General features: G+C 41.9%; 199 protein-coding genes, 16 tRNA genes, 3 pseudogenes and 1 riboswitch. Of the genes and pseudogenes, 30 read left to right on the top strand and 188 right to left on the bottom strand.

The window, feature by feature from the left end; all coding sequences use genetic code 11:
- Positions 1–54: 54 nt before the first annotated feature.
- Positions 55–384, bottom strand: coding sequence for a PadR family transcriptional regulator (locus BLO53_RS06615; protein WP_074891996.1), 330 nt, complete (start codon positions 382–384; stop codon positions 55–57).
- A gap of 90 nt (positions 385–474) precedes the next feature.
- On the opposite strand from BLO53_RS06615, the gene BLO53_RS19155 reads away from it, so the two are divergent.
- Complete coding sequence (locus BLO53_RS19155; protein ID WP_176757191.1) at positions 475–630, top strand: hypothetical protein; 156 nt, start codon at positions 475–477, stop codon at positions 628–630.
- A gap of 63 nt (positions 631–693) precedes the next feature.
- Positions 694–1014, top strand: coding sequence for an SCP2 sterol-binding domain-containing protein (locus BLO53_RS06610; protein ID WP_092059872.1), 321 nt, complete (start codon positions 694–696; stop codon positions 1012–1014).
- 53 nt (positions 1015–1067) lie between these two features.
- Here BLO53_RS06610 and BLO53_RS06605 read toward each other — a convergent pair whose 3' ends face one another.
- The 10 genes from BLO53_RS06605 to BLO53_RS06560 all read right to left on the bottom strand — a co-directional run bounded on the left by BLO53_RS06605 (position 1068) and on the right by BLO53_RS06560 (position 8087).
- A complete protein-coding gene (locus tag BLO53_RS06605; protein WP_242875321.1) occupies positions 1068–3260 on the bottom strand; it encodes an EAL domain-containing protein in 2193 nt (730 codons plus the stop codon).
- Between the two features lie 190 nt (positions 3261–3450).
- A complete protein-coding gene (locus BLO53_RS06600; RefSeq protein WP_092059868.1) occupies positions 3451–4266 on the bottom strand; it encodes a nitroreductase family protein in 816 nt (271 codons plus the stop codon).
- Between the two features lie 27 nt (positions 4267–4293).
- On the bottom strand, positions 4294–4980 hold the full coding sequence (locus tag BLO53_RS06595) for a Pr6Pr family membrane protein (protein ID WP_092059866.1): 687 nt from the start codon (positions 4978–4980) through the stop codon (positions 4294–4296).
- 54 nt (positions 4981–5034) lie between these two features.
- Positions 5035–5787, bottom strand: coding sequence for a YwaF family protein (locus BLO53_RS06590; RefSeq protein WP_092059864.1), 753 nt, complete (start codon positions 5785–5787; stop codon positions 5035–5037).
- 48 nt (positions 5788–5835) lie between these two features.
- Positions 5836–6336: a hypothetical protein gene (locus BLO53_RS06585; protein WP_092059862.1), complete on the bottom strand. Its 501-nt coding sequence runs from the start codon at positions 6334–6336 to the stop codon at positions 5836–5838.
- Positions 6337–6396: 60 nt separating this feature from the next.
- Positions 6397–6852, bottom strand: a complete 456-nt coding sequence (locus BLO53_RS06580) for a hypothetical protein (protein ID WP_092059860.1) — start codon at positions 6850–6852, stop codon at positions 6397–6399.
- 60 nt (positions 6853–6912) lie between these two features.
- On the bottom strand, positions 6913–7185 hold the full coding sequence (locus tag BLO53_RS06575; protein ID WP_143003219.1) for a hypothetical protein: 273 nt from the start codon (positions 7183–7185) through the stop codon (positions 6913–6915).
- Complete coding sequence (locus BLO53_RS06570) at positions 7143–7376, bottom strand: hypothetical protein (protein ID WP_092059856.1); 234 nt, start codon at positions 7374–7376, stop codon at positions 7143–7145. The genes BLO53_RS06575 and BLO53_RS06570 overlap by 43 nt, the downstream gene beginning before the upstream one ends.
- Positions 7373–7570, bottom strand: a complete 198-nt coding sequence (locus BLO53_RS06565) for a hypothetical protein (RefSeq protein WP_092059854.1) — start codon at positions 7568–7570, stop codon at positions 7373–7375. Before BLO53_RS06565 ends, BLO53_RS06570 begins: the two co-directional genes overlap by 4 nt.
- Before the next feature lie 49 nt (positions 7571–7619).
- The gene (locus BLO53_RS06560; protein ID WP_092059852.1) at positions 7620–8087 is read right to left on the bottom strand and encodes an NUDIX hydrolase; all 468 of its coding nucleotides are present in this window, start codon (positions 8085–8087) and stop codon (positions 7620–7622) included.
- A gap of 348 nt (positions 8088–8435) precedes the next feature.
- Between BLO53_RS06560 and BLO53_RS19785 the strand changes: the two genes are divergently transcribed.
- Positions 8436–8561: a hypothetical protein gene (locus BLO53_RS19785; protein WP_255363885.1), complete on the top strand. Its 126-nt coding sequence runs from the start codon at positions 8436–8438 to the stop codon at positions 8559–8561.
- A gap of 11 nt (positions 8562–8572) precedes the next feature.
- Positions 8573–8791 carry a helix-turn-helix domain-containing protein gene (locus BLO53_RS06550; RefSeq protein WP_092059848.1) on the top strand — a complete coding sequence of 73 codons (219 nt, stop codon included), beginning with the start codon at positions 8573–8575 and terminating at the stop codon, positions 8789–8791.
- A 95-nt stretch (positions 8792–8886) separates the two neighbouring features.
- Here BLO53_RS06550 and BLO53_RS06545 read toward each other — a convergent pair whose 3' ends face one another.
- From BLO53_RS06545 to BLO53_RS06535, 3 genes are all read right to left on the bottom strand, one after another.
- Positions 8887–10632, bottom strand: coding sequence for a methyl-accepting chemotaxis protein (locus tag BLO53_RS06545; protein WP_092059845.1), 1746 nt, complete (start codon positions 10630–10632; stop codon positions 8887–8889).
- 176 nt (positions 10633–10808) lie between these two features.
- Positions 10809–11114: an APC family permease gene (locus BLO53_RS06540; RefSeq protein WP_092059843.1), complete on the bottom strand. Its 306-nt coding sequence runs from the start codon at positions 11112–11114 to the stop codon at positions 10809–10811.
- Positions 11115–11145: 31 nt separating this feature from the next.
- Entirely contained in the window at positions 11146–11475 is a 330-nt protein-coding gene (locus BLO53_RS06535; RefSeq protein WP_092059841.1) for an Hpt domain-containing protein, read from the bottom strand.
- 160 nt (positions 11476–11635) lie between these two features.
- Here BLO53_RS06535 and BLO53_RS06530 point away from each other — a divergent pair, with 160 nt between their 5' ends.
- A complete protein-coding gene (locus BLO53_RS06530; RefSeq protein ID WP_092059839.1) occupies positions 11636–12949 on the top strand; it encodes a GGDEF domain-containing response regulator in 1314 nt (437 codons plus the stop codon).
- A 12-nt stretch (positions 12950–12961) separates the two neighbouring features.
- Here the strand turns inward: BLO53_RS06530 and BLO53_RS06525 are convergent, their stop codons facing one another.
- Positions 12962–13333, bottom strand: a complete 372-nt coding sequence (locus BLO53_RS06525; RefSeq protein WP_092059837.1) for a response regulator — start codon at positions 13331–13333, stop codon at positions 12962–12964.
- A 70-nt stretch (positions 13334–13403) separates the two neighbouring features.
- A complete protein-coding gene (locus tag BLO53_RS06520; protein ID WP_092059835.1) occupies positions 13404–13760 on the bottom strand; it encodes a DUF5110 domain-containing protein in 357 nt (118 codons plus the stop codon).
- A gap of 258 nt (positions 13761–14018) precedes the next feature.
- Between BLO53_RS06520 and BLO53_RS06515 the strand changes: the two genes are divergently transcribed.
- Positions 14019–16724, top strand: a complete 2706-nt coding sequence (locus BLO53_RS06515) for a response regulator (protein ID WP_092059833.1) — start codon at positions 14019–14021, stop codon at positions 16722–16724.
- 11 nt (positions 16725–16735) lie between these two features.
- On the top strand, positions 16736–18415 hold the full coding sequence (locus BLO53_RS06510; protein WP_092059831.1) for a two-component system response regulator: 1680 nt from the start codon (positions 16736–16738) through the stop codon (positions 18413–18415).
- 445 nt (positions 18416–18860) lie between these two features.
- Here BLO53_RS06510 and BLO53_RS06500 read toward each other — a convergent pair whose 3' ends face one another.
- The gene (locus tag BLO53_RS06500) at positions 18861–19631 is read right to left on the bottom strand and encodes a hypothetical protein (protein ID WP_092059827.1); all 771 of its coding nucleotides are present in this window, start codon (positions 19629–19631) and stop codon (positions 18861–18863) included.
- Between the two features lie 192 nt (positions 19632–19823).
- Positions 19824–21188 carry a glycoside hydrolase family 53 protein gene (locus BLO53_RS06495; RefSeq protein ID WP_242875320.1) on the bottom strand — a complete coding sequence of 455 codons (1365 nt, stop codon included), beginning with the start codon at positions 21186–21188 and terminating at the stop codon, positions 19824–19826.
- A gap of 116 nt (positions 21189–21304) precedes the next feature.
- On the opposite strand from BLO53_RS06495, the gene BLO53_RS06490 reads away from it, so the two are divergent.
- Complete coding sequence (locus BLO53_RS06490) at positions 21305–22060, top strand: helix-turn-helix domain-containing protein (protein ID WP_092059823.1); 756 nt, start codon at positions 21305–21307, stop codon at positions 22058–22060.
- Here the strand turns inward: BLO53_RS06490 and BLO53_RS06485 are convergent.
- From BLO53_RS06485 to lon, 14 genes are all read right to left on the bottom strand, one after another.
- On the bottom strand, positions 22014–22679 hold the full coding sequence (locus BLO53_RS06485; RefSeq protein WP_092059821.1) for an SDR family NAD(P)-dependent oxidoreductase: 666 nt from the start codon (positions 22677–22679) through the stop codon (positions 22014–22016). The genes BLO53_RS06490 and BLO53_RS06485 overlap by 47 nt on opposite strands.
- Positions 22680–22713: 34 nt before the next feature.
- Positions 22714–24249 (bottom strand): hypothetical protein, encoded by a 1536-nt coding sequence (locus BLO53_RS06480; RefSeq protein WP_092059819.1) that lies wholly within the window; start codon positions 24247–24249, stop codon positions 22714–22716.
- Positions 24249–24605: a dihydropteridine reductase gene (locus BLO53_RS06475; protein ID WP_092059817.1), complete on the bottom strand. Its 357-nt coding sequence runs from the start codon at positions 24603–24605 to the stop codon at positions 24249–24251. The genes BLO53_RS06480 and BLO53_RS06475 overlap by 1 nt, the downstream gene beginning before the upstream one ends.
- A gap of 28 nt (positions 24606–24633) precedes the next feature.
- Positions 24634–25653: an NAD-dependent epimerase/dehydratase family protein gene (locus BLO53_RS06470; protein WP_092059815.1), complete on the bottom strand. Its 1020-nt coding sequence runs from the start codon at positions 25651–25653 to the stop codon at positions 24634–24636.
- 188 nt (positions 25654–25841) lie between these two features.
- Positions 25842–26420 carry a TetR/AcrR family transcriptional regulator gene (locus BLO53_RS06465; protein WP_092059813.1) on the bottom strand — a complete coding sequence of 193 codons (579 nt, stop codon included), beginning with the start codon at positions 26418–26420 and terminating at the stop codon, positions 25842–25844.
- Complete coding sequence (locus BLO53_RS19780; RefSeq protein ID WP_255363884.1) at positions 26417–26548, bottom strand: hypothetical protein; 132 nt, start codon at positions 26546–26548, stop codon at positions 26417–26419. Before BLO53_RS19780 ends, BLO53_RS06465 begins: the two co-directional genes overlap by 4 nt.
- Positions 26549–26558: 10 nt before the next feature.
- A complete protein-coding gene (locus BLO53_RS06460; protein WP_091757558.1) occupies positions 26559–27113 on the bottom strand; it encodes a GNAT family N-acetyltransferase in 555 nt (184 codons plus the stop codon).
- Positions 27114–27241: 128 nt separating this feature from the next.
- Complete coding sequence (locus BLO53_RS06455) at positions 27242–27538, bottom strand: HigA family addiction module antitoxin (RefSeq protein WP_074891508.1); 297 nt, start codon at positions 27536–27538, stop codon at positions 27242–27244.
- A gap of 17 nt (positions 27539–27555) precedes the next feature.
- Positions 27556–27834, bottom strand: coding sequence for a type II toxin-antitoxin system RelE/ParE family toxin (locus tag BLO53_RS06450; protein WP_091757556.1), 279 nt, complete (start codon positions 27832–27834; stop codon positions 27556–27558).
- Between the two features lie 53 nt (positions 27835–27887).
- Positions 27888–28325, bottom strand: coding sequence for a hypothetical protein (locus tag BLO53_RS06445; RefSeq protein WP_092059811.1), 438 nt, complete (start codon positions 28323–28325; stop codon positions 27888–27890).
- The gene (locus tag BLO53_RS19150) at positions 28325–28765 is read right to left on the bottom strand and encodes a hypothetical protein (protein ID WP_176757190.1); all 441 of its coding nucleotides are present in this window, start codon (positions 28763–28765) and stop codon (positions 28325–28327) included. The genes BLO53_RS06445 and BLO53_RS19150 overlap by 1 nt, the downstream gene beginning before the upstream one ends.
- Positions 28766–28794: 29 nt before the next feature.
- Entirely contained in the window at positions 28795–29328 is a 534-nt protein-coding gene (locus BLO53_RS06435; RefSeq protein ID WP_092059809.1) for a flavin reductase, read from the bottom strand.
- A 118-nt stretch (positions 29329–29446) separates the two neighbouring features.
- Positions 29447–29848 (bottom strand): flavodoxin family protein, encoded by a 402-nt coding sequence (locus BLO53_RS06430; RefSeq protein ID WP_092059807.1) that lies wholly within the window; start codon positions 29846–29848, stop codon positions 29447–29449.
- Positions 29849–30019: 171 nt separating this feature from the next.
- A complete protein-coding gene (gene lon / locus BLO53_RS06425) occupies positions 30020–32293 on the bottom strand; it encodes an endopeptidase La (protein ID WP_092059805.1) in 2274 nt (757 codons plus the stop codon).
- 223 nt (positions 32294–32516) lie between these two features.
- On the opposite strand from lon, the gene BLO53_RS06420 reads away from it, so the two are divergent.
- Together BLO53_RS06420 and BLO53_RS06415 are read left to right on the top strand one after the other, a co-directional pair.
- The gene (locus tag BLO53_RS06420) at positions 32517–33062 is read left to right on the top strand and encodes a TetR/AcrR family transcriptional regulator (protein WP_091757579.1); all 546 of its coding nucleotides are present in this window, start codon (positions 32517–32519) and stop codon (positions 33060–33062) included.
- Between the two features lie 137 nt (positions 33063–33199).
- Complete coding sequence (locus BLO53_RS06415) at positions 33200–34567, top strand: dihydrolipoyl dehydrogenase family protein (protein ID WP_091757577.1); 1368 nt, start codon at positions 33200–33202, stop codon at positions 34565–34567.
- Between the two features lie 415 nt (positions 34568–34982).
- On the opposite strand, the gene BLO53_RS06410 is transcribed toward BLO53_RS06415, so the two are convergent.
- The 5 genes and pseudogenes from BLO53_RS06410 to BLO53_RS06385 form a co-directional block, all read right to left on the bottom strand.
- Complete coding sequence (locus BLO53_RS06410) at positions 34983–35522, bottom strand: glutathione peroxidase (RefSeq protein WP_091757572.1); 540 nt, start codon at positions 35520–35522, stop codon at positions 34983–34985.
- Positions 35523–35656: 134 nt separating this feature from the next.
- Entirely contained in the window at positions 35657–37048 is a 1392-nt protein-coding gene (locus tag BLO53_RS06405; protein WP_091757570.1) for an MATE family efflux transporter, read from the bottom strand.
- A 25-nt stretch (positions 37049–37073) separates the two neighbouring features.
- On the bottom strand, positions 37074–37520 hold the full coding sequence (locus BLO53_RS06400) for a flavodoxin (RefSeq protein ID WP_092059803.1): 447 nt from the start codon (positions 37518–37520) through the stop codon (positions 37074–37076).
- 39 nt (positions 37521–37559) lie between these two features.
- Positions 37560–38537, bottom strand: coding sequence for an alpha/beta hydrolase (locus BLO53_RS06395; RefSeq protein ID WP_092059801.1), 978 nt, complete (start codon positions 38535–38537; stop codon positions 37560–37562).
- Between the two features lie 438 nt (positions 38538–38975).
- Positions 38976–39602: pseudogene (locus BLO53_RS06385) on the bottom strand (IS5 family transposase); the annotation flags it as partial.
- A gap of 271 nt (positions 39603–39873) precedes the next feature.
- Between BLO53_RS06385 and BLO53_RS06380 the strand changes: the two are divergent.
- Both BLO53_RS06380 and BLO53_RS06375 read left to right on the top strand, forming a co-directional pair.
- On the top strand, positions 39874–40200 hold the full coding sequence (locus tag BLO53_RS06380; protein ID WP_092059799.1) for a hypothetical protein: 327 nt from the start codon (positions 39874–39876) through the stop codon (positions 40198–40200).
- Complete coding sequence (locus BLO53_RS06375; protein ID WP_092059797.1) at positions 40187–43048, top strand: hypothetical protein; 2862 nt, start codon at positions 40187–40189, stop codon at positions 43046–43048. Before BLO53_RS06380 ends, BLO53_RS06375 begins: the two co-directional genes overlap by 14 nt.
- A 500-nt stretch (positions 43049–43548) precedes the next feature.
- On the opposite strand, the gene BLO53_RS06370 is transcribed toward BLO53_RS06375, so the two are convergent.
- From BLO53_RS06370 to BLO53_RS06320, 11 genes are all read right to left on the bottom strand, one after another.
- A complete protein-coding gene (locus BLO53_RS06370; RefSeq protein WP_092059795.1) occupies positions 43549–44790 on the bottom strand; it encodes a tyrosine-type recombinase/integrase in 1242 nt (413 codons plus the stop codon).
- A gap of 151 nt (positions 44791–44941) precedes the next feature.
- Positions 44942–45172, bottom strand: coding sequence for a DUF6462 family protein (locus BLO53_RS06365; protein WP_092059793.1), 231 nt, complete (start codon positions 45170–45172; stop codon positions 44942–44944).
- On the bottom strand, positions 45139–45735 hold the full coding sequence (locus tag BLO53_RS06360) for a sigma-70 family RNA polymerase sigma factor (protein WP_092059791.1): 597 nt from the start codon (positions 45733–45735) through the stop codon (positions 45139–45141). The genes BLO53_RS06365 and BLO53_RS06360 overlap by 34 nt, the downstream gene beginning before the upstream one ends.
- Positions 45736–45810: 75 nt before the next feature.
- A complete protein-coding gene (locus BLO53_RS06355) occupies positions 45811–46023 on the bottom strand; it encodes a helix-turn-helix domain-containing protein (RefSeq protein WP_092059789.1) in 213 nt (70 codons plus the stop codon).
- A 141-nt stretch (positions 46024–46164) separates the two neighbouring features.
- The gene (locus BLO53_RS06350) at positions 46165–46515 is read right to left on the bottom strand and encodes a helix-turn-helix domain-containing protein (RefSeq protein WP_176757189.1); all 351 of its coding nucleotides are present in this window, start codon (positions 46513–46515) and stop codon (positions 46165–46167) included.
- Positions 46516–46796: 281 nt separating this feature from the next.
- Complete coding sequence (locus BLO53_RS06345) at positions 46797–47042, bottom strand: hypothetical protein (RefSeq protein ID WP_143003217.1); 246 nt, start codon at positions 47040–47042, stop codon at positions 46797–46799.
- A 394-nt stretch (positions 47043–47436) separates the two neighbouring features.
- Positions 47437–48033: a hypothetical protein gene (locus tag BLO53_RS06340; protein ID WP_092059783.1), complete on the bottom strand. Its 597-nt coding sequence runs from the start codon at positions 48031–48033 to the stop codon at positions 47437–47439.
- 100 nt (positions 48034–48133) lie between these two features.
- Positions 48134–48475, bottom strand: coding sequence for a helix-turn-helix transcriptional regulator (locus BLO53_RS06335; protein ID WP_092059781.1), 342 nt, complete (start codon positions 48473–48475; stop codon positions 48134–48136).
- Between the two features lie 165 nt (positions 48476–48640).
- Positions 48641–49030 (bottom strand): hypothetical protein, encoded by a 390-nt coding sequence (locus BLO53_RS06330; RefSeq protein WP_092059779.1) that lies wholly within the window; start codon positions 49028–49030, stop codon positions 48641–48643.
- Positions 49031–49045: 15 nt separating this feature from the next.
- Positions 49046–49996, bottom strand: coding sequence for a hypothetical protein (locus BLO53_RS06325; RefSeq protein WP_242875318.1), 951 nt, complete (start codon positions 49994–49996; stop codon positions 49046–49048).
- A 110-nt stretch (positions 49997–50106) separates the two neighbouring features.
- Positions 50107–50568: a hypothetical protein gene (locus tag BLO53_RS06320; RefSeq protein ID WP_092059777.1), complete on the bottom strand. Its 462-nt coding sequence runs from the start codon at positions 50566–50568 to the stop codon at positions 50107–50109.
- Positions 50569–50628: 60 nt separating this feature from the next.
- Here BLO53_RS06320 and BLO53_RS06315 point away from each other — a divergent pair, with 60 nt between their 5' ends.
- Positions 50629–51714, top strand: coding sequence for a serine/threonine protein kinase (locus tag BLO53_RS06315; RefSeq protein ID WP_242875317.1), 1086 nt, complete (start codon positions 50629–50631; stop codon positions 51712–51714).
- Between the two features lie 71 nt (positions 51715–51785).
- Here the strand turns inward: BLO53_RS06315 and BLO53_RS06310 are convergent, their stop codons facing one another.
- Positions 51786–52619, bottom strand: a complete 834-nt coding sequence (locus BLO53_RS06310) for an AIM24 family protein (RefSeq protein WP_092059775.1) — start codon at positions 52617–52619, stop codon at positions 51786–51788.
- 206 nt (positions 52620–52825) lie between these two features.
- On the opposite strand from BLO53_RS06310, the gene BLO53_RS19775 reads away from it, so the two are divergent.
- Positions 52826–52957, top strand: coding sequence for a hypothetical protein (locus tag BLO53_RS19775; protein WP_255363883.1), 132 nt, complete (start codon positions 52826–52828; stop codon positions 52955–52957).
- On the opposite strand, the gene BLO53_RS06305 is transcribed toward BLO53_RS19775, so the two are convergent.
- From BLO53_RS06305 to BLO53_RS06165, 34 genes and pseudogenes are all read right to left on the bottom strand, one after another.
- A tRNA-Met gene (locus tag BLO53_RS06305) sits at positions 52958–53030 on the bottom strand. It abuts the gene before it with no gap.
- A gap of 4 nt (positions 53031–53034) precedes the next feature.
- Positions 53035–53107, bottom strand: a tRNA-Asn gene (locus BLO53_RS06300).
- 4 nt (positions 53108–53111) lie between these two features.
- Positions 53112–53184: transfer RNA gene (locus BLO53_RS06295), tRNA-Gln, on the bottom strand.
- 4 nt (positions 53185–53188) lie between these two features.
- Positions 53189–53261: transfer RNA gene (locus BLO53_RS06290), tRNA-Lys, on the bottom strand.
- A gap of 4 nt (positions 53262–53265) precedes the next feature.
- A tRNA-Lys gene (locus tag BLO53_RS06285) sits at positions 53266–53337 on the bottom strand.
- 4 nt (positions 53338–53341) lie between these two features.
- A tRNA-Phe gene (locus tag BLO53_RS06280) sits at positions 53342–53413 on the bottom strand.
- Positions 53414–53417: 4 nt separating this feature from the next.
- Positions 53418–53489, bottom strand: a tRNA-Cys gene (locus BLO53_RS06275).
- 4 nt (positions 53490–53493) lie between these two features.
- Positions 53494–53564: transfer RNA gene (locus BLO53_RS06270), tRNA-Gln, on the bottom strand.
- A 10-nt stretch (positions 53565–53574) separates the two neighbouring features.
- Positions 53575–53796, bottom strand: coding sequence for a helix-turn-helix domain-containing protein (locus BLO53_RS06265; protein ID WP_092059773.1), 222 nt, complete (start codon positions 53794–53796; stop codon positions 53575–53577).
- Between the two features lie 344 nt (positions 53797–54140).
- A tRNA-Ser gene (locus BLO53_RS06260) sits at positions 54141–54225 on the bottom strand.
- 9 nt (positions 54226–54234) lie between these two features.
- Positions 54235–54318, bottom strand: a tRNA-Tyr gene (locus BLO53_RS19145).
- Positions 54319–54322: 4 nt separating this feature from the next.
- Positions 54323–54395: transfer RNA gene (locus tag BLO53_RS06255), tRNA-Glu, on the bottom strand.
- Between the two features lie 4 nt (positions 54396–54399).
- Positions 54400–54472 (bottom strand) — tRNA-Glu (locus tag BLO53_RS06250).
- A 39-nt stretch (positions 54473–54511) separates the two neighbouring features.
- Entirely contained in the window at positions 54512–54769 is a 258-nt protein-coding gene (locus BLO53_RS06245; protein ID WP_034454466.1) for a helix-turn-helix domain-containing protein, read from the bottom strand.
- Between the two features lie 28 nt (positions 54770–54797).
- Positions 54798–54879 (bottom strand) — tRNA-Leu (locus BLO53_RS06240).
- Positions 54880–54883: 4 nt separating this feature from the next.
- Positions 54884–54955, bottom strand: a tRNA-Trp gene (locus BLO53_RS06235).
- A 4-nt stretch (positions 54956–54959) separates the two neighbouring features.
- Positions 54960–55043, bottom strand: a tRNA-Ser gene (locus BLO53_RS06230).
- A 331-nt stretch (positions 55044–55374) separates the two neighbouring features.
- A complete protein-coding gene (locus BLO53_RS06225; protein WP_092059771.1) occupies positions 55375–55581 on the bottom strand; it encodes a hypothetical protein in 207 nt (68 codons plus the stop codon).
- Positions 55582–55716: 135 nt separating this feature from the next.
- Positions 55717–56208, bottom strand: coding sequence for a nitroreductase family protein (locus BLO53_RS19605; protein ID WP_242875316.1), 492 nt, complete (start codon positions 56206–56208; stop codon positions 55717–55719).
- A gap of 19 nt (positions 56209–56227) precedes the next feature.
- Positions 56228–56629, bottom strand: coding sequence for a VirB6/TrbL-like conjugal transfer protein, CD1112 family (locus tag BLO53_RS06215; RefSeq protein ID WP_092059769.1), 402 nt, complete (start codon positions 56627–56629; stop codon positions 56228–56230).
- Between the two features lie 73 nt (positions 56630–56702).
- A complete protein-coding gene (locus tag BLO53_RS06210) occupies positions 56703–56915 on the bottom strand; it encodes a Maff2 family mobile element protein (RefSeq protein ID WP_026653618.1) in 213 nt (70 codons plus the stop codon).
- Between the two features lie 80 nt (positions 56916–56995).
- Positions 56996–58576: pseudogene (locus BLO53_RS06205) on the bottom strand (VirD4-like conjugal transfer protein, CD1115 family); the annotation flags it as partial.
- Between the two features lie 35 nt (positions 58577–58611).
- Positions 58612–59103, bottom strand: coding sequence for a PcfB family protein (locus tag BLO53_RS06200; protein ID WP_092059765.1), 492 nt, complete (start codon positions 59101–59103; stop codon positions 58612–58614).
- 13 nt (positions 59104–59116) lie between these two features.
- The gene (locus BLO53_RS06195; protein ID WP_176757188.1) at positions 59117–60172 is read right to left on the bottom strand and encodes a DUF5688 family protein; all 1056 of its coding nucleotides are present in this window, start codon (positions 60170–60172) and stop codon (positions 59117–59119) included.
- Between the two features lie 300 nt (positions 60173–60472).
- Positions 60473–60631, bottom strand: a complete 159-nt coding sequence (locus tag BLO53_RS19140) for a hypothetical protein (protein ID WP_176757187.1) — start codon at positions 60629–60631, stop codon at positions 60473–60475.
- A gap of 477 nt (positions 60632–61108) precedes the next feature.
- Entirely contained in the window at positions 61109–61267 is a 159-nt protein-coding gene (locus BLO53_RS19135; RefSeq protein ID WP_176757186.1) for a hypothetical protein, read from the bottom strand.
- A gap of 138 nt (positions 61268–61405) precedes the next feature.
- A complete protein-coding gene (locus BLO53_RS06190; protein ID WP_092059882.1) occupies positions 61406–62380 on the bottom strand; it encodes a Gfo/Idh/MocA family protein in 975 nt (324 codons plus the stop codon).
- A gap of 19 nt (positions 62381–62399) precedes the next feature.
- Positions 62400–62762 (bottom strand): VOC family protein, encoded by a 363-nt coding sequence (locus tag BLO53_RS06185; protein WP_207648468.1) that lies wholly within the window; start codon positions 62760–62762, stop codon positions 62400–62402.
- On the bottom strand, positions 62728–62826 hold the full coding sequence (locus BLO53_RS19770) for a VOC family protein (RefSeq protein WP_207648467.1): 99 nt from the start codon (positions 62824–62826) through the stop codon (positions 62728–62730). Before BLO53_RS19770 ends, BLO53_RS06185 begins: the two co-directional genes overlap by 35 nt.
- Before the next feature lie 124 nt (positions 62827–62950).
- On the bottom strand, positions 62951–63079 hold the full coding sequence (locus tag BLO53_RS19765; protein ID WP_255363882.1) for a hypothetical protein: 129 nt from the start codon (positions 63077–63079) through the stop codon (positions 62951–62953).
- 21 nt (positions 63080–63100) lie between these two features.
- Complete coding sequence (locus tag BLO53_RS06180; RefSeq protein ID WP_176757185.1) at positions 63101–63820, bottom strand: SDR family NAD(P)-dependent oxidoreductase; 720 nt, start codon at positions 63818–63820, stop codon at positions 63101–63103.
- Positions 63821–63837: 17 nt separating this feature from the next.
- The gene (locus BLO53_RS06175) at positions 63838–64521 is read right to left on the bottom strand and encodes an SDR family NAD(P)-dependent oxidoreductase (protein ID WP_092059761.1); all 684 of its coding nucleotides are present in this window, start codon (positions 64519–64521) and stop codon (positions 63838–63840) included.
- Positions 64522–64535: 14 nt separating this feature from the next.
- Positions 64536–64844: a branched-chain amino acid transporter permease gene (locus tag BLO53_RS06170; protein ID WP_092059759.1), complete on the bottom strand. Its 309-nt coding sequence runs from the start codon at positions 64842–64844 to the stop codon at positions 64536–64538.
- Entirely contained in the window at positions 64844–65533 is a 690-nt protein-coding gene (locus BLO53_RS06165; RefSeq protein ID WP_092059757.1) for an AzlC family ABC transporter permease, read from the bottom strand. The genes BLO53_RS06170 and BLO53_RS06165 overlap by 1 nt, the downstream gene beginning before the upstream one ends.
- A 137-nt stretch (positions 65534–65670) precedes the next feature.
- Between BLO53_RS06165 and BLO53_RS06160 the strand changes: the two genes are divergently transcribed.
- Together BLO53_RS06160 and BLO53_RS06155 are read left to right on the top strand one after the other, a co-directional pair.
- A complete protein-coding gene (locus BLO53_RS06160) occupies positions 65671–66072 on the top strand; it encodes a MerR family transcriptional regulator (RefSeq protein WP_092059755.1) in 402 nt (133 codons plus the stop codon).
- A gap of 28 nt (positions 66073–66100) precedes the next feature.
- Entirely contained in the window at positions 66101–67738 is a 1638-nt protein-coding gene (locus tag BLO53_RS06155) for an esterase/lipase family protein (RefSeq protein WP_092059753.1), read from the top strand.
- Here BLO53_RS06155 and BLO53_RS06150 read toward each other — a convergent pair.
- The 27 genes from BLO53_RS06150 to BLO53_RS06025 form a co-directional block, all read right to left on the bottom strand.
- Positions 67726–68244, bottom strand: a complete 519-nt coding sequence (locus tag BLO53_RS06150; RefSeq protein WP_092059751.1) for a GNAT family N-acetyltransferase — start codon at positions 68242–68244, stop codon at positions 67726–67728. The two genes, BLO53_RS06155 and BLO53_RS06150, sit on opposite strands and share 13 nt — an antisense overlap.
- Positions 68222–68935, bottom strand: coding sequence for an SDR family oxidoreductase (locus BLO53_RS06145; RefSeq protein WP_092059749.1), 714 nt, complete (start codon positions 68933–68935; stop codon positions 68222–68224). The genes BLO53_RS06150 and BLO53_RS06145 overlap by 23 nt, the downstream gene beginning before the upstream one ends.
- A 223-nt stretch (positions 68936–69158) precedes the next feature.
- Positions 69159–70052, bottom strand: coding sequence for an alpha-hydroxy-acid oxidizing protein (locus BLO53_RS06140; RefSeq protein ID WP_092059747.1), 894 nt, complete (start codon positions 70050–70052; stop codon positions 69159–69161).
- Positions 70030–70863 (bottom strand): sugar phosphate isomerase/epimerase family protein, encoded by an 834-nt coding sequence (locus BLO53_RS06135; protein WP_092059745.1) that lies wholly within the window; start codon positions 70861–70863, stop codon positions 70030–70032. The genes BLO53_RS06140 and BLO53_RS06135 overlap by 23 nt, the downstream gene beginning before the upstream one ends.
- Positions 70864–70898: 35 nt before the next feature.
- A complete protein-coding gene (locus BLO53_RS06130) occupies positions 70899–72074 on the bottom strand; it encodes an iron-containing alcohol dehydrogenase (RefSeq protein WP_092059743.1) in 1176 nt (391 codons plus the stop codon).
- A gap of 25 nt (positions 72075–72099) precedes the next feature.
- Entirely contained in the window at positions 72100–73026 is a 927-nt protein-coding gene (locus BLO53_RS06125; RefSeq protein WP_092059741.1) for an aldo/keto reductase, read from the bottom strand.
- Positions 73027–73095: 69 nt separating this feature from the next.
- On the bottom strand, positions 73096–73347 hold the full coding sequence (locus BLO53_RS19995; protein WP_442857212.1) for a 4Fe-4S dicluster domain-containing protein: 252 nt from the start codon (positions 73345–73347) through the stop codon (positions 73096–73098).
- Positions 73348–73381: 34 nt separating this feature from the next.
- On the bottom strand, positions 73382–73669 hold the full coding sequence (locus tag BLO53_RS19595) for a hypothetical protein (RefSeq protein ID WP_242875315.1): 288 nt from the start codon (positions 73667–73669) through the stop codon (positions 73382–73384).
- Between the two features lie 186 nt (positions 73670–73855).
- Positions 73856–74833, bottom strand: coding sequence for an alpha/beta hydrolase (locus tag BLO53_RS06115; protein WP_092059739.1), 978 nt, complete (start codon positions 74831–74833; stop codon positions 73856–73858).
- 32 nt (positions 74834–74865) lie between these two features.
- Positions 74866–75405, bottom strand: coding sequence for a glutathione peroxidase (locus tag BLO53_RS06110; protein WP_092059737.1), 540 nt, complete (start codon positions 75403–75405; stop codon positions 74866–74868).
- Between the two features lie 24 nt (positions 75406–75429).
- Complete coding sequence (locus BLO53_RS06105; RefSeq protein ID WP_092059735.1) at positions 75430–75825, bottom strand: flavodoxin family protein; 396 nt, start codon at positions 75823–75825, stop codon at positions 75430–75432.
- 310 nt (positions 75826–76135) lie between these two features.
- Complete coding sequence (locus tag BLO53_RS06100) at positions 76136–77107, bottom strand: ParB/RepB/Spo0J family partition protein (RefSeq protein WP_092059733.1); 972 nt, start codon at positions 77105–77107, stop codon at positions 76136–76138.
- Positions 77070–77882: a ParA family protein gene (locus tag BLO53_RS06095; RefSeq protein ID WP_092059731.1), complete on the bottom strand. Its 813-nt coding sequence runs from the start codon at positions 77880–77882 to the stop codon at positions 77070–77072. The genes BLO53_RS06100 and BLO53_RS06095 overlap by 38 nt, the downstream gene beginning before the upstream one ends.
- 12 nt (positions 77883–77894) lie before the next feature.
- Positions 77895–78356, bottom strand: a complete 462-nt coding sequence (locus BLO53_RS19990; RefSeq protein ID WP_330388827.1) for a DUF6462 family protein — start codon at positions 78354–78356, stop codon at positions 77895–77897.
- A 682-nt stretch (positions 78357–79038) separates the two neighbouring features.
- Positions 79039–80292 carry a site-specific integrase gene (locus BLO53_RS06085; protein WP_091869863.1) on the bottom strand — a complete coding sequence of 418 codons (1254 nt, stop codon included), beginning with the start codon at positions 80290–80292 and terminating at the stop codon, positions 79039–79041.
- 374 nt (positions 80293–80666) lie between these two features.
- On the bottom strand, positions 80667–80849 hold the full coding sequence (locus BLO53_RS06080; RefSeq protein ID WP_092059729.1) for a hypothetical protein: 183 nt from the start codon (positions 80847–80849) through the stop codon (positions 80667–80669).
- On the bottom strand, positions 80846–81742 hold the full coding sequence (locus tag BLO53_RS06075) for an Rpn family recombination-promoting nuclease/putative transposase (RefSeq protein ID WP_170832763.1): 897 nt from the start codon (positions 81740–81742) through the stop codon (positions 80846–80848). The genes BLO53_RS06080 and BLO53_RS06075 overlap by 4 nt, the downstream gene beginning before the upstream one ends.
- A gap of 74 nt (positions 81743–81816) precedes the next feature.
- On the bottom strand, positions 81817–82095 hold the full coding sequence (locus tag BLO53_RS06070) for a hypothetical protein (RefSeq protein ID WP_242875314.1): 279 nt from the start codon (positions 82093–82095) through the stop codon (positions 81817–81819).
- Positions 82096–82120: 25 nt separating this feature from the next.
- Positions 82121–82375 carry a DUF6462 family protein gene (locus BLO53_RS06065; protein ID WP_091869854.1) on the bottom strand — a complete coding sequence of 85 codons (255 nt, stop codon included), beginning with the start codon at positions 82373–82375 and terminating at the stop codon, positions 82121–82123.
- A 42-nt stretch (positions 82376–82417) separates the two neighbouring features.
- Positions 82418–82609, bottom strand: a complete 192-nt coding sequence (locus BLO53_RS06060; RefSeq protein ID WP_091869852.1) for a hypothetical protein — start codon at positions 82607–82609, stop codon at positions 82418–82420.
- Between the two features lie 130 nt (positions 82610–82739).
- On the bottom strand, positions 82740–83000 hold the full coding sequence (locus tag BLO53_RS06055; RefSeq protein WP_091869849.1) for a DUF6462 family protein: 261 nt from the start codon (positions 82998–83000) through the stop codon (positions 82740–82742).
- A 64-nt stretch (positions 83001–83064) separates the two neighbouring features.
- Positions 83065–83619, bottom strand: a complete 555-nt coding sequence (locus BLO53_RS06050; RefSeq protein ID WP_091869846.1) for a hypothetical protein — start codon at positions 83617–83619, stop codon at positions 83065–83067.
- 141 nt (positions 83620–83760) lie between these two features.
- On the bottom strand, positions 83761–84213 hold the full coding sequence (locus tag BLO53_RS06045; protein ID WP_091869843.1) for a helix-turn-helix domain-containing protein: 453 nt from the start codon (positions 84211–84213) through the stop codon (positions 83761–83763).
- A 21-nt stretch (positions 84214–84234) separates the two neighbouring features.
- Entirely contained in the window at positions 84235–84495 is a 261-nt protein-coding gene (locus BLO53_RS06040; protein WP_091869841.1) for a hypothetical protein, read from the bottom strand.
- Between the two features lie 163 nt (positions 84496–84658).
- Positions 84659–85405: a hypothetical protein gene (locus BLO53_RS06035; RefSeq protein ID WP_092059727.1), complete on the bottom strand. Its 747-nt coding sequence runs from the start codon at positions 85403–85405 to the stop codon at positions 84659–84661.
- A 98-nt stretch (positions 85406–85503) separates the two neighbouring features.
- Positions 85504–85926 (bottom strand): hypothetical protein, encoded by a 423-nt coding sequence (locus BLO53_RS06030; protein WP_091869835.1) that lies wholly within the window; start codon positions 85924–85926, stop codon positions 85504–85506.
- A gap of 251 nt (positions 85927–86177) precedes the next feature.
- Entirely contained in the window at positions 86178–86540 is a 363-nt protein-coding gene (locus BLO53_RS06025; RefSeq protein WP_091869833.1) for a helix-turn-helix domain-containing protein, read from the bottom strand.
- Positions 86541–86675: 135 nt separating this feature from the next.
- On the opposite strand from BLO53_RS06025, the gene BLO53_RS06020 reads away from it, so the two are divergent.
- The 7 genes from BLO53_RS06020 (at position 86676) to BLO53_RS05990 (ending at position 92611) form a co-directional block, all read left to right on the top strand.
- Positions 86676–87026, top strand: coding sequence for a helix-turn-helix domain-containing protein (locus BLO53_RS06020; RefSeq protein WP_091869831.1), 351 nt, complete (start codon positions 86676–86678; stop codon positions 87024–87026).
- Positions 87027–87139: 113 nt separating this feature from the next.
- On the top strand, positions 87140–87703 hold the full coding sequence (locus BLO53_RS06015) for a recombinase family protein (protein WP_092059725.1): 564 nt from the start codon (positions 87140–87142) through the stop codon (positions 87701–87703).
- 2 nt (positions 87704–87705) lie between these two features.
- Entirely contained in the window at positions 87706–89571 is a 1866-nt protein-coding gene (locus BLO53_RS06010) for a recombinase family protein (RefSeq protein ID WP_091869824.1), read from the top strand.
- Complete coding sequence (locus BLO53_RS06005) at positions 89564–90496, top strand: integrase (protein ID WP_176757184.1); 933 nt, start codon at positions 89564–89566, stop codon at positions 90494–90496. The genes BLO53_RS06010 and BLO53_RS06005 overlap by 8 nt, the downstream gene beginning before the upstream one ends.
- Positions 90462–90845, top strand: coding sequence for a hypothetical protein (locus tag BLO53_RS06000; RefSeq protein ID WP_092059723.1), 384 nt, complete (start codon positions 90462–90464; stop codon positions 90843–90845). Before BLO53_RS06005 ends, BLO53_RS06000 begins: the two co-directional genes overlap by 35 nt.
- Positions 90823–91785 carry a hypothetical protein gene (locus BLO53_RS05995; RefSeq protein WP_092059720.1) on the top strand — a complete coding sequence of 321 codons (963 nt, stop codon included), beginning with the start codon at positions 90823–90825 and terminating at the stop codon, positions 91783–91785. Before BLO53_RS06000 ends, BLO53_RS05995 begins: the two co-directional genes overlap by 23 nt.
- Positions 91775–92611, top strand: a complete 837-nt coding sequence (locus tag BLO53_RS05990) for a DUF6551 family protein (RefSeq protein ID WP_092059718.1) — start codon at positions 91775–91777, stop codon at positions 92609–92611. Before BLO53_RS05995 ends, BLO53_RS05990 begins: the two co-directional genes overlap by 11 nt.
- A 74-nt stretch (positions 92612–92685) precedes the next feature.
- Here BLO53_RS05990 and BLO53_RS19985 read toward each other — a convergent pair.
- The 15 genes and pseudogenes from BLO53_RS19985 to BLO53_RS05915 all read right to left on the bottom strand — a co-directional run.
- Positions 92686–92760 (bottom strand): annotated as a pseudogene (locus BLO53_RS19985) (SEC-C metal-binding domain-containing protein); the annotation flags it as partial.
- 1151 nt (positions 92761–93911) lie between these two features.
- Positions 93912–94865, bottom strand: a complete 954-nt coding sequence (locus tag BLO53_RS05980) for a hypothetical protein (RefSeq protein WP_092059714.1) — start codon at positions 94863–94865, stop codon at positions 93912–93914.
- A gap of 49 nt (positions 94866–94914) precedes the next feature.
- On the bottom strand, positions 94915–95424 hold the full coding sequence (locus BLO53_RS05975) for a DUF6398 domain-containing protein (protein WP_092059712.1): 510 nt from the start codon (positions 95422–95424) through the stop codon (positions 94915–94917).
- 11 nt (positions 95425–95435) lie between these two features.
- Positions 95436–97664, bottom strand: a complete 2229-nt coding sequence (gene recD2 / locus BLO53_RS05970; protein WP_330388826.1) for an SF1B family DNA helicase RecD2 — start codon at positions 97662–97664, stop codon at positions 95436–95438.
- A 27-nt stretch (positions 97665–97691) separates the two neighbouring features.
- Positions 97692–98147: a flavodoxin family protein gene (locus tag BLO53_RS05965; RefSeq protein ID WP_092059708.1), complete on the bottom strand. Its 456-nt coding sequence runs from the start codon at positions 98145–98147 to the stop codon at positions 97692–97694.
- Between the two features lie 194 nt (positions 98148–98341).
- Positions 98342–99073 carry a hypothetical protein gene (locus BLO53_RS05960; protein WP_092059706.1) on the bottom strand — a complete coding sequence of 244 codons (732 nt, stop codon included), beginning with the start codon at positions 99071–99073 and terminating at the stop codon, positions 98342–98344.
- Positions 99074–99538, bottom strand: a complete 465-nt coding sequence (locus tag BLO53_RS05955) for a hypothetical protein (RefSeq protein WP_092059704.1) — start codon at positions 99536–99538, stop codon at positions 99074–99076.
- Positions 99539–99769: 231 nt separating this feature from the next.
- Positions 99770–100168 carry a hypothetical protein gene (locus tag BLO53_RS05950; protein ID WP_092059702.1) on the bottom strand — a complete coding sequence of 133 codons (399 nt, stop codon included), beginning with the start codon at positions 100166–100168 and terminating at the stop codon, positions 99770–99772.
- Positions 100169–100179: 11 nt separating this feature from the next.
- Positions 100180–100527 carry a hypothetical protein gene (locus BLO53_RS05945; RefSeq protein ID WP_092059700.1) on the bottom strand — a complete coding sequence of 116 codons (348 nt, stop codon included), beginning with the start codon at positions 100525–100527 and terminating at the stop codon, positions 100180–100182.
- 1 nt (position 100528) lies between these two features.
- Positions 100529–100897, bottom strand: coding sequence for a hypothetical protein (locus tag BLO53_RS05940; RefSeq protein ID WP_092059698.1), 369 nt, complete (start codon positions 100895–100897; stop codon positions 100529–100531).
- A complete protein-coding gene (locus tag BLO53_RS05935) occupies positions 100890–101564 on the bottom strand; it encodes a DUF4417 domain-containing protein (RefSeq protein WP_092059696.1) in 675 nt (224 codons plus the stop codon). The genes BLO53_RS05940 and BLO53_RS05935 overlap by 8 nt, the downstream gene beginning before the upstream one ends.
- 171 nt (positions 101565–101735) lie before the next feature.
- Positions 101736–102398, bottom strand: coding sequence for an ImmA/IrrE family metallo-endopeptidase (locus BLO53_RS05930; RefSeq protein ID WP_176757183.1), 663 nt, complete (start codon positions 102396–102398; stop codon positions 101736–101738).
- 25 nt (positions 102399–102423) lie between these two features.
- Positions 102424–102786: a helix-turn-helix domain-containing protein gene (locus tag BLO53_RS05925; protein ID WP_092059692.1), complete on the bottom strand. Its 363-nt coding sequence runs from the start codon at positions 102784–102786 to the stop codon at positions 102424–102426.
- Between the two features lie 483 nt (positions 102787–103269).
- Positions 103270–107916 (bottom strand): DUF4011 domain-containing protein, encoded by a 4647-nt coding sequence (locus BLO53_RS05920; RefSeq protein WP_092059691.1) that lies wholly within the window; start codon positions 107914–107916, stop codon positions 103270–103272.
- A gap of 188 nt (positions 107917–108104) precedes the next feature.
- On the bottom strand, positions 108105–108620 hold the full coding sequence (locus BLO53_RS05915; protein WP_092059689.1) for a restriction endonuclease subunit S: 516 nt from the start codon (positions 108618–108620) through the stop codon (positions 108105–108107).
- Between the two features lie 38 nt (positions 108621–108658).
- Here BLO53_RS05915 and BLO53_RS19445 point away from each other — a divergent pair, with 38 nt between their 5' ends.
- Positions 108659–110413, top strand: a complete 1755-nt coding sequence (locus BLO53_RS19445; RefSeq protein WP_330388829.1) for a restriction endonuclease subunit S — start codon at positions 108659–108661, stop codon at positions 110411–110413.
- The gene (locus BLO53_RS05900) at positions 110311–111246 is read left to right on the top strand and encodes a site-specific integrase (RefSeq protein ID WP_092059687.1); all 936 of its coding nucleotides are present in this window, start codon (positions 110311–110313) and stop codon (positions 111244–111246) included. The genes BLO53_RS19445 and BLO53_RS05900 overlap by 103 nt, the downstream gene beginning before the upstream one ends.
- A 70-nt stretch (positions 111247–111316) precedes the next feature.
- Here the strand turns inward: BLO53_RS05900 and BLO53_RS05895 are convergent, their stop codons facing one another.
- The 22 genes from BLO53_RS05895 to BLO53_RS05790 all read right to left on the bottom strand — a co-directional run bounded on the left by BLO53_RS05895 (position 111317) and on the right by BLO53_RS05790 (position 136810).
- Positions 111317–114952, bottom strand: coding sequence for a type I restriction endonuclease subunit R (locus BLO53_RS05895; RefSeq protein WP_092059685.1), 3636 nt, complete (start codon positions 114950–114952; stop codon positions 111317–111319).
- Positions 114953–114973: 21 nt separating this feature from the next.
- Positions 114974–116104, bottom strand: a complete 1131-nt coding sequence (locus tag BLO53_RS05890) for a restriction endonuclease subunit S (protein WP_092059683.1) — start codon at positions 116102–116104, stop codon at positions 114974–114976.
- A 1-nt stretch (position 116105) separates the two neighbouring features.
- Positions 116106–118661, bottom strand: coding sequence for a type I restriction-modification system subunit M (locus BLO53_RS05885; protein ID WP_092059681.1), 2556 nt, complete (start codon positions 118659–118661; stop codon positions 116106–116108).
- A 145-nt stretch (positions 118662–118806) separates the two neighbouring features.
- A complete protein-coding gene (locus BLO53_RS05880; protein WP_092059679.1) occupies positions 118807–120654 on the bottom strand; it encodes a C-type lectin domain-containing protein in 1848 nt (615 codons plus the stop codon).
- Entirely contained in the window at positions 120651–121877 is a 1227-nt protein-coding gene (locus tag BLO53_RS05875; RefSeq protein WP_092059677.1) for a DUF7309 domain-containing protein, read from the bottom strand. Before BLO53_RS05875 ends, BLO53_RS05880 begins: the two co-directional genes overlap by 4 nt.
- Positions 121878–122222: 345 nt before the next feature.
- A complete protein-coding gene (locus tag BLO53_RS05870; RefSeq protein WP_092059675.1) occupies positions 122223–123626 on the bottom strand; it encodes a relaxase/mobilization nuclease domain-containing protein in 1404 nt (467 codons plus the stop codon).
- Positions 123627–123667: 41 nt separating this feature from the next.
- Positions 123668–124000: a plasmid mobilization protein gene (locus tag BLO53_RS05865; RefSeq protein WP_092059673.1), complete on the bottom strand. Its 333-nt coding sequence runs from the start codon at positions 123998–124000 to the stop codon at positions 123668–123670.
- Position 124001: 1 nt separating this feature from the next.
- Entirely contained in the window at positions 124002–124565 is a 564-nt protein-coding gene (locus BLO53_RS19585) for a helix-turn-helix domain-containing protein (protein ID WP_242875313.1), read from the bottom strand.
- Between the two features lie 7 nt (positions 124566–124572).
- Complete coding sequence (locus tag BLO53_RS05855; RefSeq protein ID WP_092059671.1) at positions 124573–125058, bottom strand: hypothetical protein; 486 nt, start codon at positions 125056–125058, stop codon at positions 124573–124575.
- A 3-nt stretch (positions 125059–125061) separates the two neighbouring features.
- Positions 125062–125601, bottom strand: a complete 540-nt coding sequence (locus BLO53_RS05850) for a hypothetical protein (protein WP_092059669.1) — start codon at positions 125599–125601, stop codon at positions 125062–125064.
- Positions 125598–126371 carry a CD1107 family mobile element protein gene (locus BLO53_RS05845; RefSeq protein ID WP_092059667.1) on the bottom strand — a complete coding sequence of 258 codons (774 nt, stop codon included), beginning with the start codon at positions 126369–126371 and terminating at the stop codon, positions 125598–125600. The genes BLO53_RS05850 and BLO53_RS05845 overlap by 4 nt, the downstream gene beginning before the upstream one ends.
- Complete coding sequence (locus BLO53_RS05840; RefSeq protein ID WP_092059665.1) at positions 126358–126723, bottom strand: DUF4315 family protein; 366 nt, start codon at positions 126721–126723, stop codon at positions 126358–126360. Before BLO53_RS05840 ends, BLO53_RS05845 begins: the two co-directional genes overlap by 14 nt.
- Before the next feature lie 63 nt (positions 126724–126786).
- Positions 126787–128547: a C40 family peptidase gene (locus BLO53_RS05835; RefSeq protein WP_242875312.1), complete on the bottom strand. Its 1761-nt coding sequence runs from the start codon at positions 128545–128547 to the stop codon at positions 126787–126789.
- Positions 128548–128574: 27 nt separating this feature from the next.
- Positions 128575–130974 (bottom strand): VirB4-like conjugal transfer ATPase, CD1110 family, encoded by a 2400-nt coding sequence (locus BLO53_RS05830; protein WP_092059876.1) that lies wholly within the window; start codon positions 130972–130974, stop codon positions 128575–128577.
- A 19-nt stretch (positions 130975–130993) separates the two neighbouring features.
- Positions 130994–131380, bottom strand: a complete 387-nt coding sequence (locus tag BLO53_RS05825; protein WP_092059874.1) for a PrgI family protein — start codon at positions 131378–131380, stop codon at positions 130994–130996.
- A 64-nt stretch (positions 131381–131444) separates the two neighbouring features.
- Positions 131445–132311, bottom strand: a complete 867-nt coding sequence (locus tag BLO53_RS05820; RefSeq protein ID WP_091869781.1) for a VirB6/TrbL-like conjugal transfer protein, CD1112 family — start codon at positions 132309–132311, stop codon at positions 131445–131447.
- 148 nt (positions 132312–132459) lie between these two features.
- A complete protein-coding gene (locus tag BLO53_RS05815) occupies positions 132460–132672 on the bottom strand; it encodes a type II toxin-antitoxin system prevent-host-death family antitoxin (protein WP_091869778.1) in 213 nt (70 codons plus the stop codon).
- A 52-nt stretch (positions 132673–132724) separates the two neighbouring features.
- Positions 132725–132937: a Maff2 family mobile element protein gene (locus BLO53_RS05810; RefSeq protein ID WP_091869775.1), complete on the bottom strand. Its 213-nt coding sequence runs from the start codon at positions 132935–132937 to the stop codon at positions 132725–132727.
- Between the two features lie 229 nt (positions 132938–133166).
- Positions 133167–134930 (bottom strand): VirD4-like conjugal transfer protein, CD1115 family, encoded by a 1764-nt coding sequence (locus BLO53_RS05805; RefSeq protein ID WP_092059663.1) that lies wholly within the window; start codon positions 134928–134930, stop codon positions 133167–133169.
- Complete coding sequence (locus tag BLO53_RS05800; protein WP_091869768.1) at positions 134927–135400, bottom strand: PcfB family protein; 474 nt, start codon at positions 135398–135400, stop codon at positions 134927–134929. The genes BLO53_RS05805 and BLO53_RS05800 overlap by 4 nt, the downstream gene beginning before the upstream one ends.
- Positions 135397–135597 (bottom strand): hypothetical protein, encoded by a 201-nt coding sequence (locus tag BLO53_RS05795; protein WP_091869766.1) that lies wholly within the window; start codon positions 135595–135597, stop codon positions 135397–135399. Before BLO53_RS05795 ends, BLO53_RS05800 begins: the two co-directional genes overlap by 4 nt.
- Before the next feature lie 133 nt (positions 135598–135730).
- Complete coding sequence (locus tag BLO53_RS05790) at positions 135731–136810, bottom strand: DUF5688 family protein (protein WP_176757182.1); 1080 nt, start codon at positions 136808–136810, stop codon at positions 135731–135733.
- A gap of 306 nt (positions 136811–137116) precedes the next feature.
- On the opposite strand from BLO53_RS05790, the gene BLO53_RS05785 reads away from it, so the two are divergent.
- The gene (locus tag BLO53_RS05785) at positions 137117–137386 is read left to right on the top strand and encodes a type II toxin-antitoxin system prevent-host-death family antitoxin (RefSeq protein WP_091869763.1); all 270 of its coding nucleotides are present in this window, start codon (positions 137117–137119) and stop codon (positions 137384–137386) included.
- Positions 137379–137690: a type II toxin-antitoxin system RelE/ParE family toxin gene (locus tag BLO53_RS05780; RefSeq protein ID WP_092059661.1), complete on the top strand. Its 312-nt coding sequence runs from the start codon at positions 137379–137381 to the stop codon at positions 137688–137690. Before BLO53_RS05785 ends, BLO53_RS05780 begins: the two co-directional genes overlap by 8 nt.
- A 55-nt stretch (positions 137691–137745) precedes the next feature.
- Here BLO53_RS05780 and BLO53_RS05775 read toward each other — a convergent pair whose 3' ends face one another.
- The 21 genes from BLO53_RS05775 to pfkA form a co-directional block, all read right to left on the bottom strand.
- Positions 137746–137967 (bottom strand): hypothetical protein, encoded by a 222-nt coding sequence (locus BLO53_RS05775; protein WP_092059659.1) that lies wholly within the window; start codon positions 137965–137967, stop codon positions 137746–137748.
- Between the two features lie 91 nt (positions 137968–138058).
- A complete protein-coding gene (locus tag BLO53_RS05770) occupies positions 138059–139348 on the bottom strand; it encodes an ATP-binding protein (RefSeq protein WP_092059656.1) in 1290 nt (429 codons plus the stop codon).
- Between the two features lie 188 nt (positions 139349–139536).
- Positions 139537–139609 (bottom strand) — tRNA-Ala (locus BLO53_RS05765).
- Positions 139610–139735: 126 nt separating this feature from the next.
- Entirely contained in the window at positions 139736–140029 is a 294-nt protein-coding gene (locus BLO53_RS05760) for a hypothetical protein (protein ID WP_092059654.1), read from the bottom strand.
- Between the two features lie 2 nt (positions 140030–140031).
- On the bottom strand, positions 140032–141150 hold the full coding sequence (locus tag BLO53_RS05755) for a replication initiator protein A (RefSeq protein WP_092059652.1): 1119 nt from the start codon (positions 141148–141150) through the stop codon (positions 140032–140034).
- A 105-nt stretch (positions 141151–141255) separates the two neighbouring features.
- Positions 141256–142155, bottom strand: a complete 900-nt coding sequence (locus tag BLO53_RS05750) for a ParB/RepB/Spo0J family partition protein (RefSeq protein WP_092059650.1) — start codon at positions 142153–142155, stop codon at positions 141256–141258.
- A 3-nt stretch (positions 142156–142158) separates the two neighbouring features.
- Positions 142159–142944: a ParA family protein gene (locus tag BLO53_RS05745; RefSeq protein ID WP_092059648.1), complete on the bottom strand. Its 786-nt coding sequence runs from the start codon at positions 142942–142944 to the stop codon at positions 142159–142161.
- Complete coding sequence (locus BLO53_RS19130; protein WP_176757181.1) at positions 142945–143418, bottom strand: DUF6462 family protein; 474 nt, start codon at positions 143416–143418, stop codon at positions 142945–142947. It lies immediately after the preceding gene.
- 675 nt (positions 143419–144093) lie between these two features.
- On the bottom strand, positions 144094–144561 hold the full coding sequence (locus BLO53_RS05735; protein WP_092059646.1) for a hypothetical protein: 468 nt from the start codon (positions 144559–144561) through the stop codon (positions 144094–144096).
- Positions 144545–145708 carry a recombinase family protein gene (locus tag BLO53_RS05730; protein ID WP_092059644.1) on the bottom strand — a complete coding sequence of 388 codons (1164 nt, stop codon included), beginning with the start codon at positions 145706–145708 and terminating at the stop codon, positions 144545–144547. The genes BLO53_RS05735 and BLO53_RS05730 overlap by 17 nt, the downstream gene beginning before the upstream one ends.
- A gap of 233 nt (positions 145709–145941) precedes the next feature.
- Complete coding sequence (lysS, locus tag BLO53_RS05725) at positions 145942–147513, bottom strand: lysine--tRNA ligase (protein ID WP_092059641.1); 1572 nt, start codon at positions 147511–147513, stop codon at positions 145942–145944.
- Between the two features lie 171 nt (positions 147514–147684).
- Complete coding sequence (greA, locus tag BLO53_RS05720) at positions 147685–148170, bottom strand: transcription elongation factor GreA (protein WP_092059639.1); 486 nt, start codon at positions 148168–148170, stop codon at positions 147685–147687.
- A gap of 226 nt (positions 148171–148396) precedes the next feature.
- On the bottom strand, positions 148397–149386 hold the full coding sequence (dusB, locus tag BLO53_RS05715; RefSeq protein ID WP_092059637.1) for a tRNA dihydrouridine synthase DusB: 990 nt from the start codon (positions 149384–149386) through the stop codon (positions 148397–148399).
- 105 nt (positions 149387–149491) lie between these two features.
- The gene (locus tag BLO53_RS05710; protein WP_242875311.1) at positions 149492–149980 is read right to left on the bottom strand and encodes a DUF6145 family protein; all 489 of its coding nucleotides are present in this window, start codon (positions 149978–149980) and stop codon (positions 149492–149494) included.
- Between the two features lie 164 nt (positions 149981–150144).
- Positions 150145–150960: a type III pantothenate kinase gene (locus BLO53_RS05705; protein ID WP_092059635.1), complete on the bottom strand. Its 816-nt coding sequence runs from the start codon at positions 150958–150960 to the stop codon at positions 150145–150147.
- Positions 150961–151133: 173 nt separating this feature from the next.
- On the bottom strand, positions 151134–152003 hold the full coding sequence (locus BLO53_RS05700) for a biotin--[acetyl-CoA-carboxylase] ligase (protein WP_176757180.1): 870 nt from the start codon (positions 152001–152003) through the stop codon (positions 151134–151136).
- Positions 152004–152089: 86 nt separating this feature from the next.
- Complete coding sequence (gene argF / locus BLO53_RS05695) at positions 152090–153082, bottom strand: ornithine carbamoyltransferase (RefSeq protein ID WP_092059631.1); 993 nt, start codon at positions 153080–153082, stop codon at positions 152090–152092.
- A gap of 172 nt (positions 153083–153254) precedes the next feature.
- Positions 153255–154370 (bottom strand): cell wall hydrolase, encoded by a 1116-nt coding sequence (locus BLO53_RS05690; RefSeq protein WP_092059629.1) that lies wholly within the window; start codon positions 154368–154370, stop codon positions 153255–153257.
- Positions 154371–154535: 165 nt separating this feature from the next.
- Positions 154536–155330 (bottom strand): pyrroline-5-carboxylate reductase, encoded by a 795-nt coding sequence (proC, locus tag BLO53_RS05685; RefSeq protein WP_026489748.1) that lies wholly within the window; start codon positions 155328–155330, stop codon positions 154536–154538.
- 137 nt (positions 155331–155467) lie between these two features.
- Positions 155468–156271 (bottom strand): TrmH family RNA methyltransferase, encoded by an 804-nt coding sequence (locus BLO53_RS05680; protein WP_092059627.1) that lies wholly within the window; start codon positions 156269–156271, stop codon positions 155468–155470.
- A gap of 254 nt (positions 156272–156525) precedes the next feature.
- The gene (gene pfkA / locus BLO53_RS05675; RefSeq protein ID WP_026489746.1) at positions 156526–157494 is read right to left on the bottom strand and encodes a 6-phosphofructokinase; all 969 of its coding nucleotides are present in this window, start codon (positions 157492–157494) and stop codon (positions 156526–156528) included.
- Positions 157495–157843: 349 nt separating this feature from the next.
- On the opposite strand from pfkA, the gene BLO53_RS05670 reads away from it, so the two are divergent.
- Positions 157844–161383 (top strand): DNA polymerase III subunit alpha, encoded by a 3540-nt coding sequence (locus BLO53_RS05670; protein ID WP_092059625.1) that lies wholly within the window; start codon positions 157844–157846, stop codon positions 161381–161383.
- Positions 161384–161490: 107 nt separating this feature from the next.
- On the opposite strand, the gene BLO53_RS05665 is transcribed toward BLO53_RS05670, so the two are convergent.
- From BLO53_RS05665 to BLO53_RS05655, 3 genes are all read right to left on the bottom strand, one after another.
- Positions 161491–161985 (bottom strand): hypothetical protein, encoded by a 495-nt coding sequence (locus BLO53_RS05665; protein ID WP_026489744.1) that lies wholly within the window; start codon positions 161983–161985, stop codon positions 161491–161493.
- Between the two features lie 199 nt (positions 161986–162184).
- Positions 162185–163375, bottom strand: a complete 1191-nt coding sequence (gene metK / locus BLO53_RS05660) for a methionine adenosyltransferase (RefSeq protein WP_026489743.1) — start codon at positions 163373–163375, stop codon at positions 162185–162187.
- Positions 163376–163550: 175 nt separating this feature from the next.
- A riboswitch (SAM riboswitch) is annotated at positions 163551–163659 on the bottom strand.
- 371 nt (positions 163660–164030) lie between these two features.
- On the bottom strand, positions 164031–165014 hold the full coding sequence (locus BLO53_RS05655; RefSeq protein WP_092059622.1) for a hypothetical protein: 984 nt from the start codon (positions 165012–165014) through the stop codon (positions 164031–164033).
- Between the two features lie 184 nt (positions 165015–165198).
- On the opposite strand from BLO53_RS05655, the gene BLO53_RS05650 reads away from it, so the two are divergent.
- Together BLO53_RS05650 and BLO53_RS19125 are read left to right on the top strand one after the other, a co-directional pair.
- On the top strand, positions 165199–165942 hold the full coding sequence (locus BLO53_RS05650) for a toll/interleukin-1 receptor domain-containing protein (protein ID WP_092059620.1): 744 nt from the start codon (positions 165199–165201) through the stop codon (positions 165940–165942).
- Positions 165927–166550: a hypothetical protein gene (locus tag BLO53_RS19125; protein ID WP_092059617.1), complete on the top strand. Its 624-nt coding sequence runs from the start codon at positions 165927–165929 to the stop codon at positions 166548–166550. Before BLO53_RS05650 ends, BLO53_RS19125 begins: the two co-directional genes overlap by 16 nt.
- 523 nt (positions 166551–167073) lie before the next feature.
- Here the strand turns inward: BLO53_RS19125 and BLO53_RS05635 are convergent.
- The 17 genes from BLO53_RS05635 to BLO53_RS05555 form a co-directional block, all read right to left on the bottom strand.
- Positions 167074–167859: a class I SAM-dependent methyltransferase gene (locus BLO53_RS05635; protein ID WP_092059615.1), complete on the bottom strand. Its 786-nt coding sequence runs from the start codon at positions 167857–167859 to the stop codon at positions 167074–167076.
- A 3-nt stretch (positions 167860–167862) separates the two neighbouring features.
- On the bottom strand, positions 167863–168666 hold the full coding sequence (locus tag BLO53_RS05630) for a hypothetical protein (protein WP_092059613.1): 804 nt from the start codon (positions 168664–168666) through the stop codon (positions 167863–167865).
- Positions 168667–169308: 642 nt separating this feature from the next.
- The gene (locus tag BLO53_RS05625; RefSeq protein WP_092059611.1) at positions 169309–169953 is read right to left on the bottom strand and encodes an AAA family ATPase; all 645 of its coding nucleotides are present in this window, start codon (positions 169951–169953) and stop codon (positions 169309–169311) included.
- 159 nt (positions 169954–170112) lie between these two features.
- Entirely contained in the window at positions 170113–170769 is a 657-nt protein-coding gene (locus BLO53_RS19840) for a CD3324 family protein (RefSeq protein ID WP_330388824.1), read from the bottom strand.
- A 6-nt stretch (positions 170770–170775) separates the two neighbouring features.
- Positions 170776–171483, bottom strand: coding sequence for a hypothetical protein (locus BLO53_RS05615; protein WP_092059609.1), 708 nt, complete (start codon positions 171481–171483; stop codon positions 170776–170778).
- Positions 171484–171593: 110 nt separating this feature from the next.
- Complete coding sequence (locus tag BLO53_RS05610) at positions 171594–172349, bottom strand: class I SAM-dependent methyltransferase (protein ID WP_092059607.1); 756 nt, start codon at positions 172347–172349, stop codon at positions 171594–171596.
- Between the two features lie 29 nt (positions 172350–172378).
- Positions 172379–172861, bottom strand: coding sequence for an NUDIX hydrolase (locus tag BLO53_RS05605; RefSeq protein ID WP_092059605.1), 483 nt, complete (start codon positions 172859–172861; stop codon positions 172379–172381).
- A gap of 98 nt (positions 172862–172959) precedes the next feature.
- Complete coding sequence (locus BLO53_RS05600) at positions 172960–174018, bottom strand: hypothetical protein (protein ID WP_092059603.1); 1059 nt, start codon at positions 174016–174018, stop codon at positions 172960–172962.
- A gap of 745 nt (positions 174019–174763) precedes the next feature.
- On the bottom strand, positions 174764–175336 hold the full coding sequence (locus BLO53_RS05595; protein ID WP_092059601.1) for a histidine phosphatase family protein: 573 nt from the start codon (positions 175334–175336) through the stop codon (positions 174764–174766).
- Entirely contained in the window at positions 175333–175737 is a 405-nt protein-coding gene (locus BLO53_RS05590) for an ASCH domain-containing protein (protein WP_092059599.1), read from the bottom strand. Before BLO53_RS05590 ends, BLO53_RS05595 begins: the two co-directional genes overlap by 4 nt.
- A gap of 18 nt (positions 175738–175755) precedes the next feature.
- A complete protein-coding gene (locus BLO53_RS05585) occupies positions 175756–176175 on the bottom strand; it encodes a GNAT family N-acetyltransferase (protein ID WP_092059597.1) in 420 nt (139 codons plus the stop codon).
- A 10-nt stretch (positions 176176–176185) separates the two neighbouring features.
- Positions 176186–176785 (bottom strand): hypothetical protein, encoded by a 600-nt coding sequence (locus tag BLO53_RS05580; RefSeq protein WP_092059595.1) that lies wholly within the window; start codon positions 176783–176785, stop codon positions 176186–176188.
- A gap of 9 nt (positions 176786–176794) precedes the next feature.
- Positions 176795–177244 carry a GNAT family N-acetyltransferase gene (locus tag BLO53_RS05575; RefSeq protein WP_092059593.1) on the bottom strand — a complete coding sequence of 150 codons (450 nt, stop codon included), beginning with the start codon at positions 177242–177244 and terminating at the stop codon, positions 176795–176797.
- Positions 177245–177275: 31 nt separating this feature from the next.
- The gene (locus BLO53_RS05570) at positions 177276–177821 is read right to left on the bottom strand and encodes a hypothetical protein (RefSeq protein ID WP_143003215.1); all 546 of its coding nucleotides are present in this window, start codon (positions 177819–177821) and stop codon (positions 177276–177278) included.
- A 31-nt stretch (positions 177822–177852) separates the two neighbouring features.
- A complete protein-coding gene (locus tag BLO53_RS05565) occupies positions 177853–178905 on the bottom strand; it encodes a GNAT family N-acetyltransferase (RefSeq protein ID WP_092059589.1) in 1053 nt (350 codons plus the stop codon).
- A gap of 18 nt (positions 178906–178923) precedes the next feature.
- Entirely contained in the window at positions 178924–179451 is a 528-nt protein-coding gene (locus BLO53_RS05560; protein ID WP_092059586.1) for a GNAT family N-acetyltransferase, read from the bottom strand.
- 75 nt (positions 179452–179526) lie between these two features.
- Positions 179527–180729 (bottom strand): PDDEXK nuclease domain-containing protein, encoded by a 1203-nt coding sequence (locus BLO53_RS05555; protein WP_092059584.1) that lies wholly within the window; start codon positions 180727–180729, stop codon positions 179527–179529.
- Positions 180730–180958: the final 229 nt, after the last annotated feature.

Genomic DNA, 180958 nt, shown 5'->3' with positions numbered 1-180958 from the left:
GAGCCTTCTTAAACCTCACCTGTTCAAGAAGTTTTCTGATATACTCCTCCATTGTCACACCTCCAATGCCAAAACATTTGCTATTGCGCCTGAATACTCATTCCACTCTTCTGTTTTGCTTTTGAGGAGTTTTTTTCCTTCTTTAGTAATGCTGTAGTATTTCCTTGTTTTACCAAGAAACTCCTGCTCATAAACAGTAAGCATACCCTTCTCTTCAAGACCATGAAGAAGTGGATAAAGAGTACCCGCCTTTAGCTCAAATACATTCTGGGACTTCTTTCTGAGAGTATCGATCATCTCATATCCGTACATGTCTTTTTCCGACAAAAGCTTAAGCACAAGCATCGTCATGCTCCCGGTCAAAAGTGACTTATCAACTGCCATGATGTCCTCCTTTATATAGATTGTCTATATATTGCTTATCTATATACTATATCGTTGTTCGATATATGTCAATAAAAAAAAGAGCCCCCTATGACAGTTGACCCTGGGAGACTTATGTCTGCAGGGATAAATAATAAGTATAAAAAAGTCATTCTTCCCAAAGAAGCAGTTCTCATGCTTGCCTTTCTCTTTAATTCATTTTTCATCCGTATAAATATATCTGCAATTTCAATAATGGTAGTATAATAAAAAACAGAAGCGTTAAACTTCTGCTATAAAATTTTTACCAATTCACTTAGGAGGGAAATGATGAAACGAGATACTGTTGTAAGCAAAGTCAGAAAAGCAGCTGAAAAAGCTGATGTTTCCAATATCGATTTTCTTGCTGTTCAGATTAACTTAACCGATCAGGATCCTGGAGTTTTTTATGTTGAAGTAAAAGACCATAAAATTTCTGTTGAGCCCTATGATTATCATGACAGAAACTGCGCAATCTCAATCACTTCTGAAGATTTCAACAAACTCATTAGTGGAAAGCTTGATCCGGTAGCTGCATTTTCTTCAGGAAAGCTTAAAGTAGATGGAGATATCGGAAAGGCTGTTGAGTTCTCAAATCTCCTTAAGAAATAATATAAGATCATAGATATGAGCCTGCCAAGTGTGTTACTTAGCAGGCTCTTCTTTTATATTTTCTCAAATTCATCAACCGAGAGCGGCTTATAGAAATAGTACCCCTGCATCTCCGGGCATCCAAGCTCTTTGAGCATCTGAGCCTGTTCTATAGTTTCGACACCTTCTGCAATCAGCTTTATGCCAAGTCGATTAGCCATATAGATCATACACTCAATGATGATACGGCCCTTTTCTCCACATCCATCACCAGTGAGGAATCGAAGATCCATCTTGATACGATCCACAGGAACCTCTTTCAGCATGTTCAGCGAAGAGTATCCACTTCCAAAGTCATCCATTTCAACCTGGAAGCCAAACTTTCTGAGTCCCTTGGTAATGCTTATCAATATTTCCGAATCCTGTACATATGCTGTCTCAGTAATCTCAATCTTCAGCTGATCTGCTGTAAGTTCATATTTTCTCAGAAGGTCACAGAAATACGCTACAATGTCCTTGTTATCATGTATGTCACATCGTGATACATTTACAGATACAGATCTGTGTATTCCCTGCTCATTCCATCGGTGCAGGTCCTGACAGACTCTTTCCCAAACATAGCAGTCGAGCTCATATATCGAACCGGCATCCTCCAAAGCAGGGATAAACTCTGAAGGAGGAATCCAGCCTAGCTTTGTGTGATTCCATCGACAGAGCGCTTCTGCCCCAGTAACTTCTCCGGTTTCAAAATCCACCTGAGGCTGATACCACACCTGAAGTTCACTTTTCCTTATGGCAACCCTCAAATGTCCAACAACGTCAGATATCCATTTTCCCTTTTCCCATTGACTGGGATTATAGAACTGATATCCATCCTTAACCGTGTCACGAACCTTTTTCTCTGCTACACGGGCACAATCGAGCATATGATCAACATCAGGATTCTTGTAATCTTCCTGCATTACTACATAAACTCCGCTGCACATCTGGACCCTTACTTCTTTTCCTCTGTCAATGAAGTAATTACGTACCAGATCAAAAACCTGTGCCTCGTCGGCATTCATCTTTTCACTGCCACCGATACTACGGAGCACAACAAAGTGATCACCTTCGATTCGACCTATTGCCTCCTCATCGCTCATTACTTCCAAAGACTTTGATGCCCAGAACTTCAAAAGCTCATCTCCAGCTTCTTTTCCCAGGTTATCATTTATATATTTGAAGTCCCTGATGTTGTTGTACGAGATCATATATGGAATATCCGGATGCTGCGTCAACAGTTCCACTACACGTTTCCTGAATCCATTCATGCTGAGCACACCAGTCAAAGGATCTCTGTCAACAAGTTGTTTGACCGTTTCTTCATGCTTGGCATGCAGGGCTTTCTGTTTCATTATGACAATTATATTAAAAATAACTAATATAAGAATTCCTACGAGAATAAACAGACCATACTCATGAATATAGTCTTCTAAATCATATTTGTATAACTTACGTGAAGTATGATCCAGAACAACCGCCTGTTTCTGGGTGTCTGAAAGTGTATCTATGCCTGTATTAAGACGTTCTATTATCTCCCGTCCCTTTTCTGTATCCAGCGCACCAACTCGAAAATCCATGGTAAACATTGCTGCAGGCTGAACCTTAAGATCATCATAAGTAGGTTTCTGCAGAACATAGCTCCACACATATGAATTATGCAAAAGTGCATCCACCTTACCGGCACGAAGAGCATCTACACATTCAGGCATTGAGTCATATAAGGTGATTTCTATTCCTGGATATAGCTGACGAACTGTTTCGGCAGCACCGCCCAATGAACTAAGCATTCCAACACGTAGTTCATGCATATCAGGAAGATTACTCTGATTAACCGTAACAAGTGTAAATGGTGTTTGGATAAGATTATCAGAAACAACAGATGGATTTCCTGATGAGCTTGTTATGGCACTTCCGAATGGCATAATCACATCATATCCCGGGTTATCAAGGGCATCCTTAAGATTTTTCTCTTCCAGGACTCTGAAAACAGCTATATATCCAGCCTCTTTTGCTGCCGCCGTCATAAGATCTGCACCTATTCCGGTAATTATCCCTGCGTCCTCGTCAAAGTAAAACATAGGGCAACGATCTGTAGGTACTCCAACAATGAGATATTCATCTGATTCTGCATTAGAAACAATGCTGCTTATGACCACGCAGCACAGAATAGCCAGCATACATAATGAAGTTATTATTCTTTTACGGAGAGCGCCTTTCCCTATCAAAACAATACCTTTCTGTTAGTCTGAGTAAGTTGATAATTTCATATGGATATAGAGTCGCACAATAATTATATCAGAATCTTATAAAATACCGATAAACATATGATTATATATAGATAAAGTATGCATTGATAAAGCCAGTGCTCTCCATATAGGAGGGTACTGGCCTAAATTTATAATATTTCGATTACGCTCACCATCTGTAAGAGGCTACATAATCCATTTGTTGCGGTAATGCTATTGAGGGTGTATTTGTCTCCAGTCTGGGATTCCTTCCCTCTTCAATCAACTCGCGTTCAAAGTGATAGAGTGCAATCCCCACATCAATTCTCTGCAGATCATAGTCAGGCGTTGTAAATCCCTTATCATGTTTTACAAAGAAATGAGCTGCATTCTGATCCATAACCACTCGCCAGGGCTGCTTATTTACAGCTGAAGGAGCAAGCCTTACACTTTCCAATGCATCAAAGAGCCCTGCTTCCATGGCTTTTACTTTAGTTAACGAAGGCTCAAAACTTTCCGAAAAGAACAGTTCCTCAAAATCCAAACGGCTGTCAGCTTTAACACCCTTTCTCATGAGCGTCTCTTTTACTGACATCTTTTTGGATATATACCCAAGAGGACTGACGCATGGCATTACCTCATCATCAACAAGACAGGAAGCCTTCTCGAATTTTTCCCTTGGCATAGTACCGCCAATCCAGACAGTACCAAGCCCCATCTCATGAGCCTTCATCAGAAGTGCCTCAAACGAATATCCATAAGCCACATCTGCATCTTTTCCCTTTGAAACAACAGCACTTACATACTGCTTTTCTCCCGAAAGCACCGGACTTGAAAGCCCATGTTCAGCTGCATCAAGGAACACAAACCTGACAGGAATACCATAAGGATTGTTGATACCTTCAGAAAAAGTCTTAAGTTCATCTATTACTGAGTCCTTTGGCATTCTCCCGTCAAAAGTCCTGACACTTCTCCTACTCTTTACCAGTTCTAAAAAATCGCTCATCAGTAGCCTCCTTACTTACAAAACATTTCACTTATTCTTACATCTGTTAAACATCAGATCTGCAACTGCAAGATAGCAGTTTCCAACCACGACTAAAAACAGTAAAAGTGCCATTATCCACCATGCACTTCCCATGAAAGGAAGCTCATTTGTAAATCCAAATGCCCCTGCAGGACTTCCCCAGTTCAGGAAAAAGTATGGATAATTGATACCATCTGCAAATTCCCATCCGCTCACATATCCTATGCCCGCATAAATCGCATATAGTATCGGAGGAATGATGACAAAGATCACATTTTTCCTTTTGATCCTGGCTTTAGGTGCGATAACAAAAAAATCAACCACAGAAACAACCGGCACCACAAGGTGAGTCAGGGTGTTCTGAATATTCCAGGCATTAGCGCCAAGAGTTGGCGCAAGTACAAAGCCGAAGACAACTCCGGTAAGAGTTATCGATACTGTGCCAACAAATTTGACCACGTACCAGGCCCGATTTACAGGATTACCTTTCCTTAGCAAACAAAGGCCTATACCGCATATGATCGCAATGGCGATGTTTGATTGAATTGTGAAATACATAAAGACTCTGGATCCACCCATGAAAGAAAGCCTTCCGGCATAGGCACTCAAGAATGTGCCTACCAGGGCAGATACTATTACAACAAGCTTTAGAACTATGCTCAGTCTCTTTTGTCTCTCTGATAAATTATTCATGGTGATACCTCAAAAAACATATTACATTTTGCGCAATATGATTGTATCACATATTTATCTGTTTGCAAGAGATTTTTTGACCAGTACAATTACAAGATACATCAACAGAATAACAGAAAGCGTTAATGCCGCATAACCTATAAGATATCCCGGATTGCCCAGAAATGATGCCATCCACGAAAGCGGGCTGTCCGGTATAGGCCAATTCACAAAGAAATAGTTGCACCCAAAACACTTATCAAAGATATAAACAGGCAGAACAACCAGTAATAGAAAGATCAGGACATATCGGATATTTTTTATTGATGGGTCAATATCGCCTCGCACTTTCAGCAGCATCGGATATAGGATCAGCATACCATGCCAGACATAGCTGTAAATGTTCGTAAAATTGAGTACCGGATAATAAACTGTCCAATCCGCAAACATAAGCGCCACTATCGACGCAGGCATTATGACCATAAAAGATATCTCACCCAATGCCTTTTTTGCCTGCCTCCATGGAAGCAGCTCCCGCAAAAGAAATATGAATATCCCTATACTGCATATATGAAGCGGCAGATAACCAATTCCGAATCTATGAACAGATACAAGAAAAAGATCCTTGAATACTTCCATCACAACCATAAATCCCGGCATTATTTTCAGGAGTCTTCTCTGCCTCTTCTCTTCCATCCTTGAAACAAAGATAATCAGAACTACAACAAAAAGAATCGTTATTGCCACACTCGAAAGATGAGCTACCCCAAACAATGGATAGCCCATTCCCTCTGGTATATCATCCTGTTGTTTCCAAAAATATCCCACTCTGCTCCTATTTCCTTTGATACGACAGTACTCTAATATTTTAATTCATCAATTAGTTCTGCTTAATGATGCTCCGCCTCTATACATTTCTGAGAAATCATCCTCATTCCAGGTCTCAAAATACTCAAGTACATCAGCATCACCTTCAGCAGTCTGATATGTATACTGAACTCCATTAGCAGACTCTGCCTTCACTTTGTATTCACCCTCAGCAGTTTTCTCAAATTCGCTGATCTTATCAGAATGGTCCACGTAAAAAACTCCATCCTTCATGTGACCATAATTTACCTCAGTCTCTGTAAACTGCACATAATACTCAGGCTGCATATCGTCGCCATCCACATATCCTATTGATGCAGTCTGCCAGGTTCCCGGAATGAAAAGATCAAGATCTTCAGTAATCTTGTCTTCTCCATTCTTTGATGCAAGAAAAATAGAAGTCGGTCCATCCGCACCGCCAATTATTGTCACATCTTTATCCGTCTTTGCTCCACATCCCACAGTTCCTACTGCTATCATTAGCAGTGCAACCAATATTATTTTTTTCATGCTCAGCCCTCAGCCTCCTTGTGGTGTGCTTCAACTATTTTCTTATCATTTGTCTTCAATCTATTTCATCGCAACAAGAACAGCCTCAGACGGATCAAAATAATCATCCATGTTGCTGCTAAGTCCGGCAGCCATATAAGCCCTCTCAAAAGAGATTTCTTCCACGTTGCTCAGATATACAAATGTGCTGTCCTTGACTGCACCGCCACCCATTCTACCGGTGATCTCAAGTCTGTACTTATAAGTGTTACTATCAGTCTTCCATGTTCCATCTGTCATTTCGTAATGGCGTACCAGCGTGATCAGCTTAGTCCCATACGGGATATAGGTTCTCCCGTTATACTCAATCGAAATATAATCATCATCCTGATTATTTGGATTTATAAATGTTCCGGTGTTAAACTCTATTGGATTTGCCGGAAGAGAATAATCTATACGACTGCCACAGCCAACAAGTAATAATATAATAAAAAAAGCAAAGCATGCGTTTACAATACAAATCGCTTCCTTTTTCATACAATCCCCCTTTATCATCCCCCGATAGCATTTATCCATAAGACATTTTTATCTAACTTTTCAATACCTAAATCTTCTCTTCTCAAGTGCACATACCTTCAGGCACACCACAACTGCAGCATATACAGCCATGTGCAGAAAAATTAAGCCTATTCCCTTAAGCTCGAAACTATCTGTACTGCCGACCAGTTTGAAACCGTCAAGGAAAGGAGGCAGCACAAAATTCAATACCACCAAAGGAGCAAAAGATGCAATCAACCCCTCTTTACATATTTCAAGCACTGAAACTGTTAGCGCACCGAGTATCCCATAGTCTTCTCTCCCTCTGGGCATTTAACATTTCCGTTCGCCAGCAACTCTGCCTCATCTGTTCTATCTTTCGCCACAAGAACATCTCCTGCTTTTACAACACCCCACTCCATCATAGAATCAATCCTCGGAAGGTTGTGTGCTGCTGCAGGATCGTCCGTCTCAATCTCATCAGGATCAATAATCTCTATATTGATGTGCTTTATGTCAGTCATTTCAGCAATCTTGCCAGGATTAATTTAAGTTCCATGAATATATTCACAACTGCATATATGATAAGAGCGGCTCCGACAATATAAGGGGCATGAGTCGTTATCGCACCCGGAAAAAGAATGAACACAATGCCCAGAGCGATAAATAGGTATATTTGTTTGTCTTTTTTTAGATAAGAAAGCAATATTTTTGACATATGATTCCTTCTAGGATAACTGTTATTTGAACAACTCTTCCCCCATTATTCAGTCTATGGTTATCTCTTTTTTACTCTTCGCCCAATCAAGGATTGGCCGTGCATCAGGGTAAAAAAGGTCCTTGGGAATACTATTCTTATCAAAAAACCTGTGCTCAAGCACTTCCGAATCGGAATCAGAGATTTTTCCCGTAAAGCTTCTTGTTATAAAGATAACTGACAGGGAATATACCACATCTCCATTTGGATAATGTATCTCCCTGTCCTCACCGGAATAAAGCCCAAAAAGTTTAAGATCAGAAACTTTTACCCCAACTTCTTCTGACAGCTCCCTGGTTGCTGCTTCTATGTAAGTCTCGCCGGGTTCAAGCGCTCCACCCGGAACACACCAATCTCCTGTGTCACTTCTCTTTTGAAGAAGGACCTCTCCTTTTTCATTTTCTATGAGCACACCACAACCTACCGTCATGACAAGATCATGGCCCACGTGCTTTCTCATTTCTGCAATATAATTCATCTGATCATTCTCCCTTTAGTATTTATGGATCTATAATTATCGACGAGATTCAATCTTTGAAAATATTAACGGTCCAAAAAAGTTAATACAGAAGTACATCAGTGCATTCTGAGCAAATGCGGACATCCAGGCAATGGGTAATAATGAAGATACTCCTGCCGCTAATATAGCCGATATAAAAAAGAGGACAATTCCAACTAACAATCGTATGATTCTGTTTTTGGTACTCAAATTGTCTGTACTGAAAGCAATGTATTTTTCTTCCAATATCCAAGCCGTAAGAAATCCAATAGCCAGCCCGGCTTTACTTGCAAATGAAGCAATAGAATGTAAAGGATCATATAAAATATGGCCATAATGACCATCTTTGAGAGCATTGGTCTTGCAGTAATTGTGGCACTCAGCTTCTGGTGCGTATATTGCATCTTCGGCTATGGTATCGAGCTTCAGAAAAATGAAGATGAGACATTATAAAGGAGGCTGCCATGGGAAAAATCATATTGAGACTGGACCGCGTTATGGCGGATCGTAAAATGAGCTTGAATGAGCTGTCCGAGAAGGTGGGCGTTACCAACGTGAATCTTTCCAAAATAAAAACCGGTAAAGTCAGTGCTATCCGATTCTCCACTTTGGAAGCTATCTGCGATGCTCTGCACTGTCAGCCCGGAGACATTCTGGAATACGACCCGGAAGCAACTGAATAGTGCAGACCGGGAGCAATGATGGAGATGTTGTTTAAGAGATGAAAAAAGACATGAAAAGAGGGAGCAATTCGCTCCCTCTTTTCATGTATATACATTTATACCAGTTTTACCTGGAACTGTGACATAAGGTTATGCAGCTGGTTAGACTGATCAGAAAGTTCACTGGATACAGCACTTGATTCCTGAGCAGTTGCTGAATTAGTTTGAATTACCTCAGAAATCTGCTCGATACCCTGATTAATTTCTCTCATATTGGTTGCCTGATGCTGAGCCATTTCTCCGGAGGTTCTCATCATTTCAGCCAGCTCATTTACGGAATCACCTATCTCGTGCAATGTAATCTGTGTTTCTGCAACAATCTCATTACCGCTGTCAATTTCTGCAAGAGCGGAACTAACAAGTGCGTGGGTGCGCTGTACAGCGTCATTCGACTGCTGAGCCAGTTGTCCTATCTCCTGAGCAACAACTGCAAAGCCCTTACCTGTATCTCCGGCTCTGGCAGCTTCTATGGAAGCATTGAGAGCAAGGAGCTTGGTCTGGGATGAAATAGCTTCAATACTGTTTGCAACTTCCTGGATTTCCTTGGAAGCAGTCGTGATTCTCTGCATTGCTTCCGTAACCTGATCCATTTTATCAGCACCGTCTTTTGCTACCTTCTGGGCCTCAATTGACATCTGAACACCCTTTTCACAATCCGCAGCCATTTTTTCTGTCTGTTCGGTTACTGTATTTACTGAAGCTGTAAGCTCCTCGACAGCTGCAGCCTGATCAGTAGCACCTTCAGCCAATTCATTGGCGCCTTTGGACATGTTCTCGGCACCCTCTGAAACTCTTGCAGATGCAGCCTTAACATCATTCATGGTGTTAGAAAGCTTGTCTGTAATGGTATTCATGGAATCGCTGATTGGGCTGAAATTACCATGATAAAGATTCGGGGTAATTGTACCTATACTGAAATCACCTTCAGAAATCTCATTAAGCGAATTTGAAATGTCATTTACAATATTCATGGATGCACGGGTTGAGTTTTCAAGATCTCTGGCCAGTATATCAAATTCATCATTGGCATGGTAATCAATAGCTACGTTAAGATCGCCTCTGGCCATTTGTTCTGCAGCCTTCGCAACCTCGTCAACAGGCATGACAACGCATTTTGTCAGCGTGTTTTGGGCATTTTTCATGAATACGATCAGCAGAATTACCATGATAATACTAAGAACAACCATTATTGTCATTATAACAATTGTCAAATCATATGAGCTTGTTACCTCATTAGTTACATGGGAGGTCATCTCCCTTGTGTTTTCCACTGTTAGCAATACTTCAGGCCGAAGCTCATCTCTCATGACCGCGTATATTTCATTTCCATTACTAAGGCTTCCGTCCTCAAGTTCTTCAGCCTCTGCGTACATGGAGGCGAGTTTATTGGTTGTTGCTTCCATATTTTTTATATTTGCGTCGAGGGACTTAATGAGCTCTGTCTCGCCACGATATGCTCTTAAATTTGCAAGATCTTCTTTCATGTTGTTAAGCATTGTTTCATGGAACTCTACTATTTGTTCCTGTCTTGTCTCAGATACACGAGTAGCAAGCGCCCACCAAGCAGATTTTCCGAGATTCTGGTTGTGAATACGAAGAAGTCCCTGATAAGTATTTTGATTGTAATAGTTGTTATAAAGTTTATGATATCCTGATATACCAACTGCGATTGAAATGATAAGCAGGCAGAGAGATAAACCAAGATATATGTATATTCGTGTAAAAGTATGCGCAAATTTCTTACCTACATTCATTTCAAGCAACTTGTTATCATCTAAATTAACCACATTCTTGATACTCATTCTGTACCTCCTATCATATATATCCTGGATAGCAATTCTTTATAGCTACAAAACTATTATAGACTAATTATTTCAATAACTAATGGATTTTCTGAAATATTTATTCAAATTTAATCCTTTTAACTTTTTTATCCTAAGACAAAATTTCTGATAACGTATCAAGGAGATTCTTTATATCAATACCATGCACTTATAAAGCCATGATCATATCCAAAGGCCTTTATAGTGTAAGTTAAAGTTCCGCCGGCATCCGGATATTTGGTCATGAGGTAATGGTAGTTGATGCCGATCACAAACATGAGAAGGGCACCGATAAATAACCCGAGTATTGTTCCCAGGGGACCGGCGATGGGTAAAAACGTGGTTCCCGGCATGACGAAGGCTCCCCAGCCCACAGCACACCCAAAGGACAACGCCCAAACATGTATAGGTGAGAGATATCGCTCTAATGCCTGATCATTTTTTGGGGTATCACCATTCATAGTTTGTCTCCTTACCGGTATCGCGAATTATTTATTGCAAAAAGGCTTCTCTTTGTGAAAGAATTTTTTTATAAATTACTTCATAATCTGTCTGTACTTTTGCTCTGAGGTTTTCTGTTATCTCGCTCACTGTTTCGTACAAAGGAGTGAGAGCAAGATTTCCTACAACTCCCTTTAAAGCATGTGCATGTTCAAAGGCACCATCAAGATTGCCCTCTTCCAAGGCCTTTCCCAAAGCCTCAAAACGGTCATCTGAAAGTCCAAGCTCTATCATTTCCAGATAAAAGTCTTCCATGCCCATACATCTTTCCAGACCTTCATCAACATTTGCTCCCAATTCTCTTAATTTCTCAATATTCATATTCCTGCATCCTCGATAAAAAGAATAATTATTTGACAAATCAAGATAATTATACACAATTCAGACGACAAAATGCGTTATTTTAGTTAAATTATATACTTTTTATAGATAGTTTTTATTTTGTTCTGATAGAATTTTCATATGGAGGTCGAGGATATTTATGGCAAAACACAAAATTCTCATAGTCGATGATGAAAAGATATCTCTTCGCATGACACAGCATATTTTGTCCAGTGAATATGACACAGTCTGTGCCTCAAATGGAAGGGATGCGATTGAAATATATAAAACAGAAAGACCGAATTTGGTTCTTTCTGATCTTAGAATGCCTGAAATTGACGGATTTGAGCTTCAGAAAAAACTTCAGGATATATATGGAAAACAAATCCCGTTTATGTTTATGACAGCTGATAAGGATGATGAGGCTGAAAGCAAAGGATTTGCCATCGGTGCGCTTGACTTTATCAGAAAGCCCTTCAGAGCTGATGTTTTGCTAAAGCGTGTATTTAATATTCTTCAAAATGTTGAGCAGATACAGGGACTTCAGAAGGCTGCCACCACAGACCCAATGACCGGCCTTCTCAATAAAGCATCATCCCAGGAAGAAATAGACCTCTTGGTTAAAACCACTCCCGGAGCTTTGATGATGATTGATCTTGACAGCTTTAAACCTGTCAACGATATATATGGCCATGCTATGGGAGATAAAGTACTTATTCGATTTGCGGAAATAATCCGCTCATCCATAAGAGCAACGGATATTGCGGGAAGAATTGGTGGGGATGAATTTGTGGTTTTTTGTAAATCAATCCTTGATGAGGACGTTGTAGCCGATAAGGCTGCATACATAAATGAACAGGTTCTTCTCTCCGCAAAAGAACTGATGGGACAAAGCATGAATATTCCTCTTGGGGCGTCAATCGGCTGTGCGTTTGCGCCTGATGAGGGAACTGATTTTGTAAATCTTTATAAAAAGGCAGATAAAGCTTTATATTTTGTTAAGCAAAACGGTAAACATGGCTATAAGGTCTACAGGGAGGAAAAAGCGACATCAGACGATGAGACAGATGAGGCTACTGCGCTTAAATATGCAATGACTCTTATGGCTGAAAGATCCCCGGGAAAAGGAGCATTTAATCTTCCTACATCGGATTTTAAAAAGATATATCATTTTCTGTCGAGAGTAGTGGGCAACTATCACAATACCATTCATGTAATACTCTACTCTGTTATTCCGACAAAAAAGGATGTGGATCAGGAGGAAGCAGCAAATGCTTTCGTTGAAGTTGTTCAGATGTCGTTAAGACAAAGTGATGTTATAACAAAATATGGAAGCAATCAGGTGATGATCCTTCTACTAAAAGCAGTTTCATCTGATTTGGAAATTGTCACGGAGAGGATTGCCATGAACTGGGAATCCAAAGACATCAGTGCTCTTTGCAAGATCACATATGAAACGAGTGAACTGAAATAAAGTGCCAATTCATCACGAATTGGCACTTTCTACACATCTTTTTATGGCTTCAAGAATGGCAGTCTTGGTATAGGGTTTAGTAACATATTCATCAGCTCCGTGCTGGGCTGCTTCCCTGACTTTTTCGCTCTCGGAATTTGCGGAGAGCATTACAACTTTTGCCAAAGGATCCTGGCTTTTGATAAGCCTTAGCAGATCTATGCCGTTAAGCTGAGGCATGGAAATGTCCAAAATGGTTATCGAAGGTGATAAATCAAGGAATTTGTCATATCCTTCTTTGCCGTTTTCTGCTTCACCGACAACTTCGTAGCCTTCTATTTCGAGCATGTTTCTCAATAAATTCCGGTTAACAGGCGAGTCATCCACAATAAGTATTCCTGCCATTTGATTCCTCCAGCCGCTAAGGCCTCAACAGAATTAGAATTCTCTATTTATTATAACACAATAGTACGGCTTACTGATATTTGTTTTCGATAACTCTTGCCATTATATCTCCTGCTCTGAATCGTGCATCGCCTGAGGTCTCAACGGAGAATGCCCTTTCATTCTCTTTCCAGGACAATTTAGTCATGGAAAACTCCCCGCTTTCATAGCCGTAGCCATCTCCAAGATCTTCATACAAATTAAACGAAGCATCACATCCGGGATATATCAAAGCCTCTGTGTTCTCATTTTTCATCTGATCTGAGCACTGCATTGGTCTTTTTACCGGGATAACGGAACCGGCTCTGACGAATACAGGGATGGAATCCTTCTGCGCATCAGGGATAACTGCAAGCCCTTTGATCCCAGGGCATGGATAGAGATCCATAACCCAGATGATCCCACCAGCAACATAGGTATCCGTATGGTCACAAAGCTTTGCAGAGAGCTGAATTACCGCAATTTCCTCGGGATGAACATGCTGGAGATCACCCTTTAGTTTATTATTTTTTTATAATTGGGGGGGTATTTTTTGATTATGACTCTTTTTTTAGGAGTATAATATAGTAAAACGCATATATTTTAGCGTTTTACTATAAATTAAGACAGTATTTGCGTTTTTGGTTTGTTACTTGGAGGGCAGACCATGAAGAAGAAAACCAACAGACTTATCATTGGCGGCGTGGTATTTATATTCCTGCTTGCCCTGACTGTTTTTCTTTTGATGAACAGGTACATGAGCAGGCAGACCAGCCGTGATGTCAGAAATATCGCCCAGACCTATCTTAGGGGCATCGCAAAGGAAGAGATCTATCACTTCACATCCATTGCCGAGATCAGGTTCAAGCAGGTTTCCTATATCGAGCAGGAGGTTATGAAGCTTGCCAGGTCTGAGGAAAATGCGGATTCTGTTGCCACCACTATTTCAGACGTGGCAGAGTTTCAGGACCTTCGGACCTGTGCTCTCATAGCAGGGGACGGATCCATTGATACAGTCTATGGCAACCCCCTTACAAGTCTTGAGGATATGGACTATGTCCTTGAAGCCTTATCTCAGGACAAATCTGTGGCCACAAGCGGCTTTAATTCCAACGAACATCTGATAATATGGGCAGTTCCCGCAACACATCCCATGCGCAACGGGGAGACCAGCGTGGGTATTTTGTGCTGCAGAAGGATGTCTCTTTTCATAGAAAAGCTCCATCTTGATGCGGACGGTACAATGGCGTACTTCCATGTACTAAAATCCGACGGAGAATATCTTGTACAGAATAAGGATACCTTCGGTGATAATTTCTACGACAGAGTGCTGAGCTATTCTGTTCTTGAGGATGGGGGCGGAACCCAGGGCATTGTTTCCGAGATCAAAAAAAATATAGCGTCCGGAGAGGATACAGTGTTCTCCGTTATCTTTACCAATCCTGACACTGGCATTTCCGAGCGCAGGAGCATATACATAACTCCCATGCCAAACAGCGACTGGTCCATTGCAGCTGTTGTGCCCTACGGCGTTCTTGATGAGACCATAGCGGATATGGGAGCCTCCAGAAACAGAGCCATGATCATGGCGGTAGTTGTGCTGTCCATAGGTCTTTTTACAGTGTTTGCAATGTACTTTGCTCTTTCTCAGAAGCAGATGAGAGATCTGGATCATGCCAGGGAAGTTGCTGAGGATGCCATGGTTGAGGCTGAGACGGCGACTGAAGAAGCAGTTGCTGCCAAGCAGAACGCCGAAGAAGCCCTCATTGAAGCAGAGACTGCCAACGAGGAAGCCGTCAAGGCAAGGGAAGAGGCGGACAGCGCCAACAAGGCAAAGAGCGAATTCCTTTCCAACATGAGCCACGATATCAGGACTCCCATGAATGCGATCGTGGGTATGACTGCCATAGCCCAGTCCCATATCGACAATAAATCTCAGGTTGAGGACTGCCTGAAAAAGATCAATCTTGCAGGCAAACAGCTCCTTGGCCTTATAAACGATGTCCTTGACATGTCCAAGATCGAGAGCGGCAAGCTCTCACTTAATATCGAAGCGGTTTCCCTTAAGGAGACCATTGAGACCATGTGCGATATCATTCGTCCTCAGATCCACGACAGGAAGCAGCATTTTGATATCTTTATCAACAATATCATCTGTGAAAATGTATACTGCGACAGCGTAAGACTTAACCAGGTACTCCTTAACTTCCTCAGCAATGCCATGAAGTACAACAAGGAAAACGGCAGCGTCTCCATTTCTGTGGAGCAGGAGGAGTCTCCAAAGGGAGAAGATTACGTAAGGACTAAGCTCAGCGTATCGGATACCGGTATCGGTATGTCTCAGGAGTTTATTGACAAGATTTTTGTGGCCTTTGAGAGAGAGGACAGCAAGAGGGTACACAAGATACAGGGAACAGGCCTTGGAATGGCCATTACGAAGTACATCGTTGATGCCATGGAAGGCAGGATCGACGTTACTTCCAAGCTGGGAGAAGGCTCCACCTTCCTTGTTACCTTTGACTTCCAGAAGGCTGAAGTGCCTGAAAAGGACATGAAGCTTCCTGACTGGAGGATACTTGTTGTGGATGACAATAAGGATCTGTGTGAGAGCGCTGTTACTACTCTGGAAGATCTCGGGACAAGGCCGGAGTACTGCACCAACGGAGCAACTGCAGTCAGAATGGTCAAAAATGCCAAGAATGAAAAGGATGACTATTTTGCAGTCCTTATCGACTACAAGATGGACGGAATGGACGGCATTGAGACTGCAAAGAAGATACGTGAGATGGTGGGAGATGATATGCCCATCAGCATAATATCCGCCTATGACTGGCTTGAGATCGAGGATGAAGCAAGGGCTGCAGGTGTCAGCGGCTTCATTGCAAAGCCTTTGTTTAAATCAACAATTTATCATGAGTTTTACAGGTATACTGAAGAGGGCAAGAAAGAGCTTGCGGATCAGCCTCAGGCGGAAGAAAAGAAAACAGAGCTTGATGGCATGAAGATCCTCCTTGCAGAGGATCAGTATGTAAATGCCGTTATTGCAACTACCATGCTGCAGGAAAGCGGCGCTGTTGTAGAGCTTGCAGAGGACGGACAGATCGCTCTCGATAAGTTTAAATCATCAGAGCCCGGAACCTACAAGGTGATCCTCATGGATCTGAGAATGCCCAACATGAACGGTATAGAGGCCACAAAGGCTATCCGCAGTCTTGACAGAGCAGATGCTGCCGATATACCTATCATTGCCATGACGGCGGACGCCTTTGCAGAGGATGTAAAAAAGTGTCTTGATGCAGGTATGAACGGACATATCGCCAAACCTATAAACATCGATATGCTTAAAAAGACATTGCTTAAATATAATCAATAAAGAGGTGCCATTTGCACACAAAAAGATTTTATGACCAGATGAAGAGGCAGGTCCTCATAGTCGACGATGAGATCGTAAACAGAAAGATCCTGGGCAGCGTACTTGAGGATGAATATGAGCTTTTGTTCGCAGGCGACGGCGAGGAAGCTCTTAAAGTGATAGAGGAATACAAGGACAATCTGTCCATTGTTCTCCTTGATTTTATGATGCCCAAGATCAATGGTTTTGAGGTCATTAAGACCATGAAAGCGGATCCTGTCCTTACAAGGATACCCATCATCGTACTTACTTCTGACAAGTCCACTGAAATAGACAGCCTGAAGCTGGGAGCTTCCGACTTCATCACAAAGCCCTATGACTCTCCGGAAGTGATAAAGGCCAGAGTTAAAAGACTCATCGAGCTGTCGGAGGACAGGCTAATCATCAGATCCACTGAAAAGGATGAGCTGACAGGTCTTTATTCAAAGACTTTTTTCTATGAGTACGCAGGAGTACTGGACAAATATGAGCAATCTGAAGATATGGATGCGGTTGTCATCGACATTGACCATTTCCATCTCATAAATGAGATCTTCGGAAGGTCCTTCGGAGATACTGTCCTTAAAAAGGTTGCATCCATCATCAAGGGTTATTCCGAGGATCTTTCGGGCATTGCAGGACGTGGAGATGCAGATGTTTTCTATCTGTATGTAAAGCATCAGAAGGATTACAAGGAACTGGTGGCCAGGATAAAAGATGAGATGAAGGAGGCCTACCAGACCAACAATATCCGGGCAAGAGTGGGAGTCTGCGAAAAGTCATCTGAAGTGACCAATGTGGAACAGTTATTTGACAGAGCCAAGCTTGCCGGAAACACCATAAGAGGCACTTTCCAGAAGAATATCGCATTTTTTGACGAGGAGCTGAAGGCTGAGTCTTTCTTTAACGAGCAGCTTATCCATGATATTTATGAGGGCTTCAATCAAAAGCAGTTTATGCCGTATTTCCAGCCCAAGTACGATGTCACAGGTGAGAAACCTGTACTTAAGGGAGCTGAGGCTCTGATCAGATGGAAGCATCCGGAATACGGCATCATGTCTCCGGGTTCCTTTGTGGATCTCTTTGAGGAGAACGGTCTTATCCAAATGGTGGACAACTATCTGTGGGGTGAGGCAGCTGCTCAGCTTAAGGAATGGAAAAAGAAATACAGTCAGCCCTTTGCCATATCTGTTAATGTATCAAGGATCGACATCTATGACCCGGAGATTGAAAACAAGCTTCTTAAGCTTGTTGAGAGCAACGGCCTTGATGTGAAGGACTTCCACATAGAGATAACGGAGTCTGCTTATGCAGACAATCCGGATCATATGATCGAGAAGGTGGAGAGGCTCCGGAAAAAAGGGTTCATCGTGGAGATGGATGATTTCGGTGCGGGTTACTCTGCACTTAATATGATAGCTTCAATGCCCATCGATATCTTAAAGCTTGATATGCAGTTCGTGAGGACCATGTTCGAGAATGAGCGCAACATGCGGATGGTGGAGATCATCATGGATATCGCAAAGCTCTTGAAGGTACCCGTTGTGGTAGAGGGTGTTGAGACCAAGGAGCAGCTTGACTGCCTGGTTGGCATGGGCTGCCAGATGATCCAGGGATATTATTTCTCCAAGCCGGTGTCGGCAGAGGAGTTTGAGAAGTTCTTCGAGTCCTGATACAACTCCTGCAGAAAGGATGACCCTACAGAGGGACAGCTCTCGCTTCGTCTCGGAGCGCAGTGGTACTAAGCTCAAAAAATGTAAACTCTATGTATGCGAATAAATCCGCATCATAGAGTTTTATTTTTTTCGCCAAGTACCAGCGCTCCTCAAACGCCCTCTGTAAGTTCCTCTTTGAATTGTTCAAAATCCATACATTTCCCTTTCTTCTTTGTTTTTTGACATAACAAAAGCGCCACCCCGGTAGGAATACCGGAAGCAGCGCTTCACAACAGTTATTCTTTTGCAAAAGAAAAACCAAAGAATGAATCGATTTTGTTCTCTCGTTCATTCCTTGGCTCATTATAATAATATCATGCCCAAAACCGCATGGAAACTACCATTTGGGTGTCATTTAGGTGCCACTTGGGTGACATTTGGGGACGCTTTTTCAATTGGTAAATTATGCGCCAACCACATTAGTCATTTCTTTATTTGCATTTCTATCTTCAAAAAGCTTCCTGATCCGTTCTTCCTGCTCTTTTTCAGACTGCTTTTCTTCTTTCTCCAGAAGTGCTTCGTGAATAGTCTCAAGTTCTTTATCAATGCTGTCCATGAGCTTATCCCATTCCTTTATGCTCATCTCCTGGCTGCCTATCCGAATCTTGATCTCAGTTTCATTATTGATAAGCTTATAGAACAATTCTGTCCTGAATGCATTTATCTGCTCTGCCAGTGTAGCTTTATCTACCTCCGGCTCTTTCTCAGCATCAGGTGTTTCTGATTCTGCAGCTGCTTCCTCTGCAGTCTCAGCTTTCTGTTCTTCAATCTCCATGCGTTTTCTGGTGCAATGATTATACTCATGGATAGCTCGCATTATGGCGTTTAGATCCTCGGGCGTAAACATACTCGCTGCTTTAGAGAGCGTATCAATGTTGTCCACGTTGACATGAAGGCTTCCACCGCTAGGAAGGGCAATCTTAAGGACCTTATCCTTTTCATACATATTTCCCAGAGTTATGGCATTTTGCTTGTAATCACAGACAAAAGTAACTCCTTTGTACTGTATGACTCCATCCTTCGCCAGAAAGCTGTATGGACATTTTTTCTCAGTTTCAGCCTGTAGCTTCTGTCCAAAGCTTTCAGTCTCACTTATGACGGGAGTTGTCTCTTTTCCAGCTGCAGATCCTAATGGTCTTGTTAAATAATCATTTGCTATCGCCGCTATACCCATGTTTGCCTCCAGATAACAAAAAACGTGCCCTTTCAAGGATGTTCATTCCATTGAAAAGACACGCATTTCCGTTGCTATCTTTTATATCGGCAATATTCTTTAAATGTTTATGGATAAAGTTAGATTAATATTCGAATTTAATGTATCATAGCAAATGGCGCTTCCAATTAAGAAGTGCCATTCAAAGTACAATTATTCAGCCCCGTTTTTCATATAATTGAACACATTTATTGATTCCAGTGGGCGTCCTTCAAAGTCGAAGAATGCCTGATTATCCCATGAGCATCCACCATAATATACAGCTGCATCCTCAGGATCATAATCAGAAGCATAGCTGCTTGCCCAGCCACTTCCGTACTGTTCCCATATTGCTGAATTATCCGCACTGGCAGGTCCTACAGGAATCCATGCGCCTTCCCAATAGAATATTCCTATTCCTCCAACATTAGTTACATACTGGCAAATATCATGAAGAATGGTTGCCTGGCCTTCAGGCGATGCAGGATATCCATCCACAAGATCTTTTTCTGTAAGACTATTTCCAGATCCATCACCATCTTCAGTAGTATAGCAATAAGACGTTTCAGCCAAAAAGGCCTTCTTGCCGTATCTCTCCTGGATAAGTTCGAGAACGCGGCTCATATTATCCATGCCACCATCCCAAAAAGGATAATAGCTCATTCCTATCATGTCGAAATCAAGTTCCGCATTAACAAGCTTCTCTACAAGGGTAAGGACATCTCCCTTCGCTGTGATTCTTGTGTAATGAACAACAATATCAATGTCTTTTTCATAATCTTCCGAAACCTCGCGGATAGCCTTGCTTCCGGATTTAAGAAGCTCTATTACATTTTCCAGCTTGGTTTCACCGGACATTCCATAATTGATCTCATTTCCAATCTGAATCATTCCAACATCAACACCGGCGTCCAAAAGCTGTGTTAGACTATCTTTAGTGAAGTCATAAAGTGCTGATGATTTTTCCTCTACACTCATGCCTTCCCATGCCTTTGGAGCATGCTGTCGCTTAGGATCAGCCCAGAAGTCAGAATAATGGAAGTCAATCATAACTCTCATTCCGTATTCAGTAGCTCTTTTCCCAAGTTCTATTGCTGTAGGAAGATCATTGTTTCCTCCGCCATAACCATTGCCATTTTCATCATATGGGTCATTCCACACACGGAGACGGATATAGTTTATTCCAGAATCAGCAAATGTTTTGAGCGGATCCTGCTCATTGCCTTCAAAATCATAGTATTTGACACCACTCTTTTCTTCTACAAGAAGTGACGAAGCATCCATTCCGAAAATAAAATCATCTGGCAGTCCATCAATTGCTGTTTTCCATGTTTCCACTTCCGACTCCTTCGTTTCAATTTCGATAGTTTCCTCGCTAGAATTTTCACTGGCCTCCGCACTATCTGTGACTAATGTTGTTTCCTGCTCACTTGCGCCGGCTTCATTTACAGCATTCTCATCATTACTTCCACATCCATTTAAAACTCCCAGTATCATAACTGTAGCCATAATCAGCGAACAAAAACTCTTTCCTTTCATCATTACCTCCCCTATTGCATATAAAATGACCTAATAAGCATTCTATCAACTATCTGTGATAAAAAACATGAACAAAGGTGTATAATATATGCACATTCTTACCAATTGGAGCTCATATGTATATAAACTACGGAAATTATCAAGAAGATATTCAGGAAGGCTATATAAACAAAAGCGTACCTTTATGGATCAATAGCTGTGGAACATATAAACTAATTACCAAAAAGGAGATGCCAACCTTCAGGCCAAAGGGGAGGCTGGATTATCAGCTCATATATATTCATTCCGGCTGCGGTCATTTTATATTTGAAGGCACCAATAATGTGACTGTCTCTGCAGGAAACATAGTAATCTATCGCCCTGAAGAAACACAGAATTATATTTACTATGGTAACGATGAGCCAACTGTATACTGGATTCATTTCTCTGGTGCTGATATAGATGATCTGCTTAGAAAACATGGGCTTGAACCGGATGACAGAGTTCTGTCTGTAGGCATAAGTGGTGAGTATGTCCAACTTTTTAATAAGATCATTCTTGAATTGCAATTAAAAAGGGACTTCTATGCCACACAAACAGCTATCCTTTTCATGCAAATCTTAATCCTTATGGGAAGAATAAATAGAAATGGCGAACACAGTATACTTGCAACAGATCGTCTCGAGATTGAACATGCCACAGATTATTTTCATGAGCACTACCATGATCAGATATGTATAGAAACATACTTAAAAGAAAATAACATCGGTAAAAATGCCTTTTTCAATAAGTTCAAGGCATTAACCGGTGTTACTCCTCTACAATACGTTCTAGATATAAGGCTGTCTACAGCCAAAAGATTATTAGAGAATACTGACTATCAGTCGCAATAAGTCCTGGACTTAGAGAGCACACACGGATTCCTTTCTGCCCATACTCAAAAGCACACTTCTGTGCATACCAGACAACGAAGCTCTTGGAAAGAGCATAAGCAAAGCCTGACTTCTGATAATCCGTTTTGGCAAGGTTACTTGTTTTGATACACTTTGCTATGAATTTTGCTTCATCTGTTTCAGCAAGGGCAAAGGTCTTTTTATTTAGGAGGATCTTCGGTAATGCATATGCAGAATTTGAAGAGATATCCACTATAACGCTGCCCCTTGGCATCACTTTTGAAAACTCCTGATTGATATAAACTGTACCAAGCGCATTAACTCTGAGAAGCGGTTCAGGCTTTGCCATGTTCGGCGACATTCCCGCTGCATTGATAACATTTCTGACAGTTCCTTTTGAAGTCGCAAACTCCACCAGCTTTTTTACGCTTTCCCGGTCTGACGTATCACATGTGCAGGCATATGCTTCATGCCCACCTTCTTTTAGCTGTTTCACAGCCTTTTCAAGCTTGGAGATAGTCCTTCCTGATACGATTATTATCTTATCCTTTGGCATCTGAAGAGCTGCTGAAAGCCCCATACCACTGCCACCACCTGTTACTACGCATACATCGCTCATTTATATATCCTCCTGAATTTATTTTATTGAATATTTACGAAATAAACAATGAGGGGGCATTTTCCACTAGTTTCTGCATCTCTTCCTGAGTATTCTTAGTTGGATCAAAGCTCTTCATTGTGCCTGATGCAGCATCATAATATAGCGCAGTAATCTGAGGGCTCATATTTCTGGCCGCTTCTGCACGTTCCTTTGCAGCCTGCGATGAGGCCTTTGCAGCAGCAACAAACTTATCAAGCCAGTCTCTTACCTGTTCCCCAGTGTCTGCCGGTGATGTTATGATTTCTGAAAGTTCATCAAATGGCGTTTCAAATATGATCTCATCAGATACTACCAGATCTATTCCTGCCTTTTCAAACTGCTTCCTAAGTGCATTTACATATTTGTCAGTCGAAAAATCCTGTGTCAGATCAATGATAAATTTCCCACTCTGACATGTCATATTGAGCACAAGACCGCTTGAACAGTTTGAATACAGGTGTACCTCATCCACAAGTTCACCCGGCATATCAAACTGACCTATGTAACTTATAAGATAAGTGTCCAGAGCAAGATTTTCCATGAATCCAAGGAGTTTCTGTCTTCCTGCAAATGAATGAAAATGTCCTATGACACTCAGAAGCATATTGATATTATTAAATTCCTTTGCACAGTGATCATGCTCTTTCTGGGCATTGAGAAGCCTTTTATATTTCGCAGCTATTTCACTGTCTGAAAGGTTCTCCTCTTCTCTTCCGTAAGGCAGAGTCATACTCTTAACACAGTTTTTGAAGGTGTCATCACAACCTAATATATGTCTTGCGTCCATAGGGAAATTACTTACTATAGTCTTATCACAGTCTAAAGAAATCTCTTTTATCCCTCTGCTCATCAGTATGCTCAGATATGTGATCGGAGATGCGCCGATGCTCTTGCAGGCATCCATAAACTGCTTCTGTGAAAAACTGATCTCATAACGCCTATGATCATCTTTGTTCTTTGTTTCAGGAAGCTTATATCCCTTGTCGGACAGGCCTTCAATCTTCATGCTTTTTCCATTTAGCTCGTACTTCTTTTCACACGGATCAGTTAGTTCGGCTACCGATAGTTCAGATGCCAGCAAGTGGTGTTCTTCTCTTATCTGCTCATATTCACCCATGTCAGCATTTTTATAATCACTGTAGAATCTGAGCAATGTCTCGAGAAATGTCTTTGCACCTCTTCCATCTGTAAGTCCGTGATGAAAAGAGAGTTTAAGGCTCTTTTCCCAATATGTAACTCCCATGAGATGATAGTTGTTACTATGTCCGCCCAGTGGGATAAATCCATCTTTGTGATGTGCCTCAAGCTTCATTTCATTCCTTACCGCATAGAAATCTCCATCTTTTTCTATGAATCTGACGCCAAAGTAAGGGTATCTGATGACAGCGTCTGCTATCGCCAGTTTCAGAAGTTCACCATTTATGCCTTCCCTCATCCTGACATCATAAACCTCACTTGGAAGGCCCTTGGATCTGTATAAATAAGGCATTCCAGACAAAGCCTTGTCACCATTCTTAAGTATTGTTTCTACATTCTTATTTTCAGTCATTATGCTTCTCCTGTTATCTCTTTAGCAAGTTCCAGAATTTCAAAGGCATACTTTTCCTTACCCTTATTAAGAAGCTTCTTGTATAAAGGGTAGTTGATAATGCAGACTGCAGCGCCTACTATTCCAAGAAGCACCCCAATGACTATAAAAATCGCTCCCGTTCCAAAGACGCTAAGTCCAAAGCACATTCCTGTACCAAAAATCAAAGTTCCAATTATTCCAAGTGTCATGGCTATTACAAATGCAGGGAGCTTTGCTCTCTCATCAAGTTTTTTTAGTTGTCTGACCTTGTTTGTCTCCTTTGGCATGTAATCCTTTGCTACGCTTTCTGCATAAACCTTATCTAAATCGTTCATCTCTTTTTATCTCCTTTTCCTTCTATAGTTACGCTATTTTTCCTGTTTCTTTGAGCCATCTGATTTCGTCACGTATGGTCTCTCTGTATGATCTTGTAGTATAACCAAGTTCCTTACTTGCTTTACTTGAATCAAAGCGGTTGTTCCTTGCAAGGTTGTAAACGGAGAAGGTTGTCATGAGAGGCTTTTCTCCTGTCTTTTTGGCTTTTTTCTCAAGTATCTTTGCAATGAAGTTTGCTGCTGATATAGGTAAAAAAAACTTCATCTGTTTACATCCGCTCTCCTCTGAAACAAGCTTTGTAAAATCCTTAAAGCTGACAGGCTCATTCCCAAGAATGTAGCACTCTTCGCTTTTTCCCTTATCCGCTGCTCCAATGAGTCCGTCAGCCAGATCCCTTACATCACACAGATTAAAGCTTCCGTCAATTCCGGCGGGCATCTCACCATTGATGATATCAACCAGAGTCTTTGTGGTCTCACCCATTGCAAAATCCTCAGGTCCGAGGATTCCTGAAGGATGAACCACACATGCATTAAGCCCTTCCTTTGCAGCCTTGAGCACCACATTTGTTGCCATAGCCTTTGACAATGAATAGCAGCCTTTGATTCTCTCAGGATCAAGCGGGATCGAACCCTCACATTCTCTTATGCTTCCCTTCTCTTCCTCAGGTATTGCTCCTGTTGATGAGCAATAAACGAGCTTTGAAATATTGTGCTCTTTGCACATCTCTATGATATTTTCTGTCCCGCCGACATTTACGTCCATGACTTTCTGGCTGTAGTCGGGATTAACTGTTACGATGCTTGCTATGTGGAGCACGATCACCTCTGTATCTTCAGGCGTCTCAAAGAATCTCTCCAGGTCATCTTTATTACAAAGATCTCCGTATACGATTTCTACTTCTTCCGGAAGATATGCGGCTGACTTATCACCTTCAAGGACAAATGCCCTTACTTTTTCGTTTCTATCAACAAGCTTTCTGCAGACTGTGCTTCCAAGAAATCCTGCTGCTCCTGTTACCAGATACATCTTATTTGTTTGGCTCATTTATCTTTTCCTCTCTTATTTTCAATTTGTTTTCTTGCTCTCTGTTTTGAGCTTGAAGTCATTATAGAAAAATGAGCCTGCAAAAAGAACAACACTTTTTGCAAAATGTGTTGATTTAAGGAACACAGGTCCCGACACGTTTTGTAAAAAGTGTTGATTTGTAAGTCCGATATACTGTTTTTACTGCTCTATGGCTTGATGATACACTTCTGTATAACGCTTATGATCTCGTCTTTGGACTCGGCGCATCCCCCTCGTACCCACTCAGTGACAACTCCGATAATACCCTTAAGATAAAAGACCATTATAAACGGCTGCTCATTTTCAGGAACTCCGAACCTTGTAAGTATGGGCCCAAATATGTTCTTAAACCATGTCTCATAGATTTTTTCGGCGCCCATCATCTCATTCTTTTCATACATCAGGTAAAAGAGTTTCCTGTTCTCTTCTACAAAATTCAGATATGGCATCAGATATCCCGGGGTAACAAGAAACAGTTTCTCATCGTCTTTATCATCTATATCAAAGCTTTCAGCACCCTCGGCACCGAAGCAGCCAAAGAAATCTTTATATACGGCTTCCACAGTTTCCTGCAGAAGATCATTTACATTATCATAGTGAAGATAGAATGTTGATCTGTTTACTCCTGCAGTCTCACATATTTCCTTAATGGTAATATACTCAAAGCCCTTACTATCAAGGAGTGTTATCAACGCATTATGCATCTTCTCTGCTGATTTAAAATATTTGCTCTCATTCTTATTCATATTTTTCTATAACGATCTCCACATCTCTGTTTCCGAGAAGTTTTGTCAGCTCCTCTTTCATCTTTGTATTCCTCAAATTCCGTCCATTCTATGTGGTTGTATTTCATTACTTCAACAGCCTTTTTCATTCCAGTCTTCTTATAAAAGCCTGTCTGATCTTAGAATTGCATACCAACTGGAATCATTAAGTCCCTGGTTGTTAATATCTGAGCTACGGAGTGTCCCTTCGTACTTCATTCCACATTTTTTCATGACCATACCGGAGTGTGGATTATTAACATCATGCCTTGATTCGATGCGATTTGCTTCCACCTTGTCAAAAAAGAAATCTATGACTGCTTTTAATGCTTCAGATGTAATACCCTGATTCCACCAGCACCTTCCGATACAGTATCCGATATGAATCATGTTTATACTCTCTTTCATACCAACTGCAGAGATACTTCCTATTGGTTCATCTATTTCTTTTAGAACAATAGCCCACTGATAGTACTTTTCATCCTTATATGAATCCACCCACTGTTTTAAAATCTCTGTTGTAACATCCACCGTTCCATGAGGTGGCCAAGTCAGATACTTAGTTACTTCTTCATCATTTGCCCAGTTCTTAAACATGGCATCGGCATCTTCACTCTTGAATTGCCTCAGTATAAGTCTTTCTGTTTCGATAGTCTGTGTCCCGCAATGCTTCATCTTATCCTACTTTCCCTTTTCCCTATCATCTTTTCCGACAACTTATGGATTATCATACCTTTTTTCAGACAAAAATAAAATAGCCCCGGACATCAACTAATCAAATCTTGATTCCAGAGCTATTACAATCATCCCTCTTTTACTGCGTCCAAAGGAAAAGGTATTACATTTGATGGTTCATTTTGTTGTGCTGTCCAAAGCGTCAGTTTCTGCTGCATATTCATCCAGCTTTCTGGAGATGTATTAGTTGCCTTGCTTATCCTTATAGCCATTTCCGGGCTAAGAGAAGCTTTCTCATTAACAAACTCTGACAATGCTTTTCTACTTACTCCTAGCATTCTCGCTGCATCGGTAACTGTGAGATTCAAAGGTTTCATAACATCTTCCAAGAATACATTTCCTGGATGTGTAGGTCTTCTAGTCATGTATTTTTCCTCCTTCCTCAGTGATAGTCCATGTAGTCTACAAGAAATGCATCCTGACCCTCAAAGTAAAAAGTCATTCTCCAATTACCATTGACAGTAACAGACCACATATCCTGCTTATCACCTTTTAGTGGGTGCAATCTATACCCAGGCAAATTCATATCTTGAGCACTGGTGCTGGCATCCAATCGGTCAAGCATTCTCGCTAATTTCGGTGCATGATCTGGCTGAATTCCCTTCTTTGAACCAGTTTCATAGAAGTCTTTTAAGCCTTTATGTGCAAACGATTTTATCATGTCATTATTATAACCTGTAACGTTACAGGTGTCAAACTTCCTTTCTTTATTATTTACCTTTTCCAGAATCTGATATTAAGCAAAATAGTTATAACTGTTCCAACACCAGTAATTGTCAGCCGTGTGTTCATAGGTGTCACATCACTAAGTTCATAGCATAGAAAAGCGACAACCAAGCAGCCTATAATACTTCCCAAAATCTTGGCAACAGTAAAACAGTGTTCAAGAATGAGCGTAGCAATTACAGTTACCCCATATATAATCAGACACGTTTTTGAATCCAATCCCATGTTACGAGTAAGGAATAATGGAATAAAGCCAGCACTGGCTGCATTGAGGATATCAATCCTCATAATTAGAATACCAACAGCTGAAAGGACCAAGGCTATCGGAATAGCAGCTAGACCTCCCAGAGCGCCGGCGGCACTGCTTGAAACACTGTCTGATGCGCTATCGTGTCTATTAAAGAAAAACTCATCTTCATCCCACATTATTTATCACCCTTTTTAATCTGATTCAATTTGTTGACATACACTGCAGCTCGGCAATAGAACTTGAGCTGCTCTTCGCCGTCTTTTATAGTTGTTGCTCTCTCAACGCCTTTGGCAGTTCCCTTCTTGACTGCCTCATTGAACATCTTGCCAAGACGGGCTCTTATCTGAGCCGGTGATTCCTTGATCTTGTACTCTACAAGGACTTCATTCACATCTGCAAAGGTAGGAAGATCTGCCAGAGTGAACTCTTTATCCATTTTCTTGGCTTCCTTTGCATCGTCAAAAACCTCATCCTTATCGCGCAGTTTAAGAAACTCCTTCAGACCCTTAAGGCTCTTTGTGATATCGATATTGTCATATTCTATGTTGTTTCTGTCCAGATTGTACTTACACTCAATGCAGTCCGGGCACATCTCACTTCCATATACTTTTAACATATTTCCCTCCTGCTTATCTGCCAACTTCTTTATTTGATGATATACGCATCAACTATCTCACCAACATACATGGTGTGGAAATCTCTGTTAGCCATGGGATATGTCCCGTCCACATCCTGAGGATATGTCTTTTCTCTTATATCTTCAGGAATCTTTGAAAGGTCCTGATCCTGCGCATACAGGACTTTGCACTCGATAGTCAGAGGATACTGCTTAACACCAGGAGTCTTGATGGTATCAGCATCCACCAGCTCAATTCCTGCCTCTTTCACTTTGTCGATATTAACGCCTGACTGCCATCCGCAGATCTTGTTTATCTGAGGATCCGGATTTTCAAGTGGAACGCTGATTGTGAATTCGCCAGCCTTATCAAGCTGTCCCTTGGTAAATCTTCCCTGACGGACATACACATGAAAGGTTGGCTTATTCCATAGTGTTCCAAGATGTCCCCAGCCTATTACCATTGTGTTGAACTTATCAGCATTGGTATTTAAAAGGATTCCCTTGGGAAGTGCCTTTGTAATAAGACCCGCATAATCAGTTACATTGATTTTTTCCTTCATTTTCGTACCCTCCATAATTCAAAACAATAACTTCTTGAGCCAGTCAGAAGCTTTTCTGCTCTGGTCAAAGCCTTTGGAATCAAGCTCATGGTCACTACGCCCCTGGAGAACATGCTTACTATTTCTCAATCATCCTTTTCCCGAATTCTTTTGCTGCTTCAAGCTTTCCATCTATATTAAGCATATGCGCATAGAAATAGCCTTCACAGACGGTTATCCCTTTCCCCTTAAGCATCTTCTTAAGCGCCAGAACTGTTCTTCTTGACCAGTTTGAAGTTGTAAAAAGGACTACCTTTGAAACCATCTTAGAATCAATCTCTTCCGCATATTCTTTAAGCTCGGGAGCCATGATATTTGCATATGGAGCTCCACCAAGAAAAAGAATATCTACTTTTTCCTTGAGCTTTGGTTCATCAGCTATGCTGACTGGCTTTACACCAATCCCATCACCTATTGCCTCTGCAATTCTCCTTGTATTCCCAAATTTAGTCTTAGAACAGTATCTTACTGCTATATCCATAACAAAAAACCTCTTTGAAATTATATATTTTGCGCAATATGATTGTATCATATGCATCATCAATTTCAAGAGGTCAAATTTATCATTATTTATGAGGCTTCTCCTCAGTGTATCTGCCGGTCTTGGCGATATTTTTCCATAAGCTCAGATTATCTCTCCAAAATAACCTTTTTATTCGATGACACCGGTTCTTTTCAATACTTCCTCAACGGTTTTAACGGGGATTATCTGAAGGTTCTCTTTTACCTCATCCGCAACGTCTACCAGATCCTGCTCATTCTCATAAGGAATAAAAGCTGTCTTAACACCGCTTCTAAGGGCTGCCATGAGCTTCTCAGGAAGGCCGCCGATAGGCATTACAAGGCCTCGCAGGGACACCTCACCGGTCATAGCGATCCTTGGGTCAACATCATTGCCTGTAAGAAGTGATGCTATTGCTGTGGTCATGGTTATTCCGGCAGATGGGCCATCCTTGGGCACTGCCCCGTCCGGAACATGGATGTGAAGGTCATTTTCCTCGAACATTTTGGCTTTTTCCGGGAAAAGAGATTTCACAAGGCTCACAGCAATCTGCGCTGACTCCTTCATCACATCTCCCAGCTTACCGGTGATTATGATATTTCCTTTGCCTCTGGTAAACAGTGTCTCGATGTAAAGGATTTCTCCGCCGACGCTTGTCCAGGCCATTCCTGTCACAACGCCTGCTTTCTGCTTATCAGGAACGTTTTCTCTTCGAACCGGTCTCATGTCAAGGTCTGTTCTTAGCTGATCCTTTGTTATGGAGAGCTTGTCCTGACCGCCCTTTGATATGAGTACGGCAGCGCCTCTGCAGAGGGAATCAATTCTTTTCCTGAGTCCTCTGACGCCGGCTTCTCTCGTATATTCCTCAATTATGGTCTCAAGCACTTCATCAGACACCTCAAGTTTATCTGATGATATGCCCATAGATGCCATGGATTTTGGCAAAAGATGCTTTCTCGCGATCTTGAGCTTCTCATCAGGAGTGTAGCCTGTGAAGTTGATGACTTCCATTCTGTTTAAAAGCGGCTCAGGGATTGTATCCACGCTGTTGGCGGTGCAGATGAACATTACGTCTGAAAGGTCGTAGGGCACATTCATGTAATGATCGGTAAAAGTGTTGTTCTGCTCCGGATCAAGTACCTCCAAAAGCGCGCTTGCGGGATCTCCGTTATAGGACTGGGAAAGCTTGTCGATCTCATCAAGTACCATAACAGGATTGCTTACTCCGCTCTTGTTTATGGCATCCATGATTCTTCCGGGCATGGCACCGATATATGTGCGGCGGTGTCCTCTGATATCAGCCTCGTCCCTGATTCCTCCAAGGCTTACACGAACGTACTCTCTTCCAAGGCTCTTTGAAATGCTCTTGCCGATACTGGTCTTGCCTGTTCCGGGAGCGCCCACAAACAAAAGGATTGAGCCTGACTGCTTTTTTTTAAGATTCATAACAGCTATCTGCTGAACAATACGCTTTTTTACCTTATCAAGACCGTAATGGTCCTCATCCAGAATTCTCTCAGCTTCCGAGAGGTCTATGAACTCAGCCTCCTGCTTCTTCCAGGAAAGACCTGTCACAAAATCAAGATAGTCATACAGCATGCCGGTTTCAGGGCTGTTCTTGCCCTCCTGCTTAAGCCTGTCCAGAACCTTTCTGGCTTCTTTCTCTGCATCTTCATTCATACCGGCTTCATTTATCTTTTCCTCGAACTTCTGAACATCTGTCTGATTCTCGGGATGCATCTCATCCAGCTCTTTCTGCAGATATTCCATCTGTTTCTTGATGGCGGACTCACGGTACATGTCCTTATATTCCTGCTCCTGCGCTGTGGCCGCATCTGTGGTGACCTTGGCCACTTCCACGAACTCAACAACAGCTTTTTCCATGAGCTCAAGACGGGTGGCAGCGCTGTCTTCCGCTAGAATCCTGTACTTGTCGTCATTACTGTTCTTCATCCAATATGAAACCGCCGCAGTCAGCTCACCTACAGTATTCATGTTGTCTATCATCATATTGAAAAAGCCCACATACTGGAATCTTGAAGACAATTCCTTGACTTCTTCCTTGAGTCTTCGCAATACCTCCATCTCTTTTTCCGGGTTGGCAGGCTCCGTATCCGGCCTTCTTGAAATGCTAAGCTCAATGTTGTGCCTCTGATCAATGGCAATCTCATCGATATTCACACGGTTATTTACCTTGACAACAATGTATCCGTCCGGACTGATGGTACTCAGAATTCCCGATGCGCCGATAGGATAAAAATTATCCTCCGTCATCTCGTTTCTCTTCTGAAAGCTCTTATTCTGCAAAAGAACTACCTTCTCACCCTGAACCGCTCTTCCGCCAAGGTTCTTGAACTCATCAGTCTGAAAATAAAGGTTTCCCTCTGAAATAAGCTGTTTATTGTATACAGGAACTACTATCATAATTAACCTCCTTTTGTTAGCACTCTTATGAGATGAGTGCTAATCCTTTGGTAAAAAAATAAAGCAGATCATCATTGAACGCTTTACAAAACATTTACACTTGTCTAAGATATTTACATGATAATAGCACTAACATTGACAAGTGTCAACGTTAAGTTTTTCGTGACTCACGAAACGCCCCCAATGACTCACTCAAACAATGTAACTCTCAGAGGAAAAGATTATGTACCAGGGATGCAATAAAACAGCTCTTTGTTCACAGAACACCATCGCAGAGGGCTTCTATGATTTATTAAAAGAAAAAGAATACTCCAAAATTACCGCCAGTGAAATATGCAAGAAATCCGGTGTTTCCAGGCAGACTTTCTATTCTCTGTTCTCGTCAAAAGAGAATATTGTCGCCTTCATTTTGTCCAAGGAATACGCTTTTAACCCGGAAAAAGAGTGTAATTGCTGCGGAACACCAACTCTTTCTGAGCTCAGTAAAGGATTTTCATCCTTTATTGTTCAAAAGGGCGATTTCATCGAGCTTCTTGAAAAGAATAACATAACCTATCTCCTGCAGGAGACTCTTTTTTGCGGTTTTAAGCATTACACTGATTCAGAGGTCAGCAATGATGACGCCGGTGAGATTCCCCGGGATCTTGCCCTGGATTTCATTGCTTCGGGACTTACTACTATTGCCAAGCATTATGTAAAGAACAGAAATGCCATCACTTGTGAACGGCTTGAGGGGATAATTTATTCACTGTTTAGTGGGGCGTTTTGACTCACCCCCACTCACTTTTTTTATCATTTTTTTATCATTTATTTGTTGACTATTAAAGGAATATATTGTACTTTAATTGTGCTCAATCTAATTAGCATGTTTAGTCACTACAGCACTGATGAAAGGATGGTAAAAAAATGGCTAATTTTGATTATGATGTTCTATATATCGGTACCGGTCATGCTGCATGGCATGGCGCTCTTATTCTTGCAGGAGCCGGGAAAAAGATTGCTTTTGCAGAAAGGGATTTGACAGGCGGAACATGTACCAACTATGGATGCGATGCCAAGGCTCTCCTGGATGGACCGGCTGAGCTGGTCTCCGCTCTTGAAAGATACAAGGATTTTGGACTCAGTGCCGATGTTAAGATGGACTGGCCCAAATTTATGGGATATAAGCACATGGTAATCGATCCTCTTGCAAATGCCATGACAGGCCTGCTCACAAATGCCGGTTTTACCATCATCAGAGGAAGTGCTGAGTTTGTTGATCATCATACGGTAAAAGTTGGAGACAAGACTGTTACTGCAGAAAATATCGTTGTCTGCACAGGCCAGAATGACTTCAAGCTTGATATTCCGGGAAAAGAGTATATGCATACAAGCCGCGAGATATTGGATCTTCCACAACTGCCTGAGCATATTGCTTTCATTGGAGCAGGTATTATTTCGATGGAGTTTGCTTCGCTCCTTACACAGTTCGGCGTTAAAGCAACCGTAATTGAATTTGCGGACAGAGCTCTTTTAGCATATAGCGAGGAATATTCTGCAAGAGTTGTGGATAAGCTTAAGGCTGCAGGTGTTGATTTTCACTTTGGTGAGTCTTTAGCTTCTGTAGAAAAAGACGGTGAGAAATATATCGCCAAGACCGCTTCCGGCCTGACAGTTACAACGGACTACATCCTTGCTGCTACAGGAAGAAGAGCTAATGTCGAAGGACTTGGCCTTGAGAATGCCGGAATCGAGTACAGCCCAAGAGGCATCAAGGTTGACGACCATATGCGCACCACAGCACCTAACGTATATGCCAGCGGTGACGTGGTTGATAAGATGATTCCAAGGCTCACTCCTACTGCAACCTTCGAGTCAAATTACATTGCTCTCGCTATTCTTGGCGCACCACAGCCTATCCAGTACCCGGCTGTTCCAAATGTAGTATTTACGCTTCCAAGAATTGCTGCTGCCGGTGTTACAGTAAATCAGGCCCTGAAGGAACCTGATAAATATACCGTTGCCAAGGTGGAATACGGAAAACTTCTTGCCTTTGAATATAGAAATGAGACTGACGCCGAAGCTACCGTTATTCTCGACAAGAATAAATACCTTGTCGGAGCCGAGCTCTACGGTGACCAGGCCGGCGAAATGATCAACATCATTACAATGATCATCAATGGCAGAATGACTATGGAAATGATCATGGGTACGATCTGGGCATTCCCGACACAGACAGACGGTCTTGTAGAGATGCTCGCACCTATGCTCCACAGCGCAAGGGATGACGCGTGAATAATTGATTATTTTGACACTATTGTCATTTAATAAATTTGGCAGACTACATTGCCCATAAAAAGCAATATAGTCTGCCAATACAACAGTGTCAGGTTTATGTAATATTTCCCAAATATTTTCATTCATTATCAAATACCTTCTCAAAAAAATCTATATCTCATAATCCTACCTGATTTTCTCTCTTATGAAAAGATATTTTCATTTTCTCGCCTGATCTATCACATCTTCCATTATTTCTTTTGTCATGCTACCGGGGATGTAGCCAAGGACATAGCCTTCCGGATTTATTATAAATGTAGTCGGATATGCTGTGATGTAATAAGGAAGCTGCAGTGTTGCGCCCTCATCCATAACAACAGGATAAAAGTCTCTTGACCCATCTAAAAATAGCTATCAGAATTCTACTTTTTTATCAAAGCAAAGATGTAATGCAAGCCTCAACATCTTTTACATCAGCTGTAGGCTCAAATCTTGCAACAACGTTTCCCTCACGGTCAATAATGAACTTAGTGAAGTTCCACTTAATGTCAGGCTTCTTATCCCATTCAGGATCTGCTTCAGCAAACATCTTCTCAAGAAGCGCCTTGAACTCATGCTCCTGGAATCCCTCAAATCCCTTCTGAGATTTAAGATATGTATAAAGAGGAAGCTCGTTCTCACCATTTACATCAGCCTTTGCCATCTGAGGGAAGGTTGTGTTGTAATGAAGTGTGCAGAACTCATGGATCTCGTCATCTGTTCCGGGAGCCTGTCCTCCAAACTGGTTACAGGGAACATCAACTATCTCAAGACCTTTCTCGTGGTACTTGGTATACATCTGCTCAATAGGTGCATACTGAGGTGTAAAGCCACATCCTGTAGCTGTGTTGACCACCATAACTACCTTTCCCTTGTAATCAGCAAGATTAAGCTCTTCGCCGGTTCCGGTCTTAAGTGTGTAATCGTAGATCATTGTTTCATTCTCCTTTTCTTTTTAATTAATCTGCTCATTATTTGTTCGAATGCAATGCTGCATTTCGCAATATTTAATTGTGTACAATTTTAATTATAATAATATATCGTCAAAAATCAAGCCCCGACAGTTTATTAATCGGAAATTTGCTGGCTGACAGGTCCTATCTTTCTCCATTTTCCATATCTGTACAGCACAATACTCATGATCGCACCAATGATCCAGGCTATAAGAAGTGACCAATAGATCATGTCGCGATCGCCAAGTGGATTAGCCGCGGAACGTGTCATATATACCATAATGTAGGCCAGCGGCATTCTGAGGAAAAAGGTCTCGATGATAGATATCCACATAGGTGTCACTGTATCTCCCGCACCACGCATTACACCGGTAAGGGACTGAATGATAGCCATTAACAGATAACCGCCTGCCAGAATCCTCATAAGGTGCATGCTAAGATCAACGAGTTCCTCTGTATCTGTAAATATTCCCATCAGGCCCCTGCCAAACGTAAGGATGACTGCCACTATCGCTACAGAAAAGATCAGCGACAGCAAAAGGCCCTGTCTTGAACCCTGTTCAACTCTTTCCTTATTTCCCGCACCGATATTCTGACCTGCATAAGTTGTCAGAGCCGATCCGAAAGAGAAAATAGGAAGCACTGCAAATCCATCCACACGCTGTATGATCACACTTGCAGTGATAAGCTGCTCACCAAAGGTATTAGTAAGAGACTGCACCAGGACGATAGACATGGAAAAGATAGCCTGCGTGATTCCGGAAGGGAATCCAAGTCTTATTATCTGTCCCGCATAGTTTCCCTGCCATTTAAAAAACTTTATTCCAAAATCAAATACATCGCCCATTTTTCTCAGACGATTGATACATAATATGGCAGAAAATGCCTGCGCGATTATCGTAGCAAGAGCAACACCGGACACGCCCATGTTGAATCTCGCCACAAAAAGAATATCCAATACAATGTTGATCACGCTTGAAATGATAAGATAAACCAGCGCAGAAACCGAATCTCCAAGTCCCCTCAGGACACCACTTAAGATATTATAAAAGCCCAGTCCGATCGAACCGAGAAACAGTATCCTAAGATAACTTGCACTCCAGTCAATAATGCTCTCAGGTGTTCTAAGTAACGATAACATCGGTCTTGCTATGATGACTCCGATCACAGTCATTGAAACTGACGCAATAAAGATAAGAGTGAAACAGTTTCCTATTGTCCAGGACAGAGCGTCTCTGTTTTTGGCTCCCAGATATTGAGCAACCATTATCGTCGCACCAATACTTACACCTATAAACATAACCAACAGAAGATTAAGAATAGGAGCCGCACTTCCAACTGCAGCCAAAGCATTATCGCCAACGTATCTTCCAACAATAATGCTGTCTACAGTGCTGTATAGCTGCTGGGCAACATTTCCAAGCAGCATAGGTATAGTAAATTTAAGTATCTGCTTCCATGGCGCCCCCACAGTCATATCAACAGCTTTAAAAGATTTATATTTCATATCGTGCCATCCTTATTCCTTACAATTACCAGTTCACGATCTCATCAGCGCTATGTATAAGCTTTGCCTCTACAGATGCAGCCCCCTTAACGTACTCCTCAAGTCTTTCTGCAGTCTTTCCTATTCCGCTTCCGCCTGATGTTGCAAAGGCATATACTTTCTTGCCTTCCCAGTTATATCCCTTGCAGAAAGTGTAGACTACTCTTGGTGCTGCAGCATACCAGATAGGGAAACCGACATATACGGTGTCGTACTTATCGAAGTCCTGAACCTTTCCTTTAACGGGGACATCTTTTTTCCCAATCTGCTCTTTATTGCATCTTGAAAGGGGATTCATATAGTTGATATCAGCCTTTGTGTACAGTTCCTCAGGCACAATCTCAAAGATATCTGCATTTATCTTCTGAGCAAACTCCTCTGCCACTTTTTTGGTTGTTCCTTCTGCGCTAAAAAATGTAACTAATGTACTCATCTTTGTTTCCTCCTATCTGTTCGATCATTTTATTTGTTATCAAAGTGAATTTATAAATCCAAAAACTTTTGTAAAGTACTTGTCAGGGTCCATATACAGTGCCTGTCCGTGACCGGCTCCTTCGACCACATAGAGGTCTTTCTGAGAGTTACAAGCATCATATAAGCTGTAGACCATTCTTGTATTTACAAAGTTATCCTCTTCGCCATGTATAAAGAATATGGGGATCGAGGTGTTTTTGACCTGCTCTAGAGCAGAGGCTTCCTGGAAAGTATATCCTGCCCTTATCTTGGAAATAGCACTGGCAGTATAAAGGATCGGGAACTGCGAGATATTGAAAAGATATCTGGCCTCATCAGTAAACTCATCCCATACTGAAGTGTATCCGCAGTCATCGATTATTGCCTTTACATTATGCGGAAGATCCTCTCCTGATGTCATCATAACAGTTGCGCCTCCCATGGATACTCCATGGAGAATTATCTGCGCATCAGGATCGATGCCAAGTACATGATCGATCCAGAGTTTTACATCTTCCTTGTCGAGCCATCCCATTCCAATGAATTTACCTTCACTGTCTCCATGGGATCGCATATCCGGGGTAAGAACATTGTAGCCCTGCTCAGCATAATATCTTGCATAGGAATACATATGCTGACGCTTACCTGTGTAACCATGTATTGCAATGACCCAGTTATGGCTGTTAGCATCGGTGGTAAAAACATCACCGACCAGATTTAAGCCGTCAGAAGAACTGATAGAGACAACCTCTTTTGCTGAACTGTCGACCCAGTTGTTAGTTAACTCGCTTATCTCCTTCCATACCCGGTCAACCGTGTTCTTCGTATCGTCAGAAGTCGTTGGAGTCGGTGCAACAGCTATTCCGGATGCTGTAGAACGTGAAATTGCAAATGTAACAAGGTAGTTGCCTGCAAAAATATCAAGTGCCACAAAAGCAATGAGCACAATGGCTACTACCCACTTTATTATTTTTGATAATTTATTCTTCTTATTCATGTGATCGTAATATCCTCCAGTTATCCTGCGTGCAAAGCCTTATCCGGTGCACTCACGAATTGAAACTGTTTTCTGTTACGGTATTATCATATCACATTTTAAATTAAATGCAATTAAATTGATTGCAATTTATGTTTTTTCGTGTCCGGGCTTTCCTTTAAATTTATTTTTTTCACAAATGATATTTATTGATAAGAAGCTTATATGGAAAAGCTGATAAAAGAATATTCTAAATTACTTTATAGTCCAAAACCGGCATCTGATAAGTTCTGGACCTTGGAAGATCGTATCGAAAAAGACAAAAAGAACCCTTGGGTCTTACTTGAAATCAGTAAATCAGAATCCATTTGGAATATTGCTACTATGATTAAGAAAAAAAGTAATCACCACCGAAGATCTTAACGATTTCAGTGGTGAACTTAAAGATGCTGTTCAAGAGATGCTAGCGGTTTCAGCAACATCATGTACATTTGCTGCAGTACCTGTAATCGTATGAACATAACCGGTACCTGCATCAACACCGGCATGAACTTTCATTCCGAAATACCATTCATTTCCTTTTTTGGTCTGATGCATTTCGGGATCACGCTTTCCATTCTGGTTCTTTGTTGATTTAGGAGCAGCAACAATGGTTGCATCAACAATTGTTCCGCCATGCATTACAAGACCTGCTTCATCAAGACGCCTGTTTACATCGGCAAATATCATTTCACCGATTTTATGTTTTTCAAGCATATGCCTAAAGTTTAAAAGAGTTGTTGCATCCGGAACCTGCTGTTCTGAAAAATCAATGTGCATAAATGTACGCATTGCATAGCTGTCATATATGGAATCCTCTATGCCCTCATTAGACAGATTGAACCAGGTCTGCATGAGGTACATACGGAGCATGGTCTCTATACCAATTGGCTTGCGACCACGTGTATTGTTGAAATAATAGGGGCGAATCAACTCCACCCATTGTGACCATGGAATGATTTCTTCCATGGCATCAAGGAACTCCTCTCGTTTTGTTTTCTTCTTGCGATTGGAGTATTCAATATCAGCCATTGTGAGTTGTTTCATAGGTATCAGCCCCCTTCAATTGATACCTATATTATACTAAAGATCGGAGCGCAACGCTTGATTGTGGCTGAATTAATCAGCGTTTCCCTAAATATCGTTTCAATTATGGCTCCTAAGCTGCTAGTGGCTTAGGGGCTATTTATTTACAAATTATTAAATTTAATAAAGATAATATTAAATCGTAATTAAAACAAGTTATAATGAAATTATGATACTTTCTATGACATGCAACCGAATATACTGATATTAAGAAAACTAGGAGGGAATAAAGATGGTAGAGCGCAGAACAATCAATAGAGTAGAGTTTTTGGCAAACAGCGTGATAGTAGATAAAGAGACACTTGAAAAATACTATGGGCAAGTCAAAAACATAAGCCCTCTCGGAATTGCGATTACAGTTGATAAGAGAATTCCTGATCTGGTTGGAAGAGATGTGATAATAGTTGCTGATACGATGATAATGTATGCAGAGACAGTCCGGGAAGATCCCGAGGAAGGGATGAAGAAGTCTTTGGCATTTAAGGCCAGCAAATTTACACCTGACGTTTTGTTATATTTGTTTGAAAGTATAGGAGGCGATCAGAATGAGAAGGAGTGATATCAAGAACAAAAAGCTGATGTCGGCACTGACAATTGGGATATCTGCTATGATGGCTCTTTCTACGCCTATTTCGGCGTATGCTAACGAGAACGTATCATCCGGTGACGGAGAAGAGAACAATAATCCGCCGCAGCCGTCCACTGCGCAGGTTTCTGAAAATGTAGCGGAGCCGGTAGCTGTGACACAGCAGGCACAGGATCAGGCCGATGTAGTTCAGTCGGTTACAGCTGATACAAATGAGACTGCACCACAGCAGGATGTGACGCAGAGCAGTGAAGTAAGTACGGATGCTTCCGCTTCTTCGGAAAACGTCAGTGCAGTATCTGCAGTGCAGGAAGCTGCTCAGGCAATACTTGATTTCGAGGCTCAGACAGATATTCAGCCTGTTGTTGTGGATGCGGCAGATGAGGCAAAGGAACTGGCCGATGACGCAGTGATAGTCGGTCCGGTAGCTGAGCAGGTCATAAAGGAAGTGACTGAAGCTGCGCAGGCAGTTTACAATGACTCCTCAGATGTGACTGCTGATGGGGAACCTACTGCAGTTGCCGAGCTTGAAAGTGCTGCAGCTGATATGGACGTGGTAAAAGATGAGCTTAAGGAAGCAGATGCAGAGAACGCCAAAGCAGAAGAAGCTGTAGTGAAAATTGAAGAGAGCTCGAAAGAGGCATTTGGCGCAGCCAAAGAAGCTGATGAATGGGCAGGCAACATTTTGGCAGATACTACAGATGCTACGACTATGTCAGAGGATCTGATGGCAGCTATAAACGGGGCTCAATCCATCGAAGCAGCCAATAAGGCCTATGAAGATTACGGGCAATTGGTAAACGACATTACTGCCGAAGATTCACTGCTTAGGGCTAAGCAGGAGTACTATAACTCCATTCTTGCACAATACAATACCGCGCTGGATGCTCTCAGACAGGCCGAAAATGAACTTAAAGAAGCTGAGCTTGCGTATGCTAAGAGGCTTGGAAATGCCAAGACACAGACAAGTGAAGTACAGGAAAAGATGGCTTCTGCTGAACAAAAGGTCAATAACCTTCTGGAGGTTGTAAGTGATGCACAGCAGGCTCTTGCGGATGATGCTGAAAATGCCCGCATTATGAATGAGACCTTCCATAAGATCAAAGGCGCAACCCAGTGGGAAAACAAGAGAAATATTGTAAGAGAATATGTTGAAAACTTTATCATCCACAAGAAGGCGGATGAAGTAACCTGGCAGTTTGTTCAGGGCTTTGATCATCAGGACTATAACTATGACATGGTAAGCTATAAGGAAGATGGCAAGACTGTTACAAGGTACTTTAACATTGATAACCTTGACAAACTGGATAAAGGAAATAAATTTGGTGATTTAGGAAATTCCTGGGGCGTTGTAGCCTATGAGAAGTCAGAAGAAGAAGTAAAGGCAAATGATGCTCTTGTAAAAAAGTATGGCAACTACTTCAACGATGAGAGAAGGAATCTTGCGAACCAGGGATTTTACGAAGTATATGCTTATGGTGACGAAGATGACAGGAAGTATGTTGTAAAAGAAGAATTTGACAGGATGGTGGAGTCCGGAGAGGTCACAGAAGCAGATGGGGTTTATTCTGCAGGTGATTATGAAGTTACGAAAATAGTACAGAATAAGAACAATCTGCTTCACGATGCCAACGTATTTGTAATAGCTGAGGATCATGATCTGGAAGATTATTATATCCATGACGGCAGGAGGGATAAAAAATTCCAGGAAAAGATGATGAAGGCTCTGATGTATAATCACTCAAAAGAAGAAGCTGAGCGTATTTTCCAAGATATCAGAGATGCAAATTACCGGCTGAATAAGTATATGATTGAGGATATGGACAAGAATTACGTTAAAAATGATGACGGCACATATTCTCATAAAATAGCTTCTACAGTTTCTGTATATCAGGTAGCGGTTGACTCGGCACTGAGTGAAGTAAAAGAGGCGCAGGAAGAAGCTGTTAAATTATCCGATATGATAGATGACCTTTACAAAGAAAGGAAGAGAAGGACAGTCCTTGCAAAAGACGTTCTGGAAATATCGGATATGGTTTCCTTCCTGGGACTTGAGGCAGAGGGAGAAGAGGCAGAGAAACTCAATCAGATGACCGTCAGCGAAGCCATAGCTCTTTTGGGCGACAAGCTAAATGAAGCAAATCAGAAAGTTGAGGATGCGGGCCAAAAACTGAGCAGATTACAGTCAGGATATGACTCTGCTCTTACCAGTCTTAATGAGGTGATCGCACGGCTTACACCGACCGTTATCGCACCGGCTGCCAATAGGACAGGCGGCGCATCATCCGGCTCTGAGGCATCGAGTACCGAAACAACAGATGCCGAAACAACAGATGCCGCAACGCCGACTTTTGCAACATTCACTACCACCGTTCAGGCGGCTTCCGGCGGAGGACGTGATACTGCGGTAGAAATATCGGATAGCAACGGGACTACGCAGGTTTCTGAAAATCCCGAAGCTCCCGGCCTTGCAGTGGTAAATGCAAGTGCGACGGCTTTGGGTAATGCGGCAGTTCAAGACAATAGTGGGGCATCAGGCGCAGGAGGAAGTGGTGCAGCTGATTTGGCAGAGAGCACCGGTGCAACAACGACTATTGTAGATGAAGAAGTGGCTCTTTCAGATGCTGTAGAACAATCAGATGAGCTTTCTTTTGAGAAAACAGTAACTATTGCTGATGAGGACGTTGCTCTTTCTGGAACACCGGATATTCCCGCTCCGCCCAAAAAGATGAGCTGGTGGTGGCTGGTCATCATACTTCTGCTCGGAGAGAGAGGGCGCGAGTTGTACGCCAAGTATCATAAGGATTTGGAAGACAGGTAATGAGATAAATCTCTATGCTGATTTTTTCTCCAACAACTTATAATCCTTTGACAATCTTCGTGGTTATCGGAAGAATTGTTGTCAATTTGTTGTCATTTCGTTCTGACTGCATCTCGCAAGCCGCATAAACACTGGCTTTTAACGGCCAACACTTTTCAAGGTCGGGAAAAATGGTGATTGCTCCCCTTACTTAATCCGTACAGCTCCAAGCAAATCCTTCTGAGCTATTTTTTCTCCGTTTGACTCTACCACCGAAATCCATGGAGCACCGGATTTGTGCTGTCAACCGAGGTGCAGGCCTCCAAAAAGGTGGTCTTCGGTGGAAAGAGTACTGTTACGAACCAAATACATACAGTGCAGTCCAGATGAAGCAATTGACTACACATTTCTCTCAATCACATCTCTGTAATTGATATGAGCATTACGCTACACTCATATTATAACTCCTATGTTCTGGTTTGTCATCACCAAATTTATCCATAGAAGCCCGAACCGATACATCATGAATCACTGCGCTCCGGTCTGATGATGATCTTGCCTTCAAGGTTCATCATGACCTCCTGTTTCTTCTCTCTGGTAGCCTCAGCGTAGATGTTCATCGTGGTGGTTATGTCCGCATGGCCCATGATGGCCTGGATCACCTTGATGTTTGACTCATTCTCGCAGAGCCTGGTGCAGAAAGTGTGACGTAATATATGGGCAGAAATACTCGGGAGCAGAAAAGGCTCCCTGTTTTCATCAGCAGCCATAAGGACCTCCTCTTCATTATAAGAATCGATTGCATCGTGGATAGCACGGTTGACTGCTCCTGGATGGAGAGCCTTGTGCTCGCCGGTACAGAAAACAAATCCGGTGAATCCATCGATCTCTTCATCACAGAAACCAAGTACGCTCTGGAACTCATATTCCATCAGAAAAGCATCATATACTTCCTGGACCATCGGAATGTCCCTGGTACCTGCAGCGGTTTTCGTAGGTAGCATGCGCTTACTGCAGTCCCCAAATTCATCAGGCCTGTCGCTGAGAGTATGGTTGACATGGATGATTCGATTCTGAAAATCAACGCAGTCCCATCTGATCGCAAGGCACTCGCCTATACGCATGCCAGTGCCGAGAAGCACCGTGATAATCGGAAGCCATCCCCTGAATTCAGGATTGTTCCTGAATATATCCATAAAAGCCTGCTGCTCATCAATGGTAAGAGCTTTTCTGTCCGGTTTTTCCCAGAACTTGCTGCGCTTGATCTCTGCCATGACATCATCTGTCGGATTTGTCCTGATGTAGCCATCCCGAACAGCCATCTGGAATGCAGGGCGGAGAACAGTATGTACATGATCAACTGTCGTCGCCTTGAGTCCGCGCTCAATGATGAGCCCGTAATAGAACTTCTTGATGTCTGAATACTTGACGTCGACAATCTTCATCTTACCAAAGTCTTCCTTGATATAACTCTTATAGACATTAACATAAGTGCCCTTGGTAGTAACTTTGAGATTGTGCTTGGTGTCAAGATAAGTTTCCACCATGCTGTTGACTGCTACATTCTTTGACTTACTGGGATCAAGGCCATCATCATAATCTCTCTTTAATTTCCTCTCAGCCTCCCTGAGTTCAACCAGTGTCTTCTTATATATAGAGTGTCTCTGTCCCATACGGTCTGTATAGGAATATACGTATCTGCCATCCTTTCTCTGGAACTCACCTACGTACAGGTTGTAACCTCTTGAATCTTTTCTCGTCATGTTTTCCTCCTAATAAAAAAGAGGAATAACCGGTTCATAAACACATTATAATCCGCATTATTCCTCTGTTACAATCCATTTTTATCCTGTGAAAGAAGTGCAAAGCCGCATAAATACTGCCATTTGGACTTCTTTGGACAACAATGGACAATTACGATGTATAATTTGCGTCACGAAAATTTTCCATGAATGCATCGAAAATCTCTGTGTTGACCAGCACCCTTCTCTTAATGTGGTATATGGCTCCTGCGTCCTTAGCCATTTTCTCAAAGGTATGAAGCCCCATTGAATATAGGTCTTTTCCCTCCTTGTAAGTGACAAACTTCTTTCCGGACTTTACAGCCTCCGCTACATTAGTGATACTTGTTTTTCTTGCCGGCATTTACCGTCCCTCCTGTCTTTAGTCTGCATACAGTGAAGCATTGATAGCTTCACCTTCTTCTTTGCTCTGTGAATCTTAAGTCTTGCTGACTCCTGGGTTATCCCAAGCTCATCAGCGATCTCTGCTGCATCCTTTGCACCATTGATATATGAAGTGAAAAGAGCTTTCTCCTTTGGCTTGAGGATGCACATCTGGGTATTGAATAAGAAATAGGCCTTGCGCATATCGCGGATCACATATGCCTCATACATATAATCTATTTCGTTCTCAGTACCCTCCAGTACACCGCTTGAAAAATCACAGGTCCTCAGCGCATCCCTCGTCATGGTCTCACTGATTCCCGTATTAGCAGTCGGATCACTCGTTCCGCTTGTCTGCACCCTGACACCAAGCGCACCTCTGTCAGAGTGCCTGCTGCATGCCCTGTCTGTCTCAATGGTATAGACAAGTCCTTCTATCCGACTGTCTAACATTCCCAGGAAGGAAGGATAGTTTCTGCAGATAATATCCACCTTCCCTCCTGCATCTGCTGCAGCATAATCATCTACTAATTGAATTGCCATGAAGCACCTCCTTTATATATGTAGATTCTCAACTTTTTTCCTACATCCGATTTCAAGGAGTGTGTTCTCTACTTATTAGTAAGTACCGTCAAAAAAGCATTTCGGACTCAGCTCCAGAACGTTTGCCATTTCCAGAAAAAGAGACATCTTTATATCTGTTCTTCCTGTCTCGCAGTTAGCTACGATCTGTCTGCTCACATACAACTTTTCAGCAAACTTCTCCTGGCTGAGTCTAAGCTCTCTCCTTCTGATTCTGATCTTTTCTCCCAATGTTTTTTCTGCCATCATCTTACTGGCCTGCCATGATCATGAACTGTCCTTCCTAAATATTTTTTCGCGCGTGTCGTCTTAAGACTCTTCCATCATAAGGCTGCACCCCGCATAAGCACTAGAACTGAGCTGTATACTCGGTATGCAATCTGTATACCGTCATCTGTCAAGCAGAGCCAGCGCCTTTAGCTGGGCAACAGCAACTGCCCTTACCTCCGCGCTCTTAAGGTTTGAAAAAAGCTTTTCAATTTCTTCAACTCCGGCTTCCTGAAGGGTATTAACGTGAACTTCATCAACTCCCTTAAGGATCCAATCAGTAGATACCCGGAACCTCTCGGAATACTTGAGAAGAACATCTATAGGCAGTGTCCTTGTCTCCCTCTCATAGGCAGATATAACGCTCTTGTTTGATAAAAAGAACTCTGCAGCCAGTTCCTTCTGGCCGATGCCGCTTGCTTCACGAAGCTCCCTGATCCTTCCTCCGATTGTTTCTGTGTTTCTTGTTTCCATTTCATTCTCCGTTTCCGGAATCCACCAAAACGGAAGCAACCGAGCCAAGAGCATAGAGAAAGAGCCTGCAAAACTTTAATAAACCTAAGGTTAAAACCTTTCGGTATACTTCCGTTTTGCAGACTCCTTCGATGTTACGTGTTGTTAGTTACACGACTCTTTAAGCTCTTGGCAAATCTTTAGGCAGGCGATGCTGTTCCTGGCTCGTTGGCACTGCACTAGTCCATCATCTGCCGCATTAACATATTAAGTTGTATATTGGCCAGAAGCTTCCGGCCGCATCAGTTGGTCAATAACGCCAACTCCTTCTGGTACCTGAGCATCCTCTCTGTAAAGGTCTGCTCATCACTCTCTTCATCATTAACTATAGTAGTAACAAAATTCTTGGTCACACATATTGTTATCAGATTGCCGCACTCTTCACATATCTCGTCTACATCGGCACGTCTGGCCTTCATGATCTTATTACCACAAACCGGGCAGTTAACCCAGCGTTCTCCCTCCATGGATAACTTCGCTCTTTTCAAACTCTTCACCCCCAAGCGAACAAAACCAATTGTTAATAGTTACAATTAACGGATTAGGGAAAGAAAACCGTTAGCTGATCTCTTTTATAGCCCCGCGGTTGCTATACACTAATTATAGTTGTCTGAATGATAAGTCACAAGTAGAAATCGAACAGTTGTTCTGTCCTATTTTTTGTACACATTTTACAAAACTACAATTGCAATTCTCCTCCTTAAACAAAACTATTTTTTCATGCTGGCACCAAAACATGCGTAGTATATCATGATTCCAGAAACCAATCTTCCGAATTCACTCCGACTTTCATACGAAATTACTCCGAAAAGTCTCCGATTTTACTCCGATTTATTTTCTAAATAAAAAAGGCATAAATACGAATGATCAAACGCCTTTAAATCACTCCAGCGGTGGGAGTTTGGAAATATCTTCATCATTTTGTGGAATTTCTTTAAATGGTATTATTCCTCTGGCCATATCCTCATATTGCCTACGCTTTACATATTTCCACATTAAAATTCCAAGCAGCCTTATAGCTATTGGTCTCATTTCGTAAAATGTAGAACTGGCTATTCCCATATCAGTATATATATCTGAGTCTATTCTCTTATTACCATCAAAATAACTTTCTTTAAGTATTCTCTTATATTTAGGACCCTTAACCCTGAAATTGGCCACTTCATCCAGGATCATGTCAATCTTCCCCTTAAACCATGGCTTTTTGATGATATTATCTATCAGTTTAGCCCGTTCCATTACAGACTCGTCAAATGGTTTAGTAAGTACATAAAAAAATATATCCCGATCCGCCAGCTTATCTTCTGTTATTTCTTCTTCACTCTGTGGCATATGCGCATCCTTAGAAGCTCCATAATTCTTATCACGAAAATCTTCACATAATGGCGTGCACAGCTTTAATACCTTCTCCTCTGAGAAGCCTTCCTGCCTGCACATTTTTGCAACCTCAATATAGTCCTTAGATTTCTTTTTACCCATAATTATTTACCTCAAAAAAATGACAGGACAATCGGATAATCCCCAATCTCCTGTCTAAACAATAGTTATATGAATTTATCGAAACCCATTTCAAGACATATTATTTGCTATCATCACTACCTATAATACCGGTCATAAAGTCAATCACACGCTCCTGATTACGTGCATTCAGCTTCTTTACATATGTCATTATCCTTGTTTCCGCTGGCGTAAGTTGCATGTTCGTAGAAGGCGGTATGTCAAAGGAGAAAAACTCTCCAACCGTCATCCCAAACGCATCACTGATTCTCTCCAGAAGCGATATTGTAGGATATGAATCTCTTTTAAATATATCTGTAATGGTAGAAGTTGGTACGCCAACTATCTTTGCAAGATGCGTCTGGCTCCAACCTCGTTCATCCAATAATTCACTGATCCTGTGCTGGACATCTCGTGCTGTCATGGAATGATCTCCTTTCAAATGAAAGTGATTACCCCACTATTGTATGAAAATAGTCGTTTCTAAATAATCATTTGAAAGCTATGTATAGTCGTGCCCAGACAACTCCCCCATAAATGGGAAAAGACCTCAAACGAGGTCTCTTCCTTAATGAACAATATACTTTTTTCAGTTTGTTTCTTTATTTCCGGAATCAGCCGGATCTGCATTCTTTTTTCCAGTAATGATTGCTATCACAGCAACTACCGCATTTATAAGGCACCAGCCAGCCCAGATTACAAGATCACTGTAATTACCATGTCCTGCAAATCCTATAAGAGCAGCAAGGCCAAAGATAATGATAAGAGCTATATTGCCACCTTTTCCCGTGCTCTTCCTGGTCGCAATAGATACTATTCCACCGGTAAGCATAAGGATCGCAACTATGATTCCGGCAGACCCCGACGAGCCGCCATTTTCTTCCAGGGCATTTACCATACCAGCTGCACATGACTGGAATGCCACAATGATAAACAATACTATTGATAAAATACCTGCAACAAGTTTCCAAACTTTCATTTCAACGCTACCTCCTTACTGAGCCGAGAATGTAATTGGATCTGAATCTGCAATTGTGCTAAATGTTTCCACATCATAGATATGGAACTTGAGCTCAACCTCTTCAATGGCTTCAATACCATTAGACTCAAGTTCAGACGACATCAGTGTGATATCGTCAAAAGACTTCTTGCCATCATATACTGTAGTCGAGAAGTATGGTGTCATCATAAACCCATTTACAGACATGTCATCAACGGAGATTCCTACATTCTTGCCTGAAGTATTCTCGCAATAAAGTAATATTGCTGTTCCCCAGAAGCTATTCTCGTCAACTGCCTTACCTACAATTCTGATTCCACCCTCATTGTATAGTTCGGTACCGCTGTCATCTGCTGTGGTATCCATATTCTCGTAAGCAGAGGTCTTAATAGTCACACAGTCAGTATCAAAGATGTTTTCAAAACTATTAGTATCATATACATGAAAATATGCTTCTATCTGCCCAACAGAATCTATTCCTGCAGCCTTAAGTTCTGAACTCATCAAATGCATAGTCTCATTAGCCTTCTTACCGGCAGCCACATTAGAAGCGAATAAGTCTGAGATCATAAAGTCATTGACAATAAGAGCCGTGCAGCCAACAGTAACATCCTTGTCTGTTTCATTCTCTATGAGAAGCTTTATGCCATCTCCCCATATACTATCTGTCTCATATCCTGTAGCAGTGATCTTGATCCCATCCTGATCAACAAGGACCTGTTCTTCAATGGTCACTGCTTCAGAATCCGTTGATGTTTCTTCTGTTTGTTCTTCAGCTGCAGTTTCCTCTGTAGTTGTCTCTGTTGTCTGAGTGGTAGTTTCCTCGCTCTTTACAATATCCTTTTTCTCTGTAGATGCGCTGGATGAAGAGCCACATCCGGCAAGCATAAAGGCACTTATTATTACGCACAGTATGCCGGCAACAAATCTTGAATTTTTACGCATAAAAAAGCCCCTCCTTATAATGAATTGTCACGTAATATCGTAACTTTTAACCCATTATAACAAGGGGATTTGCACTTCGTTGCCCCTGTAACGGTGGCAATTTTTTTGGCTTATTCCTGCACTCCGGAGGTCCTTAGTGGCTGGAGCCCATGAGATTTCAGCATTGTATTGACGTCAATAATGCTTCCGGGCCTTTCATTAAATGCAATCATAATTAGAGCATCTCTTTCATCCTTGGCATAGAGTTCTGCCATTCCATACTTCCTGAGCGCTCTCTGTGTTTCACTCAGTGTGAACTCTGCAGCATAACATATCCTGACTATCACATCTCTCTGCTTGGTATGCTTCTCTCCGGATAATAATTTATATCCGTATCTTTCCGGCACATCTGCTTTAAGGAAAACTTCCTGCTGCTTGATTTTCTTCTTGTTCATTAGCTCTTTAACATAAGTTGAAAAAGAGTTTGATTCCGATAACATACTATCTTTATTATTCTTCAGATACTTATCATAGTCAGACAGATGAGTTTTACCTAAAGTGTTCTCAAGCTCATTGGTATCTTTTTCCTGCATATGCACCTCCAAACCATGCTACAATTATAAATATCAATTATCGTAAGAAAGGGGATAAACGTGGATCTTTCACAACGCCTTTCAATTTCATATTACAAGACAGTTGCTACAATCAACGAGTCCCATAGAATATATCTCGTTCAACACCAGGAAACAGGTAAATTCTATGTAAAAAAACTCCTGGATGTCTATTCTATTGAAGTTTATAAGTATCTCAAAGAGAATCCCATTATCGGCATACCTCAGATAATAGAATTGTATGAAGAAAACAATATTCTTACTCTTATTGAAGAATACGTTCCCGGTACTACTCTTAAAGAGATACTTGATTCAAAAAAGCTTACATTCGATCAGATCTGCAACTACATGATCAGCCTCTGTGAGATTCTGGAAAAACTACACTCTCACTATCCGCCTCTCATTCATAGGGATATCAAACCCTCAAATATTATAATAACAAGTTTTGACAATGTGATGCTCCTTGACTTCAATGCAGCCAAGTACAAGTCCTCAAATAGCAGCCGCAGTTCTGATACTGTACTCCTTGGCACACAAGGTTACGCAGCTCCTGAACAATACGGTTTTGGTGAGTCATCACCACAAACAGACATATATTCACTCGGCATCATTATGAGAGAAGCATCAGCCTCACTGACAGTAAACAATCATAAATTTGATCCTATCATCAACCGTTGTACCCAGATGGATCCCACAAGGCGCTACACTTCCGTAAAAGAGCTCAAGTCCGCTCTATTAAGGGCTCTAGGCAAAGATTCTTCATCAGATGATCCTGAGATATCTGCAGCATCTTATCTTCCACCCGGATTCAGGACTATGTCTCCCGGTAAAATGATTGTTGCAATTCCTGTTTATATCATGATCTTCTGGTTATGCATGACTCTTGAAATCAAAAACACTTATGGATTGGCTTTATGGATCGAGCGCATAACTATGCTCATTATATTTATTGGCGATATCCTTATCGGCTACAACTACCTGGGTGTACAAAAAACATTTCCGCCCTGCAGGAGTGAAAACAGGATTATTCGTATTCTGGGTATCATAGGCTTTATTGCTATTTTCACCTTTTCAGCCTTGATCATCATGATCTTTATCGAAGGAATCTTTTTCAATCACGCTAGTTGAAATATATCACAGAACATTAAAAAAAGTTGCCACTGTAGCGGTGGCAACTTTTCGTATCTTACTTAAATCATTTATTTACCAAAAGTATTGCTGGTAATTGCTGCAGCCTTTGCAGCTAAAGTGTTCGTTGACGCATATAATGAGCTGGTTGGTGCAACCGGACTCATGAGAACTTTTCCTGTTCCCCTATAAACATTAACAAGTCCTTCTCCACTCACTGCCGAGCCAAGAAGTGTCTTTGTAGATCTTTCAACAGTAAAATCAAGATTTGAAGACCAACATACTGCCAGGTTACCATCTATCTTAAGAGTATCATTATTGAGTTCCACCTCAATAAGCTCAGCATATGGAACATTGCTCTCAAGAGCAGCTATTCCATTTCCGGAAAGACTTAAGTTAAAGAGCCCTTCTCCTCCAAGCGCTGCTGATGAGAGATTCTTTCTGGAGACAACACTGTTTTTAACTGTTCCCGAGCATGCATAAAACATGCCATCTTCAATGGTAATACCAGGTCCCCAGGATGCAACATCCACAAGAATGATATATTTGTAAGTAGGCTCAAGAACAAGCCAGCCATTTCCGACATATTCCGGTTTAACTGCAGACTCTTTTGTTACAGCTCCCTTTACCATCTTTCCAAAAAGATCGCCAACGCCCTTTACTCCGGAAGTAGCCTGTACATTACCAGCCATCCACTGCATAGCTCCTGCCTGAATGATTGCTGAATTGTTACCATCAAGTTCAATCGCTAACTGTCTTCTATGAACTCCCATCTTGCTCATAAAATATTCAGTAGTCGCATTTGCTGGAGAAACACTGGCATCCTGCATGTACTCCAAAACATGGAAGTTGCCCATATTAGCCACAAATTTCCTGCCTTCGTTCTCAAAGTTTTTGATATTCATTGCTTTTTCCTCCTGCAATTCTCTATTTGTTTGCCTTATTCTATGTTTCAGATTATAGGACAATAAAAATATCTTCTTAATTATACCAAATAAATTGTCTGTATTTAGGATTTTATAAAATCAATCCAGCTTGAAAATACAATACTCTTGCACAGCTATATAAGCAGTATAATTATCATGTGAATGTCGTTGAAAGGACCACTGCCATGAGCGAGAACAATTCTAACAACAAAAATAAACCCAGCATCAGTACAGGAGCTGCTGCACTCATATCTGTACTTGCTGTGCCTGTAACTCTTTTGGCCAGTTTACTTATATCTAACAAGAAAAAGAAATAGTCCCAGGAATGGGCCATGATCCCATAACCTTCCGCGTATGAAGCGGATGCTCTACCACTTGAGCTATCCTGGAATAGCGGACACAGAGGGAATCGAACCCACAACCTCCCGGTTAACAGCCGGGCGCTCTGCCGATTGAGCTATGTGTCCAAAGCCACGGTAGTAGGACTCGAACCTACAACACCCTGAGTCAGAGTCAGGTACTCTACCAATTGAGCTATACCGCATTAGTGCTGCTGGTGGGGCTTGAACCCACGACCTTCGGTTTAAGAGACCGTTGCTCTTCCAACTGAGCTACAACAGCTTAGTGCTCCCCACGGGGGGTGAACCCGCATCTCTCGGCTTAAAAGGCCGGTGCATATCCGCTCTGCCAAGGAAGCTTAATGGGCCCGGGTGGAGTTGAACCACCTCGCAGGGATTTTCAATCCCCAGCTCTACCAGTTGAGCTACAAGCCCTAAGAGACATAGGTGGGATTCGAACCCACGATAACGGAGTTGCAGTCCGCTGCCTTTCCTGCTTGGCTACCATGTCTTAACTACGGCACTTGGAATCGAACCAAGATTACCGGAACCAAAATCCTGTGGGCTACCATTACCCCATGCCGCATTGAGCAGCCTTAATCGACTGCAATTATGTCATCAATCGGAACTTCCAGGTAAACTGAAAGAGCTACAATCCTATCGATACTTGGAAGCACTTCCCCTCGTAAGTATCTATATACAAGGGATGTACTTGCTCCCAGGTACTCAGAAACCTCTGATACTGTATGTCCGCTCTCTCTAATCAGTTCCCTAATCCTGATTCCTGTTCCTTCGATATCAATTACAGGATAATCCATCTTCTTAATCTCCTTTTTCGCATTAAAAAACCACTTAACTCTTGCAAGCTAAGTGGCTACAGATCTCAATGACCTCATTTATTCTTAATGCTCCGGACCATCCATCATTTGGCATATCCAGGACCACTTTCCACCAACTTGCAATTTGCATAACTAACAAAGCACTTCTGATTTTTGCAGAACTGCATAAACTGTTTGTTATTAAATTGCTGGTTGATAGTTACGTAGTACATTCTTAAATAAATCCTCTTAACTTTCTGCTACTCTTCATAGCTCCATATCTTTGTTCTGATTTTATTATCGTCTTGCCGGACTCATTTGTATAGTGTCATCAGATGACACAACGCCGTGAATAGGGATCGAACCTATCTTCCCGTGAAGGAAACCGCTGATTAGCAATCAGGTGCCTTACCACTCGGCCACCACGGCATATTTAAGTGGGTGGAGCAGGAATTGCACCTGCGGTGTTTCTAATGTGGGAGTTTTACAGACTCTTGCCCTCGCTTCTAGGCATACCCACCCATAATACCTCCTGTCGGACTTGAACCGAACATCCCTGGCTTGAGAGGCCAATGTCCTGACCTTTAGACTAAGGAGGCATAGTGATCCCCACCGGACTTGAACCGAGTATCCCAGCCTTGAAAGGGCTGTGTCCTGACCTTTAGACCAGGGGACCATATGCAGGCAATATAGTGCCTGCTAATCTATATTCAGTTCATGCGCTTAATGAATAAAGCCATTCCCCTTCAGTTACAATAATGTCATCCATAGCAACTCCGAAAACAGCTGCCAATACAACTAAATTGTCTAATGTCGGCATGGCTGTTCCATGTTGCCACTTGTAAATTGCCTGTGGAGTAGCAAACCCAAACACGTCCTGTAAATCCCTAACAGACATACCGGCTGCCACTCTTAAATCTGTAATTCTCTGTCCCGTAGCGACCATGTTGATCGCTGGAATATTCTGTGTCATTTTCGACTCCTTTCTGGCCTTAGCCAAGTACACGAGGTGGGATTCGAACCCACATGCGTTACCGCGTCTAATCCTAAATCAGGTGCGTCTACCAACTTCGCCACTCGTGCAGAACAGACCCGCCAGGACTTGAACCCGGACTAACAGTTTTGGAGACTGCTGTGCTGCCATTTACACCACGAATCTTTAGCGCAGAGCCTGGGATTCGAACCCAGATACCCTTTCAGGATGGCGGTTTTCAGGACCGCTGCTGTACCAATTGAGCCAACTCTGCATTTTTCAGGCAAAAGAAAAACCGCTTGCCTTGTCATCTAAGGTAAGCGGTACGCAAACATGTTTATCTATAAGCTTCCGATCCGGTCTCTATCCTATCCGGTTCTTTGCCAAAACAACATTTTCTCGCATTTGCCTATCCTTAAATGAGCGCATGAAATTAAACATCCACTCTGATTTGCTCTGGAGTGATGATTCATAACTTTCGCTATAGAGGCAATAATTGCGATTCATTGTTGTCATGTCTCTGTCTTTTCCTTTCCGGGAGCTTCTATCTGCTCCGCTTATCTCTCTTATATATCGAATAATAACACCTGTATGATTAGTTGTCATTATATTTGTAGTATAAAAAAATCAGCTCCAAATCCATCTCCGAATTCTTTGCTGATTCTCTCTTTTTCCTTCTTTCTGTTGTAGGCCTTCCCGCTTGGAACACTCCTTGTTACGGGATTAAGATTTCCCCAGGTGCGTCTCTGTTTGGAATGGTACTCCTTTTGCTGTTTTTTACTACGTTTGTCCAGTGAAACATATTTGCTCATTGTCTATCCTCCGTTTCTTCTGTCTGAACCCTATTGTTGTATTTTGATGCAAGCATCCATTAGCAATTTTACTATATTCCAGGAGATAAAAAAATGCCATGTAACGGCATTTTTTCCGAAACATGGCATATAAGCTCAGATATAACTTACTGTCTCTGATAACTCTTTTCTGCTGTTATGATTATCAAGTGGTCCTGCTCCTTCTGCAGCATATCCGAGATCAAGAAGCATCAGAATCTCCTCGTTCTCTGGAAGGCCAAGGTCATCCGCAAGTGCTTCCGGATCAAAGAAATTGAGCCAGCAGCTGTCTATGCCTTCATTTGCTGCAGCAAGCATTAGGTGTGTTGCTACGATAGAAGCATCCTCAATACCGGAATCTTTTTTGCCACCCGGGTATGTGAATACATTACTCTTATTAAGCTTGTACTTAGTAGTCGATTTAGCAGCATTAAAAAGATCTAACACCTCATCCATATCTACAGCAATCTTCTTTACTGTCTCTCCTTTAAAGGGATCAACACGGCTATCCATATCCAGTACCTGCGCACGGTCATAAACCTTGTCAGTTATAATTGATGTTGAGTCATCATTATTAGCCGTACCTACAAACCATATATTATTGCTCACAATGACATTTGCTGCCTCATTAGAGTAAGATGACCCACTGGGCCACATCGAAAACAGCCATCGTAATGGTGAAGGTATTTGATATCAGTGTTACTGCCACAAAAGTCTTAAGGACCCATTTGAAGAAAACCCAGGTCTCAAAATGAGCCAGATTATTGTGGCCTGCAACCAGTTGAATAAGCTCATAACAAGCAATAAATGTCAGGATGATTCCTGCTATTGGCATGATAATGTTCTCCGACAGGTCCCTTATCAGCCGATACACAGCCGGCATAAAACTGGACGGAGTCTGTCCTACTGTAGCCGCTATCTCACCCACCTGAGTATTCACAGAATCAAAGATATTGCCCAGATGCTTCATGATACCCGTGATGAGAAAGTCCTTTATCCACTGCTCCATTGCCTCGATTACGGTTTCCATTCATGCCCTCCGTTAGTAAAAAGGCTGGGGATTCTACTCCCCAGCCTCCGTGTACTTCTCGACATCTGCCAGATCAAAACAGACCTGAAAGAAGAGGTACAAGCGTTGTTCCGATGAGGGCAATACCACCTCCCGCCATCAGCTGCTTCATTCCCTGGCTCTTCGCGCCGGGGTTGTCACCGCCGTAACCTTCCATGAGGTTTACACCACCCCATATTCCAAGACCAGCGCCAAGCGCGATTACAAGTGACTGAAGTACTGTTACTGAACTCTGAAAAAATGCCATAATTCTTAAACCCAAAAACCTTTCTACCGCTATTTTTGTGCGGTCAGCGACATCCCTCATAGCGGGATGCCGGTCAATAGTTACATTTCCTCATCTATATCATCGACGACGTAGTACTCATCATCTGGTTTGAGGATCATATTGTGTTGCTGCTTAAGGAACTTCTCAATATCAAAAAGATTCCTCTTGCTGTAGTCTGCTGTCAGCTTATAGTTGGGATGCTTTGTCAGATCATATTTCTTTGAAAGAAATGGTCTTACACCCCTCAGCTGGACGATACACTTGGAACCGTCCAGGACAGCAAGCTCATCGATGCTCATAAGGTCATGACCTGCCTTCTGATAATTGATACCATAAGAAGGATTCATTCCACGGGTGTCCTGAACGTTGAAAAAATCAATAGTCTCTTTTCCCAGCTGGGCATTGAGATCCTTGAGAGTTGTCTGCTCTGTACCACCAAGAAAGATCTGTGAATCCATGTTGCCGACTATAGTATCAGCGTTATCCTTGTAGATAGCCTTTAGCTGCGATTTTGCCTGCAGCACAAGGCACGCTGATATCTCCCTACTTCGGATTGTAGCGACAAGCTTCTCCAGATTAGGGATCTGCCCGATGTTAGCGCACTCATCGATGAGGCACCTCACATGAACCGGAAGCCTTCCACCATAGACATCATCTGCCTTTTCGCACAGAAGATTGAAAAGCTGAGTGTAGATCATGGAAATCAGGAAGTTGAAGGTAGCATCTGTGTCTGACATGATCAGGAAAAGGGCTGTCTTCTTATCCCCGATTGTATCGAGCTCAAGCTCGTCATACATCGTGATCTCTCTGACTTCGGCAATATCGAATGGGGCGAGACGTGCGCCACAGCTTATGAGTATAGATTTCATGGTCTTGCCTGCAGCAAGGCGGAACTTTTTATATTGCCTCACTGCGAAGTGCTCAGGATTCTTTTCCTCGAGCTCTTCAAACATCAGGTCGACCGCATTCTTGAACTCTTCGTCATCCTCACGGACTTCCATGGCATTGATCATCTCAAGGAGAGTAGAAAAATTCTGCTCTTCCTCAGGAGCTTCGTAATGGATGTAACCAATAAGTGCCGTATAAAGAAGCCTCTCCGCTTTTTCCCAGAACGGATCATTACTGGTTCCCTCTCCCTTTGTGTTGACCACAAGGACATTTACAAGCTTCAGGATATCCTTATCGGTGTGCACATATTTGAATGGATTGAAATGCATACTTTTTGCAAAGTTGATGGTGTTGAACACCCTAACATCGTATCCATTCTTATATAGTGCATGGCCGGTCTCAGGGAGCAACTGTCCCTTGGGATCTGTTACTACATAGGATGAGTGCATCTGAAGAAGGTTAGGCTTGATAAAAAATCTCGTCTTACCGGAGCCGGAACCTCCCACTACAAGGACGTTCTTATTTCTTGCGTACTTGGGATTCTCCGGTCTGGAATTCATGGTAAGTTTCTCAGACTCAGAAAGAATGACGTTATTGAAAAAGTCAGGATCAACATAAGGAGCAATATCCTTACTATTCCCCCATCTTGCTGAGCCGTATTCTTCCCGGTGACGAAACTTCTTGCGGTTATCCCGCCTGTCCCATATAAAAAGAACAAGCAGCATAACCGCCAGACCTATTATTCCCACAAGAGCTCTGGGATTTTGCAAAATAGTCTCATAAGTGATCATCTTACCTTCTCCTTTGCCCTGTGGATTACCTTCTTAGGAGCACTTGCCACCTTTTCTTTGAGCTTATGAAGGCGTTCTAACAGCGAAGGGCGCTGCTCCTTCATAAGCTTTTTCTGAGTATACGCACGTATAACATCAGTGATGGCATCCTGATCCTTAGCCTTAAAGAAAACAGAATATACCGGAGGCTTCTCATTAAGGTGCTTAACAACGGCAAAATCAACGCCGTACTTTCTGGCCACCTTCTGAAAATCACGAAGCTCAGTCTTGGAAACATCTACACTGGTAACACCCTGGTCCTTACGGATGAGCTGTTTGATGCGCTGCTTGCCATGCCTGTTCGTGTTGGAGGCGGAAATCTTATTCCAGCCCTTGACTACTGCCCACTTAAGGAGCTTAATCATGGTCTTGCCGGTAAGTTTTCCCGCCTTCACACACTTATGGTAAGCAAACAGATACGCCTCTTTGGATGTAGAGTCGTTTTCCATGGTTTACCCTCCGTCAGATAGCTTCTCCTCCCTTGGTCTTAGGAGGTTTTGCGACATCCTCCTTCTTTGGAGCCTTGGAGACTTCCTCTTTCTTGGCCTTGAGATCTGAGATAAGAGAATCTTTCTCTTTTCCCGCAACCTCTCTTGCCTCGAACTTCTCAGCCAGCTCAAAGACCTTAGCCTGGGAATCGTAGTGATAAACACTATCAGTGAGCTTATCCTCAGGAGCTACCTGCGTAGCATTGACCTCTCTGACCATCTTCTCTAAGGAAGCGCGGTCAAACTGACCGTTGTCCTTCACAAGGAGAATTTCATGAATTGATGAAGGCAGGATGTAGAAACTGCCACCCAGCTTTTCAGCCGCCTGATCCATGAAATCCTGGTAAGCAAGGATTCCTGCGCCCTGGGTCTTATCCTCAACAGTTGCAACGAAGATAGGCTCATCAGCCTTAGGTCCGAGCCCGAGCATTTCTGCCTGCTCAGCACCCATCATCTCCGCCATCACCTCGGACAGTCCCTGGATTACCGCAGGTCTTACCTCCGGAGCAATTGACATCGCATCAGCGTGAAGCTGCTCTGCCGTGATACCGTAGTTATCAAGCATCTTGTTTGTCACAAGAATCGAGCTCCTTCCCTCTGAAGATGAGTCAAGAACGATACGGTAAACAATCGCCATATCCTCCATGTTCTTATGCGGAACAGTCTCAAGGAGCTCTGCATTTCTTTCTGCAGAAACAACTTCCATGGCAAGTTTGCCTTTCATCTGGCTGTAATCGGTAAGTGCCTCAAGATCAAACGCAGGATGATTATCAAGGGCATGCTCTGCAGCACTGGCAATCTGTCTGACTATCATGTCAAATGATCTGCCATCGGAATATTCCTTGAATGCAGCATCGATGCCAATGTTCACACCAATGACGCCATCCTCAGGTTTCACTACCAGAGCTTCGTAGGACTGATTCATCTTCTCAACTGTGTGAGTCTCAACTGAATACTTCCTATCGAAGATCAACTCGAGCCTGTCCTTCACCGCTTTGGCAAGGTCCTCTTTGAATGTATCGAAATCCATTCATACACCTCTTTCTGTATAATCGAGCCGTTGTTGGTTGCTGCCCCGCGGTTTTCGCCGCCAGGCCTTATGACATGAAAAAAGCACCAGTCCCACGAATGCACTTACGCACTCATGAGCTGATGCCCGGTTCATGTCTTTATTCTCTTGGCCAAGAAAAAACAAGGAAGCATTTGGCTCTTGCCTGTTCCCTTGTCCATCATAATAATATCATGCCCTAAAAAGCCTTTCAATTATCACGGCATTATCAATTTGTTTCAAAACATTATCACAGCGTTTCGGAACGTTATCATATCGTTATCATTCAAATTTGACTTCAGTTGTATAGGATTTAAGTGTCTTTACCAACGAAGCAATAACGATGTCCTTTTGATTGTCAGTAAGCTTGCTTATCGCTGAGTACAATGCTTTATCGTCCTTAGCCATCAGTATGTCTAATACCTTTTCTCCTGAAGTCATATCCAAGTCCTCACATAACTATTGTTTTTGCTGCTATAAATATGGTAACACTTTGGACTTGAATTTAGTGCAAGTTTGGAAAGAATATATTCCAATATAACGCGCTTCCACTTATGACTCATTAACCAACTTTCCAGTCATATGTTCAGGTGCAAATTCCAGGCATTGAACACGAGGTAATGCGTTCTTTAACTCCTTTTCCAGATATTCTTCATCATCGGTAAACTTTCTGACCAAAGCAGTGCAAATCTCGTAACATCATGCTTATGGTCATATTTATATACTTACGCAACTCCATATCCGATGGCTTTCGCTGAATCTATTGGACTTCCGCCGCCGTAGTGGATCATAATCTTCTTTCCGCCAAATTCTTTAATAAGGTCTGCGACCTTACTCTCTGTTCCTTTGCCAAATACCACTTTTGTAGGTGTATAGTAGCTAAATCAAACATATCGAATCCCTCCTTAAAAAACTGATTTAGTTAATAGTAACAGTCATTTCTGTATCATCAGTAAGCTCTACTTCTGAAGCTGATTTACCGACGCTGATGCGATAAGCTCCTTTAAAGGCATCCACCATAATACATCCATTTTCATCTGTTTTAACTGAGGCATCTGTCCACCACTCGTTCTTCACGAGGTCTTTCAGCATCTCATAGGATGGCTTTTGGAATTATCCAGTCTTATATAACCGCTCGGAGCCTTGAGCCAAGCTCCATCCCTGTAATCCCAGGTCGTAATGGCTTCCACAAATCCGGCTCCTTTCTTTACATTTTCAATATCCTATTTCTTTAAGCACCCTGTCCATAAGTTGCGCATTCTTTATCGAAAATTCCGGTGTTACATGAGGTGTCCCGTTACCATTAATGCATCTGCACATCTGAACTATTTCAAGTGAATAGTTCTGCGGGATGCTGACCTTTCTTTCAACAAGACCATCCGCAGTATAGACTCTGTAACCAGCATCTCCCTGCTGGTTATATTCAACCTCTGACCTGATAGAGCCTTTACTACCATGAATGTAGAGCCTGTCATATCTTGCGTTAGTGTTTTTACCGAGTACCATTCCCACATTGAAAGCAGCCCTGACACTATTCTCGAAACGGATGATTCCTGATGTCATTGCATCAACTCCAAGATCAGTAAACTCCGCGCTGGCTTTTACATATTCCGGCTCAGAATCTATAAGGGACAGGATCATTGTTGTGCAGTAACAGCCAAGATCATACATGGCTCCTCCGCCAAGATCCTTGTGTAGTCTAATGTCTTCCTTGTATCCTTGGGTCACGAATGCCGTCTCGATATAATCCACATCACCAATGACTCCATCTGCTATGTCTTTCTTAAGGCTCTCCACATATGGACTGTGGAGATAAGCATACGCTTCCATCAGATAAACGCCATTTTCTTTGGCGGTATCAAACATCAATTTTGCTTCATCTGCATTAAGCGCCAGAGGCTTCTCGCAGATAACATGTTTACCGGCACTAAGAGCTTCTTTTACCCACTTAAGATGCAGGTTATTGGGAAGTGGGATATAAACTGCCTGAACATCCTTATCTGCAATTAATTCTTCATAGCTTCCGTACGCCTTCTGAAAGCCAAATTCCTGTTTGAAGCTCTCCGCTTTTTCAAGGCTTCTGCCTGCAATAGCATATAGTTCACAATCTTCTGCCAGTTTCATACCGGGAATTGTGCACCCTCTTGCTATATTAGCTGTTCCAAGTACGCCCCATTTTATTTTTGCCATAACACCACCATTCCTTTCTTTATCTCTGACTTTCAATGAACTTCATCTGTGGACTTTCATTGCTCAGCTGCATCAGTTCGATCTTGATACCGTCAGGATCATGTGTCCAGCACTGCCAGTTGAAATCGGCCCCCTGTTTTGGTGCATCGTCCTGTGGAGCACCTGTATCAACAATCCTCTTCCATGCATCCTGTATGTCATCAACTGCTACGCAAATATGAAAAAATCCTATATTTTCATCCCTGTAAGGATTCTCATTTATACCACCATAGAACAGTTCAATGAGCTGTCCTCCGCCGCCATAGATGTAAACAATCCATGGCTCACCATTTTCAGGCTTGTTAATCTCAAAAGCCTTTTTTAAATCCCAGTGTTTCCTCATAAAATGCTATGGTCTTCTTCATATCCTTTACGTTAAATGCTGCGTGGCTGATCCCTTTTACCATGATGTCCTCCTTTAGTAGTACATATCAAATCCCGTCTCAAGCTTTGTAGCATATGCCTTTCCCGCATCGGGAAGCATGGAAAGCATATAAATGGTCTTATAAATATCTGCGAAATCATCCTGTATCACGCATTGTCCCGTTTTTTCACATGATCCCCAGCCGTTTCCACATGCCCTTTCATAAACTGTTCCTTGGCCGACGCTGTCAGCCCGTCATCATTCGGGCTTGACCATATAACTGCCACCTTCTTCATGAATGCCGCCCCCTTTCCTTCTTAAAAAGGATAATCAAGTCCTTCGTTTGTAATAAATCTATGTCCCGTAAAGTCTTCACGTCTTTCTGCAAAGAGATTTTTTAATATCCCAGCTGCCTCATAAGAAGAAAGAGGCGCCGGATTATCCTCTTTTCCATCTGTCCTTATCCATCCCGGATGGACAGCAAATATATTGACTTTCTTTTCATCCCTGAACGTGTTAAAAAGGTTCATCGTTGCCATATTAAGTGCTGCCTTGCCCATTCCGTAATCTATCATGTTTGTCCTGTAGCACTTCTCAATGCTCCCTGCTTCAGATGAGATGTTCATGATAAGTGCAGTCCCTTCAGCATTTGTCAGAAGCGGGTAGAATGCCTTGATTACTCTCATTGTTCCGACAGCGATGAGGTCTAATGTTCTGGGGATAAGGTCGAGATCTGCTTCAAAAAAACTCTTGTCACAGTCAGGTGAAACTCCGACCGCATTGTTTATCAGCGTATCAATATGATCCACTTTTTTTGCTACATCTTTTGCTGCACTGTTTACAGATTCACTGTCCAGAAGATCCATAGTTGCAACTATCAGCCTGTCGCCATACTTTTCCTTAAGAGCATCAACATCTGCAGAAGGCTTTCTGACAGTAGCTATCACTGTGTCTCCTGCCTCAAGGTATCTGAGTACGAGATTATAGCCAAGCGCATAGCTCCTGCCTGTTCCGGTAACCATTACTACATCTGCCATTTTCATCCTCCTTATTTTCAGTCAAGGGATCCCAAATAAGCTGGAATGTTTTTTTCTGCATGTTCTACAGCCTGCTCAACTGTCATTCCGTAGAAGTTCGATGCTCCAAAGCATCTTCCTGACTTCTTGTCATCCACAAATGCTCCTACAACAACTCCCGGCAGTGAGCTTTCAGGTGCATTTGGCGCACTTGGTCCGCCAAGATCTGTCCTGCACCATCCGGGATCAGTAAGATTTATCATTACATTGGTGCCATCATACACTGATGCAAGATCCATAGTCACTTTGTCCAGTGCTGCCTTACTTGCCGAATATCCTGCCTGCTGGGGTTCTCTCCTGATTCCACTTGTAGTATTAACAATCCTTCCAAAATCCCTTGCCTTCATGCCAGGAAGGAAATGATATGCGATCATCATCGGTGCAATAGTGTTTATCTTAAAGCTTTCTTCATAATCTGATACAGGTGTCTGCAGATACTCTGTCCTGTATGCTATCTGTATACCTGCATTGTTGAGGATGATATCAACATCTACTCCAAGCTCATCTATCTTCAAAAGCATATCTTCTACTGCCGAAATATCAGATAGCTCACAGGCCACAGGAACAGCCTCAACACCAAGTTCCTTTACCTTAGCTACGACATTCTCCAGATGTTCCAGTGTTCTTCCCTGCAGAATGAGGTTGCACCCTCTCTCTGCCATAATTTCTCACAAATCTATATGCCCATCCTGATAAGGAACATATATACAGCAGTACCCAAAAGAATGCTGAGTACAGCATTTCTTTTCCATGCCTGCATCCCTACCACCATAGCTCCTGCTACCACCTCCGGTATACCATGTGAACCTGATGTAAAAGAAACATCCTTAAGGCAGTATATGACAAGTAATCCTATAGTTGCCTGTGGGAGTACCTTCCCAAGATAAGTAATGTATTTAGGAGTATTTTCCCCAAATACAAAAAAAGGAAGGAAGCGCAGTGCCATGGTAGTAACAGCCATTGAAGCAATGAGTATCAAAGCCATTATCTGTTGCTCTCCTCCTTCTTTCTCATAAACGTAAGTACAATTGTTATCAGAAACATTGCCGGTATCAAAAACTTCTCAGGGCCTAATAATACCAGGCACAAGACAGTACAGATGATCCCTGTCAGAGCCGGAATATGATTCCTGGAAGTGAGCCACTGCTCAGTAAAAGATGCTATGAAAAGCGCAGTCATCGAGAACTCTATCCCTCTGACAGAAAAAGGTATTACTTTTCCAAGGATGCTTCCAATCAGTGTTCCTGCAACCCAATAGCAGTGGTTGAACAAAGAAACAAAAAACCTGTAACAATTGATATCAGTAACACCAGATGCATCATCACATAAAAGCGAATATGTCTCGTCTGTCAGTGCAAAGATAAGATAAGGCTTATAAGTACCTGCATCCCTATACTTGCCGATCATTGAAATGCTGTAGAACAGATGCCGGGCATTTACCATGATTGTCGTAATTACGGTCGTTAAGACAGATGCTCCCCCTGTCAGAAGCCCGACTCCTACATACTGCATCGATCCTGCATATATAAAAAGGCTCATTAAGAGCGCCCAAACCACACCGTATCCGGCATCACGAAGAAGAATTCCAAAACCGATTCCAAGAACTATATATCCTGCCATTACCGGCACTGACTTATAAAACGCTTTAGTTACTGTTTCTGCTCTGCCCGCCATCTTTTATATTTGCCTTCTCCACTTGCATATATCGAATTTGTTCTGTATTATAAATCATACAACTTGAAGTTAACTTTAACTCAAGTACTTTTGCTTTTTTCAACTTTTTATTATATATATAATTTTTCGGAGGGATCATGATCTATACAATCACTGAGCTGTCAAAGCAGTTTAATCTGCCTGCTTCGACAATAAGATACTATGAGAAAATCGGTTTACTGGAGAATGTTGAACATGTAAACTCACGCAGATTTTACAATGATTCTCATATAGACCGCTTAAATGCTATAGAATGTTTCAAAAAAGCCCTTCTTCCCCTGGACGATATCAAGCTTTTCTTTTCATATGAAAAGGATATGGAAGCAAATTCTGAAAAAATACTTGAGATGATGAAGTCCCAGGAAGTCAGGACACAGAAATCACTGGAAGCACTCCAGACAGGCCTTGCCCACCTTCAGAAAAAGATCCGCTTTTACACTCTGGTCAGCGAAGCCGTTAAGAATAAAACTCCCATGCCTGACTGGAACGATGTTGTATGACAGTTTGTAGCTTATCAAGGATACTTACATGGCCAGAATATTGAATCTTATTATTGTCATTCTAGAATTCATTTCATATTCAAAAAGTATTAAGGACAGACAGTTTCTTAAAGGCTTTGTCTTCTACACACAGATATCCAATTTTCTTACATTGATATCTTCGCTTGCACTGGTTATTTTCGGACAGCGGTACTATGTAGAAGTGTTAAGACTGATGACTGTTACCATGATGTGCATGACGTTCTTTGTTACTACATTCATTCTGGTCCCCATGTCCGGAAAGGTAAAAGAGCTTCTCTTCTCCGGAGCAGGACTTTATCATCATCTGATAATTCCTATACTGACAACAGTATCATACATTTTTGCTGAAGAACGTGCCTCCTATGGATGGATCATTCTACCAGCTCTTTTCACCCTTGTATACGGACTTGTCATGGTTCATCTCAACGCTATCGAAAAGGTCGATGGTCCGTATCCTTTTTTCAAGGTAAAAACACTTGGCATAAGAAATACAGTCATATGTCTGGCTGCATTGTTTGCAGTAGTAAGCATTATCTCAGCTGCAGTATCATACCGAAGCCCCCTGCAGACTGACGTGAAATATGTATTTGTTCACGGGCTTTCAGGTTGGGGGAGCTACGATGCAAGGAACGAATTTATTCCCTACTGGGGACTTACAAGCGGAAACATAATAAGATACCTGAACAACCTGGGCTATGAAAGCTATGCTGCCTCTGTGGATCCCACCGGAAGCGCCTGGGACAGAGCCTGTGAACTGTATGCACAGCTTTCTGGGACAAGAGTTGACTACGGCGCTGCCCACAGTAAGGCCGCAGGACATGAGCGTTTTGGAGAAGATTTTACGGGCAGGGCACTCGTAAAGGATTTTGGCACATCAAGAGTCGCACTTATCGGTCACTCCTTTGGTGGCGCAACAATAAGACTGTTTTCCGAGATACTGAAAAATGGCTCTTATAAAGAGCGCAGCTGCACCGATGAAGCAGATCTGTCACCTTTCTTCAAAGGTGGTAACGGCGATAACCTGCTTTCCATAGTGACTCTGGCCGCACCAACAAACGGAACCACTGCATATGACCTCTATGAAGATGAAGACTTTGACCGATCAGCCATATATATTCCTGATGAATATGAGAAAAACAGTGATGCCGTATCAAAAGGTACTAAGGCTGTCCCTGACGGAAGACAGTCCTATGACTATGCTTCCTTTGACATGCATATAGACAACGCGCTGGCATTGAATGAAAGAATCACTACCTTCGAGGATGTATACTACTTTGCCTATCCTTGCTATTCAACAATCCAAAACGCTGATGGGAGCATATCTCCTGACCCGGAAATCACTGAGAACTTGTTCCTGAAAAGTGCAACTTACATGAGCTGTTATACCGGCACTACAAAAGGCGGCTTTACGATTGATGAATCCTGGCAGCCAAACGATGGACTGGTAAATACCATTTCGGCCGGGGCTCCAATAGGCGCTCCCAGCACCGAATATGTCAAGGGTACCACAATCATTCCAGGACAATGGTATATCATGCCGGCATACCACGGAGATCATATGTCACTTCAGGGCGGTCTTACTAAAAGAACTAATGTAAAGCCATTCTACCTTGAGCTTGTAAAACTGATTGCTCAATGTCGGTGAGGGTAGTTCATTATTCTCTCGTAAGCAAGTCTTGGATCATTGTCCTCATAAACATAAATCGTACCGCAATGGGTAAATCCAAGTTTTCCCAGCATCCCCTGCATTACCATGTTGTCCCCATGCGTGTCTATCCTAAGATGTCCACATTGTTCCAACGCCCACTCGATACAAAAGGATCCTATTCCCTTTTCAGAACCATTAGAAGCTATCCTGTGAACAACTCCGTACCGGTTATCTCCTATCCACTCGCCATCATCTATTGTCCGGTAAGTAGGTTCAATGTTTTCTCCCTGATTGAAAAAGAATGTTCCGACCACTTCTCCGTTCTCATTCTCACATACGTAGCTGCAGCCTGTCTCGATATCATCCCTGATTAGCTCCTCAGGAGGCCAGTTCCTTTTGCCCCACTGATTGGGATTTCCGTGCTCTGCCATAAACTTACGGGCATGAGCGTATATATCCATTACTCTTTCAATATCTTTCTCAGTTGTTTTCCTTATCTTCATATGTCCATCCATGTTCGCCATGATATATCATCAGTCTGGTCATTCCGCCATCTATACAGATGTTTTCTCCGGTGATAAATCCTGCTTTATCGGAGCACAGGAACATTACCATCTCTGCAATATCCTCAGGCTTTCCAACTCTTCCCACCAGCTGCTGGGTCGCATCCACTCCATCAATCGTATTATCAGTAGTATTTATCCATCCCGGAGATATGCTGTTTACGCGCGCCTTTCCAGCCAGGCTCACGGCCATTGCATGTGTCAGAGCTGATATCCCCCCTTTCGCTGCAGTATAGCTCTCAGTCTGAGGCTGGCTCATGCGGTCTCTTGAAGAAGCAATGTTTATTATACATGCACTTTCTGCAAAATAAGGCATCAGGAGCTTGGTGAGATAAAACGGAGCCGTTACACCAACAGACAGTGCATATTGGAATTCTTCATAGCTGCACTCATCGATTCCTCTCATGATCGGGAGCGCATTATTAATTATATAATCCACGTGGCTGGACTTATCAATCACACTCTTCGCAAACTCCTCAAGAGTCTCCTTATTTGCCACATCCCCAACAAACCAGTCTCCCGGCTTTATATCTATGATATGAACCTCTATGCCACTGGCTCTGAATGCATCGACGATTGCCTTGCCAATCCCATGTCCTCCACCGGTTACGACAGCAACTTTATCAGCCATAAGATCCTCCTGAATATGAGTTCAACACAAAATCAAATCATATATATCGTACACAATTTAATAAGATGATACAATCAATAAACGCAAAAATAACAGCCACGAACATTTCATAGCTGTTATCTGTAGAGATCTTTATTCAATTACAATCTCTCTAAACTGAAAAGGCTACTGTATCAAATGCATAGGTCTTATCAAGCTCATGCTCATTTTCAGACCATGTAGCTTAATAGTGAATGACTGAATCGTCTATATCAGATACTTTTGCAAATCCAGTACAGCTCATCAGGTATCTGAGCTCATCTCCTACATGGTTTATGAAGTCACGCACTCCGCTTACACCGCCTGTTTCAAGCGAAGGCAGCATGGAACGCCCTACAGCAGCTGCGTCCGCTCCAAGGGCCAATGCTTTAAAAACATCTGCACCGGAAGCAATTCCGCAGTCAACAATAATCTTCACATCACGTCCCTCAAGAGCTTTCTTAATTTCCGGTAAAACCATCATAGGTGGAACCGCATAAGGAATCCTTCCATGATGATGGCTGACTATGATAGCCTTTGCACCAATATCAGCACATTTAACAGCATCGGAAACGCTAAGGACTCCCTTTACAACAAAGGGAATCTTTACCATTTCCACATAGCCTCTTAGCATGTCTGCGGTCTGGTATGACATATCTTCGCCCACGACAACATCATATCCTTTATCGCCAAAGATGTGGTCGATATCCATACCTACGCCAAAAGCTCCTACCGATTCTGCATACTGCATCTGATCTTTTACCTTACCATTGTCAGCGTAAGGCTTTACAATCCTAACTGTTTTTGCTCCTGTATCAGCTATTATCTTAAACTGGTCATTTTCCATCATTCCGCAGAAGTTCAGTATATTGCACTCTTTTGCAGCCATGGAGTATTCCTCAAGTCCGTTATGCTCCCTTCCTGCATAATTGCCAAGATGAGAAAAAGCAGGTGTCATGACCGGCATTGAAAATGTATCACCTAAAAAATCTATACTTGTATCAGCAACAACTGAGTCTATATACCTTGCTTCGATGAGCAGGCTGTCCATGTACTTTTGTGTGATCACATTTGCATCAGATAGTCTGGTATAGTCCATTTAGCTCCTCCTTCAGGTATCCGAGGTATTTAAGGTAGTCCTCATCAGTACTTAAGTGTTCCAGTATTACCGGCATCTCGGGATCGATCTCATTCATTTTGGTTACATAGTACCTAAGCGGGAATTCACCGCAACCAGGTGCACATTCTTCCAGCCTGACAGTATATTTTTCTGCAAGGTGGACATCTTTAATATGGCAGCTGCGTATCTTTGTGCCCAGGATCTCAGCGCATTCATCCACAAACTCTTCTGCATTAAAATATCTGTCGATGGAATTGATCATGTTTATGACATCCATATGAACAGCGAACCTGTCTCTATCGATCTCATCAATAAGTTTCGCATAATCCTTTGGACTTGTGGGAATCATCCAGGGCATCGGCTCCAGAGTGAAATATGTATTTTTCACATCAGCCCTGTCAATTATCTCCCTGACCATGCTGATTGTTTCATCACGGAGCTCTTTTGAAAAGTTCTCCTTATAAGCTCCATCCCATATGTCTCCTACTGTTCCTGCCACATTTACGCAGCATCTTGCCCCGAGATATTCAGCTAACTTTAGCTGCTCCACACAATAGTCTCTGTTCTTTTTTCTCTCATCAGGATTCTTTGACAGGGCGTTTCTCCAGATGCCAACCTCAGCTATCATGAGTCCTTCCCTGTCAGCAGCTTCCTTATATTCTATTATCTTCTTTTCCGGTTCGTTACTCTGAACAGGGAAAACCACAGCACTACATCCCTGCTCTTTCTGGTATTTTGCCCAGTGTTCTCCACTGTCATATACAAGTGGTGAAGAAGTTCCAAGTCTCATCTTTCCCTCCAGCTGTCACTATCAGATGGCAATGCTCAGACCATCATCTGATATATCTTTGTGCAGTCATTTTCATCAAGGGTAACAAATCCTGAAATGCTTCCTGTTCTGCCGTCGCCATAACAGAGTGCCTTTACGAGGGCAGGGATATCCTCCTCTTTAGCCCCAAGCTCAGCAAAGCTTAAAGGCATACCGATACCTTTAAGGAAGTTCTCAAGTGCTGCAATACCTGCAAGTGCTGTTGCTTCAGGATTGTCGAAATCCATCTGACACCCCCATACGCGGACTGCAAGCTTTGCGAATCTCATCACATCATGCTTATAAACATATTTGAATACAGCAGGCATTGTTACTGCAAGACCTGCACCATGGGCACAGTCATACAATGCTGAAAGCTCATGCTCAATATTATGGCTGTTCCAATCCTGGCTTCTGCCTACGCCGCAGGAATTATTGTGAGCCATCATCCCTGCCCACATGATGTTTGCTCTAGCCTCATAGTTATTGGGATCCTCAATCACTCTCGGTCCCTCATGGATCATCGTAAGCATCAGCCCTTCTATAAGCCTGTCAGTAACCTCAACCTCTTTTGAATTTGTAAGATATCTCTCATGGAGGTGAGCTAAGATATCTGTGATTCCGGCTGCTGTCTGGTAAGGTGGAAGGGTCTGTGTAAGAGCAGGATTAAGAATGCTGAACTTCGGTCTTATGGCATCCCCACTGGCTCCCCTCTTGAACATACCCTCTTCCTTGGTTATTACGGAATCGGGGCTTCCTTCACTTCCCGCTGCAGCTATTGTAAGGATTGTTCCTACAGGAAGAGCCTCTTCAATCCGCTTTCCCATATAGAAATCCCAGAAATCTCCGTCATATACAGTTCCGGCAGCAATTGCCTTTGATGAATCTATTACACTTCCGCCGCCCACAGCAAGAACAAAATCAATGTTCTCTTTTTTGCAGAGCTCTATTCCCTCATAAACAAGGCCACTCCTGGGATTAGGCTTTACGCCTCCAAGAAGTACATAAGGGATGCCCTCTTTATCAAGGGAAGCCTTTACCCTGTCAAGAAGTCCAGACTTTACAACACTTCCTCCACCGTAGTGGATAAGTACCTTGCTTCCGCCAAATCTCTTAACAAAAGAACCTGCTTCATTCTCTCTGTCTTTTCCAAATGCAAAAAATGTCGGTGAGTAAAAGTTAAAGTTTTCCATGCTAAAGCCCTCCTGTTATTCTGTGTTATGGTAAAAATTTCCCGGAAGAAAGGTACAGTCTGTACCACTCTTCGTGTGTAAGTTCAATCTTGTCTGCTTCTGCCATCTCAGTCAGATGCACTGGGTTCATGGTTCCAGCTATTACCTGCATTTTCGCAGGATGTCTTAATATCCAGGCTATGGCAATTGCAGCTTTTGTAACACCATACTGCTCTGCCAGTTCTCCCAATACCTTGTTCAGCTCAGGAAACTCAGGATTATCAATGAACATTCCCTTGAACATTCCATGCTGCAGAGGAGACCATGCCTGAATGGTAATGTCGCTTAAACGGCAGTAATCAAGTGCCCCACCATCGCGCATAACAGACATATCTGTGGTCTTATTATTCATGTAAAGATCCTGATCAATGAGCTGTGACTGCTCCAGAGAGAGCTGCAGCTGGTTGATCTTTAGAGGCTGCTTTACATACCTTTTCAAAAGCTCAATCTGCATCGGCATGGTATTGCTCACGCCGAAATGTCTTACCTTGCCTGCAGCTTCCAGCTCATCAAAGGCCTCCGCTATCTGCTCAGGGTCATAGAGAAGATCCGGTCTGTGAAGAAGGAGCACATCAATATACTCCATCTTAAGTCTCTTCAGAATCCCGTCCACGCTCTCTATGATATTTGACTTCCTCCAGTCAAATATCTGCTTGTCGAATCTGAGTCCGCACTTTGACTGGATGATCAGGTCTTCTCTTTTCACATCTGTAAGCGCAATCGCATCGCCAAATCTGGTCTCCGCCTCACCATCGCCATAACAGGTAGCATGGTCAATGTAATTAATACCCAGCGATACGGCTGTTTCGATCATTTTTGCTGCAGCCTCTGTGCTGAGGGCAGGCATTCTCATACATCCCAGAATCAGTCTTGATGCACTTTCAGGTCCATTTGCTATGTTAATTGTCTGCATTAGTTAATACTCCTTTCGTAACTGTTTTGTCATAACTCAGGGTTTGATTCCTGTTTTCCAAAAGCTTTTTCAATCCAGAATCTCAGCAGCTTCTTTCATGAGCTGTATTATTGGTAGATGCTGAGGGAAGACGCTTTCACACTGTCCGCATCCTATGCAGTCAGAGGCCGCTCCAAAACGTCCTTTGAGTCCATTGTAGAAATTCTTGGAACGCCAGTCATCAGGGTATCTTCTAAGTGTGTTGATCGTCCTGAAAACATCCGGAATACTTATATTCTTAGGGCACCCAGGTGTACAGTATTTGCATGCTGTGCATCCTATCTGAGGTATGCTGAGGATTTCTTTTGTAACCTCATCAATTATCTGCTGTTCCTCCCCTTACAGGCTCCATTACCACAATGGGAATGTTCCTCTTATGCAGAATATTGTATAAAGCTTCTGAACGGACAACAGGATTGGTTCTGTCAACGTCGCTTTCCTTTTTTATCTCCCATGCAGGTAGTTTAGTCGCAAGCATAAAGCTGTCTCTTGGGTACCGTTTTACAAGCGCCTCCCTTGCAGCCACCTCTGATTTACCACCATGGTAAACCCAAGCTTTGGCATGTCGTTTAAGTTTATTGCCATAGAAAACCTCCTTCTCCAATTACCCATTATGTACATGCCGGTTTGCCAACCCACTTGCACGTACTTTAATTGTCCTGTATCATATATCATACATCTTGAAGTTAACTTTAACTCAAGCGGTTTTTCTTGCTTTGAAATTTTCGAAGATTCGAATTAAAACAAGACACCACCTCAAAAAAAGAGGTGATGCCTGTATGTATTACTTTTACAAAGAATCAATAAAACTGAATACTTTCTGAAAATACAGATCAGGATTCAAATACAATGACTGCCCATGGCCTGCCCCTTCCACAACATAAATATCCTTCTGTGTCGGGCATGCTTCATAGAGACTGTAGACCATATCGGTGTTCACAAAATTGTCCTCAGATCCATGTATAAAGAAAATTGGTATATTTGTCTTCTTTACCTGCTCAATAGCAGATGCTTCCTGGAATGAATACCCCGCTCTAATCTTTGAAATAGCACTGGCTGTATAGAGAATCGGGAACTGGGATATATGGAAAAGATATCTCGCTTCATCCGTGAACTCATCCCATACAGAAGTATATCCGCAGTCATCAATGATGGCCTTCACATTCTCAGGAAGGTCTTCTCCCGAAGTCATCATCACAGTTGCTCCGCCCATTGATACACCATGAAGAACAATCTCCGCCTGCGGATCCAGATCAAGAACATAATCTATCCAGAGCTTTACGTCTTCTTTATCAAGCCAGCCCATTCCAATAAGCTTTCCTTCACTGTCTCCATGAGAACGCATATCAGGCGTCAGAATGTTATATCCCTTTTCTGCATAATACCTGGCATATGAATACATGTGCTCGCGCTTTCCTGTATAGCCATGGATTGCTATGAGCCATTTATGGCTATTTGAATCAGTATTGAAAATGTCTCCAACAAGATCCAGACCATCACCTGACTTAATAGAAATCACTGTCTTTTTTGCAGAATCCACCCATTCATCTGTGAGTTTACTGATTGTTTCCCACACTTTGTTCACAGTGTCCTGCGTATCTTCTGTAGTAGTCGGCGTTGGCGCTACGGCCACACCTGATGCTGATGCCCTCGAAAGAGCAAAAGAGACCAGGTAGTTACCGGCAAACAGATCTAGTACCACCAGTGCAACTACAGCAATTATCACAATCCTTTTTATTATGGTGCTACGTTTTGATTTCTTACTCATTTACCTGTACTCCTATGTGCGTACATCAGCCCTCAAAGAAGAGCTTTGATGCATGCCTCAACATCTGCCACATCAGCTGTAGGCTCGAAGCGGGCAACCACGTTACCTTCCCGGTCTACTACAAACTTGGTAAAGTTCCACTTAATATCAGGCTTCTTGTCCCAGTCAGGGTCAGCTTCAGCAAACATCTTTTCAAGTACTTCTCTGTACTGATGATCCTGAAAGCCTTCAAATCCCTTCTGAGACTTGAGATATGTATAAAGCGGAAGTTCATTCTCTCCGTTTACATCTGCCTTTTTCATCTGCGGGAATGTTGTATTGTAATGAAGGGTACAGAACTCATGGATCTCATCATCAGTTCCCGGAGCCTGGCCGCCAAACTGGTTGCATGGTATATCCAGAACCTCAAGCCCTTTGTCATGGTAATTCTCATATAGCTCTTCTATCGGCTTGTACTGAGGTGTAAATCCGCAGCCTGTAGCCGTGTTAACAACAAGAATTACCTTTCCCTTGTAATCAGCAAGATCAAGCTCTTCTCCGGTTCCTGTAGTCACTTTGTAATCGTAGATCATTCCTTTAGTCCTCCTTGTTCAAAATCACCAGATATATTTCTTTGCAAATTTAACTGCTTCATCCCTGCCTCCATCAACAGCCTTGCTCTTGAAGTACAGGGTATCACTTTCAACAGGAATGCCCTTCTCAGAAAGTGCATTCTTTATAAGATCCAGTGCATGTTTTGACAGCCATGATGTTGAAAATACAACAGCCCTACCAACCATATCTGCAGGCAGTGTCTTTAAATACTGCTTCAGGTTGTCATCAATGCCATAAGCATAGAGTGCTCCACCTATAAAAAGGACATCTGCCTTCTCAGAAATTGCTGCATCCTTGGAATCCACTGAAACAGCACTTACTCCTGCTGCTTCCGCAATATACTCTGCGACTTTCTTTGTGTTACCTGACCTTGAGTAGTACCTTACTGCTACGCTCATGACATCCTCCTTAGTTATATTTCTAATTTATATTTTGTTACATTTAATTGTGTGCAATATTTATTATAATACCATCCCACAAAAAATCAAGCCCCCAACTTTATAAAAAGTTGAAGGCTAATCTTAATTCAGCCAAAAGAGCATTATCACAACTATTAAACCCTATTTAACCTGCGTCTACTCTTCCTGTATTCTTCTATCTCTTCTGCTATTGTACTATAATCACGCAAAACAGTTCTTCATATGCGTTTGAACCATCCAAAATTCCAATATAACTTACTATCGCTTCATCTAGGCAAATGTGAATTTATCACTTCCCTTTTCTGACATAGATCAGCAAGAAATTAAGGATATCATACAACCCTTTATCCAAAAACTCCTTATCTCTTACACCATATTCATGTCCCGATTCAAACCATTCCTGCCATGCTATGTCATAACACTCTGCTTCTTTGACATCGATTCTGCAGCAGTCGCCACATTCTTTGTTTAACAGATTCTCCCACCATGTAGCGGTTTTAAAGAGTTCGGAATCATCGCCTTCGGCCCAAGTTTCAAATAGTTGTTTTATCTCGCCCTGCGGTTGTTCTTTTAACCCCGGAATAGCAATCATCACATAACCGTTCTCCTTGACAAATGGCAGGATCTTCTCTGCAAATACGCCTTCCTTACATCCAAAATAATGGTAAGAGTCCACGCTGACAATGCTATCAAAATAGTCTTCGGCAAAAGGCATCAGTTCTGTAAGTCTGATGTATCTAAACACTTGCGTTCTGTTTAGTCCACTTGCCTTACCAACAATGTCCCCTGAGTTTGACTTTGTTTCTTCAAGAAACAAAGTTCCTGTTAACTCTTTCCCTTGGTGCTTAATTGCATCCATTTTCATCTTAAAAGCAAATGCTCTTTCGCTAGGAAGAATCTCTTCCCTCTGCATGTTCGCATTAACCATTGCAATCGTGGCATCATCATTGGTCATTTCCTTGATGATTGCCGGAATCTTCCTAAGCCCAGCTTTTTTAGCTGCATGGAGCCTTCTGTGGCCGGAAATCATCTCATAAGTGCCTTCATCATCCGGTCTTACAAGAACCGGAGTAAGAACTCCGCTTTCCTTGATGCTTTCCACCAGCTCATCCATCTTTTCATCATCAACAACCCTGAAAGGATGATTCTCAAAGGGATATATAGTCATTACATCTAGATCTACAGTCCCCTCGGTGCTTGGAACACCGAGGAGCTCATCTATACTAGATAGCTTTACTTTCTGACCAACTCTTTGTGCCATTGTTCATAACCTCCTTTATGAAACTCGTGTAAGCAAATGCTGCCTTTCCTTTTGGATCATATTGGTACAGGCTGCTTCCTGAAGCGCTTATCTCGGCAGCTCTCACAGATAAGGGGATCTCTGTCTCAAAAACATTGATGCTTGATGAATAGACATCATAAATCTGAGCAGCAATGTCTTTTGCGTAGTTGGTTCTGTTATCCACCATAGTGATGAGTATCCCCTCAATTTCGAGTTTGGGATTGAGCTGACGCTTGACTCTTCCTATAGTCTTAATAAGCTGCTGCAACCCCTTTACAGGAAGATATGCAGCCTGGCAGGGAATAATAACAGAATCTGCACAGGCAAGCGCATTTATGGTCATCATGCCAAGAGATGGCATACAATCAATAATTATGTAGTCATAAAGCTCTCTGGCCTTGTCCACATACTCTCTGAGGATTGTCTCCCTGCTAATAACACCGGTCATGCTGATTTCCAGACTGGAAAGCTCGATATTGCCCGGCATCAGGTCAACTCCTTCCGAATGATGAATGAGGCCCTGTGAGACATCCACCGGCTCGTCATTGATGATATTTACAAGAGCTGTAGCCAGGGAATAGTCCAGTCTGTCCGGCTCATCACAGCCTAGACTGATCGTCATTGATCCCTGGGGATCCGCGTCGATATTCAGTACCCTGTAACCTTCTCTTGCAAGCCCGATGCCCAGATTTACGGCAGAAACGGTCTTCCCTACACCCCCTTTTTGGTTTGCTACTGCTATGACCTTAGACATATCTTTTCCTCCTTATTCCTCAAATGACTCGATGAAAGCATCGATTTTTTCCGTGTTACACAGAACCACGCCTTTTACCTTTCGGGTAGCCTTAGCGTCTTTTGCAAGCTGCTCAAATGTATGAAGCCCCATTGAGTAGAGCTCTGCACCTTCTGCGTACCTCACATATTTTTTCTTGCCTTCCTTAACCAATTCTTCGATGTTATCAACCAGTTTTCTTCTTGCCATATCTTCGTCCTCTCTTTTCAAATCCAATATGCAGTTTTTCTCGATGTATTCATCAAGAACATCCAGATCTACAAGGGCTGTCTTTCGTAGCTTTATATTTGCCTTGGCCTCCTTGCAGATATTCACAAATGACCAGTAAGCCATCGCATAGAGCCTCGCTCCCTGGGCGTAGGTGCAGTAGCGATGTTTCTTACCTTCCAGGTACTTCTCCAGATTAACTGGCGGTGGGGATTTTGAACGATTCATCTGTAACCTCCGTTTTTTGGTGTTACAGGATGTGATTTAAGAAAAAAGAATTGAGATTTTTAGAAATAAAAAAACCACATTTCCTCTTTTTGATAGAGAGAAATGTGGATTAGAATTAAGCTTCTTTGGATTCAAAAAGATATGAACCGCTTATTCCTCGAGACATTTGCCCCGGGATAAAGACTTTTCTCAAAATCTTTATCCCGTTTAAGTCGTTTTTGGACCATTTTTCGGACTTTTTTATGTCTACATATTCATCCATGGAAGCCCTGTTTCATGCTGGCAATCTGTACGTACTCATCCACTGACATACTATGATGTCCAATGGAATCGTTGTAAATCCAATGCATTTTTGGATTCAGCGGGTTCTCCACGGAGAAACGTGGTAAATACGCGAAGCTGTGTGTCATTTGCTTGATTTTAGCGTCGGGATTGCTCCGGTGCTGGAGTATATAGGTGTCAAATCCTACCGATAGATGTATAGCTTAGAATTTACCCAATTCCAAATTTTGTATATAGCTGGAATTATTTTCCTGCTTTTGGTGTCAATCGAGTGTCAAATCCATTTCAAACGACACTCTTTGGAATTTAGGTTTTATGCTGATTTCTGGTATCATCCGCTTGAAATAAAAACCGAATGACACTACTTTTTTCAAAAATACATAACGTATTTTTAACTTTACTATCTAATTATAAACTTTCCCTGAAGGTAAGACAATACTTCCTGTTTCTTTTCTTTATGCACTTCTGTGTAAATATCCATCGTTGTACTGAAGTCTGAGTGCCCCATAATATCCTGGATAACTTTGACATTTGACTCCACTTCACAAAGTCTGGTGCAGAAAGTATGGCGTAAGTTGTGGCATGTAAAATGAGGCAATATGATGGGCTCTCTTCCATCTTCCGCTGCCAACACCTCTTCTGCTTCATTGTGGGCTGCAATGATGCTTTTGATTGCTCTGTTCACAGCTCCCTGCAGATAGGTCTTATGCTCAGATGTACAGAAAACAAATCCCGAATGCCCATCTACTTCTTCCGTACAGAACCCAAGGACTTTCTGATACTGATACTCAAGAATGATTGCTTCCATCACTTCATCAAAAATTGGTATGAGTCTTGTTCCAGCCTCAGTCTTCGGCAACTCAATTCTCTTAATGCACTTGCCGGTATCATCAACAGGTCTGTATTCCAAAGTATGATTTACACTGATGAATCTCTCCGATAGATCGATGTCCTTCCATTCGAGCCCGAGGCATTCTGAAATCCTCATTCCGGTACCTATCAGCGTTGCAATCAGCGGATACCAGCCTTTGAACTCCGTGGAATTGTAAATGAAGTTCATAAAGGATCTCTGCTGTGGAATAGAAAGTGCAAATCTCTCTCCTTCAACCCAATCATCACTTGCTTTAATCTCAGTCAAAACACCTTCTGCAGGATTCCTGAGAAGAAGCTGATCCCTTACAGCAAGTTTCAGGGATGGCTGAATCAGATTGTTGATACGTTCTACTGTAGAACCTGATAGTCCTTCATCTACCAGTAAGCTGTGATAAAAGATCTTCAGATCGGAGTATTTGATATCAACAATTCGCTTAAGCCCGAATCCATTTCTGACACGGCAATTGTACAGACTGTTATACCCGGCTCTGGTGGAATCCATCACCTTGTAATTCTGGCTAATGTATCTGTCGTACAAAGTATTAAGAGTCATCTTTGATGCGCTTGCATAATCAAGCTCGTAAGCCATCTCTTTCATGACCAGCTTTTCTTTTTCGCGGAGCTCCATCAGAGTATTTGCATATACAAATCGTCTCTTCTTAAAGCCATCCTTGTAGTTGTATACATACCTGCCATCTTTTTTCTGGCTCTCTCCTTTGCGGAGTGCATATCCATTTTTATCTTTTCTTGTATTTTTACTGTCTGCCTTCGGTCTTGACATTCTATCACCTTCCTTTCGGTGAAGAATGGTCTTTGTGCTGGCCTCCTGTTCCTGCCCACATGGGCATAAGCCGGTTTATAATTTGCGCTTGAAGTAATGAGAATTCCGCACATTACTGCTGAACTCACCACTTATACAATTATGATATTACCAGCGTTTGCCATGCGTCAACACTAAAAACCATTCTTCGATATACAATTTTCCTGTGTCATTTTTGGTCAAAAAAATCCCTCTGCCGACCATCTGATCAGTAGAGGGAAATCCCATCATTTACATGACACGCAAGGTACATGCCATGCATCCATGGTCATAATCATGCGTCTTCAGGCCTATAGCCCGTATCATGTTGCCCTATTCTATTTTCGATTGCTTACTTATTCCCAGTATAGCTTAACTTGTTCTTCTGCATCATCTTCAGAAAGATTAAACTTTTCAGCAACACGCCTTATTGTGTCATCATATGAAGCATGATAATACTGAGATTCTGTAACTGTTGCCTTAATATTTCCTATTGCTATGCCGTTATTTTCATATTTATCCAAAGTAGGGCAACTCATTTCTTAAGGATATCCTCCGCCATCTTCAATGCTTCATCATATGGCAAAGAAGGTGTTTTCTCGACAAAATACTCTGCCAAAGATTTTATATCTTCATTTCTTGTTATTGTCGTGGCTTCTGTAATACCCTTGCTTTTTCCTTTTGCTTCAACTACATCCAGGACCGTACACATACTAACTCGCTCCTTTCCTTTAACTTCATCATATATATCGACAAATCTGTTATCGTTTGTTAGCGCACTCATAAGAGCAAGCATTTCTTGAACATGCACTATTTTGTCGGTTGGTGGAACATATTCACCTGTTTTTCTCATCTGAACAAAATAGTCTGCAACAAGTCGAAAATCGCTTTTGAACTTAGCAACCTGTTCATCTTCAAGATATGCTATCTCAAATAGGTTCATTCCGTAATCAAAAACATATTTCTTAAGCTTCTCTGGAATAACCAGGCGCTCATATAAAGTCTTAGCCTTACTCCATCTGTTCTCGTACCCATAGTATAACACAAGTGAGACTACAGGGTAACGGTCATTATTGTTATCCTTTGAAAGCTGAGCTCTATAGCCTGCCGCATCATAATTAATAACCCTAAGCGGCATATCCTCCTCTTCATCGGTTTCATTCTCGAATCCAATGGCAGCCAGCCTTATCTGGCTGTTATTCCAATATTTATAAATGTCTCGCTCCTGATCTCTGATTTTTCCATTTTCAGTATAATTACTGTATGGACTCCCTTCCAGAAGATCATCAGGCGAAATAATCTCTTCACCATCAAAAAGGAGGACGTTTACGATATCGGCAAAAACATCATTGCAATCTTCAAGAGATTTTTCTGTTTTATCCTTTGCTCCCATGTCCTTTATCAAAACCCTTTCATAATAATCACTTTTCATGCCTGAATCCCGTGTTGAAATTATACTCTTCAGGCTGTCCCTTGTCATTGAATTTGTAATTCAATAACTTGCTCTTATTTCACCTCGAATTGTGCCAACTCTTCCTCTGTCAGAGGTCTCCCCAGTTCTTCTGAGTACTGTATAGCTTCTCTCAGTCGATACCTTGTACCATCAGAGGGCTCTGTAAGTCTGCCATCAGCCATCTTCTCACCGAAATGTTCGTAATCAACGGACTGTTCCTTATGTTTCCTACCATCCGCAGCTTTCTTAACGAAAGTATCAACTTCCTCATCCGTCATTGGATTTTTCTGCCCATCTTCTCTTAATCTTTCAAAAGCATCGTCTGGCTTCATCTTGATTTCTCCTCGCGCTGGCATTCTATTTTACCACTCTAAAGCTGTCTATGTACTTATTTATAATCTCCGTATCATAAAGAATACAGCCATTGATTGGGACAACAGCACCAGCCTTCTCAGCTATGTCATCAATAGTGTGTCTGCCGAGCGGATAAACCAAAGGAGCATCTACTTTTCTGATATACTTCTCCCTTCCGGGATTAAAACACTGCGGTATCTTCTTAAGTTTGCCTTTACAAAGCTTCTCAAGCCCTTCCAGCTTTACGTCTTCGGCCATAACAAGTACCCTCCATGAGCAATCGGCAGCAAAGAACTTTATTCAATCCAGGCGTTCCAATGATTTCTCCTCTGCTTCCAGCTGGAGTTGAATACCATACCTTATCAGGTGAGACATAGTCATTCCATGGTTCTTGCAGTATTCCACCAGCACATCATAGTCCTGATTATTGAATTTCACTGATACTGTATGTGTGATAGCATCATCTTTTTTAGGTCTTCCCGCCTTAGCCATTTGACTCACCTCCTGTACTCCAATTATATTTCGGTAATACCATTATTTCAACAACAATTTTAGTATTACCATTTTATAATCCATACAGGAGTATCCCGGCTATACCGGTACTCATGAAATGGGGTCTTAGTCAGCAAGTCGCCGGAGCTGCATGAGTATCCAAATACCTGTTGATCTTGTCAGTATCATAGCAAATGCATCCTTTAATAGGGATCACAGCCCCAGCCTTCTCAGCTATATCATCAATAGAATGTCTTCCAAACGGATATACCAAAGAAGCATCTGTCTTCCTTATATAGTGTTCTCTGCCTGGATTCATGCACTGAGGAAGTTTCTTGAACTTCCCCTTGCATAATTCCTCAAGTCCTTCAATATTTATATCTTTTGTCATAGTAAAAACCTCCGATTTCTCAATTGTAGCTCAATTGTCGCTCATTGCATTTTTGAAAAAGCTGTCAGCAGGCACAGGCACTCTCTATAAACTCCAGAGCCAAGGTCCTGACCTTAAGCCTGTTCCTGTAAATGTACATTTTGGCTGATTCATACTGGATTCCCTTTTCTTCAGCGATGGTATCCAGTGTTTTTTCATGGCAGAGCACCTCTCCTAGGGCACAGCGGTCATGCTGGGAAAGCATGTTCATGGCATGTACTACATATTTGAAGTCCCTCTTCATGATCTTTAGTGTTCGGGCATCTCTGTTAATTTCAAAATCCCGGCACATGAAACTGTCCGAATCATTATCCAGAGAAAACCTCTCTTCCAGAGTCACTCTGTCCACAGCTACCATGGCTGTAGGATCACTCTTTTCCGAAGTCTGCACTCTGACTCCTGTGTCGCCCTTGTCAATTCTGCGCTCAATAGCCCTCTGTTCCAGAATGTCATCGCACAGAATTTCCTCATAACTTCTGATGTATTCTCCTATGCTGCCATAATTCTTCAGGATAAAGTCCACACGCTTCTTGTTGCTGAAATCACGATATTTGCTGATTGTTTTTGCTCCAGTAATCATCTGATACCTCCGTAAAAGAAAAATGATTATCCAGAGCGATACCGGTATGCGCTCTTGTTTCTATACTGATAATTTTATAGAACGCAGTGCTCATGCACCTTACCCAGTTATTTAAATATCGCTTATGTTTTCAGCCAAAACTTAAACCCCGTTTAATATTTTCATCTGTTCCAGAGCAACCTTCTGGACGTTAGGTCTACCGAGCATAAGATATACGCTGATAAGATTTTTGATGTCAGTGTCAAGCTCCGGATCGCCGTCCATAAGATAGGCAACAGAGGTGTTTAGGTGCTCTGCCAGTTCACGCATTACACTGCTCTTGATATCCACCTTGTCATTTTCATAATTTGATATCAGTGCAGCCGTGACATGCATGCGCTCAGCAAGCTCCTCCTGGGATAATCCCATGGCTTTTCTCTTTAGTTTTATCCTCTCCCCAACTTTATGATCCTTATCCCCAAACACAAAAACATCCCCTCTTCCTGTACCGATCAGGAGAGCGGATGTCCAAATATATCCAGATATATGGCATGAGTCATGCCAGTTCCCCTTCTGATCATACTCATGCGTCTGTAGGCCTATAGCCAGTATCATGGTGCCTTCGTTTAGTTTGTTTCAAATATACACTGCGTTCCATACAGTCACTGTTTTAAGCAGCGCCCCTTCAGTAATAACGTCAATGTGCTTTTCCCTGCTGCATCTTTCGCATTTAAAATCCACGTTCCTGAAAGCGACAATCTTGGAATTTCCCACTTCCGTATACTTCATGGGAAAAGCCTTTTTGCACTTTCCGCAGCAGAGCCTTACTTTTCTTAGTACCCGGTTACAGTGCTCTACAGAGCCACGCACCCGGACCTCATCAACTACCTCTTCCAAATAATCTCCTCCATAAAGCAAATATTTTTCTTCGAAGAAAGTACGCTATTATGATAGCACATATCTGAAAAAGTGGAGTCCTATATTAGTCCTATATTAGTCCTATCGAATCTGACAATACGGCAAAAGAGCTATAATATTCCGACAATTTGCTAAAATTTTATCAATATTCATCCCTGGGATGTTTTCTTCTGTCAGGAATTTCGTCTCCCGGTCTGTCAGGGTAGATATCATGCCAGGGAATAATGCTTTTTTCCATGTCCTCGATTTCTCTCTTCTTGGCATATCTCCAGAGTTCTATTCCAAGGAGCATTACTGCTTCCTTGTGTCTGTCATAGAACCTGCTTTTGCTCATTTTAACTATTTCCCATATATCTTTGTTCCTATCTGTAGCCTCATCCTTCTCAACCACCGGATGAAAATAGTACTTATCCAAGATTTCTACATACTGTTCTCCCCATTGAGGATATTTCATAATATGTGCCATTATTATTTCGAGCTTATCATCCAGCCATGGGAGTTTAACGACTTCTTTTATGATTCTGTCCTGCTCGCCCTCACTTTGCTCCATGGGAACTATGACAGCTTCAAGAAAGTCCCGACGTACATTAAGCTTGCTCTCAGTTATCTGTTCCTTGGTAAAGTTTTTCGGCGGATCGTTTGGCTCTTCATAGCGTTTCTTTCTGAATTCCCTCAGCATGGAATAACAGGTGTCGAAAACATTTTTACCAAGAAGCCCTTCTCTATAACACATATCCTCGATGTACTGCCGGTCCGGCTTATTTCTTTCCATCCGCTTGTACTTCCACTTCTTGCTCCTGTACTTGCGCCTGCTTACTTCATTACTATCGTCATGGTCTCTGTTTTCATCCATGCCGTCATCCATATTTGTTGCAATACTCTCAGTCATCACTGATCTCCTCTCATAAAACGCATACAAAACTTCATGAACCCTAAAAACATACAAGGGGATGCCTCCCCTTGTGTGCTTTATTGGATTCATGAAATTTAATGCATCTGAGAATCTCGTCCGTGCTCAATCCATCTTCCCATATATGGTGCACCTCGTAGGCCTGCATCAAATTTATCATGATCAGACCCCGATCTGTCCAGCATGAACATGGCATTGTCAAAATTCATCACATAATCTACAGGCGTCGGATTCGCTGGTAGTTTTCTGAACATCTCCTCCGCATCGCCCAAAAACCAGTTCATGTCGATTTTATCCAAAAACATTTCACGCATAGCTACTGGTCTAAGGATAGTCGGAAAATACATGTAGTCTTTACATGATGACTCCTCAAGACTAATCTTTTTGCCATATGATATGTAATCAAGCCCCTTATATCTCAGATATTCTCTATATTTTTTACCTACGTCACTGATGTATTCCTGTTCAGCAGCGTTATATGGTGATTTATCTCTGCTCATATATTTTTTCTCCGCTTACTATTTTATTAAATGAGGCCACTTTTCGAAATCGCGCCTCATACCACGTGTCTTTAGCATCTACTGCCTACCCTGGGCGGAGAACGACACATATAAATACACTTATGGTAATAATATCCATGAAAAAAGAGCCCAGGCCATATTGGCACCAGACTCCTTACATCAACCGTTATGTAGTTAGCACAAAGAGCCAATCCTCCTGGGACTCATGGAATCACTCCTTTGCAACTATATTATTTCCCTGTTTTTCCGTGCTTTCTGGAAATCTTCTTGATACTTCCAAATAATTCTTCGTAGTACTCCCGCTCTGATGGAGAACAGTCTGAAAGCAGCTCTACATCTGTCATTCCCGGGTTAATTGCTCTAAGTATCCAATCGGTAGAAACACCAAAATAGTCTGCTATCCTTATTGCAATGTCTACTCCCATCTTTGCACTTCCCGTTTCTATATTGCTCAAATGAGTCTCTGAACATCCAATTTTATCTGCCAGCTCTAACTGCGTGAGTCCCTTTTTCTTTCGCAGGTCTCTTATGCGAGAACCAATCTCTTGAAGCTGCTTATCCTGCTTATTTTCCTGTTTTATTTGTTTAGCCATATACGCTCCATCACCACTATACGCCAAGTCTCTTTAATTAAAGTTTATCGTTCCCAGCGATCATAATGAATAAGCCACACTTTAAGTCGGTATGCCTTTAGTTGGGATTTTGAAAAAATTTTATGGAGGCTATCAATGAACATAGATTTTAAGTTGTTAGGAAAACGTATTCAGGAAGTGAGAAAGGCAAAAAAAGTCAAGCAGATGGGTCTTGCCCGCATGACAGGTTTATCAGAGCAGTATATCAGCCAGGTAGAGACTGGCAGAAAGCAGATTAGTTTACAGGGATTACTTCAGATAGCTGAGGCTCTGGATGTTACTGCTGACACCTTACTTGTCGGCAATCAGAAAGCTGGTAAGAACGACTATGACTGCGACATCAACGCAATCATCAGTGACTGCAATCTGTATGAAAGAAAAATTGTCTGCGGCATTGCACGCGAGACAAAGAGACTTCTCAAGGAGAATAAGTTCTTTAGAAAGTAACTATTTTAATCAACTATAGCTAATGGCTATACCACTTAACCTATGGCATTACTTTTTTGAATGGTTTGCCGACTATAATTATTTCTAAAAGAAATAATTATAGTGAGGCAATCATGATCTGTGAGACATCCATCCTTGAAAAGAATACTGATACCAACAAGGTCCGCGTCGCCATATATGACAGAATCAAATTAAATGAGCCTGAAAGCGCATTGATTGTCAGCCTCCGGGAGGAAAAATATGTCTCAATTTTATCCAAACACCCCGAATGGCTCCTCGTTGGCAAATACATAGATGAAAAAAGACCCGCTACTTTTATTGAACAGAGACCTGAATTTTCCCGTATGAAGGAGGATTGCAATAACGGTAATATCGACCTCATCGTTGTTCTAAAAATATCAGCACTGATTCGTAACATGGTCAAGTGCATGGACATTATTAAAGAATTCCAATCACTGCAACCCCCTGTACATTTTTACTTCGATGATCTTGGTATCAGTACAGCTGATAATAATGGCAAACTCATTAGTTTTGTCTGTACCGTGGCTGCAAAAAACCAAGCAATAATATCATCCTGGTCAAACCCTTCAGCTTACGAAACAGCAAGCAAGTATGATGATGAGTGGTGGAGAAACTTAGATCTTAATGACATATCCTCAACCAATTCTGAGAGGTAACTATGAATACATCCGAAGAACGTTCCTCAACAATTGAGCAGCAGAAAGAAAAAATCCGTAACAGGTACAAAGGTGTCGCACCGGAGCTCATTAAGGTTGTCCCCGCTAATGAAGAGGCCAGCATCTTTGATGAAAACGTAAAGCTCCGAGTAGCAGTATACGCCAGAGTCTCAACGGGCGACCCCAGACAGACATCTTCATACGAGCTGCAAAAGAATCACTACGAAGATTTTGTAATGCAGCACCCAAACTGGACTCTTGTAAAGATCTATGCTGATGAAGGCATCAGCGGCACTTCCTTAAAGCACAGAGATGCCTTTATAGAGATGATTGAGGATTGTAAGAAAGGTCTAATAGATCTGATAGTCGTAAAGAGTGTTTCAAGATTCGCCAGAAACACCGTGGACTGCGTAGGACAGGTCAGAGAACTGGCCGCACTGAATCCACCGGTTGGAGTTTACTTTGAGGTTGAGCATATCTACACCAGAAGAGACGATTCAGAAATGCCGCTTTCCTTTGCAGCAACCATGGCGCAGGAAGAAAGCCACAACAAAAGCACCTCAATGAACACCTCAATAGAGATGCGCTTTAAGCACGGCATTTTCCTGACTCCTAAGCTTCTTGGATATGACCATGATGAAGATGGGAACCTCATAATAAATGAGGAAGAAGCAAAGATAGTCCGGCTCATCTTTTTCATGTACCTGTACGGAATCTCCACCACCAAGATTGCTCAAACACTGACAGACCTTGGCTATAAGACAAAGATAGGTAATACCCAATGGTCCACGAGCTCCATTATGGAGATACTTCAAAACGAAAGACACTGTGGAGATATTATTTCAAGAAAGACTTACACGCCCAACTACCTAGATCATAAATCGAAAAAGAATGTCAACAACCGCAATCAGTATATTCAGGAAGATCATCATGAATCCATCGTCTCAAGAGATGATTTTGAAGCAGTACAGCAGATGATAAGAAATGTCAGATACGGAGGCAAAGGCTTTCTCCCGGAACTGCGGGTCATAGACAGCGGTACTCTTAAGGGATTCGTCCATGTAAATCCAATATGGGCAGGCTTTAAGGCGGATGACTACCTGGATGCGTCCCTTAGTGTATTTGAGGACGATGAGCAGAACTCTTCTCCCAAGTCCCACAAGGGAGCCAACGGTGAGTTTGACCTCCGAGGCTATGAAGTAGCAAGAAGCCAGTTCTTTAGCACGGCCAAACAGATTAGCGTAACTTTTTCAAAGAAAAATATCCAGTTCACCATGGAGGCTATAAAGAAGCTTGGTACTGACTATGTAGAGTTTTTGATAAATCCCGCAGAGAAGCTATTTGTAGTGCATTCTGTAAAAAAGGATGATAAGCATGCCCTCAAGTGGGCCAAGGACGCTCCTTCCGGGAAAGTCGCGAGGGGCATATGCGGAGCAGCTTTCATCCCAACCCTGTTTGAGATATTTGGCTGGAATACAGACTGTAGATACAGAATTGTTGGAACCTACATAAAGAAAGATGACGGCGCTGTACTGCTCTTTGACATGAATGAAAACGAAATGATCATTCCAAAAGGTGTTCCTCTACAAGTAGACAGCGACAACGAAACCGACATACCTGAGAGCGACCTTACTGAACATGACAGCAGCATAATAGCCTATCCCGAAGCCTGGATCACCAGCTTTGGTAGCAGCTACTACCGCTTCAAGTACAATACACTTCTATTTTCCGACATGTCGGAGCTTGACTCTGAAAACGCCGGGTATCTATACAGCAACTTAGCACCACTTAACATTACAGACAGAGATTCTATAAAGGAGGCTCTAAAAGAAGTCATAAACATTCCGGAGGAGGTCAACGATGAGTGAAGACTCACAGATCAATGAAAAAGTAAGGGGACAGGTAGAAATCATAGAGGATGATTCTTTCAGCTATGATGACTTCCAGGTTGTTAGGGGAGAATTTTTTGCACATGTATTCGAACCCTCCATAACATTTGCAGGTTCAAAAGTATATGTAAATACGGCATGTATCAAGAAGATGCCGGAAACAGATTATATCCAGATACTGATAAATAAAGAAAAGAAAAAGCTTGTAGTCAGGCCCTGCAGAGAAGATGAAAGGGATTCCTTCCGCTGGTGCTCTGCCACAGCCAAGCGTTCTCCGAAACAAGTAACTTGCAGACCATTCTTCGCAATGCTCTGTGATGAGATGAAATGGGATTCAGGGTACAGATACAAGTTTCTTGGAAAAATGATCAGATCAAACGGAGAATCGCTGTTCCTTTTTGACCTCTCTGCTCCTGAGATATACCTCAGGGAAGTAACTGATGATGGCAAGATAAAGAACAGCCGCAAACCGTCATTCCCAGAACAGTGGCAAAACCAGTTCGGTATCCCGGCCAGCCAGCATGCTGCAAGCACCAAACTTAATGTCTTTGATGGCTATACTGTCTTCAGCATTGCCGATGAACCCAAGGCAAAATCCAAGAAAAAAACAACGGATCCAGCAGAAGCGGATACTTCAGCCACACCAGAAACTGAGGACACCAAAACAAATGATGTCACAGCAGAAACAGCTTCAGCAGAACTATCACCTAAAAGTAACGCTGAATCTGAGTCTGACACAGTACCTGAAAATAATGCCAAGTCCGAAGCGTCCAGTTCCTCTCCGCCTCCTCCTGAAGAAACTCCTGATTCCGAGCAGGAACAACAACTGACTCAAAAGAAATCTACAGACAATGATAAGGAGCAACAATATGAACAGATCACGCTCTCCGATCTTAGTAGTTGATTTCAAATACAACATAATACGGATACACAGGTCTACTCTCATGGCTCTCGGCCACCCAAAATTTATTGAACTGATAGTAGCACCGAGCAAAGGTATAATCGGCATACGCGCAGAAGCCACCCTGACACCCACCGCCCAGAGAGTTAACACCGATTCACTGGCTCTCCAAAGGAGTGTGCAACTATACAGCACAAATCTTGTTCGGGAACTACTTGGGTTAAATCCCGAATGGCAGGATGAACAGATTTACAAGATGGAAGGAGTACTGAAAGATTCTGAGCGCACAGTATTATTTGACATTTCAAACTCAGAGCTTGTTCACAGTGATGAATATGCAGCAGCCCAATAGTCTGATAATAGATCCGGAGGTTTCAGCACTTTTCCTTCCTCCTGATGCCCGTTCTATAGCCATGGTAAGGCATAATATCCGTCTCGGCATTCCTCCCTCTCCTTTTCCAGTATGGAACAACATACTCATGGACAGGATATTTGAATACCGGGAATACGTTGATGCAGGCTATACAATCAAGACTCAGCCCTTTTCTTTCAAGTCCAAGGATGTCATGCTTGCCAGTATCTGCCAGCTTCTCACAGACGATATCAACGAATACACGCCATATAAAGCATACCTTATTGGGAAACACTACCAGTACCATAAAAATGCGTACTACAGAGACGAAATCAAAACACCTCTTTCCCAGCTCCCTCTTGCAGAGCTTAAGCAAAAGTATAGCAGGGATATACACCGCTCCATTGTAGATATTGTCGATGCTTATGGGATTGCATGTGCAACCATCCACTTTTATTCAAAATACGCATCTGCCATAGATCTTATCAGAATAACTAATCCTGATATAGCCACCCGGTTACTATCAGGCAGAATCAACATTCCACAAAAGAGCGTGATAACACTAAGCCAGATGACTACTGATGAGATGGAAAACTATCTGAAGACTATAAATTTCTACACTCTCATTAAAAAAGCTCCTGTAAGAACACCAGGAAACAATCCTGTTGATATAGATAGCAGCAATAAACCGCACCTTGAAAACAGAATAATTCCTGAGATAAAGCAGATGCCAAAATATGACCCTGACGCTGCCGTATCAAGTCTCGCCCTGACTGTTCCGTCATGGTCCGAGTCTATACGGCGTGTCCGGGAGAGAAGCGTGCTTTCTGAAGTATCACAGAAAGCCGCTGATAACCTTATATTTCAATTGGGGATTTTAGAAAAAAGTATACAGATAATAAAAAATGAGTTGGAGGGGATAACAAAAGATGCAAACTGATTTTTCTGCCTTTGTGCCCAATGTACATTTTGAGCAGATTCCGATAAAAAACCTTGTTTCAAACCAGGAGTACCAACGCAATCTGTCAATGAAGCATGTCCAGAAAGCCGCTGCGCACTTCAATCTATATCAGATTAATCCTGTAAAGGTCAGCAGACGTGACGGTATAAACTATGTTTTCAATGGTCAGCACACAATAGAGATTGTGGCTCTTGTCTCAGGTTCAAGAGAAACACCCGTCTGGTGCATGGTCTACGAGGATTTGAAATATGAAGAGGAGGCTGATATTTTTGCCAACCAGCTGAAATATACAAAGCCTCTTCTGCCCTATGAAATCTTCATGGCCAACATAGAGGCCGGAAGTGATGAGCAGATTCTGATAAAAGACCTTGTTGAGTCTTTCGACCTTGAGATCACATCAAACGCTCATCCTGGAAGTATCTGCGCTGTATCAACCCTTGAAGAAATCTTTGAAAAGCAGGGCTACGAAACTCTTAGCCGTATCCTCGGCCTGATCATAGCCACTTGGGAAGGTGCCCCCATGTCCTTAAGCGCCAATGTGCTGAAAGGTCTTTCCAGATTCCTTGCAGCCTATGGTGATGAAATCAGGGATGAAGCCTTCAAGGAAAAGCTCAGTCAGATATCGATAAAAGAGCTCTCAAGAAATGCCAAAGACCGCCGTGCCGGTTCACTTGGATATGCCGAAGCAATGGTAATAGCTTACAATTCCAGAAAGACCTACGGCATGCTTAAAATGGAAAAACTCTATACCAAAAAGAAAAAGTCCACTGTGGACACCGATGAAAAAGAAGAATCCGCATCGTAACAATGCGGATTCCAATTCGTCCACAACTTGGGGACGATTTACAACTTCTTGAGGTAGTGTCTTGCAGCAATCTCTTATTTCCTGCCGCAGCACTTCTTATATTTCTTTCCAGAACCACATGGACACTGATCATTGGGATATATCTTTTTCTGGCTTACAACTTGTTCTCCTGTCGGACCATAAGGCATACTGATAACCGGCAATGTATCCGCATTGCTCTCAAAGTCAACACTCATACCCATTTTTCTCATCTCAGGTGCAGCCTTTGCCAGCATCTCTGCAGCCTTGCTGCTCCCTAGAACAATTGTAAGTGGCTGTCCCGGCTTGTACGGCATCATTCTTGCCATTTCATTGGGTGTAAAGCCTCGATTGCTCTTCATTCGAGTGTTGTTAGAGAGATTATTGTAAAGCTCGACTATTCTATGAATCTGTTTATCATCCCTGAACTGGAAGTTATTCCAGAAATTCTGCATGGATTCATGAGGATCACCGCCACTTGATATGTCATCCCACTGCTCAAGCAGTATATCCTCTGCATCATAGTACGTCATTCCAAACTCACGCTGCAGAAATCCCAGCATATCCTGGTATGGCTTGCCTGATATCAAAGCCAGATTTTCATAGAACTCTTCGATTTCATCAATTGTTGGAATATAGTAGTCTTTTTCTCCCTGCATCATCCTAAGCTGCCTCAATGACTCAAGGTTATCCACATAAAGATCGTCCATGTACATGAAATCAACCTTAACTGTCCATAATTGGTCATAAGGGAAGTGATCATATATATCCTCAAGCTCTTCCTTATCCATATCAAACTTTTTCAGATTAACGAGCTTAAGAACTATATCTTCAGGAGCATATCCATAGAGATGCTCAACCCATCTGAAGCATTTATACACCCATGATGCACGCTTTCTATATTTGTCAAACTTTTCGCCCTTTACTTTCATAAAAGCAGCGCCAACATCCCGGGGGACGAAAAACTTATTATCACCAATGACAGCATAATCAAGCATGTTAAATGTTGCCACGATATCATGGTCTTTTTCCGGGTATTCATAGGTAGCACTGATGCTGTTTTCAAAGATAGTGATGGCACGGTCATCAAATATCGATAACCGGTAAAACATCACATCGGGATCCAAGATGAAGTCCACAACAGCATCAATCAATTCATTTTTCTTTAATTTTGAGTAGCCATGCATTCCTATCTGACCAGCAAAATTACAGATATCCTCCTTGTTATACAGTTCAAATTTGTCTTTTATCGAACCAATCTTGTATGATTTTTTCATATTCATTACTTATCCTCATCATCTTCCATATCCCATGGATTGATATCTATATTTGCCTGAATATTGATCTGTTTGCCATCTTCATCTCTAAACGGGAACTCTACGACATTAGGTTCCTTGGGATCAATTATTCCAAAATACTCATTTGCCGGTGAGTTCCGCAGCTGCTCCTCTGTTACTTTATCAAGCAGAAGGAAATCAACATCCCAGAAACAGCTTTCCTCATACCTGCGTAGATCCTCATACATATTGATGATGTCTTCCGTAACCTCCTCCAGTTCCTCGCCTTCATAATCACCAGCCATATCTTCAAGAATCGCCTTCTTTACAGTCGTGCGGTCAGGCTCCGGTATAGGCATAACAGTAGAATACTCTTCTTCGTCGTCTTCATCATCTTCAAGATCCGATATATCAACGTCATCATAGATGAACGGATCCGTGAAATCCCTTGGGTGATCCTCATCATAGAACGGAAGAGCTTCATCATCGATGTTAGCAAAAGCATCCGCATCCCAAAAGCCTTCATCTTCTTCCATGTCATCAAAGATTCCGTCTTCCATTTCCTCGTTGATCAGATCGACCTCATTTATCTGCCTCTGGATTACACTATTGAGGGCATACTCCATTACAAGCTCCGGTACATACTCTTTCTTTGCCTTCAGCAGCTTGTATAATCCAAAGAAGACTTGATTAGCCCTCTCTATCGGATAGTTCTCAGGCAGGTATAGCGAAGATACATCCTGCGCAAAGTCCATGTCTATCATAAGCTCAGCAAAATCCACCATCTCATCAAAGCTCTTATTGGCTGCACTCTCATCCAGCTCGCCCTTAACAGCCATTCTCCAGGCAACTTCATCAAGAATTATAGTCTCCATCATATCTATAAGGCGATCGTTCACAAACTTTTTCAGTATTTTGCGAGCTTCTGCATCGCCAATCAAATTGGGTAATTTTAACATAGAATCCTCCTGGCAAAAGAAATAGTCCCAGCTCGCCCTCTTCTTCGAATCAATCTTTTTCTTTCAGAGCCGGAACATAGGGAATAAGTCCCTTCTCATAGCAAATCTGCTGATACTCAAGCGGAAGTCGTCTTGCATCCATGGCAAGCCCATTAACTTCTACCATCCAAATCATGGGATTACTTTCCATCTCTGATGGGACAATCCATTCCCCATTGAACACATCTATCTTAAGCATTTTCTTTATTTCAGCGGCTTTTGATGAAGCTGTGGATTTTGATACTTCAAAAGCATCTGCCAGATCAGCCGCAGATATGTAATACTTATTAGCCCTGTCAAATATGAAATTGGCGGTTCCAACCGCATATACAATGCCGGCAGCCCATGTGTATGGACGTCCTTTGAGCAAAGGAGACGGTCTCTTCCTGCATAGTTTAGCCAGTGCTTTCAAGCACAGCTCTTCATATTCCTTATCAAGATACTTCTCGCAGAAAACCGTGATAATCTGTCCGATAACATCATAGTACTGCCGCATTTCCTTTGGTACACTGTTCCCCATTTGTCATTCTCCTATCTGTATAGCCTCTCCTTCAGAAGCGTATTCCTCTTTGTCACTGTTACATTGCGCACTGCGTATGACAGCGCTTTCTTTGTTCCGACAATTACCAGGATCTTCTTTGCCCTGGTGATTCCGGTGTAAATCAGGTTCCTCTGCAACATTATATAATGGTTCATAAGAACCGGCATAACTACAATTGGATATTCCGAACCCTGTGCCTTATGAATGGTCGTAGCATAGGCATGAACCAGCTCATCAAGTTCTGTAACATCGTACTCTATGCTGCGGTCATCGAAGTTCACTGTAAGCGTCCTGTCCGTATCATTGACGGATTCTATGATACCAATATCGCCATTAAAAACTTCTTTGTCATAGTTGTTCTTGATCTGCATTACCTTATCATCAGCGCGGAACACATACCCGCTCCTGCGAAGGCATGGCTTTGGCATCATAACCTTGCCCCGGCCACGCATGAAGATTTCTTCATCTGCCGGGTTAAGAGCCTCCTGCAATGCCAGATTCAGATTGGTTGCTCCTACAACACCTCTCTGCATCGGAGTCAGTACCTGAATCTGTGATGGCTCCACATGATAATAGTTGGGTAGATTGGTCTGCACAAGCTTCACAATCTCTCCGGCGACAGCATCGGCATCCTCATTTTCCATAAAAAAGAAATCCGTATTCTTCCCATTACTGATGTCAGGCATCTTGCCTTCATTGATCCTGTGGGCATTCATGACAATACGGCTGCTCTGAGCCTGCCTGAATATTCTTGTAAGTCTTATAACAGGAAAAGACATTGAATCGATAATATCCCTCAGAACATTTCCCGCACCAACTGATGGCAGCTGGTCTATATCTCCAACCATGATAAGTCTCATGGTTGAAGGAATAGCTTTGAGTAGTGAGTTCATGAGGATAATGTCTATCATGGAACACTCATCTATGATAAGCACATCCCCTTCAAGAGGATTCTCTTCATTCTTCTGATATCCCTCTGGTGGCTTGCACTCCAATAGCCTGTGGATTGTCTTGGCTTCCATCCCGGTAGCCTCAGTCATTCGCTTTGCAGCTCTTCCTGTCGGGGCTGCCAGCAATATCCTAAGGCCATAAGCCTTGTAAGCAGAAATGATTCCGTGGGTTGTTGTGGTCTTTCCTGTTCCGGGGCCTCCGGTCAGAACCATGACCTTGGCAGTAGCAGCCTGACGAATTGCATCTGCCTGAATGTCGTCGTATGACATCCCAGTCTTTTTCTGAATGGATTCTATATCAACAGAGAGCTCGTTGTTTCCGCTCTTCTGCCTCGCTTCCATAAGTCTTGAATACAGCTTGTCTCCTGCCGGAGAGTCAGCCAGCTTCTTAAGTTTGGATGCCACACCGAATTCAGCATAATAAAACGGCGGCAGGTAAATCGGTGTTACAGGATTCCCTTCTTCATCTGTCTTAGAGATATTGCGCTCAAGAATCAGTTCTTCCTTCTTAAGCATCTCATCCATTGTCATGGTAACAGTCTCATCGGATGCTTCCAGAAGTTCTTTTGCCTTATCTATAAGCTGCTGCCGTTCCGCGTATACATGACCGTCGTTTGAAAGCTCCGATAGTGTATACATAAGACCGCTCCGCAGTCTCACATAGGATTCTTTCTCAAATCCAAGCTTCATGGCAATCTGATCGGCAGTCTTAAATCCAATACCCCAGATATCATCAGCAAGCTTGTAAGGGTTCTCCTTCACCGCAGAAATACTTTCGTTACCATATTGCTTGAATATCTTGGCTGCATAGGAGGTGCTGACCTGGTGTTCCTGCAAAAAGAGCATGATATTCTTGATCTCTTTTTGCTTCTCCCAGGACTCTGCTATCATCCTTATTCTCTTGTTACCGATACCTTCAACTTCTACAAGTTTCTCTACCTGCGTCTCTATAATGTCAAAGGTATCTGTTCCAAACTTCTGGACAATGCGTCTGGCAAACTTCGGACCCACGCCTTTTATTAGCCCGGAGCCAAGATATTTCTCCATCCCATAAACGGTTGCCGGAAGAGTCTCTTCCCAGTTCTCAGCAACGAACTGCTTACCATACTTGGCATCCACCTTCCAGCTTCCGTCCACTAAAAGAACTGATCCCACATTGGCATCAAGAAGATTACCAATGACAGGAACCAGCTCTGAATAATCCTTTACTCTGCACTTTAAGACAGAGTACCCGTTTTCCGGATTCTGATATGTAATTCGCTCAACCACACACCGTATCTTCTGCATGGCTACTGATCAGGCTTTTCCGACTCTTACAAGAGTTCTGTAAAACTCAACAGCATCCTTTAAGTCATTCTCGTCAGGATGACCCTTGCTGGTGCCTCCAACAAGCTTAAATGGGCCAAAAGTGTTGTATCCATGACAGGTAAACTTGCCCACAACCTCAGCATTCTTGCCCTTAATGGACTCTGCCATAGACTTGGTGAAGTCCTTGTTCATGGCACTGGTCATGATAAAAAAGATCTTCTTATTCTGGGGAAGATTTACATGGGCAAAGTTCTTTATCTGCTGATGAAACTGCGCTGCATAAATGCCGGAAGCAAAACCAATCAGGTAATATCCGCTCAAATCCTTCTCGTGAACCTGTGTTGCATCCACCAGCTCCGCATCAAATTCTTTTGCAATAGCCTCAACGACCTTCTTTGTATTCCCGTGATGGGTTGAAGCATAGATTATTACTGCATTACTCATAAACACTCTCCCACAAAACATATTTCCTCAATTAGCTCTCTCTATTATATGAGAAAAAGAGCTCTACCGCCATACAAAAGCGATAGAGCCTGCATACTTTTTACTGTAAAACGCCTTTTATTCGAGCGTCAATCAACGGATATAGCCCGTCATTGATCTCACGGATTCTATACCCCAGGGATGTCTCATTCAAGTCATCCGTTAACCTTACTGTTAAGCTTTTTTATTTTTTCTTCTAAATTTTTCTGCCTTATTCTCTCATCCAATATTTGTTCTATACAAAATTGCATATACGGAAACATTTCCATGCATTCATCATCTCCGCTTTCATGAACTCCTTTGCTCAATATTCCATATATTTTTGATTTTACAGCTTTTAATGAATCCGGAATAATGGTTTTCCCCGTTTTTTCAAGCATCGCAATTTTATCATCGAAACGAGCTTTCTTATATTCTTCAGTATCTAAACCAACTTCATCATCGATTTCACCAACTAAACGTTCTAGTATTCTACGTAAATAAACAAAAGCTCCGCACCCAATTCCATCTGCATACAAACCTATAGCTCTTGTCAAATCTCTAAAGCTGTCTTTTCCTAATACTTTTCGATACTTTTCCACATCATATAATTGCATGTCTGCCAGAGACGGAAACTGCCCAACTTTCTGTATAATCAAACAGTTCTTCAAATAATCGTATGCTTCTATAATCTGCTTTGATTCATTATCCTCTTTGTCTATAATCTTCGCATATTCTTCATAAAATTCAACCTCAATAGGATCATAAATTCTGAAGTTCACAAATGCAGAATGATAGGCTTGAAATCCACAGTAATATATTTTCCTGACCTCTCCTGCAGTTTTAAGGATTCCATATTTGCATTCATTTATGCAATCCTGTATAAATTGCTCTCTATCCTTAGGCAACTATAACTTTTCTAAGTCATTTTCATTTAAATCGCAAAGGACATCTATGTTCATAGCAAAATAAGGTTTAGACAACTCAAAAACGTTGTGATGTCTATCGCGCGATTCTTCCGACATTATAGGGAATCTCTTCATTCCCACCTTTGAATTATTATCTTCACTTGTGTCAACTTGCTTTATTGGATTATTCCATGCACCTGCACGAAATGCTTGTTCCCGCCCACAGTCAGGACATGGGAGCATAATAGCTTCATCAGAATACAAAAACTTATTCAACGCCTTTACATCCTTGGCAACTTCTGCACGAGGACCATTTTCTCCTTCAGAGCGCTCGATTATTTCGATATCTGACAGATCAATAATTGCTGATTCGTACATTCCAAAAGCTGAAACAAGATCTACAACAGTAAAATCCGAAAAATGCCTCAGACCTGCAAGTTTTTTTAATCTGCTTATTTTCTTCATAGCACTAACTCTCCTAATGCGTTGATAATTTTAAAAACGATAAAGCCGGAACTGAAGCTTCCAGCTTTATCTCAAACACAAAAGCTCAATCGTGTAAACTAATATAAAGCCCATAAATATGATGGCTTATCCAACGCCTAAACTATGCCTAAACTGCCTTTAAATTCTTTTTCATATCCTATTGTATCTTTAATATCATAATGCTATTATAGACTATGCGATTTGGTATGTTTAACATATCATCTGAAAAACACTACTTGACGGCGCCAACTGTTCTTGTGGTGTTTTTCTATTATAATAGGACTCTATCCAGCCTTTTATAATAGTTGCTTTTTCTTCATCGTCACACACTATGCACGCACCGTTACATCTGACAGCCTGTAGTAGCCGCAGAATATAATAGTCCCTTACGCATAATGAATCATTCATTGGTATGTAATCAATCAGGACTCCCGAACATTTACACCTTTCCGCACTGTCCTTGACTATATTTTTTTCTTCTTTGAACAGCTCAGTCAAAGCCACTATTGCTTTTCTCTGTGCGTCACATTTAAGTATAACCTCAGGAACAGACTCGGGTATTGGTCTTCCATCCCAGTATGACCCATACAATTTGTAAGTGCTCTTCATATACCCACCTCCTATAGGTCAATGGCCATGCCTGTACCATATTCAATTGCTTTATCAGAAAACTCTATCAGTTTCTGAATTACCTCATGATATTCTGATGGAATCATGCTTTTATCCATTTTTTTCAGGTAATCCTTCAACGCCTTACATTTATCTGCACTGATAAAATCGTAATCCCCATCATCCAAAAGCGTGTCGCACTCGGCATTTATACCATCAATGACATTATCAAGAAGCCATTCGTTTTCTTCAAAGCCAAACTGATAGCTTTCTACTCTTTCAGCTGGTTCCATTGACAAGTCATATATTGGACCATATTTCTTCATTCCATCAAGTGTTTTAGCTAAATATAGTTCCATATCACATTTCACTCCTTTTATAAATCTTAAAATGTGTTTCTTCATTGGTTCCAGGAGTCCCATCAAGCTTAACATATTTCTTTGTCTTCCTATCCATAATACGCAAATATCCCGATGGCATATCAACTTTCACAATGTATCGCGATCCCACAAATTCATATTTCACGCCTCGCGGACTACCTTTAGCCCCTGGAGTAAACTGTTTAACTATGTCATTAAGGTTAACACTGTTCTTTTTCCAGTTATTATTAAACTTCGCCTCTCGTACTTTACTCTTATAATACCGGATTGCATCCATCATAGAGCCATGTATCATAACGCGGGCGTAAAAGCGAGCCGCAGTAGAATATCTTGATTTACTATCAGCCATGGTGCACCTCCTTACAGAGTCTATGAAAATCTTTATAAACCCTATAGTTTATGCCCATCGCATCTAGCTGATGCTCTGCTACAGAATCATGCTTCCCATATATAATCAGCTTTTCCGGCAAAAGCACCAGTATTTTTTCCAAGTAAGTGAAATCATCTTCAGCAGCAAGATTGTTACACCCCAGGAAACCTGATGCTGCCATTGTTCCAGCAGGCATATTTCGAAATACATCCGAAGCACTTTGGCCTCCAGTTCTTGTATTAAGAATTATTTTTACACCATTAACTGCTAACACCGCTAAAAAAAGCTGATTCAGAAGAAGGATTGCACGTTGCCATTCTTGATCCATGTCGTCAGTAACAGTTACATCTATGCCCACGACACCCATGAATTGCTTATACTCTTCAATCTCATCCATAACTTTTCTTAAACGTGGATATAAATGATGATCTTTGTCAAAGAAGCATAGCACGGTTTTCTTCTTATTCGTGACCCTTCTATTTTTTCTTTGCGAAAAGGGGATTATCAGTTCTGGCCACTCGTCCAAAAACATCTCCTGTCTGAATATAGGAAAACCATCTTTATCAAAGCATATATCCGTTCCAGCCAGATAATGATATAGTTTGTCAATAACAACAAACAAATCCATGATATTGCGAATCTGCATAATCAGACCCTCCTTTAAGATTATTTCGAGGATATGATCTGCAAACACATTACGATTTGGTATGTTTAGCACATCATCCTCTGTTTCATTATTCAGTTTCTATGCAACACGTACAAGCTGCGAATAGCGCCAACAATCCGCCTTGCACACCAATCTAATCACTCATATCTTTCACCACCTCCTCCTAGTATCAAGCCAACTATAACGTTCCTTCTGCATATCCATCTCTTCATCATAAAAGAAGCTATTAAAACGCTCCACCCGCCTCCTCGGAGCAATCTTATCCAGAAAGGCAAGATTACGTTCGATAATAATATCATCAAACATCTTCTCTGAGCGGTTCCGCCACTCATAATTATTCTTGGCAAGCGTATTCTTTCTTCTTTGAGCTGCATCTTCAGAAACGCCAAAGGACTTTATGATATAGTCAACGTCAGTTTTATACCCTCTGTTGTTACACTCTCTCAGCAACTGTTCCGGCATAAGAAGTTGTGCTGAAAAACAGTTTGCCTCTACTTCCTGGACTCCATATAATGGATTTTCTTTCTTAAGATTCATATCATGTTCCAGGAGCATATGTCCTAATTCATGTCCTATCGAGAATCTCACCCTATATTTTTCTTCTTGCTCGTTGAAAAAAATAATGTGAGCTCCCATATATTCCTCTAAATGCGCAGATTCACTTCCAAAGTCTTTTATAGGAATTTTATATTTTTCCTGTGCTTTCTTGAACGAACAAACTTGTACATCTGCCTGCTCCATAGCCAATTGTTTTACACTATAAGGGAATGTATCAATAGTTCTTGTGACCACAAGTATTTCATTTGCAAGCATATATACGCGCTTGAAGTCCGGTTTTCTAGATGTCATCTTCATCCTCCTCGTCATCGTCAAAGATGTCCATAAACACAGCCTTCAGCATACCTTCAGCCTTTTCTAAATCTTTGTCATTTAATTTCCCAAGATTTCTCTGCAAAGAATTTAGTCTCTTATTAGAGGGATCTTGTGCATCGGTATTGTCATTTCCGATAAGATAATCTGTAGTAACTCCAAAGTAATGTGCCAGTTCAATCAATGTCTTGCTACGCGGAAGAGTGCCACCATTCTCCCACATATTAACTCTACTTTTTGTAACATCCAGCGCTTTAGCGAGCTCGTCCATGCTAATACCTTTGCCCTGCCTCAACTGTTTTACGCGGGTAGAAAAAACACTATTTGCCATTACTCAACCTTCTTTCATGTGCATTTAAATTGTTTATACAGTTTTATTGTACTTTCTTCGTTTCTGAATGTCAATATCATAAATCAACATATAGTTGTCTCTGATAATCATATCCCAAGAATTTGTATCAATTACTATACGTATCAAATGACTGTGTTCCCCATCAGACTCTTTTTCCATAGCTGATAGTACTTAATAATCCTTCTCAGTTCTTATTTTTGAAATGTTATAATCATTATAAGGAATAAGCGCATTAGACCATATAAGGAGATCAATGAACTATATAATCCACACAACCAAAACTGCCACTTCCAAATTCATACCTGAAGATTATTTCCCCGCCATTGTGGAATTCTCTGATGAGGAGTTGAACAATCATTTCATAGAATATAACTACAAAGACAGTGATATGTTCGAATTATCCGTCCATCCTAAGACACATTTCGCAATTCTCCTTAAAGCTCAAGTAGTCTGTACAAATTACTATTCCTGTTTCAATGAAATAATTTCGCCATCAATAGTAATGTCTCTTAGTAATCCCAGAGCCTCATCGAGCTTTGCATAAATCGCATCACCTATACGCGTAAAGCCAAGCTGATTAACAAGCGCCCTGTATAGACCGTCTTTTTCCGCTGTGTAATTCTGCTTAAGCAATACATGTAATCCTGCCGCCAGCTCCTCAGGAGCAATATACTTTACATCGCGCTTTACTCCCGGAACACGGAGCATAAACTTATTCTGATCGGATAAGTACAGGAATCCATTTCTACGTATGATTCCATTTCTATCGCAGCCTCTCATGTCCATAGTAAACTGCTGTCTTACAACACTGGTCACTTTTTCACGTCCATATATAAAGCATATACGCTTAAGAAGATACTCCTCTGACACAGGAGCTTCTATCTCCAGAATGTTCTTAACATACAGCTGATTGCCGTAAAGATGACTGTTCCTCAGACTATATACATCAGCTTCTACATATTCTGGAAAAGCCAAGTGCTTAGGGGCAATAGTTTTCTCAAAGACAACCGGCGCTTCCTCTTCTTTTTTAGCTTCTTCTGCTTTTACATATCTTCCAAGATGAATAGCCTCTGTTGCCGCCTTTAATAGCCTTTCCTTTTCAACAGCTGTATTTCTGAACCAGTCTGTGGACCAAATACGATAGAATCTCCATCCCATCCGCTCAAGGATTTCTTGACGGAGTCTGTCTCTATCCCTGGCATTTTTAGATGAATGATAGGTTGCACCATCACATTCAATTGCAAGAACATAATCTGAGCTGTTAGGCTTCTTAAGACCGATATCAATTCTGAAGCCACTACATCCAACCTGCATATCAACAGTAAAACCATGATTTCTGAGGAAATCACAGACATCCATCTCGAACTCAGAATCGAACTGTTCAAAGGGATTAACAGAAATGGATCTTTCAAGTGCTACATCACCATTTTCCGCATAATCAAGGTATTCTCTAAGTAGCCTTGCACCTTCTGCAGAAGTACGGCTAAGATCGATGTCAGTAGCATGCATTGATGAAACAAGCTGCACATTGTCCTTTGCACGAGTAACAGCAACGTTAAGTCTGCGCTCACCGCCCGCTCTATTCAAAGGTCCAAAATTATGTAGCAGCCTTCCCTGTGAATCCATGCCATATGCAACGCTGAAGATGATTGTGTCTCTCTCATCACCCTGTACTGTTTCAAGATTCTTTACAAAGAAAGGCTCCTTTGTCGCGTCATCACGCTTAAAGAACCACTCTTTAGAGGAATCTTCCTGCCTTCTCTTAGAAAGAAGTCTTTCAATCAGATCCTGCTGTGCCACGCTAAATGCCACTACTCCAAGGCTTCGTTTCGGATGCTGATCAATGTTTCTATAAATAAGGTCTACTATAAATTCCGCTTCTTTCCTGTTAGTATGGCTCTTCCTGTCAAAAAGTCCGTCCACATGGTAATAATCCACTCCAATACCTTCATGGTCTATTGTTGATGAAGGGAATGTTACCAGCGTATTATCATAGAAATTCTTATTTGAGAATGTTATCAGCTGCTCATATCTACTTCTGTAATGCCACTTCAAACGAAGCTGCGGAAGGGATGTGGAGCAGAGATCCAGAATAGACTCGAAATCTGTTACATCTCCAGTCTCCTCATCATCGTCATCAATCTCTACCGATGAATTAAAGAAGTTACTTGGCGGCATCTGCTTTGAATCACCCACAACGATAAGTTGCTTCGCCCTGTAAATCGCACCAATCGCATCCTGTGGAAATATCTGTGATGCCTCATCAAATACTACCGTGTCAAAAGAAATACTATTTTCACTAAGGAAAGTGCTAACGCTAAGCGGAGACATAAGGAAACAAGGCTTGATTACCTGCACTACATCCGCAGTCTCTGCAAGAAGCTTTCTTATACTCTTCTGTTTACGTTTCTTTTCTCCCTCACGAAGCAATATAGAAACAGCGCTTCCTCCAGCCATCATATCCAAAGAAGGACGCTTTGCTGAAAGCTCTGCCTTGATCTGTGCTTTGCTGATTTCAAATTGCAACCTGTCTTTCTCAGAAAACTGCTCAACTGCCCTATCCTGAGCAATACGTGTAAAGTTAGCAAACACAGGCTTCTCAAAAATAACATGGTTAATCCACTGCTTATAAAACAGCCTCTGATATGATGCAGCAATCTGATTTTTATCTACATGATTATCAACAGCGCAATCAATAAATGCCTTCAGATCTCTTTCTTCAAGCTGCTTTAAAAGGATGTAGAACCTTACCCAGTTTTCTACCTTATCTATGGAATCCATGCACTGCTGCACTTTTGAAAGAAGCGTAGATAATGACATCGCATCAAAAGATACATAGTCGGTATCAAAATCATTTTGCAATTCGGTCAGAACATGCTTAAATGTCCCAAGAGCGCCAGCCAGTGTATTGGCATGATTACTAAATCCTGCTTTAGCTGCAGCAAATGTTTCATCGGACATATTGGCAATGCTTCCACAGCTATAGTCGTTCTCAAAGCAGATTCTAATAATCTCTAATTCAGAGTTGAGCTGGTTCCAATTAGTATCTGGGCTGACAACTTCCAAATCAAGCAATCCATCTATCTTACTCTTTTCACCATCAAACTGCCCCATAAGACTCTGATAATCCATAAGAGCCTTCATGCATTCCTGCGCAACAGCATAGCTTGGCTTCTTCCCAGCCCTTGATGCAAGTCGTAAATCTGATACTATGCTCTTGTACTCAGCATTGAATAGTCTTGAAAAGAATCCCGAATAAAGCTTTGTCAGCTTATTGTAATAATCCTGCCCATCTATCTTATAAATGTTTTCTTCAAATGATTCGTCTAAGCGCTGCCTAATAGGTAAAATTTGACTACTGAGTTCTGCCATGAACTTCGTTGTCCCAATCAGTTCGTTTATCCTCTCTGCCAAAAGAGCTCCTGGTCTTAAAAACTGTGTAGAAGACAAAACATTAAGCAGTTGTATATATCTTTCCACGCCGAAAATAGTATCCATTTTTACTGAATACTCTTCTTCACAGGTATCTGCTTTTGAAATCAGATCCTTTAAACCGGTAATTATGACCTGAATGTCCTGCTTAAGCTTATTCTGAGCTTCATAGGAACTGTTTTGACTTTTATAGCCATACCATTCATTTTTCCTATAGTCCTCTCCTATTGTCGGAACATACTCTTCATATTGTCCCAGAAGATTTACAGCTTCATTAAGATAAGCTTCATCTTTCTTGGCAATATCATTTAATACCAGTTCTAGATCAGGCGCATTTCTATGTGCAGAATGAGCATCATAGAGCTGATACATGGACTTATTGATTACCGGTATAGGCTTATGTAATTCCTCTGCGTAAGCATCAAGCTGTTCCTGCAGCTTGGCTTTTGCCTGAACTTCCCTATCTGCTCGGGATGAAACTGCACTCCTGTCTGCTCTTAATGTTTTACAAAGCTCTGCAATAACCTCTTTCTTACTCGATTTGTAACTATGGAGCTCCAGACAAAATTCTTCCAGTCCAGCCTGCTTTAACTTGTCATAAACAACACTCAAAGCTGCGAGCTTTTCTGATACAAACAGGACTTTTTTCCCATCGTGCAGGCATTCCGATATTATATTTGTAATAGTCTGACTCTTACCAGTACCGGGAGGTCCCTGTAACACAAAACTCTTGCCGGTCTTTGCCATCTCTATAGCCTCAATCTGGCTTGAGTCAGCATCCACAACGGTATGAAGATCTATAATTTCATTCTCAACACGACCAACATCTCCATCAGCCATGGAATCCTTGAAATCTACAGGCTCACCCAGAAGAAGGCGAACATTGTCATTCTTAAGTATCTTATCTGCATTGTTCATCAGATCGTGATACATATTTATCTTCAAGAACGAGAATATTCCCATCTTACACTCGGAAGTTACTTCCCAATGCAATTTGGAAACTATGCTCTGTACCTTTGTGATATATGATGATAAAAGCTCATCTTCCTCATATTCTGGGAGTTTTATTCCATACTGAGCTTCAAGAAGATAATTGAAAGTCGGATTCACAACAACATCATCTTCTGTAAGTTCGATATAATAAGGTGTTACGGACGATTCATTTTTGTGATTAATGGGGACAAGAAGTAATGGAGCCTTGTTTACAATCTCAGAATGCTCATTTTCTTTCCAGCGAACAAATCCAAATGCCAGATATGCAACATTAACACCGGTCTCTTCCAAAAAATCCCTGGCTTTTTTATCAATATTTCTGACAGCAATCATGGGATTGGGTGTCTTTGCATATACCAATACCTGATTATTCTTCCGTATTCTTGAAGAATACAACTCTACATAATCACTTTTCTTGAGCTTATCTGCAGCTACAATCTCCTGTGTCTCATCTTCTGATGTATTAGCTGAGGCTACAGCTTCCTCATCATCCTCTGTATCTGCAATCTTAGGATCATATATTTCAAATGATGATGCACTAAGGCACTTTTCATAAAAGCTCTCACCATCAGGGAATACAACCTCCGCTGTGGAAGCCTTTGTGTCTTTGAAATTTATAAGATTATTTTTCTTACCGGTATCAAGCAGTTGCTGCGCCCAACGCTCTAATTTCTTATTATCCATTCACTATCACCTTAATTGAACATTTACAAAAATACGTACTCAGATTATGTTTAAAACCGACAATACCCTAACTTACATGATAGCATTAATTTGTGCTCTTTGCCTCACAACCATCACGTCATATGACTATTTCTCTACCAAAGTTACAGTAAATAGCCACCTAAACGTAACTGTATTTCAACTTACATTTACTGCCTTCGCTGATGAAGGGTGATAAGGCAATCTAGCTCCTTAAAGAACTTTCCAATGAGTTTTTGTTCTTCTATATCTTGTGGAATAGAGAGTGTTGTCTCAAAAAAGTCTACAGGAGCTATATTTAACAATCCATGATTTCTTGCTCCCTCTGCAGCTATAGCCTGAACATCTTTGTGCCATAGCTTAGTATCGTAATATGTTACAAGATAATCTGAACAGGTTTTGCTTTCATCTAATATACTGAAAACGATGTAGAGCGTCGAAAGAACTCCCATATCATATCTATCTAAGCGTTTAATGGCTCCCCATGGAGCATCAGAAGATGTGCTCTTGTTATAAGCAAATTCTCCTTTTTTCACCAGGTAATATCCGCTAACATCCTTGCTGGCAATTCTTTTATCGAAGAATTCGTTCTGATCGATCAGTCCGTACTGGGCCGATATAGTAAGTGGAAGATCTGATTCTAAATCTTGATTTTTACGTGTGATACGTCCAGCGATTTCTCCCAACTTACGCTGTTCCCAAGAATCATACTATATAACATTGAATTTACAGTGATCGTCATGTTAATAGTTACGCTATTTCATGGGAACAGCGTAAGTTTCCTGAATTTGTAGAATTCTATAATGGATTAACTTACACACCGGGAGATGTTCAAGAATCTGGCACATTGGTTTTACGATCCTCTAACGTTAAAAACGGAGAAATTGCAGATGCCGATAACGTATATGTAAATCCTGAAATAGCTACATCTGAAAATGTTAGAAAAGGCGACATTATAGTAGTTGTTAGAAATGGCTCTCGTGCTCTCATCGGCAAACACGCAGAAATAAAGGAAAGTATGCCTAATACTGTCATTGGAGCATTCATGACAGGAATTCGCTCTGAACATTCTTCATTTGTAAATGCCCTTTTGGGAACATCTCAATTTGAAAAAGAAATTGAAAAAAATATGGGAGCAACCATAAATCAGATTACAGGTTATATGTTCTCAAAAATGGAATTTATGATCCCAGGGGATGAAGAGCAGGAGGCTATTGGAAAGTATTTTAAAGAGCTCGACAACCTTATCACCCTTCATCAGCGAATGCTATTTCTAAGCAGAAATTCTTTCTATGCTTTATCTACTCCAACTGCTATCTCTTGGGAACAGCGTAAGTTCTCTTTGGTCTTTGAGGGATTGCAGAATAATACCCTGTCGAGAGCAGAATTGAACTACGAAAGCGGTACAGTAAAGAATGTGCATTATGGCGATGTGCTGATAAAGTTTGGAGACTATATTGATGCCTGCAAAACAGAGTTGCCATGCATATCCGACGATGCTAAAGCCGATAAGTTTAAGAACTCTTTTTTGCAAGATGGGGACATTATAATCGCAGATACAGCAGAAGATGATACTGTTGGCAAATGTACAGAAATAAAGGGTTCCGAAGGTTTGAAGCTACTGTCAGGACTTCATACGATAGCGTGTCGTCCAAAGCAAAAATATGGTCCGATGTTCCTGGGGTACTACATCAATTCTCCTGCATATCACAACCAGTTAAAACCGTTAATGCAGGGAATAAAGGTTACTTCAATTTCAAAGTCAGCTCTCCAAGATACGGATATGATTTTGCCGAAATCTATAGATGAGCAGATTAAAATTGGAGAGTATTTTTCAAACATCGATAACCTTATCACCCTTCATCAGCGAAAGCCCTATGTCATCGAATCATATCACCAAGCTTGGGAACAGCGTAAGTTGGAAGCTGCTGTTGATTCTGTTGATACTGGTAAGAGCAAATTTGATAAAGAAGGTTCATCAGGAGAATATCCTATTCTTGGTTCAACATCAGTAATTGGGTACGATGATGAGTATGATTATGAAGGAGATTTTATCTTAACTGCTCGTGTAGGTGCGAATGCAGGAAGTCTTTATCGATATGCTGGCAAGGTGAAAATTAGTGATAATACTGTGTTTATACAAGCATCGCAGAATATAGAATTCCTCTATCACCTGCTTACTCAATTTGATATAAAGAAACTTTCATTTGGCACAGGTCAACCACTGGTTAAAGCGAGCGAACTGAAAAATTTAGAGTTGATGATGCCCAGAGATATAAATGAGCAGACGAAAATTGGGGACTATTTTAAGCAGCTCGATAACCTTATCACCCTTCATCGGCGTGCATCACAACAACCAAAAAGGAGGACTTACAAATGGATACAACGACAGCCAACAGTAAGACCATGTTGTTTTGTGATTACTATAAACAGTGGATTACTGTCTACAAAGAAGGAGCCATTCGTCCTGTCACTATGAGCAAGTACAATATGGCGCATCATTGGCTCGAAAAGCTCATACCAGAGCTTATTGTATGTGATTTAGATAGAATCACGTATCAGAAGCTTCTCAACGACTATGCTCAAGACCATGAGCGTCAGACAACCATGGACTTTCATCACCACCTGAAATGTGCCATCCTTGATGCTGTTGACGAAGGCTTGATTCAACACGATCCAACACGCAAAGCCATCATTAAAGGAAAACAGCCCGGTGAAAAGAAACTTAAATACTTGAATCAGTATGAGCTTCACAAAGTTATTGATGATTTAAATCTTGGTAGTGAGATCAATTACGATTGGCTTATATTGCTTATAGCCAAGACTGGGATGAGGTTCTCTGAGGCATTAGGCCTGACACCAAAGGATTTTGATTTTCCTCACCAGCAGGTATCTGTTTCAAAAACATGGGATTACAAAGGAAATGGCGGTTTTCTTGCCACTAAGAATCAATCCTCTGTCAGAAAAATTCCCATCGACTGGAAGACTGTGATTCAATTTGCAGAATTACTCAAGGGTCTACCCGAAGATGATCCAATATTTGTCCAGGGAAAGGTCTATAACTCCACAGTCAACGATATATTGGCCAGGCACTGCAAAAACGCAGGTGTTCCTGTAATCTCTGTTCATGGATTAAGGCACACTCACGCTTCCATTCTGCTTTTTGCAAATGTTTCAATCGCCAGCGTGGCTCGCCGTCTTGGGCACTCCAATATCACAACTACTCAGAAGACATACATTCATATTATCAAGGAGTTGGAGAGCAAGGATATAGATATTATCATGAGAACTCTGGCAAATCTTAATTCATAACAAATAATACGCACGCCGATGATAAAAACACTTGAAGGAGAATAAGTTCTCCTTCAAGTGCCATAGAATCCTACTTCCATTCACCTGACTGCAGATCTATAAAATCCTCCAATCTTATATCTGCCGTAAAGCCTGTTCCATACTCGCCAGCCTGTGTCTGTGAGTCATATTTGAATGACACATTATAATACTTGTCATCAGAAGTTTTCTTTACCAATCCATTGTCCAGAAGAAATCTAATAACTTTTTTATGGGCATTCTGATCATCACCGTTGATGTAGAAGCAGCATACACCCTCCTTGAAATTGCCATGCTTAGCCTCAAGACATGCACCTTCCTTTATGGATTTCAAACACATATTCTTAGCGAAATCCACGTCATTATAAAAGTACATCCATTTTCCGCATACTTCCCTCTTTAGTGAATCACAATGCTCGCTAAAATAGTAAGTCCAAGATGAGTTGCTAAATGCTGCCACCCCATCCACTGCAAAGAACGATTCTTTGTTAATGCTCTTCTCATAGCTAGAGAAGTCAGACTCCAGAAGAATATCTGTACCGCCAAAGATAATAAAATCCCTTAGCATTTTATCGACACGAATTTTAACCTTAGGAATTGGCAGCTTCACTTTTTCCAGCTGTTCTACATATGCACTTATTCTCTCGAAGTACTCCTTTGCGCGGGCAATATCAACAGTCGCTTTCAAAGCATCAAATCGACCAAATTCATTGATGGTTTTCTCATTAAGATTGAGAGCCATCATATCTCTGAGCATTTGCTCATCAACCCCTATCGCTATTGCCACTTTATGAATCTGGTCATTCTTAGCTGCCTCCATGTATTCATTGATATAATCACGGAGAGTTTTCCCTTCCAGAATCTCCACGTCCCCAGTCTCTATATCATGAAGGAGAATATTGGCATATTTTTGTTCTTCAGTTGATAATGACGCAAATGTCTTATGAAGTTCCTGCTTTGCGGCCTCCCTGGCATTGCTATCACCTGTTTCGAGTGCCTTCTTATACTTGTCGAAGCGAGAGTTCATATATTCCGAGTTGATTTCTTTTGTATCTATAGTAGTAAGATACCCTTTCAGCTCATATGGTGAGTCTGGAACTATTCCTCCACCACCTCCACCAAATAATTCCTTATATCTTAATACCAATACTTTATATGTGCTCTCATCAAGTCCAAGCGTAATAACCTTATGTCCATCATCTGGACTGTCAAATTCATAAGTAAGCTTTTCCCATGTAAATCCTTGAACCTTAGCAGCTTCCAAATATTCATTAAATGCTATGAATAACTTTGCAAACTGCTTTTTTTCACTGGTCTCCGATGGAAGCTTCTCAAAATTTTCTACTCCTGCTGCCTCAAAAAGATTCTTTATCTGCAGGAAAACCGCGTTCATATTTTCAAGGTTTCTATCAAGCTTTATAGCAAACATTCCAAGAGGTTTATCGCCAGAATAGAGTTTCACCGCAGCATCAATATTGCGTTCCATTGTATATGGCGCTCTATAATACTTAATTGTTCCAAACGGTTTGTCTTCTCCAAATAGCCGGTTTGTCCTTGAAAAAGCCTGTATAATGTTCTCATATCTAAGTACTTTATCTAGATATAGCGCATTTATCCACTTGGAATCATATCCTGTAAGCATCTGATCCACTACAATCAGCATGTCAATCTGCTCTTCTGGGCTATACTCTATTCTTTCATATGGCTTTTTATGAGCAAGCCTATTCTGAATATCAGTTTTCATCTTTGCCCAAGTCGGAATAGTATATGTCTGTTTGTACCTAGCGTCATAGTCTTCTATTATCTCTACTAACGAATCTTCCTTTTCTATAGCATTCTGATCATCATTATCTATGCTTGGGTCAAACAGAGCAGTGATCTTAATAGATGGATCAGCCGCCTTGAATCTGTCATAGTACTGACATGCTTCACGTATGCTTGATGTCGCAAAAATAGCATGAAATTTACCCGCATGACTGATAGTCATCCAGTTCTCAAGTATATCAGTAACAACCATCTTCTGATGTTCTTCAGTTCGATATTGTCCGTTCTCTAAGAGATAGTCCTCTATACCACATACATATTTCCCATCATTCTCATAATATCCGGCCATGGGAACATCCTGCATGTATTTATAATAAATAGCACTTTTCTTCGGATCACTTATAGCCTCAGCAGCAGTCGCAGCTTTTGCCTTTTCTAGTGCGACTGCCTCCCTCTCCTCTTTTTCCTTAAAGGTCAGCACCTTATCTGGATCAAATCCAAGAACATTCTTATCTCTTATACCGTCTGCGATACTATATCTATGGAGTTCATCACCAAATACATCCGCTGTAGTATTACCCTTCTTCTCATTTTCAATCTGAATCGGAGTACCACTAAAGCCAAAGAACAGAGCTTTTTTAAAGGTGTGTTTCACCGTCTGCATCATATCTCCAAAAGATGATCTATGACACTCATCAACAATAAAGACAATCCTTTTATCAATAATTTTCTGTAATTCCTCAGCCTTCAGCTTAGACTCCACATCAGATTTTATATTACTCATCTTCTGGATAGATGTTACTATCAGCGTATTACTGGAATCATCGCTTTTAAGCTTGGAAATAAGAACTTCGGTATCTTCTGTTTCCTGTATAAACTCGTTGGCTTCAGCAAATCCCTTGTACTCTTTTGCACTCTGTGTTCCAAGCTCTATCCTGTCTATGAGGAACACAACTTTATCAGCATCTTTAGAATTAGCAATTAGCTGTGCTGACTTAAATGATGTGAGAGTTTTTCCACTTCCGGTTGTATGCCAGATATAACCTCCTAATTGGTCACTTTCACCCCATTTCCCCTTATGTTTTGAAACTTTATCTGAAATCTTATTCGCAGCATAATACTGATAAGATCTCATTACTTTCAACACTCCATCTGTATCATCTGCAACGGTATAAAAGCCAATCATCTGGTGTGCAAGAGGAATTGATAACAATGTTGAAGCAATCTCTTTCCAGTCATTTATTGGTTCATTATTAAAGTCTGCCCAGTGAAAATAAAAATCAGGATTAAACTTACCTTCCGGCCCTGGATTCGCATAATACTCAGTCTCTTCCGGATTCATAGCCACAAATATCTGAACCAAGGCAAAAAGCCCCGTAAACACACCCTCATGGGCGTATTTTTCAATCTGTCCCTCAGCATTAGATATCGGAACTCCGCTTTTTTTGAGTTCAACATGAATTACAGGCATACCATTTATAAGAAGTTCAAAATCTCCTCGCCTATCCGGAAATATAGATTTTCTTGCTTTAAACTTTGGCTGCCTTGCTATCTGATATCTGCTCTGTCCTGCAGCAATCTCCTGCCTGTCATATATCTTGAGAGAAACTTCTTTGCCAAAATGAGCCTTATCATCAGGATTATCTCTGGTAATTGCAACACTTCTACCGTTGATAAAACCATTAATCTTAAGCGGCGTCTTCAATAGATTTATCTGTTCAAGAATCTGCTGCATTTCACCATCTGTCAATGGATAGTCATTTAGCCTGTCTATACCTCTGTTATTCTCAAACAGAATGTCGGCCCAGTTACGAATCAGATCTTCTTCCGTTTTATATTCCAAGACCTGTTTTTCCCAGCCATATGTACTTGTGAGTAATCCTATAAGCGCATCTTCAAAATCAGCTTCATTGTTAAATGCCATATTATTTACCCCAATACTGTGCTAAACAAACATTTTTTCTAGCATCGACTTCTTAATATTCTGCAATTTCTCAAGCTTACGCTGATGAAGGGTGATAAGGTTGTCGATTCCTTTGAAATAATCACCTATTTTTCTCTGCTCATCATATGAGGGAGCTGCTGTCTCAACATTATTTATAATTACTTTCGAGAGACTTGGTACTCCTGTAGATTCATCTTTTTTCTTCCAATCAACATTTTGAAAAAGGCAGCTTGTAAAGTCTAAATCATATCCATCCTTAGGAATGCAGTAAAATAGCGTATCTACGGTCCAAAATGGTGCTCGTAAAATATATGGTTTATCAATAGTACCTTTTCGTCCTATTCCAATAGCGTCCTTATCTTCCGAGAGAGCAGCATCCACGCTAAGCATATATCCGCCAGTTCCATACACAGGGATATCCCCTTCACCCAGATGTTTATAATCCATCCCACTCCCGATATCTACTACATCAGAGAACTTACGCTGTTCCCAATCGTCAGTAAATCCAGCAAATCTTATCTCCGGTTTTTTTGCTCCATTTTTTGGAAACATTTTTTCCAGCATGGATTTTTTGATATTTTTAAGCTTATCATACTTACGCTGATGAAGGGTGATAGCGTCATCAACAGTCTTAAATAATTCTCCAATCTTGTGTTGCTCCCTAAACGAAGGATACGCCGCTTCAAATTGCATAACATCGTTTACAGATAGATTTGTCTGCTTATTTCCATCATCGAATCTTAAAAAATACGGATTACGGTTCATCAATATATATAAGAAATATGCATCTGTTTCTTCCTTTGGTGTGATGCCAGCAATACGCTGATTAAGCGTATACTTATCATCTTTATCAATCAAAAAAGTTCTTGCAATAGCTCTTCCGTTAGGAACATCACTAAGTACAAACGCTATCTCATCTTTATGTAATGGCTCTATTTGTGAATCTGAGAACTTCTTAACCTCACCATTTGTGGACACGAATTTTGAGTTCACTATTACATACTTTCCGTTGTCAGTAACATCGTTTTCGTGGGCTTTTCCATTACGATATGCTGCAACCTCTCCCAACTTACGCTGTTCCCAATCGTCCGTAAATCCTGTAAATCTTATCTGGGGTTTCTTATCTGCCATATCAAATACCCCCTAATAACTTCTTAAGCTCTGAAATGCCCTGCATATCATATTCATTGCCTGTAAGGCTGCCTAACATACCAACAAGTTCTGAGGATGTTTTTCTTATTTCTTCATCAACCTCTTCATAGGTTGTTTCGTACTTTGCAGCAATTGCTTCCAAACTTGTTATAAGGTTCTTGACTATCTGTGCTGGGATTTCTGCTATGCCCGAAGTAATTGGGTCAATCCACTTTTTCACAAACAAATCTCTGACCTCTGAATCGCTTAACTGCTCTATCTTCTCTTTGGTAGCCAGCTCTAATGCTACCGTTTTGTCCTTAATACTCTTTTTAAGATTCTTCTCTTCTTTGTTCAAGGTATCCGCCTTCTTTAAGACATTCAAGGCATCTCCTTCAACATCCTTATCTTTTATCGCTTTTGTAACTTCTTTAAAGACAAACTCTGTCTTATCCTCATTGACAAATGCAGCTTCCTTATCTTCCTCTGACAAGTTCTCAAGGAGTTCCTCATATTCTGATGTGATCTCAGACAGCCTTGACTCAAGATCCGCGATACTCTTTTTTTCATCCTTTAGCAGAGTATTCTGAACAAGCTCAAACGGGAATATGTGTCCGATATATCCCTCTTGAACTTCAACTTCTTTATTATTCTTTTTCTTCGTCACCATGTTAGGATCAACTTTACGGATTGCCTCGTGACCTTCTGTCTGTATAATTTCCAGATCTATAGATATCTGCGCCCAGGTATCATCCACAATCTGATATGCCTCATAAGGATTTCCAAGTTTTAACCCAGTAAACCTTTTGAACACTTCCGATGAGAGTACTTCTTCCTCAGCAGCAATGTTAAGATTATCCTGGTTATCAATCAGCTCTCTGCCCAAAAATGCATCCAAGCCGTCAAACGCTTTTTCATAATAATTCATGAATCCCCTTACATCTTCATGGTCATTTACAAGCTTCTTTAAGTTTGAATCAGTGAAAGAAAGATACTGATCTGATGCGTTTGTAAAAAGAGCATTTCTTAAATTAGGGAATGCATCCCAGTACTCTGCAAGTTCATCCACTTCTGACTTCGGAATTCCTCCAAACATAGATGCATAGATGTCCCACTTCTCCGGTTTCTCTGAAGAGTCTACATAGCGCGGAATATTAAGGTTGTAATCATTTTCTCTGATCGCTTCTCTGGAAACCACTGCAGAAAACCCTTCTTCGGGTTTTCTTCCGATAACAGTATCAACTATCTTCTTGATATCACATGCCCTAAGCTTATTATTCTTACCAACTTTCTCAAAACCTTTAGATGCATCTATAATCAGTACATCCGTGTTTTCTCTCTTCTGTTTAAGAACCATAATTATGGTTGGAATACCTGTTCCAAAGAAGATATTAGCCGGAAGACCTATGATTGCATCTATCTTATTATTCTCAATAAGATTCTTTCTGATAGCACCTTCCTCACCACCTCTGAACAGCACTCCATGCGGTAATACAATTGTCATGATTCCATCAGGCTTAATATGGTAAAGATCATGTAAAAGGAAGGCATAATCTGCCTTTCCCTTCGGAGCAAGTCCATACTCTTTATATCTAGGATCAGCGTCCTTATCTGATGGATCCCACTTTTGCGAATATGGAGGATTTGATACAACCGCATCAACATACAATGGTCTGTAGGTTCCAATGCGATCATTCTCATCGAAATATGGCCAGTCTTCTTCCAATGTATCTCCATTACGAGTGAAGATATTGCTTGGAAGGATTCCCCTCATAACCAGATTCATTCTTGTAAGATTGTAAGTATTCTGCTTCAGTTCCTGGGCATAATACTTAATCTTGTCACTGTCGCCAAGATATTTTGCAATGCTCTTACCAATATTTATCAGCAAGCTACCTGATCCAGAAGTTGGATCAAATATTTCTATTTCACTTCTATCCTTCAGGTGGTTAGCCACAATCTCACTCATGAGTATTGATACTTCATGAGGAGTGTAGAACTCTCCCGCTTTCTTTCCGGCATTAGCCGCAAAGTTTGAAATAAGATATTCATAAATAAAGCCAAGAACATCATAATCCTGCTTGCCATCCATCGGAATATCTGCAATCAGTCTGATAAGTTCGCTAATAGCCTTGGTCTGATTCGCAGCTGTATCACCTAGCTTTGAAAGACCTACGCTCAACGTCTCAAAGATATTTTCAAATACTTTTTTCTGCAGCGGATTAATGCATCTCTCAAATGCAGACAACGCATCCCTTACATCTGCAACATTAAAATCCACTCCCTTATTAATCCAAGTTGAGAAGAGATTCTGGTATGAGATGAAATAACCTATGTTGTTCTGAACATCTTCCATGATTTCAGTATCATCTTCTGTTACCGTATTCATATCTTCTTTTGTATAGCCCAATCCAAGCAAATACTTTTCCTCTTTGTCAGAAAGGAACTTATAAAAAATAAAGCCTAAAATATAATCCTTATATTCATTGGCTTCAATCTTGGATCGCATCTGATTTGCAGATTCCCATATTTTTGCTGCAAGCTGTTGTTTATTCATAAAAATCGCTCCCTTTAGCGTTATTGTTTACACAATTAATATTATAATTCAAATCCGACCCTCACGCTATGATACATCGCCAGTCATTTATTTTTTTATTCAAAAACCCGGTCAGTTTCATTTGACCGGGTTTCAGTTACATTATTCAGTTATCATATTCGCATATATACCCCATACATCCCTTAAATCCTGGATAATACGCAATCACATCATTGGGAACATCATTGATATAAAATTTGTCATCTGACTTTCGGTAGATATATTCACAGTAATCCTCTTGTATCTCAGTTCCATCAGGAAGAGTTTCTCGGTAACTCGGGAACATATCTAACCAATGCTTGAAGTAGCCACTTCCAGTGCAATCTCGTTGTATAAGACCTGGTTCAGTCCATTCAAAGCCGTAGTCCATATATCTCGCTCCGATATAAAAGCAATAGTTCTGTTTCCCCTCAGCCTTGATAAGAGCATCGACTGCATCAAATTCTTCGTCACATGTCATGGAAGCAAGATAGCCGCCTTTCTCCTCGCACTTCTTCGCAGCCTCTTCCCATGTACAATCCTCTATAACAAGTTCATATCTATGATCTGCAGAATACATCTTGCCATCGGAAATATATGACATAAGATCATCTACAAGAAGATAACTGTCGGGTTCTTTTGCCTTTTCCTCATCATAGGCCTCTTTTAGCTTGGCCAAATAAGTCTGCTCATCAAGTTCCTCTCCATCTACCTCATAGTGAAGCGTATGGTATCGTCCAGTTTCTTCGTCATAGTCAATCTCTTGGGACTCATCAAACTCATAATAGGACCCAGAAAATGTTGGTTTCCACTTCCCTTTTTCTAAGCGGTATACATAATCGTAATAATATCCCATATGACCTTCAGAGTTACACAAAAGGCCGCCCTTCTCAATGTATGTAAAGTACAGTCTGGCAGTTTGGAAAACATTTACTTGTCCGTCATAGAACGTAAGAATCTGGCATCCTCCAGCTTCAACACCAGAATCGCAAACAAGCTCTGGAATATCATCATCGTCAACATATATAAGCGCATATATGAAACCATACTCAGCGTTTGACATGTTTTCATTAAGGTAAGCCAAATACCCTTCATTCCATGAAGAATACCCTTTGCCAAATACCATTCCAGCATCGTCACCATAATAATCTTCAGGATTCTTTGGTGAATAATCTGCAAAAGGAGTCAGCTCTGCCTGGATTCTGCTTGAAAAATACTTCTCTTGCGCTTTTTCAGCCTCATCTTGAGAAATATCAGTTTCATTACCATAGGCATCTTCTCTTTTCCAGAGCATACTATCGTCATCGCCCTTATATGACTGAACCCCCTCAATATAATCCGTTGACAAGCCGTCCTCAGCAAACTCATACCATCTGTAGGTATTTGACCACTTATAATCCACCCCATGAGCCTCATAACCTATCTTATTATCCTGGCACAGATAATAGTTTATGGTCTCAGAGCTTGTCAGAACACCATAAGGTACATTATTGTGGATAGTACTGATAAGATAGACCATCTTATCCAGTCTCTCATCATCCGACAGATTCCCAATAATAAGTTCATTGATTCCATCACCATTAAGATCAACAAAGCCATAGCCCGTATAATCAAGCGAACCAGTTTTATCATATCCATCTTTTGAATACGCGTAAGTCGCCATGGTATTAAAGGGTGCATTTATCCAAAAGTCATCATATATCTGCTGACTCTTGAGTTCGTAGTAATAGCAATCAAGAATCTCAGCATATGCTTTCTGGTCAGAATCTGCTTCATCTTCTGTGCCAATATCCTGGACATACTGTTCCTCTTGCTGTTCAGAGATACTATTTTCAGCACTCCGAACCTGCTCCGTCGATTCCGGCTGTTCTATTACAAGCGATGCATTATTCCCACATCCAACTGTCGTAGCCATAATCGCAGCATACAATACTCCAATTATTCTTTTTGAATAAGTCTTTAGTCTTTCAATCATATACCTTTAAGCTTCTCCCTAAGTTCCTGTGCAATCTCCTCAGGGAAAATCTCATGCTCTATGAGGAGCTTCAGTTCATCCATCATAGGCTTTGGCATAAGGCGGAGTTCCTCATCGCTCATGCCGAGAATTTCATCGATGACCTGCTCCAGCTGATGAATTGCTTCTTCAGGATCTCTTCCAAGGGATTTGTCAAAAAGCGCCTGCTCCGCATCATCCAGGGCCGGCATCTCTTTCGTATATATCCTGACTTTTGCTCCGACCTTCTCACAGAAATCTTTAATCATGGCAAAGGTTCTTTCATCACGGCAGCGCACTTCCTTGGGGCAGATGCCCTGCATCTTCCAAGCCTTGGCAAATTCTTCTACCAGCTGCTGGGGATTCCTCTCAACATATTCCACGATTGGAACAGGAAGCATGTAGCCGCTCTTGTTCTCGGCGCAAAGAAGGAGCGCCGGATAATGTGGTGTCTCCTCCGGATTATTCTGAACAGGCTCCAGCATTCTAAGGAACTCTGTCTCCCAGATGCCCTGCTGTTTTAATTTCTTCACTGCAGCGATTGATACTTCATTAGTCGCTGTAATGTACTCATACTTTTCTTCCTGACGATATGGAAGTGGTATGAGTCCAATAGTATGGAGGTACTTACCCTTTACTTCAAACAGTGGTACTTCATCCACAGTCTCATCTACAGAAATAATACCCATGACCTCCGGGTCCAATTCTTTTACAGCTTCTGCCATGAGGATGGATGCTTCCATTGCTTCATTGAGAGCTTCCATATCCTCCTGGGACTGGACCTTCCATGGATGATAGTTTGGTTCGTATTTTACAAACTGGGGATAAGCATTTTTACCTGATGGTCTTAAACGATTGGCCTTGCAATAGGCTCTTACCTCTTTCAGTTCCTCCGGAATAAAGTTGTCCTTACTCTCCAGCGCCATCTGCAGACACTTCTGCTGCAAAAGAGCTTCATGAAATTTGTAGTCTGGCATCTCATGCCAGTTAAGTCCCTGCAGAAGTCTGAAGCTTCCAAAGGCTTCATCGCCTACATAAAGACCCAGGGCGTTATGCTCGCCGCTCTTACCCATGATGCTGATATATCCAATCTCACCGCTCTTAAGTTTTATGGCAAAGACCTCGCTGTCCCATAATGTTTTCCAAAGTCCTGCCTTCTTGTAGCGGAATGCTGTCTCATAAAGTTGATCTCTTGTTATGCTCATGCTTTTATATCGTCTCCGATTTCTATAATCATTCGCTACTATTCTACACTAAGACAGCCTCCATGTCTGTAACCATAGAGATCACATTTTATGTTTTTTGTGACCTGACAGGTCACATGAATGCCCATGCACGCAGGTCTGACTCCCTACGGTCGTAACTTCGCAAGCAATGTCCCGGTACTGCCAGGACGCTTGTTGGGGAAATCCCCAATCCCCTTGCACACATATTTTCAATATGGCTACGCTCCCTGCGGGAGCTAAATGAAAAGTCCGCCAGAATGATGGCAATAGAAAATAAAAAAAGATGGGCACCACCTTCTGTGAAAAAGATAGTGCCCGTTATATTCAGCGGGATGATTCCTGCTGTTTTGTTTTATTCTGTTCCGGTGATTCTGTGATTCCAAGAATCCTGTCGATGTCATATTTTGCAATCTGGTACTTGGTCATGTTGTCTTTTGCTTCGCGGTACTCAGAATAGGCTGCGCGCTTTTTTGCAAGTACGACCTGGAACTCTGCATCAAGTTCCTTCATGGTAGGAAGCTTCTTGGTTCCAAGTTTATCGAATGCATCCTTGGCTGCTTTGTGCTTCATGATGTCATCCTTATGCTCTGCAAAATATTTTTTGCTGTAACCGCTCTTACGATACTCAGTATAGATGTCTCTGGTCTTGGAATAGTTGATGATATGATTTCTGAGCTTACTGATTTCATCAAGTCTCTTCTCTGATGCTTTGATGGTCTGATCAAGTTCGCCAAATCTTTTGGATGAGCTATCTGCTCTCTCAGCAAGTTCAGCATATGACCGAAGCCCCTGCTCCTGGAAAAAGAGAATTGCCTTCATGACATTTTTCACATTATATTTCTTAGCCCAGAGCTCATACCCTGGACCTTTACATTTTGCAATTACATCCTGAAGGTTTATCAGAAGGTCGAAGTCCTTATCCATGTAGGATGGCTGCTTTGACTCTGGAGCAGCACCACGGTTTATACCTTCAAGCTTCTCTCTAAGGTCATCCTCAGTAAATCCATCACCCAGGGATCTGAATCTTATGAAACGCTTCTGGCCTTTGCCTCTGACAGCGATATGCTTTCCACGTTTTATCTCATAGCCCTGACTCTGCAGTTCCAATAAAAGAGCATTGAAGTCGACGGGTCTTTTCCCTAAAGCAATGGAAATGGAATTACGGATATCATCTCGAAAACCATTGTACTTTGGATAAGTAGTCCGCTTCTCCCTTTCGCTGTATGGCCTTGGCTTTATTACAGAAAGTCCATTCTCCAAACATAGAAGGTCGCTGATTTTCTGCAATACAAAAGCTGACAGATAGAAATTCTTAAACTTCCTTTTGCAGTCTATGGTTGTGGAGTTGAACACGATATGATTGTGGATGTGCGCCCTGTCGGTGTGGGTAGCAACTATAAAAGCATGATTTCCATGGGTGAACCTCATGGCAGTCTCATATCCGATGCGGTTTGCATCCTCCGGAGTAATCTCCCCGGGCTTAAAGGACTGCCTGATCTGATAAGCAATGACATCACCCTCAATGATCTTACCGGTCTTCTGTTCGTATCTGCTCTTGGCAAAATAAAATTCCTGCGAAGATGTTTCGCGCTGGCATCCATAAGATGATACCAGTTCTCCGCCATGGGTCTTATCAGGATTTATCGCATATTCAATTTTCGCCTTAAGACTTTTCTCAAGGCTCCTGCCTTTACCCACATGCATGGGTATGAGTCTTGTTGCTGCCATGATCCTCCCAAAAGAAAAAGTGCATCCCGCTGTGGAATCACCTAAGAAATATTTGATAATCTTATAAGTATCTGCTGCATGGTCTTCCAGATTTCATCCTGCTGTTCCTGTAAAAGAACTATGTCATCATGTGGGATTGCTTCGGAGGCTTCAGCTCTTTCCAGCAGTTCTCCCAGCACCAGACCATTTACATGAAGCATCTCCAATGCATCCTTCACATCGGACATATCAAGCAAAATGATATAGCCATCAATTGCCATTTTCTTCATGTAGGCGGTAAGGTTGGTTATACCAGCCTTCTTCATACGATCCATGATCTTCTCTTTGTCAGCAGATGAAACCCTGACCTGTATCTGCGTATCTGTACGTCTCATATCATAACCCCAGCGCCGGAACTGCCGGCTTAATCTCCCGCTCATATTTAGAGCCATGTTTTGCTTCATGGAGCTGCTTAAGGATAGAAACTTTATCTCGTGCTTCATCCCTGGCTTCCTCTTCATCAGGAATCCCATTAGCGTTGTTATCTGTAATCTTCCCGACAGGCTCTTCAACTTTGACGTTATTGATGCAGCCGTCAAGATTGTTGTCATTCTGCTCGATCTGGTCTTCGAGACCTCTCCTGACATTGCCAAGAGTATTGGGATCAAGCTCCTGTGGAAGCTTCATGCCAAACTCAGAGCGCACTTTGTAATCTATAAGTGCAAAGACATAGCCCGGCATGGTCCTAAGATTATTTTCCCAGTCGCTCATGGTTCGGTAAGGGATGCCAAGATATTCAGAGAAATCTTTTCTGTTCATCCCAGTGATCTCACGGAGCTGTCTGAACCTCTCGCCCTGTGACAGGTCACTTGCTGCAACGACTCTTTCATCCGCAGCATGGACTGTCCCACTTCCAACATCGCTCCACTTTTCTATAGTTTTACCCGTCATAACTTCCATAACGTTATCACTGCCTCCTGTATTTCTTTTTGGGAAATCGGATAGCGAACTGCGCCCTCTCTTCCTCGTCAACAGTCAGGTCAACATAGCAGTTAAAGGTATTGCCGGTCTTAACTGACTTACAGCCATCCAGTCTAACAGTTCCGCAGGTAAGAAGTTCCTCTGCAACATCCCTGGTCATTTCTTTGCTGATAGCCTGGAAAAATTTGTTGTTCTTCCAAAGAGCAAAATTGCAGTCATAGTTGTTGCAAAAGAAAGCCTTCTCCCTGTCAACAACCTGTGAACCACAACAGGGACACTCACCTACAACATCTGAAGTTACCGGAGCCTCAATCTTTTCGCTGTTATCAAAGCCTCCGAAGGGGAGTTCATCGTCGGAGGCTGCATCAGCTTTTGCCTGCCTTGCCAGAGCTCTCATCCTGTTCTCTTCATCAGAAAGAAATGGGATATCGCCATCATAATCATCTGCACTGATCCATCCATCATCTGCCATGGCTTAGTCCTCCTCCGCTATATATTCACCAGCCTGTAATGCCAGCCACTCAAAGAGCTTACTCTCATTGATGTAGAAATCACCCTTGCTCTCAAGCTTTTTCACCGGTCTTCTGTATACCAGCCTGGTCCTTCCTGATTCCACTTCCACACGATCGACAAGGATAATATCTCCGTCAGAAAGCAAATATACTTCCTCACCACCAAAAATCTCAGTGGCATGGTCACCATAATAATCGTTGTAAGCAGAATATATCTTCGCAGCAGGCTCAAAGAAAAGCTCGTCACCCACAAGCCTGCCAGTTGCATCTCTGCCTTCAACGTCATCAATATATTCCCTGAAGCCATAAAGGATACTCGGATAGAGCTTATCGGCAAAGTTATCTGCCATATCCTCTACAATATCCTCATCATCCATTTCAACGTATCTGTCCTCATCCTCTTCGGACACGCCGCACATAAGCTGGTCATAATCCATCATGCCAAAAAGCTTTTCGAGCGCCTTACGGAGCTTAGCCTTTGAAAACTCTACACTTGTAATCATTCATCCCCCTCTCCCGAATCATCTACATATGATTCCTCTTCATCGTCAGCAAAACTCTGCTGATACTCATCGTCAAAATAATCTGCGTCTGGATCCACAGTGTTCTTCTTTTTCTTGGAGTTCTTTGTGGATGTGTAGTACATGTAACCACCAGCGCCGCCAAGACCTATGATCAGAATCACTGCCATGAGCCCATTAACATTTTTCTTTTCCTTTACAGGTTCCGGTGCTGGCTCCGGCTCGGGAGTTGGTTCCGGTTCAGGAGTCGGTACAGGAGTCTCTACTTTCTTTTCTTCCTCTACCTTTCCTTTTCCTGTAACAGCAATATATTCAGACACCTGGTCTTCATCCATCAGGGACAAAAGATCAGACTCATCAACCATGTTCAGGAAATGAACACTCTCTTTTCCGTCATCATCACGGTCAATGATGATATAAAAATAGTTGCCATTCTTGGTCATAACAGTGATGAACTGCTTTCCACCAGCTTCGATACTGCCATAGTCGTCAACAAGCTCCATGTTCCCGTCAGGAGTAAGTGGTCCCCACTTCTCTTCTATCTCAGGATCCTTGCCCTCACAGCTTCTGTAGTCTTCCCTGCAGATAGGGCAAGTGTCATCCACATGATCTTCTGTACACTTTGTCTCGCAGATGCAGTCAGCACCTCCAGCAAAAGCTGTAACAGGATTCAAATAAAAAAGTGACCCGCAAAGAGCCACCGAGCAGCCAAGGACTTTTGCCCTTGCAGCTAACATATTAAAAATCTTCATCTAAGATATCCTCCTCATGATCTGTTTCTTTTTCTGTTTCAGCAAAAGAGCTTTCTTCCTCGTCTGCTTCTGCACCGTCTATTACACTATTGTCAGTGCTGCTAAAGTCCACATCAGCTATCGGTGCACCCTTTAGCGACGTAGCTTCTGTGGGAATCGGAGTGTCACCGCCTCCAACAATTTCCGCAAGCTGCTCCGGCGTAAGACTCCTCATCTTGACCAGATCCAGAATAGTAGCAGTCTCGATTTTCTTAAGCCTTTCTGCACTTTCATCGAACTTTTTCTGGGCTTCAGCCAGCTTCCGGCCATTACGTTCATGGTCAGCCCTTGCTCTGTTTAGTTTTTCAAACATAATCTCCTCCAAACAAAAGAGCTGCCCATGCGGACAGCTCGCAGTATTAGTATTGTTCAACACTCAGTTGATTCTTCCAAAAGAGTGAAAATGATTCTGCCAGTACGGCGTGTTTATGGAAGAATAATGGATTGGATTTCCTGCATGGATCATCATTCCATTACCTACATAGATACCAACATGACTACAGCCTGCAGTATCATATGTTCCCTGGAAGAATACCAGGTCTCCCGGCTTAGCTTCCGATGCAGGAACATATCCTGTGATACCCCTAAGACCGTTAGCAGTCTGTCTTCCGACGTTCCAACCGTTACCGCAGTGATTGATGACATAGCTCACAAACCCAGAGCAATCAAAGCCATCGGGATCATATCCTCCCCAGACATATGGAGTACCGAGATATCTTTCAGCTTCACGCAACATCCGGGCAAATTCTTCATCCGTAAGGTATTCCCCAGGGACTCTGTAATCATCGAAGTCACCCTCGCCTCTTCCTGGGATGTTGTAGATATCATCTTCACCAAAGAGATACTTCTTATTGCCAAAGGTCTCAAGAAGCACTTCATACCTTGCCAACTCATCCTCAGTAAATCCCAGTTCATTAACCACTTCTTCAAGCGTATGGTTCACAAGATATACGTTCAGAATGTAGTACTGATACTCTTCTGTCTCGGTATAGGTATACTCTTCTTCATAGCCACCTTCAGGATAAGAATCGTCCTCCACCCATCGGGTGCCGGTCTTCTCAACTTCACGTTCCCTGGTCTCTTCTACTTCTTCGATGGTGAGCTCATACTGAAGGTCAAATATTTCCTGAAGCTTCGCCTGCACTTCGCCCCGCCTGTAATCTTCAAATATCACAGTGAGTATCGCAGCCAGCTGATAGGGATTGTGCCCAACTTCATCCAGGTAAAAGTTGTACTCATCATATCCCGGATAGTCAGACTCTATATCAGCCACTTCTCCCTGCAGGTCTTCTTCCAGATCCTTGTAGTCGTCTTCAACATGCAGAATATCTTCATCCTTCGCAGTGAAAGTTGTTATAACAGTTACGCTCTGGCCACCCGAGCCAAGAGCAGCACAGGAATTGAACATACCCATGATCACAAGGATAAGGAGCAGTACAACAGCTATGATTGCCGCAATTACCGGATTATCTTTTACGAACTCTGTTATGGTCTCTGCAAGGAGCGTTATCAGATCTTCTGCCTTGTCAGTGATCTTCCTGCCGATTTTACCGCTGTTCTCCGCTGCTTTTGCCTGGGTTCTGGAAGCCTTCTTCTGCATTTCCTTTCGTGCCCGAAGCTTTGCAGCATCTTCAGTGGTTCCGGAAAGATGTCTCTTACCATGGACTTTATTACTGTACTTTTTGTTACGGACTTTTGCTGTGGCACTGCTGACAGCACCGCTGGCGATATAGCCACCGGTATCAAAGACTTCCTCAGCAACAGCACTCTCTTCCTTTTCTTCAGAAGAACTTCCCGTAAGCTGCCCGGCATAACTGACCAGAGTAGCTACGTTTGAAGCGTCGGAAGAAATTGCCGAACTTTTGCTCACAGTTCGTCCCGCTTCAGATTTTCTAATCCTTTCCAGCTCTGCAGATTTCTTCTTCCCCTGCTTATGGAGCTTTCTGCTCTTTGCTGCCTCCTCGGCAGTAGCTTTGTTATCCGCCTTTCCGGTACGGAGCTTCTCTCCATAATACTTACTGGCACTTGTCTTATTCTTCAGCTTCCTGCCATAGGTCTTAAGTCTTCCTGTTTGCACTCCCTCCGGGGTTGTCCCCTTATCCGTGGAAGGAATTCTTGTGTATAATCCCTCATCCATTTAACTTCTCCTCTCGATTTACAGTGCTCATGCACCGGTTGTTTCATCTGCCACTTTATTCTGCTCTATGAACTTGGTGTTGATAACTTCATAGAGCTTGGTATCCTTCGGGAATCTGTCGATAAACGGCAGAATAACGTTGCCATAAAAAATAAGCCCTTCACCTTCTCCCGAATGCGTTACATACGAGAGCTGATGTGGACTTATGTTGAGCTGTTTTGCCAGGATTGCCCTGTCCCCTATGGCCTGATTCAGCATAAGAATGAAGTCGGAATTTTCAAATATATTCTCTACTTCCCTTGATGCCAGCAGGTCTTTTACGTTCTGAGTTATGCCTGTCGGCATGCCGCCCCACTTTCTGAAGCGCTTCCAGATCTCTACAGTATATGCTGCAGTCTGTTCCTCGCGTAAAAGAAGGTGTAGCTCGTCCATATAGTATCTTGTGGACTTCCCTGCTTCCCTGTTCTCCGAAACCCTGCACCAGACCTGATCCTCAATAATGAGCATGCCTATCTTCTTAAGCTGCTTGCCCAGGTCTTTGATATCGAAGCATACCAGACGGTTATGAAGTTCCACGTTGGTCCTGTGGTTAAAGACGTTGAGGGATCCTGATACATATATTTCAAGAGCTGTGGCTACATACTTCGCTTCCGGCTCTTCCTGCTGCAAAAGAAGGTTATAGAGATCTTCCAGTATCGGGATGTTCTCCGGTCTTGGATCCTCCAGATATTTCCTGTATACTAACCTTACACATCTGTCGATGACTGTTCTTTCTGTAGGCGGAAGTCCGTCCTTACAGCCCATGATGAGCTCGCATAGGGACAAGATAAAATCAACCTTCAGCATTACAGGATTATCATCCTCAGAATAATTCATGGTGATATCCATTGGATTGACGTACTGGTCAGAGGTAGGACTTATCCTTACCACCTGTCCGCCAAGATATTCCACCATTGCACGATATTCATTTTCCGGATCAGTGATGATGATATCATCGTCAGTTACGAGGAATGCATTTGCGATTTCTCTTTTAGCTGCAAAAGACTTACCGGAACCGGGAGTACCAAGTATAAGGCCGTTAGGGTTCTTAAGTAGCTTTCTGTCAACCATGATAAGATTGTTTGAAAGTGCATTGAGTCCATAATATAGAGCACCCTTGTGATCCTGGAACAGCTCCTGAGTCGTAAACGGCACAAAGATCGCTGTACTTGAAGTAGTCATGCCGCGCTGGATATCAACTTCGTTATAGGCAAGAGGAAGGGTACTTACAAGTCCCTGCTCCTGCTGGAAGTCGAGACGCACCAGATTACATGAATGTTTCTGAGCTATTGAAGATGCCTGAAATATATTGTTTTCCAGTTCCTGCTTTGTTCTTCCGGTATTCATGATAATAAATGTCAGAAGGAACATTCTCTCGTTCTGGGACTGGAGCTCTTTTAGCAGGTCTTTTGCATCCTTGCCATAAGTAGCAAGGTCAGAAGGGATGATGTCGATATCATATCCGGCACGCACTGCCTTTTTCTGCTCCTCGATCTTGGAGCGGTCGAGCTCAGTGATCGTATGCTTTACAGTCTTTATGGCTTCGTTCTGATCCACGGACTGAAGATGCATTGTAACGATCTGGCTGGACTCCATGCCAAGGAAATCTGCAAGCATCCTATCGCTGATATCTGATGCATCGATTGAAAGAAAGCTCATGGCACACCAGGTATCGCCCATCTTGAAATATCTTCCTGTTGGAAACTCAAATGAACTTGGCGCGATGAAATCTTTTACAGAAAGTCCCGACTGCACAAGGTACTTCCAGTCAAAGTGGAACTTCGCATTATCTCCCATGTGCATCTGCCTGTGCATAAGCTCAAGTCTCTGCTCTCCATCAAGTGTTTCAGCACGAACTCCAAGCCTCTTAAAGTTGTTGAGGATATCCATCTCGATATGGACCAGACGGGGTTTTGCTGACTTCATGGAATCAGCATGGATCCCGAAGCTTATATATTTTACTTTTGTAAGACCGTTGTTACCAGCCTGCATGTTCTTTAAAAGAACTCCTGAATACTCATCCCTAACTTCATTGAAGCCGTCATCCTGATGATCTATCGCAATCTTTTTCTCGAAGTCCTCAACCTCAGTTGCGAAGTTCATGAAAGATAGCTGGAAATGCACAGAGCTGTCAAAAAAGTTAAGGAAGCTGCACCATTCCTCAAATATCTCCGTCTTATCCTCCTGCTGGGCAAGCTGGTAATTGATATCCTGGAACTGGATGGTCTTGGTATAATAATCATCCCCGATCCTGCATATCCCATCAGGAAACATCCTGTCAAAGGGAAGTGTCTGCTGTGCAGTCCTTGGCGTACCGTCATTCTTCTGAGCCTCTTTTATGATTCTTTTTACTTCCTTCTGCTGCTCTTTTGATAAGCCCTCCGGCACTGTAAATTCTCTTGTTTCTTTATTCCTGTTCCATGGAAGCACGAACAATTTCTTCCACCTCCTGTTCTGTTTTTGATAGGCGCATAAGCGCTGCATAATAGTTATCCGTTTTGTACGGACGTTTCTTAGGTCTTATGAAAATAGCCTCTATGAAATGCCCCAGGTATACTTCCAGAGGTCGTCCGTTCTTTTCATACATGGCAAAGAAAAAGATGGGCACCATGATCACCATCATCCCCATAACTGCCACATTTACCTCAGCCACGCTCTTAATAAGAAAAAATGACGGAACTCCTATGAGTGCCGCCACCGAAAAGCATATGAGCTGCCTTTTTGTGAGGTTAAATAAGATCTTGCTTTTTACCTTTGTTAAGTCCCTGGGGACACTAATGTACGAAGCCGCCATATAAGTAACCAAAAATGTAAATCCAAGCTGAATTGTTCATTTTTGGCATCCTCCTTCCCTAAAGTTAATGACACTGCAGGATTGCCTTCGCCACTGTATTTGTCTTAAACAGTGAGAATGCCAGCAGTATCGTATATCCCAAGACTCCCCATAAAGAGCCAACTATATCGCTTGAGAAAGCAAGTGTCTGAATGAGCATCGCATATATCCCAACGCAGATCATGATAAGAAATCCCTGGAAGCCAAGGGCAAAAAGGCTCTTAACATAGTTCATTCCGATTGTGCTCTGCTCCCTGTTCCCGAAGGTAGCAAATGGGATCGGAGCCATTGAGACATACATGTATATCTCAATCATTCTCACATATATGATCACAAAGATTATCTTTGAAAGAAGCTGCGTTATTATCATGATGATGGAAACCTGGAAATACAATGCCACAAGGCTCCAGATATCCATGGCTTCAAGTGTGCTCTGCATACCAGCCAGCGCTGATGCATCAACCGCTGTCGAAGCTCCGATAAGACTTCCCGCGCTTGCCACCACATGCTGTGCCACATCAAACACCGCCATTGTAAAATCAAATGTGTGTGTTATCAGCTCCACTGCAATGGCAGTCTTGAAGATCCATTTAAAGATGAACCAGGTCTCAAAGTTCGCCAGGTTGTTATAGCTTATGATCAGCTGTATCAGTTCATAACAGGCAACAAACGTCAATATTATTCCTGCTATTGGCAATATCACTGTTTCAGAGATATTGCGTATCATTCCAAACACAGATGGCGAAAACGCTGAAGGCGTTCTTCCAACCTCCGATGCAATGCTGCCGACTTCTGAATTAACAGAATCAAACATGTTGCTCAAGTGACTCATAAGGTAAGGGATAATCAGGTTCTTCAGGTATTCTTCTATTTCTTGTAATACTCTCTCCAAAACACCCCTCCTCTAATTTTCATTGTTAGTAGTTTTTTGTAAAAAATAAGGCTGACCACCGGTTATGATGATCAGCCCCTAAAGGTTACAATATTCAATTTTCATTATCTTCGCTGGATGAACCACAACTTCAAGGATGCAAGATGCCTTACCTATCTGTTTTCTTTCCACTTTTAGCGATCTTTTTCATTATGGCTTCAAGCGCCTTCTCGTCTACATTTGCAAGGTCAAGTATCATGTACTTCGGTTCGTTGCTCTTTAGGATAAGAGCTGACCCATACTTGTCTACGACCTTAGTTACCTTGGAAAAGTTATGATTTGCATCAGTGATTGATAGCATAGTATTCGTGTCTATATTCATGATGGCACCTGCCTTTCACGAATATAGTATCACGAATAATAGCTATTTTCAATCAGAATAATCCAGCAAGAAGAGGAACAAGTGTAGTACCGATAAGTGCCACACCTCCACCAGCCATTAACTGTTTCATTCCCTGTGATTTGGCGCCTGGATTGTCATTTCCATAACCTTCAAGAAGGTTGATAACGCCCCAGATTCCGAGGCCTGCGCCGAGTGCGATTACGATGGTCTGCAAGCTGCCGACCGCTGAATTGAAGAATGCCATAGTAGCTATTATAGGTGCTACCATATTAGCTACATCATGTATGCAACTATTATAGCAGCACCCTCTCCTTTCTGCAAATAGTTTTTGTTTGTTAGCGACATTCCGCATGTTTACTGGAATGCCGGTTGATAGTTGCTGCCAGAAACCCGTCGACTGATTTCCGGCGTATGGCCATACATATAAGATAAAGCTTTTAGAGCCATGCCCTTTATCGACACAGCAATAAGCTCTAATCTTCCTCTGTTACAGTGACGACATCATATTCGTCGTCAGGTTTCAGAACCAGCTTGTGGCTTAAAAATTTTTCCACATCAAACCAGTTCTTTTTATCTGCATCCGCTGTATACTTATAGTTAGGATGCTGCGTAAGATCATATTTGTCAGACAGGAAAGGTCTTACGCCCCTCACCTGTACGATACATTTGCTGCCATCCATGACAGCAAGCTCATCAACGCTCATAAGGTCGTGACCGAGCTTCTGGTAGTTCATGTTGTAGCTCTGGGATGTCCCCCTGGATTCTCCGGTGTTGTACATGTCAATGGTCTCCTTACCCAAAATGGTATTGAGATCTTTAAGCGTTGTCTGCTCTGAGCCTCCAAGGAAGATCTGGCTGTCGCAGTTGCCTATGATGGTCTCGCAGTTATCTTTATAGATAGCCTTTAGCTGAGACTTAGCCTGCAGCACCAGCGCCGCAGAAATCTCACGGCTTCTGATGGTCGCCATAAGTTTTTCAAGATTCGGTATCTGTCCGATATTGGCACACTCATCGATAAGGCATCTCACATGTACAGGAAGCCTTCCACCGTAGACATCATCTGCCTTTTCACAAAGGAGATTAAACATCTGGGTGTAGATCATAGATATCAGGAAGTTAAATGTTGCGTCCGTATCTGACATGATCAGGAACAAAATTGTCTTTTTATCTCCCAGGGTATCAAGTTCCAGTTCATCATAAGATGTAAGGTCTCTGAGTGCCTTAATATCAAAGCACGCAAGTCTTGCACCGCAGCTCACGAGAATAGATTTCGAAGTTTTGCCGGCAGCCATCTTAAATTTGACATACTGCCTTACTGCAAAGTGGTCCGGATCTCTTTTGGCAAGCCTGTCAAACAGGATATCTACTGCGTTTTTGAAGTTTTCGTCGTCTTCCCTGACTTCCATGGAATTGATCATTTCCAGTAGAGTATTGAAATTCTTTTCCTCTTCCGGTGCTTCATAGTAGATATATCCAATGAGCGCCGTATACAGCAGTTTTTCTGCTTTCTCCCAGAACGGATCTCCGGGAGTTCCTTCGCCCTTGGTGTTGACCATCAGCGTAGTTACCAGCTTCAATATATCTTTTTCCGAGTGCAGATATGCGAAGGGGTTATAATGCATACTCTTGTTAAAGTTGATGGTATTGAAGATCTTTACCCTGTAACCAGCCTTCACAAAGAGCTTGCCCACAAGATTTACGATATCCCCTTTCGGATCAGTGACCACGTAGGATGAATGCATCTGAAGGAGGTTAGGCAGGATAAAGAATCTTGTCTTACCTGAACCGGAACCGCCTATGACCAGCACATTTTTATTCCTTGCAAACTTAAAGAGCTTTGGCCTGGAGTTCATGGTAATGCGCTCCGTCTGGGACAGGATAACGTTCTTAAAAAAATCCGGGTCTATAAAAGGTTCTATGTCCTCATGTTTCCCCCACCGGGCTGAGCCGTATTCGACGTTGTGTCGAAAGTGCCTGGCATTCTTACCTTTAAGGTAGACCGCCAGCCTAAGTGCTGCCCCACACGCTATTCCAACAGCAAGGTCAAAGGGATGAAAGCTTGGAAAAAAGTTCGAAAAGGCTTCTCCGAATCCTCCGTATATGACCATGCCCTGAACCTTTTCTGCAACCGTAGTTCCCCAGGATATGCGCCACGCTTCTCCAAAGTTAGTGCAAAAGAGACCCACTACAAAGTACGGGATATTCAGGATAATTGTCTTCTTGGTCTTTGAGTTCATCTGACATTCTCCTTAAATTTCTCTTTTACCTTGCGAGGATGCTTTGCAATGAAATCCTTGAGCTGACGCAGCTTTGCGATAACGCTGGGCTTTTCTTTATCCTGGCGCTTCACTATCTTGGCAGTGTAGTCCTGCACCACCGCAGTGATGGCATCCATATCTTTTGCCTTGAAAAAGACAGTGAACTTGGGCGGATCCACATCCTTGTGCTTTACGATGGCAAAATCAACGCCGTATTTATTGGCTATGCGCTTGAATGTACGGACGCTGTCACCATCAACATCCATGCTGGTGGCACCCTGCCCCTGTTTCACAAGCTCTTTTACTGTCTGCTTGCCCTCTTTGGGAAGAGCTTTTTTCTCAGCACGTTTCCTTAAATATTCCTTGAGGATTGCCCACAGAATCCGTCCAGTTATTTTACCGGTATCTGCGGCCAGCTGACAGGTCTTTTCCGATATTTCTTCGTTCATAGCATCACCGCCTTCTTATTCTGCCTGTGCTCGTCCATTATCTTAGCCATGCACGGAAAGCAGAATGTTGTACCGTTACCATATGGACATGGAGTCTTGCAGTTATGTGGTTTCATTCCCGATGTAGGAATCGGGTCTCTTGTTCCGCAAAAAGCCTTGCCTCCGCTGTATTTTTCTCTGTTATATGCCTGTGACATCTGTATTAACCTCCAACAATTGGTGCCAGCCTTTAGAAAAGAATAGGCGCCAGCCCGGGGTATACCCAAAGCCAGCGCCCACTTACAAAGGAAAAATGAAAGGAACACCAAGTCTATTTAGCTAATTTGATTATCAGATGGCTTCGCCACCCTTGGCCTTTGCGGCCTTTTCAACAACATCCTTCTTGACCTGCTTGGAAGCCTCATCCCTGGCTGCCTTAAGGTCTCCAAGGAGAGATTTCTTTTCAGAAGTCTCATGGATTCCTGCCTCTTTTGCAGCCTGACGCTCCACATACTTCTCACCCAGCTCAAACACTTTATCCTGGGCATCGTAGTGGTATACGCTGTCAGTAAGCTGGTCTGCAGGATCTACAGTTGTGGCATTTACCTCTTTTACCATGTTCTCAAGGCTCTGGAGATCAAACTTACCATTGTCAGGAATGATCAGAATTTCATGGATGCTGCTGGGCAAAATAAAGAAAGAGCCATCGACCCTTTCTGCAGCCTTGTCCATGAAGTCCTGGTACGCAAGTACGCCTGCGCCGTGGACATTGCCCTCTACAGAAGCAACAAACATCTGCTCCTGCTCAGGTGGAATGTTAAGACCAAGCATTTCAAGATCATCAACTCCCATCTGCTTGGCAAGTACCTCGCCCATGCCCTGGATTACAAGAGGTCTGATCTCAGGTGCGTTCTGAACAGCGTCAGCGTGGAGCTGATCAGCAGTGATTCCGTAGTTATCAAGCATCTGATTGGTAACGAGGATCGTACCCGTGCCTGCCTCGGTATCTCCAATAACAAAGCGGTAGACAACTGCCATATCCTCCATGTTCTTATGGGGAACTGTTTCAAGAAGCTCAGCATTTCTTTCAGCAGAGACAACCTCCATGGCAAGTGTTGACTTCATCTTGTCATAGTCACTGAATGCCTCCACATCAAATGCAGGTCTGTTATCAAGAGCATTTGAAGCTACATCCGCCGCGCTGTTTACAATGGTGTCGTAAGATCTTCCGTCTTCATACTCCTTATAGAGCGCGGAAGCATTGAGGTTTACTCCAATGATGCTGTCCTCCGACTTAACCGTGATTGCATCATACGTCTCATTCATCTTATCAACTGTGCGGGTCTCAACTGTTGTGTTGCCGCCTGTTCTCTCATCAAGAATTGTTTTTACGTCCTTAGCAAGGTTCTCTTTAAATGTCTCAAAGTCCATGTTATTTTCCTCTCTTCTTCACATGATTTTGTGCATACAAAAATCACTGGGTTATGACACAAATGTCAGAACACAGTGATTCGTCAAATTGGTTCGTATTTCTTTTGCAAAAGAAAATGCGCTTTGCGATGTGGGATGTTTCGTATCTCATATCACTTGGCGCATTATAATAATAACATGGCTATTTTAAGAATAAAATCTACTGCCGGTCTACAAAAAGTCTACAATTGGTCTACGCAATTTACAATATAGCATAATTTAGTTATAATATGGTTATAATACTACTATCATATAGGAGGTAATCTGATGCAGACAATAATTAGACCATCAGCTAAGATAAGACAGAATTACAATGAAATATCAGATCTGTGCAAAGAGACCAAATCCCCTGTTTTCCTCACCAAAAACGGCGAAGGTGATCTCGTAGTCATGGATATCGAAACTTATGACGAAAGAGAACGCACTCTTGCTCTTAGGGAAAAGCTTGTAGAAATCGAAGAGAAAAGACTCGCAGGAAGGCCCGACTATAATGCACGTGACGTACTTGCAGAATTGAGGTCAAGGCACAATGGATAAATACACTGTTGATATATCCCCCGAAGCCAGGGAAATTCTCTTTATGTGGGTTGATACCTGTGAAGCAGACAATGCCCCGGAAGTTGCCAACAATCTGATTGACAGCTACGAGTCCATGCTTGATACACTTGAAAAGAATCCAGAAGCCGGAACAGGAAGGCTCGAAGATCTCCCCAAGAAATACAGAGCTTATCACATATGGCGTCATCTCTGGGCTGTTTACCAGACTTACTACGATTCCAAAGTGATCAAGATTGAATACATAGTTGATGACCGACAGGATTATAAGAGGTTTGTAAAATAATCAGAGGGCAGGAATCCTGCCCTCTCCTCTTTTCTATATCAAAAAGTTTAGTTGCTCATACTATTTCTTTTATAACTGAATATGTCTTGTTCCATTTCTGTTCCAACCCGTTCCAGTTGTACGTGAGCTCTCCGTTAGGATACAGACAGATGAACTTGCTGGTTATCTCAGATGGATTGTCCTTGAAGTCATAATAGGCTCCACCGCCATCATGAGGACTTTTCTTTTCGTAAACAAAACCATCAATCAACAGTCGCTTCGGAAATTCAGTAATCATCGTCTCCTCCGTTCAAAACTTGTCAGTAGTTTTATCTACAAATTATTGTACTATTTTTAGCGTTCAAATACAATATGTTGTGGTTTAAATTTCAATAATCCAAACTATCTTCATTCTGCAGAAAATCAAACAGGCTCATTATTGTGATTCCCTGCTCATTTCTCCATATCTTCGCATTCCCGCCTACAATGATGATTTTCTTGAATGAATCGGCTATCTTTATGAGCGAAGCCTGCTCCTGATCCATCTTTTCTTTATCAGGCAAAGCAAAAGCCGACTGTATGTAATACCTTTTACTTCCCTGATTCACCACAAAGTCTACTTCAAGCTGCTTTCTTACCTTTTTTCCGTCTTCTTCAACTCTGATTTCTACAACTCCTACATCAACGTTATATCCACGATAGATCAGCTCATTGTATATGATGTTCTCCATGATATGAGTTTCTTCATACTGTCTAAAATTCAGAAAGGCATTCCTTAATCCAATATCAGTGTAATAATACTTTGCCGGGGTGCTGATATACTTACGTCCCTTGATGTCATAACGTTCAGCCTTCTGTATCATGAAGCTTTCCTGAAGATACTTCAGATAATTGGCAATGGTAGGCATAGATATCCCTTTACGACCACTGCTGGCAAAAGTATCTGAAACCTTCTGCGGATTGGTGAGAGACCCTATTGCGGAAGCTACCAACTTCATCAGCTCTTCCATTCCATTTTCATCGTGGATATCGTACCTCTCACAGATATCACGCAGATAAATTTCATTATTCAATCGCTCAAGATAAGAAGCTTTGGACTGATCGTCCGGCTCAGCAAGTATATGAGGAAGTCCCCCATAATAGGTGTAATCCTGCCAGGCATCAGACTTATCTTTCCCGGAAGCAGGCAAATACTCAGAAAAAGACAGTGGTGCAATGTGAATCTCATCCCCTCTTCCACGGAACTCAGTCATTATGTCCGACGAAAGAAATTTTGAATTGCTGCCAGTAACATATACATCCACATTTTCTTTTCTTAACAGACCATTCAACAAGCCATAAAGCCTTATTGGAATATCCGGATTCTTCATTTCCTCTTTTGTAATGGCATACTGTGCTTCGTCAATAAAAACGTAGTATTTCTGCTTGTTGTCAACAATCCTGCCCTTGATGTACTCATTTAGTTTTTTGGGGTCTCTGTAATCAGCATAGTCTTCATCATCCAGTGGCACTGCTATGATGTTGCCTTCCGGAATCCCCTGTTCAATTAGGTAGTTATAAAAAATCTCAAATAAGAGATATGATTTTCCACATCTCCTTATTCCAGTAATAACCTTAATCAAGCCATTGTTCATATGACTGATCAGTCTATCCAAATATCGTTGTCTGGAAATATACATTTCTTTGCTCCTATTTTAGATTTGCGGTACATGTACCGTTTTTCTAAAGTATATTTCATGTCATCATGAAAATCAATGCTCATTTTAGATTTGTGGCATATGTACCGTTTTTCTAAAACAGCTTTAGGGAACTTTTGCTAAGAATTATATGCAAAAAGTTCCCTAAAGCTTCTATTCTCCAAATAGTATGGAGCATACGAGACTCGAACTCGTGACCCCCACACTGCCAGTGTGATGCGCTCCCAACTGCGCTAATGCCCCAGGCATGTGTCTGGAAAAGACAGACCATATTTTAGTGCTTCCTCACGCGTTTTCATAGATGCTATTTTACACTGAAACATTTGCATTTGGTGCAAGTTATGAATTTTTTCGCAGATTATTTTCTGGTCATGACGCCAGTATCTTTGACAACTTGTCGCTGATGCTGTCAAGCAGCACTCCCACCGCAACAGCGCAGAAAGAAACAAGGAATAATCCAAATGACATCCCTATTGTGAACAGCATCGGAGTCCATTCATGTCTGCAGAAATGGAATGCGATCACTATGAACATCAGCAGGTAGATCAGCCCCAGTACCATGGAGCCAATCTTTACGATCACTTTTGCCCATGTTCTGATAAAACAAGTGATCAAGAATACAGGAAACAGTATTATCTTTGCGAATAGTTTTATTATCATCATCCTCAATTCTCCAGTAAAAGTTCTTCAAGTTCATCGTAGTTTATAGTTTCATTGTTGCGGCTGCAATAAGCCATGTCATGGTTTACCTGTGCCTTTATCTGCGCATCAGCAGTTGTTGGCGAGTTATAGAGCATCGCCAGCAGATACGCCCTGGGATTCTTGGGAACTTTGGTAAGCTTATCCCAGTTAGCGATCACATCCTCGATGTGGAATCTTTTGAGACCAAGGAACCTCTCCCTGACATCATCCATATCACGCTCTTCACTGCCAATAACCATGGAATCTCTGCTGGATGTCACAATGTCCACAATAAGGCTTTCTAAGCCTCTGATCTTTTCTTCGTCATTAGGGTAATCCCTGCAAAGCCTCTCGGTCTCGATATTCTGACTAACGATCTCTCTGTAATTTGCACAACCCTCATCTTCTCCCATCTCATTCTCAGCGCAGATTGGATAAGACTCAGTATAACTATAATCAGTTTTATTAATCTCAGTATAATTAGTGTTTGGATTACAAACATGAGCATGTTTATCTTCGGTACATGCATATGTTTGCGAATCAAACATATCGTGTTTGGAATCGGTACATGGAGCAGCTTCATATGTTTGATTTTCAAACACGGGAGAAGCTTCTGATGTTTGCATTTCAAACATGTCATTTTCGCAGAGCTCAGATTTCTTCATGGATGGTCCAGTGATTCTGATGATGTTATTTTTCTTTTCCAGTGTTTGCGTTTCGGACACTGCAATCTTTCTAGGTCTGCGTTCAGCAGCCTGGTCTACAAACATCTTCACATAGATCTTGTCAGGATTGTACTTTCTGTCCTTCTCACGCTCAATGAGCCCTATCTTCTCAAGAGCGTTGAGCATGTCATATACCTTATTTCTTCCACGATGAAGATCCTGCATGAGCTTCTTCTGACCATAAATGATATAGACTCTGTGCTGGTTGTCATACCATCCATTCTTGGTAGAAAGTGACATCCTATCAAGCAACAAGCCATACATGAGCTTGGCCTCATTATCCAGATCTTCAAAATATGGATCTGTAATCAACAATTTGGGTATCCGGTAAAAAGTCATCATGTCAGCCTCTTTACCATAAAAATAATCAAATCTCATATTCTTTTCCCTAAAAGGGCTCCTTCTAAAATAATGTCATGTCCCGATTTCAAACATAGCATCATGGACATAGCTGTATTTATATGTACATTTTTGTATCTGTGATTACTGTTCCTGCTCCAGTTTCCATTTCTCCAAAAGGCTGATAATTATGTCTTCACGTTCTTTCAGCGTCATGTACGCCGGAAAATATTTATTGAGCTTTCTTTCTGTGAAGGTCAGCTTCTTGGGATCAGAAGGTGCTTCCATGTTTCCATTTAAAACATCAATGAGCTTTTGCTGTGTAAGCTCTCCCTGCTTGAATCCATTTCTGATAGCAGCTACTTCATTCCATTTGGGAATTCTGTTTTCATTGCAGTACTCATAAAACCATTTCTGGATTTCCCGGGCGAAGTAGGACATTTCAACGGCTGTATATAATGGAAGATCCTTATCATCTACAAGGTCCAATAATTCCGGAATCAGCTCTGTAAGCCTTATATACCTATGGATTGAATTCTTGCTTTCTCCTGCTTTCTGAGCCAGTTCTTCATCGGACCGCAACTTCGTCCCTAGTAGGGACGAAGTTAAATCCTTACGTGCTCCCTGCCTTTTCATAGCATCAAGCTTCATTTTATAAGAGAATGCCTTCTCACTTGGTAGTATCTCCTCACGCTGGAGGTTAGAATCAACCATGAAAATTATGGCGTCATCATCCTGCATTTCTTTTACAATCGCAGGAATCTTCCGAAGTCCTGCTCTCTTGGCTGCATGTAGTCTCCTGTGACCGGAAATCATTTCATATCTGTCACCATCAGGCCTTACAATTACAGGAGTAAGAACTCCGTTCATCTTGATGCTGTCCACAAGTTCATCCATCTTTTCATCATCAAGCACCTTGAAGGGATGATTTTTAAAAGGAAAGATCATCATTATATCTATGTCGGAAGTCCCTTCTGTTGAAGGAACTCCCAAGAGCTCATCTATACTTGTCATCTGAATTTTCTGTCCAACTCTGCTTGCCATAATTTAGCCCACCTTTCTTGCAATCTCTTTTACCAGTGCCATATAAGCATTTGAAGCCTTGCCATTCGGATCATAGGCATAAAGGCTTGTTCCCTCAGCTGAAATCTCTGCAGCTCTAACTGACATTGGAATCTGATTCTTGAAAACATTTATTTTGTCAGCATAAAATTCATTAACCTTTTCAATAATGTCTTTTGCATAATTGGTTCTCGTATCTACCATCGTTAGCAGGATTCCTTCAATCTCCAGCTTCGGATTGAGCTGCCTCTTCACACGGCCTATGGTCTTGATCAACTGCTGAAGACCTTTCAATGGAAGATACCCAACAGAACAAGGGATGAGTACTGAATCCGCGCAGGCCAGAGCGTTAATAGTCATCATTCCCAGTGATGGCATGCAATCTAAAATAATCGCATCATACTGCTCCCTGGCTGCATTTACATATTCCCTGAGCACTGTTTCCCTGCTGAGAACTCCGGTAAGTGTTATCTCAAGTCCGGAAAGCTCGATGTTTCCAGGCATGATGTCGATTCCTTCACTGTGATGGAGAAGTCCATCCTGTACATCCCAGGGCTCATCATTAATAATTTTCATCATCACAGTAGCAAGGGAATAATCCAGATTGTCCGGTTCATTGTAACCAAGACTCACAGTCAGGCTCCCTTGTGGATCGTTGTCAATTGCCAGTACTTTCTTTCCCTCTCTGGCAAGGCCAATTGCCAGATTTACTGCAGTTACTGTCTTCCCGACTCCTCCCTTTTGGTTTGCGATTGAGATTACCTTGCACATTTATAAGTCCTCCTGTCCCATGTTTTCTATGAACATATCCAATTTGGTTGTACTGAAAAGAACTACTCCATCAATCTTGTATTTGGCTTTTGACTGCTCAGCCCACTTCTCAATAGTCTTGGTGCTGACTGAATATAGCTCAGCAGCTTCATCCAGCCTCACCCATTTCTTTCCGTTGATCATCCTCTCATCAATTGGTGCTTTTTCTTTTTTCCTTGGCATAGCGTCCTCCATTTCTGTATCTTCCCGGTATTCGTTGAACTGCTCAATGTAATCCTCAAGAACATCCAGGTCAACAATTGCTGTTTTTCTTAGTGTGATCACGGCACCGGCTCTTTTGCAGAATCTCACAAATGACCAGTACCGCATTCCGAAAAGCCTTGCTCCTTCGGAATATTGGATAAATCTTTTCCTGTTCTGATCATTGATATATTTTTCAAGATCAGGTCCTTTTGCTAAGTTTTTCCCATTCATCGATCTCCTTTCCAGCGCAAATAAAAAGGCACTTACCTGTAGTATTTCTACTAAAAGTAAGTGCCAAATAGTTTCAAAGACCATTCTTCTGAAACTGTTTTTCTATTCGATTTTTATCTTAAAGCGTTTTTTCCACCCATTTTCAGATTGTCATCTGATGTCTATGAGTGTCGTACCAAAAACAGCAATTTTTCCATTATCTGGATATGCATGTAAATAAATGCCGTAGAATCGGTAGCACATCGGTGTACCTATTTCCATGTATTTCCATTTCTTAGCATTTATCGACTGCTAAATACATCTATTGTTACTTTGCACTCTTCAACGTCGGGAACTGTAGTACGTCCCTAATGCTCAACCTCTGTGTAATCAGCATAAATAGGCTATCCATGCCATATCCGATCACACCTATATGTGGCAACTTTTTATTTTATCCTTTCGCATCTTTTCAAAATAGAGATGGCATTGTTTTAATTTTTCTTATGCAATCTTTTAAAACAGAATCTGCATCTCTACCTCATAATGTTACTTAAGTCGCGACAGATAGCAGGTTAAGTCATCAAATGACGCTAAAAAAAAACATAACGTCGGTAACTTGCGTTTTCTAATTTATCTACATCTATAAAATCAAATCAAAAAGATTCTGTTTCACTTAATAAAAGATTGCTCTTTTTCTCATGAAACATCTCCTTCCGTATTTGTTATTTTCTTATTCATAGTTTTTTTCTTACTCTTAGTTATCTCTTTTCTCGCCTCTGATAGGTCATAAATTATTACGTTTTCTTCTAAGTAATATGTTCCATTGACCTTGAATTGCACTCTCTCATCCTCTTCATGTGAAAAGTCCAGAAATCTTCTCACCATAACCATGGTAGCCGGATGCTTTATGTTGATCGCATAGTTCTGCTTCTCTTTTAGCTCGCTGAATCTTATGGCCTCTTTACAATGACCGTTACACACTTCAACCGCAAGCTTAAATCCACCATCACATTCATTTATCAAAAGTCTTACAAATGCCGGAAAATTAAGTTCTGCTGCCGTTGCTTTATTAAATCTCATTGAATCCTGAAATAATGTAAGCTGTGATTTACTAGAGGTCTCATTAACATTTATTACCTTGAATCCTTCAAGTACTGACTTCATTTTTGTACTTCTCCTTTTTCTTATACATTCCTTCTCCGCGTTCCGATGCCGAGATTAATCTTTTTTCAGGTAAGTCTGTCCAATCTGCCTCCATTGGTACAAATCCCTTCAAAGTGCCTTCTTTTATTGGCTTCAATCTTTTTTGCGGTTTCTTGGGTTTTCTTTTCCTGGCTATAATGTCCTGAGCAAGCTCCCAGTCCTCCCTGGCGATGATCGCAGGATGGTGATCCTTGATGTAATACTGGTCCATCTGTCCTGTATTCTTAACGCTTTTATGGGTAAGATAATCTTCTACAAATGTCTTTTGCATAAGGACATCGCCACAATACTTCTCATTAAGCAAAATGTTTTTTACCGCGCCTCCGGTGAAGGGATTACCTTTAATGGTGACTACGCCCATATCATTAAGAATCCTCGCTGTCTCAGCATAGGATTTGCCTCTTATACAATTCTCATAGATAACTTCTACGATTTTGGCCTCTTCAGGAAGTATATACATATGACCGTCCTCGCTGGTGTCATAGCCAAGAAGGCACTGCGTCTGGATTTTGAAGGTTCCGTTCTGCATTCGGACCAAAATCCCCCATCTCACATTACTTGAGATAGTGCGGGACTCCTCCTGTGCAAAGGATGCCATTAGCGTCAGCATAAAATCTACATGTTCATCAAGGCTGTTGTATTGGTCCTTTTCGAAGTAGACTCCTACCGGTGTTCTAAGTTTTTTGAGCCGCCTGACAACACTGATAAAATCTAACGTATTCCTGGCAAATCGAGATGATGATTTTGTAATTATCATGTCAATAAGCCCGGCTTCCGCATCAGCAATGATCTTATTAAATTGCTCTCTATGTTTGGTCTGAGTTCCTGTTTTTCCCCAATCCACATAGACTCCTGCATTTACCCAGTCAGGTCTTTGTTCTATAAGCTCGTTGTAGTACTGTTGTTGCGCCTGGATGCTGGTTTCCTGCTGCTCCTGAAGCGTACTGACTCTGCAGTATGCAGCTACTCTTTTGGGTTTAAACTCCTTGTCCCCCGGTTTAGGTTTTTCCTTCTTAGGAATTACTTGCACATTCATCGGCAACGGATTTGTCTTTTTTGCTTTCTCCTTTGGATTCCGTCGCTCTTGTCTGATGGCCATTCCATCCATTTTGTTTGTCCTCCTATACTTTTTTGCGAATAAAAAACGCCACAAATTACTATTTTACCAGTAATCTGTGGCGTTTCTATTACGCACTAACTGAGAAGATTCTTTTGTCCAAGAATACGGGCGCCACGAGGACGCCCGCCAAAAACAAATTCAAAAACTAAAAACAAAACATAAAATACAAATCACCCCGCCGCTAAAACCGGCATAAATGCTGGGTTTCCTAGCAAGCCTCATCACTTCTTAACTGACTTTAAGGTTGGAAAGAGTAAAACGTCCCTGATGGTCTCGCTATCAGTCAAAAGCATGCAGAGACGGTCGATACCGTAGCCGATACCGCCTGTAGGAGCCATACCGATTTCAAGGGCATTGAGGAAGTCCTCATCTGTGTGCTCTGCCTCTTCGTCGCCAGCTGCTGCGTTAGCATCCTGAGCAGCGAAACGCTCACGCTGATCGATAGGATCGTTAAGCTCTGAGTAAGCGTTACACATCTCCCAAGTATTGATGAAGAGCTCGAAACGCTCAACCTTCTCAGGATCTGTAGGCTTCTTCTTGGTAAGAGGAGAAATTGCAAGAGGATGATCCATGATGAATGTAGGCTGGATCAGGTTCTTCTCGCAGTACTCTTCAAAGAAGAGGTTGATGATATCGCCCTTAGTGTGACGATCTTCAAATTCAATGTGGTGCTCCTTGGCAAGAGCCTTAGCTTCATCATCAGTCTTAACTGTATCGAAGTCGATGCCTGCATACTTCTTGATAGCATCATTCATAGTAAGACGCTCGAAAGGCTTACCAAGGTCAATCTCGTTGTCGCCGTACTTGATGAGTGTTGTTCCACACACTTTCTCAGCAAGGTAACGGAACATGGACTCTGTAAGTTCCATCATTCCTTCATAATCTGTATATGCCTGATAGAGCTCCATAAGTGTGAACTCTGGGTTATGTCTTGTATCTACGCCCTCATTTCTGAATACTCGGCCAATCTCATATACTCTCTCAAGACCACCAACGATAAGTCTCTTAAGGTAGAGCTCAAGTGAGATACGAAGCTTTCTCTCTTCATCAAGAGCATTGTAATGTGTGATGAAAGGTCTTGCAGCTGCTCCACCTGCATTCTCAACAAGCATAGGTGTCTCAACCTCAAGGAAGTCTCTCTCAGCAAGGAAGTTACGAATCTCGCGAAGGATAGCACTTCTCTTCTTGAAGGTCTCCTTAACGTCCTCATTCATGATAAGGTCAACATAACGCTGTCTATATCTGATTTCTGTATCTGTAAGTCCGTGGAACTTCTCTGGAAGTGGCATAAGTGACTTGGATAAAAGAGTAAGCTCTTTAACATGAACTGAAATCTCACCAGTCTTGGTTCTGAAAGCAAAGCCCTTAACACCGATGATATCTCCGATATCCATTTTCTTGAAATCAGCATAAGCCTCGTCTCCAAGGTCATTTCTGGAAACGTAGAGCTGCATACGGCCATCTCTGTCCTGAAGGTTAGCAAATGAAGCCTTACCCATAACACGCTTAGACATCATACGTCCTGCAAGAGATACAACCTTTTCAGAAGGTACTTCTGAAAGAGGAACTACGATAGCCTTGCCCTCTTCATCTACTGGAGGTACAAACTCCAATGTCTCGAAGTTGTCTCTGATGTTCTGTGTGTGATGTGTCTGATCATATTTAACGATCTGGAAAGGATCCTTGCCTGCTGCCTGAAGCTCAGAAAGCTTGTCTCTTCTAACCTGACGAAGACGTCCAACGTCCTCAGCTGGTGCATTCTGCTGATTGTTCTGCTGATTATTATCTGCCACTATTTTTTCCTCCGTATATTTCCATAAAGAGCCAGCGAAATAACATTGTAAATCGCTGGCCCCCTTATTATCTACAAAATGTAAAATCACTCAGATCCGTATATGCTCTGAAATTCTAGCTAAAAATATCTTATACCAGAGCAATAAGTATCATTCTGATAAACTAGTTTATCAAACTGCTGATCTCTCGATGCTAAGTACCTTGTACTTGATAATGCCAGCCTGAGTCTCTACAGAAACTGTCTGTCCCTTCTTGGCACCAAGGAGCGCCTTACCAACAGGTGACTCGTTTGAAATCTTGCCCTTAAGTGAGTTAGCCTCTGATGAACCAACAATCTTGTACTCAAGGTCCTCGTCGAACTCAAGATCCTTGATCTTAACCTTACATCCGATACTGATCTTATCAAGGTCAACATCCTCTTCTACGACAACCTCAGCGTTCTTGAGGATTTTCTCAAGAGCTTCGATTCTAGCCTCGATGTCTCTCTGCTCATCCTTGGCTGCATCGTACTCAGCGTTCTCTGAAAGGTCGCCCTGTTCTCTTGCCTCTTTGATCTTCTCAGCAACTTCCTTACGCTTAACAACTTTCAGCTCATGAAGCTCGTCCTCATATTTCTTGAGTCCTTCATAAGTTAAAATGTTCTTCTTCTCTTCCATCTCAAAACCTACCCTTCATCATTGATTAAACCGCACAACTGTGGGCTTTAAAGCCAAATTTATAAAAAATCTTTCCTTTAATAAAGCTATTTTAACTTTGCTATTATATAGTCTATAAAAAATCATGTCAAGGTCAGAAACCATGTTCTAAATTGCGTTTATGCTTTTTTAATAATTTATACTTAATGCCTTTTATTCCATGTTATCCTTCAACCACTTTATAACATCATTGATTTGCTTCATTACAAAACAATAGCCCACAAGCCTTTTTAAGGGAGTCCATATCTTCCATCTGATTGATCTGATTCCTGAACTTGGCACTGCCTGGCATTCCGACAGTGTACCAGGACACATGCTTTCTCATCTCTCGGATTCCGATGTATTCACCCTTGTACTTAAGCTGCAGGTCTGCATGTCTTATGACTGTGTCATAAATTTCCTTACTTGTAGGCCTTGGGCAAGTCTCTCCCGTCTCGAAGTAGCTCTTTATCTCACGGAAAAGAAATGGATTCCCCTGGGCAGCTCTTGCTACCATAACTCCATCGCAGCCTGTTTCTTCAAACATTCGCTTTGCGGTAGGGCCATCCACCACATCGCCATTTCCTATTACTGGAATCTTCAATGCCTCTTTTACCTGCGCAATAATGCTCCAGTCTGCCTGACCAGAGTAGTACTGCTCTCTAGTTCTTCCGTGGACTGCAACTGCTGCCGCTCCGCCCTCCTGAGCAGCCAAAGCACATTCAACAGCGTTGACGCTTGCCTCTGTAAAGCCTTTTCTGATCTTGACTGTAACCGGCCTGTCAGAAACCTGGCACAGAGCTTTTACAATCTTTTCAATAAGCTCAGGATTCTTCATAAGTGCTGAACCCTCGCCATTTCCAACAACCTTTGGAACAGGGCATCCCATATTCACATCAAGAATATCGTAGGGCCTATCCTTTATCATCTCTACTGCCTGCTGCATTATCTCAGGCTCTGACCCAAAGAGCTGCAGCGAAACCGGGTGCTCATCCTCATGGATTTCCATGAGCATGTTGGTGTTCTTGTTCTTATATGTTATGGCCTTAGCGCTTACCATTTCCATGCATACAAGCCCTGCCCCCATTTCTCTGCATAACAGACGAAACGGCAGGTCTGATACACCTGCCATTGGTCCTAGTATTATATTATTGTCCAGGGTTACGTTCCCTATCTGTAACTTGCCGTATCCTGACATATTTCTCCTATTATACTCTTAATGAAGTTCTGCTAACGTCTGCATGCAGACTCGCCAGAAAACTCAGAGGTTATCCATCCGCTTATTTATCATATCTACTAGGTTTCATTCGTCCTCAGAACCCAATATATCCGCTGGATTCTCATGAAGTACATAGATTCTGTAGTAAAGTCCCAGTGCCTCAAAGAGATCCTGTCTCTTACGTCTGACCTCACTAACAAGAAGTCCTGCTGTGATCTCATCATAAGTGATGTCTTCTTCATCAGCGTTTGTTTCAATGCTGATTCCGCCATCTTCCTCAAATACAATTGTAAAAATTCCGCCTGCTTCCTGGGTAAAGAGAACGCTGATGATATTCAGCTCTTTCTTTATTGATTCAGGAATCTCTTTAAATACAGGGTTAAAATAGTATTTCTGCTCGTAAGCGTTGGCGCCGCACAGAACAACTCTGCCGCCTGCTGCCTGCTCGAAAACTCTTCCCTTGTTGGTCTTCTGCATCTCATCTATCTTGAGGTCTTCCTTGTCTTCCTCACTTGTAAGATCCATATCACGAAATTCTTTTTTATACTGTTCCTCAAAATCCTTAGCACTCATATCTGTTCCTTATTTCTATTTCATTAATTTCTCTTGTTTTTATATATTTCTCTTGTTTTCTATATTTCTACTTTTTACAAATTCTCAGCTTCAATGATCTGCATCATATTTAGTCTTGGATCACCTACTATCCTTGCTGATCCGTTCCGAGTGTCGTACAGCACTCATTCTGGTGCATTCTCATCCTCAAGATCTTTAAGCTGCGGCTTGGTCCTTCGGTTCTTGTCATAGAGGATCTGAAGTCCGCGGAGAGTAAGGATTGGATCGTAAACATCTATCTCTTTGGTCTCCTGAGCAATGATCCTTCCAAGTCCGCCTGTAGCAACTACCTTGGCGTTTGGAAAACCTGCTTCTCTCTTCATCTCTTCTATAATATATTTGGTCTGGCCAATCTGTCCGTACACAAGTCCCGCCTGCATGCTGGAGATTGTCTCCTTGGCCAGAATGCTGCCGGGGTTTCTGATCTCAATTTCAGGAAGTTTAGCTGTGTCTTCCCAAAGAGCTTTTGCAGAAATTCTGATACCCGGACAAACCACTCCGGTAAAAAAGTCACCTTTTTCATTTATCATAATATAGGTGGTTGCGGTTCCAAAGTCAACCACGATTACCGGTCCACCGTATAATTCATATCCAGCAACCGCATCCACAATAAGGTCTGGTCCTACTTCTCTTGGGTTGTCCAAAGAAATCCTGATACCGGTCTTAATGCCAGGTCCCACGAGGTAAGGTTTCTTGCCGATGTATTTTATGATGGCATTTACAAGAGCGTGCATAACCTGAGGAACTACACTTGCAATCATAACGCCCTCAAGTTTGTCCTTATCCACGGAGTTTATGTTGAGAAGCGCCATGAGCTCCAAACCAAACTCATCTGAAGTTCTTGCTGTTCCTGTGGTCATTCTAAAGGAACTGACAAGCTTCTTGCCCTCAAATGCTCCGTACGTGATATTTGTATTTCCTACATCAACTACTAAAATCATTTCTTACTCCTGGAATCTCTCCCCATTATCTTACTGGTGTTATCCACATTACCTGCCGAAAATCTTATTGTTATCCACATTACTTGTCAACAATTCTGTGTTTTCCACTCTACCCATCACAAGTCCCCTATTGCTGTCCACATATGCACAGAACAATTCTCATCGCCTGCGCCTTATGTGTATCCATATAGTCCTCTGACAGACACTTCTCCGGCGTTTATCTCAAACTCTTCTCCCTCTTCATTAGAAACGACGAGGGCGCCAGTCTTGGTAATGCCGTGAGCAATTGCCTCATATTCTCCCTTAGGGTCTAACACTTTGACCAGCTTGTGTCTGTTTATGAGCCTCATCTCATACTGATCCAGTAAAAGAGTCAGATCAAAATGCTGACGATATTTCTCGTAGTTTTCTTCAAATCTTTTCATACAGCAGGCGATTACCTGGCTCCTTCTGAGCCTTACGCCTGTTGTCGATAAAATAGAGCCCGCTATATCCTTAATATCTTCTGGAAAGTCTTCCATGTTAACATTGATGCCTACGCCTATAACAACATCGTCTATAGTATTGTCTGGCTTCATATGAAGTTCTGTCAGTATACCACAGATCTTTTTCCCTGCAATGACGATGTCGTTTGGCCACTTGATCTGGGGGAAGTTCCTAACCTCCGCTATGATCTGACCAGCAAAGTATACCTTGGTGGATTTGCTAAGATCTTCATCGTTGGCCATGATAAGCGCATCCTCGATGCCTTCTGCTATTGAAAGTCCCATGATCAGGGTCAGCATTGAAATCCTATCAGGTGGGGCGTCAGGCCTTATAACAAGACTCATGGCGATATTGGTTCCCTGAGGTGTTTCCCAGGATCTGCCCCTTGAGCCTCTTCCTGTTATCTGCCTGTCAGCCACCACCAACGTTCCGTGGGGTGCCCCTTCCTGGGCAAGCTCCCTTGCGTCATCGTTGGTTGATCCGGTTTCATCCTTGTAGATCAGGTTCCTTGCTGCCCAATTAGTATTAAGTTTTTTAGCTATGCTCTCCTTGTTCACTGTTCTAATCCCTTATGCCTTTACATGATGTCATTTTTTATATTTGTCAGTGTCTATGATTATTGTTCGGCGCTCTTAGCTTTTGATCAGCTATTTTTGAGTGTAGCCAGCATCACAGCCTTTATGGTGTGCATGCGGTTCTCAGCCTCTTCAAACACGATGGAGTGGTCTGATTCAAAGACTTCATCAGTTACTTCCATTTCATTAAGGCCGTATTTCTCTTTTATCTCCTTGCCAATTCCTGTATTAAGGTCGTGGAAAGAAGGCAGACAGTGCATGAATACGCTATCCTTGCCTGCATTATTCATGATATCCATTGTAACTCTGTATTTCTCAAGGTCGCGGATTCGCTCTTCCCATACACTGTCTGGCTCTCCCATCGAAACCCAGATGTCGGTGTATATAACGTCTGCGCCCTTAGTTCCTTCAATTGGATCCTCATTAAAATCAATGATTGCACCTGTCTTACTTGCAATGTCCTGACAGGTCTTTATCAGTTCCTCATTAGGGAAATATTTCTTGTTAGATACTGCAGTAAAGTGCATCCCCATCTTGGCGCAAGCCACCATGAGGGAATTTCCTGTGTTGTATCTTGCATCACCCATGTAAACCAGGTGGATTCCCTTGAGCTTTCCGAAGTGCTCCTTGATAGTCAAAAGATCTGCCAGCATCTGCGTGGGATGGAATTCGTTGGTAAGTCCATTCCATACTGGAACTTTACTATACTTGGCAATCGTCTCAACTATCTCCTGTTCAAAGCCTCTATATTCGATGCCGTCATACATGCTGGCAAGAACCCTTGCTGTGTCTGCAATGGATTCCTTTTTACCAATCTGAGAATCCGCTGGATTAAGGTAGGTTGAACCCATACCAAGGTCACTGGCAGCAACTTCAAAGGAACATCTTGTTCTGGTGCTGGTCTTCTCAAAGATGAGAGCAATGTTCTTGCCTCTAAGTTCGTCGTGGAGAATTCCATTTTTCTTTTTCTCCTTGAGATCAGAAGCAAGGTCTACCAGGTACTGAATTTCCTCTGGTGTGTAGTCAAGCAGTTTCAAAAAATCGCGTCCGTACAAGTTCATAATCCTACTCCTCCTGTAATCTAGTTTCCGTATTTGTGCACTCTTTTTCCATGATATCACAGAATACTAAATACACAAAGGGACAATGGGCGCTGATTGTAACGACACTAGCAAAAAAAATCGAGGAAAAGAGCTATGTCTTTTCCCCGATGATATATTTAATTATATAAGATTACCAGAATACGTGGGCTCCGATTATGATACCTTCACGTCCGTTTACTCTTCTGAAGTGGCATGCGCTTCCAACGGTGGTCTCGCCATTAAGTGCTGCCTGGGCTGCCTGATAGTTCATATCGTAGATCTTGCCACTGTTGTAAACCTTGGCAACTGTTCCGTTAAGGGCTGGTGTGAACTGGCCTGACGCATAGATAACACTGTAAATCGTGTTAGGATAAGCACCACTCTTAACTCTGTTGAGTACTACAGCACCAACTGCAACTCTTCCCTCGTAAGGCTGGTTACCTGCCTCGCACTGGATAAGTGCTGCAAGGAGTTTAACTTCATCAGCATCCGCGCTGACTGCTCCCTGATTCTTGGTAAGGGCTGCTTTCTTCTCAGCTTCCTCACGGATCTTGATGGCTGCTATTGTCTCACCCTGATCAATCTTGAACTCAGTAGTAACGAAATCAGCCTGAACATAGCCTGTCTCATCGTTGTAATCAACGCTGATCCAGCCATTTCCCAGATCTTCGATCATATCAACGAAGACCTTCTTGGTAAGTACACCCAGAACCTCAGCGTTCTCATTGGGCTCTTTCCTGATGTTAAGAGCTGTGCTGTTGCTGGTTACAATCTGCTTACCAACGTCTGATGCTGCGTTTATAGCATCCTCATCAAATAAAAGATATTCATCATTGGCCCATCCGATCAGATCCCCTGACTGGATCTTGGTCCAACCATCTTTCCTCTCTAAGATCTTGCCACCACAGTCCTTATAAAGGACTCCTACCTTGGCTGCATCTTCATCGGGCTCTTCCCTGACGTTCATGACTCTTGATACATTAGCCATGACAAGCTTAGAACCCTCTTCCTCACTTGTACTGGAAGATGAACTGGCATCAGAAGATTTGTCCATATTGGATGCCACAATAACTTCTGTCGCGCTGGAATCTATTCCGAGCGGAGAAATTGGACTTATAATGTTTGAAATGCCTACAGCAACCTCTGAAACGGTATTATTGCTCCTAGCATTTACAGTTAATCCCTGGGAAATAAAAAGAACAAAGACAAGACCACAAATAATCAAAGGTCTCAATTCCCTAAGGGATAACTTTACTGCCTTTTTCATATCTTTGCTATCCTCTGCATTATTTTTGTATTTGGTAATAAATCTTGCATGCAATTTTTACAAATATATTGCAATTTGTTACCATCACGAAAACATATAGATATTAGCAAATAATGATTTTTTTGTCAAATTTTTACAATTTACCGTTTATTTTTTGTAAATTAATTACAGTTGCTTACTCTTGTCAATGCAAGCCTTTACAGCGTCTATAACTGCCGCTCTAAAGCCCTTTTCCTCCAGTACTCTCACCGCTTCTATTGTTGTACCTGCTGGGGAGCACACCATATCCTTGAGTTCGCCAGGGTGTTTTCCAGTTTCAAGGACCATCTTGGCGCTTCCAAGAACTGACTGTGCTGCGAATTCGTAAGCCTGCTTCCTGGGCATACCGCCTGCTACCGCCGCATCAGCCATTGCCTCTATGAAAAGAAATACATAAGCAGGAGATGAACCGCTGACTCCGACCACTACGTCCATCATGGATTCAGGCACTGTGTAGGCCTTGCCAAAGCTCTCAAGGAGCTCTATTACGAACTGGAAGTCGTTGTCACTTACAAGGTCATTCCTACAAACCGCTGAACATCCCTCTAAAACAAGGGCTGGAGTATTAGGCATTACTCTTATTATTTTTACCGGTTTTTCGAACTCTTTTGCCAACCAATTAATTGTCTTGCCTGCTGCTATGCTGACGATAATTTTACTATCATCTACACTATCCATGATATCCGCAATAACAACCTTTAAATACTGCGGTTTAACAGCCAGAATGATTATATCTGCCTCTTTGGCTACGGCCGCATTGGAGCTTCGGATCTGGATTCCGTACTTGCTTGCAACTTTTTGTCTGGTAGCTTCTGTAGCTGCTGTTCCTATGATCTCGTTAGAGCCCATAAGTCCCTTGGCCAGAATCCCGCCAATCATAGCTTTCGCCATATTTCCAAGTCCAATAAAACCAATTGTCATAACGTGCCTCCTTGTGTCTGATTCTCTATCATAATTACTATCTATTCCAAAGTATCCTTTTATCCATTATGGATGCTAGTGCAGCACTGCTCATACATAATTACCCACATTGCTTGCATCTGAATTCAGTTGCTGCATCATCCTCTTCTCTGTCTGGATGCTTCAAAAGTCAAAATTGCTGCGGAAGTTGCCGCATTCATGGATTCAACCTCGCCCTTCATCGGGATCAGAATGTATGTATCTGCTGCATCTGCAGTCTCTTTTGTAAGTCCATTGCCCTCGTTACCTATAAGGAATGCTGTTGGCTTCGTATAGTCGAATTCGTCGTAGTTCTTTTCCCCTTTAAGATGGGCAGCGTAAGTATGGATACCGCTTGCCTTAAGTGTTTCAAGAACCTGAGGGACGCTTTCTACATATATAAATGGCATTCTGAAAATTGAACCCATTGTTGATCTGATAACCTTGGGATTGTAGATATCTGCAGATCCCTTGCTGAGGATAATTCCTGTTACTCCTGCCCCTTCTCCGGAACGAAGCATTGTTCCTACATTTCCAGGGTCCTGAATGTTCTCAAGAATGAGCATCAGTGGTCTTGCATTTTCATCATCCTGGTTGTAGCCTTTAATAACTTCCTCAAGAGTGTAATGATACTGACTGATAACTGCCAAAACTCCTTGCGGTGTCTGGGTTGCGGCCATCTTCTTCATAACATCCTCAGATACCTCTTCAGCTCCGTATCTCCAGAGAATTTCTTTATCCTCTTCCGTAGCCTTATCAAGAAATCTTGCAGTCACATAGACTTCCCTTACCTGGAGTACAGGCGCCTCTCTTAGCATCTTCATTCCTTCTATTACAAAGGCATCTTCCTCACGGCGGGCTTTACTCTTTTCCATAAGGCTTACTACCTTGCGGACTCTCTCATTACTTGTACTTGTTATCATCTAATTTCCTCATACTGTTTTTCTATCAAAATTCTTTTTACAGGCTAATTGCATTCAATAGCTATATTGGATAGCCAGCATTTCTCGAGTCTAACGCGATAGCTCATTCATTTGATTCATATCGCTAAGTGTATGGATTTAGTATATCATACTTTGTGCGCAATCACCCATTCGCTTGCCGGTCTTGAACAACAGAACGCGGCAGGAATAATCCTGCCGCGTCAAAATTTCTAAATATCTTATCATCCAATAAATTAAAGGATACGAGCGATCTCGTACATGTACTCGTTGATGTTCTTCTTCATTGCAAGAGCCTCGTCGATGTCATAATCAACGAACTGGCCGTTTCTGTAGCCAACAACTCTGTTTGTCTTGCCTGCAGCAAGGATATCAGCTGCATAGCATCCCATCATAGAAGCATATACACGATCCTTACATGTTGGGCTACCACCACGCTGCATGTAACCAAGGATAGAAGCTCTTGTCTCAAGACCTGTTGCAGCCTCGATACGACGAGCCATAGATGTTGAATGTCCGATACCCTCAGCATTAACGATGATGTGGTGTGTCTTACCCTTCTTACGGTTGTCGATGATGTTGTCGATGATTCTCTGCTCGTTGTAGTCATACTTCTCAGGAAGAAGGATGTCATCAGCGCCGTTAGCGATTGCGCACCAAAGAGCGATATATCCAGCATGACGGCCCATAACCTCTACGATACTAACTCTCTCATGAGAAGAAGATGTATCACGGATCTTGTCAATGGCCTCCATTGCTGTGTTGATAGCTGTATCAAATCCGATTGTATAGTCTGTGCAAGAGATATCAAGGTCGATTGTTCCTGGGATACCTACTGTATTGATGCCCTGCTGTGAAAGCTTCTGAGCTCCGCGGTATGATCCGTCACCACCGATAACAACCATACCATCTATTCCATGCTTACGGCAGATCTCAGCACCCTTGGCCTGACCCTCTGCTGTTGTGAACTCCATACAACGAGCTGTACCAAGAATAGTACCACCCTTCTGGATGATATCTGATACGCTACGTCTGTCCATATCGATGATCTCTTCGTTAAGAAGACCCATGTAACCTTTCTTGATACCCTTAACCTTGAGTCCATTTGCAAGGGATTTACGAACAACAGCTCTGATTGCTGCGTTCATTCCAGGTGCGTCACCACCACTAGTTAAAACTCCAATAGTTTTGATCTGTTTCGCCATAATTATTTCCTCGATTCATAACATTGAATTCTATGATTCAATTAAAAAAATTTATTCCTTTAAAAATCTTATTAAATATATAACAAATGCCTTGAATTGACAATACTTTGTCATACTTATTTTTATATTATCGCAAGTTTTTTTAATCTGCAATCCTTATGAAATCGATTTCAAGAAATTTTAACTTTTATCGTTTTTTTGTTCATCTGTTGTGCAAATATGAGACTCTTTTTCCTCAGTTACCGTTTTCAATAGACCAGTTGTTCTGATTCTCCAGCTTATCCAATAAATTTCCCACCATTTATGTTATAATTTCCTCATATATTTAAAAAGTTTTGGGGAAACAATAATGGCATTTACTCATTTGCACGTCCACACTGAATATTCTCTTTTGGACGGTTCCAATAAGATAAAAGAATATGTTAAGCGTCTGAAGGACCTTGGCATGACAGCTGGTGCTATCACTGACCATGGTGTCATGTACGGGGTTATTGATTTTTATAAGGCTTGTCGCGCAGAGGGCATCAATCCAGTTATCGGGTGCGAAGTCTATGTGGCTCCTGGATCTCGCTTTGATAAAGAGTCCGCCCAGACTGACGACAGATACTATCACCTGGTGCTTCTTGCCGAGAACAATGTAGGATATGCCAATTTATCCCACATAGTAAGCCGCGGCTTTACAGAGGGATATTATTACAACCCCCGTGTTGACATGGAACTTCTTGAGCAATATCACGAGGGTATAATTGCGCTTTCTGCCTGCCTTGCTGGTGAAATTCCCAGGAATATCGTTAAGGGTGCACCAGATAAGGCAAAAGAGGCAGCAATCCGCCTCGACAATATCTTTGGCCATGGCAATTTCTTTTTAGAGCTTCAGGATCACGGAATTCCTGAGCAGAGGCATGTTAACGCATCTCTAATGGCTCTTTCACAGGAGCTTGATATTCCGCTGGTTGCAACCAATGACTGTCATTACACCTATGCTGACGATGCCGAGGCCCATGACCTGCTATTGTGTATCCAGACTGGCAAAAAGGTTACTGACGAAGACCGTATGCGCTACGAAGGCGGCCAGTACTATGTCAAGAGCGAGGAAGAGATGAGATCTCTTTTCCCTTATGCACAGGAAGCTATCGACAACACTCAGAAGATTGCGGACAGATGTAATGTTGAAATTGAGTTTGGTGTCACCAAGTTGCCTCATTTCGAGGTTCCAGAAGGTTATGATTCCTGGACTTACCTTAATAAACTCTGTCTTGATGGCCTTCATGAGCGCTATCCCGATGATGATGGCACGTTAAAAGAGAAGCTTGACTACGAGCTTGGTGTCATCAAGCGCATGGGCTATGTTGATTATTTCCTTATTGTATGGGACTACATCAACTATTGCCGCGAAAATGGCATCGCTGTTGGCCCGGGAAGAGGCTCCGCTGCCGGAAGTATCGTTTCCTATTGCATGCATATCACCAACATTGATCCTATAAAGTACGATCTTCTTTTTGAGAGATTCCTTAATCCTGAGCGTGTATCCATGCCTGATATCGACGTGGACTTCGAGTACGAGAGACGCCAGGATGTAATAGATTACGTAACTGAAAAGTATGGTGCTGACAAGGTTGTGCAGATCATAACCTTTGGAACCCTGGCTGCCAAGGGCGTCATCCGTGATGTAGCCAGAGTTATGGATCTTCCTTATAGCTTTGGAGACAATATTTCCAAGATGGTTCCTCAGGAGCTCAACATGACTCTGGATCTGGCCCTCAAGATGAATCCTGAGCTTAGGACCCAGTATGAGACTGACGAAACTGTTCACAAACTGATCGATATGTGTAAAAAGCTTGAAGGACTTCCACGTCACACCTCTATTCATGCGGCCGGTGTCGTTATCTGCTCAGCTCCGGCAGAGGATCTTGTTCCTCTCTCCCGCTCTGCAGAAGGAAACGTAACCACTCAGTTTACAATGACAACAATTGAGGAGCTGGGGCTTCTGAAGATGGACTTTTTGGGACTCCGCACTCTTACTGTTATCAAGGATGCTGTACGTTTTGCCAACAATTCTCTGGGTGCAAGGCTTGGTGATCCTAACTATATAAATATAGATGAAATAGACTACAACGACCCTAATGTCCTTGGCCTTATCGGAAGTGGCAAGTGCGATGGTATATTCCAGCTGGAATCCGGAGGAATGCAATCCTTCATGAAGGAGCTTAAGCCCCAGTCCCTGGAGGATATCATAGCGGGCATATCTCTTTACCGCCCAGGTCCAATGGACTTTATTCCTAAATATATATCAGGAAAAAATGATGCCGGCTCCATTACCTACCAGACGCCTGAGCTAGAGCCAATCTTGAAGCCAACCTATGGCTGTATCGTTTACCAGGAGCAGGTTATGCAGATAGTTCAGCAGCTAGGCGGCTACACTCTTGGCCGAGCTGACCTTGTTCGCCGTGCCATGAGTAAAAAGAAACAACATGTCATGGAGGTTGAACGAGCTAATTTCGTAAATGGTAATCTAGAGGAAAACGTTCCTGGTTGCGCTTCCAAGGGTATCGCTCCAGAAGTCGCTAACGCCATCTATGATTCCATGATGGATTTTGCCAAGTATGCTTTCAACAAGTCCCATGCTGCCTGCTATGCAGTTGTTGCCCTACAGACAGCCTGGCTTAAATACTACTATCCTGTAGAATTCATGGCAGCTCTCATGACTTCTGTAATCGATAATCCGGGCAAGGTTTCCGGCTATATCATGAGCTGTAGAAATATGGGGATAGCTCTTTTACCACCTGATATAAATGAGGGCTTTGATGGCTTCTCCGTTACCGAAGTTGAGGCATCAGAAAATGACAAACCTATCACCGGAGCTGTAGTAACTTGTGCCCCTGGGCATAAGAAAGCTATTCGTTATGCCCTCACTGCCATTAAGGGTATCGGAAGGCCAGTCATAGCCTCTATTGTAAAAGAGAGAAAGCTCCACGGAAAATTTAAGACAATCAACGATTTTCTGACAAGAATGTCAGGTCGTGAGAATGATGTTAATAAACGCGCTGTGGAAAACTTTATAAAGGCTGGAGCTTTTGATTGCTTTGAAGGAACCCGCAAACAGCACATGACGGTTTACTCCCAGATAATGGACCAGCTCCACAGTTCTGGCAGAAATGTCATGGCAGGTCAGATGACTTTGTTTGATTTTGCTGGAGAAGAAGCCAAAAAAGAATACGAGATTCCGCTTCCTAATGTTGGCGAATTCCCAAGGGAGCTGATGCTTGAATTCGAGAAAGAGGTACTTGGAATCTATGTTTCAGGCCACCCTCTTGAAGAATACGTTGGTATGTGGAAAAAGAAGATCACAAACACTACCACAGATTTTTATCTTGATGATGAGAGCGGTTCTCCTGAGGTTCAGGATGGCTCAACAGTAACTATCGGTGGAATCATCAGTGAGAAAAAAATAAAATACACCAAAAATGACCAGATTATGGCCTTTATCACTCTTGAAGATCTTGTGGGTTCTGTGGAAGTTATTGTCTTTCCTAAGACCTACGAAGCAAACGCCGGAAGGCTCGATGAAGATGCCAAGGTCTTTATAGAAGGCCGTGTTTCTGTAGAAGATGAGAGGGATGCCAAGCTAATTGCCAGCAAGATTCAGCTATTTGACGAAGTAGCCAAGACTGTGTGGCTGAGATTCCCTAATAAAGATACTTACGAATCTAAAGTCGATGCTCTTGAAAAGATCATTGCAAGCAGCGATGGCCGTGACGAGATCAGCATTTACCTGACAGATACCAAGCAGATCAAAAAGCTTGGAAGATCCAAGTCTATAAAGGCTGACAAGGTGACTATAGAAGCTTTGGAGGAGCTACTTGGCAAAGAGAATGTGCAGATGACATAAGTACATAAAAAAATTCTAAAAAGGAGTTTTCACTTTTACTATCAAGTGAAAACTCCTTTTATGTAGCTTTTTCTAATATCTATATTTTGAAATCTATTGTCTTTACATCAGGCAGCTTTCTTCTGAGCCTTTATTGCATTCTTTACCTGTGTGAGGTAGTCCTTGATAACTGCAATGCAATCTGCCTGCTGCGCAAGATCTGTCTTTCTAACCTTTTTAGGAATAGAAATACGAACCTTCTTTTTACCAAACCAGATTGTAGCCTGGAAAGCAACCATTTTATCAGTAAAATTAACCTTTGTGATATCTGCAAGGCTAAATGTCTTGGCCAATGCGAACTTGTCAATATGCCAATCATCAAGAACTGCAAAATTCATTGAGTTATTTGTGAATCCAATGTATGCGTTGTGTAATCTAGCTGAACCAAACTCATCCTGGAAAAGACCACCTATAAGTGCTCCAAGTGCCCCACCACACATTGTAAGATAATAAATTGGGCTTGTAGGAATAATCTGTGCAAAAACCTTTACGTTATAGGCATCTCCTGGAAGTAACATTCCATCAAGCATCATGTTCATATCCTGTGCGTTTGCTCTTTTCATATTTAATTCTCCTCTTACATAAACAATATTTTACATCTATGATCATCAGTGCTATTTTGCACTGTAATTCCTTGTTACATTTTTTATACAAAGTCATTTGGTAATATGTTGCGTTCGCAACACTTTCCATTTTTACGCATAATAATCCCGCTAATTTATACAAATCAGCGGGATTATAAAATGCGCTTTTAGTTAACGATTACTGTACTGCTGCCTGGAGCTCTGAAACCTTATCTGTCTGCTCCCAAGGAAGGTTGAGGTCGTTACGTCCGAAGTGGCCGTAAGCTGCTGTCTGCTTGTAGATAGGACGACGAAGGTCGAGCATCTTGATGATACCAGCTGGACGAAGGTCAAATACCTTACGAACTGCCTCTGTGAGCTTCTCATCAGAAACCTTACCAGTTCCAAATGTATCAACAAGAACTGATGTAGGCTGTGCAACACCGATAGCGTAAGAAATCTGGATCTCTGCTCTGTCTGCAAGACCAGCTGCTACGATATTCTTGGCAACGTATCTTGCTGCATATGCTGCAGAACGGTCAACCTTTGTGCAGTCCTTACCAGAGAAAGCACCGCCGCCGTGACGAGCTGCTCCTCCGTAAGTATCAACGATGATCTTACGTCCTGTAAGGCCAGCATCACCCTGAGGTCCGCCGATAACAAAACGTCCTGTTGGATTGATATAGATCTTAGTATTGTCATCAACAAGTGCAAGATCAACTACAGCATCGATAACGTACTTTCTGATGTCTGCGTGGATCTGCTCCTGTGTAACCTTCTCATCGTGCTGAGTTGAAATAACGATAGCTTCAAGTCTCTTAACCTTGCCGTTCTCATCATACTCAACAGAAACCTGGCTCTTACCATCTGCTCTAAGATATGGAAGAGTTCCATTCTTTCTAACTTCTGTAAGCTTCTTGGTAAGCTTGTGTGCAAGGCTGATAGCGTATGGCATGTACTCTTCTGTCTCGTTTGTAGCATAACCAAACATCATACCCTGGTCACCAGCACCGATAGCTTCAAGCTGCTCATCTGTCATCTGGTTCTCTCTAGCCTCAAGAGCCTTATCAACACCCATAGCGATATCAGCTGACTGCTGATCAAGTGCTACAAGTACTGCACATGTGTTGCCATCAAAGCCCTTGGCTGAATCATCATAGCCGATCTCTTTGATTGTCTCACGTGCGATCTTAGCGTAGTCAACATGTGCCTTTGTTGTGATCTCACCTGTGATGAGAACGAAACCTGTGCATGTTGCTGTCTCGCAAGCTACACGGCTCATTGGGTCCTGCTCCATGCAAGCATCAAGGATAGCGTCAGAAATGTTATCGCAGATCTTGTCTGGATGTCCTTCTGTAACTGATTCTGATGTGAAAATAAACTTATCCATATTTTTTCCTTTCTTTTAGCTGCTTCGTTAAGGCAGATTCGGATATCTCTGACTTAACTCGCACAAAAAATCCGCTTATTTGGTGCGTGCTACACAAACAAGCGGAACTGATTGACGTTTCAGATCCTCTTATTGCTCGTTGAGTAATATCAACCCGTGATATCTACTCTTGATACGCTCATGTAAATACAAGCGCCTGCACGCTCAGGTTGGCACCTTCCTTATCAAAAAGGGGTTGCCGTGGCTTCATCGGTCCTATGTACCTCCACCACTCTGAATAAGAGAACTTCATATATAATTGACTGCTGAAACTGACCTTGAATAATCAATTACCGTTTAATGATATTAACCCATGTTCAATAATAAATCAATAGGGAAGTGATAATAATTCTATTAAAACTATGATAATTTTTCCCAGAACATAAATAAACCATTAACGATGATACAGTACATGTTCAGTCCAATATAAAGCAAAGAGTCTGGAGGCTTGTGCGCTTGTCACAAATCTCCAGACTCTTTTAAACGTATGAAAACTTTACCCCTGATAGAAAACCATCTCTTTTAACTTCTGAACCCTGCTAAACATATCTCTTTTACATACTAATCTTGTAAATCACTTCTAAACTTACCAAATATTCTGGCTCATTGGCTGCAATCACTGCGCAGAATCAAACTGAAGTGAATCAATGATCATAGCCATGCGGTCTGAAACTTCCATATCCGCCATCTCATCTCCGCTGTTGTGGCCTGTAAGTTCAAATGTAAGTGAACCATCCATGTAATCTCTTGACACAGATGTCATGTACATTCCTGACCCGTCCTCTTCAGGAGGAAGCATAGCCCAGTAGCCTGTAACATCCTCTGTTCCTGGGAAAATAGAATCCTGAAATGTAGCTTTTTCGCCCCAGGACTGAACTCTCTCGTCTCGAGCAGCCTTTCCGTTGTGCTCAACATCATAAGTTACAAGCACCATATTAGTTCCAGCGCACTCTCCAGTGTATACGATTGAAACCATTGGTCCGTCCTGTGTGATGTCAAAGTAGTTCGGGTCATATTTGATGCTCCATCCGTTTGCATCTCTATAAACATACTCCCCATCGCTGAGGTAGTTTACAGACATAAATGTGTCTGGATCAGCATCAGCAACTGGCTCAAATACTAGTTCGCGGTCCTCGGCGCCTTCGAAATATCCGTTAACAACGCCATTCTCAACGCTTGTTATGATGAATACTTCCTGTTTCTCATCGGAACCACCAAAGAAGAAATTAACCTTTCCTCCTGCCTGTGTGCAGTCAAATGGAAGACCAATGCCATCATTGGCGCCATCTTCTGTTCTACCATACCCATCGGTATTGAAAACATAGAAATAGGTTTTTGGTGGGTTTTCTGCTTCTGCAGAATAATTTACGTAAACACCTTTTTTGAAATAAGGAGCAACCATCTCGTTTTCTGCTGTCTCTGCCTGACCATCCGTCCCCTCTACGCTGTCAGACAAGGCAACGGAAGTTTCCTCGATGGCTGTTTCAGTAGTCGGCTCCCCCTCAAGAGCCGTCTCACTTCCACACCCTGTAACCAAAGCTGCTGCCATGATACCTGTAACGATCATTGCAAACATCTTTCTTACAAACTGCCTTTTCATAATACTATCGTCCCTCCGTCATAAGAAAATTGTGAAATCCTGTGAAACAATTTTTCACTGATAAATATGCTACACCATTTTATGTACCATAACTATTAACGCTTTATTAAATAGAGTTAAGAATTTATAAACTCTTTTCCATGTGTTATCATTATCAGGTCGTTATTATGAAGGAAATCAGGCTATGATAAATAATTACAACGCATTTATATCCTACAAACACGCAGCATTAGACAATAAGATTGCTGAGGAGATCATCAAAAGACTCGAAAGATATCATATTCCAAAAAACATACAGAAATCCACTGGACATAAGAAAATTGACCGTATTTTCAGGGACAAGGACGAGCTTCCTATCACCAATGATCTTAACGATACCATTTCAAGCGCTCTCGCAAATTCAGATTACCTTATAGTTATCTGTTCAACAAACACCAAGAAATCTACCTGGGTAGAAAAAGAGATAGAGATTTTCCTGAAAAATCACACCAAGAATCAGGTTCTTACTGTCCTTGCGGATGGCGAGCCATATGATGTTATTCCGCAAATTCTTTTATCAGACAAAAAGACTTTTCAAGACGATAATGGTAATTATCAAACAGTAGAAGTTCCGCTTGAGCCCTTGTCCTTGTTACCGGGTTTGCCGGATATACACTATACACTAGTAGTCTTATCCACAAAAACTATATCCACTCTTTGGAAAATCAGTCCAGATATCTTTCCAACGAATCTGGTAAACAGCTTGCAAACGAAAATAGGATTGAAGCTATGCAGCTTGCTCTTGCTGCTCTTCCTCAGGATGAAAATGACGATATGCCAGTTACGCCCGAAGCGCTTAAGGCAATCACTGATTCTTCATATGCTTATGTGGCTCCTTCCGGAACCAACGTGGCTGCTGCCTGGGACTATCAGATGCCAGGAAATATAAACAAATTTCAGCTCTCATCAGACGAGACTGTCCTTGCCGCTAAGGATTCCTCCGGAGTTGTAATGGCCTGGGATACAAAAACTCACAAGGAACTTCTACGTACAATCAAGACTGATGATGAGACAAGCGACTTCTTTTTCTTTGACCCATCAACTCTCATAGTGGCCAGAGATCACAGTTTTTCTGTATACGATCTTGCAGACGGGAGCGAACGCTGGAACTATGAATACGCTGATCACAGTTTTGCAAATGCTTTCTACCTAAAGCGTTCTAATGAAAGCTTTATTGTCTGTAATTTTAAAAGTGAAATATTGGAATTTAACATAAATGATGGCTCTCTTTTTAGTGATAAATATATCTTTGAAGAAGCCCGTGATTCCATTAGCGCTGATAAGTATTGTTCAAGCTACGCACTATCTGATGATGGTAATAGGCTTGCCCTGGCTACCAGTCAGTATGATGATGACCATAATACAGTATACAGTTTATTTGAATATGATCTTCTCTCAGGAGAAACTATGATGCTTCTACAGATACATTTATTGTATACGGCTATGAAGATTCATCTAGCGAAACACAGGTTGGATATTTCAAGCGTTACACAGTAGATGAACTTATTGATAAAACCAAGGGCCTTCTGCAGGGAATCGAAATGACCAAGGAGCAGAAGTCAATGTACGGAATTGGATGATTTATGAATCTTTATTATTGTCTTCTTGGTCATCGGATTTTCCGATATCCTCTATCAAACCGGTGACCAGGTTCTGTAATTCATTTGCGTTCTTGCTGGTTATAACAGGCTTGCCGGTTCTCTTTTCAACAGCAGCTCTTGCTTCTCCGGCAGCTGCTCCGCATTAGCAACATCCGTCAACCTCATTTTCCCATCCTGAGCTTTCATTTCCTTCCTCTTTTATTCTTTTTTTCAGAACCTTCCAATAATTCCTGGCACCGTCTGTATCCGGCTGTTCTGTTAATATTCGGACCACATCAACAATAGAAAAATACCACTCCTCTTCATCCTCTACCCATGCTGTCCTTATCGGCTGATCTTCAAATAACTGTAGCCTCGTTAGTCCTTTTCAAGGTCTGTTACTTATGTTCATTGTATCGTTCACAACTACTATCTTCGCTCTATATTCTCCATTTCCGTATATACCAGCTGTATCCATAGAATACAAGTTGCCTTTCTCCCCCAGCAAAAACTGGAGTCAAGGATTCCTTCATCCATTTCCTTATCTCATCAGCACTGGCACTTCCGCTCTCTATCTGAGCATTAACGTTGGACTGGATCAGCATAAAATCCACGAACCTTTCCAGGGTAAAAGAGTATTCCATGTCATATTCAGTCTGCTTTTCCATTACAAAGCCATCGATCAGATCAGCCTGAGTCCACTTGTTCTCTTTTCTTGGTGGTTTAGGAAATCTGCTCAGATACTCATCCCGGTACCATTTGGTATAATCATCATTTCCTACCATTATGTCTGTAATCCCAAAATCATAAATTACAACTAGCCCATTATCATCCAGAACCTGCGCCATATTAGTCATGAACTTCTTTTCATCCACCCAATTGATGCATCCTGCAGCCGTTACAATATCATATTTTTTATTCGGGATTCTTGTTTCTTCGGCTTTAGCAGCATAAAAGGAGTAAGTAGTATCTGTGCCATAGATCTCATTACACACTTCAACCATTGATTCTGCTATATCTGTTCCTGTTACCTTGTCACATATGAGCCTTAGTGCCTTGGTTGAAAGCCCTGCTCCACAACCCACGTCAAGACCATTTTTGAACATATAATCATTAGGAAGACTGCAATCTTTTTTAATCTGCTCTATTACTGACTTATGAAGCCAGGGCCTCTTGGCATAGCCCTGTGCTATCCTTTTAGAGTCAAATGCCTTATTATCCATCATGAATTATAACAAATACTCCTTTATCTTCTTTTCTATTTGCTTAATGTCCAGCGGTATTTCATCGGATTCCATAGAAATAACCAACTCTTTTCCCACTTCAATTCCCATCTTATCAAACTGATTAATCTTTAACAACGCGTGTCTGGCATAATCTCCGTCCGTTATTAACCCAAAATGCTCCCAATAGATCGTTTTTCTTGTTCGCACATTCAGCAATGCAAAATCAGGGTAAAGGTTTTTCCCATTGGGAAGAGCTATTTGAGGCTCATAGACGTAAGGAATGTCGAACTTTTCAAACATGTCTGCCAATATCTTTTCTGATTTTGATCTGACAAATACTCCCCTTGCTGTCAGATATTTCCCCTTCTCAGGAAAAGTATTGGTTTCTCCGATGTTATGCGCTCTCCAATCTGTAATATATGCTTCATCGGAGGGAAATAGTGGCGTTACCAACGCTTTTCTGGCTTCGCTTAAGTCATCATAAACTCTTGCAATAGAACCAATATCATATATTTTTGTAAACCTTTCAATACGGTATCGCACTGTCAACAGATTATCCAATAGCGCAGCGTAGTAGTCTCTTTGAACAATACGCTTTACCTTATAAGTATCCTTTTCTTTAACATATTCCAGCTTACCGTCATCTTTCTGTAAATAGTATTGATATCCATTCTTTCTCTTTGAGCTTCTAACCGGTCTGTCGTCACTAACTTTTATAGCATTTAGAGATTTCCTTGTTGCGGTTATAAGCTGATCAAGCCATTTGATCTGCTGTTTCAATTCATTTGAATAGTCTTGTATTGCCATTTCCTCCTAATTACATTTATTATTGCTTTTTATTTAATTTCAGCCTTTCTTTGATAACACTCCAAATAACTTGTGATCTTGTCAGAAGTGTCTTTTGGGGCATCACACGCTTTCTTTCGACACTCGAATATTTCTCTAATACTTATACGAGTGTCTAAAATCACTTTTTCTCTTTATTTCTTGGGAAATTCAACACTCCATTCCACTCTATATTCTTCTGCAAGTGTCAAGAAGCCTCAGAGCATCCCTAAAAACGCGTAAAGCATCCTAAAAACGACACTCCCAGCCTCATGATTGCATTAATAGAGTGTCATATTATAATGGATTCTGAGTGGCCGGATAATACATGCCACAAAAAAGAAAAACTTAGAAGTTAGAAACCTAAAAGACTATAACTCAAAATAATCAAAAAAGCAAGAAGCACCCCGGAAGCTGCAGTTTCATACAACTTCCGGGGTGTAGCATTCACTAAATATACTCGGAAATATTATTCAAATTCCCTAACTTAACCTGTACCTTAAACATTTTTGTTAGGGTTTTCTGTTACGATTTGATTTCATTTGGTTTCAACTGTCCATATCGCACGGGCTGTATCAGCTAATGTTATCAAATTGTTATCACGTGAGTGTTATCAACACCAATCTAAACTAATCCTAGATGCTTCTCAACCAAAGAAACTGTTTCTTCTACGCTTCTTTTGGTGTCTCGCTCAATCCAGAAATAGTTTCCTGCCTTTATTTGCGCATATTTTTCTGCATTAAGCGAATATAGAGTTTCATTACAAGTTCTTTTCGCACTTTCAAAATCAGTCGCACTGTGTATATAATCACAGAACCCTTGATGATCCGGTCTATTGCAGTAATCGTCAACCAAATCGGTAGGTTCTTTAATCATAAAAACTACTCTTGATGGATCTGACAATAAATCAGCCTGTTCTACTGTCAAATGGCAATCGCAAATGACCTTTGTATTTTTAGAAAGTCTGATCAAATCTAACACCACAAAATCAAGTTGTTCGCGAGTATTAGAGACCAGCCAATTCCGATACTCTTCAACAGACCTTCCAAAGAATTCGTCAGCATCTGTAAAAGTCATATTCATAGCAGGCTGATGCTCGGCATTTGACAGCAACTGATGACTTGGGAACATCTCATCAATGTCATAAACTTGAATACCATATTTTTTTCCTAATGCTCTTGATACGGTAGTTTTTCCTCCGCATGGTGTTCCGGTGATAAAATATACGTTTTTTAAATACTCTTTAATTACATTATCTTGAAATATCATAATGCTTCTCCTTTATTTATTAGTATGCTTTTTATGTACTTTATAAGCATGAAACTAATAATAAAGTCTCATGCTATCAGATATTTCTTAATCTCAAAAATGCCACCATAGTAGTATTCTCCCTTCATCATCATTAAATAATATGTCTATTGTATGTAATTATGTTCCTCTCTGAAACTGTTTGCCGAAGTTGTTAAGATAGTAACTGTACTCCTTGTGGCTCACGAAAATAAAAGCCCAGTGTGCGTTCTTCTTTTCCTTTCTCAAAAAGGCAAGATATTCCTCTCCACAGAAACTTCTGAATCTGTGATCCTCGAACATAATGATCAAAGGTTTATCTGTATACGCATCCGATTCTTCTTTTGCCTCCGCACCTGTACCATCCTCTATAAGGCGAAGAGGGATTTTCACAAGTTCAGACAGGAAAAACTCTGATCCGTCAGGTGTATCCATACCTTCATTGTCCAGATATATCCTTACCCATTCTTCACCTACGCCTGCATCCGAATACTGCTTTGCAGAGTAAATGCTCGGGGAATACACGGGAAGCTTTATCTTCTTACCATATACGATCTTTTTGATTGATTCCGGAGACAGGTAGAAATCTTCAGCCAGTTCCACGATGCCGGCACCTGCAGCATATCTGCTGCAGATGAGGGCATTTCTCTTATTCAGTTTTTCACGATATCCGGATGCTTCTCCCCAGCCTTTAGTTTTTTCGCACTTGGGTATATAAATAGCTTTTCCTTCCGCATACTTTTGCACTTCTTTCAAAAGACTTGCGGGGAGAATATCCTTGGCATTTTCATATTTCATTTTTGATCAGACCAGTTTGTTCATGCGCTCTTCCAATTCGTTTATGGATCTTGTAATGGACTCACAGGACTCCAGATCGTCGATGGAAGCATGCCACATGAGTGTGTGCAGTCCCTTAAAATACGCCATGCACAGAAAACGTTCCTTATAGTTTTTTATATCTATATTATTTCTTTTTGCATACTCATACAGTTTTTCCGGAACCAGGAGATAGGGCTTATTCAAGTCGAGGATTGCAAAATCCATAAGGAAGTCCATGATGCCGGCACGTCCCCAGTCTGCGCAGTATGCTTTGCCTGCATCGTCGACGATCATGTTGACAAAGAAAGTGTTGTTATTTGCAAGGAACCTTTGCCCCTCGCAGTAGGGTGCATACTGCATGATCTTCGCGTAGATCTTGTCGAAATAGTCCTTCTTGAGAAACGTCGTCTCAAACATCTGCGTCCAGTTATGCCAGTAGCCCTCCTGATCCTCGTTAAAGGTCTCACGGACAAATTCCTCGAATGTGGCAAATGGGGCTTTGTTGTCTTCGTCAAATTCTCCGTATCCGGTTATGGAGGAAACATCCGTATCGGCGACCTCAAAGATCATTTCGAAAAACTTCTCATATCCTTTTTCAAATTCTTCAACGGAAAGCTCGTTTGCACATCTGCCCTTGGGACTCATCTCTATCCGGTCTCCGGTCAGGTTTTTTATAAATATATCTCTGTTCATTTTCATCATCCTTTCGTATTTGCTTTTTATGTATCGGCGCCTTACAAAAAGAATGATAACAGCCACCCCGGCAGCTTCATATAGAAAGAACGGTTATAACAAAACTTTACTCACCGCTTTATTGCTATCGCTGTAAACTCACCCGGGAGTTTTTCATTTTCCCATGAAGGATGTTCATCAAAACGCTCCAAAGTAAATCCGCTCCCGATGATAGAATTGATGATCTCGCTGATTGTGTACTTCCTGTAATGGCACTTCGGAATCTGCTTACGGATCTCCTCATCGTAAAATCTTGCGTGAGCCATCTCTCCTTCAAAGATATCTGTGGAGAAATAACTCATGGTAGGCTGCTGTAACCCAAGTATATCGGAAATCTTAGTAAATGGATGGAAGTCACTGCAGATCATCTTTCCACCGGGCTTTAAGAGTCCGTTCATTATATTCATAAAAGCATTTATATCGTGGAAATAATGCAGGATTCCACCCTCCATAAAGACAACATCAAAAAAGCCGGCATACTTGTCCATATCGATTTCCATGATATCACAAACTTCATAGCCAATGTTTACGCCTGCTGCCTCAGCTGTTTCCATGGCATATTTCTTATTGGCTTCGGATATATCAAATACTGTAACCTCTGCTCCCAAAAGAGCCAGCGGAATTGCTTTCTTGCCGCAGGATCCGCAGATATTAGCTACCTTGACGCCTTCAAAAGAAACAAAGTAGTTCGCATACTGCTTTAGCAACTTCCTAGGGTTTTCTTTATCCTTTGATGCTCTTTCCTCCGGAGTCCCAGCGGTTCTTACCCAAAAATCATATGCATCAAACTCCCAGGCTTTCTTATGTTGTTTACTGTAATCTTCCAAAACTGCTATCCTCCCGGTGTTTCCATCTATTAACGTTTCGCCCAATCAAGGATTATATCCATGTCGAACTTATTAAGATTCTCCGGAAGCTCGTTTTTCTTGAAGAATTTGTGTTCCATAACTTCCTCCGGATCATTAACGATACTTCCTTCATATTCTCTCGTGATAAAAACAATTCCCGGTCCGAAGCATACATCCCCATTGGGGTATTCTATGATGCGGTCCCTTCCGGAGAGCAATTTGAATACTTCAAGTTTTCCCAACGTCAGTCCGGATTCTTCCATAGTTTCACGTCTTACAGTCTCTTCAAAAGTTTCTCCCATTTCCATTGAACCACCGATTATAGCCCAGCATCCATTATCCTGTCGTTTCTGTAAAAGGATCTCTCCCTTTGCATTTTCAATAATAACGCCGCATGCGCATGTCAGTATCGGAGCATGTCCCACGTACTTGCGCATTTCCTTGATATATCCACCGTTTTTATATAACTTTATGTACTCCTCTAAATTCATATCAATTACCCCCTACGGTTACCGTATAATCCACCGTCATTGGATTTTATCATAACATAAACAATACTATTACTTCTATGTATCCATGTCTCTAATACTTAAGAAAAGAATTTCTTTATTATGGCATTTATCTCATTGGTGCCTAGAGGGCTAGTCGAAGTTTCCTCAGTAATGATTAGTTTTTCCCCAACAAATATCCCCTCTCCCATCATGGTTTTTAACCGCTGAACAGAATTCTTCGCATATTCTTTATCGTCCATCATCCCCCGATGTTCCCAATACATGACTCTTCTTCTTTTTACATCCAGTACAGTAAAGTCAGGGTAAATAATCGCACCATTGCTTAGCCGAAGGGGACATTCGTATTTATACGGAATTTCCTTGTCTGCCAACGCATTTGCTATATTAAGCTCGGATTTTGAACGGACTCTTTCTTTTCGTTTGGTTTCAAAGAAAGGGAGATAATCGGGTATAACTTTGCCTTCATACGGTATATTCAGCCATTTTTGCGAATAGTCTTCATCCGAAATATCTATGGGGATTATTAATTCTTTAACTTCCGTAGGGCTATCTGAATATACGTTTTGAATTGTAGTTATAACATTTTCTGTTTTGAAAAGAAGCTTCTTTAGACTTGCGCTTTCTACCGTAACAAGCTTTAAAATCTTTTCATCATAGGATTTCTGAAGATATTTCGTGATCAAAGTTTTTTCGGATTTATGAATATACTTTCCGGATTTCTCTGTACTTTCATTTCGTAAATAGTATTGTACACCATGCGAAGTCTTGCTTACATGAATTTTCCCGGGCGGTGCCTTATCCAGCGCAGCTTCTTTGGAATTCTTGATTGATAAGAGCTCGTTGTATCTCAGCCTTGCCTCTAAATATAAGTTTGTGTAGCTCACCATTAATCCTCTTTGTGCAAATGGTTTTGCTACTGATAGCTTTGTTTCTCGCCTCTTTGTTACTGGTGTTTTAGTTACTGGCGTTTTAGTTATTGGTGTCTTAGTTACTGGTGTTTTAGTTACTGGTGTTTTAGTTACTGACGTTTTTGCTGCTAGTGCTTTGGTTTCCGATGGTTTTATTTCCGGCAGCGTTGGTACAGTTGTTTTTGTTATTAAAGTTTGATTTTCTGATAAATTGTTTTGTTTTTCCATATTAGTTTTTCCTTTTCTACGCTTAAACAGCGATTTATTGTTATTTATCATTTTTGCCGCTTGAATTCATGCTATTTCTGACTTTCAAACAGCGAAATTACCATTATTTGTTATTCCGTTGTCATAAACCAGTTACAAGATTAGTTTTAAGCGGCGAGATTCTCACTTTTCTTTTTTTCGCTGTCTCAAGCCTGTCACATGCTTGGTTTCATACAGCGATTTTCTCGCTTTTTATTATTTCGCTGTCTCAAGCCTGTCACACGCTTGATTTCATACAGCGATTTTCTCGCTTTTCTTTTTTTCGCTGTCTCAAGCCTGACACACGCTTGGTTTCATACAGCGGGATTGTAATAAATGGGATTTTTGATGTTCGGAGGTTTCAATTACTTCCAAAATAAACATCGAGATTTGAAAAAAGAAATATTTCGATGCCCCGCGACTGGGGGCATCGAAGAATTCTACTAAATAAGATACATCAACTGATACTAAGGATTTACACTAACGCTATAGTAAACCCTAAAATTGTCTTACAATTTTATCACCTACAAACCACCTGGTATTATTCCATCTCGCAAATGTATTTTTTGTGCTGCGTTCTTATGCCGGTTTCAGGTTTGTTTAACAGTTCATTTCTGAACGGTTTGAATGTATCTACTATACTTTTTTAAGCTTTTATTGTCATTTTATTGTCACGAGCGACAAGAAAATTATACCGCATTTGGATGACATTATCATCTCATTTTTACTATTCGATAAAGCTAATTGAAGTCACGAGATTGTTCTCATATGATATCTCAAAACAACTTAACGGATTAATTTTTCCGCACATAACAATCTCGTCTTTATATGTGACTTTTCTTGACTTAGTCTGTTCATCAGTAACTTGTATTCTGCAAAAATTCAATAAGTATGAACAGATTGCAGTTGCATGAGAGACAACAAGAACCGTTTCTCCATCAGACATACCATTTAAGATATTGTCTATAGCACTTTTCATTCTGATCTTTACATCATTTAATGATTCGCCTTCGTCATTACGATAATCATAGTCCTGATACTGCCTAAGCCAGAAGTCTTCCTTTGCATGGCCTATTACTCTTTCGCAGAGATTATCAACAACTATTACATTTTCCGAGAATACTTCAGCTGTCTGTAATGCTCTTTTATAAAATGATGAATAGTACCTATCCACATTACAGAAAAGTTCGCGCTTTTCCCTTGCAAGTCTTACACCTTCTTCTGATAGTGGGAGCAACGTTGTATCCTTGGTATGATCTTTTGCAGGTATGGAATGTCTCATCAGAAATATTTTCTTCACTCTGTCTCCTCATAATTCCACAATCCAAGATGTCCTTTGGCTGGGATTGGCGTATCTAAAACCTCTATATCTTTTAATATCCACGCGTATCGGCCGGTGGCATAGACTCCGGAAAGGTACTCTTTATAGTGATTGTCGTGCATATGCGCAACATAGCCATCTGTCATCTTAACACAATCTACCAACTTGCAAGAGCAGATGATGCAGCCAAAATCCATATGATTGTTACGTATTAATCCCATCAGTTCATCATTTTCCTTGCTTGCCTTCGGGATGTTTGTAGCACTCGCATGAATATAGAGTTTTCCTCTGTATTCAGTTTTCCAACTTCTCGTTTCTATAGTTTTGCAGCCTTCCTTAATAAGTTCGGCATACGGCTGTGTTAGGCTTAATACTTTCATTTAAACACCCCGGTCAGATTAAGTGTAAATAATCTTTCTGAGCGCAGGCCCACAATGCTCATGCGGCAATATCTTAAACCCTTGCTTTACGTAGAATTCTTCTTTTCCCTTCGCGGCCAGCAACTGAATACTGACTCTGGATCCTTCCGGAGCATCTTTCTGTATTCTTTCTACAAGCCGATTTACAATCGTAGACCCTATTTTCTTTCCCTGATATTCAGGTCGTACCGCTACATCAACAATCACATAATACATCCCATCGCCAATCGCTCTACCCATGGCAATCGGGATCTCGCCATCTTTGGCAAGAACGAAATAAGCGCTACCGGCGAGTGCTTTTTCTGCCTGTTCAACGCTAAAGTTGTTCCAGTCTACCGATGCGCGCAGTTCAAAATATGTTTCAAGATCCGGAATGATCTCATGATAAGTTATTCTCATTTTAATCCCTTTATCTCCCTACAATTTTATCAGAGCCTTTGTCCGAATCGACAATATCCGGGAAATTGCCTTTCAGAAAATGTCTGTATTCCTGATGGTCTACCGCTTCTTCATATTCTTGCAGGATTGTTCTTCTAACCCATTCCTGCATCTTCTCAGACATCACATCATATCTCATAATTTCAAGAAGTCCTTTTTCTTCTGCCTCAAGAATCGCTTCATACGCATCCGGAACGAACTCTGCCCCTACCACAGTTACGGGAGCATTGCTGGAAGCTGCATTCGGTATTTTGATTTCGAAGCCGGAATCTGTAATACTCTCGGCGCTGTATATGTATCCGGAAACTCCCTTATACGTTTTTTCAAGCGCATTCGGATAATACTCCTGCAGCTGCTGGATTCCATCTTTTGTAAATCCGTATGGTCCCCATTTCTTCCATATTCCATCATAGGCAAACCCAGTTTCTTTGCAATATTTCTCTATGGCATTACTAAGATAAACTAACGTGTTCTCTCTTTTCGTTGAGAAATAAACCAACGGAATATGATGATCTGATACCTTTGGTTCTAATTGTTTAATCCCTTCAACAGGGGAAGCATGATAATACATACAAGTTCCTTACCTTTCTATCTTCTTAAAGAGCCTTGCGCTCCAGAATGTCATATCCAGCTCATCAAGATAGAAATGAAAGATTGCCTTCCAGTTCTTTGTTGCGGTGCTTAGTACCATATACTCTGCTTCCGTCTTTACAGCATCCTCTGCAAATCTGAAAAGCTTTTCTCCAACACCCTGAGAACGTCTCACTGGAACGACATACAGTTCTTCAACCTCAAAGTACGGTGTTCCCTCCGGCATAATAGACTTCATCTGCTCCGACTTATATACCTTTCCAAACAGATAGCCCACAACGGCACCATCATCCTCTGCAAAGAAGATACGGTTACCTTCTATATCAGATTTGTCATTAGGGCGATACCCATAGCAGCTGTTCTCCGAAGTCCAGTCCTCTGAAAAACGGATCAGCTGAGCAAGAACGGTATCGTCTAAATCCACTTCATGAAAAAACATCGTGTCCTCCGTAAATGAAAATCTGTTTACCTTACTGAAATGCTATGTTAATAAAGTCCAAAATGTCCGAAACTGCTTTTTCGTTTGTCAACAAATCTCCTTGGATACTCTTTTTCCCATATTGTCTGGCGGAAAGAAACAGAACGACAGGATCCCGTTCTGTCTGATAGGTAAGCGCCTTGATAAAATTCTCTTCATTCGTATTGCTGACAACAATGCTACGCTTAGGGACTTTTAGATATGCCTCCAGGAGGTCCTGATCCCCTTGAAAATAGCATTGGCTACGTTCATTAAATGCAAAATAATTAGCGCAGGGATAATCGCAATAGTTCGGTATAACAAAATACGTTATATCACTATGAACAATGGAATCCAGTATCTCATATTCCATATCTCCTATATGAGGACACTTTTCCCTATCTTCAAAGCAATCATAATTGCAGTCACCACAAGCCTGAATGGAAAAATCAGAAAAGCTGAACAAAGAAGAACCCTCAATATTCTCCTTGATAAGTTTTCCAATCTGAGCACAGTTACCATCAGTCCGCGAACTAAAAGAAACAATTACCACCCTCATTCTCAACATCCCCGCAATCATAAATTGGTACTTAAGGCCTAAAGTGCTCCTTATCTACCGCTTCGTATAAATCTTTACCCATTCGCTCCTCGAAGTAAGCCTTTAATCCAAGATTCGTATCCCACTTAGACTGATCATAGCTTCCATATCGGTTCTTTACATCAGTCATCCTATCGACAATATCCATAACTCCTTCAGCTCCGGAGATGGCATCGCAAAGCTGGATCAGTTTATCGTAGTCATCAAGTTCAATTTCAGCAAGCTTTGTCTTGATAAGTTCCGTTTCTTCGGGAGTTGTATCACGGTTTCCGACATATCCTTCAATATCTTTCTCATTAAAAGAGTGCGTCAGACAAACGCGAGCCACATCATCATATCCAAGAGACATCATATAAGAATATCCATCGGATACATGGCCCATGTGCCTCTTCCCGAACTTTCTGCCTATATCATGAAGTAATCCAAGGACATAAGCCTTCTCTGAATCCATTCCGGAGTATTCCGCAATCTTCTCCGCGCAATGAGCCGCAGTCCTGCTGTGATTGCCCCATGGGCCAGGATTACAGGCTTCCGCCTCACGCAGTATTACCTCAGCTGCATCCCTGTCAGGATATAATTTCTTTATTCGGAAAGACATGGGAATATATCGTATGCCATGTTTTTCCTGTTCTTCAGACATATCTTTAAATCCAAGACTTCTGTAAAACACTGCTCCATATGGAGAAGAATTCACAGTTATCTCAGAACGTGAACTGTCATCCACTCTGATTTTGTCAATAACATATTCGAACAGTCTTCTCCCAACGCCCTGCTTGTGGTACTCTTTTTCAACAAATGCAAGCATGATGTGGGTTACTTTTCTCATAGCCATTACGCCAATGATCTTATCCCCGTCAAAGGCACCATACATTTTAATAGCACCTTCTCTGCAGCCTTGTCTGAAGCCCTCATTTTTGATCACATCATTAACAAAGGCATCGACACCCTCTGTCGAATAATCTGGGGCTTCAAATTCCATAAAAACGCGAAGGACAAGTTCCAATGCCTGATCGAGTTCGGTATCCTTAATTCTTCTGATATCCATCTTTCACCTTCAACACTATTATTTCTCGGGCAGCTCAATCCAGTATCGCTGCAGGTTTGCTCCCTTATGTGGCTCCTGTACCGTAGACTCATAAACACCGCCATTCTTCAGAATTGTTCTTCTGCTGGCTTCATTCGTATCGATACAAGCTATAAGCACTTTATGAATACCCATTTCTTTGCATTTTGTTAATCCGATTTGAAGCATCTGCGTAGCATACCCCTTTCGTCGCTCGCTCGGTGCCACGGAATATCCGATATGCCCGGCATATTTCTCAAGGAAATCATTGAAGTAATGCCTTATCTGAAACATTCCAACTATCTTATTATCACTTTCCCGAACAAAAATATACTGCGTAGCCGGAACCATCCCTTCAGGAACGGTTTCTTCGTTCTTACCATTTGCGCAATACTCGATCCATTCCTTCGGATCTTCGATACGTCTGAGCGGTCCCGTACCGTCCATGGAGCTGCCGCAGTCGAGAAGCTCCTGTCTGTATGCACGAATCTGCTCTTTATATTCTATTGAAGGCTCTATAAATTTCATGTACTTCAATTCTCCTTCCAATGACCCTAAGCACCATAGTATCATCCAAAGCACCGGGCTTATCCGTGCTTTGGACTATTTCTTGGCAAGCTGCATTTTGTATTCTTCTTCTGCCAAGGCAATCTGCCTCTGTATCTGCTCTGCTGTGGGAAGGTGCTCCTGTATCTCCTTGATTTTCACATTGTCATATGTTGCCACACCCATAGGAGTGGTTATTCCCTGAAATGCGAGTTGTACCTCCGTGCGATCCATATCCTTGCAGATCAAAAGTCCGATTGTAGGATTATCGCTATCCCGCTTTACAAATTCGTTAACTGCATTCACATAGAAGTTAAGTTTACCCGCGAACTCAGGATCAAATGGCTTCACCTTTAATTCCAAAACAACATAGCAGCGTAGATAGATGTGATAGAACAGCAGATCAATCTTTCTCGTCTTTCCGGCTATTAAGATTTCCTTCTGTCTACCTACAAATGCCCATCCCTCACCAAGTTCCAAAAGAAAGCGGGTCATTCGTTGTTCCAGCACATCCTCAAGCGCTTCCTCGTCATATTTTTCCGGCAAACTTACAAATCCCAAATCATAGTTGCTTTTCAGTATCTCTTGCGCGAGATCTCCCTGAATGGCAGGCAGTTTTTCAGCAAAATTGGTAACAGCCATTCCGGATGTATGGTATAAATCAGCACGGATTATATTATCCAAAGCATCTCGGCTAAGGTTCCCCTCTATGGTCTTTCGGATATAAAACAGGGCCTCCTCAATGCTTTTAGCCTTCTGTATGATCATTACATGATGCATCCATGGTACAAAAGCAAACATTTGAGGAAAACTTAATTCTGAATCAGCCTGCTTCAGTTTTGACTCCTGAATTTCTGAAGCAACTTGCTTCAGTTTTGAGCCATTTATGTTAATCTGTTCTTCTATATTTGAAATAAAGGCTCTCGCTTCATTATTTACTGAATAGAAGCTGTACCATTGTTTCATAAACCAAAGGTTTCTCGCCGAAAAACCTTTCGCTTTCGGGAACTCCGCCTGAAGGTCCAGGCTGACACGATTAACGATTCCGCTGCCCCATTTCTCCTCAGCTTTCCTGATTACCAAATCTCTGCCAAGAAGCCAGTTGAACAGTAACTGTTCCGAATTAACTTTAACAGCAGCTTTAATCTGAGCGCTCCGAAATCGTATTTTTAACTCATTCAGCCATTCAATATATTCTTTATCAAGGCTCACCTCCTGCGAAGTAACAAGCCCTCTTTTATCAGTCGTTGCTTTACTCATAATGATATTCCTCTTCTGTATGCTGCAGATTGCGGTGACAATTTGGCACTACAACCGGCTTCCATTTCACATAAAAATCCAAAATACATCCTACCACAAATAACGCTTGTTTTCAATGGGAATCCGCATGGATCAATGTTAACTTCCTATCTTTTTAACTCTCGTCGTCACTTCCGGTAAATCCCCTCAAAAAATCTCTTAATGCAGGGTTGATGATTTTTAATCCTCC

Source organism: Butyrivibrio sp. INlla14, assembly GCF_900102515.1.
Classification (GTDB): Bacteria; Bacillota; Clostridia; order Lachnospirales; family Lachnospiraceae; genus Butyrivibrio.
Note: the sequence above shows the minus strand (reverse complement) of the source record. Positions and strands in the feature narration are given on the sequence as shown.

What these genes read in the sequence shown, in the direction of transcription:
- BLO53_RS06615 (WP_074891996.1), bottom strand. Translation starts at nt 384, where the DNA reads ATGGCAGTTGATAAGTCACTTTTGACCGGGAGCATGACGATGCTTGTG.
- BLO53_RS19155 (WP_176757191.1), top strand. Translation starts at nt 475, where the DNA reads ATGACAGTTGACCCTGGGAGACTTATGTCTGCAGGGATAAATAATAAG.
- BLO53_RS06610 (WP_092059872.1), top strand. Translation starts at nt 694, where the DNA reads ATGAAACGAGATACTGTTGTAAGCAAAGTCAGAAAAGCAGCTGAAAAA.
- BLO53_RS06600 (WP_092059868.1), bottom strand. Translation starts at nt 4,266, where the DNA reads ATGAGCGATTTTTTAGAACTGGTAAAGAGTAGGAGAAGTGTCAGGACT.
- BLO53_RS06595 (WP_092059866.1), bottom strand. Translation starts at nt 4,980, where the DNA reads ATGAATAATTTATCAGAGAGACAAAAGAGACTGAGCATAGTTCTAAAG.
- BLO53_RS06585 (WP_092059862.1), bottom strand. Translation starts at nt 6,336, where the DNA reads ATGAAAAAAATAATATTGGTTGCACTGCTAATGATAGCAGTAGGAACT.
- BLO53_RS06580 (WP_092059860.1), bottom strand. Translation starts at nt 6,852, where the DNA reads ATGAAAAAGGAAGCGATTTGTATTGTAAACGCATGCTTTGCTTTTTTT.
- BLO53_RS06575 (WP_143003219.1), bottom strand. Translation starts at nt 7,185, where the DNA reads ATGCCCAGAGGGAGAGAAGACTATGGGATACTCGGTGCGCTAACAGTT.
- BLO53_RS06570 (WP_092059856.1), bottom strand. Translation starts at nt 7,376, where the DNA reads ATGACTGACATAAAGCACATCAATATAGAGATTATTGATCCTGATGAG.
- BLO53_RS06565 (WP_092059854.1), bottom strand. Translation starts at nt 7,570, where the DNA reads ATGTCAAAAATATTGCTTTCTTATCTAAAAAAAGACAAACAAATATAC.
- BLO53_RS06560 (WP_092059852.1), bottom strand. Translation starts at nt 8,087, where the DNA reads ATGAATTATATTGCAGAAATGAGAAAGCACGTGGGCCATGATCTTGTC.
- BLO53_RS19785 (WP_255363885.1), top strand. Translation starts at nt 8,436, where the DNA reads ATGGCCATAATGACCATCTTTGAGAGCATTGGTCTTGCAGTAATTGTG.
- BLO53_RS06550 (WP_092059848.1), top strand. Translation starts at nt 8,573, where the DNA reads ATGGGAAAAATCATATTGAGACTGGACCGCGTTATGGCGGATCGTAAA.
- BLO53_RS06545 (WP_092059845.1), bottom strand. Translation starts at nt 10,632, where the DNA reads ATGAGTATCAAGAATGTGGTTAATTTAGATGATAACAAGTTGCTTGAA.
- BLO53_RS06540 (WP_092059843.1), bottom strand. Translation starts at nt 11,114, where the DNA reads ATGAATGGTGATACCCCAAAAAATGATCAGGCATTAGAGCGATATCTC.
- BLO53_RS06535 (WP_092059841.1), bottom strand. Translation starts at nt 11,475, where the DNA reads ATGAATATTGAGAAATTAAGAGAATTGGGAGCAAATGTTGATGAAGGT.
- BLO53_RS06530 (WP_092059839.1), top strand. Translation starts at nt 11,636, where the DNA reads ATGGCAAAACACAAAATTCTCATAGTCGATGATGAAAAGATATCTCTT.
- BLO53_RS06525 (WP_092059837.1), bottom strand. Translation starts at nt 13,333, where the DNA reads ATGGCAGGAATACTTATTGTGGATGACTCGCCTGTTAACCGGAATTTA.
- BLO53_RS06520 (WP_092059835.1), bottom strand. Translation starts at nt 13,760, where the DNA reads ATGGATCTCTATCCATGCCCTGGGATCAAAGGGCTTGCAGTTATCCCT.
- BLO53_RS06515 (WP_092059833.1), top strand. Translation starts at nt 14,019, where the DNA reads ATGAAGAAGAAAACCAACAGACTTATCATTGGCGGCGTGGTATTTATA.
- BLO53_RS06500 (WP_092059827.1), bottom strand. Translation starts at nt 19,631, where the DNA reads ATGGGTATAGCGGCGATAGCAAATGATTATTTAACAAGACCATTAGGA.
- BLO53_RS06495 (WP_242875320.1), bottom strand. Translation starts at nt 21,188, where the DNA reads ATGAAAGGAAAGAGTTTTTGTTCGCTGATTATGGCTACAGTTATGATA.
- BLO53_RS06490 (WP_092059823.1), top strand. Translation starts at nt 21,305, where the DNA reads ATGTATATAAACTACGGAAATTATCAAGAAGATATTCAGGAAGGCTAT.
- BLO53_RS06485 (WP_092059821.1), bottom strand. Translation starts at nt 22,679, where the DNA reads ATGAGCGATGTATGCGTAGTAACAGGTGGTGGCAGTGGTATGGGGCTT.
- BLO53_RS06480 (WP_092059819.1), bottom strand. Translation starts at nt 24,249, where the DNA reads ATGACTGAAAATAAGAATGTAGAAACAATACTTAAGAATGGTGACAAG.
- BLO53_RS06475 (WP_092059817.1), bottom strand. Translation starts at nt 24,605, where the DNA reads ATGAACGATTTAGATAAGGTTTATGCAGAAAGCGTAGCAAAGGATTAC.
- BLO53_RS06470 (WP_092059815.1), bottom strand. Translation starts at nt 25,653, where the DNA reads ATGAGCCAAACAAATAAGATGTATCTGGTAACAGGAGCAGCAGGATTT.
- BLO53_RS06465 (WP_092059813.1), bottom strand. Translation starts at nt 26,420, where the DNA reads ATGAATAAGAATGAGAGCAAATATTTTAAATCAGCAGAGAAGATGCAT.
- BLO53_RS19780 (WP_255363884.1), bottom strand. Translation starts at nt 26,548, where the DNA reads ATGAAAAAGGCTGTTGAAGTAATGAAATACAACCACATAGAATGGACG.
- BLO53_RS06460 (WP_091757558.1), bottom strand. Translation starts at nt 27,113, where the DNA reads ATGAAGCATTGCGGGACACAGACTATCGAAACAGAAAGACTTATACTG.
- BLO53_RS06455 (WP_074891508.1), bottom strand. Translation starts at nt 27,538, where the DNA reads ATGACTAGAAGACCTACACATCCAGGAAATGTATTCTTGGAAGATGTT.
- BLO53_RS06450 (WP_091757556.1), bottom strand. Translation starts at nt 27,834, where the DNA reads ATGATAAAATCGTTTGCACATAAAGGCTTAAAAGACTTCTATGAAACT.
- BLO53_RS06445 (WP_092059811.1), bottom strand. Translation starts at nt 28,325, where the DNA reads ATGTGGGATGAAGATGAGTTTTTCTTTAATAGACACGATAGCGCATCA.
- BLO53_RS19150 (WP_176757190.1), bottom strand. Translation starts at nt 28,765, where the DNA reads ATGTTAAAAGTATATGGAAGTGAGATGTGCCCGGACTGCATTGAGTGT.
- BLO53_RS06435 (WP_092059809.1), bottom strand. Translation starts at nt 29,328, where the DNA reads ATGAAGGAAAAAATCAATGTAACTGATTATGCGGGTCTTATTACAAAG.
- BLO53_RS06430 (WP_092059807.1), bottom strand. Translation starts at nt 29,848, where the DNA reads ATGGATATAGCAGTAAGATACTGTTCTAAGACTAAATTTGGGAATACA.
- lon (WP_092059805.1), bottom strand. Translation starts at nt 32,293, where the DNA reads ATGATAGTAGTTCCTGTATACAATAAACAGCTTATTTCAGAGGGAAAC.
- BLO53_RS06420 (WP_091757579.1), top strand. Translation starts at nt 32,517, where the DNA reads ATGTACCAGGGATGCAATAAAACAGCTCTTTGTTCACAGAACACCATC.
- BLO53_RS06415 (WP_091757577.1), top strand. Translation starts at nt 33,200, where the DNA reads ATGGCTAATTTTGATTATGATGTTCTATATATCGGTACCGGTCATGCT.
- BLO53_RS06410 (WP_091757572.1), bottom strand. Translation starts at nt 35,522, where the DNA reads ATGATCTACGATTACACACTTAAGACCGGAACCGGCGAAGAGCTTAAT.
- BLO53_RS06405 (WP_091757570.1), bottom strand. Translation starts at nt 37,048, where the DNA reads ATGAAATATAAATCTTTTAAAGCTGTTGATATGACTGTGGGGGCGCCA.
- BLO53_RS06400 (WP_092059803.1), bottom strand. Translation starts at nt 37,520, where the DNA reads ATGAGTACATTAGTTACATTTTTTAGCGCAGAAGGAACAACCAAAAAA.
- BLO53_RS06395 (WP_092059801.1), bottom strand. Translation starts at nt 38,537, where the DNA reads ATGAATAAGAAGAATAAATTATCAAAAATAATAAAGTGGGTAGTAGCC.
- BLO53_RS06380 (WP_092059799.1), top strand. Translation starts at nt 39,874, where the DNA reads ATGGTAGAGCGCAGAACAATCAATAGAGTAGAGTTTTTGGCAAACAGC.
- BLO53_RS06375 (WP_092059797.1), top strand. Translation starts at nt 40,187, where the DNA reads ATGAGAAGGAGTGATATCAAGAACAAAAAGCTGATGTCGGCACTGACA.
- BLO53_RS06370 (WP_092059795.1), bottom strand. Translation starts at nt 44,790, where the DNA reads ATGACGAGAAAAGATTCAAGAGGTTACAACCTGTACGTAGGTGAGTTC.
- BLO53_RS06365 (WP_092059793.1), bottom strand. Translation starts at nt 45,172, where the DNA reads ATGCCGGCAAGAAAAACAAGTATCACTAATGTAGCGGAGGCTGTAAAG.
- BLO53_RS06360 (WP_092059791.1), bottom strand. Translation starts at nt 45,735, where the DNA reads ATGGCAATTCAATTAGTAGATGATTATGCTGCAGCAGATGCAGGAGGG.
- BLO53_RS06355 (WP_092059789.1), bottom strand. Translation starts at nt 46,023, where the DNA reads ATGATGGCAGAAAAAACATTGGGAGAAAAGATCAGAATCAGAAGGAGA.
- BLO53_RS06350 (WP_176757189.1), bottom strand. Translation starts at nt 46,515, where the DNA reads ATGGAAACAAGAAACACAGAAACAATCGGAGGAAGGATCAGGGAGCTT.
- BLO53_RS06340 (WP_092059783.1), bottom strand. Translation starts at nt 48,033, where the DNA reads ATGGGTAAAAAGAAATCTAAGGACTATATTGAGGTTGCAAAAATGTGC.
- BLO53_RS06335 (WP_092059781.1), bottom strand. Translation starts at nt 48,475, where the DNA reads ATGACAGCACGAGATGTCCAGCACAGGATCAGTGAATTATTGGATGAA.
- BLO53_RS06330 (WP_092059779.1), bottom strand. Translation starts at nt 49,030, where the DNA reads ATGAAAGTTTGGAAACTTGTTGCAGGTATTTTATCAATAGTATTGTTT.
- BLO53_RS06325 (WP_242875318.1), bottom strand. Translation starts at nt 49,996, where the DNA reads ATGCGTAAAAATTCAAGATTTGTTGCCGGCATACTGTGCGTAATAATA.
- BLO53_RS06320 (WP_092059777.1), bottom strand. Translation starts at nt 50,568, where the DNA reads ATGCAGGAAAAAGATACCAATGAGCTTGAGAACACTTTAGGTAAAACT.
- BLO53_RS06310 (WP_092059775.1), bottom strand. Translation starts at nt 52,619, where the DNA reads ATGAATATCAAAAACTTTGAGAACGAAGGCAGGAAATTTGTGGCTAAT.
- BLO53_RS19775 (WP_255363883.1), top strand. Translation starts at nt 52,826, where the DNA reads ATGAGCGAGAACAATTCTAACAACAAAAATAAACCCAGCATCAGTACA.
- BLO53_RS06265 (WP_092059773.1), bottom strand. Translation starts at nt 53,796, where the DNA reads ATGGATTATCCTGTAATTGATATCGAAGGAACAGGAATCAGGATTAGG.
- BLO53_RS06245 (WP_034454466.1), bottom strand. Translation starts at nt 54,769, where the DNA reads ATGACACAGAATATTCCAGCGATCAACATGGTCGCTACGGGACAGAGA.
- BLO53_RS06225 (WP_092059771.1), bottom strand. Translation starts at nt 55,581, where the DNA reads ATGAGCAAATATGTTTCACTGGACAAACGTAGTAAAAAACAGCAAAAG.
- BLO53_RS06215 (WP_092059769.1), bottom strand. Translation starts at nt 56,629, where the DNA reads ATGGAAACCGTAATCGAGGCAATGGAGCAGTGGATAAAGGACTTTCTC.
- BLO53_RS06210 (WP_026653618.1), bottom strand. Translation starts at nt 56,915, where the DNA reads ATGGCATTTTTTCAGAGTTCAGTAACAGTACTTCAGTCACTTGTAATC.
- BLO53_RS06200 (WP_092059765.1), bottom strand. Translation starts at nt 59,103, where the DNA reads ATGGAAAACGACTCTACATCCAAAGAGGCGTATCTGTTTGCTTACCAT.
- BLO53_RS06195 (WP_176757188.1), bottom strand. Translation starts at nt 60,172, where the DNA reads ATGGATTTCGATACATTCAAAGAGGACCTTGCCAAAGCGGTGAAGGAC.
- BLO53_RS19140 (WP_176757187.1), bottom strand. Translation starts at nt 60,631, where the DNA reads ATGACTTCAGGAGAAAAGGTATTAGACATACTGATGGCTAAGGACGAT.
- BLO53_RS06190 (WP_092059882.1), bottom strand. Translation starts at nt 62,380, where the DNA reads ATGGCAAAAATAAAATGGGGCGTACTTGGAACAGCTAATATAGCAAGA.
- BLO53_RS06185 (WP_207648468.1), bottom strand. Translation starts at nt 62,762, where the DNA reads ATGAGGAAACACTGGGATTTAAAAAAGGCTTTTGAGATTAACAAGCCT.
- BLO53_RS19770 (WP_207648467.1), bottom strand. Translation starts at nt 62,826, where the DNA reads ATGGTAAAAGGGATCAGCCACGCAGCATTTAACGTAAAGGATATGAAG.
- BLO53_RS19765 (WP_255363882.1), bottom strand. Translation starts at nt 63,079, where the DNA reads ATGAAGAAGGTGGCAGTTATATGGTCAAGCCCGAATGATGACGGGCTG.
- BLO53_RS06180 (WP_176757185.1), bottom strand. Translation starts at nt 63,820, where the DNA reads ATGGCAGATGTAGTAATGGTTACCGGAACAGGCAGGAGCTATGCGCTT.
- BLO53_RS06175 (WP_092059761.1), bottom strand. Translation starts at nt 64,521, where the DNA reads ATGGCAGAGAGAGGGTGCAACCTCATTCTGCAGGGAAGAACACTGGAA.
- BLO53_RS06170 (WP_092059759.1), bottom strand. Translation starts at nt 64,844, where the DNA reads ATGGCTTTGATACTCATTGCTTCAATGGCTGTTACTACCATGGCACTG.
- BLO53_RS06165 (WP_092059757.1), bottom strand. Translation starts at nt 65,533, where the DNA reads ATGGCGGGCAGAGCAGAAACAGTAACTAAAGCGTTTTATAAGTCAGTG.
- BLO53_RS06160 (WP_092059755.1), top strand. Translation starts at nt 65,671, where the DNA reads ATGATCTATACAATCACTGAGCTGTCAAAGCAGTTTAATCTGCCTGCT.
- BLO53_RS06155 (WP_092059753.1), top strand. Translation starts at nt 66,101, where the DNA reads ATGGCCAGAATATTGAATCTTATTATTGTCATTCTAGAATTCATTTCA.
- BLO53_RS06150 (WP_092059751.1), bottom strand. Translation starts at nt 68,244, where the DNA reads ATGAAGATAAGGAAAACAACTGAGAAAGATATTGAAAGAGTAATGGAT.
- BLO53_RS06145 (WP_092059749.1), bottom strand. Translation starts at nt 68,935, where the DNA reads ATGGCTGATAAAGTTGCTGTCGTAACCGGTGGAGGACATGGGATTGGC.
- BLO53_RS06140 (WP_092059747.1), bottom strand. Translation starts at nt 70,052, where the DNA reads ATGGACTATACCAGACTATCTGATGCAAATGTGATCACACAAAAGTAC.
- BLO53_RS06135 (WP_092059745.1), bottom strand. Translation starts at nt 70,863, where the DNA reads ATGAGACTTGGAACTTCTTCACCACTTGTATATGACAGTGGAGAACAC.
- BLO53_RS06130 (WP_092059743.1), bottom strand. Translation starts at nt 72,074, where the DNA reads ATGGAAAACTTTAACTTTTACTCACCGACATTTTTTGCATTTGGAAAA.
- BLO53_RS06125 (WP_092059741.1), bottom strand. Translation starts at nt 73,026, where the DNA reads ATGCAGACAATTAACATAGCAAATGGACCTGAAAGTGCATCAAGACTG.
- BLO53_RS06115 (WP_092059739.1), bottom strand. Translation starts at nt 74,833, where the DNA reads ATGAGTAAGAAATCAAAACGTAGCACCATAATAAAAAGGATTGTGATA.
- BLO53_RS06110 (WP_092059737.1), bottom strand. Translation starts at nt 75,405, where the DNA reads ATGATCTACGATTACAAAGTGACTACAGGAACCGGAGAAGAGCTTGAT.
- BLO53_RS06105 (WP_092059735.1), bottom strand. Translation starts at nt 75,825, where the DNA reads ATGAGCGTAGCAGTAAGGTACTACTCAAGGTCAGGTAACACAAAGAAA.
- BLO53_RS06100 (WP_092059733.1), bottom strand. Translation starts at nt 77,107, where the DNA reads ATGGCACAAAGAGTTGGTCAGAAAGTAAAGCTATCTAGTATAGATGAG.
- BLO53_RS06095 (WP_092059731.1), bottom strand. Translation starts at nt 77,882, where the DNA reads ATGTCTAAGGTCATAGCAGTAGCAAACCAAAAAGGGGGTGTAGGGAAG.
- BLO53_RS19990 (WP_330388827.1), bottom strand. Translation starts at nt 78,356, where the DNA reads ATGAATCGTTCAAAATCCCCACCGCCAGTTAATCTGGAGAAGTACCTG.
- BLO53_RS06085 (WP_091869863.1), bottom strand. Translation starts at nt 80,292, where the DNA reads ATGTCAAGACCGAAGGCAGACAGTAAAAATACAAGAAAAGATAAAAAT.
- BLO53_RS06080 (WP_092059729.1), bottom strand. Translation starts at nt 80,849, where the DNA reads ATGAGTTGCCCTACTTTGGATAAATATGAAAATAACGGCATAGCAATA.
- BLO53_RS06075 (WP_170832763.1), bottom strand. Translation starts at nt 81,742, where the DNA reads ATGAAAAGTGATTATTATGAAAGGGTTTTGATAAAGGACATGGGAGCA.
- BLO53_RS06070 (WP_242875314.1), bottom strand. Translation starts at nt 82,095, where the DNA reads ATGAAGCCAGACGATGCTTTTGAAAGATTAAGAGAAGATGGGCAGAAA.
- BLO53_RS06065 (WP_091869854.1), bottom strand. Translation starts at nt 82,375, where the DNA reads ATGGCCGAAGACGTAAAGCTGGAAGGGCTTGAGAAGCTTTGTAAAGGC.
- BLO53_RS06060 (WP_091869852.1), bottom strand. Translation starts at nt 82,609, where the DNA reads ATGGCTAAGGCGGGAAGACCTAAAAAAGATGATGCTATCACACATACA.
- BLO53_RS06055 (WP_091869849.1), bottom strand. Translation starts at nt 83,000, where the DNA reads ATGACAAAAGATATAAATATTGAAGGACTTGAGGAATTATGCAAGGGG.
- BLO53_RS06050 (WP_091869846.1), bottom strand. Translation starts at nt 83,619, where the DNA reads ATGATTACTGGAGCAAAAACAATCAGCAAATATCGTGATTTCAGCAAC.
- BLO53_RS06045 (WP_091869843.1), bottom strand. Translation starts at nt 84,213, where the DNA reads ATGATACTGGCTATAGGCCTACAGACGCATGAGTATGATCAGAAGGGG.
- BLO53_RS06035 (WP_092059727.1), bottom strand. Translation starts at nt 85,405, where the DNA reads ATGACTGAGAGTATTGCAACAAATATGGATGACGGCATGGATGAAAAC.
- BLO53_RS06030 (WP_091869835.1), bottom strand. Translation starts at nt 85,926, where the DNA reads ATGAGCAGAGATAAATCACCATATAACGCTGCTGAACAGGAATACATC.
- BLO53_RS06025 (WP_091869833.1), bottom strand. Translation starts at nt 86,540, where the DNA reads ATGGCTAAACAAATAAAACAGGAAAATAAGCAGGATAAGCAGCTTCAA.
- BLO53_RS06020 (WP_091869831.1), top strand. Translation starts at nt 86,676, where the DNA reads ATGAACATAGATTTTAAGTTGTTAGGAAAACGTATTCAGGAAGTGAGA.
- BLO53_RS06015 (WP_092059725.1), top strand. Translation starts at nt 87,140, where the DNA reads ATGATCTGTGAGACATCCATCCTTGAAAAGAATACTGATACCAACAAG.
- BLO53_RS06010 (WP_091869824.1), top strand. Translation starts at nt 87,706, where the DNA reads ATGAATACATCCGAAGAACGTTCCTCAACAATTGAGCAGCAGAAAGAA.
- BLO53_RS06005 (WP_176757184.1), top strand. Translation starts at nt 89,564, where the DNA reads ATGAGTGAAGACTCACAGATCAATGAAAAAGTAAGGGGACAGGTAGAA.
- BLO53_RS06000 (WP_092059723.1), top strand. Translation starts at nt 90,462, where the DNA reads ATGAACAGATCACGCTCTCCGATCTTAGTAGTTGATTTCAAATACAAC.
- BLO53_RS05995 (WP_092059720.1), top strand. Translation starts at nt 90,823, where the DNA reads ATGAATATGCAGCAGCCCAATAGTCTGATAATAGATCCGGAGGTTTCA.
- BLO53_RS05990 (WP_092059718.1), top strand. Translation starts at nt 91,775, where the DNA reads ATGCAAACTGATTTTTCTGCCTTTGTGCCCAATGTACATTTTGAGCAG.
- BLO53_RS05980 (WP_092059714.1), bottom strand. Translation starts at nt 94,865, where the DNA reads ATGTTAAAATTACCCAATTTGATTGGCGATGCAGAAGCTCGCAAAATA.
- BLO53_RS05975 (WP_092059712.1), bottom strand. Translation starts at nt 95,424, where the DNA reads ATGGGGAACAGTGTACCAAAGGAAATGCGGCAGTACTATGATGTTATC.
- BLO53_RS05965 (WP_092059708.1), bottom strand. Translation starts at nt 98,147, where the DNA reads ATGAGTAATGCAGTAATAATCTATGCTTCAACCCATCACGGGAATACA.
- BLO53_RS05955 (WP_092059704.1), bottom strand. Translation starts at nt 99,538, where the DNA reads ATGAAGAAAATAAGCAGATTAAAAAAACTTGCAGGTCTGAGGCATTTT.
- BLO53_RS05950 (WP_092059702.1), bottom strand. Translation starts at nt 100,168, where the DNA reads ATGAAGAGCACTTACAAATTGTATGGGTCATACTGGGATGGAAGACCA.
- BLO53_RS05945 (WP_092059700.1), bottom strand. Translation starts at nt 100,527, where the DNA reads ATGGAACTATATTTAGCTAAAACACTTGATGGAATGAAGAAATATGGT.
- BLO53_RS05940 (WP_092059698.1), bottom strand. Translation starts at nt 100,897, where the DNA reads ATGGCTGATAGTAAATCAAGATATTCTACTGCGGCTCGCTTTTACGCC.
- BLO53_RS05935 (WP_092059696.1), bottom strand. Translation starts at nt 101,564, where the DNA reads ATGCAGATTCGCAATATCATGGATTTGTTTGTTGTTATTGACAAACTA.
- BLO53_RS05930 (WP_176757183.1), bottom strand. Translation starts at nt 102,398, where the DNA reads ATGCTTGCAAATGAAATACTTGTGGTCACAAGAACTATTGATACATTC.
- BLO53_RS05925 (WP_092059692.1), bottom strand. Translation starts at nt 102,786, where the DNA reads ATGGCAAATAGTGTTTTTTCTACCCGCGTAAAACAGTTGAGGCAGGGC.
- BLO53_RS05920 (WP_092059691.1), bottom strand. Translation starts at nt 107,916, where the DNA reads ATGGATAATAAGAAATTAGAGCGTTGGGCGCAGCAACTGCTTGATACC.
- BLO53_RS05900 (WP_092059687.1), top strand. Translation starts at nt 110,311, where the DNA reads ATGGATACAACGACAGCCAACAGTAAGACCATGTTGTTTTGTGATTAC.
- BLO53_RS05895 (WP_092059685.1), bottom strand. Translation starts at nt 114,952, where the DNA reads ATGGCATTTAACAATGAAGCTGATTTTGAAGATGCGCTTATAGGATTA.
- BLO53_RS05890 (WP_092059683.1), bottom strand. Translation starts at nt 116,104, where the DNA reads ATGGCAGATAAGAAACCCCAGATAAGATTTACAGGATTTACGGACGAT.
- BLO53_RS05885 (WP_092059681.1), bottom strand. Translation starts at nt 118,661, where the DNA reads ATGAATAAACAACAGCTTGCAGCAAAAATATGGGAATCTGCAAATCAG.
- BLO53_RS05880 (WP_092059679.1), bottom strand. Translation starts at nt 120,654, where the DNA reads ATGATTGAAAGACTAAAGACTTATTCAAAAAGAATAATTGGAGTATTG.
- BLO53_RS05875 (WP_092059677.1), bottom strand. Translation starts at nt 121,877, where the DNA reads ATGAGCATAACAAGAGATCAACTTTATGAGACAGCATTCCGCTACAAG.
- BLO53_RS05870 (WP_092059675.1), bottom strand. Translation starts at nt 123,626, where the DNA reads ATGGCAGCAACAAGACTCATACCCATGCATGTGGGTAAAGGCAGGAGC.
- BLO53_RS05865 (WP_092059673.1), bottom strand. Translation starts at nt 124,000, where the DNA reads ATGAGACGTACAGATACGCAGATACAGGTCAGGGTTTCATCTGCTGAC.
- BLO53_RS19585 (WP_242875313.1), bottom strand. Translation starts at nt 124,565, where the DNA reads ATGGAAGTTATGACGGGTAAAACTATAGAAAAGTGGAGCGATGTTGGA.
- BLO53_RS05855 (WP_092059671.1), bottom strand. Translation starts at nt 125,058, where the DNA reads ATGGCAGATGATGGATGGATCAGTGCAGATGATTATGATGGCGATATC.
- BLO53_RS05850 (WP_092059669.1), bottom strand. Translation starts at nt 125,601, where the DNA reads ATGATTACAAGTGTAGAGTTTTCAAAGGCTAAGCTCCGTAAGGCGCTC.
- BLO53_RS05845 (WP_092059667.1), bottom strand. Translation starts at nt 126,371, where the DNA reads ATGAAGATTTTTAATATGTTAGCTGCAAGGGCAAAAGTCCTTGGCTGC.
- BLO53_RS05840 (WP_092059665.1), bottom strand. Translation starts at nt 126,723, where the DNA reads ATGTTTGAAAAACTAAACAGAGCAAGGGCTGACCATGAACGTAATGGC.
- BLO53_RS05835 (WP_242875312.1), bottom strand. Translation starts at nt 128,547, where the DNA reads ATGGATGAGGGATTATACACAAGAATTCCTTCCACGGATAAGGGGACA.
- BLO53_RS05825 (WP_092059874.1), bottom strand. Translation starts at nt 131,380, where the DNA reads ATGGCGGCTTCGTACATTAGTGTCCCCAGGGACTTAACAAAGGTAAAA.
- BLO53_RS05815 (WP_091869778.1), bottom strand. Translation starts at nt 132,672, where the DNA reads ATGAATATAGACACGAATACTATGCTATCAATCACTGATGCAAATCAT.
- BLO53_RS05810 (WP_091869775.1), bottom strand. Translation starts at nt 132,937, where the DNA reads ATGGCATTCTTCAATTCAGCGGTCGGCAGCTTGCAGACCATCGTAATC.
- BLO53_RS05805 (WP_092059663.1), bottom strand. Translation starts at nt 134,930, where the DNA reads ATGAACTCAAAGACCAAGAAGACAATTATCCTGAATATCCCGTACTTT.
- BLO53_RS05800 (WP_091869768.1), bottom strand. Translation starts at nt 135,400, where the DNA reads ATGAACGAAGAAATATCGGAAAAGACCTGTCAGCTGGCCGCAGATACC.
- BLO53_RS05795 (WP_091869766.1), bottom strand. Translation starts at nt 135,597, where the DNA reads ATGTCACAGGCATATAACAGAGAAAAATACAGCGGAGGCAAGGCTTTT.
- BLO53_RS05790 (WP_176757182.1), bottom strand. Translation starts at nt 136,810, where the DNA reads ATGGACTTTGAGACATTTAAAGAGAACCTTGCTAAGGACGTAAAAACA.
- BLO53_RS05785 (WP_091869763.1), top strand. Translation starts at nt 137,117, where the DNA reads ATGCAGACAATAATTAGACCATCAGCTAAGATAAGACAGAATTACAAT.
- BLO53_RS05780 (WP_092059661.1), top strand. Translation starts at nt 137,379, where the DNA reads ATGGATAAATACACTGTTGATATATCCCCCGAAGCCAGGGAAATTCTC.
- BLO53_RS05775 (WP_092059659.1), bottom strand. Translation starts at nt 137,967, where the DNA reads ATGATTACTGAATTTCCGAAGCGACTGTTGATTGATGGTTTTGTTTAC.
- BLO53_RS05770 (WP_092059656.1), bottom strand. Translation starts at nt 139,348, where the DNA reads ATGTATATTTCCAGACAACGATATTTGGATAGACTGATCAGTCATATG.
- BLO53_RS05760 (WP_092059654.1), bottom strand. Translation starts at nt 140,029, where the DNA reads ATGATGATAATAAAACTATTCGCAAAGATAATACTGTTTCCTGTATTC.
- BLO53_RS05755 (WP_092059652.1), bottom strand. Translation starts at nt 141,150, where the DNA reads ATGAGATTTGATTATTTTTATGGTAAAGAGGCTGACATGATGACTTTT.
- BLO53_RS05750 (WP_092059650.1), bottom strand. Translation starts at nt 142,155, where the DNA reads ATGGCAAGCAGAGTTGGACAGAAAATTCAGATGACAAGTATAGATGAG.
- BLO53_RS05745 (WP_092059648.1), bottom strand. Translation starts at nt 142,944, where the DNA reads ATGTGCAAGGTAATCTCAATCGCAAACCAAAAGGGAGGAGTCGGGAAG.
- BLO53_RS19130 (WP_176757181.1), bottom strand. Translation starts at nt 143,418, where the DNA reads ATGAATGGGAAAAACTTAGCAAAAGGACCTGATCTTGAAAAATATATC.
- BLO53_RS05735 (WP_092059646.1), bottom strand. Translation starts at nt 144,561, where the DNA reads ATGAAGTCAGTACTTGAAGGATTCAAGGTAATAAATGTTAATGAGACC.
- BLO53_RS05730 (WP_092059644.1), bottom strand. Translation starts at nt 145,708, where the DNA reads ATGGATGGAATGGCCATCAGACAAGAGCGACGGAATCCAAAGGAGAAA.
- greA (WP_092059639.1), bottom strand. Translation starts at nt 148,170, where the DNA reads ATGGAAGAGAAGAAGAACATTTTAACTTATGAAGGACTCAAGAAATAT.
- dusB (WP_092059637.1), bottom strand. Translation starts at nt 149,386, where the DNA reads ATGTCAGGATACGGCAAGTTACAGATAGGGAACGTAACCCTGGACAAT.
- BLO53_RS05710 (WP_242875311.1), bottom strand. Translation starts at nt 149,980, where the DNA reads ATGAGTGCTAAGGATTTTGAGGAACAGTATAAAAAAGAATTTCGTGAT.
- BLO53_RS05705 (WP_092059635.1), bottom strand. Translation starts at nt 150,960, where the DNA reads ATGATTTTAGTAGTTGATGTAGGAAATACAAATATCACGTACGGAGCA.
- argF (WP_092059631.1), bottom strand. Translation starts at nt 153,082, where the DNA reads ATGAACTTGTACGGACGCGATTTTTTGAAACTGCTTGACTACACACCA.
- BLO53_RS05690 (WP_092059629.1), bottom strand. Translation starts at nt 154,370, where the DNA reads ATGAAAAAGGCAGTAAAGTTATCCCTTAGGGAATTGAGACCTTTGATT.
- proC (WP_026489748.1), bottom strand. Translation starts at nt 155,330, where the DNA reads ATGACAATTGGTTTTATTGGACTTGGAAATATGGCGAAAGCTATGATT.
- BLO53_RS05680 (WP_092059627.1), bottom strand. Translation starts at nt 156,271, where the DNA reads ATGATAACAAGTACAAGTAATGAGAGAGTCCGCAAGGTAGTAAGCCTT.
- pfkA (WP_026489746.1), bottom strand. Translation starts at nt 157,494, where the DNA reads ATGGCGAAACAGATCAAAACTATTGGAGTTTTAACTAGTGGTGGTGAC.
- BLO53_RS05670 (WP_092059625.1), top strand. Translation starts at nt 157,844, where the DNA reads ATGGCATTTACTCATTTGCACGTCCACACTGAATATTCTCTTTTGGAC.
- BLO53_RS05665 (WP_026489744.1), bottom strand. Translation starts at nt 161,985, where the DNA reads ATGAAAAGAGCAAACGCACAGGATATGAACATGATGCTTGATGGAATG.
- metK (WP_026489743.1), bottom strand. Translation starts at nt 163,375, where the DNA reads ATGGATAAGTTTATTTTCACATCAGAATCAGTTACAGAAGGACATCCA.
- BLO53_RS05655 (WP_092059622.1), bottom strand. Translation starts at nt 165,014, where the DNA reads ATGAAAAGGCAGTTTGTAAGAAAGATGTTTGCAATGATCGTTACAGGT.
- BLO53_RS05650 (WP_092059620.1), top strand. Translation starts at nt 165,199, where the DNA reads ATGATAAATAATTACAACGCATTTATATCCTACAAACACGCAGCATTA.
- BLO53_RS19125 (WP_092059617.1), top strand. Translation starts at nt 165,927, where the DNA reads ATGCCAGGAAATATAAACAAATTTCAGCTCTCATCAGACGAGACTGTC.
- BLO53_RS05635 (WP_092059615.1), bottom strand. Translation starts at nt 167,859, where the DNA reads ATGATGGATAATAAGGCATTTGACTCTAAAAGGATAGCACAGGGCTAT.
- BLO53_RS05630 (WP_092059613.1), bottom strand. Translation starts at nt 168,666, where the DNA reads ATGGCAATACAAGACTATTCAAATGAATTGAAACAGCAGATCAAATGG.
- BLO53_RS05625 (WP_092059611.1), bottom strand. Translation starts at nt 169,953, where the DNA reads ATGATATTTCAAGATAATGTAATTAAAGAGTATTTAAAAAACGTATAT.
- BLO53_RS19840 (WP_330388824.1), bottom strand. Translation starts at nt 170,769, where the DNA reads ATGAAATATGAAAATGCCAAGGATATTCTCCCCGCAAGTCTTTTGAAA.
- BLO53_RS05615 (WP_092059609.1), bottom strand. Translation starts at nt 171,483, where the DNA reads ATGAACAGAGATATATTTATAAAAAACCTGACCGGAGACCGGATAGAG.
- BLO53_RS05605 (WP_092059605.1), bottom strand. Translation starts at nt 172,861, where the DNA reads ATGAATTTAGAGGAGTACATAAAGTTATATAAAAACGGTGGATATATC.
- BLO53_RS05600 (WP_092059603.1), bottom strand. Translation starts at nt 174,018, where the DNA reads ATGGAAAAACAAAACAATTTATCAGAAAATCAAACTTTAATAACAAAA.
- BLO53_RS05590 (WP_092059599.1), bottom strand. Translation starts at nt 175,737, where the DNA reads ATGAAAGTATTAAGCCTAACACAGCCGTATGCCGAACTTATTAAGGAA.
- BLO53_RS05585 (WP_092059597.1), bottom strand. Translation starts at nt 176,175, where the DNA reads ATGAGAATAACTTATCATGAGATCATTCCGGATCTTGAAACATATTTT.
- BLO53_RS05580 (WP_092059595.1), bottom strand. Translation starts at nt 176,785, where the DNA reads ATGTATTATCATGCTTCCCCTGTTGAAGGGATTAAACAATTAGAACCA.
- BLO53_RS05575 (WP_092059593.1), bottom strand. Translation starts at nt 177,244, where the DNA reads ATGTTTTTTCATGAAGTGGATTTAGACGATACCGTTCTTGCTCAGCTG.
- BLO53_RS05570 (WP_143003215.1), bottom strand. Translation starts at nt 177,821, where the DNA reads ATGAGGGTGGTAATTGTTTCTTTTAGTTCGCGGACTGATGGTAACTGT.
- BLO53_RS05565 (WP_092059589.1), bottom strand. Translation starts at nt 178,905, where the DNA reads ATGGATATCAGAAGAATTAAGGATACCGAACTCGATCAGGCATTGGAA.
- BLO53_RS05560 (WP_092059586.1), bottom strand. Translation starts at nt 179,451, where the DNA reads ATGAAATTTATAGAGCCTTCAATAGAATATAAAGAGCAGATTCGTGCA.
- BLO53_RS05555 (WP_092059584.1), bottom strand. Translation starts at nt 180,729, where the DNA reads ATGAGTAAAGCAACGACTGATAAAAGAGGGCTTGTTACTTCGCAGGAG.